Annotated in this window: 208 protein-coding genes and 1 pseudogene (2 of these 209 cut by a window edge); 129 read left to right on the top strand and 80 right to left on the bottom strand. The window is 65.0% G+C overall.

Annotation, left to right across the window (positions count from 1 at the left end):
- The 7 genes from gcvH to arcD (V9K84_RS16655) form a co-directional block, all read right to left on the bottom strand.
- Window positions 1-119 carry the 5' portion of a glycine cleavage system protein GcvH gene (gcvH, locus tag V9K84_RS16685; RefSeq protein ID WP_043862428.1) on the bottom strand. It extends 265 nt beyond the left edge of the window, so the window shows 119 of its 384 coding nt (coding positions 1-119); the start codon lies at window positions 117-119; its stop codon lies off the left edge, out of view.
- A gap of 254 nt (window positions 120-373) precedes the next feature.
- Complete coding sequence (locus V9K84_RS16680; protein ID WP_088514588.1) at window positions 374-1,891, bottom strand: sigma-54-dependent transcriptional regulator; 1,518 nt, start codon at window positions 1,889-1,891, stop codon at window positions 374-376.
- 167 nt (window positions 1,892-2,058) lie between these two features.
- Complete coding sequence (locus tag V9K84_RS16675) at window positions 2,059-2,418, bottom strand: DUF5064 family protein (protein WP_043862426.1); 360 nt, start codon at window positions 2,416-2,418, stop codon at window positions 2,059-2,061.
- A gap of 54 nt (window positions 2,419-2,472) precedes the next feature.
- Window positions 2,473-3,402 (bottom strand): carbamate kinase, encoded by a 930-nt coding sequence (arcC, locus tag V9K84_RS16670; RefSeq protein WP_043862425.1) that lies wholly within the window; start codon window positions 3,400-3,402, stop codon window positions 2,473-2,475.
- A gap of 52 nt (window positions 3,403-3,454) precedes the next feature.
- Window positions 3,455-4,465: an ornithine carbamoyltransferase gene (locus V9K84_RS16665; protein ID WP_088514587.1), complete on the bottom strand. Its 1,011-nt coding sequence runs from the start codon at window positions 4,463-4,465 to the stop codon at window positions 3,455-3,457.
- Between the two features lie 82 nt (window positions 4,466-4,547).
- On the bottom strand, window positions 4,548-5,804 hold the full coding sequence (arcA, locus tag V9K84_RS16660; RefSeq protein WP_043862423.1) for an arginine deiminase: 1,257 nt from the start codon (window positions 5,802-5,804) through the stop codon (window positions 4,548-4,550).
- 33 nt (window positions 5,805-5,837) lie between these two features.
- A complete protein-coding gene (gene arcD / locus V9K84_RS16655; protein ID WP_054915088.1) occupies window positions 5,838-7,265 on the bottom strand; it encodes an arginine-ornithine antiporter in 1,428 nt (475 codons plus the stop codon).
- Between the two features lie 441 nt (window positions 7,266-7,706).
- Here arcD (V9K84_RS16655) and arcD (V9K84_RS16650) point away from each other — a divergent pair, with 441 nt between their 5' ends.
- The gene (gene arcD / locus V9K84_RS16650) at window positions 7,707-9,134 is read left to right on the top strand and encodes an arginine-ornithine antiporter (protein ID WP_054915087.1); all 1,428 of its coding nucleotides are present in this window, start codon (window positions 7,707-7,709) and stop codon (window positions 9,132-9,134) included.
- A gap of 94 nt (window positions 9,135-9,228) precedes the next feature.
- Here arcD (V9K84_RS16650) and V9K84_RS16645 read toward each other — a convergent pair whose 3' ends face one another.
- The 7 genes from V9K84_RS16645 to gap form a co-directional block, all read right to left on the bottom strand.
- Entirely contained in the window at window positions 9,229-10,587 is a 1,359-nt protein-coding gene (locus V9K84_RS16645) for a CoA transferase (RefSeq protein WP_088514586.1), read from the bottom strand.
- 35 nt (window positions 10,588-10,622) lie between these two features.
- Window positions 10,623-11,036 (bottom strand): YbaN family protein, encoded by a 414-nt coding sequence (locus V9K84_RS16640; RefSeq protein ID WP_043860378.1) that lies wholly within the window; start codon window positions 11,034-11,036, stop codon window positions 10,623-10,625.
- Between the two features lie 62 nt (window positions 11,037-11,098).
- Window positions 11,099-11,707: a biliverdin-producing heme oxygenase gene (locus V9K84_RS16635; protein ID WP_088514585.1), complete on the bottom strand. Its 609-nt coding sequence runs from the start codon at window positions 11,705-11,707 to the stop codon at window positions 11,099-11,101.
- Window positions 11,708-11,848: 141 nt separating this feature from the next.
- Window positions 11,849-14,443, bottom strand: coding sequence for a TonB-dependent receptor (locus V9K84_RS16630; protein ID WP_088514584.1), 2,595 nt, complete (start codon window positions 14,441-14,443; stop codon window positions 11,849-11,851).
- 119 nt (window positions 14,444-14,562) lie between these two features.
- Entirely contained in the window at window positions 14,563-15,522 is a 960-nt protein-coding gene (locus V9K84_RS16625; RefSeq protein WP_043860381.1) for a FecR domain-containing protein, read from the bottom strand.
- 67 nt (window positions 15,523-15,589) lie between these two features.
- Window positions 15,590-16,108 (bottom strand): sigma-70 family RNA polymerase sigma factor, encoded by a 519-nt coding sequence (locus V9K84_RS16620; protein ID WP_043860382.1) that lies wholly within the window; start codon window positions 16,106-16,108, stop codon window positions 15,590-15,592.
- Between the two features lie 156 nt (window positions 16,109-16,264).
- Window positions 16,265-17,266 carry a type I glyceraldehyde-3-phosphate dehydrogenase gene (gene gap / locus V9K84_RS16615; RefSeq protein ID WP_088514583.1) on the bottom strand — a complete coding sequence of 334 codons (1,002 nt, stop codon included), beginning with the start codon at window positions 17,264-17,266 and terminating at the stop codon, window positions 16,265-16,267.
- Between the two features lie 252 nt (window positions 17,267-17,518).
- On the opposite strand from gap, the gene edd reads away from it, so the two are divergent.
- The 10 genes from edd (at window position 17,519) to V9K84_RS16565 (ending at window position 29,390) form a co-directional block, all read left to right on the top strand.
- On the top strand, window positions 17,519-19,345 hold the full coding sequence (gene edd, locus V9K84_RS16610; protein ID WP_043860384.1) for a phosphogluconate dehydratase: 1,827 nt from the start codon (window positions 17,519-17,521) through the stop codon (window positions 19,343-19,345).
- On the top strand, window positions 19,342-20,307 hold the full coding sequence (locus V9K84_RS16605) for a glucokinase (protein WP_088514582.1): 966 nt from the start codon (window positions 19,342-19,344) through the stop codon (window positions 20,305-20,307). The genes edd and V9K84_RS16605 overlap by 4 nt, the downstream gene beginning before the upstream one ends.
- A gap of 88 nt (window positions 20,308-20,395) precedes the next feature.
- Window positions 20,396-21,151: a response regulator transcription factor gene (locus V9K84_RS16600; RefSeq protein WP_054915080.1), complete on the top strand. Its 756-nt coding sequence runs from the start codon at window positions 20,396-20,398 to the stop codon at window positions 21,149-21,151.
- Window positions 21,152-21,194: 43 nt separating this feature from the next.
- Window positions 21,195-22,613 carry an ATP-binding protein gene (locus V9K84_RS16595; protein ID WP_088514598.1) on the top strand — a complete coding sequence of 473 codons (1,419 nt, stop codon included), beginning with the start codon at window positions 21,195-21,197 and terminating at the stop codon, window positions 22,611-22,613.
- Between the two features lie 110 nt (window positions 22,614-22,723).
- Window positions 22,724-23,986, top strand: a complete 1,263-nt coding sequence (locus tag V9K84_RS16590; RefSeq protein WP_088514581.1) for an ABC transporter substrate-binding protein — start codon at window positions 22,724-22,726, stop codon at window positions 23,984-23,986.
- 127 nt (window positions 23,987-24,113) lie between these two features.
- Entirely contained in the window at window positions 24,114-25,022 is a 909-nt protein-coding gene (locus V9K84_RS16585) for a sugar ABC transporter permease (RefSeq protein WP_088514580.1), read from the top strand.
- Complete coding sequence (locus V9K84_RS16580; RefSeq protein ID WP_088514579.1) at window positions 25,015-25,860, top strand: carbohydrate ABC transporter permease; 846 nt, start codon at window positions 25,015-25,017, stop codon at window positions 25,858-25,860. Before V9K84_RS16585 ends, V9K84_RS16580 begins: the two co-directional genes overlap by 8 nt.
- 3 nt (window positions 25,861-25,863) lie before the next feature.
- Complete coding sequence (locus tag V9K84_RS16575) at window positions 25,864-27,024, top strand: ABC transporter ATP-binding protein (RefSeq protein ID WP_054915076.1); 1,161 nt, start codon at window positions 25,864-25,866, stop codon at window positions 27,022-27,024.
- A gap of 53 nt (window positions 27,025-27,077) precedes the next feature.
- The gene (locus tag V9K84_RS16570) at window positions 27,078-28,424 is read left to right on the top strand and encodes a carbohydrate porin (RefSeq protein ID WP_088514578.1); all 1,347 of its coding nucleotides are present in this window, start codon (window positions 27,078-27,080) and stop codon (window positions 28,422-28,424) included.
- 111 nt (window positions 28,425-28,535) lie between these two features.
- Window positions 28,536-29,390: a D-hexose-6-phosphate mutarotase gene (locus V9K84_RS16565; RefSeq protein WP_078479986.1), complete on the top strand. Its 855-nt coding sequence runs from the start codon at window positions 28,536-28,538 to the stop codon at window positions 29,388-29,390.
- Here the strand turns inward: V9K84_RS16565 and hexR are convergent.
- Window positions 29,383-30,243, bottom strand: a complete 861-nt coding sequence (gene hexR / locus V9K84_RS16560) for a DNA-binding transcriptional regulator HexR (RefSeq protein WP_173925072.1) — start codon at window positions 30,241-30,243, stop codon at window positions 29,383-29,385. The genes V9K84_RS16565 and hexR overlap by 8 nt on opposite strands.
- A 214-nt stretch (window positions 30,244-30,457) precedes the next feature.
- Here hexR and zwf point away from each other — a divergent pair, with 214 nt between their 5' ends.
- From zwf to V9K84_RS16535, 5 genes are all read left to right on the top strand, one after another.
- On the top strand, window positions 30,458-31,924 hold the full coding sequence (gene zwf / locus V9K84_RS16555; protein WP_043860395.1) for a glucose-6-phosphate dehydrogenase: 1,467 nt from the start codon (window positions 30,458-30,460) through the stop codon (window positions 31,922-31,924).
- A complete protein-coding gene (gene pgl / locus V9K84_RS16550) occupies window positions 31,911-32,624 on the top strand; it encodes a 6-phosphogluconolactonase (protein ID WP_054915075.1) in 714 nt (237 codons plus the stop codon). The genes zwf and pgl overlap by 14 nt, the downstream gene beginning before the upstream one ends.
- A 17-nt stretch (window positions 32,625-32,641) precedes the next feature.
- Window positions 32,642-33,316, top strand: coding sequence for a bifunctional 4-hydroxy-2-oxoglutarate aldolase/2-dehydro-3-deoxy-phosphogluconate aldolase (locus V9K84_RS16545; protein ID WP_043860397.1), 675 nt, complete (start codon window positions 32,642-32,644; stop codon window positions 33,314-33,316).
- A gap of 176 nt (window positions 33,317-33,492) precedes the next feature.
- Window positions 33,493-34,227 carry a monalysin family beta-barrel pore-forming toxin gene (locus V9K84_RS16540; RefSeq protein ID WP_157811420.1) on the top strand — a complete coding sequence of 245 codons (735 nt, stop codon included), beginning with the start codon at window positions 33,493-33,495 and terminating at the stop codon, window positions 34,225-34,227.
- Window positions 34,228-34,236: 9 nt separating this feature from the next.
- Window positions 34,237-34,971 (top strand): monalysin family beta-barrel pore-forming toxin, encoded by a 735-nt coding sequence (locus V9K84_RS16535; RefSeq protein ID WP_043860399.1) that lies wholly within the window; start codon window positions 34,237-34,239, stop codon window positions 34,969-34,971.
- 42 nt (window positions 34,972-35,013) lie between these two features.
- On the opposite strand, the gene V9K84_RS16530 is transcribed toward V9K84_RS16535, so the two are convergent.
- The 7 genes from V9K84_RS16530 to V9K84_RS16500 form a co-directional block, all read right to left on the bottom strand.
- Window positions 35,014-36,384, bottom strand: a complete 1,371-nt coding sequence (locus V9K84_RS16530) for a hypothetical protein (protein WP_088514577.1) — start codon at window positions 36,382-36,384, stop codon at window positions 35,014-35,016.
- 4 nt (window positions 36,385-36,388) lie between these two features.
- Entirely contained in the window at window positions 36,389-37,825 is a 1,437-nt protein-coding gene (locus tag V9K84_RS16525) for a DUF6384 family protein (protein ID WP_088514576.1), read from the bottom strand.
- Complete coding sequence (locus V9K84_RS16520) at window positions 37,825-38,964, bottom strand: hypothetical protein (protein WP_043860401.1); 1,140 nt, start codon at window positions 38,962-38,964, stop codon at window positions 37,825-37,827. The genes V9K84_RS16525 and V9K84_RS16520 overlap by 1 nt, the downstream gene beginning before the upstream one ends.
- A 146-nt stretch (window positions 38,965-39,110) precedes the next feature.
- Entirely contained in the window at window positions 39,111-40,784 is a 1,674-nt protein-coding gene (gene leuA, locus V9K84_RS16515) for a 2-isopropylmalate synthase (protein WP_043860402.1), read from the bottom strand.
- A 309-nt stretch (window positions 40,785-41,093) separates the two neighbouring features.
- Window positions 41,094-41,918, bottom strand: coding sequence for a M23 family metallopeptidase (locus V9K84_RS16510; protein ID WP_088514575.1), 825 nt, complete (start codon window positions 41,916-41,918; stop codon window positions 41,094-41,096).
- 3 nt (window positions 41,919-41,921) lie between these two features.
- Entirely contained in the window at window positions 41,922-43,301 is a 1,380-nt protein-coding gene (xseA, locus tag V9K84_RS16505) for an exodeoxyribonuclease VII large subunit (protein ID WP_054915069.1), read from the bottom strand.
- 113 nt (window positions 43,302-43,414) lie between these two features.
- Complete coding sequence (locus V9K84_RS16500) at window positions 43,415-44,296, bottom strand: LysR substrate-binding domain-containing protein (protein WP_088514574.1); 882 nt, start codon at window positions 44,294-44,296, stop codon at window positions 43,415-43,417.
- Window positions 44,297-44,420: 124 nt separating this feature from the next.
- Between V9K84_RS16500 and V9K84_RS16495 the strand changes: the two genes are divergently transcribed.
- From V9K84_RS16495 to guaA, 4 genes are all read left to right on the top strand, one after another.
- Window positions 44,421-45,191 carry a sulfite exporter TauE/SafE family protein gene (locus V9K84_RS16495; protein ID WP_043860657.1) on the top strand — a complete coding sequence of 257 codons (771 nt, stop codon included), beginning with the start codon at window positions 44,421-44,423 and terminating at the stop codon, window positions 45,189-45,191.
- Window positions 45,192-45,208: 17 nt separating this feature from the next.
- Window positions 45,209-45,766, top strand: a complete 558-nt coding sequence (locus V9K84_RS16490) for a hypothetical protein (protein WP_054915068.1) — start codon at window positions 45,209-45,211, stop codon at window positions 45,764-45,766.
- Window positions 45,767-45,850: 84 nt separating this feature from the next.
- Complete coding sequence (guaB, locus tag V9K84_RS16485; protein ID WP_043860652.1) at window positions 45,851-47,320, top strand: IMP dehydrogenase; 1,470 nt, start codon at window positions 45,851-45,853, stop codon at window positions 47,318-47,320.
- Between the two features lie 79 nt (window positions 47,321-47,399).
- Entirely contained in the window at window positions 47,400-48,977 is a 1,578-nt protein-coding gene (gene guaA / locus V9K84_RS16480; protein WP_043860651.1) for a glutamine-hydrolyzing GMP synthase, read from the top strand.
- A gap of 105 nt (window positions 48,978-49,082) precedes the next feature.
- Here the strand turns inward: guaA and V9K84_RS16475 are convergent, their stop codons facing one another.
- Complete coding sequence (locus V9K84_RS16475; protein ID WP_054915067.1) at window positions 49,083-49,922, bottom strand: IclR family transcriptional regulator; 840 nt, start codon at window positions 49,920-49,922, stop codon at window positions 49,083-49,085.
- A gap of 232 nt (window positions 49,923-50,154) precedes the next feature.
- Here V9K84_RS16475 and V9K84_RS16470 point away from each other — a divergent pair, with 232 nt between their 5' ends.
- The 7 genes from V9K84_RS16470 (at window position 50,155) to V9K84_RS16440 (ending at window position 54,967) form a co-directional block, all read left to right on the top strand.
- A complete protein-coding gene (locus tag V9K84_RS16470; protein ID WP_054915066.1) occupies window positions 50,155-51,411 on the top strand; it encodes an FAD-dependent oxidoreductase in 1,257 nt (418 codons plus the stop codon).
- A 25-nt stretch (window positions 51,412-51,436) separates the two neighbouring features.
- Window positions 51,437-51,793, top strand: a complete 357-nt coding sequence (locus V9K84_RS16465) for a RidA family protein (protein WP_058541450.1) — start codon at window positions 51,437-51,439, stop codon at window positions 51,791-51,793.
- Window positions 51,794-51,824: 31 nt separating this feature from the next.
- On the top strand, window positions 51,825-52,589 hold the full coding sequence (locus V9K84_RS16460; protein ID WP_054915064.1) for an ABC transporter substrate-binding protein: 765 nt from the start codon (window positions 51,825-51,827) through the stop codon (window positions 52,587-52,589).
- A 52-nt stretch (window positions 52,590-52,641) separates the two neighbouring features.
- On the top strand, window positions 52,642-53,304 hold the full coding sequence (locus V9K84_RS16455; protein WP_054915063.1) for an amino acid ABC transporter permease: 663 nt from the start codon (window positions 52,642-52,644) through the stop codon (window positions 53,302-53,304).
- Window positions 53,301-54,029: an amino acid ABC transporter ATP-binding protein gene (locus V9K84_RS16450; protein ID WP_054915062.1), complete on the top strand. Its 729-nt coding sequence runs from the start codon at window positions 53,301-53,303 to the stop codon at window positions 54,027-54,029. The genes V9K84_RS16455 and V9K84_RS16450 overlap by 4 nt, the downstream gene beginning before the upstream one ends.
- Before the next feature lie 81 nt (window positions 54,030-54,110).
- The gene (locus V9K84_RS16445) at window positions 54,111-54,509 is read left to right on the top strand and encodes a heme-binding protein (RefSeq protein WP_058541451.1); all 399 of its coding nucleotides are present in this window, start codon (window positions 54,111-54,113) and stop codon (window positions 54,507-54,509) included.
- A 104-nt stretch (window positions 54,510-54,613) separates the two neighbouring features.
- Window positions 54,614-54,967 carry a helix-turn-helix domain-containing protein gene (locus V9K84_RS16440; protein WP_043860650.1) on the top strand — a complete coding sequence of 118 codons (354 nt, stop codon included), beginning with the start codon at window positions 54,614-54,616 and terminating at the stop codon, window positions 54,965-54,967.
- A gap of 2 nt (window positions 54,968-54,969) precedes the next feature.
- Here the strand turns inward: V9K84_RS16440 and V9K84_RS16435 are convergent, their stop codons facing one another.
- Window positions 54,970-55,518, bottom strand: a complete 549-nt coding sequence (locus V9K84_RS16435; protein ID WP_088514573.1) for an NAD(P)H-dependent oxidoreductase — start codon at window positions 55,516-55,518, stop codon at window positions 54,970-54,972.
- A 198-nt stretch (window positions 55,519-55,716) separates the two neighbouring features.
- Between V9K84_RS16435 and V9K84_RS16430 the strand changes: the two genes are divergently transcribed.
- From V9K84_RS16430 to V9K84_RS16410, 5 genes are all read left to right on the top strand, one after another.
- Entirely contained in the window at window positions 55,717-56,631 is a 915-nt protein-coding gene (locus V9K84_RS16430) for a LysR family transcriptional regulator (RefSeq protein WP_043860656.1), read from the top strand.
- A 34-nt stretch (window positions 56,632-56,665) separates the two neighbouring features.
- Window positions 56,666-58,123 carry a gamma-aminobutyraldehyde dehydrogenase gene (locus V9K84_RS16425; protein WP_043860648.1) on the top strand — a complete coding sequence of 486 codons (1,458 nt, stop codon included), beginning with the start codon at window positions 56,666-56,668 and terminating at the stop codon, window positions 58,121-58,123.
- Between the two features lie 269 nt (window positions 58,124-58,392).
- On the top strand, window positions 58,393-59,550 hold the full coding sequence (locus tag V9K84_RS16420; RefSeq protein ID WP_043860647.1) for an iron-containing alcohol dehydrogenase: 1,158 nt from the start codon (window positions 58,393-58,395) through the stop codon (window positions 59,548-59,550).
- Window positions 59,551-59,560: 10 nt separating this feature from the next.
- Window positions 59,561-60,892 carry an APC family permease gene (locus V9K84_RS16415; protein WP_043860646.1) on the top strand — a complete coding sequence of 444 codons (1,332 nt, stop codon included), beginning with the start codon at window positions 59,561-59,563 and terminating at the stop codon, window positions 60,890-60,892.
- Window positions 60,893-61,012: 120 nt separating this feature from the next.
- On the top strand, window positions 61,013-62,437 hold the full coding sequence (locus tag V9K84_RS16410; RefSeq protein WP_088514572.1) for a gamma-aminobutyraldehyde dehydrogenase: 1,425 nt from the start codon (window positions 61,013-61,015) through the stop codon (window positions 62,435-62,437).
- A gap of 94 nt (window positions 62,438-62,531) precedes the next feature.
- On the opposite strand, the gene V9K84_RS16405 is transcribed toward V9K84_RS16410, so the two are convergent.
- Window positions 62,532-65,462, bottom strand: coding sequence for a membrane-targeted effector domain-containing toxin (locus V9K84_RS16405; RefSeq protein ID WP_088514571.1), 2,931 nt, complete (start codon window positions 65,460-65,462; stop codon window positions 62,532-62,534).
- A 131-nt stretch (window positions 65,463-65,593) separates the two neighbouring features.
- Window positions 65,594-68,494 (bottom strand): membrane-targeted effector domain-containing toxin, encoded by a 2,901-nt coding sequence (locus V9K84_RS16400; protein ID WP_088514570.1) that lies wholly within the window; start codon window positions 68,492-68,494, stop codon window positions 65,594-65,596.
- A 215-nt stretch (window positions 68,495-68,709) separates the two neighbouring features.
- Between V9K84_RS16400 and V9K84_RS16395 the strand changes: the two genes are divergently transcribed.
- A complete protein-coding gene (locus V9K84_RS16395) occupies window positions 68,710-70,092 on the top strand; it encodes a multicopper oxidase family protein (protein ID WP_043860642.1) in 1,383 nt (460 codons plus the stop codon).
- Window positions 70,092-70,574 carry a tRNA adenosine(34) deaminase TadA gene (tadA, locus tag V9K84_RS16390; protein WP_054915054.1) on the top strand — a complete coding sequence of 161 codons (483 nt, stop codon included), beginning with the start codon at window positions 70,092-70,094 and terminating at the stop codon, window positions 70,572-70,574. Before V9K84_RS16395 ends, tadA begins: the two co-directional genes overlap by 1 nt.
- An 84-nt stretch (window positions 70,575-70,658) precedes the next feature.
- On the opposite strand, the gene mltF is transcribed toward tadA, so the two are convergent.
- Window positions 70,659-72,119, bottom strand: a complete 1,461-nt coding sequence (gene mltF / locus V9K84_RS16385) for a membrane-bound lytic murein transglycosylase MltF (protein WP_043860640.1) — start codon at window positions 72,117-72,119, stop codon at window positions 70,659-70,661.
- Between the two features lie 236 nt (window positions 72,120-72,355).
- Between mltF and purL the strand changes: the two genes are divergently transcribed.
- Window positions 72,356-76,255 (top strand): phosphoribosylformylglycinamidine synthase, encoded by a 3,900-nt coding sequence (gene purL, locus V9K84_RS16380; RefSeq protein ID WP_043860639.1) that lies wholly within the window; start codon window positions 72,356-72,358, stop codon window positions 76,253-76,255.
- A 2-nt stretch (window positions 76,256-76,257) separates the two neighbouring features.
- A complete protein-coding gene (locus V9K84_RS16375) occupies window positions 76,258-76,569 on the top strand; it encodes a YqfO family protein (RefSeq protein ID WP_054915053.1) in 312 nt (103 codons plus the stop codon).
- A gap of 46 nt (window positions 76,570-76,615) precedes the next feature.
- Here the strand turns inward: V9K84_RS16375 and tatC are convergent, their stop codons facing one another.
- From tatC to tatA, 3 genes are read right to left on the bottom strand one after another with little or no spacing between them, the layout of a single operon-like run.
- A complete protein-coding gene (gene tatC / locus V9K84_RS16370) occupies window positions 76,616-77,362 on the bottom strand; it encodes a twin-arginine translocase subunit TatC (RefSeq protein WP_054915052.1) in 747 nt (248 codons plus the stop codon).
- On the bottom strand, window positions 77,359-77,646 hold the full coding sequence (tatB, locus tag V9K84_RS16365; RefSeq protein ID WP_078480098.1) for a Sec-independent protein translocase protein TatB: 288 nt from the start codon (window positions 77,644-77,646) through the stop codon (window positions 77,359-77,361). Before tatB ends, tatC begins: the two co-directional genes overlap by 4 nt.
- A complete protein-coding gene (gene tatA / locus V9K84_RS16360) occupies window positions 77,646-77,858 on the bottom strand; it encodes a twin-arginine translocase TatA/TatE family subunit (RefSeq protein ID WP_043860635.1) in 213 nt (70 codons plus the stop codon). The genes tatB and tatA overlap by 1 nt, the downstream gene beginning before the upstream one ends.
- Before the next feature lie 141 nt (window positions 77,859-77,999).
- On the opposite strand from tatA, the gene gspK reads away from it, so the two are divergent.
- Window positions 78,000-78,965, top strand: coding sequence for a type II secretion system minor pseudopilin GspK (gene gspK, locus V9K84_RS16355; RefSeq protein ID WP_088514569.1), 966 nt, complete (start codon window positions 78,000-78,002; stop codon window positions 78,963-78,965).
- 21 nt (window positions 78,966-78,986) lie between these two features.
- Here gspK and V9K84_RS16350 read toward each other — a convergent pair whose 3' ends face one another.
- Entirely contained in the window at window positions 78,987-81,038 is a 2,052-nt protein-coding gene (locus V9K84_RS16350) for a PhoX family phosphatase (protein ID WP_054915049.1), read from the bottom strand.
- Window positions 81,039-81,266: 228 nt separating this feature from the next.
- Between V9K84_RS16350 and V9K84_RS16345 the strand changes: the two genes are divergently transcribed.
- From V9K84_RS16345 to V9K84_RS16290, 12 genes are read left to right on the top strand one after another with little or no spacing between them, the layout of a single operon-like run.
- Complete coding sequence (locus V9K84_RS16345; RefSeq protein ID WP_088514568.1) at window positions 81,267-82,907, top strand: lipoprotein UxpA; 1,641 nt, start codon at window positions 81,267-81,269, stop codon at window positions 82,905-82,907.
- On the top strand, window positions 82,904-83,329 hold the full coding sequence (locus V9K84_RS16340; RefSeq protein WP_178075064.1) for a pilus assembly protein PilZ: 426 nt from the start codon (window positions 82,904-82,906) through the stop codon (window positions 83,327-83,329). The genes V9K84_RS16345 and V9K84_RS16340 overlap by 4 nt, the downstream gene beginning before the upstream one ends.
- Before the next feature lie 4 nt (window positions 83,330-83,333).
- Window positions 83,334-85,289 (top strand): type II secretion system secretin GspD, encoded by a 1,956-nt coding sequence (gspD, locus tag V9K84_RS16335; protein WP_043860630.1) that lies wholly within the window; start codon window positions 83,334-83,336, stop codon window positions 85,287-85,289.
- A gap of 5 nt (window positions 85,290-85,294) precedes the next feature.
- Complete coding sequence (locus V9K84_RS16330; protein WP_078480108.1) at window positions 85,295-86,743, top strand: ATPase, T2SS/T4P/T4SS family; 1,449 nt, start codon at window positions 85,295-85,297, stop codon at window positions 86,741-86,743.
- Between the two features lie 3 nt (window positions 86,744-86,746).
- On the top strand, window positions 86,747-87,949 hold the full coding sequence (gspF, locus tag V9K84_RS16325; protein WP_088514567.1) for a type II secretion system inner membrane protein GspF: 1,203 nt from the start codon (window positions 86,747-86,749) through the stop codon (window positions 87,947-87,949).
- 13 nt (window positions 87,950-87,962) lie between these two features.
- Window positions 87,963-88,397: a type II secretion system major pseudopilin GspG gene (gene gspG / locus V9K84_RS16320; RefSeq protein ID WP_043860627.1), complete on the top strand. Its 435-nt coding sequence runs from the start codon at window positions 87,963-87,965 to the stop codon at window positions 88,395-88,397.
- Window positions 88,398-88,399: 2 nt separating this feature from the next.
- Window positions 88,400-88,840, top strand: a complete 441-nt coding sequence (gene gspH / locus V9K84_RS16315; RefSeq protein ID WP_054915044.1) for a type II secretion system minor pseudopilin GspH — start codon at window positions 88,400-88,402, stop codon at window positions 88,838-88,840.
- Window positions 88,837-89,205, top strand: coding sequence for a type II secretion system protein (locus V9K84_RS16310; protein WP_054915043.1), 369 nt, complete (start codon window positions 88,837-88,839; stop codon window positions 89,203-89,205). The genes gspH and V9K84_RS16310 overlap by 4 nt, the downstream gene beginning before the upstream one ends.
- Window positions 89,202-89,789 carry a prepilin-type N-terminal cleavage/methylation domain-containing protein gene (locus V9K84_RS16305; protein ID WP_054915042.1) on the top strand — a complete coding sequence of 196 codons (588 nt, stop codon included), beginning with the start codon at window positions 89,202-89,204 and terminating at the stop codon, window positions 89,787-89,789. The genes V9K84_RS16310 and V9K84_RS16305 overlap by 4 nt, the downstream gene beginning before the upstream one ends.
- A complete protein-coding gene (locus tag V9K84_RS16300; RefSeq protein ID WP_168186834.1) occupies window positions 89,786-90,886 on the top strand; it encodes a type II secretion system protein GspL in 1,101 nt (366 codons plus the stop codon). Before V9K84_RS16305 ends, V9K84_RS16300 begins: the two co-directional genes overlap by 4 nt.
- Window positions 90,883-91,269 (top strand): type II secretion system protein GspM, encoded by a 387-nt coding sequence (gspM, locus tag V9K84_RS16295; RefSeq protein WP_054915041.1) that lies wholly within the window; start codon window positions 90,883-90,885, stop codon window positions 91,267-91,269. Before V9K84_RS16300 ends, gspM begins: the two co-directional genes overlap by 4 nt.
- Before the next feature lie 20 nt (window positions 91,270-91,289).
- The gene (locus V9K84_RS16290; RefSeq protein WP_088514566.1) at window positions 91,290-91,913 is read left to right on the top strand and encodes a general secretion pathway protein GspN; all 624 of its coding nucleotides are present in this window, start codon (window positions 91,290-91,292) and stop codon (window positions 91,911-91,913) included.
- Window positions 91,914-92,003: 90 nt separating this feature from the next.
- Here V9K84_RS16290 and V9K84_RS16285 read toward each other — a convergent pair whose 3' ends face one another.
- Together V9K84_RS16285 and V9K84_RS16280 are read right to left on the bottom strand one after the other, a co-directional pair.
- The gene (locus V9K84_RS16285) at window positions 92,004-92,561 is read right to left on the bottom strand and encodes a L,D-transpeptidase family protein (RefSeq protein ID WP_088514565.1); all 558 of its coding nucleotides are present in this window, start codon (window positions 92,559-92,561) and stop codon (window positions 92,004-92,006) included.
- A 34-nt stretch (window positions 92,562-92,595) separates the two neighbouring features.
- Window positions 92,596-93,144: an NUDIX hydrolase gene (locus V9K84_RS16280; protein WP_043863174.1), complete on the bottom strand. Its 549-nt coding sequence runs from the start codon at window positions 93,142-93,144 to the stop codon at window positions 92,596-92,598.
- A 131-nt stretch (window positions 93,145-93,275) separates the two neighbouring features.
- On the opposite strand from V9K84_RS16280, the gene V9K84_RS16275 reads away from it, so the two are divergent.
- The 5 genes from V9K84_RS16275 (at window position 93,276) to purT (ending at window position 96,435) form a co-directional block, all read left to right on the top strand.
- Complete coding sequence (locus V9K84_RS16275; RefSeq protein ID WP_043863175.1) at window positions 93,276-93,875, top strand: CoA pyrophosphatase; 600 nt, start codon at window positions 93,276-93,278, stop codon at window positions 93,873-93,875.
- A 40-nt stretch (window positions 93,876-93,915) separates the two neighbouring features.
- On the top strand, window positions 93,916-94,440 hold the full coding sequence (locus V9K84_RS16270; protein ID WP_054915036.1) for a gamma carbonic anhydrase family protein: 525 nt from the start codon (window positions 93,916-93,918) through the stop codon (window positions 94,438-94,440).
- Entirely contained in the window at window positions 94,440-94,652 is a 213-nt protein-coding gene (locus V9K84_RS16265; protein ID WP_043863177.1) for a DUF1289 domain-containing protein, read from the top strand. The genes V9K84_RS16270 and V9K84_RS16265 overlap by 1 nt, the downstream gene beginning before the upstream one ends.
- Before the next feature lie 62 nt (window positions 94,653-94,714).
- Window positions 94,715-95,182 carry a VUT family protein gene (locus V9K84_RS16260; RefSeq protein ID WP_043863178.1) on the top strand — a complete coding sequence of 156 codons (468 nt, stop codon included), beginning with the start codon at window positions 94,715-94,717 and terminating at the stop codon, window positions 95,180-95,182.
- Between the two features lie 71 nt (window positions 95,183-95,253).
- Window positions 95,254-96,435: a formate-dependent phosphoribosylglycinamide formyltransferase gene (gene purT / locus V9K84_RS16255; RefSeq protein ID WP_054915034.1), complete on the top strand. Its 1,182-nt coding sequence runs from the start codon at window positions 95,254-95,256 to the stop codon at window positions 96,433-96,435.
- A 101-nt stretch (window positions 96,436-96,536) separates the two neighbouring features.
- Here the strand turns inward: purT and V9K84_RS16250 are convergent, their stop codons facing one another.
- From V9K84_RS16250 to ccsA, 3 genes are all read right to left on the bottom strand, one after another.
- Entirely contained in the window at window positions 96,537-97,847 is a 1,311-nt protein-coding gene (locus V9K84_RS16250; RefSeq protein ID WP_043863180.1) for an MFS transporter, read from the bottom strand.
- A gap of 73 nt (window positions 97,848-97,920) precedes the next feature.
- Entirely contained in the window at window positions 97,921-99,120 is a 1,200-nt protein-coding gene (locus tag V9K84_RS16245; RefSeq protein WP_088514564.1) for a transporter associated domain-containing protein, read from the bottom strand.
- Between the two features lie 10 nt (window positions 99,121-99,130).
- Complete coding sequence (gene ccsA / locus V9K84_RS16240) at window positions 99,131-99,934, bottom strand: cytochrome c biogenesis protein CcsA (protein WP_162484878.1); 804 nt, start codon at window positions 99,932-99,934, stop codon at window positions 99,131-99,133.
- 205 nt (window positions 99,935-100,139) lie between these two features.
- Here ccsA and ffh point away from each other — a divergent pair, with 205 nt between their 5' ends.
- The 6 genes from ffh to V9K84_RS16210 all read left to right on the top strand — a co-directional run bounded on the left by ffh (window position 100,140) and on the right by V9K84_RS16210 (window position 104,201).
- The gene (gene ffh, locus V9K84_RS16235) at window positions 100,140-101,516 is read left to right on the top strand and encodes a signal recognition particle protein (protein ID WP_338791324.1); all 1,377 of its coding nucleotides are present in this window, start codon (window positions 100,140-100,142) and stop codon (window positions 101,514-101,516) included.
- Between the two features lie 238 nt (window positions 101,517-101,754).
- Complete coding sequence (gene rpsP / locus V9K84_RS16230; protein ID WP_028942918.1) at window positions 101,755-102,006, top strand: 30S ribosomal protein S16; 252 nt, start codon at window positions 101,755-101,757, stop codon at window positions 102,004-102,006.
- A gap of 5 nt (window positions 102,007-102,011) precedes the next feature.
- Entirely contained in the window at window positions 102,012-102,548 is a 537-nt protein-coding gene (gene rimM / locus V9K84_RS16225) for a ribosome maturation factor RimM (protein WP_043863184.1), read from the top strand.
- A 3-nt stretch (window positions 102,549-102,551) separates the two neighbouring features.
- Window positions 102,552-103,304: a tRNA (guanosine(37)-N1)-methyltransferase TrmD gene (gene trmD / locus V9K84_RS16220; protein WP_043863185.1), complete on the top strand. Its 753-nt coding sequence runs from the start codon at window positions 102,552-102,554 to the stop codon at window positions 103,302-103,304.
- 42 nt (window positions 103,305-103,346) lie between these two features.
- Window positions 103,347-103,697, top strand: coding sequence for a 50S ribosomal protein L19 (rplS, locus tag V9K84_RS16215; protein WP_043863186.1), 351 nt, complete (start codon window positions 103,347-103,349; stop codon window positions 103,695-103,697).
- Window positions 103,698-103,793: 96 nt separating this feature from the next.
- Complete coding sequence (locus V9K84_RS16210; protein WP_043863187.1) at window positions 103,794-104,201, top strand: acyl-CoA thioesterase; 408 nt, start codon at window positions 103,794-103,796, stop codon at window positions 104,199-104,201.
- A gap of 21 nt (window positions 104,202-104,222) precedes the next feature.
- On the opposite strand, the gene V9K84_RS16205 is transcribed toward V9K84_RS16210, so the two are convergent.
- Window positions 104,223-106,025 carry a sodium:proton antiporter gene (locus tag V9K84_RS16205; protein ID WP_078480092.1) on the bottom strand — a complete coding sequence of 601 codons (1,803 nt, stop codon included), beginning with the start codon at window positions 106,023-106,025 and terminating at the stop codon, window positions 104,223-104,225.
- Between the two features lie 68 nt (window positions 106,026-106,093).
- Between V9K84_RS16205 and xerD the strand changes: the two genes are divergently transcribed.
- The 6 genes from xerD to V9K84_RS16175 all read left to right on the top strand — a co-directional run bounded on the left by xerD (window position 106,094) and on the right by V9K84_RS16175 (window position 111,733).
- Window positions 106,094-106,990, top strand: coding sequence for a site-specific tyrosine recombinase XerD (gene xerD / locus V9K84_RS16200; protein ID WP_043863189.1), 897 nt, complete (start codon window positions 106,094-106,096; stop codon window positions 106,988-106,990).
- A 151-nt stretch (window positions 106,991-107,141) separates the two neighbouring features.
- Window positions 107,142-107,879 (top strand): bifunctional protein-disulfide isomerase/oxidoreductase DsbC, encoded by a 738-nt coding sequence (gene dsbC, locus V9K84_RS16195; protein ID WP_043863190.1) that lies wholly within the window; start codon window positions 107,142-107,144, stop codon window positions 107,877-107,879.
- 81 nt (window positions 107,880-107,960) lie between these two features.
- A complete protein-coding gene (locus V9K84_RS16190) occupies window positions 107,961-109,265 on the top strand; it encodes a homoserine dehydrogenase (RefSeq protein ID WP_043863191.1) in 1,305 nt (434 codons plus the stop codon).
- Between the two features lie 27 nt (window positions 109,266-109,292).
- Entirely contained in the window at window positions 109,293-110,702 is a 1,410-nt protein-coding gene (thrC, locus tag V9K84_RS16185) for a threonine synthase (RefSeq protein ID WP_054915029.1), read from the top strand.
- Between the two features lie 227 nt (window positions 110,703-110,929).
- Window positions 110,930-111,328 (top strand): response regulator, encoded by a 399-nt coding sequence (locus V9K84_RS16180; RefSeq protein WP_088514563.1) that lies wholly within the window; start codon window positions 110,930-110,932, stop codon window positions 111,326-111,328.
- A 117-nt stretch (window positions 111,329-111,445) separates the two neighbouring features.
- Window positions 111,446-111,733 (top strand): DUF3509 domain-containing protein, encoded by a 288-nt coding sequence (locus V9K84_RS16175; protein WP_043863193.1) that lies wholly within the window; start codon window positions 111,446-111,448, stop codon window positions 111,731-111,733.
- Window positions 111,734-111,904: 171 nt separating this feature from the next.
- On the opposite strand, the gene V9K84_RS16170 is transcribed toward V9K84_RS16175, so the two are convergent.
- Together V9K84_RS16170 and V9K84_RS16165 are read right to left on the bottom strand one after the other, a co-directional pair.
- On the bottom strand, window positions 111,905-112,762 hold the full coding sequence (locus V9K84_RS16170) for a TIGR02285 family protein (protein WP_043863194.1): 858 nt from the start codon (window positions 112,760-112,762) through the stop codon (window positions 111,905-111,907).
- A gap of 8 nt (window positions 112,763-112,770) precedes the next feature.
- Window positions 112,771-113,970, bottom strand: coding sequence for a CaiB/BaiF CoA-transferase family protein (locus tag V9K84_RS16165; protein WP_043863195.1), 1,200 nt, complete (start codon window positions 113,968-113,970; stop codon window positions 112,771-112,773).
- 153 nt (window positions 113,971-114,123) lie between these two features.
- On the opposite strand from V9K84_RS16165, the gene V9K84_RS16160 reads away from it, so the two are divergent.
- The 3 genes from V9K84_RS16160 (at window position 114,124) to V9K84_RS16150 (ending at window position 117,635) form a co-directional block, all read left to right on the top strand.
- Window positions 114,124-114,666 carry a YaeQ family protein gene (locus V9K84_RS16160; protein WP_088514562.1) on the top strand — a complete coding sequence of 181 codons (543 nt, stop codon included), beginning with the start codon at window positions 114,124-114,126 and terminating at the stop codon, window positions 114,664-114,666.
- A gap of 45 nt (window positions 114,667-114,711) precedes the next feature.
- The gene (gene recJ, locus V9K84_RS16155; RefSeq protein WP_088514561.1) at window positions 114,712-116,421 is read left to right on the top strand and encodes a single-stranded-DNA-specific exonuclease RecJ; all 1,710 of its coding nucleotides are present in this window, start codon (window positions 114,712-114,714) and stop codon (window positions 116,419-116,421) included.
- A gap of 107 nt (window positions 116,422-116,528) precedes the next feature.
- Window positions 116,529-117,635, top strand: coding sequence for an NADH:flavin oxidoreductase/NADH oxidase (locus V9K84_RS16150; RefSeq protein WP_043863198.1), 1,107 nt, complete (start codon window positions 116,529-116,531; stop codon window positions 117,633-117,635).
- Window positions 117,636-117,700: 65 nt separating this feature from the next.
- Here V9K84_RS16150 and V9K84_RS16145 read toward each other — a convergent pair whose 3' ends face one another.
- From V9K84_RS16145 to ydcS, 5 genes are all read right to left on the bottom strand, one after another.
- Window positions 117,701-119,125: a gamma-aminobutyraldehyde dehydrogenase gene (locus tag V9K84_RS16145; protein ID WP_088514560.1), complete on the bottom strand. Its 1,425-nt coding sequence runs from the start codon at window positions 119,123-119,125 to the stop codon at window positions 117,701-117,703.
- A gap of 24 nt (window positions 119,126-119,149) precedes the next feature.
- On the bottom strand, window positions 119,150-119,959 hold the full coding sequence (locus V9K84_RS16140) for an ABC transporter permease (protein WP_043863200.1): 810 nt from the start codon (window positions 119,957-119,959) through the stop codon (window positions 119,150-119,152).
- Window positions 119,949-120,854: an ABC transporter permease gene (locus V9K84_RS16135; RefSeq protein ID WP_054915022.1), complete on the bottom strand. Its 906-nt coding sequence runs from the start codon at window positions 120,852-120,854 to the stop codon at window positions 119,949-119,951. Before V9K84_RS16135 ends, V9K84_RS16140 begins: the two co-directional genes overlap by 11 nt.
- A gap of 1 nt (window position 120,855) precedes the next feature.
- Window positions 120,856-121,896 (bottom strand): ABC transporter ATP-binding protein, encoded by a 1,041-nt coding sequence (locus tag V9K84_RS16130; protein WP_043863202.1) that lies wholly within the window; start codon window positions 121,894-121,896, stop codon window positions 120,856-120,858.
- A 110-nt stretch (window positions 121,897-122,006) separates the two neighbouring features.
- A complete protein-coding gene (gene ydcS / locus V9K84_RS16125) occupies window positions 122,007-123,158 on the bottom strand; it encodes a putative ABC transporter substrate-binding protein YdcS (RefSeq protein WP_058541467.1) in 1,152 nt (383 codons plus the stop codon).
- 175 nt (window positions 123,159-123,333) lie between these two features.
- Between ydcS and V9K84_RS16120 the strand changes: the two genes are divergently transcribed.
- The 15 genes from V9K84_RS16120 to V9K84_RS16050 all read left to right on the top strand — a co-directional run bounded on the left by V9K84_RS16120 (window position 123,334) and on the right by V9K84_RS16050 (window position 139,379).
- Entirely contained in the window at window positions 123,334-124,053 is a 720-nt protein-coding gene (locus V9K84_RS16120; RefSeq protein WP_088514559.1) for a tellurite resistance TerB family protein, read from the top strand.
- Window positions 124,054-124,189: 136 nt separating this feature from the next.
- Complete coding sequence (locus tag V9K84_RS16115; RefSeq protein ID WP_043863205.1) at window positions 124,190-125,812, top strand: methyl-accepting chemotaxis protein; 1,623 nt, start codon at window positions 124,190-124,192, stop codon at window positions 125,810-125,812.
- Window positions 125,813-125,819: 7 nt separating this feature from the next.
- Window positions 125,820-126,335: a chemotaxis protein CheW gene (locus tag V9K84_RS16110; RefSeq protein WP_054915018.1), complete on the top strand. Its 516-nt coding sequence runs from the start codon at window positions 125,820-125,822 to the stop codon at window positions 126,333-126,335.
- Window positions 126,332-127,597, top strand: a complete 1,266-nt coding sequence (locus V9K84_RS16105) for a CheR family methyltransferase (RefSeq protein WP_088514558.1) — start codon at window positions 126,332-126,334, stop codon at window positions 127,595-127,597. The genes V9K84_RS16110 and V9K84_RS16105 overlap by 4 nt, the downstream gene beginning before the upstream one ends.
- Window positions 127,594-128,262 (top strand): chemotaxis protein CheW, encoded by a 669-nt coding sequence (locus tag V9K84_RS16100; protein WP_043863208.1) that lies wholly within the window; start codon window positions 127,594-127,596, stop codon window positions 128,260-128,262. The genes V9K84_RS16105 and V9K84_RS16100 overlap by 4 nt, the downstream gene beginning before the upstream one ends.
- Window positions 128,259-130,574 carry a hybrid sensor histidine kinase/response regulator gene (locus tag V9K84_RS16095; RefSeq protein WP_058541470.1) on the top strand — a complete coding sequence of 772 codons (2,316 nt, stop codon included), beginning with the start codon at window positions 128,259-128,261 and terminating at the stop codon, window positions 130,572-130,574. The genes V9K84_RS16100 and V9K84_RS16095 overlap by 4 nt, the downstream gene beginning before the upstream one ends.
- Window positions 130,571-131,584, top strand: coding sequence for a chemotaxis response regulator protein-glutamate methylesterase (locus V9K84_RS16090; RefSeq protein ID WP_043863210.1), 1,014 nt, complete (start codon window positions 130,571-130,573; stop codon window positions 131,582-131,584). The genes V9K84_RS16095 and V9K84_RS16090 overlap by 4 nt, the downstream gene beginning before the upstream one ends.
- A 48-nt stretch (window positions 131,585-131,632) precedes the next feature.
- A complete protein-coding gene (locus V9K84_RS16085; protein WP_088514557.1) occupies window positions 131,633-132,637 on the top strand; it encodes a PleD family two-component system response regulator in 1,005 nt (334 codons plus the stop codon).
- A gap of 177 nt (window positions 132,638-132,814) precedes the next feature.
- Window positions 132,815-133,910 (top strand): peptide chain release factor 2 gene (gene prfB / locus V9K84_RS16080; RefSeq protein ID WP_100633065.1). Its coding sequence is split into 2 segments (ribosomal slippage): window positions 132,815-132,886 and window positions 132,888-133,910, totalling 1,095 coding nucleotides; the frame shifts between segments, so codons are not numbered across the junction.
- A 71-nt stretch (window positions 133,911-133,981) separates the two neighbouring features.
- Entirely contained in the window at window positions 133,982-135,484 is a 1,503-nt protein-coding gene (gene lysS, locus V9K84_RS16075; RefSeq protein ID WP_088514556.1) for a lysine--tRNA ligase, read from the top strand.
- 100 nt (window positions 135,485-135,584) lie between these two features.
- Window positions 135,585-136,289, top strand: coding sequence for a TetR family transcriptional regulator (locus tag V9K84_RS16070; RefSeq protein WP_043863214.1), 705 nt, complete (start codon window positions 135,585-135,587; stop codon window positions 136,287-136,289).
- Between the two features lie 27 nt (window positions 136,290-136,316).
- On the top strand, window positions 136,317-136,862 hold the full coding sequence (locus V9K84_RS16065; RefSeq protein WP_088514555.1) for a hypothetical protein: 546 nt from the start codon (window positions 136,317-136,319) through the stop codon (window positions 136,860-136,862).
- Window positions 136,863-136,886: 24 nt separating this feature from the next.
- Window positions 136,887-138,164, top strand: coding sequence for a flavohemoglobin expression-modulating QEGLA motif protein (locus tag V9K84_RS16060; RefSeq protein ID WP_088514554.1), 1,278 nt, complete (start codon window positions 136,887-136,889; stop codon window positions 138,162-138,164).
- The gene (locus V9K84_RS16055; protein ID WP_043863217.1) at window positions 138,136-139,053 is read left to right on the top strand and encodes an alpha/beta hydrolase; all 918 of its coding nucleotides are present in this window, start codon (window positions 138,136-138,138) and stop codon (window positions 139,051-139,053) included. The genes V9K84_RS16060 and V9K84_RS16055 overlap by 29 nt, the downstream gene beginning before the upstream one ends.
- Window positions 139,050-139,379 (top strand): hypothetical protein, encoded by a 330-nt coding sequence (locus V9K84_RS16050; protein WP_043863218.1) that lies wholly within the window; start codon window positions 139,050-139,052, stop codon window positions 139,377-139,379. Before V9K84_RS16055 ends, V9K84_RS16050 begins: the two co-directional genes overlap by 4 nt.
- Before the next feature lie 48 nt (window positions 139,380-139,427).
- Here V9K84_RS16050 and V9K84_RS16045 read toward each other — a convergent pair whose 3' ends face one another.
- From V9K84_RS16045 to V9K84_RS16030, 4 genes are all read right to left on the bottom strand, one after another.
- Complete coding sequence (locus V9K84_RS16045; RefSeq protein ID WP_088514553.1) at window positions 139,428-144,008, bottom strand: NEL-type E3 ubiquitin ligase domain-containing protein; 4,581 nt, start codon at window positions 144,006-144,008, stop codon at window positions 139,428-139,430.
- 138 nt (window positions 144,009-144,146) lie between these two features.
- Entirely contained in the window at window positions 144,147-144,935 is a 789-nt protein-coding gene (locus V9K84_RS16040; RefSeq protein ID WP_043863220.1) for an OmpA family protein, read from the bottom strand.
- 52 nt (window positions 144,936-144,987) lie between these two features.
- Window positions 144,988-145,401, bottom strand: a complete 414-nt coding sequence (locus tag V9K84_RS16035; RefSeq protein WP_043863221.1) for a DUF4398 domain-containing protein — start codon at window positions 145,399-145,401, stop codon at window positions 144,988-144,990.
- A gap of 373 nt (window positions 145,402-145,774) precedes the next feature.
- Complete coding sequence (locus V9K84_RS16030) at window positions 145,775-146,119, bottom strand: hypothetical protein (RefSeq protein WP_043863222.1); 345 nt, start codon at window positions 146,117-146,119, stop codon at window positions 145,775-145,777.
- Between the two features lie 144 nt (window positions 146,120-146,263).
- Here V9K84_RS16030 and ppc point away from each other — a divergent pair, with 144 nt between their 5' ends.
- From ppc to V9K84_RS15995, 7 genes are all read left to right on the top strand, one after another.
- Window positions 146,264-148,891, top strand: a complete 2,628-nt coding sequence (gene ppc / locus V9K84_RS16025) for a phosphoenolpyruvate carboxylase (protein WP_043863223.1) — start codon at window positions 146,264-146,266, stop codon at window positions 148,889-148,891.
- 267 nt (window positions 148,892-149,158) lie between these two features.
- A complete protein-coding gene (adk, locus tag V9K84_RS16020; RefSeq protein WP_043863224.1) occupies window positions 149,159-149,809 on the top strand; it encodes an adenylate kinase in 651 nt (216 codons plus the stop codon).
- Between the two features lie 88 nt (window positions 149,810-149,897).
- Window positions 149,898-150,572 (top strand): tRNA (adenosine(37)-N6)-threonylcarbamoyltransferase complex dimerization subunit type 1 TsaB, encoded by a 675-nt coding sequence (gene tsaB, locus V9K84_RS16015; RefSeq protein ID WP_043863225.1) that lies wholly within the window; start codon window positions 149,898-149,900, stop codon window positions 150,570-150,572.
- Window positions 150,573-150,699: 127 nt separating this feature from the next.
- Window positions 150,700-150,993: a hypothetical protein gene (locus V9K84_RS16010; RefSeq protein ID WP_043863226.1), complete on the top strand. Its 294-nt coding sequence runs from the start codon at window positions 150,700-150,702 to the stop codon at window positions 150,991-150,993.
- Between the two features lie 3 nt (window positions 150,994-150,996).
- A complete protein-coding gene (locus V9K84_RS16005) occupies window positions 150,997-151,860 on the top strand; it encodes a DUF72 domain-containing protein (protein WP_088514551.1) in 864 nt (287 codons plus the stop codon).
- 33 nt (window positions 151,861-151,893) lie between these two features.
- Complete coding sequence (locus V9K84_RS16000; RefSeq protein ID WP_088514550.1) at window positions 151,894-152,724, top strand: isocitrate lyase/phosphoenolpyruvate mutase family protein; 831 nt, start codon at window positions 151,894-151,896, stop codon at window positions 152,722-152,724.
- A 6-nt stretch (window positions 152,725-152,730) separates the two neighbouring features.
- Window positions 152,731-153,420, top strand: coding sequence for an extensin family protein (locus V9K84_RS15995; protein ID WP_058541477.1), 690 nt, complete (start codon window positions 152,731-152,733; stop codon window positions 153,418-153,420).
- Here V9K84_RS15995 and V9K84_RS15990 read toward each other — a convergent pair.
- Window positions 153,417-154,037 carry a hypothetical protein gene (locus V9K84_RS15990; protein WP_058541478.1) on the bottom strand — a complete coding sequence of 207 codons (621 nt, stop codon included), beginning with the start codon at window positions 154,035-154,037 and terminating at the stop codon, window positions 153,417-153,419. The genes V9K84_RS15995 and V9K84_RS15990 overlap by 4 nt on opposite strands.
- Window positions 154,038-154,136: 99 nt before the next feature.
- On the opposite strand from V9K84_RS15990, the gene V9K84_RS15985 reads away from it, so the two are divergent.
- A complete protein-coding gene (locus V9K84_RS15985) occupies window positions 154,137-154,916 on the top strand; it encodes a class I SAM-dependent methyltransferase (RefSeq protein ID WP_043863231.1) in 780 nt (259 codons plus the stop codon).
- Here the strand turns inward: V9K84_RS15985 and V9K84_RS15980 are convergent, their stop codons facing one another.
- Window positions 154,917-155,552: a TetR/AcrR family transcriptional regulator gene (locus V9K84_RS15980; RefSeq protein ID WP_043863232.1), complete on the bottom strand. Its 636-nt coding sequence runs from the start codon at window positions 155,550-155,552 to the stop codon at window positions 154,917-154,919.
- A gap of 280 nt (window positions 155,553-155,832) precedes the next feature.
- On the opposite strand from V9K84_RS15980, the gene V9K84_RS15975 reads away from it, so the two are divergent.
- Entirely contained in the window at window positions 155,833-156,933 is a 1,101-nt protein-coding gene (locus V9K84_RS15975) for an efflux RND transporter periplasmic adaptor subunit (protein WP_043863233.1), read from the top strand.
- A gap of 6 nt (window positions 156,934-156,939) precedes the next feature.
- Window positions 156,940-160,005 (top strand): efflux RND transporter permease subunit, encoded by a 3,066-nt coding sequence (locus tag V9K84_RS15970; protein WP_043863234.1) that lies wholly within the window; start codon window positions 156,940-156,942, stop codon window positions 160,003-160,005.
- Window positions 160,006-160,083: 78 nt separating this feature from the next.
- On the opposite strand, the gene V9K84_RS15965 is transcribed toward V9K84_RS15970, so the two are convergent.
- From V9K84_RS15965 to plsB, 3 genes are read right to left on the bottom strand one after another with little or no spacing between them, the layout of a single operon-like run.
- Window positions 160,084-160,773: a DUF4197 domain-containing protein gene (locus tag V9K84_RS15965; RefSeq protein WP_043863235.1), complete on the bottom strand. Its 690-nt coding sequence runs from the start codon at window positions 160,771-160,773 to the stop codon at window positions 160,084-160,086.
- Window positions 160,774-160,805: 32 nt separating this feature from the next.
- Complete coding sequence (locus V9K84_RS15960; protein ID WP_088514549.1) at window positions 160,806-161,204, bottom strand: YbaY family lipoprotein; 399 nt, start codon at window positions 161,202-161,204, stop codon at window positions 160,806-160,808.
- 13 nt (window positions 161,205-161,217) lie between these two features.
- On the bottom strand, window positions 161,218-163,713 hold the full coding sequence (gene plsB / locus V9K84_RS15955) for a glycerol-3-phosphate 1-O-acyltransferase PlsB (protein WP_058541480.1): 2,496 nt from the start codon (window positions 163,711-163,713) through the stop codon (window positions 161,218-161,220).
- Between the two features lie 222 nt (window positions 163,714-163,935).
- Between plsB and V9K84_RS15950 the strand changes: the two genes are divergently transcribed.
- Window positions 163,936-164,145, top strand: a complete 210-nt coding sequence (locus V9K84_RS15950; RefSeq protein ID WP_038996759.1) for a cold-shock protein — start codon at window positions 163,936-163,938, stop codon at window positions 164,143-164,145.
- Window positions 164,146-164,253: 108 nt separating this feature from the next.
- Here the strand turns inward: V9K84_RS15950 and V9K84_RS15945 are convergent, their stop codons facing one another.
- The 4 genes from V9K84_RS15945 to V9K84_RS15930 all read right to left on the bottom strand — a co-directional run bounded on the left by V9K84_RS15945 (window position 164,254) and on the right by V9K84_RS15930 (window position 169,383).
- Window positions 164,254-164,631 carry a hypothetical protein gene (locus tag V9K84_RS15945; RefSeq protein ID WP_043863238.1) on the bottom strand — a complete coding sequence of 126 codons (378 nt, stop codon included), beginning with the start codon at window positions 164,629-164,631 and terminating at the stop codon, window positions 164,254-164,256.
- Window positions 164,632-164,650: 19 nt separating this feature from the next.
- On the bottom strand, window positions 164,651-165,463 hold the full coding sequence (locus V9K84_RS15940) for a putative RNA methyltransferase (RefSeq protein ID WP_088514548.1): 813 nt from the start codon (window positions 165,461-165,463) through the stop codon (window positions 164,651-164,653).
- Window positions 165,463-166,614 carry a succinyl-diaminopimelate desuccinylase gene (dapE, locus tag V9K84_RS15935; RefSeq protein WP_043863240.1) on the bottom strand — a complete coding sequence of 384 codons (1,152 nt, stop codon included), beginning with the start codon at window positions 166,612-166,614 and terminating at the stop codon, window positions 165,463-165,465. The genes V9K84_RS15940 and dapE overlap by 1 nt, the downstream gene beginning before the upstream one ends.
- A 177-nt stretch (window positions 166,615-166,791) precedes the next feature.
- On the bottom strand, window positions 166,792-169,383 hold the full coding sequence (locus V9K84_RS15930; RefSeq protein WP_088514547.1) for a glycosyltransferase: 2,592 nt from the start codon (window positions 169,381-169,383) through the stop codon (window positions 166,792-166,794).
- Between the two features lie 289 nt (window positions 169,384-169,672).
- Here V9K84_RS15930 and tcdA point away from each other — a divergent pair, with 289 nt between their 5' ends.
- A complete protein-coding gene (gene tcdA, locus V9K84_RS15925; RefSeq protein ID WP_088514546.1) occupies window positions 169,673-170,497 on the top strand; it encodes a tRNA cyclic N6-threonylcarbamoyladenosine(37) synthase TcdA in 825 nt (274 codons plus the stop codon).
- Here the strand turns inward: tcdA and V9K84_RS15920 are convergent.
- From V9K84_RS15920 to pncA, 5 genes are all read right to left on the bottom strand, one after another.
- Window positions 170,476-170,886, bottom strand: coding sequence for a SufE family protein (locus tag V9K84_RS15920; protein ID WP_088514545.1), 411 nt, complete (start codon window positions 170,884-170,886; stop codon window positions 170,476-170,478). The genes tcdA and V9K84_RS15920 overlap by 22 nt on opposite strands.
- Window positions 170,883-172,088, bottom strand: coding sequence for a cysteine desulfurase (locus V9K84_RS15915; protein ID WP_088514544.1), 1,206 nt, complete (start codon window positions 172,086-172,088; stop codon window positions 170,883-170,885). The genes V9K84_RS15920 and V9K84_RS15915 overlap by 4 nt, the downstream gene beginning before the upstream one ends.
- 54 nt (window positions 172,089-172,142) lie before the next feature.
- On the bottom strand, window positions 172,143-173,177 hold the full coding sequence (gene dapD / locus V9K84_RS15910) for a 2,3,4,5-tetrahydropyridine-2,6-dicarboxylate N-succinyltransferase (RefSeq protein ID WP_043863245.1): 1,035 nt from the start codon (window positions 173,175-173,177) through the stop codon (window positions 172,143-172,145).
- Window positions 173,178-173,216: 39 nt separating this feature from the next.
- Window positions 173,217-173,564, bottom strand: coding sequence for an ArsC family reductase (locus tag V9K84_RS15905; RefSeq protein ID WP_043863246.1), 348 nt, complete (start codon window positions 173,562-173,564; stop codon window positions 173,217-173,219).
- Window positions 173,565-173,632: 68 nt separating this feature from the next.
- Window positions 173,633-174,322, bottom strand: a complete 690-nt coding sequence (gene pncA / locus V9K84_RS15900) for a bifunctional nicotinamidase/pyrazinamidase (protein WP_058541486.1) — start codon at window positions 174,320-174,322, stop codon at window positions 173,633-173,635.
- A gap of 158 nt (window positions 174,323-174,480) precedes the next feature.
- On the opposite strand from pncA, the gene V9K84_RS15895 reads away from it, so the two are divergent.
- Entirely contained in the window at window positions 174,481-176,127 is a 1,647-nt protein-coding gene (locus V9K84_RS15895; RefSeq protein WP_088514543.1) for a Na+/H+ antiporter, read from the top strand.
- Window positions 176,128-176,163: 36 nt separating this feature from the next.
- Here the strand turns inward: V9K84_RS15895 and V9K84_RS15890 are convergent, their stop codons facing one another.
- From V9K84_RS15890 to map, 5 genes are all read right to left on the bottom strand, one after another.
- Entirely contained in the window at window positions 176,164-176,913 is a 750-nt protein-coding gene (locus V9K84_RS15890) for a peptidase M12 (protein WP_088514542.1), read from the bottom strand.
- A 137-nt stretch (window positions 176,914-177,050) separates the two neighbouring features.
- Window positions 177,051-177,794, bottom strand: a complete 744-nt coding sequence (locus tag V9K84_RS15885; RefSeq protein WP_088514541.1) for a M12 family metallopeptidase — start codon at window positions 177,792-177,794, stop codon at window positions 177,051-177,053.
- 94 nt (window positions 177,795-177,888) lie between these two features.
- Window positions 177,889-179,082: a succinyldiaminopimelate transaminase gene (gene dapC / locus V9K84_RS15880; RefSeq protein ID WP_054915003.1), complete on the bottom strand. Its 1,194-nt coding sequence runs from the start codon at window positions 179,080-179,082 to the stop codon at window positions 177,889-177,891.
- Window positions 179,083-179,105: 23 nt separating this feature from the next.
- Window positions 179,106-181,808, bottom strand: coding sequence for a [protein-PII] uridylyltransferase (locus tag V9K84_RS15875; RefSeq protein WP_043863250.1), 2,703 nt, complete (start codon window positions 181,806-181,808; stop codon window positions 179,106-179,108).
- Between the two features lie 20 nt (window positions 181,809-181,828).
- On the bottom strand, window positions 181,829-182,611 hold the full coding sequence (map, locus tag V9K84_RS15870; RefSeq protein WP_043863251.1) for a type I methionyl aminopeptidase: 783 nt from the start codon (window positions 182,609-182,611) through the stop codon (window positions 181,829-181,831).
- A gap of 345 nt (window positions 182,612-182,956) precedes the next feature.
- Here map and rpsB point away from each other — a divergent pair, with 345 nt between their 5' ends.
- From rpsB to ispD, 23 genes are all read left to right on the top strand, one after another.
- On the top strand, window positions 182,957-183,697 hold the full coding sequence (rpsB, locus tag V9K84_RS15865; protein WP_043863252.1) for a 30S ribosomal protein S2: 741 nt from the start codon (window positions 182,957-182,959) through the stop codon (window positions 183,695-183,697).
- 193 nt (window positions 183,698-183,890) lie between these two features.
- Window positions 183,891-184,754, top strand: coding sequence for a translation elongation factor Ts (gene tsf / locus V9K84_RS15860; RefSeq protein WP_043863253.1), 864 nt, complete (start codon window positions 183,891-183,893; stop codon window positions 184,752-184,754).
- 182 nt (window positions 184,755-184,936) lie between these two features.
- Window positions 184,937-185,680: a UMP kinase gene (gene pyrH, locus V9K84_RS15855; RefSeq protein WP_038614006.1), complete on the top strand. Its 744-nt coding sequence runs from the start codon at window positions 184,937-184,939 to the stop codon at window positions 185,678-185,680.
- Window positions 185,677-186,234, top strand: coding sequence for a ribosome recycling factor (frr, locus tag V9K84_RS15850; protein ID WP_043863254.1), 558 nt, complete (start codon window positions 185,677-185,679; stop codon window positions 186,232-186,234). Before pyrH ends, frr begins: the two co-directional genes overlap by 4 nt.
- An 18-nt stretch (window positions 186,235-186,252) precedes the next feature.
- Window positions 186,253-187,008 (top strand): polyprenyl diphosphate synthase, encoded by a 756-nt coding sequence (gene uppS, locus V9K84_RS15845; protein WP_043863255.1) that lies wholly within the window; start codon window positions 186,253-186,255, stop codon window positions 187,006-187,008.
- Complete coding sequence (locus tag V9K84_RS15840; RefSeq protein WP_054915002.1) at window positions 187,008-187,823, top strand: phosphatidate cytidylyltransferase; 816 nt, start codon at window positions 187,008-187,010, stop codon at window positions 187,821-187,823. The genes uppS and V9K84_RS15840 overlap by 1 nt, the downstream gene beginning before the upstream one ends.
- Window positions 187,820-189,010 (top strand): 1-deoxy-D-xylulose-5-phosphate reductoisomerase, encoded by a 1,191-nt coding sequence (gene ispC / locus V9K84_RS15835; RefSeq protein ID WP_338791216.1) that lies wholly within the window; start codon window positions 187,820-187,822, stop codon window positions 189,008-189,010. Before V9K84_RS15840 ends, ispC begins: the two co-directional genes overlap by 4 nt.
- A 57-nt stretch (window positions 189,011-189,067) precedes the next feature.
- Window positions 189,068-190,420 (top strand): RIP metalloprotease RseP, encoded by a 1,353-nt coding sequence (gene rseP / locus V9K84_RS15830; protein WP_054915001.1) that lies wholly within the window; start codon window positions 189,068-189,070, stop codon window positions 190,418-190,420.
- A gap of 74 nt (window positions 190,421-190,494) precedes the next feature.
- Window positions 190,495-192,843: an outer membrane protein assembly factor BamA gene (gene bamA / locus V9K84_RS15825; protein ID WP_043863259.1), complete on the top strand. Its 2,349-nt coding sequence runs from the start codon at window positions 190,495-190,497 to the stop codon at window positions 192,841-192,843.
- 45 nt (window positions 192,844-192,888) lie between these two features.
- Window positions 192,889-193,392 carry an OmpH family outer membrane protein gene (locus V9K84_RS15820; RefSeq protein WP_043863260.1) on the top strand — a complete coding sequence of 168 codons (504 nt, stop codon included), beginning with the start codon at window positions 192,889-192,891 and terminating at the stop codon, window positions 193,390-193,392.
- Between the two features lie 2 nt (window positions 193,393-193,394).
- Window positions 193,395-194,450 (top strand): UDP-3-O-(3-hydroxymyristoyl)glucosamine N-acyltransferase, encoded by a 1,056-nt coding sequence (gene lpxD, locus V9K84_RS15815; protein ID WP_058541488.1) that lies wholly within the window; start codon window positions 193,395-193,397, stop codon window positions 194,448-194,450.
- A gap of 112 nt (window positions 194,451-194,562) precedes the next feature.
- Window positions 194,563-195,003 carry a 3-hydroxyacyl-ACP dehydratase FabZ gene (gene fabZ / locus V9K84_RS15810; protein WP_038613986.1) on the top strand — a complete coding sequence of 147 codons (441 nt, stop codon included), beginning with the start codon at window positions 194,563-194,565 and terminating at the stop codon, window positions 195,001-195,003.
- A complete protein-coding gene (gene lpxA, locus V9K84_RS15805) occupies window positions 195,000-195,776 on the top strand; it encodes an acyl-ACP--UDP-N-acetylglucosamine O-acyltransferase (protein WP_088514540.1) in 777 nt (258 codons plus the stop codon). Before fabZ ends, lpxA begins: the two co-directional genes overlap by 4 nt.
- Before the next feature lies 1 nt (window position 195,777).
- On the top strand, window positions 195,778-196,905 hold the full coding sequence (gene lpxB / locus V9K84_RS15800) for a lipid-A-disaccharide synthase (protein WP_088514539.1): 1,128 nt from the start codon (window positions 195,778-195,780) through the stop codon (window positions 196,903-196,905).
- Window positions 196,906-197,535, top strand: coding sequence for a ribonuclease HII (rnhB, locus tag V9K84_RS15795; protein WP_088514538.1), 630 nt, complete (start codon window positions 196,906-196,908; stop codon window positions 197,533-197,535).
- A gap of 103 nt (window positions 197,536-197,638) precedes the next feature.
- Entirely contained in the window at window positions 197,639-201,160 is a 3,522-nt protein-coding gene (gene dnaE, locus V9K84_RS15790; protein ID WP_058541490.1) for a DNA polymerase III subunit alpha, read from the top strand.
- 106 nt (window positions 201,161-201,266) lie between these two features.
- Entirely contained in the window at window positions 201,267-202,214 is a 948-nt protein-coding gene (locus V9K84_RS15785) for an acetyl-CoA carboxylase carboxyltransferase subunit alpha (protein WP_043863266.1), read from the top strand.
- A 63-nt stretch (window positions 202,215-202,277) separates the two neighbouring features.
- Window positions 202,278-203,561, top strand: coding sequence for a tRNA lysidine(34) synthetase TilS (tilS, locus tag V9K84_RS15780; protein ID WP_088514537.1), 1,284 nt, complete (start codon window positions 202,278-202,280; stop codon window positions 203,559-203,561).
- A 271-nt stretch (window positions 203,562-203,832) separates the two neighbouring features.
- On the top strand, window positions 203,833-205,461 hold the full coding sequence (locus V9K84_RS15775) for a CTP synthase (RefSeq protein WP_043863268.1): 1,629 nt from the start codon (window positions 203,833-203,835) through the stop codon (window positions 205,459-205,461).
- 3 nt (window positions 205,462-205,464) lie between these two features.
- Window positions 205,465-206,310, top strand: coding sequence for a 3-deoxy-8-phosphooctulonate synthase (gene kdsA / locus V9K84_RS15770; RefSeq protein WP_043863269.1), 846 nt, complete (start codon window positions 205,465-205,467; stop codon window positions 206,308-206,310).
- A gap of 155 nt (window positions 206,311-206,465) precedes the next feature.
- Window positions 206,466-207,755: a phosphopyruvate hydratase gene (eno, locus tag V9K84_RS15765; RefSeq protein WP_043863270.1), complete on the top strand. Its 1,290-nt coding sequence runs from the start codon at window positions 206,466-206,468 to the stop codon at window positions 207,753-207,755.
- A 160-nt stretch (window positions 207,756-207,915) separates the two neighbouring features.
- Complete coding sequence (gene ftsB / locus V9K84_RS15760; protein ID WP_043863271.1) at window positions 207,916-208,194, top strand: cell division protein FtsB; 279 nt, start codon at window positions 207,916-207,918, stop codon at window positions 208,192-208,194.
- Window positions 208,191-208,901 carry a 2-C-methyl-D-erythritol 4-phosphate cytidylyltransferase gene (gene ispD, locus V9K84_RS15755; protein WP_054914996.1) on the top strand — a complete coding sequence of 237 codons (711 nt, stop codon included), beginning with the start codon at window positions 208,191-208,193 and terminating at the stop codon, window positions 208,899-208,901. The genes ftsB and ispD overlap by 4 nt, the downstream gene beginning before the upstream one ends.
- Window positions 208,902-208,995: 94 nt before the next feature.
- Here the strand turns inward: ispD and V9K84_RS15750 are convergent, their stop codons facing one another.
- A complete protein-coding gene (locus tag V9K84_RS15750) occupies window positions 208,996-209,892 on the bottom strand; it encodes a LysR substrate-binding domain-containing protein (RefSeq protein WP_043863273.1) in 897 nt (298 codons plus the stop codon).
- Between the two features lie 106 nt (window positions 209,893-209,998).
- Between V9K84_RS15750 and V9K84_RS15745 the strand changes: the two genes are divergently transcribed.
- From V9K84_RS15745 to rpoS, 8 genes are all read left to right on the top strand, one after another.
- Window positions 209,999-211,111: an S-(hydroxymethyl)glutathione dehydrogenase/class III alcohol dehydrogenase gene (locus V9K84_RS15745; protein ID WP_043863274.1), complete on the top strand. Its 1,113-nt coding sequence runs from the start codon at window positions 209,999-210,001 to the stop codon at window positions 211,109-211,111.
- Between the two features lie 8 nt (window positions 211,112-211,119).
- Complete coding sequence (fghA, locus tag V9K84_RS15740; RefSeq protein ID WP_043863275.1) at window positions 211,120-211,968, top strand: S-formylglutathione hydrolase; 849 nt, start codon at window positions 211,120-211,122, stop codon at window positions 211,966-211,968.
- A gap of 76 nt (window positions 211,969-212,044) precedes the next feature.
- Entirely contained in the window at window positions 212,045-212,518 is a 474-nt protein-coding gene (gene ispF / locus V9K84_RS15735; RefSeq protein ID WP_043863276.1) for a 2-C-methyl-D-erythritol 2,4-cyclodiphosphate synthase, read from the top strand.
- Window positions 212,515-213,573, top strand: a complete 1,059-nt coding sequence (gene truD / locus V9K84_RS15730) for a tRNA pseudouridine(13) synthase TruD (RefSeq protein WP_088514536.1) — start codon at window positions 212,515-212,517, stop codon at window positions 213,571-213,573. Before ispF ends, truD begins: the two co-directional genes overlap by 4 nt.
- On the top strand, window positions 213,561-214,310 hold the full coding sequence (gene surE, locus V9K84_RS15725; protein ID WP_043863278.1) for a 5'/3'-nucleotidase SurE: 750 nt from the start codon (window positions 213,561-213,563) through the stop codon (window positions 214,308-214,310). Before truD ends, surE begins: the two co-directional genes overlap by 13 nt.
- Window positions 214,310-214,987 carry a protein-L-isoaspartate(D-aspartate) O-methyltransferase gene (locus tag V9K84_RS15720; protein WP_162484879.1) on the top strand — a complete coding sequence of 226 codons (678 nt, stop codon included), beginning with the start codon at window positions 214,310-214,312 and terminating at the stop codon, window positions 214,985-214,987. The genes surE and V9K84_RS15720 overlap by 1 nt, the downstream gene beginning before the upstream one ends.
- A 174-nt stretch (window positions 214,988-215,161) precedes the next feature.
- Entirely contained in the window at window positions 215,162-216,022 is an 861-nt protein-coding gene (locus V9K84_RS15715) for a peptidoglycan DD-metalloendopeptidase family protein (protein ID WP_088514535.1), read from the top strand.
- A 108-nt stretch (window positions 216,023-216,130) separates the two neighbouring features.
- Window positions 216,131-217,138 carry an RNA polymerase sigma factor RpoS gene (rpoS, locus tag V9K84_RS15710; RefSeq protein WP_054914992.1) on the top strand — a complete coding sequence of 336 codons (1,008 nt, stop codon included), beginning with the start codon at window positions 216,131-216,133 and terminating at the stop codon, window positions 217,136-217,138.
- A gap of 538 nt (window positions 217,139-217,676) precedes the next feature.
- Here rpoS and V9K84_RS15705 read toward each other — a convergent pair.
- From V9K84_RS15705 to V9K84_RS15670, 8 genes are all read right to left on the bottom strand, one after another.
- A protein-coding gene (locus V9K84_RS15705) for an IS3 family transposase (RefSeq protein WP_338791194.1) occupies window positions 217,677-218,896 on the bottom strand; the annotation gives its coding sequence in 2 pieces (ribosomal slippage) (window positions 217,677-218,548 and window positions 218,548-218,896; 1,221 coding nt in all).
- 103 nt (window positions 218,897-218,999) lie between these two features.
- On the bottom strand, window positions 219,000-219,323 hold the full coding sequence (gene fdxA / locus V9K84_RS15700) for a ferredoxin FdxA (RefSeq protein ID WP_043863281.1): 324 nt from the start codon (window positions 219,321-219,323) through the stop codon (window positions 219,000-219,002).
- A 139-nt stretch (window positions 219,324-219,462) separates the two neighbouring features.
- Window positions 219,463-222,030 (bottom strand): DNA mismatch repair protein MutS, encoded by a 2,568-nt coding sequence (gene mutS / locus V9K84_RS15695; protein ID WP_213607030.1) that lies wholly within the window; start codon window positions 222,028-222,030, stop codon window positions 219,463-219,465.
- 50 nt (window positions 222,031-222,080) lie between these two features.
- A complete protein-coding gene (locus tag V9K84_RS15690) occupies window positions 222,081-223,058 on the bottom strand; it encodes a tyrosine-type recombinase/integrase (protein WP_338791188.1) in 978 nt (325 codons plus the stop codon).
- 11 nt (window positions 223,059-223,069) lie between these two features.
- On the bottom strand, window positions 223,070-223,267 hold the full coding sequence (locus tag V9K84_RS15685) for a DUF4224 domain-containing protein (RefSeq protein WP_213607032.1): 198 nt from the start codon (window positions 223,265-223,267) through the stop codon (window positions 223,070-223,072).
- Window positions 223,268-223,285: 18 nt separating this feature from the next.
- Entirely contained in the window at window positions 223,286-223,708 is a 423-nt protein-coding gene (locus tag V9K84_RS15680; RefSeq protein WP_338791184.1) for a hypothetical protein, read from the bottom strand.
- Window positions 223,705-224,232, bottom strand: coding sequence for a hypothetical protein (locus tag V9K84_RS15675; RefSeq protein WP_338791182.1), 528 nt, complete (start codon window positions 224,230-224,232; stop codon window positions 223,705-223,707). The genes V9K84_RS15680 and V9K84_RS15675 overlap by 4 nt, the downstream gene beginning before the upstream one ends.
- Window positions 224,229-224,966, bottom strand: coding sequence for a hypothetical protein (locus V9K84_RS15670; RefSeq protein ID WP_338791180.1), 738 nt, complete (start codon window positions 224,964-224,966; stop codon window positions 224,229-224,231). Before V9K84_RS15670 ends, V9K84_RS15675 begins: the two co-directional genes overlap by 4 nt.
- A gap of 125 nt (window positions 224,967-225,091) precedes the next feature.
- Between V9K84_RS15670 and V9K84_RS15665 the strand changes: the two genes are divergently transcribed.
- Window positions 225,092-225,415: a hypothetical protein gene (locus V9K84_RS15665; protein ID WP_338794412.1), complete on the top strand. Its 324-nt coding sequence runs from the start codon at window positions 225,092-225,094 to the stop codon at window positions 225,413-225,415.
- 134 nt (window positions 225,416-225,549) lie between these two features.
- Here the strand turns inward: V9K84_RS15665 and V9K84_RS15660 are convergent, their stop codons facing one another.
- The 4 genes and pseudogenes from V9K84_RS15660 to V9K84_RS15645 all read right to left on the bottom strand — a co-directional run.
- Complete coding sequence (locus tag V9K84_RS15660) at window positions 225,550-226,209, bottom strand: hypothetical protein (protein WP_338791178.1); 660 nt, start codon at window positions 226,207-226,209, stop codon at window positions 225,550-225,552.
- A gap of 142 nt (window positions 226,210-226,351) precedes the next feature.
- Window positions 226,352-226,513 (bottom strand): annotated as a pseudogene (gene csrA, locus V9K84_RS15655) (carbon storage regulator CsrA); the annotation flags it as partial.
- A gap of 60 nt (window positions 226,514-226,573) precedes the next feature.
- Window positions 226,574-227,185, bottom strand: a complete 612-nt coding sequence (locus V9K84_RS15650; protein ID WP_338791176.1) for a DUF1566 domain-containing protein — start codon at window positions 227,183-227,185, stop codon at window positions 226,574-226,576.
- A gap of 148 nt (window positions 227,186-227,333) precedes the next feature.
- On the bottom strand, window positions 227,334-227,534 hold the 3' portion of the coding sequence (locus V9K84_RS15645; RefSeq protein WP_338791174.1) for a Bro-N domain-containing protein. Its footprint extends 594 nt past the window's final position; the window shows 201 of its 795 coding nt (coding positions 595-795); its start codon lies off the right edge, out of view; it ends in the stop codon at window positions 227,334-227,336.

The raw sequence follows: 227,534 nt of genomic DNA, 5'->3' as shown, positions 1-227,534 counted from the left end.
TGCACATAGACCACGTCACCCAGTGCGTTCTGGGCAAAGGCGGTGATCCCGACCGTGACGCTGCCGTCGGCTTCGGCGCGCAGCCATTCGTGATCTTCGGTAAAACGCAACTCGCTCATGGGAACTCCTCAGGGGTGCGGTAGGGCTCACCATCAGGCCAGCCCGGAACTGACATCTCCTTAGCAAGTTCGTGGCCATTTATAAAAAATGCTTACAAATCAATTAGTTATGTATTTGTCGGCGCTGCTCGTTATGCAGGTCGTAGCGAAATCGCTACACCTGTCGAGTATTGAAAAAGCGCAGAGGGATCAAAACCTTGCATTACAGTGGCAAACGGGCGATGTAGCGAATTCGATACGGTGTATCGAATTCGCTACGGAAGGGTTTCCTTTCCGGGAATGCCATACTTGCGCAGCCGATGCGCAATAGCTGTGTGCGAAGTCTGCAAGCGACTGGCCAACTGGCGGGTGGAGGGGTAGGTGACGTAGAGCTTTTCCAGCAGGCCACGCTCGAAGTTCTCCACGGCCTGCTCCAGGCTGGCCACTTCACCATCGCTTTGGCGCGCCACCGAGGTGCCGGCAATGTCCAGGTCACCAATATCCACCAGGCTGCTCTCGCAGATGGCCGCAGCGCGAAAGATCACGTTCTGCAACTGGCGCACGTTGCCCGGCCAGCGGTTGCCCAGCAACGCCGGGTAGGTGCCCGGCGCCAGCCGGCACAGCGGACGCTGGATCTGCGTGCAGGCCTGGCGCATGAAGGCACGCGCCAGCATCAGGATGTCCTGGCCACGCTCGCGCAGCGGCGGCACTTCCAGGTTGAGCACGTTCAGGCGGTAGAACAGGTCTTCGCGAAAACTGCCTTCGGCAACCATCTTTTCCAGGTCGCGGTGGGTGGCGCTGAGGATGCGCACGTTGACCTTGACCTCGCGATCACCGCCCACGCGGCGAAAGCTGCCATCGCTCAGAAACCGCAGCAGCTTGGCCTGAAGGTAAGGCGACATCTCGCCGATTTCATCGAGAAACACGGTGCCCTGGTTGGCCAGCTCCATCAGCCCCGGCTTGCCGCCGCGTTGCGCGCCGGTGAAGGCACCGGGGGCGTAGCCGAACAGCTCGCTCTCGGCCAGGTTCTCCGGCAGCGCCGCACAGTTCAGTGCCAGGAAGGGTGCGTTGTGGCGGCTGCTGATGGCGTGGCAGGCACGGGCTACAAGTTCCTTGCCGGTGCCGGTCTCGCCGTGGATCAGCAGCGGCGCATCCAGCGCCGCCACACGCAGGGCGCGGGCCTTGAGGGTACGGATGGGCGGCGAGTCGCCGAGCAGCGCGTCGAAGCCTTCGGCATGGTCGTGGTGCAGGGCCGACAGGCGTTCGCCGATGCGGTTGGCCTGGTACAGCGTCAGCAGGGCGCCGGCGTTGGTGATCGGGGTGGCGTCGAGCAGCAGGGTCTGGCCATTGAGGGTGACTTCGCGCAGGGGCAGGTGGAAACCCTGTTCGATCAGCGCATCAAGCAGTTGCGGGTCGCCGAACAGCTCACCCACCGAGCGGCCCTCCGGGTCCTGGCCGCACAGGACGATCAATGCGGGGTTGGCCAGCAGCACATGGCCGGCGCTGTCCAGGGCCAGGACCGGGTCGCTCATGGCGGCGAGCAGGGCATCGAGCTGCAGGTGGCGGCGCTGTCCGGGGAGGATGTCGACCACTTTCACGCTTTGCACGCCGTGCACGTTGAACAGCGCGTCATGCAGCTCTTCGAGCACGTCGGGGCTCAGCGTCGGGGCGTCGATGTAGACGTTGGGCGGCACCATCTCCACGGCGTCCAGGTTGAGGTGGCGGGCACCGAGCAGGGCCAGCACTTCCTGGGTGATGCCGACGCGGTCGATGAAGCTGACGTGGATACGCATGGGGGGATGTTCTGGCTTGCCGGGATGGCAAGTATGCCTTGGCGGGCGCTGCGCGGTCGAATCGCTGCTGCATGCCGCGTGCTGTAGGAGCCGGCCTTGCCGGCGAAGGGGTGGTACTGACCCGAAGGCTTCGCCGGCAAGGCCGGCTCCTACACAAGCGTGGTGAGCTAGCCCAGGTGCTCGGGCTTGACCGGGTCGCCCGATTTCACATCGAGCTGTGCGCGCACATCCTCGAACATCATGTCGTAGATCTTGTGCAGCGAGCTGATGCTGGCGGTTTTGGGCATGCCGTACTTCTGCGCGATGATCGAGGCCTGCCGCGCGAAGTCGAAGGCCTGGTCCTTGGGCATGAAGAAGGTTTCGTCCATCGGCTTGTCCTCGATGGTGCCATGCATGCGAAAACTCATGCCTTTGCCTTCCTTGGGATCCTGCTCAACCTTGTAGTCGATGCACAGGTTGTAGCTGTAATCGGCCTTGTTCAGCGCATGGCGCTCGATGTGCAGATGACCGGGTTCGAATATGGCCATGGCGGCTCCTCTGGAAGGTTGAAACGGGCGGACCTGCAGATCCGCCCAACTGCATCAACGGTAGTCGATACCCGGCTTGGACGTACTCACCCGAGTGCCGGCAGTGCCCTTGACGATGTCTTCGATATCGGCCAGCGAGCCGATAACCGCTACTTTGCCGGTGTGCCGGGCAAAGTCGCAAGCGGCCTGCACCTTCGGCCCCATGGAGCCTGCAGCAAAGCCCAGGCGCTCCAGTTCGTCCGGGTGGGCCTGAGCGATGGCTTTCTGGGTCGGCTTGTTGAAGTCGACATACGCCGCGTTCACGTCCGTGGCAATCACCAGCAGGTCGGCGTCCAGCTGTTCGGCCAGCAGCGACGAGCACAGGTCTTTGTCGATCACCGCCTCGATGCCCTGCAGCTTGCCGTTCTCACCATACATGGTGGGGATGCCGCCACCCCCGGCACAGATCACGATACTGCTCTTTTCCAGCAGCCACTTGATCGGGCGGATCTCGAAGATGCGCTTGGGTTTGGGGCTGGCCACCACGCGGCGGAACTTGTCGCCGTCGGCCTTGACCACCCAGCCTTTTTCCTTGGCCAGGCGCTCGGCTTCTTCCTTGCCGTAGACCGGGCCGATGAACTTGGTCGGGTCCTTGAAGGCAGGGTCGTTGGCGTCCACTTCCACCTGGGTCAGCAGGGTGGCGAAGGGCACCTCGAAGTCCAGCAGGTTGCCCAGCTCCTGTTCGATGATGTAGCCGATCATGCCTTCGGTTTCGGCACCGAGCACGTCCAGCGGGTAGGCTTCGTCGGGTTTGTAGGATTGCGCCTGCAGCGACAGCAGGCCGACCTGCGGGCCGTTGCCGTGGGCGATGACCAGTTCGTTGCCGGGGTGGATCTTGGCGATCTGTTCGGCGGCGATACGGATGTTGGCGCGCTGATTGTCGGCGGTAAGGGGCTCGCCGCGGCGCAGCAGGGCGTTGCCGCCCAATGCAACAACGATACGCATGATGATGTCCTTTCTAGGGTGCAGGAGCCGGCAGCGCCGGCTCCCGGCGGGGTTACAGGTCGGCCAGGGTCGACACCAGGATCGCCTTGATCGTGTGCATGCGGTTTTCCGCCTGCTCGAAGGCGATGCAGGCCGGCGACTCGAACACGTCATCGGTCACTTCGATGCCGTTGGCCAGGTGCGGGTACTGCTCGGCGATCTGCTTGCCGACCTTGGTGTCGGAGTTATGGAACGCCGGCAGGCAGTGCATGAACTTGGTGCGTGGGTTGCCGGTGGCCTTCATCAGCTCGGCGTTGACCTGGTATGGCAGCAGTTGCTTGATGCGTTCGCCCCAGGCTTCGACCGGCTCGCCCATCGATACCCACACGTCGGTGTGGATGAAGTCCACGCCCTTGACCGCAGCTTTCGGGTCTTCGGTGAGGGTGATGAGGGCACCGCTTTCCTCAGCGTACTGTTTGCAGCGTGCCACCAGGTCGTCATGCGGCCACAGGGCCTTGGGCGCACAGATACGCACGTCCATGCCCAGCTTGGAGCCGACCAGCAGCAGCGAGTTGCCCATGTTGTTGCGCGCATCGCCCAGGTAGGCGTAGCTGATGTCGTGGATCGGCTTGTCGGCATGCTCGCGCATGGTCAGCACGTCGGCGATCATCTGGGTGGGGTGGTATTCGTCGGTGAGGCCGTTGAACACCGGTACGCCGGCGAACTTGGCCAGTTCCTCGACCACTTCCTGCTTGAAGCCACGGTACTCGATGGCATCGTACATGCGCCCGAGCACGCGGGCGGTGTCCTTCATGCTCTCCTTGTGGCCGATCTGCGAGGAGTTGGGGTCGATGTAGGTGACGTTGGCGCCCTGGTCATAGGCGGCCACTTCGAAGGCGCAACGGGTGCGGGTCGAGGTCTTCTCGAAAATCAGCGCAATGTTGTTGCCCTTGAGGTGCTGCTGCTCGGTGCCGGTGTACTTGGCACGCTTGAGGTCACGGGACAGGTCCAGCAGGTAGCGCAGCTCGCGCGGGGTGTGGTGTTCCAGGCTCAGCAGGCTGCGGTTGTGGATGTTGAACGCCATGATGTTGCTCCTGTTCTTTTAGAACGCAAAGGGCTGATCGGCCCGGCCGGCGCCTTGTGGGCACGGCCGGACGATGGTCGTTTTAGTAGTCGATTGGGTCGCGCACGATCGGGCAGGTCATGCAGTGGCCGCCCCCACGTCCGCGGCCCAGTTCGCCGGCACTGATGGTGATGACCTCGACACCGGCCTTGCGCAGCAGGGTGTTGGTGTAGGTGTTGCGGTCGTAGCCGATGACCACGCCCGGCTCCACGGCCACCACGTTGTTGCCGTCGTCCCACTGCTCGCGTTCGGCGGCGAAGCTGTTGCCACCGGTTTCAACCACGCGCAGCTTGGGCAGCTTGAGGGCCTTGGCCACCACATCGAGGAAGCTGGCTTCTTCGCGGCGGATGTCGATGCCGCCCTGCTTGCTTTCGTCGGGTTGCAGGGTGAAGGCGACGATCTGGTTCACCACTTCGGGGAAGATCGTGACCAGGTCGCGGTCGCAGAAGCTGAACACGGTGTCCAGGTGCATCGCAGCGCGGGACTTCGGCAGCCCGGCCACGATCACGCGTTCCACGGCCTTGTTCTTGAACAGGTTCAGCGCCAGTTGGCCGATGGCCTGACGCGACGTGCGTTCGCCCATGCCGATCAGTACCACGCCGTTGCCGATAGGCATCACGTCGCCGCCTTCGAGGGTGGAGTTGCCGTGGTCCTTGTCCGGGTCGCCGTACCAGATCTCGAAATCGGCATTGGTGAACTGCGGGTGGAACTTGTAGATGGCGGTGGTCAGCAGGGTCTCCTGGCGACGCGCCGGCCAGTACATCGGGTTCAGCGTCACGCCGCCGTAGATCCAGCAGGTGGTGTCGCGGGTGAACTGGGTGTTGGGCAGCGGCGGCAGGATGAAGCTGGAGTGGCCCAGGAAGTCGCGGAACATCTGGATGGTCTTGCCACCGAAGCTGTCGGGCAGGTCATCGGCCGAGACGCCGCCGATCAGGTACTCGGCGATGTGTCGCGGCTCCAGGCTGCGCAGCCAGGATTTCACTTCGTTGATCAGGCCCAGGCCCACCGAGTCGGCGGTGACCTTGCGCTCCAGAATCCAGTCCAGTGCTTCGGGCATCGCGACGATGTCGGTCAGCAGGTTGTGCATTTCCAGCACTTCGATGCCGCGCTCGCGCATCTTGGTCACGAAGTCGAAGTGGTCGCGCTTGGCCTGGGCGACCCAGAGTACGTCGTCGAACAGCAGTTCGTCGCAGTTGTTCGGGGTCAGGCGCTGGTGAGCCAGGCCTGGGGAGCAAACCATCACTTTGCGCAGTTTGCCGGCTTCGGAATGTACGCCGTACTTAGCTTTTTCCGTGGACATGGTTCATTTCCTCCAAGTTGCGAATACGGGGGGTTACAGAGTCAGGAAGCCGTCGTACAGGCCATAGGCCGCCACCAGGGCGCCAATGACTACGGCGGCGAAGATCAGCTTCTCCACGTTGGTAAAGATCGGTTGGCCCACCTCGCGCTTGGCCTTGGCGAACAGCACCACGCCAGGGGCATACAGCAGGGCCGAGAGCAGCAGGTACTTGACGCCACCGGCGTACAGCAGCCAGATGGCATAGAGCAGTGCGATACCGCCGATGATCAGGTCTTTCTTGCGTTCGGCCAGGGCCTGTTCATAGGTTTCGCTGCGCAGTGCCAGCAGGAACGCATAGGCCGCCGACCACAGGTAGGGCACCAGGATCATCGAGGTGGCGAGGTAGATCAGCGACAGGTAGGTACTGGCCGAGAACAGCGTGATGACCAGGAAGATCTGCACCATGGCGTTGGTCAGCCACAGGGCGTTGGCCGGCACGTGGTTGGCGTTCTCGCGGCGCAGGAACTCCGGCATGGTGTGGTCCTTGGCTGCGGCGAACATGATCTCGGCGCACAGCAGTACCCACGACAGCAGGGCCCCCAGCAGCGAGACGATCAGGCCGACGCTGATCAGCACCGCGCCCCAGTGACCGACCACGTGCTCGAGCACGGCGGCCATCGACGGGTTCTGCAGCTTGGCCAGTTCCGGTTGGGTCATGATGCCCAGCGACAGCACGTTCACCAGTACCAGGAACAGCAGCACGGTGATGAAGCCGATCACGGTGGCCTTGCCCACGTCGGAGCGTTTTTCGGCGCGGGCCGAGAAGATGCTGGCGCCCTCGATGCCGATGAACACCCACACGGTGACCAGCATCATGTTGCGCACCTGGTTCATCACGCTGCCCAGGTCCGGGTTCATCGTGCCCCAGATGTCGGCGGTGAAGATGTCCAGCTTGAACGCGAACAGGGCAATCAGGATGAACAGCGCCAGTGGCACGACCTTGGCCACGGTGGTGACCAGGTTGATGAACGCTGCTTCCTTGATGCCGCGCAGCACCAGAAAGTGCACTGCCCACAGCAGGATCGAGGCACCGATGATCGCCGCCGGGGTGTTGCCTTCGCCGAAGATCGGGAAGAAGTAGCCCAAGGTGCTGAACAGCAGCACGAAGTAGCCCACGTTGCCCAGCCAGGCACTGATCCAGTAGCCCCAGGCGGACGAAAAGCCCATGTAGTCGCCAAAGCCGGCCTTGGCGTAGGCGTATACGCCGCCGTCCAGGTCAGGTTTGCGATTGGCCAGGGTCTGGAACACGAAGGCCAGGGTCAGCATGCCGATGGCGGTGATGCCCCAGCCGATCAGCACGGCGCCGACATCGGCGCTGGCGGCCATGTTCTGCGGCAGCGAGAAGATGCCGCCGCCGATCATGGAACCCACTACAAGTGCGACTAACGCACCCAGTCGTAGTTTTCCGGGAGTGTCTGACATTGGATAACTCCATTCCAGGAGAAGAGAGATGCCAGAATAAATCCAGCAAGCGTGACGAGAGCTGATTCAGGTCAGTTCATTGATACATTCCATTGTTGCTGAAGGACTTGAAGCGCTGCAGCCGGCGCTTCGCCGACACCCCGCAAGCCTTGTGCAATGGCACCTCCAGCCTTTTTCTAGAGCATTCGCTCTGAATGGCTGCGAGATTTGAAGCTAGTCGCTTTTACGGGTTTAGCAAATTTTTGACGAGAAAAGATCTTGTTTGCTTGATGAAGTAGATGGGGTACGCAAAACTCACTGTTTAGTTCGCCTCGGCATAGACGTACTAGTTATGAAGGTTATAGTTTTGAAGACAATCCACTATAAACGTCAGGGCTGTGCTTATATTTAGGCCTAGTGTGTAACAGCACCATGACAACGCGGGACGAAAAGGGGAACTGCATGTCCGAACCAGGACAGAAACTGCGCTTGGGTGCGCTCGTCGCGCTGGTGGTGGGCTCGATGATCGGTGGCGGTATCTTCTCGCTGCCGCAGAACATGGCCGCGCGGGCCGATGTCGGCGCCGTGCTGATCGGCTGGGGTATCACCGCCGTGGGCATGCTGGCGCTGGCGTTCGTGTTCCAGACCCTGGCCAACCGCAAGCCCGAGCTCGATTCGGGTGTATATGCCTATGCCAAGGCCGGGTTTGGCGAGTACATGGGCTTTTCGTCGGCCTGGGGCTACTGGATCAGTGCCTGGCTGGGCAACGTGGGCTACTTCGTGCTGCTGTTCAGCACCTTGGGCTTCTACTTTCCGGTGTTCGGGGAGGGCAACACGCCGATCGCCATCGCCTGCGCTTCGCTACTGCTGTGGGCGGTGCACTTTCTGGTACTGCGCGGCATCAAGGAGGCGGCGTTCATCAACCTGGTGACCACCGTGGCCAAGGTGGTGCCGCTGGTGATGTTCATCGTGATCGCGGCGGTGGCGTTTCGCGCCGATATCTTCACCCGCGACATCTGGGGGCTGAGCAACCCCAAGTTCGGCGGGGTGCTGGACCAGGTGCGCAACATGATGCTGGTGACCGTGTTCGTGTTCATCGGCATCGAGGGCGCCAGCGTGTATTCGGCCCGTGCCGAAAGGCGTTCGGACGTGGGCAAGGCCACGGTGATCGGCTTTCTCGGGGTGCTGGCGCTGCTGGTGCTGGTCAACGTGCTGTCGCTGGGGGTGATGACCCAGCCGGAGCTTGCCGGCTTGCAGAACCCGTCGCTGGCCTCGGTGATGGAGCATATCGTCGGGCCCTGGGGCGGGCTGCTGATCAGCCTGGGGCTGGCGGTGTCGCTGCTGGGGGCGCTGCTGTCGTGGGCGTTGCTGTGTGCCGAGATCCTGTTCGCCACCGCCCGCGACAAGACCATGCCGCGGTTTCTGACCCGCGAGAATGCCAACCATGTGCCGGTCAATGCGCTGTGGATGACCAACTGCATGATCCAGCTGTTCCTGCTGATCACGCTGTTCTCGGCGGGCACCTACACCAGCCTGATCTACCTGGCGTCATCGATGATCCTGGTGCCGTACCTGTGGTCGGCGGCCTATGCGTTTCTGCTGGCACTGCGCGGGGAAACCTATGAGCGCCACCCCGGGGCGCGGCGCAAGGACCTGCTGGTGGCCGGGGTGGCGCTGGTGTATGCGATCTGGCTGCTTTACGCCGGGGGGCTGAAGTACCTGCTGCTGTCGGCGCTGCTGTACGCGCCGGGGGTGATCCTGTTCTACCGCGCCAAGCACGAGCAGGGGCAGCCGCTGTTCACCGGGTGGGAGAAACTGATTTTCGCGGCGGTGCTGGTGGGGGCGGGGGTGGCGGCGTATGCGTTGTATGCGGGGTGGTTGACGCTTTAGAGCGGTGTCGAGGTGTTCGCCGGCAAGGCCGGCTCCTACAGGTTGGTGCGACCTTCTGTAGGAGCCGGCCTTGCCGGCGAAGAGCCTCTGGCGGTCACCAGCGAGGCTCGGCCGACCCCAGCTCGCAAGCCCCCCGCGCCCATGCCAGCGGCGCGCCTTGCACCTGCAACGGCGCCTGCAGGCGCCTGGCCGGCCCCCACGGCGTCTGCTCCACGACCGGGGCCAGGTCTGCCTCGGTTTCGCCGGCCAACGGCAAGTCCTCGATCACCGTGCCCTGGTCCACCAGCAGCTTGGCCGTGCGCGCCAGCGACAGACGCGCCGAGCCGCCACAGCCGCTGCGCAGCCGCTCATCCAGTGCACGGATCGCGGCAGCCGCCATCAGGTAGCCGGTGGCATGGTCCAGGGCCTGCACCGGCAACGGCACCGGCCGCTCGCCCTGACGCCAGCGCATGCCCTCGCGAGCGATCCCGCTGCTCATCTGCACCAGGCTGTCGAAGCCGCGACGATGCTGCCACGGGCCGCTCCAGCCATAGGCATTGAGGCTGACATCGATCAGCCCGGGGTTGAGCCTGCGCCGTTGTTCGGCGCCATAGCCGAGGCGCTCCAGCGCGTCGGCGCGGTAGCCGTGCAGGAGGATATCGGCACCTGCCAGCAGGCCTTCGAACACCGCGCGGTCCTCTGCAGCATGCAGGTCCAGGCGCGCGCAGCGCTTGCCCAAGGTCACCTCGGCCACCACCGAGGGCTCCTCCCAGCCCGGCGGATCGATGCGCAACACGTCGGCACCGAACCCCGCCAGCAGGCGGCTGGCAACGGGCCCGGCAAGAATGCGCGTCAGGTCCAGCACGCGTACCCCCTTGAGCGGCTGCGCCGCAGTGCCGGTCCAGCCCTTGAGTACGCCAGCCGGCCCAGCCTTGCGATCGATCAGCGGCTCGGCATTGACCGCCATGCCCTGCGGGTGCGCCGACCATTGCTGCCAGCTGCGCATCTGCGCGGCACATCCGCCCGCAGCCACCACGGCAGTTTCCAGCGCCTCTGCCTCCCACTCGGCAACCCGCCGGGCCATCTGATCGCGGTCGTGTACCGCTCCCAGCACCCGTTCGGCAGCGGCGCGGTGATGCGCGGCGTTGGTGTGCAGCCGGATCCAGCCATCGCGGGTCGGGTAATCGCCTGCCACGGCGTCCCACAGCGGCGGCAGGCTCCAGCCCTGGGGGCGAATGCTGGTGGCGAACCACAGGGAACTCAGACGTCGGTCCACCTGCACCCCGGGGCGCGTGCCGGTCTGGCCGGCGAGCAGGTCGGCAATGGCCAGGCCCGTGGCGGCAATGCTGGCACTGGCCAGTTCGGTGACTTCGAAGGTCGATGGCAGGGCTCCTGCAGTGTGCAGGTGCAGGTGCTCAAGCGCATCCTGGGCAAGCCCCAGGGCGCTGACGATGCTGTTGAGAACATGACTCATGGTTGGCCCTCCCGTTGGTGGGCCATTGCAGACCATCAGGGCTGATTGGTCAAATGCGGGGCGGCAGGCACGCGCTCGGGGCGCGACCAGATCCACAGGTTGCCCAGGGCCATGCCGCCGATGGCGAGCCCTACCGGCCAGCGTAGGCCGATGAACACCAGCATCAGGCCGGCGCACAGCAGCATGCTGAGCGTGGCGCTGACCTTGGCCCGGCGCTGAATCACCTTGCCGTTGCGCCAGTTGTGCAGGATCGGCCCGAACAACCGGTGGTTTTCCAACCAGGCGCTCAGGCGCGGCGAGCTGCGCGTGGCAGCCCAGGCCGCGAGCAGGATGAACTCGGTGGTCGGCAGGCCGGGGATCACGATGGCCACCAGGCCGATGCCCAGGCTTACATAGGCAAGCAGGCCGAACAGCACGCGGGACAGCTTGGAGGTGGATGGGCGGGTCATGGGGTCCATTGACTGCACAGGTGAGGGCCGGCTGCCAACGCGGCTGGCCGGCCCGGCACGCATCAGGCCAGCTCGGCCTTGGGCGCGGTGGCGTAGGCGTGTTTGAGCAACTCGGTAAAACGTTCGAACGCAGCCACGGCGCCTTGTTCAGCGGCCGCTTCTTCTTCGGCGTTGAGCTCCAGACCGTCGAGGATGCGGGTGAACTGCTTCCAGCCCTCGGCGCGACCACCGGCCGGCTCGCCCAGGTGACGGGCACCGAAGCTGTCCGACAGGCCCAGGCCGACGGCGCGCTTGATCAGGAACGCGGCGCCGAGTTTGGAGCCTTCGGAGACGAATATCCAGCCCATGGCGGCGCCCAGGCTCGGGTTGTGTACGGCGCCGGGGAAGGCGGCCGGTACTGCGGTGTCGAGGTCGGCGAGGTCGAGGCGGGCCTGTTCGGCGCGGCAGCGCTCGGCCAGGTCGGGCACGATGGCGATCAGTTGCGGGTCGTTGTACAGCGCCTGGAGTTCGGACTGGAACAGGTATTGGGCGACCACGAAACGGGCGAAGCTTTCGCGGGTGTCGAAGGGGGCATGGGACTTGACCAGCGCATCGAGCTCGCTGTGCGGCGCATGGGTGAGCTGGTTGAGGCGCTGCGAGCGCAGGGCAGGGCGTTCGGCGGTTGCGGTCATGGGGCATCCTTGGGAAATGGTGAGCGGGTGACTAGACGTTAGTAACTAGACGAATGAGGGGCGTGGAAATAGTAAAAAAGGTTGCGGGCCATTCGCCGGCAGGCCAGCTCCCTGTGGGAGCCGGCCTTGCCGGCGTAGCGTCTAGATATCCCACACCAGGTTGATGGCGAAGTTGCGCCCCGGCATGGTCAGGCGGTCCATGTTGGCCGGCTGGGTCACCGATGCCTCGCCGACACCGTCGTAGGCACGAACGTCATCCCACTGCCAGTATTTCTTGTCGGCCAGGTTGTAGATGCCTGCGTTGATCGTCACGTCGTTGCTCACCTTGTAGAAGCCGCTCAGGTCCAGAATGCCGTAGCCGGGGGTACGGAAGTGGCTGCTGGCACCATCGGGCGCCTTGAACTGGTTGTCGTCGACACGGGTCTTGCGCTTGACCAGTGTCCAGCTCAGCAGGCCGCCGTAACTTTCCTGCTCGTAGCCCAGGCCAACCACGCCGGTCAGCGGGTTGATGCTGTTGAGCGGCTCGCCGGTGTCGTTGTTGCGCCCGTAGGTGTAGGCCACCGAGCCCTGGGTGTACAGGCCCTGCGGTGCACCGAAGTGGTCCAGGTTCAGGCGGCCCTTGAATTCGGCGCCCTTGATGGTGGCGTGCTTGATGTTCTCGGCACGGAAGTCCATCGCGTCCTTGCCGTTGACCAGGGCGTCTTCGTTGATGAAGTCGCGGTACTTGTTGTAGAACACCGCGACGGCGAAGTTGCCCGCGTCGAAGTTGCCGCGCAGGCCGGTCTCGTAGCCCTTGCTCTTCTCCGGCTCCAGGTCGGGGTTGGGCTCGACCACGTAGTTGCCGGCCAGGTTCTCGAAGCGCCCGTACAGTGCCTTGGCCGTCGGGGTGCGGAAGCCCTCGGCGTACTGGCCGTACCAGGTGTAGTTGTCGTTGAAGGCATAGGTCACGCCGAACTTGGGCGACACGCGGTGCCAGTTCTTCTGCTTGTCGTTGACGGTGGTGGTCGGCCCGGTAGGCAGGGTGGCCAGGAACTCGTCGGTCAGGTGCGGCTTGAGCTGGGTGTAGTCATAGCGCGCACCCGGCAGGAAGGTCCAGTCGTTCCAGCGGATCTCGTCCTGCGCGAACAGGCTGTAGGTATTGATGGTCGGGTCCGGGAAGTCGCTGACCTTGACCTGGGCGTCGCGCGGGCTGGCATCGCCGATGGCGCCGCAAGTGCCCCCGGCATTCAGGCAGGTGGCGGTGCCGCTGCGCGACCCGGTGACCTTCTGCTGCTTGAGTGTGGTGCCGTAGGTCAGCAGGTGCTCGGTGCTGCCCAGGGTGAAGGCCTTGTCGAACTGGGCGTCGAGTATCCATTGGCGGTCCTGGTAGAGCGTCTTGCGATCGCGCGCCACTTCGCGCCCACCGGCCACATACAGCTCGTCAGTGCGCTGATCGGTCTTGCCGACCTGATAGTTCAGGCTCCACTTCATGTTGTCGGCCAGCAGGCTGTCCAGGGCAAGCTCATGGTTGAGGCCGAAACGCTCGCGGCTGACGGTGTCGTTGCCGCTGCGTGCGCGATAGGAATTCATCGCGGGAAAACCTGGAATGAACGGCCCGCCAACGGCGCTCAGCACGTTGGTATCGCGATCATCCTTGTAGCGCTCGTAGGTCAGGCCCAGCCGCGCGTCGTCGGCGTAGTTCCAGCCCAGCTTGGCCAGCACGTTGGTGGTGCGCGCATCCTGCGGGTTGGCCTCGGTGCGCGCCAGGCCATCGCCGCTGTGGCTGCCGTAGGACTCGGTCTCGTGGCCGTTGCGCTGGCTCAGGTGCAGCAGGCCGTCGAAGTCGCCCTCGCGCCCGGCCACGGTGGCCGAGGTCAGCCAGCTCTCGTCGGCCGAGCTGTAGCCGGCCTTGAGGCGTGCGCCCACGTCCTTGCCCGGCTTGATGATGTCGTCCGGGTCGAGGGTGAAGTAGCTGACCGCGCCGCCGATGGCGTTGCTGCCGTACAGCACCGAGGCCGGGCCGCGCAGGATCTCCACGCGCTTGACGATCTCGGGGTCGACGTAGTTGCGCTGGGTCTGGGCGTAGGGGCCGTAGAAGTAGCTGTCGGGGATCGACACGCCATCGATCTGGGTCAGTACGCGCTCGCCATCGATGCCGCGGATGTTGTAGCCGTTGAGGCCGCTGCGCTGGCCGACGCCGCTGACCGAGACGCCTGGCTCGTAGCGCACCAGGTCCTTGATGGTGTTGACGTTGCTGCGGTCCAGCTGCTCGCGGGTCTGCACGCTCACCGTGCTTGGCACCTGGTTCACGTCCTGCGCGGTACGGGTGGCGCTGACGGTCACCTGCTGCAGGGTGATGGCATTGGAGGCGGCGCGCTCGATCACCACATTGCCGGCACTGAGCTTGCGGTAGTTCAGCTGGGTGCCGGCGAGCATCTGGCGCAGGGCCTGCTCGGGCGGCATCGAGCCGCGCACGCCTGGCGAGGCGACACCTTCGGCCAGCTCGGCGGACAACCCCACCTGCCAGCCGGTGACGGCGGTAAACGCGTTGAGCGCCGACACCAGCGGCTGCTGGGCAATGGCGAAGCGGTAGTCACCCATGCGCGGGTTGGCTGCCTGGGCGGGCTCGGCGGCCAGCGCCGGCAGGCTGCAGACGCCGCCGGCCAGCATGGCCAGGGTCAGCAGCGACAGCGTGCAACGTTGCAGGCCCGCTGTGCGGGTGGAGACGGTAGACCGGCGAGTGAAACCTCTGGACATCGAAAGCGCTCCCTGTCGCGCGAATGTTATAGGTGCGGCCGATTCAAAAATAAGAATCAGTTGCATTGGCTATAACGAGACGTGTGACCACGGGGCATCGCGTAAAAAAAGATTCCGATTCAGTTCAGAATCACCAGCGCCGGGTACTCCTGCAGGCGTGCGGAGGTGATGTGGGCCAGCGAACGCACCGCTTCGAGGGGTTGGTCGAGGCGGTAGTTGCCGGTGACGGCGACGTTCTGCAGGCGCTCGCTGGTGCTGATGATCCAGCCCGGGTAGTAGCGCCCCAGCTCGGCCAGCACCTGGCTCAGGGGGCAGTTCTCGAACACCAGCCGGCCCTCGATCCAGGCCAGGTCCTTTTGCCCGTCCAGGCGCTCGCGCTGGCCGAAGCCATTGGGGCCGAGGCTGATGCTGTCGCCGGCCGACAGGCGGATGCGCTGGTCGCTGTTGCCCAGCAGGTCGACGTCGCCGCGCTGCACGCGCACCTGTGCCTGGCCGTCGAGGTAGCGTACGGCGAAATCGGTGTCGCGCACGCTGGCGCGCAACGGCCCGGCGCGCAGCTCGAAGGGCTGCTGCCCGCCGGGGACCTGGAAGTAGGCTTCGCCCTGGTACAGCCGGGCGATGCGCTGGCGGTCGTTGATGTTGCTGGAGAACGCCGAATTGGTATTGAGCAGTACCTTGGAGCCGTCCTGCAGTTCCAGGCGCTGGCGCTCGCCGACCACGGTCAGGTGATCGGCCTGCAGGCGCATGGGCAGGTTGCCGACCGTGAACACACCCACCAGCAGCACCGCGGCGGTGGCCAGTGGCTTCCAGTGCGGGCGCAGGCGGGCCAGGCGCGAGGGACGCTGGCGTTGCTGCAGCTGCAGCGCGGCGGCGCGCACGCTGTCGCCGTGCCACAGGGCTTCGGCCTGCACGTAGGCCGGGGCATTGGCCGGGTCGGCCTCGAGCCAGGCCTCGAAGGCCCGGGTGTCTTCGGGCGTGGCGCATTGCAGGCGTATCAGCCAGTCCAGCGCCTGGTCCATGGCGCTGTCGCAGGCAGCCGGGTCTGGCGGCGCAGGGCGGTCAGGGGCACTGTCGGTCACGGAGGGTCCTTGGCATGCTTGTGTATCAGGTAATGATCAAGTGTATCGGCATGTGAGGCAAGCAGGCTCAATCGCGATTGAGACGATCGGCTACGCCTACACAGATGGCCATGATCAGTTTCAGTTCCTTCTGAACCGTGCTGGCGGACACCTTCAGTTGTTCGGCGATTTCCAGATAGCTGGCGCCGTGCAATCGGCTGAGGATGAAGATGCGCTGCTGGCGGGCGCTGAGCTCGCCCAGCGAGGTGCTCAGGCGGCGCAGCAACTGCTCCGCGTGGGTGGCGTCCTCGGCGCTGCCGTGGCTGGCGGCCACGTTGTGCAGCACCGCCTCGGGCACATCGTCGAGCAGGGTGCGGGCTTGCACGCGGCGGGCGCGCAGGTGGTCCAGGGCGAGGTTGCGGGCGGTCTGGAACACGAAGGGTTCGAGGTGCTCGATGGGGCGTTCGCCCAGGGCGCGGGTGACGCGCAGGTAGGTTTCCTGAAGCAGGTCTTCGGCGGTGCTGGGGTTGTCGACCATGCGCTGCAGGGTGCGTAGCAGGGTGACCCGCTGGGCGAGGAAGACGGCGTTGAAGTGGGACTGACTCACAGCGATACCTGACCGGGATTTCAGCGAATGATAATGCTTATCATCAATGCTGTTGGTCAAGGGGGAAAAGCAGCGGCAAGCTTTTAGCGCCAGGCGGCAGGAGGAAAAGCAGGCTTGCCCCCTGCTTGCCTGCCGCCTGAAGCTTGCGGGTTGAGACTATTGCGCCTCCCATAGCGCCAGGCAGTTGTCCAGCATGCGGTTGGAAAAGCCCCATTCGTTGTCGTACCAGGCCATCACCTTGAGCATCTTGCCGGCAACCTTGGTGTGATTGGCGTCGAAGATCGACGAAAGCGGGTTGTGGTTGAAGTCGCACGACACCAGCGGCAGGGTGTTGTAACCGAGGATCTTCGAGTGCTGGCTGGCCTCTTTCATCAGTGCATTGACCTCTTCCACGCTGGCCTCGCGCGTCACGTTCAGGGTCAGGTCCACCAGCGAAACGTTGATCACCGGCACCCGCACCGCCATGCCGGTCAGCTTGCCGGCCAGTTCCGGCAACACCAGGCCCACGGCCTCGGCTGCGCCGGTCTTGCTCGGGATCATCGACTGGGTGGCCGCCCGCGCCCGGTACGGGTCGCTGTGGTACACGTCGGTCAGGCTCTGGTCGTTGGTGTAGGCATGGATGGTGGTCATCAGGCCCTGTTCGATGCCCAGTTCGCGGTGCAGTACCTGCGCCACCGGCGCCAGGCAGTTGGTGGTGCACGAGGCGCTGGAGATGATCTGGTGCGAGGGGCGCAGGATGTCGTGGTTGACCCCGTACACCACCGTCGCGTCCACGCCCTTGCCAGGGGCCGAGATGATGACTTTGCGTGCCCCGGCAGTAAGATGGGCCGCGGCCCGGGTGCGCTCGGTGAACAGGCCCGTGCATTCGAACACCACGTCCACATCCAGCGCCTGCCACGGCAGCTCGGCAGGGTTGCGAATCGCGCTGACGGCAATTCGGTCGCCGTTGACCGTGATGCTCTCGCCATCGCTGTGAACCTGTGCATCGAATGCCCCGTGCACGCTGTCGTACTTGAGCAGGTGCGCATTGATCGAGCTGTCGCCCAGGTCGTTAATGGCGACGACCTGCAGGTCCTGACGGTAGCCTTGGGTATACAGTGCGCGAAGAATGTTGCGGCCGATGCGGCCAAAACCATTGATTGCGATACGTAATGTCATGGAGCTACCTCTGGCAGACTGTCTGAGCCCCGGAAAGAGCTTGAATCTGATTTTGTTGTTGGAATTACAAGATTATTCGTAAAAAAATAGAAAACAAGCCTTTTTGCTGGCAGTATTTTGTTCAATCTACAACGAGTGACCGGCCAAGCCGTTACCCACCGACATTCGCGCCCCTGCCTTGAGCCTAGGTCGCAATCGTTTGTAAGGGAAACCGCCGCAGAGGTTGCTGCCCCTTAGCCTGGAGTCCAGTACATGCATCCGCGCATTCTTGAGGTCACCGAACGGCTGATCGCCCGTAGCCGTCCTACCCGCGAGCGCTACCTTCAGTTGATTCGCGGGGCGGCCAGCGACGGCCCGATGCGCGCCAAGCTGCAATGCGCCAACTTCGCCCATGGCGTGGCCGGCTGCGGCAGCGACGACAAGCACAGCCTGCGCATGATGAACGCGGCCAACGTCGCCATCGTCTCGGCCTACAACGACATGCTCTCGGCGCACCAGCCCTACGAGCACTTCCCCCAGCAGATCAAGCAGGCGCTGCGCGAAATCGGCTCGGTGGGCCAGTTTGCCGGCGGGGTGCCGGCCATGTGCGACGGTGTCACCCAGGGTGAGCCGGGTATGGAGCTGGGCATCGCCAGCCGTGAAGTGATCGCCATGTCCACCGCGATTGCGCTGTCGCACAACATGTTCGACGCGGCGCTGCTGCTGGGTATCTGTGACAAGATCGTGCCGGGCCTATTGATGGGGGCGCTGCGCTTTGGCCATCTGCCCCAGCTGTTCGTGCCGGGCGGGCCGATGCCCTCGGGTATCTCCAACAAGGAAAAGGCCGACGTGCGCCAGCGCTACGCCGAGGGCAAGGCCAGTCGCGAAGAGCTGCTGGAGTCGGAAATGAAGTCCTACCACAGCCCCGGTACCTGCACCTTCTACGGCACGGCCAATACCAACCAGTTGCTGATGGAAGTGATGGGCCTGCACCTGCCCGGTGCCTCGTTCGTCAACCCGTACACGCCGCTGCGCGATGCGCTCACCGTAGAGGCCGCGCAGCAGGTCACGCGCCTGACCAGGGCCAGTGGCAACTTCATGCCGCTGGGCGAGATCGTCGACGAGAAGTCGCTGGTCAACTCCATCGTCGCGCTGCACGCCACCGGCGGCTCCACCAACCATACTCTGCACATGCCGGCGATTGCCCAGGCGGCCGGCATCCAGCTGACCTGGCAGGACATGGCCGACCTGTCCGAGGTGGTGCCAACGCTGTCGCACGTGTACCCCAACGGCAAGGCCGACATCAACCACTTCCAGGCGGCGGGCGGCATGGCCTTCCTGATCCGCGAGCTGCTCGATGCCGGGTTGCTGCACGAGGACGTGAACACCGTGGCCGGCCCCGGCCTGCGCCGTTATACCCAGGAGCCGTTCCTGGACAACGGCAGGCTGGTATGGCGCGAAGGCCCCGAGGCCAGCCTTGACGAAAGCATCCTGCGTCCGGTGGCCAACCCGTTCTCCGCCGAGGGCGGCCTGCGGGTGATGCAAGGCAACCTTGGCCGTGGGGTGATGAAGGTGTCTGCGGTGGCGGCCGAGCACCAGGTGGTCGAAGCCCCGGCGCGGGTGTTCCACGATCAGCAGGAACTGGCCGATGCGTTCAAGGCCGGCGAGCTGGAGCGCGATTTCGTCGCCGTGGTGCGCTTCCAGGGCCCGCGCTGCAACGGCATGCCCGAACTGCACAAGATGACCCCGTTCCTGGGTGTGCTGCAGGACCGCGGCTTCAAGGTCGCGTTGGTGACTGACGGGCGCATGTCGGGGGCTTCGGGCAAGATTCCGGCGGCCATTCATGTGTGCCCGGAAGCGTTCGATGGCGGCCCGCTGGCGCGGGTGCGCGATGGCGACATCGTGCGCGTGGACGGCGTGGCCGGCACCTTGCAGGTGCGCGTCGAGCCGGCCGAACTGGCCGCTCGCGAGCTGCCGGCAGCGCCGCTGGGCAATGACCTGGGCTGCGGGCGCGAGCTGTTCGGCTTCCTGCGCGTGGCGCTGAGCTCGGCCGAGCAGGGCGCCAGCGCCTTCACCTCGGCCCTGGAGAACTTCAAATGAAGGTCGCACTGGTCGGTGACATAGGCGGCACCAATGCCCGCTTCGCGTTGTGGCGCGACAACGCGCTGCACGCGGTGCAGGTGTTCCCCACGGCTGACTACACCAGCCCCGAGCAGGCCATCGGCGTGTACCTGGCCGCGCAGGGCCTGGCCAAGGGCGAGGTGGCGGCGGTGTGCCTGGCGGTGGCCGGGCCGGTCAGCGGCGATGAATTTCGTTTCACCAACAGCCATTGGCGCCTGAGCCGCAAGGCATTCTGCGCCAACCTGCAGGTCGAGCACCTGCTGCTGATCAACGACTTCACCGCCATGGCGCTGGGCATGACCCGCCTGCAGCCGGATGAAGTGCGCAATGTGTGCGCCGGCACGCCGGACACCACCCGTCCGGCGGTGGTGATCGGGCCGGGTACCGGGCTGGGTGTCGGGACCTTGCTTGGCCTGGGCGAGCAGCGCTGGCTGGCGCTGCCGGGTGAGGGCGGGCATGTCGACCTGCCGGTGGGCAGTGCACGCGAGGCGGCGATTCGCCAGGCGATCGCGCTGGACACCGGCCACGTCAGCGCCGAAACCGTGCTCAGTGGCGGCGGGCTGCTGCGCCTGTACCACGCCATCTGTGCACTGGACGGGCATGCCCCCACGCTGGGCACGCCGGCCCAGATCACCGACGCGGCGTTGCACGACGACCCGGTGGCGCTGGAGGTGATCGAGCAGTTCTGCCGTTTTCTGGGGCGGGTGGCCGGCAACAATGTGCTGACCCTGGGCGGGCGTGGCGGGGTGTTCATCGTGGGCGGGGTGATTCCGCGCTTTGCCGAGCTGTTCCTGCGCAGCGGCTTTGCCGCGAGTTTTGCCGACAAGGGCTGCATGAGCGCCTACCTTGAAGGGGTGCCGGTGTGGCTGGTGACGGCGGAGTATTCCGGGTTGGAAGGGGCGGGAGTGGCGTTGCAGCAGGCACTGGCCCAGCACGCCTGAGTTGGAGTGACTGGCCGGTCCCTGTCGCGGGTCAAGCCCGCTCCCACCAGGTTCGATGCCGTACCTGTGGGAGCGGGCTTGACCCGCGATGGGGCCGCCAAGGAATGCACTGACAAGGACAACAACCGTGACCAAGTCGATTCTGCTGGTCGATGACGACCAGGACATCCGTGAACTGCTGCAGGCCTACCTGAGCAAATGCGGCTTCCAGGTGCAGGCCCAGGCCGATGGCCAGGGTTTTCGCCAGGCCCTGGACACACACGGCGCCGACCTGGTGATCCTCGACGTGATGCTGCCCGACGAAGACGGTTTCAGCCTGTGCCGCTGGGTGCGACAGCACCCGCGTCAGGCCCGTGTGCCGATCATCATGCTCACCGCCAGTTCCGACGAAACCGATCGCGTCATCGGCCTGGAACTGGGCGCCGACGATTACCTGGGCAAACCCTTCAGCCCCCGCGAGCTGCAAGCCCGCATCAAGGCCCTGCTGCGCCGCGCCGGCTTCATGCATGAACGCCCCGGCGGTGACGTGCTGACCTTCGACGAGTGGCGCCTGGATACGGTCAGCCACCGCCTGTTCCACCGCGACGGCGAAGAGGTGATCCTGTCTGGCGCCGATTTCGCCCTGCTCAAGCTGTTCCTCGACCACCCGCAACAGATCCTCGACCGCGACACCATCGGCAATGCCACCCGTGGTCGCGAGCCGATGCCGCTGGACCGTATCGTCGACATGGCGGTCAGCCGCCTGCGCCAGCGCCTGCGCGATACCGAAAAACCTCCGCGACTGATCCGCACCGTGCGCGGCAGCGGCTACCTGCTGGCGGCCAGTGTTGCGCCCGCGCACTGAGCGGCGCTGGCGCCTGCCGCTGCCACGCTCGCTGCTGGGGCGCATGCTGCTGCTGACCCTGCTGGTGGTGACGGCGGCCCAGGGGTTGTCCAGCGTGATCTGGGTGTCGCAGTTGCGTGCCAGCCAGCTCGAAGGGCTGCTGGCCAGCGCGCGCAGCCTGGCGCATTCGATGACCGCCAGTGTCAGTTACTTCCGTTCGCTGCCGCTGGCCTACCGGCCGCTGGTGCTGGACCAGCTGCGCAGCATGGGGGGCACGCGCTTCGTGGTGTCGCTCAACGACCGGCCGCTGGACATGCAGGTGCTGCCGGTGACCCCGCGCAAGCAGGCGGTGATCGAGGCGTTCGAGCAGGTACTGCACGAGCGCCTGGGTGAGCAGATGGAAATCTCGGTGGAGTTCGTCGGCCCCGAGCAACTGCGTCTGTTCAACAGCGGGCTCAAGCTCGATGAACTGCCGCGCTCCTGGGCGCACTACTCGCTGACCCTGGAGCCGGTCAACCCGCCGGTGCTGGTGACCCAGATCCGCCTGGGCGAGGGCGAATGGCTGTACATCGCCTCGCTGCTGCCCGAGCCCTACACCAGCCTCGAGGCCGAGGGCCTGCCGCGCCAGCAGGTGGGGTTCATCGCACTGACCAGTTTCTTTCTGCTGCTGTTCATCGGCCTGCTGGTGCATTGGCAGACCCGTCCGCTCAAGCGCCTGGCACGCGCGGCGCGGGAGCTGTCGCTGGGCGCCGACGCGCCGCCGGAGGTAGAGGGCGGCGGCAGCGAAGTGGTGGAGGTGGGGCGCGCCTTCAATGCCATGCGCGAACGCATCAGCCGCTACCTGACCGAGCGCAGCCAACTGTTCAGCGCGATCTCCCACGACCTGCGCACGCCGATCACGCGCCTGCGCCTGCGCGTCGAGCTGCTGGAGGATGAACAGCTGCAACACAAGTTCGGCCGTGACCTGGACGAGCTGGAGCTGCTGGTCAAGGGCGCGCTGCAGTGCGTGAAGGACACCGACATCCACGAGAACATCGAACCCATCGACCTCAACCAGGTGCTCGACTGCCTGGTGGAACCCTACCTGGCCAGTGCGCGCGTCACCGTGCAGGGCAGGGCGCTGGCGGCGTATCCGGGCAAGCCGCTGGCGCTCAAGCGCTGCATCGGCAACCTGATCGACAACGCGCTCAAGTACGGCGAGCGTGCGCACCTGCGCATCATCGACAGTGCCACCGGCTTCGTGCTGCAGGTGGACGACGAGGGCCCCGGCGTGCCGGAGCAGAGTCAGGAACAGGTGTTCGAGCCACATGTGCGCCTGGCCGGCCAGCAGCAGGGCTACGGGCTGGGGCTGGGCATCGCGCGCAACATCGCCCACAGCCACGGCGGCGAGGTGAGCCTGCGCAACCTGCGCGAAGGCGGCCTGCGGGTCACCCTGAGCCTGCCGCGCAGTGCGGGCCAGCGGGTGAATGTCACAGGTCGGTGACATTCGCGCATCCCTTCGTTACTTCTGCCGCCCCAGGGGGTGGCTAGACTTCGATTCACGCGCAAGCAGCATGACTTGCACCGGCATAACAACAAGAAAGGTTTCCCTTGATGAATGCGATCAATCGCCTCGCCGCCGTTGTTTCCCTTGCTTCCCTGTTGCCATTGAGCGCCCTGGCTGCCGAGCCCGGCACGGTCGAGGTGACCCACTGGTGGACGTCCGGTGGCGAGAAGGCGGCCGTGGACACGCTGCGCAAGCAGATCGAACAGGACGGTTTTGTGTGGAAGGACAACGCCGTGGCCGGGGGCGGCGGCGCGGCCGCCATGACCGTGCTCAAGAGCCGCGCGGTGGCCGGCAACCCGCCAGCCGCTGCCCAGGTCAAGGGCCCGGACATCCAGGACTGGGGCGCGCTGGGCCTGCTGACCAACCTGGACGATGTGGCCAAGGCCAACGACTGGGACGCGCTGCTGCCCAGAAAGGTTGCCGACATCATGAAATACGACGGTCATTACGTGGCCGTGCCGGTGAACATCCACCGGGTCAACTGGCTGTGGATCAATCCGCAGGTGTTCGCCAAGGCCGGGGCCAAGGTGCCGACCACCCTGGACCAACTGTTCGCCGCCGCCGACAAGCTCAAGGCTGCCGGCTTCGTGCCCCTGGCCCACGGCGGCCAGCCGTGGCAGGACAGCACCGTGTTCGAGGACGTGGTGCTGAGCATTCTCGGGCCCAAGGGCTACCACGCAGCCTTTGTCGAGCTCGATGAAAAGACCCTGACCGGTGCGCAGATGATCGAGGCGTTCAGCACCTTGCAGCGCCTGGGCACCTACATGGACCCCAACCGTGCCGGGCGTGACTGGAACGTTGCGGCCGCCGAGGTCATCAACGGCAAGGCCGGCATGCAGATCATGGGCGACTGGGCCAAGAGCGAATGGACCGCTGCGGGCAAGATCGCCGGCAAGGACTACGAGTGCGTAGCGTTTCCCGGTACCCAGGGCAGCTTTGCCTACAACATCGACTCGCTGGTGATGTTCAGGCTCAAGGACGAGAACGACATCAAGGCCCAGAACGACCTGGCCAAGGTGGCGCTGGAGCCGGCGTTCCAGACCGTGTTCAACCAGAACAAGGGGTCGCTGCCGGTACGCCAGGACATGGACATGGGCCCGTTCGATGCCTGCACGCAAAAGTCCGCCGCGGACTTCAAAGCGGCCGAGCAGGGCGATGGCCTGCAACCGAGCATGGCGCACAACATGGCCACCAGCCTGGCGGTGCAGGGCGCCATCTTCGATGTGGTGACCAACTTCCTCAACGACCCGAAGGCCGACCCGGCCAAGGCGGTCAAGCAGCTGGATTCGGCGATCAAGTCGGCTAAATGATGGTGTAGGCGCGGGCCTCTTCGCCGGCAAGGCCGGCTCCTACAGGAGCCGCGCCGCTGCCTGTGTAGGAGCCGGCCTTGCCGGCGAAGCGGTGCGCAGCACCGCACCTCCAAGCGAGAACCTTCCGATGAGCACTATCGCCGTCCTCAACAAGGCCTCACCCCTCGATGCATTGCAACGCTGGCTGCCCCGACTGGTACTGGCGCCGAGCATGCTGATCGTGTTGGTGGGCTTCTACGGCTACATCCTGTGGACCTTCGTCCTGTCGTTCACCAATTCAAGCTTCATGCCCAGCTACAAGTGGGTGGGCCTGGCCCAGTACGCCCGCCTGATGGGCAACGACCGCTGGTGGGTCGCCAGCAAGAACCTGCTGCTGTTCGGCGGCATGTTCATCGGCATCAGCCTGGTGGTCGGCGTGCTGCTGGCGGTGCTGCTCGACCAGCGTATCCGCCGCGAAGGCTTTATCCGCACCGTCTACCTGTACCCCATGGCGCTGTCGATGATCGTCACCGGCACCGCCTGGAAATGGCTGCTCAACCCCGGTCTTGGCCTGGACAAGATGCTGCGCGACTGGGGCTGGGAAGGCTTTCGCCTGGACTGGCTGGTCGACCCCGATCGCGTGGTGTACTGCCTGGTGATTGCTGCCGTGTGGCAGGCCTCGGGGTTCGTCATGGCGCTGTTTCTGGCCGGGCTGCGCGGGGTCGACCCGTCGATCATCCGCGCCGCCCAGGTCGATGGCGCGAGCCTGCCGACCATCTACCTGCGCATCGTGCTGCCCAGCCTGCGCCCGGTGTTCTTCAGTGCATTGATGATCCTGGCGCACATCGCGATCAAGAGCTTCGACCTGGTGGCGGCAATGACCGCCGGTGGCCCGGGCTACGCTTCGGACCTGCCGGCGATGTTCATGTATTCGTTCACCTTCAGCCGCGGCCAGATGGGCATGGGCTCGGCCAGCGCGATCCTGATGCTGGGGGCGATCCTGGCGATCCTGGTGCCGTACCTGTATTCGGAACTCAGGAGCAAGCGCCATGAGTAATTCACTCGCTGCTCGTCGACCGAGCCTGAGCCGCCTGGCGATCTACGCCACCCTGATCGCGGCCTGTCTGGTGTACCTGGTGCCGCTGATCGTGATGCTGCTGACCAGCTTCAAGAGCCCCGACGACATCCGCACCGGCAACTTGCTGAGCTGGCCCGAGGTGATCACCGGCATCGGCTGGGTCAAGGCCTGGGACGCGGTGGGCGGGTATTTCTGGAACTCGGTGAAGATCACCGTGCCGGCGGTGCTGATCTCCACCCTGGTGGGGGCGCTCAACGGCTACGTGCTGTCGATGTGGCGCTTTCGCGGCTCGCAGCTGTTCTTCGGGCTGCTGTTGTTCGGCTGCTTCCTGCCGTTCCAGACGGTGCTGCTGCCGGCCTCGTTCACCCTCGGCAAGCTGGGCCTGGCCAGTACCACCACCGGCCTGGTGCTGGTGCACATCGTGTACGGCCTGGCCTTCACCACGCTGTTTTTCCGCAACTACTACACCAGCGTGCCCCAGGCCCTGGTGCAGGCGGCGCGGCTGGATGGCGCGGGGTTCTTCACCATCTTCGGGCGCATCCTGCTGCCCATGTCGATCCCGATCATCATGGTGTGCCTGATCTGGCAGTTCACCCAGATCTGGAACGACTTTCTGTTCGGCGTGGTGTTCGCCAGTGGCGACGCGCAACCGATCACCGTGGCCCTCAACAACCTGGTCAACACCAGCACCGGGGCCAAGGAATACAACGTCGACATGGCGGCGGCGATGATCGCCGGGTTACCGACCCTGTTGGTCTATGTGCTGGCTGGCAAGTATTTCCTGCGTGGGCTCACCGCCGGCGCGGTCAAGGGGTAGAACATGGCAACGCTTGAATTGCGCAACGTCAACAAGACCTACGGCAGCGGCCTGCCGGACACGCTGAAGAACATCGAGCTGAAGATCGGCTCGGGCGAGTTCCTGATCCTGGTGGGCCCCTCGGGCTGCGGCAAATCCACCCTCATGAACTGCATCGCGGGGCTGGAGCAGATCAGCGGCGGGGCGATTCTGGTGGACGACGCCGACATCAGTGGCATGAGCCCCAAGGATCGCGACATCGCCATGGTGTTTCAGTCGTATGCGCTGTACCCGACCATGAACGTGCGCGACAACATCGCCTTCGGCCTGAAGATTCGCAAGATGACCCCGGCGGCCATCGACGAGGAGGTGGCGCGGGTGGCCAAGCTGCTGCAGATCGAGCACCTGCTGGGGCGCAAGCCCGGCCAGCTGTCCGGTGGGCAGCAGCAGCGCGTGGCCATGGGCCGGGCGCTGGCGCGTCGGCCCAGGATCTACCTGTTCGACGAACCGCTGTCCAACCTCGACGCCAAGCTGCGGGTGGAGATGCGCACCGAGATCAAGCTGATGCACCAGCGCCTGAAGACCACCACGGTGTACGTGACCCACGACCAGATCGAGGCCATGACCCTGGGCGACAAGGTGGCGGTGATGAAGGACGGGCTGATCCAGCAGTTCGGCACCCCGCAGCAGATCTACAACGACCCGGCCAACCTGTTCGTGGCGAGTTTCATCGGCTCGCCGCCGATGAACTTCATACCCTTGCGCCTGCAACGCCAGGAGGGTCGCCTGCTGGCCCTGCTCGACAGCGGCCAGGGGCGCTGCGAACTGCCGCTGGGCATCGGCGAGGCGGGGCTGGAGGCGCGCGAGGTGATCCTGGGCATTCGCCCGGAGCAGATCAGCCTGGCGGGGGTCGAAGGCAATGGCCTGCCGAGCATTCGCGCCCAGGTGCAGGTCACCGAGCCGACCGGGCCGGACACCCTGGTGTTCGTGACCCTCAACCAGACCAAGGTGTGCTGCCGACTGGCACCGGAGTTCGCGCCGCAGGTCGGCGAAAGCCTGAGCTTGCAGTTCGATCCTGCGCGGGTGCTGCTGTTCGATGCAGAAACGGGCGAACGGCTGGGGCGCGGGCGTGCACCGCTCGATACGGTCGGCACCGACAACATTGCCCAATTCAGGGGCCGCTGAATTCGTTGTAAAGCATGGACACCATCGAAAACAATAAGACGAGGACACAGGGGATGGATCATTTCAAACGTGTTTTGCCGCGGGGCTGCATGACCCTGCTGGCGGCCTTCGGGGTCAGTTGCGGGGCGCACGCTGCCGGCGCCTTCGACCCGGAGTCGAAGTGGATGAGTGGCGACTGGGGCGGCACACGCACCGAGTTGCTGGACAAGGGCTACGATTTTTCGCTGGATTACGTGGGCGAGGTTGCCGGCAACCTGAAGGGTGGCTACAACAACGACAAGACGGCGCGCTACAGCGACCAGTTCGCCCTGGGCGTGAAGATGGACCTGGAGAAGATCCTGGGTTGGCACGACGCCGAGTTCAAGCTGGCGATCACCGAGCGCAGCGGGCGCAACCTGTCCAACGACCGCATCAGCGACCCTCGGGCCGGGCAGTTCAGCTCGGTGCAGGAGGTGTGGGGCCGCGGGCAGACCTGGCGCCTGACCCAGATGTGGGTCAAGCAGACCTACTTCGACGGCAAGCTCGACCTCAAGGCGGGGCGCTTCGGCCCGGGCGAGGAGTTCAACAGCTTCCCCTGCGATTTCCAGAACCTGGCTTTCTGCGGCTCGCAGGTGGGCAACTGGGTGGGCAGCATCTGGTACAACTGGCCGGTCAGCCAGTGGGCGTTGCGCGCCAAATACAACCTCACGCCGGAGTTCTTCGCCCAGGTCGGGGTGTTCGAGCAGAACCCTTCGAACCTTGAGACGGGCAATGGCTTCAAGCTCAGCGGCAGCGGCACCAAGGGCATGATCCTGCCGGTGGAGCTGGTGTGGGCCCCCAGGGTCAACGGCCTGCCCGGCGAGTACCGCCTGGGTTACTACTACAGCACTGCCAAGGCCGATGACATCTACGAGGACGTCAATGGCCAACCCCAGGGCCTGACTGGCGCAGACCCCAAGTCGCATTCGAGCAAGCATGGCTGGTGGGTGGTGGCGCAGCAGCAGGTTACTGCGCACAACGGCGATGCCAATCGCGGCCTGAGCCTGTTCGCCAACTTTACCGTGCACGACAAGGCCACCAACGTGGTCGACAACTACCAGCAGGTGGGCATGGTGTACAAGGGCGCCTTCGATTCGCGGCCCAAGGACGACATCGGCTTCGGCGTGGCGCGCATTCATGTCAACGATGACGTGAAGAAGCGTGCGCAGCAGTTCAATGGGGTCAGCGGTATCGATGACTACAACGACATGGGCTTCGTGCCGATCCAGCGTACCGAGTACAACGCCGAGCTGTACTACGGCGTGCACGTGACCAACTGGCTGACCGTGCGCCCCAACCTTCAGTACATCCGTCACCCGGGCGGGGTGAGCGAGGTGGACAATGCGGTCGTCGCCGGGCTGAAGATTCAGTCGTCGTTCTGAGGGGATATGTTGTAAATTTACGCCAATTCGGCGTTTCGCCGGCAAGGTCGACTTTTGTAGGAGCCGGCGTTGCCGGCGAACAGGCCCCCCTAACAACAAGAGTCCCGAAACATGTCCGAGCACCCGCTTCAACGCTTCTTCACCTCGCAGCGGCCGCGACCGACCTTCGAGTGGGAGCGTTACCAGCAGCGCGACGTGCTGATCATCGATCACCCCCAGTGTCAGGCGGTGTTCAGTCGCCAGGGCGCGCAACTGCTGCACTTCCAGCCCCGTGGCGAACGCCCTTGGCTGTGGTGCGCGGCGCAGTGGCCGCAGGTCGGCGCCATTCGTGGCGGTGTGCCGGTGTGCTGGCCCTGGTACGGCCGTCACCCCAGTGAAGACATGTGGCCGGCCCACGGCTGGGCGCGCCTGCTCGACTGGAAACTGATCGACAGCAGCGAAAGCGACGAGGGTGTGACCCTCACGTGGCGCCTGCAGCTGTGCGACTGGCAGGTCGACCTGGTGGCCACGCTGGGTCAGCGCATGCAGTTGCAACTGAGCACCGAGCACCAGGACAGCCTGCCGTGCCAGTTGAGTCATGCTCTGCTGGCCTACTGGCGTATTAGTGACGTTTCCGAGATAGCGCTATCTGGGCTCGAGAATGCGAGGGGGTACGATCATCTGAGGCGTCAGGCATGCCAGCAGAAGGGCGCCTTGAAAGTGCAGGGCGGCTGTCAGCGGGTGTTCCAGAATGCTGCGACCCTGCAGGTCAACGACCCGGCCTGGCAGCGTCAACTGTGCATCGATACCGGCGACAGCGACGACACCGTGGTGTGGCATCCGGGCAGCCGGCCGCTGATGGGCGTGAGCGGCAGCGAGACCCAGGGCTTCATCTGCGTCGAGGCCGCCAGTGGCAGCAGCGACAGCCTCAGCCTGGCGCCGGGGGAGCGGGCGCACCTGCAGTTGCAGGCGCATTCGCTCAATTGAGTTCGTCGTCGATCGGGTAGCGGCTGGCGTTGAGGCTTTCCTTGATCTTGCGCAGGTGCGGCTGGAAGTCCACGCCACGGCGCAGGGTCATGCCGGTGGCCAGCACGTCGAGCACGGTCAGCTGGATGATGCGCGAGGTCATCGGCATGTAGATGTCGGTGTCTTCGGGCAGCGGGATGTTCAGGCTCAGGCTGCTGGCCTTGGCCAGTGGCGAGTCGGCAGCGGTGAGGCCGAGCACCGAGGCGCCGTTTTCCCGCGCCAGGCGCGCCACTTCGACCAGTTCGCGGGTGCGCCCGGTGTAGGAGATGATCACGAACAGCTCGCCGGTATGGGCCACCGAGGCCAGCATGCGCTGCATCAGCACGTCGGCATGCGCCGACACGGCGAGGTTGAAGCGGAAGAACTTGTGTTGTGCGTCCAGTGCCACCGGGGCCGAGGCGCCCAGGCCGAAGAAGTGGATCTGGCGCGCCTGGATCAGCATGTCGACGGCGCGGCTGACCAGTTGCGGGTCGAGCTGCTGGCAGGCACTGTCGAGCGAGGCGATGGCGCTGCCGAAGATCTTCTGGGTATAGGATGCAGGGTCGTCGTCGGCTTCTACCGCACGGCTGACATAGGCGGCGCCGCTGGCCAGGCTCTGCGCCAGTTGCAGCTTGAGCTCGGGGTAGCCGCTGACGCCGAACGAACGGCAGAAGCGGTTGACGGTGGGTTCGCTGACCTTGGCTGCCTGGGCCAGCGCCGCGATGCTGAAGCGCGTGGCTTGCTGCGGGTTGGCCAGGATGACTTCGGCGACTTTGCGCTCAGCCTTGTTCAGCTCGTCGAGGCGGCCCTGGATCTGCTCCAGGAGGTTTCGCACGCGGTCCATGGGGGTATGTCCTTGGGTCGGGGAGGCCGCCGGCTGCCACGGGCAGACGGCTTTTTACGCGGTGGCCTATCGTACTGATGGCACGGTTGGCGCACCACTTGATTCTGTATACACGGCAATATGTTGTTAGTTTTACTACATTAGTCCTTGAAAACTGCGATCGAAACCGGTATTTCTACGTCAACTTGATAAAAGAACCAACATCATGGCTTCGATCACCGTTGAACCCTGCACCTTTGCCCTGTTCGGCGCCCTCGGCGACCTGGCGTTGCGCAAGCTGTTCCCGGCGCTGTACCAGCTCGATCGCGCGGGCCTGCTGAATGAGCAGACCCGCGTGCTGGCACTGGCCCGCGAAGCCGGCAGCCCCCAGGAGCACCTGGCGACGATCGAGGCGCACCTGCACAAGCACGTGGGCAGCGATATCGAGGCCCTGGCCCTGCAGCGCTTCATGGCGCGCCTGAGCTACCTGCATGTGGATTTTCTTCAGGCTCAGGACTACCCGGCGCTGCTCGAACAGGTACAACCCGACGCGCCACTGATCGCCTATTTCGCCACCGCCGCGGCGGTGTACGGCGGCATCTGCGAGAACCTCGACAAGGTCGGCCTGAGCGAGCGCACCCGCGTGGTGCTGGAAAAGCCCATCGGTCATGACCTGGAGTCGTCGCGCAGGGTCAATGACGCGGTGGCGCAGTACTTCCCCGAAAACCGCGTGTATCGCATCGACCATTACCTCGGCAAGGAGACGGTGCAGAACCTCATTGCCCTGCGCTTTGCCAACAGTCTGTTCGAAACCCAGTGGAACCAGAACTCCATCTCCCACGTGGAAATCACCGTGGCCGAGAAGGTCGGCATCGAGGGCCGCTGGGGCTACTTCGACAAGGCCGGGCAACTGCGCGACATGATCCAGAACCACCTGCTGCAGTTGCTGTGCCTGATCGCCATGGACCCGCCCAGCGACCTCTCGGCCGACAGCATTCGCGACGAGAAGGTCAAGGTGCTCAAGGCACTGGCACCGATCAGCGGCGAGGGCCTGAGCACCCAGGTGGTGCGTGGCCAGTACATAGCGGGCTACAGCGAGGGGCGGGCTGTGCCCGGCTACCTCGAGGAAGACAACTCCAATACCCAGAGCGACACCGAAACCTTCGTCGCGCTGCGGGCCGATATCCGCAACTGGCGCTGGGCCGGGGTGCCGTTCTACCTGCGCACCGGCAAGCGCATGCCGCAGAAACTGTCGCAGATCGTCATCCATTTCAAGGAGCCGCAGCACTACATCTTCGCGGCGGAACAACGTTTGCAGATCGGCAACAAGCTGATCATCCGCCTGCAGCCGGACGAAGGCATTTCGTTGCGGGTGATGACCAAGGAGCAAGGCCTGGACAAGGGCATGCAACTGCGCAGCGGCCCGTTGCAGCTGAATTTTTCCGATACCTGGCACAGCGCACGCATTCCGGATGCCTACGAGCGCCTGCTGCTGGAAGTGATGCGCGGCAACCAGAACCTGTTTGTACGCAAGGATGAAATCGAATATGCGTGGAAATGGTGCGACCAGTTGATCGCCGGCTGGAAACACGCCGGTGATGCGCCCAAGCCGTATGCGGCGGGCACCTGGGGGCCGATGAGCTCGATAGCACTGATTACCCGCGATGGGAGGGCATGGTATGGCGATATCTGAACTGCAACTGCCGGCGAGCGTGACGGCACATGAGTTTGCCGATGCGGCGCGCCTGGCCGAGGGCCTGGCTGTGGATGTGGCGCAGCGGTTGCGCACGGCGATGGACGAAAACGGCCAGGCCACCCTGGTGGTGTCGGGCGGGCGCAGCCCGGTGGCGTTCTTCCAGCGCCTGGCCAGGCAGCCGCTGGACTGGTCCAGGGTGGTGGTCAGCCTGGCGGACGAGCGCTGGGTGCCGGTGGAACATGCCGACAGCAATGCCGGCCTGGTGGCGCAGCACCTGTTGCAGGGCGAGGCGGCCAAGGCGCGGTTCGTCGGCCTGTACCGTCCCGCCGCGAGCCTCGAAGCCGCTGCCGAGCAGGCGGACCAGGCGCTTGCCCAGCTGCCGCCGATCGATGTGCTGGTGCTGGGCATGGGCGATGACGGTCACACCGCCTCGCTGTTTCCGGGCAGCCCCAACCTGGCCGAGGGCCTGCAGGCCCAGAGCCAGCGCCGGGTACTGCCGATGCTGGCGCCGAGCGTGCCGCATCAGCGCCTGACCCTGACCCGGCGTGTGCTGGCCGGTGCAGGTGCGACACTGTTGTCGGTGCAAGGGCCGGGCAAACTCGCTACCCTGCGCGCCGCGCTGGGCGGTGACGACCCGGCGCAGATGCCGATTCGCGCCTTTCTTCAAGACCCCCTGGAAATCTACTGGTGCCCATGAACCAAGGACACGCCGTTATGACAACCCTTGAACCTTCACAGCCGGGCATTTCCATGGCCGACAAGATTGCCCTGATCGACCGCATCTGCGGCCAGGCGCGCATTCTGCCGGTGATCACCATCGCCCGCGAGCAGGACATCCTGCCGCTGGCCGATGCGCTGGCGGCCGGGGGGCTGAAGACGCTCGAGGTGACGCTGCGTTCCGAACACGGCCTGACCGCCATCCGCCTGCTGCGCGAACAGCGCCCGGAGCTGTGCGTCGGAGCCGGTACGGTGCTCGACCGCAGCATGCTGGCGGCGGTGGAACAGGCCGGTGCGCAGTTCGTGGTCACGCCGGGGTGCACCCAGGACATCCTGGAGGCGGGGGTCGAGAGCCCGTTGCCACTGTTGCCGGGCATCAGCAGCGCCTCGGAGATCATGATGGGCTACGCGCTGGGCTATCGGCGCTTCAAGCTGTTCCCGGCCGAGATCAGCGGCGGGGCGGCGGCGATCAAGGCATTCGGCGGGCCGTTCGGCGAGGTGCGTTTCTGCCCCACCGGCGGGGTCAACCCGGGCAACGTCAAGCAGTACATGGCCCTGGCCAATGTGATGTGTGTGGGCGGAACCTGGATGCTCGACAGCAGCTGGATCAAGAACGGCGAGTGGGCACGCGTGCAGGCGTGCAGTGCCCAGGCGCTGGCGTTGCTGGACTAGAGAATTCGTTGTGTGCTGTACGGCTTTGAGGTGCGCTTGGTCGGCGCACCTTTTTTTTTGCCGGCGCCATTGACCGGCAAGGCCGCTGCCCATCCAGGAAGCACGTCCCGCTGCCGAGCCTGTCGCGGCCTCCCTAGTATCGAAAACTCATGGGTTTTCTGCAGGGAGTGCATACCTTGGACGACGAAATCGAACACGCTACAAATCCGCGACTCAGCGGCTACGCGGTCAAGACCGGGTCCTATTCGCTCGAGCGCCACCTGATCGGCGGCAAGCGCCTGGCACCCGGCTGCTGGGTCAACGGCAAGACCGTCTACGGCGATATCCGCATTGGCTCCAGTGCCTGGGCCACCTACACCCGACCGGTGTTCGCCTACCTGTCAGCGGTGGATACCCTGCGGCTCAACGGCCTGAGCAACCAGCGCCATGCCATCACCTTTGCCCAGGGCCACAGCAAGCAGTTCATCCGTGAAGTGGACGCGCCCTATTCGGTGTCGTCGGCCATCGAGCGGGTCAACATCTTGTCTAGCCTGCACACCGGCTTTGTCGACGACATCGCCTGGGGGGCGCCGAACGACAACCGCCTGACGCTGCTGTTGCCCGGCAGCGGGGTGTTCGCCATCTACCAGATGAACCTGGTGTATGCCCATTGCGCGACCTCGGCCGGACAGCTGAGCAAGGCGTTTCGCACCAGCAAGACGCTGGCCACGCAGGGGCGTACCGACCTGTACTTCCTGTCGGCCATCAGCACGGCCGTGTATGTGGCGGTGGCCGATGCCGCGGCCACCCCTCCGATTGCCTGGGATGCCCTGCAGCGCAAGGTGCTGACCGAAGGTTACGAGGTTGAATGCAATGCCGGCGCCTGGTCGTTCGATTTTTCCGCAAGCCAGAAGATTCACTACAAGTACTGAGGGAACGTCATGAGTGAAGACAACGTGTTTGGCGCCGACTCCCCCGCACAGCGCGGGAGCTACCACATCGACAAGTACCTCTTTGGCGGTGACAAGGTACGCCAGGCCTGCTGGATAAAGGATGCCACCGAGTTCGGCCAGATGTTCGACGGCAAGCGGTGGTGGGACATGTATTCGGTGCCGGTTGCCGCTTACGTGGAGCATGTCGGCACCGTCCAGGTGCCGAGCAACGGCGAGGATGAACGCACCTTCGAGGTCACCCATGGCTTTACCCGAAGCTTCAGCCGTACCACCGAAGTGTCTGGTGGCGTGCAGCTGGAATTCAAGGGCGTGGGAGTGAGTTCAGAGGTCCGGGTATCGTTCCAGGCTGCGCAAAGCTGGAACGACTCCACCACCCAGAAGCACACCCGCAAGCTGGTCGGCCCCGGGGTGTTCTATGCCTATCAGGTGCACATCCTGTATGCGCACTGTGTGATGGGCGCGTCGGAGATCGATTACTACTTCGAGCACAACAAGGTGCTGCCGATTCTCGATGCCAACGCGCAGGTGATGCGCGAAGACCTGATCTACCTGTCGTCGGTTGCCACCGACACGCTGGTCACGGTGCTGGAGGAGGCCTCGGTGGACCCGCTCGGCTGGGACGAACTGCAGAAAAAGGTGTTGTTCGAGCACTACAGTTCCCGGAAAAACGCGGGCTGCTGGCGCTTCGATTTCAGCGTGAACGAGCGCTACCCGCGCGGGTGATGCGCCGCGCTGGCCTGCGTCGGCAGGCCAGCGGGCATGCCATCAGAAGCTGTCCGAGGTCCTGAAGCCGCCGCCCCCGCTGCTGTCGGAGCTGGAGAAGCCGCCACTGCTGCTGGAGCTGCTGCTCGAACTGCTGGAACTGGAGCTGCTCCAGCTCGACCCCGAGCTGCTACTGCTGTACGAGCTGCGCTCGACGGCGACGCGCGGCACCAGTTCGCGGTGTTCGCGGATGGTCCCGACCAGATAGCCCAGGGTGACATCGCGGGTCATGTAGTCCGACAGCAGACGTTCGATGCCCAGCGTTGCCTTGTACTGATAGCCGTCGTCTCGGAAGAAGTCGGTGCGCAGCGCGCGCTCCAACTCCTTGGCCCGGTCATAGGACTGCTGGGCCAGGCCATGGGTCTGGCGCGCCTCGGCCAGTGCCCGTTCCACGCCGTCGACCTGCGGGTACAGCCGCTGCAGCTGCAAGGCGATCTGGTCGTCTGCGGTATCGGGGGTCTTCTTCACCTGCTCGAGCAGTTGCTCGATGCTCTTGGCCTGCAACTGGTCGGTGAGCCACTGGCGGGCCCGCAGGTAGTGCGGGTCCTGGTTGTGGGTGAATGCGGTCAGTTGCGCGTGAATGTCGTTGGCCTGCTGCTTGCTGGCCACGGTCTGCTTGTACAACGCCTTGTGCGCTTCGCGCAGCGGCTCCATGCCTGCCTGCTGCTGGGCGTCGGCCAGTTGCTGGCCGGTGCTTTGCTCCAGCGCGGCAATGTGCGCGTCGCGTTCGAGCTGCAGTGCCTCGTTGCGCTGCTGCATGTTGAGCAGGTTCAGCTCGTTGCTGCGGTTGCCGCTGTAGTCGACCTGCCTGGCCAGCCAGCCATCGAGCCAGCGGCTGATGCGGCCCAACCGATACTGTTCGGTGCCGAAATCGCGATCACGCAGGAAGTGGTAGATCGGGTTGCGGCCGAACATCGGCAGCTTGTCGGCACACTCCTGGCGAATGTCGGCATACCCGGTGACGGTTTCGAGGTTGGCGGCGATGGCCTGTTCCAGCTGGTGCATCTGCGCCGTGTAGGTCGGGTCCTGGGCCAGTTGGTCGCGGGCCTGGCGGTCGAGGTCGTCGAGGCGCTCCTGTACCTGCGCGGTCTCCTCCAGCGACTGGGCGATCTGCTGCTCGACCTCCAGCAGTTGCTGGCGCAACTGCCCCTGGGCCAGCTGGCGTTCGTGCAGGGCCTGAACCACCTCGTCCTGCAGCGACGGGGCGTGCTCCAGCTGCAGGGTCGCGATGCTGCGCAGGCGGGTCAGGATGTCCTGTTCGAGCGCCATCTGGCGCTCGGTGGCACTGGCCAGTTGTTGTTCTGCGTCGCGCAGCACGTGCTCGAAACTGCGTGCATTGTCGGCGACGATACCGATGAGCTTGCTGGGTCTCATGTCATCACCAGTCCAGGATCATGTCGGGTTTGGCGACACGTTGGTTGAATTTCAGGCTCAGCATGTTGGCAGGCTTGCTGCCCATGGCGAGGTCGTCGATGTGGCCGTCGCTGAGTTTGTCTTCCTTGACCTTGAGGTACTCGGCCTGGCTGACCCGCACACCAAAGTAGGACGCCCAGCGCGATTCGCCGGTTTCCGAACTGGTGACCGGCACGCTGATCGGGTTGCCGGCGGCGTCCACGGCCTCGACCACCAGGTACCAGCTCTTGCCCTGCAGGGAGTCACCGCCCTGGTTGCACAGCGCCTGGTCATAGCAGCGCTCGACCCCCGACTTGACGCCGTAGCGGTCCACCACCCGCAGCTCCAGTGCCTGACGGGCGAACACCAGCAGGCTGTCAAGCGTCGACAGGTGGTCGCTGGCCTGGCGTGCCTGCAGGGCGTCGATGGCCTTGTCGACCTGGGCGGCCTGGGCACGCACCACCCGCAGGTCGTTCGGCGGCAGGCGCAGGGCGGGCAACTGCTGCTCGATTTCGTCCAGGCGCCGGATCAGCGGCTGGACCTGCTGAATGCGATCGAGCTGGCTTTCGAGCTCACCGACTTCACGGTCGACCACCTCGATGCCCTGGGTGTCGGCGTTGCCGATGGCCTGGTCGGCCACCCGGGCCTGCTGCGCCATCACCCCGAAACGCTTGGCGCCTGCGGTGAACGCCGGGTTGTGCAGTACGGCCTGCAGGCGGTTGCGGGCATCGATAATGGCCTGGACGTCGTTCAGGCCCTTGTCGGCCTGCCTCAGTTGCGCGCGCGCCGACTGGGTGTTGCGTTCGTAGGTATCGAGGTCCTGCTGCACGCTGTCGCGGTTGTCGCTGTCGATCAGTTGCGGCCACGGTCGGTGCGTCAGCAGTGTCTGAACCTGCGTCAGCCGCTCGGCAAGCGGCCCCAGCAGGCGCGTGACCGCGGGCTCGGGCTGTTGCGCGACGGCTTGCTGCAGCGCATCGAAGCGCGACTGGTGCTGCGCAAGGTCGGCGCTCAGATCGCTGCTGCGATACTCGGCCGTACGGACGTTGTCCTGCACCTTGGAGGTCTTGGCGGTGTCGTTCACCACACGAGTGCACTGTACGGCCAGCAGCGCGACGACGATCAGTTGCAGGATGCGCATGAGCTTCCTGCGGTTGAGCAGCAGGCGCGTGGTCAGGCGCTGCAGCGCGGTCTGTTCGGGCGCCTCGAAGGCCAGGCGCCGGGCGAAGAACGCCCGCACACCCTGTTCGATCAGCGCATCGTCATAGGCGATGCCCTGGGCCTGGTAGTAGGTGCGGATACGCTCGGCGACTTCAGCGCGGCGCTGCGGCAGGTTCAGGTGCTCCTGCACCTGCATCTGCTGATGGCGCAGCTGGTCGACCACCGCCATCGCGCCCAGCTGTTCGGACAGAGGAACACTGCTCATCAGGCGGCCTTGGTCAGCAGGGCGGCGAACTTGCGCTTGGCCTCTTCGACGGCTTCGGCGATATCCCGGGCGGCGTTGCTCGACTCTGCGCGGTAGGTGTCGGCCATCTGCTTCATGTCGGTCTGGAACGACAGCGTGGCGTCAGCCAGGGCGCGCACCGAGTCGACCTTGATGGTCGAGCCGTAGCTGGCCTTGACCGCGGCTTCGAGCTGCTGGTTGCCGGTGCTGCCCAGCGACTCCAGGCCCTGGCTGATGCCGTCGGTGGTGGCATTGAGGGTGTGGGTGGCTTCGGCCAGGCCGCTGTTGGCGGTGAACGACACGGCAAGCCCGGTGAGTACCACTTCGTTGGTGGAAAAGAACGACACCATGCGCTGGTATTGACGCTCCTTGATCACGTGCACCTGATTGATGCGTGCAAAGACCATTTCGGCGGTGTTGTAGCCGACCTTCAGGTCATCGGCGATGTCCTTGATGATCTGGTAGCGCTTGTCTTCGTCCTGCAGGGCGCGCACGGCTTCATCGCGGCCCAGTTCCAGCGCGGCGCGTGCGGCGGGCTCGGCGCTTTCGGCGTCGGCGACCCGGGCGTTGGCCTCGTTCAGGGCCAGGGTGCGCTGCTGCAGGGCCTCGCCAGCGATGGCCAGCACCTGCTGGGCTTCCACCTCGGCGGCTTTCATGGCCATGCGAAAGTCCATGTACGACTCCAGGATCACGCTCTCGCGGGCGATCTGGTCGTTGGCCGACTTGCACACCTTCAGGTAATTTTCGCGGATATCGGCAAAGCGGCTGGGGATGGAGCCGCGACGTACGTTCATCCAGGTCAGCTTGATCTTCTCCATCGCGTCCAGGCGCCCGTCATCCATCCAGCCGGCCATGGCGGCGGCGTCCTCGCGGATGGAGGTGAAGCTCTGCGTGATGTCCATGAAGCGCGTGGAGATATCCATGCCTTCGATCTGCTCGCGCACCATGCTGTTGAAGCTGGTGGCCTGCTGCAGCACGGTGGCGATGGAGGTGACCTTGGTGGTGTCGTAGTGGGCCACGCGGTCCAGCAGTACCAGAACCGGGGCATCCTGAACGGGCTGGATGAAGTTGATGCCGATGGTGCGCAGGCTGGTGAGTGCCCGTTCCAGGTAGTGGCTCATTGAGTGTCCTTACAGGTGTGGCAAAAATAATGAGGCCGGCAGTATACCGAGCACGCCAGCGCCCCGCAGGCTTTCGCACAACCAAAAAAAATGCCCGCCTCCGTATCAGAGGCGGGCATTGCATGCAGCAGCGGGTCAGTTGGCGTTTACGCCGCCTTAGCAGCCTGCTGGCTCAGCGAGCGGTTCAGTGCGCTGAACAGCGCCTTGAAGCTGGCGGTGGTGATGTTTTCATCGATACCCACGCCGTGCACCGGACGACCGCCAGCCACGCGCAGTTCGATGTAGGCCGCCGCCTTGGCGTGGGTGCCGGCACCGATGGCGTGCTCGTTGTAGTCCATGATTTCCACGGCTACCGGCAGGCCGGCCACCAGGGCCTCGAGGGCGCCGTTGCCCTTGCCGCGCCAGTGCAGGGTGGTTTCGCCTTCACCGGCCACTTCCACTTCCACGGCGCTGTGGCCGTTCTCTTCCTGCAGGCGATGGCTGACCAGCGCATACGGGGCGTTGGCTTGCAGATACTCGCTCTGCAACAGCTTGTAGATCTGCTGGGCGGTCATTTCCAGGCCCAGGCGGTCGGTCTCGCCCTGTACCACCTGGCTGAACTCGATCTGCATGCGACGCGGCAGGCTGATGCCGTATTCCTGTTCGAGCAGGTAGGTGATGCCACCCTTGCCCGACTGGCTGTTGACGCGGATCACCGCCTCGTAGCTGCGGCCGATGTCGGCCGGGTCGATCGGCAGGTACGGTACTTCCCACAGGGTGTCTTCTTTCTGCTGGGTGAAGCCCTTGCGGATCGCATCCTGGTGCGAGCCGGAGAACGCGGTGTGCACCAGGTCGCCCACATACGGGTGACGCGGGTGCACCGGGATCTGGTTGCACTCTTCGACCACCTTGCGCACGCCGTCGATGTCGGAAAAGTCCAGCTCCGGGTCCACGCCCTGGGTGTAGAGGTTCAGGGCCAGGGTCACCAGGTCGACGTTGCCGGTACGCTCGCCGTTGCCGAACAGGCAGCCTTCGACACGGTCGGCGCCGGCCATCAGGCCCAGCTCGGTGGCAGCCACGCCGGTGCCACGGTCGTTGTGGGTGTGCAGGCTGATGATCACGCTGTCACGGCGCGACACGTTGCGCCCGAACCACTCGATCTGGTCGGCATAGATGTTCGGGGTGGAAACTTCCACGGTGGCTGGCAGGTTGAGGATCACCTTGTGTTCGGGGGTCGGGTTCCACACCTCGATCACCGCGTCGCAGACTTCCTTGGCGAACTCCAGTTCGGTAGCGCTGAAGGTCTCTGGCGAGTACTGGAACGTCCAGTGGGTTTCCGGCTGCTGGGCGGCGTACTTGACGAACAGCTTGGCCGCGTTCACCGCGATGTCCTTGACGCCCTGCTTGTCCTGGTTGAAGACAATGCGGCGGAATGCCGGGCAGGTGGCGTTGTACAGGTGCACGATGGCCTTCTTGGCCCCGCGCAGCGATTCGAAGGTACGTGCGATCAGGTCTTCACGGGCCTGGGTCAGCACCTGGATGGTGGTGTCGTCCGGGATGTGGCCGTCTTCGATCAGGGTGCGCACGAAGTCGAAGTCGGTTTGCGAGGCCGATGGGAAGGAGGCCTCGATTTCTTTCACGCCCACGCTGACCAGGGTCTTCCAGAAGCGCAGCTTCTTGACCGCATCCATCGGCTCGATCAGCGACTGGTTGCCGTCGCGAAGGTCCGAGCTGCACCAGATCGGCGCGGCCGTGATGGTCTTCGAGGGCCAGGTGCGGTCAGGCAGGTTTACCTGAGCGAAGGCACGGTATTTTTTCGAAGGGTCTTTGAGCATGGTCATGAAAGCAATCCTTATTGTGCGGCCTTGAAAGGGGCCCGCCGAACGTACAAGTGATGAATGGGCGAGGCGACGCGATTCAGCTTGGTAGTCGGGCACTGACCAGGCAAAGGCTGCGATGTTGGCGAAGCAGGATGAGGGTGTGCGTGGTTTTCATGGGTCAACCCTAACCAGTGGGGTGAACGATGGCAAGCACTGCAAAAAAATTGAGAGGAATGCTTAAAAACTGAAGATTGTCGTGATTTTATAGCGCAGACCAATCAAAAAGACCGCGCCAGTTGCGCGGTCTTTTTGATTGGCGCAAGACGCTGATCAGGGCTGGAAGGCCCCGATGAAGATCGCCGGATCGACCCGTGCGTCGTTCAGGCTGACGTTCCAGTGCATGTGCGGCCCGGTGGCGCGGCCAGTGGAGCCCACACGTCCGACGATGGCGCCACGGCTCAGTTGCTGGCCGGGTTTCACGTCGATCTTCGACATATGGCAGAACATGCTGATGAAGCCCTGGCCGTGGTCGACGAACACGGTGTTGCCGTTGAAGAAGTAGTTGCCGATCAGGATCACCTTGCCGTTGGCCGGGGTCTTGATCGGGGTGCCGGCGGGCACGGCGAAGTCCAGGCCGGCATGCGGGTTGCGTTCCTCGCCGTTGAAGAAGCGACGCACGCCGAACTTGCTCGACAGCGGGCCGTTGACCGGCTTGTCGAGGAGCAGGTTGCTCGGCAGGTTGGGGCTGAAGCTGCGGTAGGCCTTGATCTGCTCGGCCAGCTCGGCGTCGATGCGCTTGAGGTCGGCCGGGTTGGGGTTGACCTGGCGCTGGTTCTTCAGGGTGATGCGCTGCTCGGGGTACTTCTTGCTGGCGACCGTGAAGCTCAGGGTGCGCTCGCCCTGGGTCAGGCTGGCGGTGCCGGGCTTCTGGGTCAGCGGCAGGCCGACAATGGCCAGCCAGGTGTCCTGCTCGCGTACCACCAGCACCGGCTTGCCGTCGAAGCGCGCCTGAGGGGCCTGGGCGGCGGGGCCGAGGTCGACCACCGCGACGCCGCCGGGCACCGGCTTGTTCAACTGGCGGGTGATGTAGCTGGCCTGGGCGCTGCCGGCGAAGGCCAGGCAGAGGACGAGCAGCGGGGCAAACAGTCGGGGCATGAGTCAGTCCAGTAGAGAGAGCGTGACCGGAGTCAGGTGGTTGTCTTCGACCCGCACCTGCAGCTCGCCTTCGCCCAGGCGGGCGGTCAGGCGCTGGCCGTTGCGGGTCTGCGCGGCGCTGCGGATGGCCTGGCCGCGCTCGTCGAGCAGAATGCTGTAGCCACGGCTGAGGGTGGCCAGCGGGCTGACCACCTGCAGTGTCTGCACCTGCACCTGCAGGTGCTGGCGGCGAGTGGCGAGGGTCTGGCGCATGGCTCGCGGCAGGCGCTCGGCGAGGTTGTCCAGGCGTTGCTTGAGCAGCGCCAGGGCACGCCCGGGGTGCTGCGCGGCCAAGCGGGTATCCAGGCGTGCCAGGCGTTCGCGGCGCTGGTTCAGGCGCTGCTCGAAGGCGCGGCGCAAGCGCATGTCCAGGTCGTCGAGGCGCTGGGCCTGCTGGCGCAGGCGTTCGCCGGGGTGGCGCAGACGCCGCGCCAGGCTATCCAGGCGCAGCCGGTCATGGGCCAGGCGGTTCTGGATGCGCAGCAGCAGGCGGCGTTGCAGGCTTTCCAGGCGTCGGCCCAGGTCGCTGCTGTCGGGGGCCAGCAGTTCGGCGGCGGCCGAAGGGGTGGGGGCGCGCACGTCAGCGACGAAGTCGCTGATCGACACGTCGGTTTCATGCCCCACGGCGCTGACGATGGGCGTGACGCAGGCGGCGATGGCACGGGCCACGGCTTCTTCGTTGAAGCACCAGAGGTCTTCCAGCGAGCCGCCGCCACGGGCCAGGATCAGCGCGTCGAAGCCTTGCGCATCGGCGCGTTGCAGGGCCCGCACGATCTGGTTGATGGCTTCGCGGCCCTGCACGGCGGTGGGTATCAGGGTCAGCTCCACCTGCGGGGCGCGACGGCGGAACACGCTGATGATGTCGCGGATCACCGCGCCGGTGGGCGAGCTGACGATGCCGATACGCTGCGGGTGGGCGGGCAGGGCGCGCTTGCGTTCACTGCTGAACAGGCCCTCGTTGCCGAGCTTTTCCTTGAGCGCGTCGAAGGCCAGGCGCAGGGCGCCGTCACCGGCCGGTTCGACGGTGTCGAGGATCAGCTGATAGTCGCCGCGCCCCTCGAACAGCGAGACCTTGCCACGCACCTTGACCGCCAGGCCGTCGCGCAATGCCTGGCGCACGCGGGCGGCGTTGTTGCGAAACAGTGCACAGCGCACCTGGGCGCCGCTGTCCTTGAGGGTGAAGTAGACGTGGCCGGAGGCGGGCCGGGCGAGGTTGGAGATTTCGCCCTCGACCCAGATGTTGCTGAACACGTCCTCGAGCAGCACGCGGGCGCGGCCGTTGAGCTGGCTGACGGTAAGGACCTCGCGGTCCAGGCCGAGTCTTTCGAAAGGGTCTTTGATCATGCGGGGCATCATAAAGGGAATCGTGCGGTCTTTGCAGTCCCGGCAGGTGGCGGCGCTGCTTGCCGGCTCCTACAGGTCATGCGCGGTCTCTTGCAGGAGCCGGCGTTGCCGGCTCAGCCCTGCATGTGCTCCACAAACTGATGCACCAACGGCCCGGCATCACGTCGATAGGCCAGCGCCACCGTACTCACGCACCCCGCGTCGGCCAGCGGCACGAAGCGCAGCGTCGCTGGCGCAATATCGCGCATGCACCGTGGCAGCAAGGCCACCCCGAACCCGGCCTGGATCAACTGCAACTGCGTGGTCTTGCGCGACACCACCCGCGCAGCCCGAGGGAAGAACCCTTCACGCATGCACAGCTCGGCCGACAGGTAGCTCAAGCCACCGCGCTGGCGGTGCGGGATGGAAATGAACGCCTCGTCGCGTAACTGCGCCAGGTACACGCTGGGCTCATCGGCCAGCGGGTGGTCTGCGGCCACCGCCAGCAGCAGCGGTTCGTCGAACAGCGGCTGCACGCACAGCCCTTCGTGCTGGCGCAGCACCGGCAGGCGCAGCAGGCCGAACTCCAGGCGACCTTCGGCCAGTTCCTCCAGTTGCGCCTCGGAAGATAGCTGCGCGATGTCCATCGACACGCCGGGGTTGTGCTGCAGGTAGCCCGTGAGCCGATCCAGCAGCGCGCCGGTCAGCGGCACCGTACTCGAATGGCTCAGGCGCAGGCTGCCGCGCAGGCCCTGACCGATTTCGGTGGCCAGGCGGCAGGCCTTTTCCAGCTCGCCCAGCAGGTTGCGGGCCCGCGGCAGAAACGCCAGGCCCGCTGCGGTCAGGCGCGGCTGGCGGGCGGTGCGTTCGAACAGCGGGGTGGCCAGCTGACTCTCCAGCTCCTTTATCTGCCGGCTCAGCGCCGACTGCGCGACAAACAGGCGCTCGGCGGCAGCACTGAAACTGCCGGACTCGGCAATCTCGACGAAGTAGCGTAACTGTCGGGTGGAGATCATGAGGGATGCCTTTTCGAGATGGCTGATGGCGCAATTGCATATTAGTCGGCATGGCTGGCCAATGGCTAAAGTTCGTCTGAACGCTGCCTCACTCACGACTCAGGCATACACCATGCTCTCCACACTGCTCGACTCGCTCCCTTTCACTGCGCTCCAATGGTTGCCGATACTGCTTGGCATCGGCGTCGCCTACATCGTGTTCGGCATCGCCGGCTTCGGCACCGCGCTGGTCGCCGGGCCGGTCCTGATCAACTTCATGCCGCTGTCGCGCATCATCCCGTTGCTGGTGCTGCTGGACTTCGTCGCTGCCTTCGGCAACTGGCTGCCGGCGCGCAAGGCCGTGGTGCGCGGCGAACTGCTGCGCCTGCTGCCGTGCATGGCCATCGGCTGCACCCTGGGCGTGGTGTTCCTGCTCAACCTCAAGTCCGACCTGCTGCTGTTGCTGATGGGCCTGTTCATCAGCGCCTATGCGCTCTACAGCCTGGCGGTGAAGGTCAAGCCGGCGCGCCTGAATGCCGGCTGGTCGGTGCCGATGGGTATCACCGGCGGCCTGTTCGGTGCGCTGTTCGGCAGCGGCGGCTTCCTCTATGCCATCTACCTCAATGCCCGGCTCGACGCCAAGGAGCAGGTGCGCGCGACCCAGAGCGCGCTGATCAGTTGCAGCACCGTGGTGCGCCTGAGCCTGTTCCTGATTGCCGGGGTGTACGCCGACCTGCCGTTGCTGCTGCTTGCCCTGTGCCTGCTGCCGATGATGTTCGCCGGCCTGTGGGTGGGGCGCCGGCTGACCCTGAAGATGTCCCGCGAAACCTTCGTGCGGCTGGTCACCTGGCTGGTGCTGGCCAGCGGCATCGCGCTGATCGCGCGCTACCTGAGTGAGGTAAACTGGCACCTTTAACCTGTTCGGCCGCCTTCATGACATTCCAGAGCATCATCGTCCCCAAGATCTCCACCGTGCCGGTGCACGAGCCGCGCGCCCGCGCGATCCTGCGCTGGCTGGTACGCGAAAAGGTGATCGAGGAACAGCTCAGCACCTGCGGGCGCACCGGCAACCGCATGGGCTATGCCATCGCCGAGGGTGCGCGCAAGGTGGTCGAGCGGCCGCAGCTGCTACCGTACGGCCAGCCCGTCAATGGCCTGGAAGTCATCTACAAGCGCTGCATCTATACGCCCACTGAAGGCTTTCTCGAAGAAGCCGGCTGCGCCGAGTGCCGCCGGGAAGTGGGGGTGGAACTGTTCGCCAGCCTGGAAGAGTGGATGCCCGGCATCAGCGACAACTTCACCTGCCCGCGCTGCGGCCATGAAGACGACATCAACGGCTTCCTTTACCTGCAGCCCTGTGCCTTTTCCAACCTGGGGTTCATCTTCAACAACTGGGGCGAGGCCGGTTTCAAGCCGTCTTTCATCGATGCCTTTGCCGACTGGCTCGACCAGCCGGTGGCAGTGGTGCAGGTAAAGCTGCAAGACAACTGACCGAAGGCCCATCTTTACATTGAGTCACACGGCGCGCATGAGTATAATGGCGCGCTTCCATTTTCCCGCCCGGGAGCCCCCGCGATGCTGCGTATCAGCCAAGAAGCCCTGACCTTCGACGACATTCTCCTAGTACCCGGTTACTCCGAGGTGCTACCTAACGAAGTCAGTCTCAAGACCCGTTTGACCCGTGGCATCGAGCTGAACATTCCACTGGTTTCCGCCGCCATGGACACCGTGACCGAAGCCCGTCTGGCCATTGCCATGGCCCAGGAAGGCGGCATCGGCATCATCCACAAGAACATGACCATCGAGCAGCAGGCTGCCGAAGTGCGCAAGGTCAAGAAGTTCGAGGCCGGCGTGGTCAAGGACCCGATCACCATCGAGGCCGACGCCACCGTACGCGACCTGTTCGAACTGACCCGCCTGCACAACATCTCCGGCGTGCCGGTGCTGCACAACGGCGACCTGGTCGGCATCGTCACCTCCCGTGACGTGCGCTTCGAAAACCGCCTCGACGCCACCGTGCGTGAAGTGATGACGCCCAAAGAGCGTCTGGTGACGGTCAGCGAAGGCGCCGACAAGAACGAGGCCCGCGAGCTGCTGCACAAGCACCGCATCGAGCGCGTACTGATCGTCGACGACAAGTTCGCCCTCAAGGGCATGATGACCGTCAACGACATCGAGAAAGCCAAGGCCTACCCGCTGGCCAGCAAGGACGACCAGGGTCGCCTGCGCGTCGGTGCTGCAGTGGGTACCGGCAAGGACACCGGCGACCGCGTGACCGCACTGGTTGCTGCCGGCGTCGACGTGGTGGTGGTCGACACCGCCCACGGCCACTCCAAGGGCGTTATCGACCGCGTGCGCTGGGTCAAGCAGAACTTCCCCGACGTGCAGGTGATCGGCGGCAACATCGCCACCGGCGCAGCCGCCAAGGCCCTGGCCGAAGCCGGCGCCGACGCGGTCAAGGTCGGTATCGGCCCTGGCTCGATCTGCACCACCCGTATCGTCGCTGGCGTCGGCGTGCCGCAGATCAGCGCCATCGCCAATGTGGCTGCCGCGCTGGAAGGCACCGGCGTACCGCTGATCGCCGACGGTGGCATCCGCTTCTCCGGTGACCTGTCCAAGGCCATCGTCGCCGGCGCCAGCGCCGTGATGATGGGTTCGATGTTCGCCGGTACCGAAGAGGCCCCGGGCGAGATCGAGCTGTTCCAGGGTCGTTCCTACAAGGCCTACCGCGGCATGGGCTCGCTGGGTGCGATGTCCCAGGCCCAGGGTTCCTCGGACCGCTACTTCCAGGACTCCTCGGCCGGTGCCGAGAAGCTGGTACCGGAAGGTATCGAAGGTCGCGTGCCGTACAAGGGCACCCTGACCGCGATCATCCACCAGCTGATGGGCGGCCTGCGTTCCTCGATGGGTTACACCGGCAGCGCCAACATCGAAGAAATGCGTACCAAGCCCGAGTTCGTGCGCATCACCGGTGCCGGCATGGCCGAATCCCACGTGCATGACGTGCAGATCACCAAGGAAGCGCCAAACTACCGCGTAGGTTGATGCTCCTGGCAATACCTGTAAGCGGGGCTGTTCACGACAGCCCCGCGTCGTTTCCGATTACCACTGACGAGATTGAGTCATGGCCCTCGACATTCACGCTCACCGTATCCTGATCCTCGACTTCGGTTCCCAGTACACCCAGCTGATCGCCCGCCGCGTGCGCGAAATCGGCGTGTACTGCGAACTGCACCCGTTCGACATGGACGACGAGGCGATTCGCGAATTCGCTCCCCGCGGGATCATCCTCGCCGGCGGCCCCGAGTCGGTGCACGAAGCCGACAGCCCGCGCGCGCCACAGGCCGTATGGGACCTGGGCGTACCGGTATTCGGTATCTGCTACGGCATGCAGACCATGGCCGAGCAACTGGGCGGCAAGGTTGAAGGTTCCGAGCTGCGCGAGTTCGGCTACGCCCGTGTCGATGTGGTCGGCAAGAGCCGCCTGCTCGACGGCATCGAAGACCACGTCGACGCTGACGGCGTATTCGGCCTGGACGTGTGGATGAGCCACGGTGACAAGGTCACCCGCATCCCGGAAGACTTCCACATCCTGGCCAGCACCCCAAGCTGCCCGATCGCCGGCATGTTCAACGATGATCGCGGCTACTACGGCGTGCAGTTCCACCCGGAAGTGACCCACACCAAGCAGGGCGGTCGCATCCTGTCGCGCTTCATCCTCGACATCTGCGGCTGCGAAGCACTGTGGACCCCGTCGAAGATCGCCGAAGACGCAATCGCCCAGGTGCGCGCCCAGGTCGGCACCGACAACGTGCTGCTGGGCCTGTCCGGCGGCGTGGACTCCTCGGTGGTTGCGGCGCTGCTGCACAAGGCCATCGGTGACCAGCTGACCTGCGTGTTCGTCGACAACGGCCTGCTGCGCCTGCACGAAGGCGAGCAGGTGATGGCCATGTTCGCCGAGAACATGGGCGTCAAGGTGATCCGTGCCAACGCCGAGGACCAGTTCCTGAACAACCTGGCCGGCGAAGCGGACCCCGAGAAGAAGCGCAAGATCATTGGTCGCACTTTCATCGACGTGTTCGATGCCGAGTCGAACAAGCTGCACAACATCAAGTACCTGGCCCAGGGCACCATCTACCCCGACGTGATCGAGTCGGCCGGTGCCAAGAGCGGCAAGGCCCACGTGATCAAGTCGCACCACAACGTCGGTGGCCTGCCGGAGGAAATGAACCTCAAGCTGGTCGAGCCGCTGCGCGAACTGTTCAAGGACGAAGTCCGTCGTCTGGGCCTGGAGCTGGGCCTGCCGTACGACATGGTCTACCGTCACCCGTTCCCGGGTCCGGGCCTGGGTGTGCGCATCCTGGGTGAAGTGAAGAAGGAATACGCCGACCTGCTGCGTCGTGCCGACCACATCTTCATCGAAGAGCTGCGCAAGGCCGACTGGTACCACAAGGTCAGCCAGGCCTTCGTGGTATTCCAGCCGGTGAAATCGGTGGGCGTGGTCGGTGACGGCCGTCGTTACGCCTGGGTGGTGGCGCTGCGTGCGGTCGAGACCATCGACTTCATGACCGCGCGTTGGGCGCACCTGCCATACGAACTGCTGGAAACCGTCAGCGGCCGCATCATCAACGAGATCGAAGGCATCTCGCGCGTCACCTACGACGTATCGAGCAAGCCGCCTGCGACGATCGAGTGGGAATGATGCACGCCCTGAACTGACCGGCACCCGCCAGCCAGAAAGCCAAAAGCCCGCCTAATAGCGGGCTTTTGGCTTTCTGGCTGGCGGCATCTGCACCATGCGCTTCATTCACGGCTTGTCATAAGGAACATCCCGCACCTTGCCATAGCCGATCTGGAACGGCTCCATCGCACGGAAGGTAGGCGGCGTCGTGGAGATCATCCTGGCGGTGTGGATCAGCTTCGGCACAAGCTCCGCAACCGCTCGCTCGAAGCTCCAGTAGGCCGTCGACACCGACAGGTTCACCGCCGCCACCGCCTCGCCACGAATGTTGTACACCGGCACGGCAAAGGCCAGGTCGCTGAGGTAGAACTCCTCGATGCTGTAGGCGAAGCCAGTCTCCCGAACCTTGGCGATGATGCTCGTTAGCGTTTCGACGTCGGTAATCGTGTGCGGTGTGAATCTGGGCCGATCCACACCGGTGAGAATGTGCCTGATCTGCTCATCGGGCAGCGCCGAGAGAAAGGCGCGGCCTGCCGACGAGCAGAAAATCGGCAGTCGCCTACCGACGGGCATGTGCACGACGGCGCGATGCGGGCTGGGGAATCGCCCGATGTACACCATCTCGTGCCCATCGCGTTCGGCCAGGTTGACCGTCTCGCCGGTCTGGCGGTTCAGGTCCAGCAGGTAAGGGTTGGCTCGCTCCAGTAGCACGTGCGCCTGTAGGTAGCGGTAGCCGGTATCCAGGGTGCGAGGCGACAGCGAGTAGCGCTTGGATGCTGCGTCCTTTCGTAACAGGCCCAATGTGACCAGGGTATGAGTGAAGCGCTGAGCCGCACTTTTGGTAACACCCGCAGCTTCTGAAATTTCTTTCAGGTTCATCGTCGGCCGTTCGGCCGTGAATGCATCGAGGACGCCGAGGCCGGTGGCCAGGGCCTGGACAAACAGGGGGGACTCGTTTGGCTCCATGAAACTCTCCAGACCAACGTGGTGCAGCAGTGGCGTGCCGAGCACTGAATTGGGGCGTAACGGTGAAAAATGGCCCGCCGAGGGGCTGCCTGACCAAGCAAGTCTAACCGCTCATACCGTTGTGAAATATCACACTCGAGTTTGCTCGTATTGCTGTGCGATACATTGATATCAGATTCGGTACAGGCTCTGCATCCTCTCGGGGACTCATCCATCAAGAGCCCTGTACAAGATGCCCACTACTCAAGCTCGCAAACCCGAAGCGATCGTCATCGGCGCCGGAATAGTCGGCCTGTGTACCGCCTACCATCTGCTTGCGACGGGCGTTTCGGTAACCGTCATCGATCCCGGTGCTCCGGGGGCGGAGTGCTCGTCCGGCAACGCCGGCTCGATTGCCTCCGGTGCCGTGGCCCCCCTGGCCATGCCCGGCGTGTTGAAGCAGGCGCCGCGCATGCTGCTCGACCCCACGGGGCCGTTGTACCTTCCCGCCAGTTACCTGCTCACGGTGGCGCCGTGGATGGCGCGCTTTGTTGCCGCCTCGCGACCGGCCAGGGTTGCGCAGATTGCCCAGGCCCTGCATGCATTGCTGGGGGATGCGACAACCCAGCACAAGGCCATCGCCGCCAAGGCTGGCTGCCGTGAACTGATCGCGGAAACGGGTCAACTGCACCTTTACCCCGATCAGGCCAGCCTGGAGAAAGACAACGCCGGCTGGGCCCTGAAAAAACAGCATGGGCTCGACGCCCGGCATGTCACGGGCGAAGAGATCCGAGCGCTGGAGCCTGCGCTCGGGCCGATCTATCAAACCGGCTACTACCTGCCCGATCAGCTGTGGGTCCGGGAGCCGCAGCGCTACGCCACAGTCATTGCAGAGCATCTGAAGACGCGCGGCGTGAGGTTCATCCGCGATCGAGTGCAACGCCTGGCACGGGATACCAGCGGCTGGCGCGTTGGCGCCCAGTCCGGGGACTACTGTGCGGTGCAGGTGGTTGTCGCTGCAGGTGCCTGGTCTGCTCAACTGCTGCGCCCGCTGGGGGTGAAGGTTCCGCTGGAAACACAACGCGGCTACCACCTGCGTTTTCCCCACGGCGGCGTGGAGCTTCAGCGCATCGTGGTTCTCGCAGACCGCAAGGTGTTCATGACGCCCATGCAGCAAGGGCTGCGGGTTGCCGGCACCGTCGAGTTCGGCGGCCTGCAGCGAGCGCCAAGCAGCCCTCGCGCGCAGTTGCTTGCCGCTCACGCCAAGGCAGGGCTTCCAGGCCTGGACATTCGTGCTGCCACCGAGTGGATGGGCCACCGTCCGTGTCTCCCCGATTCGCTTCCGGTGATTGGCGAACTTCCCGGGCACACGGGCCTGTGGTGCGCGTTCGGCCACGGCCACCTCGGGTTGACCGGGTCGGCGGGCACGGGACGCTTGCTGGCTCTGGCCATGTCAGGGTCTGTCGATGCCCAACGCGACTTGTTGCCCTTTTCGATCAGCCGTTTCTGACCTACTCACACCCCAGGAGATGACCATGAACAACGCCATCACGCGCCACCAGACCAACGCCCGCATGAGCCGCATTGTCGTGCATGCGGGCACCGCCTACCTTGCCGGGGTTGTCGCCGCCGAGCGAAGTGGCGATATCAAGGCCCAGACGACCGAGATTCTCAAGCGCATCGACGCGTTGCTCGCTTCTGTCGGCAGTGACAGCACCCGACTGCTCACTGCGCAGATCTGGCTCAAGGACATCGCCACCGACTTCCAGGGCATGAACGAGGCCTGGGATGCGTGGGTACCGCATGGCTGCGCGCCCACCCGCGCCACTTGCCAGGCCCTGCTGGGGGCCCCCGACATGCTCGTGGAAATCATCGTTACCGCAGCTGTGTGACCTGCACTCTGCGAACAACAGGAGACGTCCCATGCTCACCCGATTGATCAAACTGACCACCTGTGCGGCACTGACTCTTCCCGTCCTGCTGGGCACTGCCCAGGCCCAGGACACACTGCGCGTCGGCGCCACACCCACTGCGGTGCCCTTCAATTTCCTGGACACCAGGACCAACACGCTTCGGGGCGTGATGATCGATATCACCCAGGCGCTGGGCAAGGAGCTTGGTTTCACGCCCGAGCTGCGTCCGATCCCCTTCGGTGGCCTGGTGCCGTCGTTGCAGACGGACAAGATAGACATGATCAGCTCTGCTTTCGCCATGAATGCCCAGCGCGCCCAGGTGGTCGACTTCTCCGACGAACTGTTCGCCTACAGCGAGGAGGTGATTGCCAACAGCCAGGACACGACGGCGTACCACAGCAGCGCCGACTTCGCCGGCAAGAAGGTCGGCGTGCAGACTGGCACCGTGTCGGTGGAACCGATGAAAGCCCAGCAGGGCATCAAGGAGCTGCGGATGTACGACAGCATGTCCGACATGATTCGCGAGGTGGCCCTGGGGCGTATCGATGTTGCCGTAGGCGATGGCCCGGTGATGCTCTACACCGTGCAGCAGTCCGGGTCCAGCAAGCTGCGCGTTGCCGATGACTATCAGAAGCAGATCCGTATCGCGATCGGCGTGGCAGTGCGCAAAGGCAACAGCGAGCTGCTCGCCCGAATCAATGGCGGTGTAGCCAAGCTCAAGGCCGACGGTACGCTCGACGCGATCCTCACCAAATGGAACGTCAAGAAACTCTGATTCGTGATCACGGCCACCGCCCGACGGTGCCCGCATGTGAGGATGCAATCCTATGTTCGAAGGTTTTTTCAGCCAGGCAGTCGAGTACTTTCCGATACTGATGGAAGGTGCCTGGACAACGATCGGCATCACCCTGTGCGCGCTGCTCATCAGTACCTTGCTGGGGTTGTTCTGGGCGCTGTTGCGGGTCAGCAGCGTGCGCTGGCTGGCCGAAGGCTCGCGCTACCTGACCAATGCCATTCGCGGCATCCCGATCATCGTCATTCTGTTCTACCTGTACTTCGTGTTGCCGGAAATGGGCGTGGACATGAGTGCGTTCCAGGCCGGTGCCATGGGGCTCGGGCTTGCCTATTCCGCCTACATGGCCGAGGTGTTTCGCTCGGGTATCCAGGCCATCGACCCCGGTCAGAACGAGGCGGCGCACTCCATCGGCATGAGCCGCGCAATGACCATGCGCCGGGTGATCCTGCCCCAGGCGTTGAAGATCGCGCTGCCGCCGTACAGCAACAACATGATCATGCTGCTCAAGGACTCCTCCCAGGCCTCGATCATCACCGTGGTCGAGCTGTCGATGCAGGGCAAGCTGATCGCGGCAGCATCGTTCAACAACGCCAACATCTTCACCCTGGTTGCCCTGATGTACCTGTGCCTGAGCCTGCCTCTGATGGGGTTGGCCGGCTGGCTCGAACGCAAATACAAAAGGAGTGCCCGATGATCCGCATCGACAACATCACCAAGTCGTTTGGTCCGCACCAGGTGCTCCATGGCATCAGTGCAGAGATCCGCCAGGGCGAAGTGGTTTGCCTGATCGGCCCTTCGGGCTCGGGCAAGTCCACGGTGCTGCGTTGCATCAATGGCCTGGAGCGCTACGACGGCGGCGTGATCAGCATTGACGGCGTCACGGTCGACGCCAGCTCCGGGAACATCCGCCAGATCTGTCGCTCGGTGGGTATGGTGTTTCAGCGGTTCAACCTTTTCCCCCATCGCACCGTCCTGGAAAACGTGATCGAGGGCCCGGTGTACGTAAAGGGTGAACCCGTCGACAAGGCCCGCAAGCGTGGCAAGGAACTGCTCGACCGTGTCGGCCTGGCCGCGAAGTACAACGCCTATCCGCCGCAGCTTTCCGGCGGCCAGCAGCAGCGCGTGGCGATTGCCAGGGCACTTGCCATGGAACCCAGGGCCATGCTGTTCGATGAGCCCACCTCGGCGCTCGACCCCGAGCTGGTCGGTGAGGTCCTGGCCGTCATGAAGAGCCTGGCCCAGGAAGGCATGACCATGGTGGTGGTGACCCACGAGATGGGCTTCGCACGCGCCGTGTCGACCCGCACGCTGTTCCTTGAAGGCGGCTCGATCGTCGCCGAAGGGCCATCGGCGCAGATCCTGAGCAACCCGACCAACGAGCGCATGAAGGACTTCCTGCGCCGGGTATCCCATTCCTGATCGCGGGCGTAGCTCAAGCATTTTCGGGCATCGCGCATCAGGTGCGTGGCGGCCTCAACATGACCAGACGAGAATCCAGACATGCAGCACAAAGCCGTACTGAGCCACACAGATGTTCGCCGGATCCTGGACGCCGCCTGCGCGCAGGCTCGACAGAACGATTGGGAGGTCGCCATCGCGGTCGTCGATGACGGTGGCCATCCGCTCGCGCTTGCGCGCCTTGACGGGTGCGCTCCGATCGGTGCCTACATCGCATCGGAAAAGGCCCGGAGCGCGGCGCTGGGGCGGCGCGAGACCAAAGGCTACGAAGACATGGTCAACGGTGGGCGCACGGCGTTTGTTGGTGCCCCGTTGATCACGCCGCTCGAAGGCGGTGTGCCGATCATCGTCGACGGCCAGGTGGTCGGTGCAGTGGGGGTGTCCGGAGTCAAGGCGCAGCAGGATGCGCAGGTCGCCAAGGCGGGCGTCGCAGCGCTGTGATCCGTTGGCGGTGTATCCAGGCGTCGATTAGCCTCAAGTTGCCCCGGCCGCAGGTGCGCTTGCTATCCTGCACGCCTTTGCGCCCCAGCCAGGAGAAACCGGTCATGGTCAACCGCGTGTTCAACTTTCCCATCGACGCTACCATCGAGGCCATCGGCGGGCGCTGGAAGTGCTCCATCCTGTGCCACCTGATGGAAGGCCCCAAGCGCACAGGCGAGCTGCTGCGCCTGATGCGTCCCTTGTCGTCGAAGGTGCTCACCGAGCAACTCAAGGAGTTGCAGGGCGATCTGCTGGTCGAGCGCGAAGCCTTCCCTGGCAAGGTGCCCAAGGTGCTGTATCGGGTGACCGAGCACGGCCGCACCTTGCAGCCGATCATCGATGCGATGTGCCAGTGGGGTGCCCTGCATTCAGGTAATGCGCTGGCCACCGAGACACCGCCGGCGCCCGCCGAAGGCTGAACTCAGGCTGCCTGGGCAAATTGGCGCAGGTAATCCAGGTAACCTTCGGCGTTGGCCTCCAGCTCCGCCGGGTCGATGGCGTACTCGGCACCATAGAACACCCACGGGCGTACCGGCAGTGCTTCGATGTAGCGGAGGGTGACTTCCAGCGGGCGCAGCAGTTCGTCCAGGCTGTAGCTGTAACGCCCGCCGGCCCTGTAATCGTCTTGCCTGATGCCGGCAGAAATCGCCATGCCAATGCGTTTGCCCGCCAGCTGGCGCTGCCCTTCGCCGTGGCCGTAGGCAAAGTCGTGGGTGAGCACTTCGTCCTGCCATTGCTTGAGCAGCGGCGGGGTGCTGAACCAGTAGAACGGGAACTGCCACACGATGCTGTCATGGGCGCGAACCAGTGCCTGCTCGGCTTCCACGTCCAGCGCGCCGCCCTGGGGATACACCTCGTACAGGCGGTGCAGGGTGACGTTCATGTCGCTGGCTTCAAGGGCTTTCAACCAGGCATGGTTGACCACGGATTTTTCCAGGTTGGGGTGGGCGAGAATGATCAGGGTGCGCATGGCTCGGTACTCCAGTGATTGAGGCGGGCAATCTAGGGCGGACGCCAGATCCCCACAAGTACGCACCTTTTTGTAACCACCCGGGGCCGACCACGCGGTTTCACGTTGAACCGCAGGCGCGGCGGTTTTCACCAAGCCATCGATAAAAAAGATATACACTCGCCTGCATCTATAAAAACAACGTACCGGGTAATGCCCATGATGACTCTGCGTCAGATCCGCCACTTCATTGCCGTGGCCGAGACCGGTTCGATCTCGGCTGCGGCCCAGGCGGTGTACATCTCCCAGTCCACCCTGACCCTGGCCATCCAGCAGCTGGAACAGGAAATCGGCGTGAGCCTGTTCAATCGCCACGCCAAGGGCATGCACCTGACCCACCAGGGCCATCAGTTCCTGCGCCAGGCGCACCTGATTCTGGCCACGGTGGACAACGCCAAGCGCAGCCTGCAGCAGAGCACCGACCAGGTCGCCGGCCAGCTGGTGGTGGGGGTGACCAGCCTGGTGGCGGGTTACTACCTGGCCGACCTGCTCACGCGCTTCCAGCGTGCCTACCCCAACGTCGAAATCCGCGTGATGGAAGACGAGCGACCGTACATCGAGCACCTGCTGGTCAGCGGCGAAATCGATGTGGGCGTGCTGATACTCTCCAACCTCGAAGACCGTCACGCCCTGCAATCGGAGGTGCTGACCCACTCGCCTTACCGGCTGTGGCTACCGGCCCAGCACCCGTTGCTCGAAAACGACAGCATCAACCTGGGCGACGTGGCCCGGGAGTCGCTGATCCAGCTGAACGTCGACGAGATGGACCACACCGCCCAGCGCCAGTGGGCGCAGGCCGGGCTGCAGCCGCGCATCACCCTGCGCACGGCCTCGACCGAGGCGGTGCGCAGCCTGGTGGCAGCGGGCCTGGGGGTGTCGATACAGCCTGACATGACCTACCGCCCGTGGTCGCTGGAAGGCGACATCATCGAGGCCCGCCCGATTGCCGACCTGACCCAGACCCTCGACGTGGGCCTGGCCTGGCGCCGCGGCACGGCGCGCCCGGCGCTGGTCGACCCGTTTCTGACGGTCGCCCGCGAGCAGCCCCACGGCGGGCGCAAGTCATCCCTTTAGCCGCATGGCCACACCACAAGAAGGAACCCTGCACATGCCAGTCGCGCAGACCCCGTTGTCCACCGCACTCCTGATCGATGGCGAACTAGTCGCAGGCGAGGGCGTCGTCGAGCCGATCCTCAACCCGGCCACCGGCCAGGTGCTGACCCCTATCGCCGAAGCCAGCGCCGAGCAGACCGAGGCCGCGATCCTGGCCGCCCACCGCGCGTTCGCCGGCTGGGCCCGCACCACGCCGCAGCAGCGCTCCAACCTGCTGCTGGAGATCGCCAGTACCATCGAGCAGCACGCCGACGCCTTCGCCCGGCTCGAAGCGCTGAACTGCGGCAAGCCGCTGCACCTGGCGCGCAAGGACGACCTGAGCGCCACCGTCGATGTGTTCCGCTTCTTCGCCGGCGCGGTGCGCTGCCAGACCGGTCAGCTCAGTGGCGAATACGTACCCGGCTACACCAGCATGGTGCGCCGCGACCCGATCGGGGTGGTGGCATCGATCGCGCCGTGGAACTACCCGATCATGATGGCCGCCTGGAAGATCGCGCCGGCCCTGGCCGCAGGCAACACCCTGGTGTTCAAGCCGTCCGAACACACCCCGCTGTCGATCCTGGCCCTGGCGCCGGCGCTGGCGCGGATCCTGCCGCGCGGGGTGATCAACATCATCTGCGGCGGTGGCGAGAACGTCGGCGCTCACCTGGTCGGCCACCCCAAGGTACGCATGGTCTCGCTGACCGGCGATATCGTCACCGGGCAGAAGATCCTCTCCACAGCGGCCAAAACCCTCAAGCGCACCCACCTGGAACTGGGCGGCAAGGCCCCGGTGATCGTCTGCGACGATGCCGACCTGCAGGCGGTGGTCGAGGGCGTGCGTGCCTATGGCTACTACAACGCCGGGCAGGACTGTACCTCGGCGTGCCGGGTCTACGCCCAGGCCGGCATCCACGACCGGCTGGTGGCCGAACTCGGGGCTGCGGTCAGCAGCATTCGCTATGCCGGCGCGCACGATGCCGACAACGAGATCGGCCCGCTGATCAGCACGCGCCAGCGCGACCGGGTGTCCAGCTTCGTCGAGCGCGCCCTCAGCCAGCCGCACGTGGAGTGCGTCACGGGTGCGGCGATGCATGCCGGGCCCGGGTTCTACTACCAGCCGACGCTGCTGGCAGGCTGCCGGCAAACCGACGAGATTGTCCAGCGCGAGGTGTTCGGCCCGGTGGTCACCGTGACCCGTTTCGACGAGCTGGCCCAGGCCGTGGACTGGGCCAACGACTCCGAATACGGCCTGGCCTCGTCGGTGTGGACCCAGAACCTGGACAAGGCCATGCAGGTGGCGGCGCGCCTGCAGTACGGCTGCACCTGGATCAACAGCCATTTCATGCTGGTCAGCGAAATGCCCCACGGCGGGCTCAAGCGCTCGGGCTACGGCAAGGACCTGTCCAGCGACTCGCTGCAGGACTACAGTGTGGTGCGGCACATCATGGCGCGCCACGGGCAGCACCTGTAGGCCGCTACCCCCGGTGCACGGGGAGCATTCGATTTAATCGAATGCTCCCTTGAGTTTTTAGTAATTGTCGATCCGCTACCCGTGTCTTAGTGTCTGGCCCCATACCGGCCTGTGCCCACCGTGCAGCGCCTGGACAAGCGGTCCATCGGCTTCGGCGATCGGCTACCGCCACAACAATAACCAGACACCCACCGCCCAGGTGGCCCCTCTGACTCGTCTGCCATAACTACAACATTGCAAGTGCGCCCCAGTGCGAGAGGAACCTACCGATGCAATTCCAGTTTCTGTTACCTACCAAGATCGTCATGGAACCTGGCCTGCGCCAGCGTACCGGCGAGCACCTGACCGACCTGGGCCTGCGCCACGTGCTGCTGGTCACCGACCCGGGCGTGAAGAACGCCGGCCTGCTCGACAGCATCTATACCAGCCTGGACAAGGCCGGCGTGCGTTATGACGAGATCGTCGACGTCAAGCCCAACCCGCGCAGCGAAGACGTCAACCGCGCCGCCGAGCTGTATCGCGGCAAGGGCATCGACGGCGTGCTGGCAGTGGGTGGCGGCAGTGCGATGGACGCGGCCAAGGCGATCAGCGTACTGCTGACCCACGACGGCAAGGTCGAGGACTACGAAGGTGCCTTCACCCTCAAGGGCCCGGTGCTGCCAATCGTGGCGATCCCGACCACCGCAGGCACCGGCAGCGAGGTCACGTTCTTCTCGGTGATCACCGACACCCGCCGCCAGTTCAAGATGAGCATCCTGGACTACCGCATCGGCCCGGTTCTGGCGCTGCTCGACTCGGACATCACCGCCACGCTGCCGCCGCACATCGCCGCCGCCACCGGCATGGACGCGCTGACCCACGCCATCGAGGCCTACACCGGCAAGCCGGCCAACCCGATCAGCGACGGCCTGGCCCTGCATGCCATTCGCCTGATCGCGCAGTACCTCAAGCCCGCCGTGCAGGAGCCGGACAACCGCGAGGCCCGCGAACAGATGCTGATCGCCAGCCTGATTGCCGGCATGGCCTTCGGCAATGCCGACATCGCCAGCGTGCACTGCATCTCCGAAGCCATCGGCGGCATGTACGACACCCCGCACGGGGTGGGCAACGCGATCTTCCTGCCGTTCGTGTTCAGCCATAACCGCGACGCCGACCTGCGCCGCCATGCCGATGTCGCCTATGCCCTGGGCATCGACCCCAATCTTGGCGCCAGCGCTGCCGCCGAAGCGGGCGTGGAGCAGTTGTTCCGCATGAACCGCGAGCTGGGTATTCCGCGTTTCGCTGATGTGGCCGGGGTGCGCGAGGAGGACTTCCTGGCCATCGCAGAGAAGTCCAAGAGCAACATTTCCGATGCGAGCAACGCCAAGGAGATGTCAGTCGAGAGCTACCTCGACGTGATCCGCGCCGCCTACACCTACGCAGCCTGAGGCCCTAACCATGAGCGCATCGACTTCCTCCGCGCACCTGCGCCGGACCCTCGGGCCGGTGTCCGTGCTGTTGTTCGGCCTGGCCTTCATCGCCCCGCTGATCGTGTTCGGCACCTATGGCGTGATCGCCCAGGCCAGCCAGAACACCGTGGCGCTGTCCTATGTGGTGGCCTCCATCGGCGTGATCTTCACCGCCCTGAGCTACGGGCGCCTGGTGCGGATCTTCCCGGCGGCCGGTTCCGCCTACACCTACACCCGCAAGGTGTTCAACCCTGGCATCGGCTTCATGGTCGGCTGGGCCGCGCTGCTGGACTACTTCTTCATCCCGATGCTGATCTGGCTGCTGGGGGCCAGCTACCTGAGCCTGGCGTTCCCGGATGTACCGCAGTGGTGCTGGATCACCGGCTTCATCGTTTCCACCACCTTGCTCAACATCCTCGGCATCCAGGTCGCCAACCGCTTCAACATCATCCTAATGCTGATCCAGCTGACCATCATCGCGGTGTTCATCGCGCTGTGCTGGCACTACGTGTCGGCCATCAACGGCCCGGGCGGTCTGCTCTCGGTCAAGCCGTTCTTCAATGCCGACGTGCCGTTCTCGGCCACCATGGCCGGGGCCGCGATCGCCGCCTATTCGTTCCTGGGCTTCGACGCGCTGTCGACCCTGAGCGAAGAAACCGTCGAGCCCGAGCGCACCATCCCGCGTGCCATCCTGCTGGTGGCCCTGATCGGCGGCAGCCTGTACGTGGGCTCTTCGTACTTCATGTACCTGGCGCACCCGGCGGGCCTGTTCGAGAACATCGACGGCGCGGCCTTCGAAATCGCCAAGACCATCGGTGGCGACCTGTTCTTCGGCGTGGTACTCACCGGCATCATCATTGCCCACTTCGCCGCCGGCCTGTCGTTCCAGGCCAGCGTGGGGCGTCTGCTGTATGCCCTGGGCCGCGACAACCAGCTGCCGCAGAAGCTGTTCGGCGTGCTGCACCCGCGCTACAGGACCCCGGTATTCAACATCGCCCTGTGCGGGGCCTTCGGCTTCGTCGGGTTCGGCCTGACCATCGCCACGGCTACTTCGCTGGTCAACTTCGGCGCCTTCCTGGCCTTCACCTCGGTCAACCTGTGCGCACTGAAACTGACCTTCGACCGCAGCATCGGCGACAAGGCCGGCGTGGTCCGCGGGGTGATCTTCCCCCTGGCCGGCGCCTTCACCTCGGGCTGGATGCTGATCAGCCTGGATGCCGACGCGCTGATTCTCGGCTGTTGCTGGGTGCTGCTGGGGCTGGTGTACCTGGCCTGGCGCACCCGGCTGTTCAGCACGGCAGTGCCTGAAGCCGCACTCTGAAGCTGCGGGCGCCCGGCGCCCGCCCCCTGTAATGCTCCCCCTGTGCGCAGCCCGGCTGCGGGCACGGGGCGCTTGCGACTTTTTTATGGCGGCGGCCAACCTCGCCGCACAGGAGAACCCATGCAAACCTGCCTGCTGATCAATGGACAACTCATCGCCGGTGAAGGCGAAACCCTGGCGGTGCTCAACCCGTCCCTGGGGGCCACGCTGGTGGAGGTCCCCGAGGCCAGCCTGGCCCAGGTCGATGCCGCGGTGTGCGCTGCGGATGCGGCGTTCGACAGCTGGTCGCAGACCACCCCCAAGGACCGTTCGCTGTTGCTGCTCAAACTGGCCGATGCGATCGACGCCCACGCCCCGGAGCTGGCGCGCCTGGAAGCGGACAACTGCGGCAAGCCCTACGCGGCGGCGCTCAACGACGAGCTGCCGGGCGTGGCCGACGTGTTCCGCTTCTTTGCCGGTGCCAGCCGCTGCCTGCAAGGCAGCGCCGCCGGCGAGTACCTGGAAGGGCACACCTCGATGATCCGCCGCGACCCGGTGGGCGTGGTGGCCTCCATCGCACCGTGGAACTACCCGCTGATGATGGCCGCCTGGAAGCTCGGGCCGGCCCTGGCCGCAGGCAATACCGTGGTGCTCAAGCCGTCCGAGCAGACGCCGCTGACCACCCTCAAGCTTGCGCAACTGATGGCGGAGATTTTCCCGGCAGGCGTGGTGAACGTGGTCTTCGGCCGCGGCCCGAGTGTCGGCAAGCCCCTGACCGGGCACCCCAAGGTGCGCATGGTGTCGTTGACCGGCTCGGTGGCCACGGGCAGCCGCATCATCGCCGGCACCGCCGACAGCGTGAAACGCATGCACATGGAGCTGGGCGGCAAGGCCCCGGTGATCGTGTTCGATGATGCCGATATCGATGCCGTGGTCGAAGGCGTGCGCAGCTTCGGCTTCTACAATGCCGGCCAGGACTGCACCGCCGCCTGCCGCCTGTATGTGCAGAAGGGCGTGTACGCGGCGTTCGTGAAGAAGCTCGGCGAGGCGGTGGCCAGCATCCGCTACGGCCTGCAGGACGACCCTGACACCGAGCTCGGGCCGCTGATCACCCAGCAGCATCTGGAGCGCGTGGAAGGCTTTGTGCAGCGCGCCCGCGAGCAGTCGCACATCGAGGTGGTGACCGGTGGCCAGCGTGTCGCCGGGCCAGGGTTCTTCTTCGAGCCGACCGTACTTGCCGGCGCCCGGCAGGACGACGAGGTGGTGCGCCATGAGATCTTCGGCCCGGTAGTCACGGTCACCGCCTTCGACGACGAGGCCCAGGCCCTGGCGTGGGCCAACGATTCGGACTACGGCCTGGCCTCCTCGGTGTGGACCCGCGACGTGGGCCGCGCCCACCGTTTGGCCGCACGCCTGCAATACGGCTGCACCTGGGTCAACACGCACTTCATGCTGGTCAGCGAAATGCCCCACGGCGGCGCCAAGCTCTCCGGCTATGGCAAGGACATGTCGATGTATGGCCTGGAGGACTACACCACCGTGCGCCATGTGATGTTCAAGCACTAGTTGACGCACCAGGCCTAGCGGCCCGGTTGCCGCGAGGCGAAAGCAAGGGCAAGGCCAGGCGGCCTTGCCCTTTTTCATCGCCGCCTGCCTGGCGTCACAGCGGCACGTACTTCAAGCCGTACCGGGACAGCTGGAAGGCCATTTCCGACAGGCTCGGCAGGCGTCGCTTGTCCAGCCATGGCCAGCTGGCGCGTTCGATATAGATGAACTCACCGTCCCTTGCGATGGGCGTGTAGTGCAGCGCCAGGTCCTTGCTGCGGTGCACCAGGGTCATCTTGCCGTCGATGTCCTTGAAGCCGAACGCCCCCGGTTTGGCCAGCCGGCTTTCCAGCGTGCCCGAGGCCGAGGGCGGCTGGGCAAGCGGCACCTGCAGGCGCAGGTCGCCCTGCACGCGGGTTTCGCGGATACCGTCGTCCACTGCGTAAAGCCCCGGGTCGCGGCCGACGCTTGCGCTGCTGCCGATGTCGATGTCCTCGACGCGCACACCGATCACACCTTGCAGTTCGCTGACCCCGGGCACGCTCTCGAAGGTGTTGGCGTGGGTGTTGCCCATCAGTGCAACCCATTTGCCGGCGCCATGGGCAGCCTGGTCGGCAGCGATCACGCGGTGGGTGAAGAAGTTCATCATCTTCTGGCGAATCGCGGGTGGGCGGGGGCCCATCCATGCCTGGCGGTAACTGGCCATGCAATCGATGGCCTGTATCCGGATGCCCTGTTTCTGCGCGCTCCTGAGCACCTGCATGAAGGTGTAGCGCTGGGCGGGGTCGGTGTGCCAGCCGCGGTCCAGATCGGTCACGTAGGTCTTGAGTGCCTGGGGCATCTGCCCGGTCTGGTTGAACAGGTCCAGGTCGGCCTGCTGGAAGTCGGTCATCAGGTGCTCCATGTACAGCACCCGCACCTTCTGCTGCTTGAGCAGGGCCATGTTCTCGATCAGAAACTGCTTGCTGCCCAGTTGTGAATGGGCTTCGCCGACCACCAGGCCCTCGCTGTTTTCGTACACGCTGCGAATGATCTGCCTGGCGCTGGCATCGGCAGCCAATGTTGGCAGCGGTGGCCGCTGCGGCAGGCTTGCGGTGCTGAAAAACGCTTCGGCGTCGTCGACCAGCAGGTCGCGCAAGGTGCGAAATTGCGCGTAGGCCTGTTCGCGGGCGGGGTTGTTGGGGGAGAACGTGCGCCCGCTCAGGTTCGACTCCTCGCCACCGTTGGAGGCCTTGAGCAATTCGGGCTGCAGCGCCTTGTCGACTTCATAGGGGGTGGGCACGCGTTCCGGGCCGGGCGCGGGTACCTGGGCCTGGCCCCAGAGCTTGAGACGAAAGCGTGGCGCCCCGCCTTTCAGACCCTGCTCCAGCGGTTGCCATACGCCTTCGTCGTTCAGGCCAATGGGCACGTTGCGGTAGAACGAGTAGGGGTTTTGCGGGTCGACCACCGCCCATGAGCGCAGCTCGCCGATGTAGCGCACGTGATAGGGGAACCCGTCTATCTGGGCATAGAAGCCATCGTCCAGGGTGTAGATACCCTGGAATTTGCCGCTGCCGGTGGCGTGCCCGTCCAGCAGCACGTTGGTTTCGAACGGGGCCAGCAGTTGCGAGCGCTCGGCCGGTATCAGCGGCGCAGGCGCCCACTCGGCGAGTTCCGCCGGGGTGGCCATTGACGTGTGTTCGGGCTCGACGGGTGCAGTGTGCGTGCCCGCGTCCAGGCTGGGTTCGATCTCGGCGATTTCACCGGTGACTGCCGGGCCTGCGAGCAGGGTGGCATTGAACAGCGTGTTGATGGCCGCCAGCACGGCGCCGATCACGCCGGCCTTGCGTTGGGCAGTGGTGTGCCCGTTGACCGCCTGATCGATGTTCAGGCCGGTTTCGGCCAGCCCGGCGCCCACGGCAGCCAGCGCTACCGGCCAGTCGACTGCGGCCATGGCACTGGCGAACGTGCCGAAGGCCTTGAGGTAGCCGATCCACAGTTGCTTGCGCAGGTCGGCGTTGGAGCGCAGCGAGAAGTGCGCATCGTCGATCATGCGCTGACGCGCTGCATCGCGCAGGTGGGTGAACCCATCGCCATGCACGGTCGTGTTCGACTGGTTGAGTGCGTCGTGACCGTTGCCGCCCCAGTTGTTGAACAGCACGTCGATCAGGTGCTCGAGCCCCACCGCGCTGGCTTTTTCGCCGCGGTCCGCAAGGGCGAAGTGGGTCATGAAGCGTGCGCGGTTCTGCGCCGCATTGGTGTTGTGCAGCACCCACCAGTACAGCTCGCTGTGGTTGGCGAACAGGTGCAGGGCGTCGACCTCGCCCGGGATGTAGAGCAACTGGTAACCGTCGTCGAGTTCCACCCGCAGGATATCGGTGGCCACATGGCCGCCGATGTCGAAGGTGCACAGGCGCACCCCCGCCACCGGCCTGGCCTGTTGTTGCAACTGGCTCAGCGAGGGCGGCCAGCTGGCGTCACCGGCCAGGGCAGTGGCCACCCGCCGCAAGCGTGCCAGGCGGGCGGGGTCGGTCTGGTGCGCGCAGGTTTCGAGCACCTTGCTCAGGAAGTTGGCCTTGGCCAGGGTGCGGAAGTTGTCCGAATGACGGGCCCAGAAGCGGGTCAGGTCCTGGTGGAAGGCGCTGCAGAAGTCGACCTTCCACAGCTCGTCGAGTACCTCGCGCGGGGCCATCGGCACTTCGTCGCGCTCATCGAACAGGCCGGTGCCCGGCCCGCGGCTGTAGAAGCCGGTGCGGTAGCCGAGCAGGTCGGCGTTGTCCTGGTCGTTGACATCGAAACGCTGCATCACCAGTTGCGGCAGTGTCAGCGATTCGCTGGGCGGGCCGAGGTGTTCCCAGCCGCTGAAAGTGCGCGGGCTGCTATGCGCGGTGTTGAACCGGTGCAGGTACACCGCGTCCGGGTCCAGCGTGCTGCGGGTGTGTTTCTTCAGGATATGGCTGGCGATTTCGCGGGCCATCTGGCGCATGTCGGGGCAATGCTTGACCAGTTGTCGGGCCAGGTTCTGCAGCTGTTCGTGGTCGTGGGTCTGTTGGGCGGTCAGGGGCATGGCGGTACTTCCGTGTCAGGGGCGAGGGGCCAGCTTGGCCGGGGGCGGTGAGCAGCGTGCGGTAAGTAAGTAGTGCGGGCCGCCCAGCCAGCCCGGCCCGCTCAGGCAGCAAGCAACGCTGGGCGGCGCCGTTACAGGGGCACGAAGGTCAGCCCGTTGGATGTCACCAGGGTCGACAGTTGCGCCAGGCTTGGCATGCGGCGCTTGTCCACGCGTGGCCAGCTCGCCCGATCGATGTAGTAGAACGTGCCGTCCCGTTGGATGGGGGTGTAGTGCAGCGTCAGGTCCTTGCTGCGGTGGATCATCTGCAAGGTCCCCTCCACCTGGGTGAAACTGAAGGAGCCGACAGCGCGCAGCTTTTCTTCCAGGGTGCGTGCCACGCCGTGTGCGGGAGCAATGGGCACCTGCAGCAGCAGGTCGCATTTGACCGCCGCCAGGTTGGCCGCCTGGTCGGGTTGGATACCGGGGTCGACGCCGAATCGCACAGGCAGCCCGCACTCGATGTCTTCGATGCGCAGGCCGATGGCGCCCTGCAGCTCGGCAAGCCCTGGCACGCCGTCAAACGTGTTGGTGTGGGTGTTGCCCACGAAGGCGATCCACTTGCTGGGGTGCAGGGCCTGGTCTGCTGCAATGACCCGATGGGCAAAGAAGTTCATCATCTGTTGCCGGATCGGGCCCGTCGGGGTGGCCAGCCAGGCCTGACGATAGCTGGCCATGCAGTCGATGGCCTGGACGCGTATCTGGTTGGCCTGTGCGGTGCGCATCACCTGCTGGAAGGTATAGCGTCCGCTGCTGTCGGTGGCCTGGCTTCGGTCCAGTTCGGCCACATAGTCGCGCAGGTGCTGGCTCATGTTGCCTGTGCGGTTGAACGCATCGAGGTCGGCCTGATGAAAGTCTGTCAGCAGATGCTCCAGGTACAGCACCTTGACCTTCTGCTTGCGCAGTTGCGCCATGTTGTCGATCAGAAAGCGTTTGCTGCCCAGGTGTGCGTGGCATTCGCCGATCACCACGCCGTCGCAGCGGGAGTAGCAACCACGCAGGATCTGCTTGGGCGCCGGGTTGCTTTCGAACAGCGGCAGTTGCGGGCGTGGCGGCAGCTCCACCGTGCTCAGGTACTCCTTGGCATCGTTCAGCAGCGTGCTGCGCAGTGTGCGAAACAGGTCGCAGGCTTCTTCCAGGTGTGGCTGATTGGCCCGGTAGGTAATGCCGCTGAGCTGTTCGTCATCCACCGAACGCAGCTGTGCCTGCTGGCGCGGGAGCAACTCGTAGGGCGTGGGGATACGTTCGGCAGGGGGTGGCGCGTAGTCGCTGCGACCCCACAGTTTGAGGCGAAAGCGCGGTGTACCCCCCAGAAGGCGGCCCTGCGCGACGGGCTCCCACTGCTGTTGCGCATTGAGCCGGATGGGCACGTTGCGGTAGAACGAAAAGGGCGCGTTCGGGTCGATCACCACCCAGCTCTTGAGCTCGCCCACGTACCGCACCTGGTAGGCGAAATCGCCGATCGCTACATAGAAACCGTCAGCCAGCGAGTAGATGCCCTGCATCTTGCCGACCCCGGGTTTCTCGCCGTCGAGCAGGGCATTGGTCTCGAAGGTGGCCAGGCGCTGGGAAGCCGGTGTCGGTCGCAGGGGGGCGGGTACCTGGGCGTCGATATCCTCGGCAGTGGCAAGGGGTTCGTCCTCGGCCTCCACATAGGGCTCGGCGACGGCGGGCACCTCGCTGTCGACCTGTATAGCTTCACCGGTCTCCTCGCCGAGCAGCGTCGCGTTGAACAGCGTGTCGATGGAGGCCAGTACGGCGCCGATGACGCCCGCCTGGCGCTCGGCAGTGGTATGGCCGTTGATCGCCTCGTCGATGGACAGGCCGGTCTCGCCAAGCCCGGCGCCCACGGCAGCCAGTGCAACCGGCCAGTCGAAGGCGGCCATGGCCCCGGCGAACCGGGTAAAGGCGTGCAGGTCCGCCACCCACATCTGTTTGCGCAGGTCGGCGTTGGAGCGCAGGGCGAAGTGCGCGTCGTCGCTCATGCGCTGTCGCGCCGCATCGCGCAGGTAGCTGAATGCATCCTTCTCGACCGGTTTGTCCAGCAGGTTGATGGCATCGTGTGCGCTGCCGGCCCAGTTGGAGAACAGCAGGTCGATCAGATGCTCGAGCCCGACCCCGGCGGGGTGTTCGGCATGGCTGGACAACGCGAAGTGGGCCATCAGGCGCGCGCGGTTATCTGCGGCATTGGTGTTCTGCAGCACCCACCAGTAAAGCTGCGCAGGGTTGGCAAACAGGTGCAGGGCCGTGACCTCGCCGGGCATGTACAGCACCTGGTAGCCATCGGGCAGTACGGCACGCAGCATGTCGCTGGCGACGTAGCCGCCGATGTCGAAGGCATGCAGGCGCACCCCCTGGTCGGGAACATGCGTTTGCTGCAGTTGTTCGAGGGTGGGCGGCCAGTCGGTGACGCCGGCCAGTGCCCGGGCCAGCAGGCGGTAGCGTTTGCGCTGTTCGGGCAGGTCTGCGTGTTCGCAGGCTTCCACCACCTTGCTCAGGAAGTTGGCCTTGGCCATGCTGCGAAACGACTCTGCACTGTCGGCCCAGAACGCCTGCATCTTCTGTTTGAAGACCGAGCTGAAGTCGATCTGCCAGAAGTAGCGCAGCACATCGGCCGGTGCCATGGGGACTTCGTTGCGTTCATCGAACACCCCGGCATGCGCGCCTTCGCGGTAGAAGCCGGTTCGGTAGCCGAGCAGGTCGGCGTTGTCCTGGTCGTTGGCGTCGAAGCGCTGCATCACCAGTTGCGGCAACGTCAGCGACTGGTAGGGCAGCTCACGGTGCTCCCAGCCGCTGAAGCTTCTGGGGTTGGACTGGGCCGCCTTGAAACGGTGCAGGTACACGGTGTCCGGATCGAGGCTGCTGCGGGCGAACTTCTTCAGGGCGTCGACGGCCACCTCACGGGCCATCTGGCGCATGTCCGGGCAGTTGACGACGAGCTGGCGCGCAATGTCCTGAAGCTGCGCGCGTTGTGGGTTGGGGGACTGGGGCATGGCGATCCTTCCTTGGTCTGGGCCATTGCAGGATGGGCTGGCTCCAGCGGGCAGGTGCGGTAGATAGTGCTGCGCGGGTGGGTGCGGCATCGTGTGCCGCTGCCGGGGCAACTCTTCACTTAAAGTTTCGCAAATGCAGGTGTATCGTATTCGCCCTTACCGCCAGCCCGGTCATGGCTGGCAGGCTGTTTTCGCGATACGAGGTGCCTGTTCCGATGTCCTTTACCCGTCGACAAATGCTCAAGGGGCTGACTGGCCTGGTGGTGGTTGGCCTGGGCGCCGGGGGCGCCGCACGTTACTGGATGGGCAAGGTCGAGGACGAGCAGGCCGGGCATGACTATGAACTGATCGCCGCGCCGCTGGACGTCGAGCTGGTGGCCGGGCACACCACCCAGGCCTGGGCGTTCGGCCCGTCCGCGCCGGGCACCGAGCTACGGGTGCGCCAGGGGCAGTGGCTGCGGGTGCGGTTCATCAACCACCTGCCGGTGGCCACCACCATCCACTGGCACGGTATCCGCCTGCCGCTGGAAATGGACGGCGTGCCCTACGTGTCGCAGCTGCCGGTGCTGCCGGGCGAGTACTTCGACTACAAGTTCCGCGTGCCGGATGCCGGCAGCTTCTGGTACCACCCCCACGTCAACAGCAGCGAAGAGCTGGGCCGCGGCCTGGTCGGCCCGCTGATCGTGGAGGAGCGCGAGCCCACCGGTTTCAAGCACGAGCGCACCCTGAGCCTGAAGAACTGGCACGTGGACGAGCAGGGCAACTTCGTCGAGTTCAGCGTGCCGCGCGAAGCGGCCCGTGGCGGCACCGCAGGGCGCCTGATCACCATCAACGGGCAGCCCGACGCGGTGGTGGAAATGCCCGCCGGGCAGATCGTGCGGGTGCGCCTGCTGAACCTGGACAATACCCTGACCTACCGGATCAACCTCAAGGGCGACTTCGAGGCGCGTATCTATGCGCTGGATGGCAACCCGATCACCCCGCGCCCATTGGGCAAGGACTACTGGCTGGGCCCCGGCATGCGCATCTGCCTGGCCATCCGCATGCCGGCAGCCGGTGAGGAGCTGTCGCTGCGCGACGGCTCGGTGCGCCTGGGCACCCTGCGTTCGGTGGCCAGCAGCGAGGCACCGGGCGACTGGCCACCGGCGCTGCCGGCCAACCCCATCGCCGAGCCGGACCTGGCCAACGCCGAGAAGATCAACTTCAATTTCGAGTGGGTAGGCTCGGTGTCGGTCAATACCGAGAACGGCAAGCCGCCAAGCCTGTGGCAGATCAACGGGCAGGCCTGGGACATCACCGACAAGACCTGTTCCGACCGGCCGATCGCCACCTTGAAGAAGGGCAAGAGCTACATCTTCGAGCTCAAGAACATGACCCAGTACCAGCACCCGATCCACCTGCACGGCATGAGTTTCAAGGTGCTCAGCTCCAATCGCCACAAGATCCCGGAGCAGTACTTCACCGACACCTACCTGCTGGGCAAGAACGAGCGGGCGCAGGTGGCGCTGGTGGCGGATAACCCCGGCACCTGGATGTTCCATTGCCACGTGATCGATCACATGGAAACCGGCCTGATGGCCGCCATCGAGGTGGCGTGATGCGTCAGCCGCAGATCATCGACCGCAGCCGCGACCAGCACTTCATGCGCCTGGCGCTGGAGCTGGCGGCGCAGGGGGCTGCATTGGGCGAGGTGCCGGTGGGCGCGGTGCTGGTGCAGCACGGCGAGGTGATCGGGCAGGGCTTCAACTGCCCGATCAGCGGCAGCGACCCCAGCGCGCACGCCGAAATGGTGGCCATTCGCGCGGCGGCGCAGGCGGCCAGCAACTACCGGCTGCCGGGCAGCACGCTGTATGTGACGCTGGAGCCGTGCAGCATGTGCGCCGGGCTGATCGTGCATTCGCGGGTCAACCGCGTGGTGTTCGGGGCCCTGGAGCCCAAGGCCGGGATCGTGCAGAGCCAGGGGCAATTCTTTACCCAGGGGTTTCTGAACCACCGGGTGCTGTTCGAGGGCGGGGTGCTGGCCGAGGAGTGCGGGGCGATTCTGACCGAGTTCTTTAGGGCTCGGCGGGCCAAGGCCTGATAACCGTGGTGTGACCATCGCGGGTCAAGCCCGCTCCCCCGTTGTTGTGGGAGCGGGCTTGGCCCGCGATACAGGCGCTGCAAACTAGAGCGGCGGCGAAGCGTCGGCCGGCTTGGTCTTGTTGACCCCCGGCACATGCAGGTTGCCTTCGGCCACCTGGCTGCCCTCCAGCTGCGGCTGGGTCACCCAGGTCAGGATGTCGTAGTAGCGCCGGATGTTGGCCACGAAATGCACCGGCTCGCCGCCACGGGCATAGCCGTAGCGGGTCTTGCTGTACCACTGCTTCTGCGACAGGCGCGGCAGCATCTTCTTCACGTCCAGCCACTTGTTCGGGTTCAGCCCCTCGCGCTTGGCCAGCTTGCGTGCATCGTCCAGGTGGCCGCTGCCCACGTTGTAGGCGGCCAGGGCAAACCAGGTGCGGTCCGGCTCCTCGATGTCGTCATCGAGCTCCTTCTTCACATGCATGAAATACTTGGCCCCGCCCTCGATGCTCTGGCGCGGGTCGAGCCGGTTGGACACGCCCATGGCCTGGGCGGTGCGCTGGGTCAGCATCATCAGCCCGCGCACGCCGGTCTTGGAGGTGACCTCGGCCTGCCACATCGACTCCTGGTAACCGATCGCCGCCAGCAGGCGCCAGTCCACCTGTTCCTTCTTGGCCGAGGTCTTGAAGTGGTTCTCGTAGCGCGGCAGGCGCTGCTGCAGGTGCTGGGCGAAGGTGTAGGCGCCGACATAGCCGAGCACGTCCACGTGGCCGTAATAACGGTCCTTGAGCCGTTGCAGGGTGCCGTTCTTGTGGACCTTGTCGATGAATTCGTTGATTTCGTTGAGCAGGCTGTTGTCTTCGCCGGCCGCCACCGCCCAGCGCTGGTCGCGCCCGTCGCCCAGGTCGAAGGCGACCCGCACGTTGGGGAAGTACACCTGGTTCATCGCCACTTCGTTGGAGTCGACCAGGGTCAGGTCGATCTGGCCCTCGTCGACCATGCGCAGCAGGTCGACCACCTCGACCTGGTCGGATTCTTCATATTGCAGGGCCGGGTACTGTTTTTTCAGCTCTGCCAGCTGTTCGGCATGGCTGCTGCCCTTGAGTACCAGGATGCGCTTGCCGACCAGGTCGCCGGCGTCGGTGGGGCGGGGCTTGCCGTTGCGGTAGATGATCTGCGGGGTGACTTCGAGATACGGGTGGGAAAAACGTACCTGCTGCTTGCGCTGCTCGCTGCTTACCAGGCCCGCTGCCGCCAGCACCGGGCCGTTCGGCTGGCCGAGCTGGTTGAACAGGTCGTCGAGGTTGTCGGCGGTCTCGATCTGCAGCTTCACGCCCAGGTCGTCGGCAAAGCGCTGGACCAGCTCGTACTCGAAGCCGGTTTCGCCGTTGCGGTCCTGGAAGTAGGTGGCCGGGCTGTTGCGGGTGATCACGCGCAGCACGCCGTCCTCCTTGACACGCTCCAGGGTGCTGGGTTTTTCAACACAGGCACCGAGCATCAGGAAGAGTCCGGTTGCGATGAGCCATTTGGCACAACGCTGGCGCAAAGCAGTCTGGGCAAACATAGGGTGCAGTATACGCAAAGGACCTGCCGCGCCATATCTCGACAACATCCGGCTTGTCTGCTAGCACAGCCCGATAAAACCGCGTCGGGACGGGTTTTTGTCATCTCGTGAAGCACTCTTGTCGGCTTGCCGACATTCGGCCTGTCGCCGATGCAGCGTTTCGGGTGCCGTCGGCGGCGGTTTAGGCTAGAATGCACGGCCTCTAAGCACACCCCCTTCCTGAGGCTGTCCCGACGATGTTGATCCTGCGCGGCGCTCCTGCCCTTTCTGCCTTTCGCCACGGTAAATTACTCGAGCAACTGAGCCAGAAAGTCCCCGCTGTTAGTGGTTTGTACGCTGAATTCGCCCATTTCGCCGAGGTTGACGGCGAGCTGAGTGCCGACCAACAGCATGTGCTCGCGCGCCTGCTCAAGTACGGCCCGAGCGTGCCGGTACAGGAGCCCAGCGGTCGCCTGTTCCTGGTCATGCCGCGTTTCGGCACCATCTCGCCCTGGTCGAGCAAGGCCAGCGACATCGCCCACAACTGCGGCCTGGAGAACGTCAAGCGCCTGGAGCGCGGTACTGCCTTCTATGTCGGCGGTGAACTGAGCGAGGCCGATGTGGCCGCCGTCGCCGAGCTGCTGCACGACCGCATGACCCAGATCGTGCTGGGCAGGCTCGAAGAGGCCGCCGGCCTGTTCAGCCATGCCGAACCCAAGCCGCTGACCGCCGTCGACATCCTCGGCGGTGGCCGCGCCGCGCTGGAAAAAGCCAACGTCGAGCTGGGCCTGGCCCTGGCCGAAGACGAGATCGACTACCTGGTCACCAGCTTCCAGGGCCTCAAGCGCAACCCGCACGACATCGAACTGATGATGTTCGCCCAGGCCAACTCCGAGCACTGCCGCCACAAGATCTTCAACGCCAGTTGGGATATCGACGGCCAGAGCCAGGAAAAAAGCCTGTTCGGCATGATCAAGAACACCTACCAGATGCACAGCGAAGGCGTGCTGTCCGCTTACAAGGACAACGCCTCGGTGATCGTCGGTTCCACCGCCGGGCGCTTCTTCCCGAACCCTGAAACCCGCCAGTACGGCGCGGTGCAGGAGCCGGTGCACATCCTGATGAAGGTCGAGACCCACAACCACCCGACCGCCATCGCGCCGTTCCCGGGGGCCTCCACCGGTTCCGGTGGCGAGATCCGCGACGAAGGTGCCACCGGTCGCGGCGCCAAGCCCAAGGCCGGCCTCACCGGCTTCACCGTGTCCAACCTGCAGATCCCGGGCTTCGAACAGCCGTGGGAAAAGCCCTACGGCAAGCCGGAGCGCATCGTCACCGCGCTGGACATCATGATCGAAGGCCCGCTGGGCGGCGCGGCGTTCAACAATGAATTCGGGCGCCCGGCACTGACCGGTTACTTCCGTACCTTCGAGCAGTCGATCAACACCCCCCACGGCGAAGAAGTGCGCGGCTACCACAAGCCGATCATGCTCGCCGGCGGCATGGGCAACATCCGCGAAGGCCATGTGCAGAAGGGCGAGATCACCGTCGGCGCCAAGCTGATCGTGCTCGGCGGCCCGGCCATGCTGATCGGCCTGGGCGGCGGTGCTGCCTCGTCGATGGCCACAGGCGCCAGCTCTGCCGACCTCGATTTCGCCTCGGTACAGCGCGAAAACCCGGAAATGGAACGCCGCTGCCAGGAGGTCATCGACCGCTGCTGGCAGCTGGGCGATGCCAACCCCATCGCGTTCATCCATGACGTCGGCGCGGGCGGCCTGTCCAACGCCTTCCCCGAGCTGGTCAACGACGGCGGCCGTGGCGGTCGTTTCGAGCTGCGCAACGTGCCCAACGACGAGCCGGGCATGGCGCCGCTGGAAATCTGGAGCAACGAGTCCCAGGAACGCTACGTGCTGGCGGTCGACGCCAAGGACCTGGAGCGCTTCACCGCCATCTGCGAACGCGAGCGCTGCCCGTTCGCGGTGGTCGGCGAAGCCACTGCCGAACCGCAACTGACCGTCACCGACAGCCACTTCGGCAACAGCCCGGTGGACATGCCGCTGGAAGTGCTGCTGGGCAAGGCTCCGCGCATGCACCGTTCGGTCAGCCGCGAAGCCGAGCTGGGCGACGATTTCGACCCGAGCACCCTGGACCTCGCCGACTCGGTACAGCGCGTGCTGCGCCACCCGGCCGTGGCCAGCAAGAACTTCCTGATCACCATCGGTGACCGCACCATCACCGGCCTGGTCGCCCGCGACCAGATGGTCGGTCCATGGCAGGTCCCGGTGGCCGACGTGGCCGTCACCGCCACCAGTTTCGACGTGTACACCGGCGAAGCCATGGCCATGGGCGAGCGCACCCCGCTGGCCCTGCTCGACGCCCAGGCGTCCGGGCGCATGGCGATCGGCGAGACCCTGACCAACATGGCGGCCTCGCGCATCGGCAAGCTGTCCGACATCAAGCTGTCAGCCAACTGGATGTCGGCTGCCGGCCACCCCGGTGAAGACGCGCGCCTGTACGACGCGGTCAAGGCCGTGGGCATGGAACTGTGCCCCGAGCTGGGCCTGACCATTCCGGTGGGCAAGGACTCGATGTCCATGAAGACCCGCTGGGAAGATGAAGGTCGCGAGAAGACCGTGACCTCGCCGATGTCGCTGATCGTGACCGGCTTTGCCCCGGTTACCGACATCCGCAAGACCCTGACCCCGCAACTGCGCATGGACAAGGGCGAAACCGACCTGATCCTGATCGACCTGGGTCGCGGCCAGAACCGCATGGGCGCCTCGATCCTGGCCCAGACCCACGGCAAGCTCGCCAGCCAGGCACCGGACGTCGACGACGCCGAAGACCTCAAGGCGTTCTTCGCGGTGATCCAGGGCCTGAACGCCGACGGTCACCTGCTGGCCTACCACGACCGCTCCGACGGCGGCCTGCTGGCCACCGCGCTGGAAATGGCCTTCGCCGGCCATTGCGGGCTGAACCTGGAACTGGACACCCTGACCGGCAAGCGCGAGAAAGTCGCGGCCATCCTCTTCAACGAAGAGCTGGGTGCGGTGATCCAGGTGCGCCAGGACGCCACCCCGGACGTGCTGGCCCAGTTCAGCGCCGCCGGCCTTGGCGAAGACTGCGTGGCGGTGATCGGCAAGCCGGTCAATTGTGCCGACGTGGCCATCAGCCTGAACGGCGAAGTGCTGTTCACCGGCGACCGCCGCCTGCTGCAGCGCCAGTGGGCCGAGACCAGCTACCAGATCCAGCGCCTGCGCGACAACGCCGACTGCGCCGACCAGGAATTCGACGGCCTGCTCGAGGAAGACAACCCGGGCCTGAGCGTCAAGCTGGGCTTCGACGTCAACCACGACATCGCAGCGCCTTACATCAAGAAGGGCATTCGCCCACAGGTGGCGGTACTGCGCGAGCAGGGCGTCAACGGCCAGGTGGAAATGGCTGCGGCGTTCGACCGTGCCGGCTTCAACGCCATCGACGTGCACATGAGCGATATCCTCGCCGGTCGTGTCGACCTGAACGAGTTCAAGGGCATGGTTGCCTGCGGCGGCTTCTCCTACGGTGACGTGCTGGGTGCCGGTGAAGGCTGGGCCAAGTCGGCGCTGTTCAACAGCCGCGCCCGCGACGCCTTCCAGGGCTTCTTCGAGCGTAGCGACAGCTTCACCCTGGGTGTGTGCAACGGTTGCCAGATGATGTCCAACCTGCACGAGCTGATCCCGGGCAGCGAGTTCTGGCCGCACTTCGTGCGTAACCGCTCCGAGCAGTTCGAGGCGCGCGTGGCGATGGTCCAGGTGCAGGAGTCCAACTCGATCTTCCTGCAGGGCATGGCCGGTTCGCGCATGCCGATCGCCATCGCGCACGGTGAAGGGCATGCCGAGTTCGCCAGCGAAGAGGCACTGCTGGAAGCCGACCTGTCCGGTTGCGTGGCCCTGCGTTTCGTCGACAACCACGGCAAGGTCACCGAGACCTACCCGGCCAACCCGAACGGTTCGCCGCGCGGGATCACCGGCCTGACCAGCCGCGACGGGCGCGTCACCATCATGATGCCGCACCCTGAGCGGGTATTCCGTGCGGTGCAGAACTCGTGGCGCCCGGATGACTGGAACGAAGACGCCGCCTGGATGCGCATGTTCCGCAACGCGCGGGCCTGGGTGAACTGAGGGTGTTCAAACTCGCCTTCTTCGTGCCGCCCAGCCATGTGGAGCAGGTCAAGGCCGCTGTGTTCGCCGCCGGTGGCGGACGCATCGGCGCCTACGACAGCTGTGCGTGGCAGGTGCTGGGCCAGGGCCAGTTCCGTCCGTTGAGCGGCAGCCAGCCGTTCATCGGGCAGAGCGGGGTGGTCGAGCAGGTCGAGGAGTGGCGGGTCGAGCTGGTGGTGGACGATGCGCTGGTGGGGCCGGTAGTCGCGGCCCTGAAGGCGAGCCACCCCTACGAGACCCCGGCCTACGAGGTCTGGCAGCTCGCTGATTTCTGATTGGCAGGTCTGCCTCTTCGCCGGCCTTGCCGGTGAAGAGGTCCGATCAGGCAACCTCCATCGTCTGTTCCTGCTTGCGCTGCACCCCCGCACACGCCAGCAACCCCACTTCAAACAGTATCCACATCGGCACCGCCAGCAAGGTCTGTGAAAACACGTCCGGCGGGGTCAGCAGCATGCCCACCACAAAGCATCCGACGATCACGTAAGGCCGGCTCTTGCGCAGTGTCGCCACATCCGTCACCCCCGCCCACACCACGATGAAGGTGGCCACCGGTATCTCGAACGCCAGCCCGAACGCCAGAAACAGCGCCAGGATGAAGTCCAGGTACAGGCTGATGTCGGTCATCATCGACACCCCGGCCGGGGTCACGCTGGCGAAAAAACCGAACATCATCGGAAACACCACAAAGAACGCGAAGGCCATGCCGGCATAGAACAGCACGATGCTCGATACCAGCAATGGCAAGGCGATACGCCGTTCCTTGCGGTACATCCCCGGTGCCACGAACCCCCACACCTGGTGCAGCAGCACCGGCATGGCGACGAACAGCGCAGCCATAAGGGTCAGCTTGAAGGGCGCCAGGAACGGCGACGTCACGCTGGTCGCGATCATGCTCGCGCCTTCGGGCAGGTAACGGCGCAAGGGTTCGGATACGGCGGTATAGAGGGTCTGGGCGAACGGGAACAAACCCAGGAACACCAGCGTGACGGCCAGCAGGCAGCGCACCAGGCGCCGCCGCAGTTCGGTCAGGTGGGCAGTCAGGGGCATGCCCGCTTGGGTATCAGTCATGGGCAGGGTCCATTGGTCGAAGTCGGGGTCGGCTGCGCCTGCAGGTTCACGCCCTGGCGCAGTTCCTGTTCCAGACGCCGCAGTGGCTCGGCATCCAGCTCCTGGGTCAGTGCCTGGGTGTCGAGCTCACGCTCCACCTGTGCACGCAGCGCCCCCATGGCACGCCTGGCCTGGCCCACGCCACGCCCCACGGTGCGCATCGCCACCGGCAGGCGTTCGGGGCCCAGCACCAGCAGCGCCACCACGCCCACCAGCAGCAGCTCGGTAAAGCCGATCTCGAACATCAGCTGCGTTGTTCCGGTTGCCCCTGCTGTACCTGCTGCACCGGGGCAGGGGCGTCCGGGGTGTCGGCCTGCGGGCCGTTGCCCATGGATTTGCGAAAGCCCTGGATCGCCTCGCCCACGTCCGCGCCCAGGCCCTTGAGGCGCTTGGTGCCGAACAGCATGAACACGATCATCAACACGATAACCAGTTGCCAGATCCCGATACCGCCCATGTGAAGCACTCCAAGGTCATGAAAAAGAAGGGTTTATCCTGCCTGCGCTTTATGACGCAAAGGTGACGGGCAACGCCTTTGCCATGTGCCTGAAACATCCGCCGTGTTGACTGGCCGCTCTTTGGCAGAGGTAGCGTGACGATGGGTGGCAAGCGACAGCAGGGCGCGGCATTGCTGATGGTGCTGGTGGTGCTGGCGATGATCGCCGGTGGCCTGGCATGGTTGGTACAGGAGGGGCGCGCCCAGGTCGATGCGGTGCGCCTGGTGCAGCAGCGCGTGCAGGCGCGCGGGCTGGAGCGGGCCGGGCTGGCCTTTGCCGAGCAGGCCCTGCAAGACCCCAGCTGGCGTGCCAGTCCGCTGTTCTGGCAGGCGCTGCGTGGCCAGGCGCTGCCGTATGCGTTCGACGGCGGTTCGGCGACCCTGCGCATCCGCGACCTGCACACCTGTTTCAACGTCAACAGCCTGGTGGGCGAGGATGCCGAGCGTGCCGAACGCCAACTGCAGTACCTGCTGGGCGGCGACATGGCTGCCGCGCAGCTGGCCCAGGCCCTGGCCGACTGGATCGACAGCGATCACCAGGCGCGTCGCGAGGGCGCCGAGAACGATCATTACCTGCGCCAGTCGCCGCCGCGCCTGGCGGCCAATCAGCTGATGCTGGACATGAGCGAGTTGAACCTGCTGCTGGGCCCCGACCCGCAACGCCAGGCCCGTTACCCGCAGCTGTGTGCATTGCCCGAAACCACGCACTGGCGGCTCAATGCGAATGCGCTGAGCCTTGAACAGTTGCCGTTGCTGGAGGCGCTGTATGAGGGAAAGATGAGCCGCTCACTGCTGAGCCGGGTGGTCACTGCACGCCCGGCCACCGGCTACCGGGATGCCGGCGCCTTGCGCCAGGCACTCGGTGCGCTGGACGATGCGACCTTCGAACGCTTGAGTGAGGGGTTGTTGCTCAACAGCGGGGACTTTCTGTTGCAGCTGGAGATCGAGCAGGACGCTCACGTGCTGCGCAGCCAGTACCAGGTACATGCCCGTGGCGTGGTGCAGTGGCATGCCCTGGTGCCGGTGCAGCAGGTGCGAGTAACCCGGCGCGAACCGCTGCCCTGGTAAGGGCAGCGGTGCCGGTCGGGTCTAGACGCCGATTTCACCGCCATCGTTGCGCTGGATCACCACTGTCGAGGCACGTGGGCGCACGGTGGTGCCGGCGGGGGTGACGGAGGTTGCGACGTCGGTCGACGGCCAGTTCTCCGGGTGCTGGATGTTGACGAAGATCGACTTGTTGTCCGGCGTGAAGGCGATGCCAGTCACCTCGCAGCCGTTGGGGCCGACGAAGAAGCGGCGCAGGTCGACCTGGTTCTGGGCATTGATCGGCACCTGCTTGCCGCTGGCATCGACCAGGTCGGTGGGGATCACCGCCAGCATCTGGTCGTTGGTGTAGTCGGTCAGGGTCGATTCGCCGTTGTCGGTCTGGAACCACAGGATGCCGCGGCTATCGAAGCTCATCCCGTCGGGGCTGGCGAACTGGTTGAGTTCGGTCAGCCCCGAGCGGTTGATGTCGGCGCTGCCGGCGGCGTTGGCGCCGAACACGAAGATGTCCCAGGTAAAGCTCAGGTGGTCGTCGCTGTCGTGCCAGCGGATGATGTGGCCATGCTTGTTCGGCCCGCGCGGGTTGGCGTTGTCGACAGTGGCCGGGGTGCGCTTGCTGTTGTTGGTCAGGGTCAGGTACACGTCGCCGTTGAGCGGGTTGACCGTGGTCCACTCCGGACGGTCCATCGGCGTTGCGCCCAGGGCATCGGCGGCGCCACGGGTGTTGAGGATGATGCCCGGCAGGTCGGTGTACAGCGCGCCCAGGGTGGTGCCGGCCTTGGTGGTGGTGGCGACGTCCAGCAACAGCCAGTGGCCGCTGCCGTCGGCGTCGAAGCGCGCCACGTACAGTTTGCCGTCGTCCATGTACTTGGCACCGGTAGCCAGGCGGTTGCTCGGGTTGGCGTCGGCGGTGTCCCACAGGGCGGTGGAGACGAACTTGTAGAGGTACTCGTTGTTGGAGTCGTCGCCCATGTAGAACACCACCGGCTTGCCGGCTACCGGCAGCGCCGGGCAGCAGCCTTCATGGCGGAAACGCCCCAGGGCGGTGCGCTTGACCGCACGGGTGCTGGCGTCATAGGGGTCGATCTCGACGATGTAGCCGTAGGTGCTGGCTTCGTTACGGTAGTCGTCGGTGGCCGTCGCGCCGGTGGGGTCAAGGATGAACCGGGTGAACTCGCCGTCCACTTCGCTGGCATCGCCGGCAGCACTTTCCCAGGCGTAGTTGCCCTTGCTGGTGCTCACCCCAATGCGGCGCTGATCGTCCGGCACGGCGCCGCTGGTGTTGACGAAAATTCCTGGCCAGTTCTCTTCGCAGGTGAGGTAGGTGCCCCACGGGGTGAAGCCATTGCCACAGTTGTTGTTGGTGCCGCGGGCTTGGGTACCGGTGTTGGAGAACACGGTCTTGACGTGGTCGCTGCCGCGCAGCGGGCCGGCCAGGTCCATCAGCGTGGCGGTGGTGAAGCGGCGGTTGAGCGGGTCGTTGTCGACCACTTGCCAGCGTCCGTTGACCTTGCTCAGGCGCACCACGCCGGCGCCGTGGGCGTTGATTTCCTTGCGCACTTCCTCGGCCGGGCGCTTGCCGCTGCCGTCCACGGTCGGGCCGGCCGGGTGCAGGGCGTCGGCATCGATGTACTCGAAGTTGATCGCCAGCAGGCCGTCGTCGGAGCTGCCGTTGATGGGGAAGAAATGCATGCCGTCATGGTGCATGCCCATGGCGTTGGCCTGGTCGGCGGCAGTGTTGGTGCCGTCGCTTTTCCACGGGTTGCCCGCGCTGTTCAGCGGTGTACCCCAGGGTGCCAGCACGTAGGCGCTGTAGCCGTCGGCGACCACGCAGGCGTCGGTGCGCGAACCGGCGATGGAATTGAAGCCCAGCTTGAGTTTCGGTTTCTCGGGTTCCACCGGAGGGGTCGGCTTGTGGCTCGAGCCCCCGCCGCTGTCGAAGCAGCCGCTCAGGCCCGTCCCTGCAATCATCGCGATCGCGGCACCGAGGCTGCCGCGCACCACGCTGCGGCGGCTCAGGTAGGCATCCAGGACAGTCGCCATTGGCAGGTTGCCACTGGTGTTGCGGTCCAGGTTGTCGCCGGTGTCTCGACTCATCTCTTCATATCCTTGTTGGGTGAAGTGGCTTCTACGGAAACCGGCACTGTAGAGAGCGAGTGTGATGATTGATTGGCAGTTTTGTGAACAGACCTTTAAGGAAATGAATCCTTACCATTTGATTTGGATGGGGTTTTGTACGCCCTGTCGAATAACTGCCATCAAACTGTAATCCCCTCGCCGCACTATCCGCTGCGACAGTTGATCAGCCCGAGGGCGATGGAGTAGATGGCGAGCATGTACAGACGCGATGTGTTGGGCTGGATGGGCGTTGGCGCAATGGCGCCGCTGCTGACCGCCTGTTCCAGCCTGGCCACACCGTCGACGGCAGAGGCCGGCACGGTGGAGCTGCTGTATTTCGCCGACACCCTGGATGCGCGCCAGCCCGGCATGCCCGTGGTGCCGGCGACGCGCCTGGGGCCGGTCAGCCACCTTGGCCAGGCACCGTGGATGAGCGGTATCAATGCCCGCCAGGGGCGTGCCGAGCTCAACCCGCTGCTCGACGCCAGCCTTGCCGAAGGCGTACAGACCGGCGGGTATGCGGTGTTGGGTGCCCTGCTCGAACAGCTGCGCGAGGCGGCGGGGCGGGGCAACTGCCTGACCCTGGAAAATGGCCAGGGCTGGAACGGCAGTGGCCTGGCCTACCTGACCCAGGGCGCCAGTGGCGTGCAGGGCAGCCGGATGCTGGGCAGCGAGGTACGCGTGAGCAGCGATGAGCGGGTGCTGTGGCCGCGCCAGTGCGCCGGCCTGTATCGCCAGTACGGTCAGGCCGTGCTTGGTGCGGGGCTGGCCCCCGAACGCGCCCAGGCCCTGGGCACGCCGGCCTTCACTGTGCTGCACCGCGGCGGCGTGCGGGTGGCGGTGGTCGGCATTACCGACCCGTACGCCCGCGACCAGAACGCATCCCTCAAACAGTGGTATCAGGCGCTGCTGCCGGCCTTCGAACAGGCACGCCAGGCGGCGGACCTGGTGATCGCCCTGGCGGACGTGGGCACCGGCCCCGGGCTGTGGCTGGCCGAGCGTCTGAGCGATGCCGACCTGCTGCTGTGCGCCCGTGGCCAGGACCTGTGGCCGCAGCCTGTCTCGGTACTGCAGGCCAGCGGCAAGCAGGTGCCGGTGCTGCTGGCCGGCAACCGTGCCAGCGGCGTGTTCGCGGTGAACTGCCTGCATCGCGACGGGCGCTGGCAGTTCACCGCGCAGTTTCATCCCGCCTTCGAACACCGCCTCACGCCGGCTGCCCGCGCGCGGGTCGAGCCGTTGCGCGCGCAGTTGCAGCAACAGCGCGCCGGGCATGCCGCCTGGCTCGACCAACCCCTGGCACAGGCACCGCAAAACCTGTGGCGACGCGATACCCGTGGCGGCAGCTGGGACAACCTGCTGCACCAGGCGCTGGCCGATGACAGCGCGGCACCGGTGCTGTTGCCGGGGCTGCGCTACGACAGCCCGCTGGCGGCCGGCCAGCCGATCACCCGCGAACACCTGATCAGCCTCACCGGCAGCTACCCGGCCCCGGTGGTGCAGGTGCCGGCACGCCAGGTACAGCAGGTGCTGGAAAACGCTGCCGAGCAACTGTTCGGCACGCCGCTGCTGCTCGACAACAGCCAGGATTTGCCGCGCTGGTTTGGCGCGCCCTGGCAGGTCAGCTACAGCCCGGGCGGCAAACGGGTCTCCGGGGTAGCCGCACAGGATGGCCAGTGCCGCACCTTCGGCCTGCAATTCGACAGCGACGCCGGCGAGCCACTGTGGCAGCGGGTGGAAGCATGGCTGGTGCAGCAGCCACCGGGCTGGCAATTGCCGCCGCTGGCCCTGCCGCAGGTGCGTTACGTCCAGGGCCACCCTGGCTGGCACCCGCGCGGGCTGGCCAGTTGATCAGCCCGGGCCGCGTGCTCGACGGCGTGCTGTTGAGCCTGGCCGGCTGGCTGGCTGCGCAGTGCGTGCTGCTGGCCGCCCGCGCGCCGCTGCCGGCGCCGGCCGCAGAGGCCCAACCGGCTGCGCTGCCCGGCCTGCTGGTCGGGCATTGGCAGGCGCCGCCGGCCAGTGACGCGCTGCCGCTCACGCGCTTGCCCGTGCATTACCTGGGCGGCCTCAAGGCCGTGCCCGCCAGCGCCACAGTGGTGGTGCTGCGCTACGAGCAGGCGGTGCGTACCTACGTTCGCGGCCAGCGCCTGGCACCGGGCATCGTGCTGCAGGACATCGATGACGATGGCCTGATTTTCGACAACCAGGGGCGGCGCGAGCGCTTGCCCTGGCCGCCACGGCCCGCCGTGACCGGCTTCAAGCGCCAAGGATGAAGGGATGATCGCAAGATTCTGCGTGGCTGGCGTACTGGCCCTGGGGCTCAACCTGGCCTGGGCGTTCGACGAGCCCGAAGCGGTAGCGGACGAAGACGGTACACCGCTGTACGAGGTGAATTTCGTCGACACCGACCTGGGCGAGTTCATCGACAGCGTGTCGCGCATCACCGGGACCACGTTCATCGTCGACCCGCGGGTAAAAGGCAAGGTCACGGTACGTACGGTGGACCGTCACGACAGCGAGGCGATCTACGATATCTTCCTGGCCCAGCTGCGGGCCCAGGGCTTTGCTGCAGTGGACCTGCCCAACGGCAGCGTGAAGATCGTGCCCGATCAGGCGGCGCGGCTGGAGCCGGTGCCCGTCGAGAGCGGGCGCAAGGCCCAGGCCGGCAGCGATGGCATCGCCACCCGGGTGTTCAACGTGCGCAACGCCGCCAGCGAACAGATGCTGGCGATCCTCAAGCCGCTGATCGACCCCCGTGTGGGGGTGATCACGCCGTACCCGGCCGCCAACCTGCTGGTGGTGACCGACTGGCGCAGCAACCTGGAGCGCATCGACAGCCTGCTGCGCCAGCTCGATCAGGTCAGCGAGGAGCCGCTGCAGGTGATGCCGCTGCACCATGCCAGCGCCAGCGATACCAGCCAGTTGATTACCCGCCTGCTGGCCCGCGAGCAGGGCGCCGACAGTGCCCAGGTGGTCGCCGACCCGCGCAGCAATGCCCTGCTGGTGCGCGGCAGTGCCGACAGCCGCGAGCGCGTGCGTGCCTTGCTGGCGCAGCTGGACCGCCCCGGCGACGCATTGCGCAGCTCCAACACCCAGGTGATCTACCTGCGTCACGCCAATGCCGGCGAGGTGGTCAAGGTGTTGCGCAGCCTCAGCCAGGATGCCGGCGCTGCGCCGGGCGAAGCTGACAAGGACGCCAAGGCGCCCGTGCCGGTCAACCTTTCGGGCATTCGCCTGGAATACGAGGAGGGTACCAACGCCGTGGTCATGGTCGGGCCCGACAGCGAGCTGGCGGCCTACCGCACCATCGTCGAGCAACTGGACATCCGCCGTGCGCAGGTGGTGGTCGAGGCGATCATCGCCGAAGTGTCCGACTCGCGGGCCCAGGAGCTGGGCGTGCAGTGGCTGTTCGCCGACGAGAAATTCGGTGCCGGCGCAGTCAACTTCGGTACCGGCGGTGCCAGCATCACCGGCATTGCCGGGGCCGTGGCCAGCGGCGACAACGCGGCGCTGGGCAAACTGTTGTCGGGCGTGAACGGCGTGACGGCCGGCATCGGCAACTTCGGCGGCGGCTTCAACTTCGCCATGCTGGTCAATGCACTCAAGAGCAACAGTGGCTTCAACCTGCTGTCGACCCCGACCCTGCTGACCCTGGACAACGCCGAGGCGTCGATCCTGGTCGGCCAGGAAGTGCCCTTCGTGACCGGCTCGGTAACCCAGGACAACACCAACCCCTACCAGACCATCGAGCGCAAGGAGGTCGGTGTAAAACTGCGCATCAAGCCGCAGATCAACAGTGACAACACCGTGCGCCTGGACATCGTGCAGGAGGTCTCGTCGATTGCCGACACCGCTGCGGCCAGCGACGTGATCACCAACAAGCGCGAGATCAAGACCAAGGTCATGGTCGAGGACAACGGCCTGATCATTCTCGGCGGGCTGATCAGCGACGAGGTCACCTCCAGCCATCAGAAGGTGCCGTTTCTGGGGGATATCCCAGGGCTGGGCCGGTTGTTCCGCTCCGATGCCAGCCGTGGCGTGAAGCAGAACCTGATGGTGTTCATCCGCCCGCGGATCCTGCGTGACGGGGCCAGCCTGACCAGCCTCAGCAGCGAAAAATACCGCAGCCTGCAACAGACCACGCCGCTTGCCCTGCCCAGCCTGGCCGATGGCAGCGAGTTGCTGCGGGTGTTCCCGGCCAGCCGCCAGCGCCTGGACGAGGGCACCTGGTGAAGCCGTTGCTGCCCTATCGCCTGGCGCGCCAGGGCGGGCTGGCCATGGCGCCTGGCGCCGACGGCTGGAGCCTGTGGCTGCGCCCGGATGTCGACAGCGACCAGTTGCACGAGCTGCTGCGGGTGTATGGCGCGCCCCAGACCGTGTGCCATTTCGACGCGGGGGAGTTCGACACGCGCCTGGGCCAGTTGTACCAGGCCGGCGAGAACGCCACAGCGGCGCTGATCGAGGGCATTGGCGAACAGGTCGACCTGGACGGCCTGATCAGCGAGATGCCGCGGGTCGAGGACCTGCTCGAAAGCGATGACGAAGCCCCGGTGATCCGCCTGATCAACGGGCTGTTCGGCGAGGCGCTGCGTCAGCAGGCCTCGGACATCCATGTGGAAACCTTCGAGCAGAGCCTGGTGGTGCGCCTGCGGGTCGACGGCCACCTGCGTGAGGTGCTGCGCCCGCCACGTGCGCTGTCGGCCATGCTGGTGTCGCGGATCAAGGTCATGGCGCGCCTGGACATCGCCGAGAAGCGCCAGCCCCAGGACGGGCGCATCACCCTGCGCTCGGGTGGGCGCGAGGTCGATGTGCGTGTCTCGACGCTGCCGGGTATCCACGGCGAGCGAGTGGTGATGCGCGTGCTCGACAAGCAGGCCAGCCTGCTCTCGCTGGGCAACTTGGGCATGCCCGGTGCCGTCGAGGCGGGCCTGCGCGCCTGCCTGGGGCGACCCAACGGTATCGTGCTGAGCACCGGCCCGACCGGTTCGGGCAAGACCACCACGCTGTACGCCAGCCTCAACAGCCTGAACGACGGCAGCCGCAATATCCTCACCGTCGAGGACCCGGTGGAGTACGCCATCACCGGCATCGGCCAGACCGCCATCAACCCGCGTGCCGGGCTGACCTTCGCCAGCGGTTTGCGCGCGATTCTGCGCCAGGACCCGGATGTGATCATGCTTGGCGAAATCCGCGACCGCGAAACCGCGCAGATTGCGGTGCAGGCCAGCCTCACCGGCCACCTGGTGCTTTCGACCCTGCACACCAACAGTGCGGTGGGCGCGGTGACGCGCCTGCGCGACATGGGCGTGGAGCCTTTTCTGATTGCCTCGTGCCTGCGCGGGGTCATGGCCCAGCGCCTGGTGCGGCGCCTGTGCAGTTGCGCCGTGGCGCAGCCATTGCAGGCGGCCGAGCGGGCGTTGTGGCCGGAGCTGGTCGAGCTTGAGCACAGTTATCACGCAGTGGGCTGCGCACAGTGTCAGGGCAGCGGCTATCGCGGCCGGCTGGGGCTGTATGAGTTCATCGAGTTGGACGCCGGGCTGATCGGCCTGCTGTATGACGGGGCCAGTGAGGTGGCCATGCAGGCGCATCTGCAGGGCCGGCGCCAGAGCCTGGCCGGCATGGCCAGCGAGTGCCTGCGCCAGGGCCAGACGAGCCTGGCCGAAGTGCTGCGCGCGGTGCAGGGCTGAGCCATGCCGACCTACCGATACCAGGCCGTTGACCTCGCCGGGCGCACCCTCAAGGCCAGCCTGCAGGCCGAAAGCGAGCGCCATGCCCGCCAGTTGCTGCGCGAACAGGGGCTGTTCGCGCGCCAGTTGCAGGTGCAGGGCAACGCGCAGGTGTTGCCACGGCGCCAGCGCGTGAGCCGCGCACAGCTGTGTGAATTGACCCGGCAACTGGCCACGCTGACAGGGGCCGGCATTGCATTGGTGGATGCCCTGGCCACCCTTGAGCGGCAGTTGGTGGAGCCGGCCTTGCGCAATCTGCTGGTGGGGGTGCGCGGCGCGCTGGCAGAGGGGCTGGGCCTGGCCCGCAGCCTGGCACGCCAGGGCGGGGTGTTTTCAGCGCTGTACTGCGCGCTGGTCGAGGCCGGCGAACGCTCGGGGCGCCTGGCCCAGGTGCTGGAACGCCTGGCCGACCACCTTGAGCAGGTGCAGCGCCAGCAGCACAAGGCGCGTACCGCGCTGATCTACCCGTGCGTGCTGATGGGGGTGTCGCTGGCGGTGGTGGTCGGCCTGATGAGCTTCGTGGTGCCCAGGCTGACCGAACAATTCGCCCATTCCGGGCAGAGCCTGCCGTTGATCACGCGCCTGCTGATCGGCGCCAGCGAAGCCCTGTTGCTGGCCGGGCCGTGGCTGCTGGGCGCCGCGGTGCTGGGGGCGGCAGGCGCGGCGCGGCTGCTGCGTCGGCCGCACTGGTGCCTGCGCCGTGACGACCTGCTGTTGCGCCTGCCGCGCGTGGGTGCGCTGCTGCGGGTGCTGGAAAGCGCGCGGCTGTCGCGCAGCCTGGCGATTCTGGTCGGCAGCGGGGTACCGCTGCTCGAAGCCTTGCAGGTGGCCACCGCCACCCTGGAAAACCGACGCATTCGCCTGGCGCTGGAGCGGGTGCAGGTCGATGTGCAAGGCGGCGTCAGCCTGCACCGCGCGCTGGATGCCAGCGGGCAGTTCCCGCCGATGCTGCTGAACATGGTCGCCAGCGGCGAGGCCAGCGGCACCTTGCCCGACATGCTCGAGCGCGTGGCCGACAACCAGGAGCGCGGCTTTGCCCGTCAGGTCGACACCGTGATGGCGTTGTTCGAGCCACTGATGATCCTGGTCATGGGCGCGGTGGTGCTGTTCATCGTGCTGGCGGTGCTGTTGCCGATCATGCAGCTCAACCAGGGCCTCACATTTTAATAGGAGCACTACCATGCAGACACGACGTTCCCGCCAGCACGGCTTCACCCTGATGGAAATCATGGTGGTGATCTTCATCATCGGCCTGCTGATCGCGCTGGTGGCGCCCAGTGTGCTGGGCAGCCAGGACAAGGCCATGAAGCAGAAGGTGATGGCCGACCTGTCGAGCCTGGAGCAGGCGCTGGACATGTACCGCCTCGACAACCTGCGCTTCCCCACCGCCGAGCAGGGGCTGTCGGCCCTGGTGAGCAAGCCGCAGGCCGAGCCGGTGCCGCGTGCCTGGCGGGCCGATGGCTATATTCGCAGGCTCCCGCAGGACCCGTGGGCCACACCCTACCAGTACCGGGCGCCGGGACAGCATGGGCGCATCGACATCTATTCGCTGGGTGCCGACGGGGTGGAGGGCGGCGAGGGGATTGATGCCGACATCGGTAACTGGGACCTCTAGGCATGCCGGCCCAGCGTGGCTTCACCCTGCTGGAACTGCTGGTGGTGATCGCCATCGCCGGGTTGATGAGCGCCCTGGCGGTGGCCTCGCTCGACAGTGCCAAGGCGCCTTTGCACCAGGCCCTGGAGCGCCTGGCCGCGGCGTCGCGGGCGCAGGCCGACCTGGCCCTGCATGGCGGGCAGGTGCGCGGCCTGCGCTGGAACGGGCAGCGGCCCGAGTTCGTGCGCCTGGTCGAGGGCGACCAGTGGCAGGTGGAGCCGGTGGCGCTGGGCGAGTGGCCGGCCGGGCTGCGCCCGGACTGGCCTGCGGGCAGCACGCCACGGGTGATGTTCACCCCCTCCGGGCTGGCCCGACCGGTGAGGCTGGAGTGGCGCTGGGCCGAGGGCCGGCAGCGCTGGCACTGGCGTCATGCTGCCGGCCTGCAGGTGGTGAACGTGCCATGAAGGCTCGCCAGCGTGGTTTCACTCTGCTCGAAGTGAGCGTGGCCCTGGGCATCGCCGCGACCATGGCGATCATCAGCAGCCAGGTACTGCGCCAGCGCCTGGTGGTGCAGCAGGGCGTGCAGCAGCATTGGTTGGGCAGCCTGTGTGCCCGGGAACTGCAGGCGCGCTTTGTGGTGGAGCAGTACTGGCCGGCGCAGGCACTGAGTAGCGGCGAGCTGCGTCAGGGGCCGGGCACCTGCCACTGGCGGTTGCAACTGGGTTCCACCGGCGTGCGCAACCTGCGCGGTGGCGAACTGCGCCTGTTTGCCGACCGCGATGAACGTGAGCCGCTGGGTCAGTACCGCCTGTTTCTGGTGCGCCCGTGAGGCGCAGGCAGCAGGGCCTGACCCTGCTCGAACTGCTGGTGGCGCTGGCACTGACCGCTGTACTGGGCGTGCTGCTGGCGGCGCTGGTCAATGGCTGGCTGAGCGTACGTGAGCGACTCGACCAAGCGCCGCAGGCGAGCCCGGTGCTGAGCTTCTGCCTCGGGCTGGAGCGCCGCTTCGACGCCACGGTGCTGCGCCAGTTGTACGAGCAGCGCCTGCCCCTGGCCTTGAACTGGCTGGACTGGCAGCCTGCCGAGTTGCAGCTGCAATGGGTGGCGCTGGCGGCGTGGCCGGCGGCCGAAGGCGGCTCGCGCTTGCAGCGCCAACGCCTGCGCTATGACCGGCGCGATGCACGCCTGCTGCTGGAGACCTCTGCCGACCTGTATGCCGTCGAGCGCCCGCACTGGGTGCTGCGCGACAGCCTGACCGGGGTGTCCAGCCCCGTTTTCGAATTTCGCCAGGGCAGCCGTTGGCTGGCCTGGCCCTCTGCCGAACGCGCTGCGCCCGATCGTGGTGTACGGCTCGAGTTCCAGCGTGATGGAGCCCCCTATGTGTGTACGTTTGCCCTGCCGGAGAGCCAATGATTGACATTCGATACTGGCGACGGCGCCAGCCTGGGTCGTGGTTGCTGGTGCGCCCCGATGAGGCCGGCTGGAGCTGGCTGCAGGTGCGGGCCGGTGAGGTGCTGCGCGCGGGGCACGGGCAACCGCCGGAAGGTGCCGGTCGCGTGGCGCTGGTGGTGCCGGGCAGTGAATGCGCGCACTTCCATTTGCAGGCGCCGCCGGGTCTCAAGCGTGAAGAGTGGCCATTGCTGCTTGAAGATCGCGTGTTGCAGCCAGCCGAGGCGATCCATGTCGGTTGTGTGTCGCGAGGTTCGGGATGGCTTGAGCTGGCGGTGATTGACCGGCAACGCCTGGCGGGCTGGTTGCAGGCTTGCCAGGGCTGGGGCCTGCAGGTCGAGCGCTGCTGGGCGGAGTTCCAGCTGCTGCCGGAGCTTGCCCCCGGCGATGCCTGGTGCTGGCGACGCAGCCCGGACCTGAGCCTGTTCAAGAGTTGTGGCGCCGACCGGCGCCAGGCGTGGCTGGCCTGGCCGACGGCGCTGGGGGCAACCCCGCCGCCGGTGTGGTGCGACAGGCAGGTGCAGGCATTCGAGGGCGCGTGGCCGGCGTCGCTGGCGGCGCTGGAACGTCTGCCCGGCCTGTTCGAGCTGCGCCGCACGCCCCGCGCGCGACCGCACCTGGCACAGGGGCAACGGCGCCTGGCGACGGCCTGCGCCGTGCTGGGTGTGGTGTGGTGTGGCCTGTGGCTCGGCCTGCAGTGGCGCCAGGTCACGCTGTACAAGGCGCAGGTGGTGGCCGTGACCGGGCCGCTGAGTACCCCGCGCCAGGCTACGCAGTGGCTCAAGCGCGAGCGCCAGACGCGGGATGAGCGCAACCTGCGACTGCGCCAGCTGGAGGCATTGCAGGGCGCCATGGTGCAGTGGCTTTCGGCGCAGCCTGGCTGGCGGCTGCAGCGTGCGCGCTTTGATGGCACACGCTGGACCTTGCAGTTGCAGGGTGCGCAGGCACCGTCGGACACGCCGTGGGCTGCCATGGCCGCCAGTGCCGGGGCGCAGGTGGCGGTGCAGCCGACCACGGCAGATGCCGTGCAACTGGTGTTCGACCTGGGGGCAGGAGCATGAGCAGCGTCACCGCACGGCGCTGGTTGATGCCGCTGGCCTGGACCGCAGTGGCCCTCTTGCTGTTGAGCCTGGTGGTGCGCGAAGGCCTTGGCCAATGGCGCGAGCTTTCGCAGTGGCGCGAACTGGCCGCCTCGGCGACGGCCATGCACTCAGGCGCCGAGGTGACGCTGGAGCGATTGCAGCAGTCGGCTGCGGCGCAGCAGCTCGTGCTCAGCGACGTGCAGCCGGTTGACGCGGGGTGGCAGGTGCGCGGCCAGGTCAAGGACGAGCGGCGGCTTCAGGCGTGGTTGCTGAGCTTGCAGCGTGAAGGCGTTCAGCCGCTTCAATGGGGGCTGGAGCAGGCGCCGTCGGGCCTGAGTTTCGATCTGGTGCTGGCGCGATGAGCCGCAGGAGGTTGGGGTGGATGCTGTTGGTGTTCTGCCTGACGTTGCTGGCGGGGTTGCCGGCGCGCTGGTTGTTCAAGGTTGCGCCGTGGCCTGCGCAGGACGTGGCCGGTAGCGTGTGGCAGGGGCAGGCCGGGCGGATCGGCGACGTTGGCCCGTTGAGCTGGCAGGTGCGCCCGTGGGCGGTGCAGGTGCAGGCAGGGTATCAGGGCCAGCGCTGGGGGCTGGTATTGCGCGGCTGGCCGTGGGACTGGCAAGCGAGCGTCATGCCGCAGGGGCCGGCCAGCCGTGTGGCTTCGGCGTATCGCCTGGGGGGTGAGTGGTCGGGGCAACTGGCACTGAGTGGGCGTGGCGCGCGGTGCGTGAGCGGGCAGGGTGCGCTGGTGGCGGATCAGCTGGCCCTGGTGGCGCCATGGACGCTGGCCCTGGGGCGCGGCGAGGTGCGCGTGGTGTGCAACGAAGGCTGGCGGCTATCGGCGCGACTGGCGGCGGCGGGTCAGCACCACCTGGCGCTGGATGCCGGGGTGGCAGGCGGTACGCTGCAAGGGCAGGTGGAGCAGGGGGCGGCATTGTATCCGGTGCTGGTCGGCGGGCAGTGGCTGCAGGCCGGAGAGCACGCGGTGCGGTGGTCCTTCAACTGGTGATTCGCCAGTGGGCGCTTTTTCGCCGGCAAGGCCGGCTCCTGCAGGTTTGGGGGGGGTGGCAGGTAGGAGCCGGGGAAGGGGCACGCTCGGTCAGGGCCGAATCTCGATCAGCGTGCCGTCGCTGACCAGGTTCCACACTTCGCGCATGTCGCGGTTGGTCATGGCGATGCAGCCTTCGGTCCAGTCCAGGGTGTGGAACAGCGCCTCGGGGTAGTCCGCACTGTCCGGGGTGCCGTGGATCATGATCATGCTGCCCGGCTTCACCCCTTCGCGGCGGGCACGGGCCGAGTCGCTGACATTGGGGTAGGAGACGTGGATGGCCAGGTTGTAACGGTCGGACACCTTGCGCCAGTCGAGCCAGTACAACCCCTCGGGCGTGCGCTTGTCGCCCTCGCGCAGCTTGGCACCGGTGGGCTGCTTGCCCAGCGAGATGCGGTAGCTCTTCATCGAGGTGTCGCCGCTCATCAGTTGCAGGCGGCGTTCGGACTTGATCACCAGCACCTTGTCGATCAACGGGGCGCCGGAGGGGGTGGGCGCCGGGGTCGAGGGCGTCACCTGGCCAAGCGGTTTTCGCACAATGGTTTCGGTAAACGCCGCGTGGGACACCGACGCCACACCGAGGCAGAAGAGGGCAAGCAACCAGCGCATGAAACGGTATCCCTGAAAGTGGCGACGTATGGGTTCAAGTGAGCGGTTCGACCCGCGGGGACAGGCATTCGGTGCGTACCGGGTAGTGCTGCCCCTGGCGGTCGAGATAGTAGCATTCTAGGGCACGACTCACGGTCCTGAAAGCCAGCTCGTCCCAGGGGATCTCGCTTTCCTCGAACAGGCGCACTTCCAGGCTCTCGACGCCCACCGCAAATGCCAGGTCGGCCAGCTCGGCGCGGTAGAACACGTGCACCTGGTTGATGTGCGGCAGGTCGAACAGCTGGTACAGGGCCATCGGCCCCAGGCGCGCACAGGCTTCCTCGTCGGCCTCGCGGCGGGCGGCGTGCTCCATGGTCTCGCCGTTTTCCATGAAGCCGGCCGGCAGGGTCCAGTAGCCACGCCGCGGCTCGATGGCGCGTCGGCACAGCAGCACCTGGCTGCCATGGCTGGGCAGCACGCCGGCGACGATATTGGGGTTCTGGTAATGGATGGTGTGGCAATGATCGCAGACATGACGCAGGCGGTTGTCGCCGTCGGGGATGCGATGAGTGACCGGTTTGCCGCACGCACTGCAGTAATTCATGCTTATCTTCCTGGTGGCTGCGCCTATCTTCGCGCCAGTGCGCGCAGGCCCGCAAGCGCGATTGTCGCGGGGGCTTGGGCGGGCTGCGCCTTTGGTGCATCATGCAGAGACCCGACAGAACGAGAGAGACCATGCTGGACGAGTTACTTCGCCGAATGAGCAGTCACACGCCGGGCACCCTGGAGACCGATCGTCGGTTCCCCGAGGCTGCCGTGTTATTGCCCATCACCCGCAGCGAGTCGCCCGAACTGGTGCTGACCCTGCGCGCCAAGGGGCTCTCGACCCATGGCGGCGAAGTGGCCTTCCCCGGCGGGCGGCGAGACCCCGAAGACCCGGACCTGGTGTTCACCGCGCTGCGCGAGGCCGAGGAGGAAATCGGCCTGCCGCCCGGGCTGGTCGAAGTCATCGGCCCGCTGAGCCCGCTGGTTTCGTTGCACGGGCTGAAGGTCACGCCGTTTGTCGGGCTGATTCCCGACTATGTCGAGTACCGCGCCAACGATGCCGAGATTGCCGCGGTGTTCAGCGTGCCGCTGGAGTTCTTCCGCCAGGACCCGCGCGACCATACCCACCGCATCGACTACCAGGGCCGCAGCTGGTACGTGCCCAGCTACCGTTTCGGCGAGTACAAGATCTGGGGCCTGTCGGCGATCATGATCGTCGAGCTGGTCAACCTGCTTTACGATGCGCGCATCAGCCTGCACCATCCGCCTGAGCGCACCCCTACAAGATGAGCGGGCCCACCCGCCGCCTTCCCACCGTGAGGAACCACGCATGAAATACCGTCTGGGCGACCTGCGCGTCGAAACCCACCCACAGAGCTGGGTAGCGCCCACCGCCACGCTGATCGGCAAGGTACGCCTGCAGGCGGGGGCCAACGTCTGGTTCGGCGCGGTGCTGCGCGGCGACAACGAGCTGATCGACATCGGCGAGAACAGCAACGTGCAGGACGGTACGGTGATGCACACCGACATGGGCTGGCCACTGACCCTGGGCAAGGGCGTGACGGTCGGCCACAACGCCATGCTGCATGGCTGCACGGTCGGCGACTACAGCCTGGTGGGCATCGGCGCGGTGATCCTCAATGGTGCGCGCATCGGCAAGCACTGCATCATCGGCGCCAATGCGCTGGTGCCCGAGGGGCGCGAGATTCCCGATGGTTCGCTGGTGGTCGGCTCGCCGGGCAAGGTGGTGCGCGAACTGACCCCGGCGCAGCAGCAACTGCTCGAGGCCAGCGCTGCCCACTATGTGCACAACGCCCAGCGCTATGCCCGTGACCTTGTACCCCAGGAGGACTGATGAGCAGCCCTGAACGACCGGTGGCCTCGCCTTGCGTGCATATCTGCGCGCTGGACGAGCAGGATATCTGCACCGGCTGCCAACGCACCGCCAGCGAGATCACGCGCTGGGGCCGCATGGCCAACGACGAACGGCGCCAGGTGCTGGTGCTGTGCCATGAGCGCGCCGTGGCGGCGGGCCTGGTGATGACGGTGGGCAAGGCCGCCGGCTGATCCCGGGCTTGGCCGTGCGGGGGCACTCAAGTACCCTGTACGGCTTGCCAACCGGTGTTTCTATGTTCTTTCTGATTGCTTATATCGCCAGCGTGGTGCTGATCAACTACGCGTTCTCCAGTGCCCCGCACCTGGACGTCATCTGGTCCGCCTGGGGCGGGCTGGTGTTCATCCTGCGCGACATGGTGCAGACCCGCTTCGGCCACGGCGCCCTGCTGGCCATGCTTGGCGCCCTGGTGCTGTCCTATATCACCTCCGAGCCTGCCATCGCCCTGGCCAGCGCCACCGCGTTCGCGGTATCGGAGCTGATCGACTGGCTGGTGTTCAGCATCACCAAGCGCCCGTTGCATGACCGCCTGTGGCTCAGCTCGGCGCTGAGCATCCCGCTGGATACCTTCATCTTCTTCGGCATGATCGGCGCACTTACCCCGGCCGTGGTCGGTACCGCGCTGGGCTCCAAGTTCGCCGGGGTGACGGTGGTGTGGCTTGCGATGGCCTGGCGCGCACGCAAGAACGCCTGCGCCATGTAAAATGGCGCTTCTTTTCACCGGGTTGCACCGTGCTGGGGCGGCCCTGGATTCCTTCCCTCTGAGGACCTGAGATGACCCGTATCGGAACCCCCTTGTCGCCGACCGCGACCCGAGTACTGCTGTGTGGCTGTGGCGAACTGGGCAAGGAAGTGGTGATCGAGCTGCAACGCCTGGGCGTTGAAGTGATTGCCGTGGACCGTTACGCCGATGCCCCGGCCATGCAGGTGGCGCACCGCAGCCACGTGATCAACATGCTCGATGGCGCCGCCCTGCGCGCAGTGATCGAGGCCGAGCAGCCGCACTACATCGTGCCGGAAATCGAAGCCATCGCCACCGCCACCCTGGTGGAGCTGGAAGCCGAAGGCTTTACCGTGGTGCCGACCGCACGCGCCGCGCAGCTGACCATGAACCGCGAGGGCATCCGCCGCCTGGCCGCCGAGGAGCTGGACCTGCCAACCTCGCCTTACCACTTTGCCGACACCTTCGAAGACTACCGCAAGGCCGTCGAAGACCTCGGCTTCCCGTGTGTGGTCAAGCCGGTGATGAGCTCGTCGGGCAAGGGCCAGAGCCTGCTCAAGGGCGTCGATGACGTGCAGGCTGCCTGGGACTATGCCCAGGAAGGCGGGCGTGCCGGCAAGGGCCGGGTCATCATCGAGGGCTTCATCGACTTCGAGTACGAGATCACCCTGCTCACCGTGCGCCATGTGGGCGGCACCACCTTCTGCGCGCCGGTCGGGCATCGCCAGGAGAAGGGCGATTATCAGGAGTCGTGGCAGCCGCAGGCGATGAGCCCCAAGGCGCTGGCCGAGTCCGAGCGCGTGGCGCGTGCGGTGACCGAGGCCCTGGGTGGTCGCGGCATGTTCGGCGTGGAGCTGTTCGTCAAGGGCGACCAGGTGTGGTTCAGCGAAGTCTCGCCGCGCCCGCACGACACTGGCCTGGTGACCCTGATCTCCCAGGACCTGTCGCAGTTCGCGCTGCATGCGCGGGCGATCCTGGGCCTGCCGATTCCGCTGATTCGCCAGTTCGGGCCGTCGGCTTCGGCGGTGATTCTGGTGGAAGGCACTTCGCAGCAGACCGCCTTCGCCAACCTCGGCGCGGCGCTGAGCGAGCCGGACACCGCGCTGCGCCTGTTTGGCAAGCCAGAGGTGAATGGCCAGCGGCGCATGGGCGTGTGCCTGGCGCGTGACGAGTCGATCGAAGCCGCGCGGGCCAAGGCGACCCGGGCTTCGCAGGCAGTCAACGTAGAGCTGTAAGGCTTCGATACTTCATCGCGGGTCAGGCCCGCTCCCACAGGGACAGTGATGATGCCTGTGGGAGCGGGCCTGACCCGCGATAGCTGCGCAGCAGCCTGTCTTCAGAGTTCCGTATGCCGGGTCTCTTTCAGGCACAGCACCGCAATCAGGCTCAGTACTGCCGCCGCCGACACATACCCGCCCACCCAGCTCAGGCCGCCCATGGCCACCAGCTTCTGTGCAAAGAACGGCGCCGCCGAGGCCCCGACGATCCCGCCCAGGTTGTACGCCGCCGAGGCCCCGGTATAGCGTACGTGCGTGGGGAACAGCTCAGGCAGCAGCGCCCCCATCGGCGCGAACGTCACCCCCATCAGAAACAGTTCGATGGCCAGAAACAGCGCCACGCCCGCGGTCGACCCCGACGTCAGCAGCGGCTCCATGGTGAATCCCGACAGGATGGCCAGTACCCCACCCACGATCAGCACCGGCTTGCGCCCGTACCGGTCGCTCAGCCAGGCCGACAGCGGCGTGGCCAGGGCCATGAACACCACCGCAAAGCACAGCAGTGCCAGAAAGGTCTCGCGGCTGTAGCCAAGGGTCGATACCCCGTAGCTCAGCGAGAACACCGTCGAGATGTAGAACAGCGCGTAGCACACCACCATCGCCGCCGCGCCCAGCAGGGTCGGCGCCCAGTACTGTGCGAACAGCTCGACCACCGGCATCTTCACCCGCTCGTGGCGCGCCACGGCCTTGGCGAACACCGGCGACTCCTCGAGCTTGAGCCGCACATACAGCCCCACGATCACCAGCGCGGCGCTGAGCAGGAACGGAATGCGCCAGCCCCAGCTGCGGAACTGCTCGTCGGAAAGGGTCATGGCCAGGGTCAGGAACAGGCCGTTGGCCGCCAGAAAGCCGATCGAAGGGCCCAGCTGCGGGAACATGCCGAACCACGCCCGCTTGCCCTTGGGCGCGTTCTCGGTGGCCAGCAGCGCTGCACCGCCCCATTCGCCGCCCAGCCCCAGGCCCTGGCCGAAGCGCAGCAGGCACAGCAGGATCGGTGCCCAGGCGCCAATGCTGTCGTAACCCGGCAGCACGCCGATCAGCGTGGTGCAGATGCCCATCAGCAGCAGCGAGGCCACCAGCGTCGACTTGCGGCCGATGCGGTCGCCAAAATGGCCGAACAGCGCCGAACCCAGCGGGCGCGCCAGAAACGCGATGCCGAAGGTGAGGAAGGCCGAGAGCATCTGCGCGGTGCCCGAGGTCTGCGGGAAGAACACCGGGCCGATCACCAGGGCCGCTGCCGTGGCGTATACGTAGAAGTCGTAGAACTCGATGGCGGTGCCGATGAAGCTGGCCGTGGCTACCCGGGCGGGCGAGTTGACTGGGGGCGCTGCGGTTTCATCGTTGTTGTTATAGGTGCTGCTGGTCGTCATGAACGTTTCCCTGTCGAGTGCTGCGAAGGCTCCGGCACCTGCCGCGGGCAAGCGCCGGCGGGCTCGAGTATAGCTAGCGGGAAACGGTCCAGACCAGTATGCGGCTGGCGCAATTGTCCTCGGTTTCGAGGATTTCCATGCGATAACGGCCCATTTTCAGGCACACCGCGCTGGCGGGGATGCTTTCCAGCGCCTCGGTCACAAGGCCGTTCAGGGTTTTCGGGCCGTCGCTGGGCAGGTGCCAGCCCAGGCTGCGGTTGAGCTCGCGGATCGAAATGTTGCCCTCGATCACGTAGCGCCCATCGGGCTGCGGGTGAATGTGTGGGTTGTCCAGGCTGTGCTCTTCCTCGAACTCGCCCACGATCTCTTCAAGAATGTCTTCCAGGGTGACGATGCCCTGCACTTCGCCATATTCGTCCACCACCACGCCCAGGCGCCGCTGCTGCTTGTGAAAGTTCAGCAGTTGCAGCTGCAGCGGGGTGCTTTCGGGCACGAAGTATGGCTCGTAGCACGCCGCCAGCAGGTTGGCCAGGGTCAGCTCGGCCTTGGGCAGCAGGTGGCTGATCTGGCGCGTGTTGAGGATCGCCTCGACCTGGTTGATATCACTGTGGAACACCGGCAGGCGGGTGTGACGGCTGACGATCAGTTGCTCGATGATCTTTTCGATCGGCTCGTCGAGGTTGATCCCGTCGACATCGTTGCGCGGCACCAGGATGTCGTTGACCGTCACCTTGTCCAGCGCCTGAAGGCTGCCGAGCAGGTCGCTCCTGTGCTGGGCATGTTCCTCGTCCGGCGCACCGGAGGCACCGGGGGTGTCGTGGCGATTGTCATGCTGGGTGACGGCCGTGACCTTGCCCGCGAAGGGGCGCAGCAACAGGCGTGCAACGCCATCGAGCAGCCAGGCCAGTGGCTGCAGCAGCATGAGCGGCACCTTGAGCAGGCTCTCGCCCAGGCCCAGCAGGGCGTCGGGGTAGCGTCGGGCCAGCTGGCGGGGGAGGTAGTCGGTGAGCACCAGCACGGCCAGTGCCGCTGCCGCGCAGGCCAGCCAGAAGCCGCGCTCGCCGGCATGGGCAAAGCCCAGCAGCGAGGCCAGGGCGAACACCAGCAGCTTGCCCAGGGTGGCGCCCAGCATCAGTGCACGTTCGCTTCTGGGGCCATTGCGGCGGGTGCCGCCCTGTTGCTGCTGGGCGGCATCCACTGCGCTGAACAGCGCCGACCACACCAGGGTCAGTGCCAGTACCGCGACCTGTGGGCCTAACGGCAGAGTGTTCATAGGTCGCCTGTCAGATATGCAGAATGAATTCGCGTACCAGCTTGCTGCCGAAATACGCCAGCATCAGCAGGCAGAAACCGGCCAGGGTCCAGCGGATCGCCTTGTGACCGCGCCAGCCCAGGCGGGTGCGGCCCCACAGCAGGACGCCGAAGACGATCCAGGCCACGCAGGCGAGCAGGGTCTTGTGTACCAGGTGCTGGGCGAACAGGTTGTCCAGGAACAGCCAGCCGGAGATCAGCGACAGCGACAGCAGCGCCCAGCCGGCCCACAGGAAGCCGAACAGCAGGCTCTCCATGGTCTGCAACGGCGGGAAGTTGCGGATCAGGCCCGAGGGGTGCTTGTGCTTGAGCTGGTAATCCTGCACCAGCAGCAGCAAGGCCTGGAACACCGCGATGGTGAACAGCCCGTAGGCCAGGATCGACAGCAGGATATGCGCCAGGATGCCGGGCTCCTCGTTGACCAGTGGCACCGTGCCCGAGGGCGCGAACTGCGCCATCAGCGCGGTCAGCAGGCCCAGCGGGAACAGCAGCAGCAACAGGTTCTCCACCGGGATGCGCAGGGTGGCGACCAGGGTCAGGGCAATCACTGCGGTGGCGATCAGGCTGGCGGCGCTGAAGAAGTCCAGGCTCAGGCCCAGCGGCGTGAGCAGCTGCCAGCACAACGCGGTGCCCTGAGCGACCACGGCGAAGGCGCCGAGCATTCCGAGCAGCCGCTTGTCGGCCTTGGTGCCTCGGGCCAGGCGGGTGCCTTGATAGAAAATCGCGGCGGCGTACAGGCAGGCGGCGATCAGATTGGGTAGCAAGCTGGGTGACAAGGGGAGCATAAGTCCTGTTAGGCAAGCCCGAAAGGCCCTGAGTTTGGCATACAACGCGCCTGCCAAGGAAGACTGGTGGCCGACGCCATGGTGTGCGCGTGCGCGAGTCTTCGCTATAATCGCCGGCCTGCCCTTGCCCAAGGCTGGCCGAATGCGCCAGGGGCAGCTGATAAACCTCGGTTCTACAGAGCCTGAAAGGATCCCCATGTTTGAAAACCTGACCGACCGTCTGTCACAGACGCTGCGCCATGTCACCGGTAAAGCCAAGCTCACCGAGGACAATATTAAAGACACCCTGCGCGAAGTGCGCATGGCGTTGCTCGAGGCCGACGTCGCCCTGCCGGTGGTCAAGGATTTCGTCAACAAGGTCAAGGAACGCGCGGTCGGCACCGAGGTGTCGCGCAGCCTGACGCCTGGCCAGGCGTTCGTGAAGATCGTCCAGGCCGAACTCGAAGAGCTGATGGGCGCGGCCAACGAAGACCTCGCGCTCAACAGCGCGCCGCCTGCCGTGGTGCTGATGGCCGGCCTGCAGGGTGCGGGCAAGACCACCACCGCCGGCAAGCTGGCGCGCTTTCTCAAGGAGCGCAAGAAGAAGAGCGTGATGGTGGTGTCGGCCGACGTGTACCGTCCGGCGGCCATCAAGCAGCTCGAAACCCTGGCCAACGACATCGGCGTGACCTTCTTCCCGTCGGACATCACCCAGAAGCCGGTGGCCATCGCCGAGGCGGCGATTCGCGAAGCCAAGCTCAAGTTCATCGACGTGGTCATCGTCGACACCGCCGGGCGTCTGCACATCGATGCCGAGATGATGGACGAGATCAAGCAGCTGCACGCTGCGGTCAAACCGATCGAGACCCTGTTCGTGGTCGATGCCATGACCGGCCAGGACGCCGCCAACACCGCCAAGGCGTTTGGCGAGGCGCTGCCGCTGACCGGCGTGATCCTGACCAAGGTCGACGGTGATGCCCGTGGCGGTGCCGCGCTGTCGGTACGCGCGATCACCGGCAAGCCGATCAAGTTCATCGGCATGGGCGAGAAGAGCGAAGCGCTCGAACCGTTCCACCCGGACCGCATTGCCTCGCGGATCCTGGGCATGGGCGACGTGCTCAGCCTGATCGAGCAGGCCGAGCAGACCCTGGACAAGGAAAAGGCCGACAAGCTGGCCAAGAAGCTGAAGAAGGGCAAGGGCTTCGATCTCGAGGACTTCCGCGACCAGCTGCAGCAGATGAAGAACATGGGCGGCCTGAGCGGCCTGATGGACAAGATGCCGAGCATCGGCGGCGTCAACCTGTCGCAGATGGGCAATGCCCAGGGCGCGGCAGAGAAGCAGTTCAAGCAGATGGAGGCGATCATCAACTCCATGACCCCGGCCGAGCGCCGCGACCCCGAGCTGATCAGCGGTTCGCGCAAGCGCCGCATCGCCATGGGCTCGGGCACCCAGGTGCAGGACATCGGCCGCTTGATCAAGCAGCACAAGCAGATGCAGAAGATGATGAAGAAGTTTTCCACCAAGGGCGGCATGTCGAAGATGATGCGCGGCCTTGGCGGCATGCTGCCTGGCGGCGGCATGCCCAAGCTGTAACCACATTCAGGCCGGTGCCTCCCGTGGGGCACCGACCGGAACCCCGCCGCTGGCGGGACCCGTGCCGCCTTCTATATACAGAAGCGGCTCATTCGCAGATCAGCACGGCGGCTTGTCGCTCGCCGTTAAAAGGCATTTGCAAAAGTCCGTGTATTCCTTGAGAATATGCGGCCTTTCGGGCACCCGTGTGCCCGCTGTGCATTATGATTTGCAGCACCGACTACAGGAACGATGTTCTATGCTAACCATCCGTCTTGCCCGTGGCGGCTCCAAAAAGCGCCCATTCTACACCCTGACCGTGACCGACTCGCGTAACCCGGTTACCGGTTCGCACATCGAGCAGGTTGGTTTCTTCAACCCTATCGCTCGTGGCCAGGAAGTTCGCCTGTCCGTTAAGCAGGATCGCGTTGCTCACTGGCTGAGCGTTGGCGCACAGCCATCCGAGCGCGTTGCAAAACTGCTGAAAGATGCTGCTAAGGCTGCTGCCTGAATAGTATGAGCGCGACGCCAGAAAAAGCTGACGACCTGATCGTTGTTGGCAAGATTTTTTCGGTTCACGGCGTTCGCGGCGAGGTGAAGGTCTTTTCCTTTACCGATCCGATTGAAAACCTGTTGGATTACCGCAACTGGACGCTCCGGCGCGAAGGTGTGGTCAAGCAGGTCGAGCTGGTCAGCGGCCGATCCACTCAAAAGGATCTGGTTGCCAAGCTCAAAGGCCTCGACGATCGCGATGAAGCCCGTCTTCTGAGCGGTTACGAGATTTGCATCTCGCGTAGCCTTTTGCCCGACCTGACCGAAGACGAGTACTACTGGTACCAGTTGGTAGGTCTGAAAGTCATCAACCAGGACGAACAGCTGTTCGGCACGGTTGATCACCTGTTGGAGACCGGCGCGAACGATGTAATGGTGGTCAAGCCCTGCGTGGGCAGCCTGGATGATCGTGAACGCCTGTTGCCCTATACCGGGCAGTGCGTGTTGAAGGTCGACCTGGCTGCAGGCGAAATGAGGGTGGAATGGGACGCGGACTTCTAGACGATGGCGAGCCTTCGTGTCGAAGTCATTACGTTGTTCCCCGAGATGTTCTCGGCCATCAGTGAGTACGGCATTACCAGCCGCGCGGTGAAGCAGGGGTTGTTGCAACTGACCTGCCACAATCCGCGGGACTACACCACAGATCGCCACCACACCGTGGATGATCGGCCGTTTGGCGGTGGTCCGGGCATGGTGATGAAGATCAAGCCCCTGGAAGATGCGCTGGTTCAGGCCAGGCAGCAGGCAGGGGAAGCGGCGAAGGTGATCTACCTGTCGCCACAAGGCCGTCAGCTGAATCAGTCTGCGGTACGCGAACTGGCGAATGCAGAGTCGTTGATTCTCATCGCAGGTCGTTATGAAGGCATTGACGAGCGGTTCATTCAGGCTCATGTCGATGAAGAGTGGTCGATTGGCGACTATGTACTGTCTGGCGGCGAGCTGCCGGCGATGGTCCTGATCGATGCGGTTACGCGGCTGCTGCCCGGAGCTTTAGGGCATGCGGACTCGGCGGAGGAAGACTCCTTCACCGATGGTCTGCTCGATTGCCCGCACTACACCCGACCGGAGGTGTATGCGGATCAGCGTGTTCCCGACGTGTTGCTCAGTGGCAACCATGCACACATCCGGCGCTGGCGTTTACAGCAGTCCCTTGGGCGGACCTATGAACGACGCGTCGATCTTCTGGAAAGTCGCTCACTTTCTGGAGAAGAGAAGAAGCTGCTCGAGGAGTATCTCCGAGAGCGGGACGATAGTTAACGTATCGATGGTGGGTCTGACGACCTATCTTAGGAGCACAGCATGACCAACAAAATCATTCTGCAACTCGAAGCCGAGCAGATGACCAAAGAGATCCCGACCTTTGCCCCAGGCGACACTGTTGTCGTTCAGGTGAAAGTGAAGGAAGGCGACCGTTCGCGTCTGCAGGCGTTCGAAGGTGTTGTTATCGCCAAGCGTAACCGTGGTGTGAACAGTGCTTTCACTGTTCGTAAAATCTCCAACGGTGTTGGCGTAGAGCGTACTTTCCAGACCTACAGCCCGCAGATCGACAGCCTGGCCGTGAAACGTCGTGGTGACGTGCGTAAAGCCAAGCTGTACTACCTGCGCGACCTGTCCGGCAAAGCCGCTCGCATCAAGGAAAAACTGGCCTGAGGCTAGTTTGACCGGCGGGCACGGGACCGCCATGCGAAAAGAAAGCAGCCTTCGGGCTGCTTTTTTGTTGTCCGTCATTCGTGTTTCAGAGATGTCATGAACAGTAGAGAGCAAGAGATCCAGCGCCGTACCCAGTTGTCGGTGACCCGCGTGACCAAGGCGGTGTTCCCCTCGACCACCAACCATCACAACACCCTGTTTGGCGGCACCGCGCTGGCGTGGATGGACGAGGTGTCGTTCATTGCCGCCACGCGCTTCTGCCGCTTGCCGCTGGTGACGGTGTCGACCGACCGCATCGACTTCAAGCACCCGATTGCCGCCGGCTCGATCGTGGAGCTGGTGGGGACGGTGGTGAAGGTGGGTACCACCAGCCTGAAGGTCGAGGTGGAGGTGTTTGTCGAAAGCATGAGCTGCGACAGTCGCGAGAAGGCGATTCACGGGTTGTTCAGCTTCGTCGCCATCGACGAAGACAAGCGGCCGGTGCCGGTGTTGCCCGGCTTCTGAACGGCCAACAAGCCCGCACGATCAACCTGCCTGCGGCTGGACCAGCGCCACCAGGGTCCACCCAGGCCCCGGTTTCAACGCCGTATCCGGCCCTACCACATACACCCAGCCACTGGCATCGCGGGCAAACAGCAAGGTCGCGCGATCGCCATGCAACGCCTGGTAGTCCGCCCAGCCAAACGCCTCGGTCAGGTGCGTGGTGTACAGCTCGGCGCCCTGGTTGAACAGGTTGGCCAGTTGCACATAGGTCAACGCCTGGCTGCCAAACAGGCGCCCGCGATGTTCGTCACTGGCGCGGTGCTTGTCGCTGCGCTGGCGCTCCAGCCCGCTGGCCAGCACGAACAGACGCTGATGCCCGAAATCATGTCGAAAGCGCGTGCATGCCAGGGTGTTGAGCTCGCCCGCCGGCGACAGCCCCAGCAGGTGCCCCAGGCCTACAAGGTCCAGGTGCGCATCGGCATGCTGCGAGGCCGGGTGACCGAAATAGGTCGGCAACCCCTCCATGCGCGCCGCGCGGATGTTCTCCCAGCTCGAATCGGCCAGCAGCACCCGGCTGCCCAGTTGTTGCAAGGCCGTGCCCAGGGCCCTGGCCGGCGCGTTGGCGCCCACGATCAGAAACCCGCTGGGGGCAGGCTCGGCCACCTTGAGCAGGCGCGCCAGCGGCCGCGCCGTGGCGCTTTGCAGCACCACCGTACCGATGATCACCGCGAACGTCAGCGGCACCAGCAGCAAGGCCCCCGCGTGCCCGGCCTCGTCCAGGCGAATCGCGAAAATCGCCGACACTGCCGCGGCCACGATGCCGCGCGGGGCGATCCAGGCCAGCAGCGCACGCTCGCGCCAGTTGAGCTGCGAGCCCCAGGTCGACAGCGCCACGTTCAGCGGCCGCGCAATCAGCTGAATCACCAGCAGCAGGGCCAGCACCGCAGGGCCCAGGCCGAGCAGGGCATTCAGGTCCAGGCGCGCCGCCAGCAGAATGAACAGGCCGGAGATCAGCAGCACGCTGAGGTTCTCCTTGAAGTGCAGGATCTGGCGCACATCCACGCCCTTCATGTTGGCCAGCCACATGCCCATCAGGGTCACCGCCAGCAGCCCCGACTCGTGCATCACCTGGTTGGAGGCGATGAAGATCCCCAGCACCGCTGCCAGCGAGGCCAGGTTGTGCAGGTACTCGGGCAGCCATTGATGGCGGATCACCTGGCCCAGCAGCCAGCCACCGGCCACGCCGAAGGCGCTGCCGCACAGGATCACCCCGGCGAACGTCAGCAGGCTCTGGCTCAGGCCGTCGCCAGCGGCGCTGGCAATGATGAAGCTGTACACCACCACCGCCAGCAGGGCGCCGATCGGGTCGATGACGATGCCTTCCCAGCGCAGGATGTTGGCCACCGCCGCCTTGGGCCGTACCACCCGCAGCATCGGCACGATCACGGTCGGCCCGGTGACCAGGGTCAGGGTGCCGAACAGGATCGCCAGCAGCCAGTCGAACCCCAGCAGCCAGTGGGTGGCCGCGCTGATCACCACCCAGGTGGACAGCGCGCCGAGGGTCACCATGCGCCGCACCACCGTGCCGATCTCGCGCCATTGCGACAGGTGCAGGGTCAGGCTGCCCTCGAACAGGATCAGCGCCACCGCCAGCGACACCAGCGGCATCAGCAGCGGGCCGAACATTTCCTGCGGGTCGAGCCAACCCAGGATCGGCCCGGCCATTATGCCGCTGAGCAGCAGGAACAGGATCGCCGGCAGCTTCAGCCGCCAGGCCAGCCACTGGCAGCCCAGGGCCGCGACACCGATCCCGCCGAATGCCAGCAATATCTCTTGTTCGTTCATTCGGGCTCCCTATGCCGGCGGTGTTATGGAAGACTAGCGGTATTTTTACGGCCTACCACCGAGTCTTCATGCCCGCTATCGACCACCCGCTGATCGACCAGTTCCTCGACGCCCTGTGGCTGGAAAAGGGGCTTTCCGACAACACCCGAGCGTCCTACCGCAGCGACCTGGCCCTGTTCAACGGCTGGCTTCAGGAACGTGGCATGGTGTTGCCCGATGCCGGTCGCGAGCTGATCCTGGACCACTTGGCATGGCGCCTCGACCAGGGCTACAAGCCCCGTTCCACGGCGCGGTTCCTGTCGGGCGCGCGTGGCTTCTATCGCTACCTGCTGCGCGAGAAGCTGATCGCCCTCGACCCGACCCTGCAGGTCGACATGCCGCAACTGGGCAAGCCGTTGCCCAAGTCGCTGTCCGAGGCCGATGTGGAGGCCCTGTTGAAGGCTCCCGACCTTGGCGAGGCCATCGGCCAGCGCGACCGCGCCATGCTCGAGGTGCTGTATGCCTGCGGGCTGCGCGTCACCGAGCTGGTGAGCCTGACCCTCGATCAGGTCAACCTGCGCCAGGGCGTGCTGCGGGTGATGGGCAAGGGCAGCAAGGAGCGCCTGGTGCCGATGGGGGAGGAGGCGGTGGTGTGGGTAGAACGTTACCTGCGCGACGGCCGCGTCGAACTGCTCAACGGCCGCCCCAGCGATGTCTTGTTCCCCAGCCAGCGTGGCGAGCAGATGACCCGCCAGACCTTCTGGCACCGCATCAAGCACCAGGCCCAGGTGGCCGGGATCGGCAAGGCGCTGTCGCCGCACACCCTGCGCCATGCCTTCGCCACCCATCTGCTCAACCACGGCGCCGACCTGCGCGTGGTGCAGATGCTGCTGGGCCACAGCGACCTGTCGACCACCCAGATCTACACCCATGTGGCCCGCGCCCGCCTGCAGGAACTGCATGCCCGTCATCACCCGCGCGGCTGAGCGCTGATCGCACATTGCATGCGTCGCCAGCAGTCAATGCAGGGCGGCGAATGTGGTACGCTTTCGCGGTTTACACCCGGGCCCTGGATCGCGGCCGTTTTTCGGTACGCCTGTTCCGCTTTCGGCCCCCTGTCCGCCTTCAGGAGTTTTCATGCGCGTGACCCAGATTTTAGCCGCCGCCGCCCTGGCGCTGGCCAGTTCCTTCGCCGTGGCTGCGGCCAACGATGCCGAGCAGGCGATTCGCAAGTCGCTGCAGTCGCTGGAGTCGGAAATACCGGTCGACAGCATCGCTGCCAGCCCGGTCAACGGCCTGTACGAGGTCAAGCTCAAGGGCGGCCGTGTGCTGTACGCCAGCGCCGACGGCCAGTTCCTGGTACAGGGCTATCTGTTCCAGATCCAGGACGGCAAGCCGGTCAACCTGACCGAAAAGGCCGAGCGCGTGGCCATCGCCAAGACCATCAATGCGATTCCGGCTTCCGAAATGGTGGTTTACCCTGCCAAGGGCGAAACCAAGTCGCACATCACCGTGTTCACCGACACCACCTGCCCGTACTGCCACAAGCTGCATGCCGAAGTGCCCGAGCTGAACAAGCGCGGCATCGAGGTGCGCTACGTGGCCTTCCCGCGTCAGGGCCTGGGCTCGTCGGGTGACCAGCAGCTGCAGGCGGTATGGTGTTCCACCGACCGCAAGGCGGCCATGGACAAGATGGTCGACGGCAAGGAAATCAAGGCCGCCAAGTGCGAGAACCCGGTCAGCAAGCAGTTCCAGATGGGGCAGTCGATCGGCGTCAACGGCACGCCGGCCATCGTGCTCGAGGACGGTCAGGTGATCCCGGGTTATCAGCCGGCGCCGCAAGTGGCCAAGCTGGCATTGACCGCAAGCAAGTAATTCAATCAGTGAGCCGTCACCATGGGGAGACGGCTGTTTTTTCGACCGGCGCATGGCCGGTCGTTCAATGGGGAGTTCACAGTGAAACCGGTCAAAGTAGGCATCTGTGGGTTGGGGACCGTCGGTGGCGGTACCTTCAATGTACTTCAGCGTAACGCCGAGGAGATTGCCCGCCGCGCCGGGCGTGGAATCGAAGTGGCACAAATCGCCATGCGTACGCCAAACCCGAACTGCCAGATTACCGGTACCCCCATTACCGCTGATGTGTTCGAGGTCGCGAGCAACCCCGAGATCGATATCGTCATTGAACTGATTGGCGGCTACACCATTGCCCGCGAGCTGGTGCTCAAGGCCATCGAGAACGGCAAGCACGTGGTCACCGCCAACAAGGCGCTGATTGCCGTGCACGGCAACGAGATCTTCGCCAGGGCGCGCGAGAAGGGCGTCATCGTCGCCTTCGAAGCGGCCGTGGCCGGCGGTATCCCGGTGATCAAGGCGATCCGCGAAGGCCTGTCGGCCAACCGCATCAACTGGGTGGCCGGTATCATCAACGGCACCGGCAACTTCATCCTCACCGAAATGCGCGAGAAGGGCCGCACCTTCCCCGACGTGCTGGCCGAAGCCCAGGCGCTGGGCTATGCCGAGGCCGACCCGACGTTCGACGTCGAGGGCATCGACGCCGCGCACAAGCTCACCATCCTGGCGTCCATCGCTTTCGGTATCCCGCTGCAGTTCGACAAGGCCTACACCGAAGGCATCACCCAGCTGACCACGGCCGACGTGAACTACGCCGAAGCGCTGGGCTACCGCATCAAGCACCTGGGCGTGGCCCGCAGCACGGCCAATGGCATCGAACTGCGCGTGCACCCGACGCTGATTCCGGCCGACCGCCTGATCGCCAATGTCAACGGCGTGATGAACGCGGTGATGGTCAACGGTGATGCCGCAGGCTCCACCCTGTTCTACGGCGCCGGCGCCGGCATGGAACCGACCGCCTCGTCGGTGATCGCCGACCTGGTCGACGTGGTCCGTGCCATGACCAGCGACCCGGAAAACCGCGTGCCGCACCTGGCCTTCCAGCCCGACTCGCTGTCGGCTCACCCGATCCTGCCGATCGAAGCCTGCGAGAGCGCCTACTACCTGCGCATCCAGGCCAAGGATCGTCCGGGCGTGCTGGCCCAGGTGGCTAGCATCCTGTCCGAGCGCGGCATCAATATCGAGTCGATCATGCAGAAGGAAGTCGAGGAGCACGATGGCCTGGTGCCGATGATCCTGCTCACCCACAGCGTGCTCGAGCAGCGCATGGACGATGCGATCACCGCCCTGGAAGCCCTGCAGGATGTGGTTGGCAGCGTTGTGCGCATCCGCGTCGAACAACTGAACTGAGCCGTCTTTGAGTTAGAGGAATAGGTCATGCGTTACATCAGTACCCGCGGCAAGGCACCGGCCCTGAATTTTGAAGATGTCCTGCTGGCCGGCCTGGCCAGCGATGGCGGCCTGTACGTGCCGGAAAACCTGCCGCGCTTCACCCAGGAAGAAATCGCCTCGTGGGCCGGCCTGCCGTACCACGAGCTGGCCTTCCGGGTGATGCGCCCGTTCGTCACCGGCTCCATTGCCGATGCCGACTTCAAGAAGATCCTCGAAGAAACCTACGGCGAGTTCGCTCACGCCGCGGTTGCCCCGCTGCGTCAGCTGAACAGCAACGAGTGGGTGCTGGAGCTGTTCCACGGCCCGACCCTGGCGTTCAAGGACTTCGCCCTGCAACTGCTCGGCCGCCTGCTCGATCACGTGCTGGCCAAGCGCGGCGAGCGCGTGGTGATCATCGGTGCCACCAGCGGTGACACCGGTTCGGCTGCCATCGAAGGCTGCCGGCGTTGCGACAACGTCGACATCTTCATCCTGCACCCGCACCAGCGTGTGTCGGAAGTTCAGCGCCGCCAGATGACCACCATCTTCGGCGAGAACATCCACAACATCGCCATCGAAGGCAACTTCGACGACTGCCAGGAGATGGTCAAGGCCAGCTTCGCCGACCAGGGCTTCCTCAAGGGCACCCGCCTGGTGGCCGTGAACTCGATCAACTGGGCGCGGATCATGGCCCAGATCGTGTACTACTTCCACGCCGCCCTGCAGTTGGGTGGCCCGGCGCGTTCGGTGGCGTTCTCGGTGCCTACCGGCAACTTCGGCGACATCTTCGCCGGTTACCTGGCGCGCAACATGGGCCTGCCGATCAGCCAGCTGATCGTGGCAACCAACCGCAACGACATCCTGCACCGCTTCATGAGCGGCAACCAGTACGTCAAGGAAACCCTGCACGCCACCCTGTCGCCGTCGATGGACATCATGGTGTCGTCGAACTTCGAGCGCCTGCTGTTCGACCTGCACGGTCGCAATGGCGCCGAGATTGCCGGCCTGATGGACACCTTCAAGCAGGGTGGCGGCTTCAGCGTCGAGCAAGACCGCTGGACCGAGGCGCGCAAGCTGTTCGATTCGCTGGCGGTGGATGATGCGCAAACCTGCGAGACCATCGCCGACGTGTTCGCGCAAACCGGCGAAGTGCTCGACCCGCACACCGCGATTGGCGTCAAGGCCGGCCGCGAGTGCCGTCGCAGCCTGGACACGCCGATGGTGGTGCTGGGTACCGCACACCCGGTCAAGTTCCCCGAGGCGGTGGAGAAGGCGGGCGTGGGCAAGGCCCTGGAGCTGCCGGCGCACCTGACCGACCTGTTCTCCCGCGAGGAGAAATGCACGGTACTGCCCAACGACCTGAAAGCGGTGCAGGCCTTCGTCAGCCAGCACGGCAACCGTGGCAAGCCGCTCTGACGGCAGCGGTATGCAGCGTTGAACCAGGCCCCGGTGCGCAAACCCCGGGGCTTTTTGTTGCGCGGCCCGCCATGCCACGGTAGGAACCTGCCTTGCTGGCGAACCGACGCGACGCGTCGATACCGTGGCGACAGGAGGACGTTGCCGCCCCCTGGTTTCGGATTTTTCCTATGGGACGCCCGCGCGGGCTTTCCTAGAGTGGGCGCCCGTCCAATCCGGAGTCGCCCATGCGCTCACTCAAGGTTCTGCTTCTGGAGCCCCATGCCTACCGGCTGATGAACCTGCACCAGATGCTCAATGGCCTGGGCATCTACGACGTGCGCGTGGCTGAAACGACCCTCCAGGCGCACGGTGTGCTCGAGCGACGGGGGCCGGTGGATATCGTCATCTGTGACCCGCTGATGCCCGAGCACGATGGCATGGGCTTCATCGAGCACCTGGCGCTGCACGGCCTCGCCAGTGCCCTGATTGTCCTCAGTGGCGCCAGGCGCAGCGTGCTCCAGGGGGTTGTCGAACTGATCGAGCTGTCGGGCCTGCAGGTGCTGGGCAGCACCCCCGCGCCAGCCAGCCCCAGCCAGTTGCACCCGTTGCTGCTGCAACACCCGGAGGCCGGGCCCGTGGCATGAATCTGTCATGTGCACCGGGCATGCTCGATGAACGTGCAGCGCGCCGCGGCAGAACTTTCAGCCTGTGCCGAGGGTCAGTGAAAGACCCCCTTCAACAACAACGTGAACGGTGAATGGATGGACAATATCAGCTTGTTGCTAAGTGAAGCATTGACGCCCTATCAGGTCACGCTGACCTCCCGGCATGCCAGTGCCGACTTCGACCTGCAGCTGGTCGACCCTGCCGGCGACACCGTGCTGCAGCGCAGTGTCAAGGCCAGCCAGCTGCATGACCAGCGCCTGCTCATCGACCTGGTGGACGGTATCCAACGTGACCTGCGCATCCACGAAGGACGCCTGCAACCCTGCATGATCGCAGCCCTCAAACATGCCCGCCAGGGCCGCGCGCAAATCGTTGCGGCGTGACGGGAACCTTTGTCCAGACAGGTACTCAGACAGCTTAAGGACAGTTGAACGGCATTTTGCTCCGATGCCGCCAGGCTGTTCGTGCGAGGCTCCAAGCAGCCCTCGTTTAACCCCGACGGCCTCCCCACCGCTCGGGGTTTCTTTTTGCCTGCGTAAAAGCGCGTGCCGGGCTCAGTGCTGGCTCAGCAGCTCGCGCGCCGCATCGAGGTAGGTCTTGCGCTGGTCGGGCTCTAGCCATTGTGCATACAGCGGTGCCAGGGTCTGCAGGCGCAGGTTGCGCAGCAACTGGTCGAGGTGGCTGATGGCCTCGCGGCCCAGCGGCGTGTCGGAGCAACCCACGTAGGTCAGCTGGTAGCGCGCCACGCCCTTGATCGGGAAGTACGTCAGGGCCTGGGGCTGCGGCTGCTTTTCGTTCATGTAGCGCACTTCCGGCCAGTAGGCCAGCAGCAGGTTCAGGCGCCCCAGCTGCTGCATCTGCAGCAGGCTGCCCACCGCATCGTTGCCGTAATGGCGGCTTATAGTGGCGGGCGGGGCGTTGGCCAGTATCGCGTCCACGGCGGGGCTGTAGCTGCGCTGGCCGACGACACCGAGCTTGTGCGTGTTGCTTGCCAGCAGGGCGTCCAGGTCGATTTCGCCATCGTGCAGGTACGGCGCAAGGCTTGCCTGGTCACTCTGGCGGGCAATCACCATGTTGCTCTGCGCAGCCAGCGCCGGTATCGAGAACTTCACGAAGCGCTCGCGCTCCGGGGTTCGCAGCAGCGTGGGGTCGCAGGTGAAGGAGGGTTCCTGGAGCATCTGCATGCCGCGCGCGCGGTTGACCCGCACGATGCTGTGCTGGTACTCGGGCATCTGCGCAATGAGCAGTGGCAGCAGCTGGTCCATGGCGCCCTGGCCGGTTTTGGGGCCCTCGAACACGGTCAGCGGCGGCAGGTCGCGCAACAGCCAGGTGAGGGTTTCCTTGGCCCAGCTCGAGGCAGGCAGCAGGCTCAGCAGCACAGCCAGCAGTGCGCCGTGCAGGTTGCAGCACATGGCGCGAATCAGACCGCGCCCTGTTCGCGAAGATGGGCGATCTGCGCCGCGTCATAGCCCAGCTCGCCCAGCAACTGCGCGGTGTGCTCGCCCAGCGCCGGCCCCACCCATTCGCTGGAGCCTGGGGTGTCCGACAGCTTGGGCACGATGCCCGGCATCTTGAACGGCTTGCCGTCGGGCAGCCTGGCCTGGAGGAACATCTCGCGGGCGAGAAACTGTGGGTCGCTGAACATGTCTTCGGCCGAGTAGATGCGGCTGGCCGGCACCTGGGCCTGGTTGAGCACTTGCATCAGGGTGTCCAGCGGCACGCTGCGGGCCCAGCGGTCGATCACCGCATACAGCTCGTCGCGGCGCAGGTCGCGCCCGTCATTGCTGGCCAGCGCCGGGTCGGCGGCCAGGTCGTCGCGCCCGATGGCCTGCATGAAGCGCTTGAAGATCGCATCGCCATTGGCGCCGATCTGCACATGCTTGCCATCGGCGCTGGTATGGATGGAGGAGGGGGTGATGCCCGGCATGATGTTGCCGGTGCGCTCGCGGATGAAGCCGAACACGTCGAACTCCGGCACCATGCTCTCCATCATCGCGAAGATGGCCTCGTACAGGGCCACGTCGACCACCTGGCCCTGGCCCCCGTTGACCTCGCGATGACGCAGCGCCATCAGTGCGCCGATCACGCCCCACAGCGCGGCAATCGAGTCGCCGATGGAAATGCCGGTGCGTACCGGCGGGCGGTCCTCGAAACCTGTGATGTAGCGCAGCCCGCCCATCGACTCGCCGACCGCGCCGAAGCCGGGCTGGTCCTTCATCGGCCCGGTCTGGCCGAAGCCGGACAGGCGTACCATCACCAGCTTCGGGTTCAGCGCGTGCAGTACCTCCCAGCCCAGGCCGAGCTTTTCCAGCACGCCGGGGCGGAAGTTCTCGATCAGGATGTCGGCCTCGCCCAGCAGCTGCTTGAGAATGGCCAGGCCTTCGGGGTGCTTGAGGTTGAGCGTGAGCGACTGCTTGTTGCGCGCCTGCACGAACCACCACAGCGAGGTGCCCTCGTACAGCTTGCGCCATTTGCGCAGCGGGTCGCCGCCATCGGGCGATTCGACCTTGACCACCTGGGCGCCGAATTCGGCGCAGATGCGCGAGGCGAAGGGGCCGGCGATCAGGGTGCCGAGTTCGATGACTTTGAGGCCGGCAAGCGGTTTGGTGGGCAACGACATGGGGCTTCCGTGGCAGCAGGGCAGAGCGCTAGTTTTTATCACAGGGCGGCAGCGGCAGATACTGCTGTTGGCCGCAGATTGTACGGTTCGGTTCGTTGATTGCCAGCGCATCGGTTAGACTGGGCGACTTTTCCTGTTACCAGAAGCCCGTCCATGGCCCAGCCGTCCACTACCTACAAGTTTGAACTGAACCTCACCGATCTCGACCGCGGCGTGTACGAAAGCGTCAAGCAGACCATCGCCCGCCACCCTTCGGAAACCGAAGAGCGCATGGCCGTGCGCCTGCTGGCCTATGCCCTCTGGTACAACGAGCAGCTGTCGTTCGGTCGCGGCCTGTCGGACGTCGACGAGCCGGCGCTGTGGGAAAAAAGCCTGGATGACCGGGTGCTGCACTGGATCGAAGTCGGCCAGCCCGATGCCGACCGCCTGACCTGGTGCTCGCGCCGCACCGAGCGCACCAGTCTGCTGGCCTACGGCAGCCTGCGGGTGTGGGAAACCAAGGTGATCCCGGCGGTCAAGAACCTGAAGAACCTCAACGTCGCCGCCGTGCCGCAAGAGGTGCTGGAGGTCCTGGCCAAGGACATGCCACGCGCCATCAAGTGGGATGTGATGATCAGCGAAGGCACGGTGTTCGTCACCGACGACCGCGGCCAGCACGAAGTCCAGCTGCAATGGCTGCTGGGCGAGCGCGGCTGATCCGCCCGCCGACCTTTTTCAAACCAGAGAAGCCTTGATCACTCCATGCGTATCGAACCGCGTTCACTGCCGTCCACCCTGCCGTTTCTTGGCGACCTGCCGCCCCTGCTGACCCGCCTGTACGCCGCCCGTGGCGTACAGAGCGCCGTCGAGCTGGACAAGAGCCTGGCACGCCTGCTGCCCTATCAGCAGCTCAAGGGTATCGACGCGGCGGTAGACCTGCTGGTGGAGGCACTGGACCAGCGCCAGCGCATCCTGATCGTCGGCGACTTCGACGCCGACGGTGCCACGGCCAGCACTGTGGGCGTGCTGGGCCTGCGCCTGCTGGGCGCCGCGCACGTCGACTACCTGGTGCCAAACCGTTTCGAATACGGTTACGGGCTGACCCCGGAAATCGTCGAGGTGGCACTGCAGCGCACGCCGCAGTTGCTGATCACCGTGGACAACGGCATTTCCAGCGTCGAAGGCGTGGCGGCGGCCAAGGCGGCCGGCCTGAAGGTGCTGGTCACCGACCACCACTTGCCGGGCCATGCGCTGCCGGCGGCCGATGCCATCGTCAACCCCAACCAGCCGGGCTGCGAGTTTCCGAGCAAGGCGCTGGCCGGGGTCGGGGTGATCTTCTACGTATTGATGGCGCTGCGTGCGCGCTTGCGCAGCCTGGGCCGCTACGACGACCGCCCGCAGCCGAACATCGGCGAGCTGCTCGACCTGGTGGCGCTGGGCAGCGTGGCCGACGTGGTACCGCTGGACGCCAACAACCGCATCCTCGTGCACCAGGGCCTGGAGCGCATCCGTGCCGGTCGCGCGCGCCCGGGGCTCAAGGCGATTCTCGAGGTGGCCCGGCGCGAAGCGGCGCGCATCACCTCCACCGACCTGGGCTTCATCCTGGGCCCGCGGCTCAATGCTGCCGGGCGCCTGGACGACATGAGCCTGGGCATCGAATGCCTGCTCAGCGACGACCCGACCCTGGCTCGCGAGATGGCGGTGCAGCTGGACGAACTGAACCAGGACCGCAAGTCCATCGAGCAGGGCATGCAGCGCGAGGCGCTGGCCCAGCTCAAGGACCTGCCGCTGGAGTCGATGCCGTTCGGCCTGTGCCTGTACGAGGCTGACTGGCACCAGGGCGTGATCGGCATTCTGGCCTCGCGTCTGAAAGAACGTTATCACCGCCCGACCATCGCCTTTGCCGATGCCGGCGACGGCATGCTCAAGGGCTCTGCGCGCTCGGTGCCGGGCTTTCACATTCGCGATGCGCTGGACGCCGTGGCGGCGGCCAACCCGGAGCTGATCAGCAAGTTCGGCGGGCACGCCATGGCGGCGGGGCTGTCGCTGCCGGCCGAGAACTTCCCGGCGTTCGCCCAGGCGTTCGACGAAGAAGTCCGCCGCCAGTTGCAGGAGGACGACCTCACCGGCCGGCTGCTGTCCGACGGCAGCCTGGCGGTCGAGGAGTTCCACCTGGAGCTGGCCCGCGCCCTGCGCAACGCCGGGCCGTGGGGGCAGCATTTTCCCGAGCCGCTGTTTCATGGCGTGTTCCAGCTGGTGCAGCAGCGGGTGGTGGGCGAGCGTCACCTGAAGGTGGTGCTCAAGAGCGAATGCGGTTCGGTGACCCTCGACGGCATCGCCTTCGGCATCGACCGCGAGGTATGGCCCAACCCCACCGTGCGCTGGGTGGAGCTGGCCTACAAGCTGGACGTCAACGAGTTTCGCGGCAACGAGACGGTGCAGTTGATGATCGCCCACATCGAGCCGCGCTGAACCCCTGGGTGGGCAAACTGGTCTAGTCTCTCAGAGACCGGCACTGAGCCGCGGGGAAGCCAAGGCGCTCGGTCCGGTCCACCATTCGGAGACTGGAGAGGTGCCCCATGAGCCTGCTGCTTGAGCCCTATACCCTGCGTCAACTGACGCTGCCCAACCGCATTGCGGTCTCGCCGATGTGCCAGTATTCGAGCGTCGACGGCCTGGCCAACGACTGGCACCTGGTCCACCTGGGCAGCCGCGCGGTCGGCGGTGCCGGGTTGATCTTCACCGAAGCCACCGCCGTCACGGCCGAGGGCCGCATCACCGCCCAGGACCTGGGCCTGTGGTGCGACGAACAGATCGCCCCCCTGCAACGCATCACCCGCTTCATCACAGCCCAGGGCGTGGTGCCCGGCATTCAGCTGGCGCACGCCGGGCGCAAGGCCAGCACGCATCGGCCGTGGCTGGGCAAGCACGGCAGCGTCAAGCCCGAGGACGGTGGCTGGGTGCCGGTGGGGCCGTCGAAAATCGCCTTCGACCCGCAGCACACGGCGCCCACCGAATTGAGCGAAGGGCAGATCCACGAGGTGATCCAGGCCTTTGTCGAGGCCGCCCGGCGTGCACTGGTGGCCGGCTTCAAGGTCGTGGAGGTGCATGCCGCCCATGGCTATCTGCTGCACCAGTTTCTCTCGCCATTGAGCAACCAGCGTCGCGACCAGTACGGCAGCTCGTTCGAGAACCGCATTCGCCTGACCCTGCAGGTGACCGAGGCGGTGCGCGAGGTGTGGCCGTCGGAGTTGCCGCTGTTCGTGCGGGTATCGGCCACCGACTGGGTGGAGGATGGCTGGAACCCGGATGAAACCGTCGAACTGGCCAAGCGCCTCAAGGCCCTGGGCGCCGACCTGATCGACGTTTCGTCGGGGGGCACCTCGATGAATGCCGAGATTCCCACCGGGCCTGGCTATCAGACACGCTTTGCCGAGCGGGTGCGCAAGGAATCGGGGATCGCCACCGGCACGGTGGGCATGATCACCGAGCCGGCCCAGGCCGAGCACATTCTGCGCACCGGCCAGGCCGACATCATCCTGCTGGCCCGCGAGCTGCTGCGCGACCCGTACTGGCCGCTGCACGCCGACGACGACCTGGGCGGGCAGAAGGCCATATGGCCGGCGCAGTACCAGCGTGCGACCCACCGCGACCAGCCGATCCACGAGTCCGACCTGCGCGACTGAAGGCTATGCCAAAGGGCCGCCGAGCGGCCCTCCTGCGCAGGTACCGCCTGCCTGCGCCGTGGGCCTCAATGCCTGAACATCACATGCCGCACGCAGGTGTAGTCCTCCAGCCCATACATCGACATGTCCTTGCCGTAGCCCGACAGCTTCTGCCCGCCGTGGGGCATTTCGCTGACCAGCATGAAGTGCGTGTTGACCCAGGTGCAGCCGTACTGCAACCGGGCGGACACCCGGTGGGCGCGGCCGACATCGGCGGTCCACAGTGACGAGGCCAGGCCGTAGTCCGAATCGTTGGCCCAGGCCAGCGCCTGCGCTTCGTCTTCGAAGCGGGTCACCGACACCACCGGCCCGAATACCTCGCGGCGCACGATCTCGTCATCCTGCTGGGCGTCGGCCAGCACCGTCGGCTCGAAGAAGAACCCGTCGCCCGCCACCGCCTTGCCGCCGGTGACCAGGCGAATATGCGGCTGGGCCACGGCGCGCTCCACCAGCGCTGCCACCCGGTCGCGGTGTGCGGCACTGATCAGCGGCCCGAGTTCGGTGTCCGGGTCGTCCTGCAACCCGTGCCGGAGGCTGGCCACCGCCTCGCCGAGCTTGTTCACGAAGGTGTCGTAGATGCCGGCCTGGGCATAGATCCGGCAGGCCGCGGTGCAGTCCTGCCCGGCATTGTAGAAGCCGAAGGTGCGAATGCCTTCCACCGCAGCGTCGATGTCGGCATCGTCGAAGATGATCACCGGGGCCTTGCCGCCCAGTTCCATGTGCATGCGTTTCACGCTGTCGGCGGTGCCGGTGATGATCTGGCTGCCGGTGGCGATCGAGCCGGTCAACGACACCATGCGTACCTTGGGGTGGGTGACCAGGGGCATACCTACGCTCTGGCCCTTGCCGAACAGGATGTTGAGCACCCCGGCCGGAAACAGCTCGGCCGCCAGTTCGCCCAGGCGCAGGGCGGTCAGCGGGGTCTGTTCCGAAGGCTTGAGCACCACGGTGTTGCCGGCCGCCAGGGCCGGGGCGATCTTCCATGCCAGCATCATCAGCGGGTAGTTCCACGGCGCGATGGACGCCACCACACCCAGCGGGTCGCGGCGCACCATCGAAGTGTGCCCCGCCAGGTACTCGCCCGCCGCCGAGCCGCCCAGACAGCGGCTGGCCCCGGCAAAGAAGCGGAACACGTCGGCGATTGCCGGCAGTTCGTCGTTCAGCGCGGCCGGGTAGGGCTTGCCGCAGTTGTCCGATTCCAGCCTGGCCAGCTCCCCGGCATGGGCGTCTATCAGGTCGGCCAGCTTGAGCAGCAGTGCGGCGCGGTCTTTCGGTGCGGTCTGCGACCAGCCGTCGAAGGCATGGTCGGCGGCGCGCACCGCCGCATCCACCTGCGCTTGGCTGGCCTCGTTGATGTCCACCAGCACGCTGCCCAGCGCGGGGTTGAGCACGCTGTGGGCCGGGCCTTCGCCGGCGACGAGCTGGCCGTTGATCAGCAGTCGGGTTTGCATGGTGTTCGATCCTCCTGGTTCAGGTCATTTGCCGTCGCTGCCGGTCACGTTCTCGGCGCCACGGGTCAGGTAGTAGGCGCCCAGAATCGGCAGCATGGTCACCAGCATCACCAGCATGGCCACCACGTTGGTCACCGGCACGTCGCGCGGGCGGCTGAGCTGGTTGAGCAGCCAGATCGGCAGGGTGCGTTCGTGGCCGGCGGTGAAGGTGGTCACGATGATTTCGTCGAACGACAGCGCGAACGCCAGCATGCCGCCCGCCAGCAGGGCCGACCCCAGATTGGGCAGCACGATGTAGCGAAAGGTCTGCCAGCCGTCGGCGCCCAGGTCCATCGACGCCTCGATCTGGTTCTGCGAGGTGCGCCGCAGACGCGCGATGACGTTGTTGTAGACGATCACCACGCAGAAGGTGGCGTGGCCCACCACGATGGTGAAGATCCCGGGCTCGATGCCCAGGGTCTTGAACGCCGACAGCAGGGCGATGCCGGTGATGATGCCGGGCAGGGCGATGGGCAGGATCAGCATCAGCGACAGGCTCTCCTTGCCGAAGAAGCTGCGCCGGTACAGGGCCGCGGCGGCCAGGGTGCCAAGCACCAGGGCGATCAGCGTGGCCAGGCACGCCACCTGCAGCGACAGCTTGATCGACTCGAGCACGTCGGGGCGCGAAAACGCCACGCCGAACCACTTGAGGGTCAGGCCCCGGGGCGGAAAGCTGAAGGCCGCGTCTTCGGTATTGAAGGCGTACAGCACGATGATCAGGATCGGAAAGTGCAGGAACAGCAGCCCGCCCCAGGCGGCCAGGCGCAGCCCCGGCGAGGCGTTGTCAGAGTGCATCGAAGGCTCCCAGGCGTTTGACGAGGGTCAGGTACACGGCGATCAGCATGATCGGTACCAGGGTGAAGGCGGCGGCCATCGGCATGTTGCCGATGGCGCCTTGCTGGGCGTACACCATGCTGCCGATGAAGTAGCCGGGCGGGCCCACCAGCTGCGGCACGATGAAATCGCCCAGGGTCAGCGAGAAGGTGAAGATGGAGCCGGCGGCGATGCCCGGCACCGCCAGCGGCAGGGTCACCTGCACGAACGTCTGGCGCGGGCGTGCGCCAAGGTCGGCCGAGGCGTGCAGCAGCGAGGGCGGCAGGCGCTCCAGCGCGGCCTGGATCGGCAGGATCATGAACGGCAACCAGATGTACACGAACACCATAAAGCGCCCCAGGTGCGAGGTCGACAGGGTGCTGCCGCCCACCCCGGGAATGCCGAGCAGCCATTGCAGCAGTGGCTCCAGGTTCAGCTGCTGGACGAACCACTGTGCCACCCCGCCCTTGGCCAGCAGCAGGGTCCAGGCATAGGCCTTGACGATGTAGCTGGCCCACATCGGCATCATCACCGCGATGTAGAAGAACGCCTTGGTGCTGCCGCGGGTGTAGCGGGCCATGTAGTAGGCGATGGGAAACGCCAGCACCGCGCTGGCGATCGACACCGCCACCGCCATGCCCAGGGTACGCAGGATGATGTCGAAGTTGGATGGCTGCAGCAGCGCGGCAAAGTTGGCCAGGGTCAGCTCGGGCGTCACCGCCATGGTGAAGTCGTCGAAGGTGTAGAAACCTTGCCACAGCAGCGCCAGCAGCGAGCCCAGGTAGATCGCACCGAACCAGATCAGCGGCGGTATCAACAGCATCGCCAGGTACAGGTTGGGGCGACGGTAGAGCAGGGTGGCCAGGCGCCGCATCATCTCAGCGGCCCTCGTCGAGCACGGTTTCGCGCAGCGCGGTCATGGCCTCGCGCGGCCAGTGGGCGTGCAGGCGCTGGCCGGGCTGCCAGGGGGCGGCGTCGGCATGCCACTGGCTGTTGGCCTGGCTCACCGCCAGCAACTGGCCGTTGTCCAGCTGCAGTTCGTAGCGGGTGGTGCTGCCCTGGTACTGGATATCGTGCAGCACGCCGCTGAGCTGGAGGACGTCGCCCGGGATGGCCGACGCGCTCAGGCGAATGTGTTCCGGGCGGATCGAGAACGGCTGCGGGCTGGCCACCAGGTGTTGGGCCAGCTCGCCGCGCAGCACGTTGGAAGTGCCGACGAACTCGGCAACGAAGGGGGTGGCCGGTTGCATGTAGAGGTTGCGCGGCGTGTCGACCTGTTCGATGCGCCCGCGGTTGAACACCGCCACGCGGTCGGACATCGACAGCGCCTCGGTCTGGTCGTGGGTGACGAAAATGAAGGTGATGCCCAGCTGGCGCTGGAGCTTCTTCAGCTCGCCCTGCATCTGCTCGCGCAGCTTGAGGTCCAGCGCGCCGAGGGGCTCGTCCAGCAGCAGTACCCGGGGACGATTGACCAGCGCGCGGGCCAGGGCCACGCGCTGGCGCTGCCCGCCGGACAACTGCACCGGCTTGCGCTCGCCGTAGCCGGCCAGGGCCACCATGCCCAGGGCCTCTTCGGCGCGGGCATGGCGCTGGGCCTTGGCCACGCCCTTGACCTTGAGCCCGTAGGCCACGTTGTCGCGCACGTTCATGTGCGGGAACAGCGCGTAGTCCTGGAAGACCGTGTTGACGTCGCGCTGGTAGGGCGGCAGGCCGGCGGCTTCCACGCCGTGGATGCGAATCGAGCCGTGGCTGGGTTGTTCGAACCCGGCGATCAGGCGCAGGCAGGTGGTCTTGCCCGAGCCCGAAGGGCCGAGCATGGAGAAGAACTCGCCGTCTTCGATGTCGATGCAGACCCGGTCGACGGCCTTGACCTCGCCGAACAGGCGGGACACTTGGGTGAACTGTACGGCTGGGGGCATGCGGGGTACTCCACGGTTCTGCGAGGGCGGTGCGCTCGCTTTGCCGTCAAGGCCGGCCCCTGCAGGTGTGCGAGTCGCCTGCAGGGGCCGGCCTTGACGGCGAAGAGGCCCTAACGGCCGCCCATGATCGCGATGTAGTCCTGGGTCCAGCGGCTATAGGGCACGAACTTGCCCCCTTGCGCCTGCGGCGTGCGCCAGAACGCGATCTTGTCGAACAGGTCGAAACCGTTGGTCTTGCACCCGTCGGCCCCCAGCAGTTCGCTGCCCGAACACGCCGCCGGCACCACCGGCAACGAGCCGAACCACGCCGCCACGTCGCCCTGCACCTTGGGCTGCAGCGACCAGTCCATCCATTTGTAGGCGCAATTGGGGTGCTTGGCCTCGGCGTGCAGCATGGTGGTATCGGCCCAGCCGGTGGCGCCCTCCCTGGGGATGGTCGAGGCCACCGGCTGCTTGTCGGCCTTGAGCCCGTTGACCATGTAGCCCCAGGAGCTTGAAGCCGCCACACCTTCGTTCTTGACGTCGCTCATCTGCACGGTTGCGTCATGCCAGTAGCGGTGAATCAGGGGGCGTTGCTGGCGCAACAGGTCGAGCACCGCCTTGTACTGGGTTTCGTTGAGCTCGTAGGGGTTGTCGATGCCCAGTTCCGGCTTGGCCGTCTTCAGGTACAGCGCCGCATCGGCGATGTAGATCGGCCCGTCATAGGCCTGCACACGGCCCTTGTTCGGCTTGCCGTCCGGCAGGTCCTGCGGCTCGAACACCACGCCCCAGCTGGTGGGCGCCTGCTTGAACACCTCGGTGTTGTACAGCAGCACGTTCGGCCCCCACTGGTACGGCGTGCCGTAGACCTTGGCGTCGACCACGTACCAGGGGCCGTCCTTCAGGCGCGGGTCGAGGTGCTTCCAGTTGGGGATCAGGTCGGTGTTGATCGCCTGCACACGCTTGCCGGCAATCAGGCGCAGCGAGGCATCGCCCGACGCGGTCACCAGGTCGTAGCCGCCCTTGGTCATCAGGCTGACCATCTCGTCGGAGGTGGCGGCAGTCTTGACGCTCACCTTGCAGCCGGTGTCCTGCTCGAAACCGCTGACCCAGTCGTAGGCCTTGTCGCTCTCGCCGCGCTCGATGTAGCCGGGCCAGGCCACGATGTCCAGTTGCCCTTCGCCGGCACCCACGGCCTTGAGCGGCTCGGCGGCCTGCAGGCTGGCGCTGGCGAGGATCCCGGCGCCCAGGGCGCCAAGCAATGCGGTGGTGTGCACAAGCATGATGTTCCCTCTTTTATTGGAATTGTGCAGGGGCAGTGATGACGGTGCTGCAGCGGTGCATTCCCTACTAGCGTAGTGCGTTCCCGCGAATGCAACATCCAGAAGCAAATGCGCAGCGTGACGACGCAGGTCAGGCTTTACTCTGGCGTTTCATTTCCTTGTTGAGGACGTTCAGATGAACACCCGAGGTTTGCTCGACCAGTTGCTAAAGTCCGGCCAGGAGCTGCTGCAGAACCAGGCCGGCAAAGGTGCCAGCGCCAAGCCAGGGGGCAGTGGCGGGCTGGGTAGGTTGCTCGGCGGCGCCGGTGGCGGTGGCCTGGGCGGGCTGCTCTCCGGTGCCGGCGGTGGTGCGCTGGCGGCGGGCGCGATGGGCTTGCTGCTGGGCAACAAGAAGGCGCGCAGCCTGGGGGGCAAGGCGCTCACCTATGGTGGCCTGGCCGCCCTCGGTGTGCTGGCCTACAAGGCCTACGGCAACTGGCAGGCCCAGCAGGGCAGTGCGCCGCAGCGCGAACCGCAGACCCTCGACCGCCTGCCTGCCGCCCAGGTCGAATTGCACAGCCAGGCCATCCTCAAGGCGCTGGTGGCTGCGGCCAAGGCCGACGGGCATGTCGACGAGCGCGAGAAGGCGCTGATCGAAGGCGAGTTCGTCAAGCTCGACAACGACCACGAGCTGCAACAGTGGCTGCATGCCGAACTCAACCGACCGCTGGACCCGGCCGACGTCGCCCGCGCTGCCACAACGCCGGAAATGGCGGCCGAGATGTACATCGCCAGCGTCATGCTGGTGGACGAGGAACACTTCATGGAGCGCGCCTACCTCGACGAGCTGGCCAAGCAGCTCAAGCTCGACCCGGCCCTCAAGGCCGAGCTGGAAAAACAGGTTCGCCAGGCCTGAGTCAGCAAATGCGGGCATATGGCCATCGCGCAGGCCATTTTGCCCGAGCCGTCTTGATCCAGAGCGCGTGCAGATAAGGTGCGTGGGCTATAATCTGCGCATTTTTCTGCTCGCGTAGAATCCTTGAGGGCTTACTGTGAAGAACTGGACATTGCGCCAACGCATCCTGGCGAGCTTCGCCATGATCATTGCCATCATGCTGTTGATGGTGGTCGCTGCCTACTCGCGCCTGGTGGCGATCGAGTCCAGTGAGGAGGCGGTGCGTTCGGACAGCATCCCTGGCGTGTACTACAGCTCGATGATCCGCAGCGCCTGGGTCGACAGCTACGTCAACACCCAGCAGTTGCTCGGCCTGAGCAACCACCGCGAGCTGACCAATGCCGACGCCGAGCTGTACAAGAGCTTCGAGGATCGCCTCAAGCAGAACATGGCCGATTACCAGAAGACCATCCAGTCCTCCGAAGACCAGTCCAGCTACGAAGAGTTCGTGCGCCTGGAGCAGGGCTACCTGAAGCTGCTCGACAGCGTGCTGGAGGCCTACCGGCAGAAGAACTACGCCGAGGCCCAGCGCCTGCTGCAGGACAGCATGACCCCGGCCTGGAACGAGGGCCGCAAGCACCTGAACACGGTGATCGAAGGCAACCGGGTGTCGGCCGAGCAGGCCACCGGTGCCATCGTCAGCGCGGTGACCACGGCCAAGGTCAGCATGATGATCTCGCTGGTGCTGGCGATCATTGCAGCCGGCATCTGCGGCCTGATGCTGATGCGCGCCATCACCGGCCCCATGCAACTGATCGTGCGGGCGCTGGACAAGCTGCGCGGCGGTGACCTCAGCGTGCGCCTGAGCCTGGACCGCAAGGATGAATTCGGCGCGGTGGAAACCGGCTTCAACGAAATGATGAGCGAGCTGACCACGCTGGTGTCCCAGGCCCAGCGCTCGTCGGTGCAGGTCACCACCTCGGTGACCGAGATTGCCGCCACCTCCAAGCAGCAGCAGGCCACCGCCACCGAAACGGCCGCCACCACCACCGAAATCGGTGCCACCTCGCGGGAAATCGCCGCCACCTCCCGGGACCTGGTGCGCACCATGACCGAGGTCACCAGCGCCGCCGACCAGGCTTCGGTACTGGCCGGCTCCGGCCAGCAGGGCCTGGCGCGCATGGAAGAGACCATGCACCAGGTGATGGGCGCGGCCGACCTGGTCAACAACAAGCTGGCGATCCTCAACGAGAAGGCCGGCAACATCAACCAGGTGGTGGTCACCATCGTCAAGGTCGCCGACCAGACCAACCTGCTGTCGCTCAACGCCGCCATCGAGGCCGAGAAGGCCGGCGAATATGGCCGCGGCTTTGCCGTGGTGGCCACCGAGGTGCGTCGCCTGGCCGACCAGACCGCCGTGGCCACCTACGATATCGAACAGATGGTGCGCGAGATCCAGTCGGCGGTGTCGGCCGGGGTGATGGGCATGGACAAGTTTTCCGAGGAAGTGCGTCGCGGCATGGCCGAGGTGCAGCAGGTGGGCGAGCAACTGACCCAGATCATCCACCAGGTGCAGGCGCTGGCGCCACGGGTGCTGATGGTCAACGAAGGCATGCAGGCCCAGGCCACCGGTGCCGAGCAGATCAACCATGCACTGGCGCAACTGGGCGATGCCAGCAGCCAGACCGTGGAATCGCTGCGCCAGGCCAGTTTCGCCATCGACGAGCTGAGCCAGGTAGCGGTCGGCCTTCGTGGTGGTGTGTCGCGGTTCAAAGTCTGAAGCCCCGATGAGCGACCTTCAGTCACGCCGCGACACTTCGGTGCCTACGCCAGGGCGCCTGTTCCTGGTATTTCGTATCGGCGAGCAGCGCTTTGCCCTGGACACCCATGAGGTAGTGGAGGTGCTGCCGCGCCTGCCACTCAAGCCCATCGCCCACACCCCGCGCTGGGTGGCGGGGGTGCTGGCGCATCGCGGTGCGCTGGTACCGGTGATCGACGTGGGCGACCTGGGGTTCGGCACCCCGGCGCCGCTGCGTACCAGCACCCGGCTGGTGCTGGTGCACTACCGGGGCCAGGCGCAGGCCGAGCCGCAGTTGCTGGGCCTGATCCTGCAGCAGGCCAGCGACACCCTGCGTTGCCACCCCGACGAGTTTCGCCCCTATGGCGTCGACAACCAGCAGGCCCCCTACCTGGGGCCGGTGCGCGAAGATGCCCAGGGCCTGATGCAACGCATCAGCGTCCAGGACCTGCTGACCGACCAGGCCCGCGCCTTGCTGTACCCGCCCGTGGAGGTGCAGCCATGAGCGACGAGCAGCGGTTCTTTCGATTCTTGCAAGAGCGTATCGGCCTGGATGTCGCCTCGGTTGGCGCGCCGATGGTCGAGCGGGCCCTGCGCCAGCGCTGTGCTGCCCTGCAGGCCCGCGACCTGGACGACTACTGGGTGCGCCTGCAGCAGTCGACCCCGGAGCAGCAGGCGCTGATCGAAGCGGTGATCGTGCCTGAAACCTGGTTCTTCCGTTATCCCGAGTCGTTCAGCGCGTTGGCCGGGCTTGCCCTCAGGCGCCTGGCCGAGCTCAATGGCACCCGGCCGCTGCGGGTGCTCAGCCTGCCGTGTTCGACCGGTGAAGAGCCCTATTCGATTGCCATGGCCCTGCTCGATGCCGGTATCGCCGGCCCCGGGTTTCGCGTCGACGGCATCGACATCAGCCCCAACTCGATCGCCCGCGCCGAACAGGCGGTATATGGCCGCAACTCCTTTCGCGGCAGTGACATCACCTTCCGCCAGCGCCACTTCAGCGAGGTGGAGCAGGGCCATCGCCTCGACGAGCGGGTTCGCCAGCAGGTCGAGCTGCAGGTGGGCAACGTGCTCGACCCGGCGCTGCGCACCCGCAGGGGCAGCTACGACTTCGTCTTCTGCCGCAACCTGCTGATCTATTTCGATGTACCCACCCAGCAACGGGTGTTCGACGTACTGAAAAGCCTCACCCATGAAGACGGCGTACTGTTCATCGGCCCGGCCGAAGGCAGCCTGCTGGCACGCATGGGCATGCGCCCGCTGGGTATCGCGCAGTCGTTCGCCTATGTACGGCATATCCCGCAGGAGCCGCCCCCAGTGCTTTCGCCGCCGCCCCCGATGCCTGCACCCAGTCCACGGCGGGCGCCTGCGCCGTTGGCGCGCCGTGCGCCAGCCCCGGCACCGCAGCCTGCCCGGGTTGCGCCCCCAGCCGCCGGCAAGCCCGGCGCCGAACAGTTGCTGGCGCAGATCGCCACGCTGGCCAACGAGGGCCGCAGCGACGAGGCACGCGCGGCCTGCGAACGCTACCTGCAGCAGCATGCACCGGATGCGCAGGTGTATTACTGGCTGGGCCTGCTCAGCGATACCGCCGGCGATGCGGCCCAGGCCGTGAGCCACTACCGCAAGGTGCTGTACCTGCAACCCCAGCACCCCGAGGCCCTGGCGCACCTGGCGGCGCTGCTGGCGTCCCAGGGCGATGAGGTGGGCGCCCGGCGCCTGCAGGAGCGTGCGGCGCGCCGAGAGCGCAGCGAGCGGGAGCCTGAACGATGAGCGGCCAGGCAGAGCTGGGCGTGATGGCCGCCACGGTCGAGGCCATCGACGATTGCTGGAACCGTATCGGTGTGCACGGCGACAAGAGCTGCCCGTTGCTGGCCGAGCATATTCACTGTCGCAACTGCCAGGTGTACGCGGCAGCGGCCACACGCCTGCTGGACCGCTATGCGCTGGCCCAGGACGCCCATGCGCAGACGCATGTGCAGGCACCGGTGAGTGTCGGGCGCTCGCTGTTGCTGTTTCGCCTGGGCGAGGAATGGCTGGCCCTGGCGACCCGCTGCCTGGTCGAGGTGGCGCCGCTGCAGCCGGTGCACTCCTTGCCGCACCAGCGCTCGCGGGTGCTGCAGGGGGTGGCCAATGTGCGCGGTGCGCTGGTGCCATGCCTGTCGCTGGGCGACCTGCTGGGGCTCGAGCCCGGTAGCCCGGTGGCGGTGTCGGCGCGGGTCATGCCACGCATGCTGATCCTGGGTGCCAGCGGCGGCGCCGTGGTGCTGCCGGTGGACGAAGTGGACGGTATCCATGCCCTCGACCCCGGGCAGCCGGCCAGCGACACCGCCACCGATGCACGCTTCACCGAAGCGGTATTGCAATGGCGCGGTCGCAGCGTGCGGGTGCTGGATGAAGAACAGCTGTTGTCTGCCGTGAACCGGAGCCTGTCATGACCCCAGAGCAAATGCGCGATGCTTCGCTGCTCGAGCTGTTCAGCCTGGAGGCCGAGGCGCAGACCCAGGTGCTCAGCGCCGGCCTGCTGGCCCTGGAACGCAACCCTACCCAGGGTGACCAGCTCGAGGCCTGCATGCGCGCCGCCCACTCGCTCAAGGGCGCGGCGCGCATCGTGGGGATCGACGCCGGGGTCAGCGTTGCCCACGTGATGGAAGACTGCCTGGTCGAGGCCCAGGAAGGCCGCCTGCGCCTGCGCCCCGAGCACATCGATGCGTTGCTGCAGGGCACCGACCTGCTGATGCGCATCGCCACCCTGGGCGGTGCGGCCACCGAGGCGGCGGTCCAGGCCTTCGTGGTGCAGATGGCCGTGCTGCTCGATCCGGCCAGTGCGCTGATGGCGACGGGGCCGGCAACCGGCGACGCGCCCGAGCCGACGCAGAATCCTGAACCCGCACCGGCTGCGCCGCAGCCGGTGCCCCCGGCGCCCGAGCCTGAGGCGCTCGCGCAACCGGAGGCGCCTGCCGAGCCCGTGGCCCTTGCGCCGGGCAAGCGCAGCGAAGGCGGCGAGCGGGTGCTGCGGGTCACGGCCGAGCGCCTGAACAGCCTGCTCGACCTGTCCAGCAAGTCGCTGGTCGAAACCCAGCGCCTGAAGCCCTACCTGGCCACCCTGCAGCGCCTCAAGCGCATGCACGGCCAGAGCATTCGCGCCCTCGATACGCTCAAGGCCGAGCTGGACACCGGCGGCCAGCGACCGGAGGTGCAGGAAGCGCTGGCGCAGGCCCAGCGCCTGCTCGGCGAAACCCGCGAGATGCTGCAGCAGCAGGCCGCCGACCTGGACGAGTTCGGCTGGCAGGCCAGCCAGCGCGCGCAACTGCTGTACGACACCGCGCTGGCCTGCCGCATGCGCCCGTTCGCCGACGTGCTCAACGGGCAGAGCCGCATGGTTCGCGACCTGGGGCGGTCGCTGGGCAAGCAGGTGCGCCTGGAGATCGAGGGCGAAAAGACCCAGGTCGACCGTGACGTGCTGGAAAAACTCGAGGCGCCGCTCACCCACCTTCTGCGCAACGCCGTGGACCACGGTATCGAACTGCCCGAGCAACGCCTGCTGGCAGGCAAGCCGGCCGAGGGCCTGATCCGCCTGCGCGCCTCGCACCAGGCCGGCCTGCTGGTGCTGGAACTGAGCGATGACGGTGGCGGCGTCGACTTGCAACGCCTGCGCCACAGCATCGTCGAGCGCCAGTTGTCGCCGGCCGACACCGTGGCGCAGATGAGCGAAGCCGAACTGCTGACGTTCCTGTTCCTGCCGGGGTTCAGCCTGCGCGACAAGGTCACCGAGGTTTCCGGGCGCGGCGTGGGGCTCGATGCGGTGCAGCACAGCGTGCGCCAGTTGCGCGGCTTCATCGACCTCAGCCAGCACAGCGGGCAGGGCAGCCGCTTTCACCTGGAGGTGCCGCTGACCCTGTCGGTGGTGCGCAGCCTGGTGGTCGAGGTGGGGGGCGAGGCCTACGCCTTCCCGCTGGCGCATATCGAACGCACCCTGGACCTGCCCGCCGAGGCCATCGTGCAGATCGAGGGGCGCCAGCATTTCTGGCATGAAGGCCGGCACATCGGCCTGGTGGCCGCCTCCCAGTTGCTCAACCGGCCGCCCAGCCAGGCGGCGGAACAGGCCATCAAGGTGGTGGTCATCCGTGAGCGCGACACCCTGTATGGCGTGGCCGTCGAGCGTCTGATCGGCGAGCGCGTGCTGGTGGTGATGCCGCTGGACGCGCGGCTGGGCAAGGTGCAGGACATCTCGGCCGGGGCCCTGCTCGATGACGGCTCGGTGGTGCTGATCGTGGACGTCGAGGACCTGCTGCGCTCGGTCGAGAAGCTGCTCAGCACCGGCCGCCTGGAACGTATCGAGCGCGGCCAGCGCGCCGCCCGCGAAGCGACGCGCAAGCGCGTGCTGGTGGTGGATGACTCGTTGACCGTGCGCGAGTTGCAGCGCAAGCTGCTGACCAACCGCGGTTACGAAGTGGCCGTCGCGGTGGACGGCATGGACGGCTGGAACGCCTTGCGCAGCGAGGATTTCGACCTGCTGATCACCGACATCGACATGCCGCGCATGGACGGCATCGAACTGGTCACCTTGCTGCGTCGCGACAGCCGGTTGCAGTCGTTGCCGGTGATGGTGGTGTCGTACAAGGACCGCGAGGAAGATCGTCGTCGTGGACTGGACGCCGGGGCCGACTACTATTTGGCCAAGGCCAGTTTTCATGATGATGCCTTGCTGGAAGCCGTGGTGGAGCTTATCGGGGGAGCCCAGGGATGAAGATCGCCATCGTCAACGACATGCCCCTGGCCGTGGAAGCCCTGCGCCGGGCATTGGCGTTCGAGCCGCAGCACGAGGTGATCTGGGTGGCCGGCAATGGCGCCGAGGCGGTGCAGCGCTGCGCCGAGCACACCCCCGACCTGATCCTGATGGACCTGATCATGCCGGTCATGGACGGTGTGGAGGCCACGCGCCAGATCATGGCCCGGACCCCTTGCGCCATCGTCATCGTCACGGTCGACCGCCAGCAGAACGTGCACCGGGTGTTCGAGGCCATGGGCCACGGCGCCCTGGACGTGGTCGACACCCCGGCGGTAGGCGCCGGCAACCCGCGTGAGGCGGCCGCGCCGCTGTTGCGCAAGATCCTCAACATCAGCTGGCTGATCGGCCAGCACGGCAGCAACCGCGTGCGGGCAGTGGCAGCCCCGCAGCGCCAGGGCGCACAACGCCAGCGCCTGGTGGCGATCGGTTCCTCGGCCGGTGGCCCGGCGGCGCTTGAGGTGCTGCTCAAGAGCCTGGAGCAGGATTTCAACGCGGCCATCGTGCTGGTCCAGCACGTCGACCAGGTGTTCGCCGCCGGCATGGCCGAGTGGCTGAGCAGCGCCTCCGGCCTGCCGGTACGCCTGGCCCGCGAGGGCGAAGCACCCCAGCCCGGGCAGGTGCTGCTGGCCGGCACCAACCACCATATCCGTCTGTTGAAGGACGGCACCCTGGCCTACACCGCCGAACCGGTCAACGCGATCTACCGCCCTTCGATCGATGTGTTCTTCGAGAGCGTGGCGCGCTTCTGGCAGGGCGATGCGGTGGGCGTACTGCTGACCGGCATGGGCCGCGATGGCGCACAGGGGCTCAAGCTGATGCGCGAGCAGGGCTTTCTGACCATCGCCCAGGACCAGCAGAGCAGTGCGGTCTACGGCATGCCCAAGGCGGCTGCGGCCATCGATGCCGCCGTCGAGATACGTGCGCTGGAGCGCATTGCGCCGCGCCTGATGGAGATTTTTTCGAAATGACGATGTGTAATGAACCAAACCGGTCGTTCGCCAGGGAGCAGGGCGCGCATGAATGATCTACCGCTCGTGGGGTTCCCGACCACCAATGAAAACTCGGCGATGGTGCTGCTGGTCGACGACCAGGCGATGATCGGCGAAGCCGTGCGTCGCGGCCTGGCCAACGAGGCCAACATCGACTTTCACTTCTGCGCCGACCCGCATCAGGCAGTCGCGCAGGCGATCCGTATCAAGCCCACGGTGATCCTGCAGGACCTGGTCATGCCCGGCCTCGATGGCCTGAGCCTGGTGCGCGAGTACCGCAGCAACCCGGCCACCCAGGACATCCCGATCATCGTGCTGTCGTCCAAGGAAGACGCGCTGGTCAAGAGTGCCGCGTTCGCCGCCGGGGCCAACGACTACCTGGTCAAGCTGCCCGACAACATCGAGCTGGTCGCGCGCATCCTGTACCACTCGCGCTCCTACCTCACCCTGCTGCAGCGTGACGAAGCCTACCGGGCGCTGCGGGTCAGCCAGCAGCAGTTGCTGGACACCAACCTGGTACTGCAGCGGCTGATGAACTCCGACGGCCTGACGGGGCTGTCCAACCGCCGGCATTTCGACGAATACCTGGAACTGGAATGGCGCCGGGCCATGCGTGACCAGTCGCAGCTGTCGTTGCTGATGATCGACGTCGACTATTTCAAGGCCTTCAACGACTCGTTCGGCCACCTGGCCGGGGACGAGGCGCTGCGCCAGGTGGCCGAGGCGATTCGTGCCTCGTGCAGCCGGCCCAGCGACCTGCCGGCGCGCTACGGTGGCGAGGAATTCGCCCTGGTGCTGCCCAACACTTCGCCGGGCGGGGCGCGGCTGGTGGCCGAGAAGCTGCGCCAGACCGTGGTGGGCCTGGCTATCGAGCACAACATGCCGCAGGCGGGCAGCGTGCTGACCATCAGCATCGGCCTGGCCACCCACACGCCGGCAGTCGGCAGCCATTGCCGACAGTTGATCTCGGCGGCGGACAAGGGCCTGTACCAGGCCAAGAATGGCGGGCGCAACCAGGTCGGGGTGGCCTGACAGACCGCCATCGCGGGTCAAGCCCGCTCCCACGGGCATCGTGCTGCCCTTGTGGGGGCGGCTGATCCGCGATCAGGCGCCGGCTTCTCCAAAGGCCGCCCGACGGGCTGCCGCGCACCTGCAGACTCGTTTATACTCTCCGGCTTTTCACAGAATACGCACGAGAGCTGCCCGCCCATGGAAATCCAACCGATCCTGAACACCATCAAGGACCTGACCGAGCGCTCCGAATCCATTCGGGGGTATCTTTGACTACGATCACAAGCATGACCGCCTGATCGAAGTCAACCGCGAGCTCGAAGACCCGAACGTCTGGAACAAGCCCGAGTACGCCCAGGAACTGGGCCGCGAACGCGCCATGCTGGCGCAGATCGTCGACACCCTGGACGAACTGTCCGGCGGCCTGGTCGACGCCCGCGAGCTGCTCGACATGGCTGTCGAGGAGAACGACGAAGGCGCCGTCAATGACGTCGTCGAAGTGCTCCAGGGCCTGGAAGACTCCCTGGCCCAGCTCGAATTCCGTCGCATGTTCAGCGGCGAGATGGACATGAACAACGCCTACCTGGACATCCAGGCCGGTTCCGGCGGCACCGAGGCCCAGGACTGGGCCAACATCCTGCTGCGCATGTACCTGCGCTGGGCGTCCAAGCGTGGTTTCGACGCCACCATCATGGAACTGTCCGAAGGCGACGTGGCCGGCATCAAGGGCGCCACCGTGCACATCAAGGGCGAGTACGCCTTTGGCTGGCTGCGCACCGAGATCGGTGTGCACCGTCTGGTGCGCAAGAGCCCGTTCGACTCCGGCGCACGCCGCCATACTTCGTTCTCGGCGGTGTTCGTGTCCCCCGAGATCGACGACAAGGTCGAAATCGAGATCAACCCGTCCGACCTGCGTATCGACACCTACCGCTCCTCGGGTGCCGGCGGCCAGCACGTGAACACCACCGACTCGGCGGTGCGTATCACCCACGTGCCGACCAACACCGTGGTCAGCTGCCAGAACGAACGTTCCCAGCACGCCAACAAGGACACCGCCATGAAGATGCTGCGGGCCAAGTTGTACGAACTGGAGATGCAGAAGCGCAACGCCGCGTCGCAGGCCCTGGAAGACAGCAAGTCGGACATCGGCTGGGGTCACCAGATCCGTTCGTACGTGCTCGACGCCTCGCGGATCAAGGATCTGCGCACCAACGTCGAACGCAGCGACTGCGACAAGGTGCTCGACGGCGATATCGACGAGTACCTGGAAGCCAGCCTCAAGCAGGGGCTGTAAGTTTCGCGACCCGCTACAAGACCCTCGCCTGCGGGCGGGGGCAATGAACCCCTGATGGAAAATGTGACCACATGAGCGACCTCAAACTCGACCCGCAAGACCTGCAACAGGAAGAAAACACCCTGATTGCCCTGCGCAAGGAAAAGCTTGCCGCAGAGCGCGCCAAGGGCAACGCCTTCCCCAACGACTTCCGCCGTGACAGCTACTGCAACGACCTGCAGAAACAGTATGTCGACAAGACCAAGGAAGAGCTGGAAGCTGCAGCGATCCCGGTCAAGGTTGCCGGTCGAATCATGCTCAACCGTGGCTCGTTCATGGTGATCCAGGACATGACCGGGCGCATCCAGGTCTACGTCAACCGCAAGACCCTGCCCGAGGAAACCCTGGCAGCGGTCAAGACCTGGGACCTGGGCGACATCATCAGCGCCGAAGGCACCCTGGCTCGTTCGGGCAAGGGCGACCTGTACGTCGAGATGACCAACGTGCGCCTGCTGACCAAGTCGCTGCGCCCGCTGCCGGACAAGCACCACGGCCTGACCGACACCGAGCAGCGCTATCGCCAGCGCTACGTCGACCTGATGGTCAACGAGGAAACCCGCCACACCTTCCGTGTGCGCTCGCAGGTCATCAACCATATTCGCAACTTCCTCATCCAGCGCGACTTCCTGGAAGTGGAAACGCCGATGCTGCAGACCATCCCCGGTGGCGCTGCGGCCAAGCCGTTCGAAACCCACCACAACGCGCTGGACATGCCGATGTTCCTGCGCATCGCGCCGGAGCTGTACCTCAAGCGTCTGGTGGTCGGTGGTTTCGAGAAGGTCTTCGAGATCAACCGCAACTTCCGTAACGAAGGCGTCTCGACCCGGCACAACCCCGAGTTCACCATGCTCGAGTTCTACCAGGCCTACGCCGACTACGAAGACAACATGGACCTCACCGAAGAGCTGTTCCGCGAGCTGGCGCAGCTGGTGCTGGGCAGCACCGACGTGCCGTACGGCGACAAGGTGTTCCACTTCGGCGAGCCGTTCGTGCGCCTGTCGGTGTTCGACTCGATCCTCAAGTACAACCCCGAGCTGACCGCCGACGACCTCAACGACATCGACAAGGCCCGCGTCATCGCCAAGCAGGCCGGCGCCAAGGTGCTGGGCTTCGAAGGCCTGGGCAAGCTGCAGGTGATGATTTTCGAAGAGCTGGTCGAGCACAAGCTGGAGCAGCCGCACTTCATCACCCAGTACCCGTTCGAAGTGTCGCCGCTGGCCCGTCGCAATGACCAGAACCCGAACGTCACCGACCGCTTCGAACTGTTCATCGGCGGCCGCGAGATCGCCAACGCCTACTCCGAGCTCAACGATGCCGAGGACCAGGCCGAGCGCTTCATGGCCCAGGTGGCCGACAAGGACGCCGGCGACGACGAGGCCATGCACTACGATGCCGACTTCGTGCGCGCCCTGGAGTACGGCATGCCGCCCACTGCCGGTGAGGGCATCGGTATCGACCGCCTGGTGATGCTGCTGACCAACTCGCCGTCGATCCGCGACGTGATCCTGTTCCCGCACATGCGCCCGCAGGCCTGAGTGTCTTGAACAAGCCGCCTCTAGGGGCGGCTTTTTCATGTCTGCGACAAGCTGATCGATCAGTCAGCATTCAACGAGGTAGACCCCAGTGACGACTGCAATGGCTCAACAAGGTGCTGCTGGCGTGGCCACAGCGGTAGCCGAAAGTGTTCAGTACCAGGGGCGCAAGGCCAGCCGCCAGGGCAGCGAGCAGCGCCGTCAGCAGATCCTCGACGCGGCCATGCGCATCATCGTGCGTGATGGCGTGCGCGGCGTGCGCCACCGTGCGGTGGCCGCCGAGGCCGGTGTGCCGCTGTCGGCCACCACCTACTATTTCAAGGACATCGAAGACCTGCTCACCGACACCTTCGCCCAGTATGTCGAACGCAGCGCGGCCTACATGGCCAAGCTGTGGGAAAACACCGAGGTGCTGTTGCGCCAGCTGATCGCCAAGGGCGACGGCAGCCCCGGCGCCCGCGCGCAGTTGGCCGACGAAGTGGCGAAGATGGGCGCCGAGTACGTGCAGCGCCAGTTGCACAACCGCCGCGACTTTCTGATGGCCGAGCAGGCGTTTCGCCAGGAAGCGCTGCTGTGCCCGCGGCTGGCCGAACTGGTACGCCTGCATGCGCAGATCCTGCTGCGCGGCACCTGCCAGCTGTTGCAGGTGGTGGGTTCGCGCCAGCCACAGCAAGATGCCATAGTGTTGACGGCCATCATCGAGCAGATGGAATATCAGGGCCTGCTCGATGCTGCACAACCCCAGGCCGAAGCGCAGATGCTCGCTATCCTTACCCGATACCTGCATCTGGTGCTGGCATCGGCCTGAGGCTCTACCTAATTCAAGGAGTATCGGATGAAAGCCTGGCGTGTGCTGTTGGCCCTGTCGTTTGTGCTGTTGAGTGGTTGCCTGGTGACGTTCAACGAGCCGATCCCGACCAACCAGCCGGCGCCCAAGGCCCTGCTCGGCAAATGGACCAGCAAGGACGCCTGGGGCGAGCCGCTGACGTTGCAGATCAGCCGCAGGGGCGACAACGCCTACAAGGCGGTGGCCACCGCCAAGGGCAAGAAGCCTGAAACCTACGCCTTCACCGTGGCCCGTCATGGCAACCGCTGGTACCTCTCGGCCGGCGTGCCCAAGCGTCTGGGGGGCAACTTCCTGATCGGCGGCTTCGAGGTGATCGACAACAAGCAACTGGTGATCTACAACCTGGATGTCGAGCAGATCAACCAGGCCCTGAAGAACAAGGAACTGAGCGGTCGCGCCATCGAGGTACCGGAGGAAAACGGCCAGGGCGTGCTCATCGACAGCCCGGCGGCGCGGGTGCTGGCCTACCTGGACGACCCGGCCAACTCCGACCTGTTCATCGAAGTCGCACGTTTTCAGCGGGCCGGCAAGTAGGCTGGCCAACACAAGGAGTTTCGGGTGGACGAGTACCAGCAGACGATACGCACCCTGTCTGATCGCATTGTCCTGGCGCAAACCCCCATTCGCGTACTCGATGCGGTGAAATGGGACGACAGCATTCGCCAGGGTTTCCTCAAGGCCAAGGGCCGGGAAATGCCGGCCGTGGACCGCGCCTACTACCAGGGCAGGCCCTTGTCGTTCGACTCCAGCGCGGTGAAGCTCGAGTTCCAGAACATCGAGCGCGACATCACCCGCCAGCTCGGCCAGTTCAACCCGGTCGGGCAGATCATGCGGCGCATGTGCAAGGAATACCGCATGGTGGTGCGCATGCTCGAGGCGCGCGGCACCGAAGACTTCGGCCTGATTTCCCAGGAGCTTTACGGCGCCGCCTCCGACGCCTTCCATGCCGGCGACCCGACCCTGGCCGACCTGGGCCTGATGCTCTCGGACTACCTGAACAACATCGACGGGCGCGGCGACCTCAAGGACGAACCCAAGGACCTCACCGCCAAGCAGGCCGTGGAGCTGCTCCAGGGCCGCCTGAACAAGGTGTTCGGCGAGGCCGAGGAAACCATCCGCGTGTTCGAGTCCGACGGTATCGTCGCCGACGCGGCGGCGGGCGCCGACTATATCAAGATCCGCAGCGACGCGATGTTCAACAGCCGCGACGTGCGCGCGCTGGAGGTGCATGAAGGGCTGGTGCACGTGGGCACAACGCTCAACGGCCTCAACCAGCCGATCTGCACCTTCCTGGCCAAGGGCCCGCCCTCGTCGACGGTGACCCAGGAAGGCCTGGCGATCCTGATGGAAGTGATCGCCTTTGCCTCCTACCCCAGCCGCCTGCGCAAGCTCACCAACCGCACCCGCGCCATCCACATGGTCGAGCAGGGGGCGGACTTCATGCAGGTGTACGAGTTCTTCCGTGCCCAGGGGTTTGAAATGGCCGAAAGCTATGGCAATGCCAGCCGCGTGTTCCGCGGCTCGGTGCCCAATGGCCTGCCATTCACCAAGGACTTGTCCTACCTCAAGGGCTTCATCATGGTTTACAACTACATTCAGTTGGCCGTGCGCAAGGGCAAGCTGGAGCAGATTCCGTTGCTGTTCTGCGGCAAGACCACCCTGGAAGACATGCGCACCCTGCGCCAACTGGTCGATGAAGGCCTGGTGGAGCCACCCAAGTACCTGCCCGAGCAGTTCCGCGACCTGAACGCGCTGTCGGCCTGGATGTGTTTTTCCAACTTCCTCAACCACCTGAGCCTGGACCGGATTGAAGCCGATTATTCGAACATTCTCTGAGCACTGGCGGGTCGGCCTGCTGGCCGCGCTGCTGAGCCTGGCCGGCTGCAGTTCGCTGTTGTTCTACCCCGAGCGTGGCCTGCCGTTCACGCCCGAGAAGGCCGGGCTGGCCTACCGCGACGTGAGCCTGACCACCGAGGACGGCACGCGCCTGCACGGCTGGTGGTTGCCGGCCAAGGCCGGGGTGCCGGTCAAGGGCACGGTACTGCACCTGCATGGCAATGGCGGCAACCTGGCCTGGCATCTGGGCGCCAGCTGGTGGCTGCCCGAGCAGGGCTACCAGGTGCTGCTGGTGGACTACCGGGGGTACGGGGTGTCCCAGGGCGAACCGACCCTGCCGGCGGTGTACCAGGACATCGCCGCGGCGCTGGACTGGTTGCAGCAGGCTCCCGAAGTGCAGGGCAAGCCGCTGGTGCTGCTGGGGCAGAGCCTGGGCGGGGCGATGGGCATTCACTACCTGGCGCAGCATCCCGAGCAGCGCCAGCGCTTCAAGGCCCTGGTGTTCGACGGGGTGCCGGCCAGCTACCGCAAGGTGGGCCAGTTTGCCCTGAGCACTTCCTGGCTGACCTGGCCGTTCCAGGTGCCGTTGTCGTGGCTGGTACCCGATGGCGACAGCGCCATCGGGTCGATCGACCAGTTGAGCTCGCCGCCCAAGCTGTTCTTCCACAGCATCGACGACCCGATCGTGCCGTTGGCCAACGGCCTGGCGCTGTACCGCGCCGCGCCGCCACCGCGGGTTCTGCAACTGACCCGTGGCGGGCATGTGCAGACCTTCGCCGACAAGACCTGGCGCCAGGTGATGCTGCGCTTTCTGGATGACCCCGAGCATTTCAACGGGCTGCGGCGCTTGGCCGAAGTCCCCAATTACCCTGACGAGAAGTCGCAATGAGTGAAGAACGCAACGCCATCCCGCTGATCATTACCGGTATCTGCAGCATCATCGGTACGGTGGGCGTGCTCTGGTACTACGGCTACCTGCATTTCGCCAAGCCCCAGGATGCACTGTTGCTGGCCGACTACACCATGCTCAAGACGGTGCCGGGGGAGGACTACAAGATCTCGCTCAAGCCGGCGGCGCAGGTGGCGCAGTGCATCGATGGCGTGCTGGTGCTGTTCGACACCGAACAGAAGGGCCTGACCGGCGTGCTGGTGGACAACCGCAAGCAGGCGGTGCGCTGCATGGGGCAGGAGACGCCCCAGCAGGTCCAGCAGTAAGCGGTACCCGGTACGCCGCGTGAACACCTGCGGCGTACCGGGCACGCGTCAGCTACGTGACGAAGGGCCCGGGCGCGGCTCGCGCAGAATGGTCCTGGTCAGTTCCATGCGGGCCTGTTCGACCCGTTTCATCAATGCCTGGTAGGCCGCGCGGTATTCGCTGCTGTTGAGCGACAGCATGTCCGGCAGCGCTTCATGCAGGCCCAGCCGACCACTCAGGTGCAGGATGTCGCGCAGGCGCGCCTGTTCATCCTCGCTCAAGGGCGGTGGCAGTTCTTCGTTGCTGACGGCGTCCAGGTATTCGCTGATCCGATCCCGCCAGCGGTTGACTTGCTCCAGTTGCGGTGACGCGGCAAAATCCAGGTAGCGCTGCCAGTAGGCCTGCCCATAGAGGTAGTCGGGCAACTGGCTCATCTGGGAGCGCAACACGGCCTCGCAGGCTTCATCGAGCATGGCCGGGGTAACCCAGCGGGTGTAGCCGGTGAAGGCCTGGGTGGCCGGCTGGTCGCGCAGCCCCAGGCGCGTGGTCAACGCGATCCTGAAATGCAGTTCGATTTCGCTGTAGTCGATCTGGTGCCCTAGCCGTTCCCAGCCCGGCAGGTTGGCGCTGACATGCTCGCGCAGGCGCAGTGCGCGCCAATGGCTGATCGCCATGTCGATCAGTTCGCCCTCGGCTGCCGCATCGCCCACGCTGGCCAGCGCCAGGTCGGCGTGCAGCAGGTTTTCCAGTTGCGAGAACACCACCGCATCGCGGTCGATGCAACTCACTGCCTCGAGCGCCACCTCATACAGGGTTCTGCGCAGGTCCTGGCCGAAAGCCCCCCGGATCAATGCCTGGATTCGCGTGCGCATTGCCGTGTGCCTTGGCGGCAAGGCGTGCAGACGATCCTGGCGCAGCAGCAAGGCGAAGAACTCGATCACCGCCGAGCCGTTGTCTTCGAGCAATTGCCGGGCCCGTGCCTGATCGTCAGCGGACATGCCTTCGAACAGGCGCGGTGCGTCGCGCAGTGCCGTGGCGTGGCGCACCGAGGCCGGTTCGACGTCGGTGGAGCCCTGCGAGTCGGAGCTCCCGGCGCTGGATGCATCGGAGTCCTGCAGCGTGTTGCCCGTGGCGATCATGTCGTCCTCGAACCGCTGGCGCTGTGATTCGGGCAGGTACTCGTATGCCATGCGCAGGCCGCGTACAAGGCCGGCCCCTTCGGGCACGCTGGCAATGGCCAGGCCGCGCAGGTCGGCGCTGTGCACCCGGGGCAGCCGCTCAAGGCCCGTGGGCCACTGGTCGACGGGCGAGGCCAGGTACGACAGGTCGAGCTCTTCCAGGGCCTGCAGGCGGGTCACGTCCGGCATGCGTGAAAGCGGGTTGGCGGACAGGTCGAGGCTGACCAGGCGCTGCAGGCCACCCAGATCGATGATGTCCTGTTCGCTCAAGCTGATGAGGTTCTGCGCCAGGTTCAGGGTGTGCAGGTGCGTTGCCTGCTGCAGTGCGGCGAAAACGCCCTGTTCGAAGCGCGCGCTCGAGCCCTGCAGGGTCAGAATGCGCAGCGAGTCGCGGGTCAGCAGACGGGTCATGTGCTGGGCCGTCCAGCTGAAGTCGGGCACGTCGATGTCGTTCAGGATCAGGGTCTGCAAGCCGCTCAGGGTGCCCAGTTCGGCCAGGCGGGTCGGGGTCAGCCGGGTACGCGACAGGTTCAGGTGGCTGAGCCGGTGCAGGTTCTCCAGACCTTGCGGCAGCTCGGTCAGGGGCAGGTTGACCAGTTCCAGCCTGTGCAGGTTCGGAAAGCGCTGCACGAAGGCTGCCAGGCCGTCGATGCGCGGTGTATCCAGGACCCTCAGCGCCACCACTGCCGGCAACGTCACCGACAACGGTGGCAACGCCTGCTGGCTGTCGATGCGAACCTCGTCCCGCCGGCGCAGAATGCGGCATTCCCAGGCCCGCACCAGCTGCTGCGCCACCTCTGTGCGCTCGGCGTGGGCCGTGGCGTCGGCACTTTGCTCGACCCACCGATCCAGGCTGCCATCGAGTTGCAGGCGCTCCTGTTCCAGCTGCATCACGTGCGCGCCGATGGGCTGGTTCTGGCTGAGCAGGTGGGCGATGTAGGCATTGACGTAGCGGCGCGCAATGGGCAGCCGATGGTGGCTGATCAGGCGTTCGAGGCGGGTATGCAGTGGTTCGCGGTTGAACATGTTCTGCTCGCCACGACTGGGGCTGCGTTGGGTCGGGGCATTGGCGGTTGTGGTCAACCAGCTTCTTTGCACCGGAAGGCCCAGCAGCAGGCGGGCGCGGGTGGGGCGCGCCAGCGCCATTTCCATCAGGCGCTGGTGCAGGCGCTGCGGCTCGTTGAGCCCGAAGCCCAGGCGGGCGCTGCGCGACTCGCCCAGTGCATGCAGCAATGCGCGGTAGAACCCGAACTCGCTGGTGTCCTGGGCCAGCAGCACCTGGGTCGCGCTGATCGCGTGCCAGCCCTCGTCTTCATCCAGGTACACCGAGGTGGTATCGACATCGGTCTGGCCCAGCGCTGCAAGCGGGGTGCCGAACCGTGCGCCGCTGCGCAGCAGCAGCGCGGTACCGGCCGGCCAGTGGTCCAGGTGTTCGAGCAGGCGCACGGCCAGGATGAAGGTGTCCTGGTTGATCGAGGCCGGCTGGGTAAAGCCCTCCAGGGCATTGCTCAGGCGCGCGTCATGGTCGAGGGCACGCGCCTGCTCGGCCACGTCCAGAGGCAGGGGCAGCGGCGGGGTCGCCTGCAGCGGGGCATAGATGCGCTGGCGGTTTTCGTCCAGCAGTCGTTGCGCGACACTCAGTGGCAGGTTCGGATAGCGTTGCTGGAGCTCCAGCACCGCATGATCGGTATCCAGTTGTGCCAGTTCGAAGCGGTGCAAGGCAATCGCCCGATTGAGCCGAGGTGACCAGGCATCGTACAGGTCGGCCGGCGGCGGGTTGCAGCCAGTGGTGCAGGGGGGGGCGGTGTCGCCGGGGGTAGGGGTCGAATCGCCGCTGCGACGGGTCCGTCTCGATGCCGGTTCCTTGCCCAGATAGACGGCCACGGCCCGGTAGAAGGCCTGCAACTGGGGCACATCATCGATTTCGGGTACCGCCAGCCCCTGGGCGATCAGGGCCATGCTGCGCGCTACCTGGTCCTGAATGCGTGCCCGCTGCAGCACATGCACCAGCAGCGCGGGCGCGGGTCGGTCGCGCAGGTACATCTGGCGCAGGCTTGAATTGTCAGCCCCGCTGACGCGACCCAGCTCCAGCAGGCGCGCATCGTCGAAGCCGGCCGCGAGCGGCCCCATGCGACGCAGCAGCGACAGGCGTTCCCAGCGCTGGGGCTGCTCGTGGCGATGGTGCCAGGCTCCGGCACCGTTGTGGTACAGAGGCGGGCAGTAGGCATTCTTGTCGGTGGGGTGGCGTATCTGCCAGTGGCCCTCGGGGGCCTGCTCCACCCGGTAGAACGCCTGGTTGATCATGATCGCCTTGTGCACGCCCTGGGTGTAGAGCCCCATGGCATCCGGTTGCCCGGTCGGGGAGCTGGCGGCGTCAAGGCGGTAACTGCTCAGGTCGGGTAGCCAGCGCCGATAGTCGGCGGGTGCCGGCTTGATCACACGCAGCGGTGTGATCCACTGCGAAGGTGCCTGGCCTTCGTCTTCCTCGGTGCAGCACAGGCCCGCGCCGGCGCCGATCAGCAGATGCGCTTCGAGAGCGCTGGCGAACGGGGTGCACAGGGTGTTCAGGCTGTCGGCCTGCTGCGGTGTGGTCGGGATCAGCAGGCGCGCATCGTCGAGCAGGCGCTCGATCATGTGCTTCTGCACGAACCAGCGCAGCCCCTGGTCCAGGGCGCTGGTGTCCATCGGCAGGTCCAGCATCGCGTCGCTGGCCTGCCAGCTGCTCACCACCCGCTGCTGGTGACGCAGGGGGATGAAGCGCAGAAAGTACTGCTGGAAGGCGGTGCTCGCCAGCGCGCCACGCAGGTTGGAAAAGAAGTGCGTGCGCGAGGGGTACTGCTTCAGCGGGTGCTGCGGGTGGCCCGGCATGTACGCGACGCACGGGGCATTGTCCACCGGCGGGCCGAGCAGAAGGATGCCGGGCACCAGCAGGTCGTCGAACAGCCTGAGCGATGTGCACACCGTTACATCCGGGCCGAAGTACGGGCCCTGTTGCGGGAACTCCACCGAACCGTCCGGATAGGCGCCGATGATCCACTCGAGCAACTGCCTGCCTTGTCTGCCCAGGTGGCCCCGGATGTGCGCGATGCTGTATTCCTCGCGCAGGGTCGCCAGGTAGGCATCCTGCTTGGCGTCAAGCAGCGTACGGCGCTGGAGCATGGCCTGCAGGTATGTCAGGTAGACCTCGTCCAGGCTCCTGCGCTGCTGCACGCGATGGAACACCTGTGCGGTGACGGTGGCGAAGTCCTTCGCAGACAGGTCCAGAAGGTTGTAGGTGTACAGGCTCTGAACCTGCGCGAATGCCTGCGTTGCCCGCCGTCGGGCCAGCCGGCCCAGTACCTGGTACTGGTGCAGCTGGCGTCGTTGCTCGGGGCTGGCCTGCTGCAGCCAGGCCGGTTGCTCCTGGGTTTCAAGCGGCGAGAACAGGGTATCGAATTGACGCACCTGCGCGTCGGTGTTGGAAGTGGGCATGGTGCACAGTCCTGGTGGAGGGGGAATGTGGCATTGATCCAGAGGCCCGGCAGGTGGCGGTGGTAGTTATTTGCGCAAGGGGCAGGCAAAAAAAATCCCGCCCTGTGACAGGCGGGATTCTGCGGGTTGCTCAGCCTGTCAGTAGGCTTTGCTTACCGAGCGTGGCGCTACCGGCTGGTTGTCGTTGGAGATGGTGACCTCCACGCGACGGTTCTGCGCACGGCCCGAGTTGCTGGAGTTGTCAGCCACCGGGAATTCCTTGCCGTAGCCCTGGGCCACGATGCGCGATGGGTCTACGCCGGCACGTACCAGTGCGGTGCGAACCGCGTTGGCGCGACGCTCGGACAGCGACTGGTTGTAGCTGGCAGAGCCCTTGCTGTCGGTGTAGCCCTCGACGATCACCTTGCGGTCAGGGTTTTCCTGGAGGAACTGCGCCAGGGTGGTGATGTTCGGCAGGGCGCTGCTTTTCAGGTTGGCCTTGTCGAAGTCGAACAGCACGTCGCCGAAGGTCACCAGGGTGCCGCGTTCGGTCTGCTTGGCGTTGAGGCTGTTCTGCAACTGCTTGATTTGCGCATCACGGGCATCCAGGCGAGCCTGGGCGCGTTTGGCGGCAGCGCTTTTCAGGTTGTTTTCGGCGTCACGCAGGGCGATGGTCTGCTTGGCCACTTCCACGCGCTGGTTGGTCAGGTAGGCGAGCTGGTCGACTTTCTTCTCGTCTTCCTTGTTCATGTAGGCTTGGTCGGCCTTGTTCAGCCAGTCTTGCGCGTCCTTGGTTTCCAGCGCCGCGACCTTGCTCGCCTGCGGGTTGCTCTGCAGGGCGGAGAAGTTGGTCCGGGCGGATTCCAGGTTCGGGTTAGGCGGCGTGGAGCAGGCAGCCAGACCAACGCTCAAGGCCAGAAGGGCGGGGATCATCACGTGTTTACGCATAGTGGGTCATCCTTTATCGATTACGAATGCATGGGTCGGTGAGGCGAGCGGCTTACTGCACGCTGCGCATGCCTTCCTCACGCAGGTCCTGCACGCCCTGGTTGGCGTCCTGCACCGCTTTTTCGGCCTTGGCCGCCTGGGCTTTGCGCTCGGCGACGCGAGCGTCCCATTCGGCCTGTTCGGCCAGGCGCTTGGCCTCGTCGTACTTCTTGTCATGCATGGCGATTTCAGCTTGTTTGAGCTTGTCCTGAGCCGCCTTCATTTCCACCGCCGCGAACTCGGTACCGCCCGCGCTGACGGCGGAGTTCACCGCTGACTGCGTTACGGCGTACTGCTCGGTTGGCGGATTGCCTGCGCAGCCGGCCAGAACCAGGCTGCTGCCCAATGCCAGCGCAGCCAGCTTGAGCCCGCGCAGTTGGGTGAAGGAGGTTTTTTCGGTGCGGGTCTTCATGGTGGTCAACTCCATTGGATCACTCCTGATGAACAACGAATTCCGTAACAATCCATCGGCATGGCCCGTCAGCCTGGGGAACACGATATGCCCGTAGCTTAGGGGTTTTGCCGTAATGGCTATTGGCTGTGACCGAAGCGTTTTTTGAATAGTTCAGAAAAAAGTCTCGCCTTATCGTGTTTTTATCTGACTGATCGGTCAGTAGGTTTTCGGGGGAACTTTGCAGCGCGTGCGTAGTACGCGTGCCTGTATGGGTATAGACGGAGTTTGTGGTTCGGGCCATCAAAGGGCCTTGAATGCGGGGTTCTCGAGGCGGCTGCACGGCCCATCGCAGAGGCATGCGGGCTGTGGCGCTCCACAGCGCAGCCCGCAGTCGGCCAGCGGATCACTAGTGCGCCGGCCCGTCCTTGCGCTCACTCATGTCGCGCAGGTAACGGCGTGACAACGCCAGAAAGCGAGGGGTGGGGCCGACGTCTTCGTAGAGCGGATTGTCTTCCTCGTCGGTGGCGATCACCTGCTGGCCCTTCACATATGGAAAGCTCGCCTCAAGCTCCTCCAGCGCCGCGCCGAGCAACTCGCCCAGCAACTCTTCGGGCCGGCGCTTGGGGTACATTTCGCTCAGCGCCGCCAGGCGCGCCGCCGCTTCGACGTCCAGGTGCAGGACGTGGCCGGTGGCGCTCAACGGGCCCTTGGCGCTGTGTTCCCAATGCTCGGCTAAATCACGGATCTTCATGGTGGCCTCCCACAGGTGGATGTGTTCGTTAGAGCATCGCCACCGCACATAGTTTGGTTGCATCGCCCACCCGGCTTGAAAGCCCAACCTCGACGGGGCACTCTGGACCCAGAGCTGTTTTCCCAGAATGCGGAGGCAAGGCTGATGACCGATATCGATGTGCGCTTGCGAGAAGATGTTCACCTGTTGGGCGAGTTGTTGGGCGACACCGTGCGCGAGCAGTACGGCGAAGCCTTTCTGCAGAAGATCGAAGACATACGTCGCAGCGCCAAGGCCGACCGCAGCGGCAGTGCCGAGCAGCTGAGTTCGACCCTGAACGATCTTGCCGAAGACGAACTGCTGCCGGTGGCGCGGGCCTTCAACCAGTTCCTCAACCTGGCCAACATCGCCGAGCAGTACCAGCTGATTCGCCGTCGTGATGCCGACCAGCCCGCGCCGTTCGAGTCGCGCGTGCTGCCCGAGCTGCTGGCCCGGCTCAAGGCCGCCGGGCACAGCGACGACGCCCTGGCTCGCCAGCTGGGCAAGCTCAGCATCGAGCTGGTGCTGACCGCCCACCCGACCGAAGTCGCGCGCCGTACGCTGATCCAGAAGTACGACGCCATCGCCGCGCAACTGGCCGCCCAGGACCACCGCGACCTGACCCCCGCCGAACGCGACCAGGTGCGCCAGCGTCTGCAACGGCTGATCGCCGAGGCCTGGCACACCGAAGAGATCCGCCGTACCCGGCCGACCCCGGTGGACGAAGCCAAATGGGGCTTCGCGGTGATCGAGCACTCGCTCTGGCACGCCATCCCGCATCACCTGCGCAAGGCCGACAAGGCGCTGCACGAGGCCACCGGCCTGCGCCTGCCGCTGGAGGCTGCGCCGATCCGCTTCGCCTCGTGGATGGGCGGCGACCGTGACGGCAACCCCAATGTCACTGCCAAGGTCACCCGCGAAGTACTGCTGCTGGCGCGCTGGATGGCCGCCGACCTGTTTTTGCGTGACATCGATTCGTTGGCCGCCGAACTTTCGATGCAGCAGGCCAGCGAGGCGTTGCGTGCCAAGGTCGGTGATTCGGCCGAGCCTTACCGCACCCTGCTCAAGCAACTGCGTGATCGCCTGCGGGTGACGCGGGCCTGGGCCCAGAGCTCGCTGGCCAGCCCGCAGCCGGCCCCTGCCGAGGTACTGCACGACAACCGCGACCTGTTCGAGCCGCTGCTGCTGTGCTTCGAATCGCTGCACGCGTGCGGCATGGGCGTGATCGCCGATGGCCCGCTGCTCGACTGCCTGCGCAGGGCCGTTACCTTCGGGCTGTTTCTGGTGCGCCTGGACGTGCGCCAGGACGCCGCCCGGCACGCCGACGCACTCAGCGAGATCACCGAGTACCTGGGCCTGGGGCGCTACGCCGACTGGGATGAAGACGCGCGTATCCGTTTCCTGCAGCAGGAGCTGAGCAACCGCCGGCCGCTGCTGCCTGGCGACTTCAAGCCCCAGGCCGATACCGCCGAGGTGCTCGCCACCTGCCGCGAGGTGGCCGCCGCACCTGCCGCTTCGCTGGGCTCCTACGTGATCTCGATGGCCGGCGCCGCTTCCGACGTGCTGGCCGTGCAACTGCTGCTCAAGGAAGCCGGCGTGCGCCGGCCGATGCGCGTGGTGCCGCTGTTCGAAACCCTGGCCGACCTGGACAACGCCGGCCCGGTGATGGAGCGCCTGCTCGGCCTGCCGGGCTATCGCGCCAGCCTGCACGGGCCGCAGGAGGTGATGATCGGCTATTCCGATTCGGCCAAGGATGCCGGCACCACCGCGGCGGCCTGGGCGCAGTATCGTGCCCAGGAAACCCTGGTGCGCATCTGCCGTGAAGAACAGGTCGAACTGCTGCTGTTCCACGGTCGCGGCGGCACCGTGGGGCGTGGTGGCGGCCCGGCGCATGCGGCGATCCTGTCGCAGCCGCCGGGCTCGGTGGCGGGGCGCTTCCGTACCACCGAGCAGGGCGAGATGATCCGCTTCAAGTTCGGCCTGCCGGACATCGCCGAGCAGAACCTCAACCTGTACCTGGCTGCGGTGCTGGAGGCGACCCTGCTGCCGCCACCGCCGCCGCAACCGGCCTGGCGCGAACTGATGGACCAGCTGGCTGCCGATGGCGTGAAGGCCTACCGTGGCGTGGTGCGCGACAACCCCGAGTTCGTCGAGTACTTCCGTCAGTCCACCCCGGAACAGGAACTCGGCCGCCTGCCACTGGGCAGTCGCCCGGCCAAGCGGCGCGCGGGCGGCATCGAGAGCCTGCGGGCGATCCCGTGGATCTTCGGCTGGACCCAGACGCGCCTGATGCTGCCCGCCTGGCTGGGCTGGGAGGCGGCGCTGAACAATGCGCTGGCCCGTGGCCAGGGCGAACTGCTGGCCGAGATGCGCGAACAGTGGCCGTTCTTCCGCACCCGCATCGACATGCTCGAGATGGTGCTGGCCAAGGCCGACGCCGACATCGCGCGCTTCTACGACGAACGTCTGGTGCAACCGCAACTGCGACCTTTGGGTGCCCATCTGCGCGACCTATTGTCGCAGGCGTGCCAGGTGGTGCTGGGTCTCACGGGGCAGCCGGTGCTACTGGCGCACAGCCCTGACACCCTGGAATTCATCCGTCTGCGCAACACCTATCTGGACCCGCTGCATCTATTGCAGGCCGAGCTGCTGGCACGCTCGCGCGCACGCGAAGCCGCTCTGGACAGCCCCTTGGAACAGGCGCTGCTGGTGACTGTGGCGGGTATTGCGGCAGGTCTGCGCAACACCGGTTGAGGGCGGGGCAGGGGTGGCGCGCCAGTGCCCGGCGCGCGCGCCGAGCACCCGGGCGAAGCGGTTTCGCCCCCGGTTGCGCCGGGCGCAACCCGGGCACGAACGGGCCTCACGCAGTATTTTTTTCCGACTTTCGACCGCTTGTGTGGTCCGGGTGCGCTGTGTATCTTGAGCAGCCTTTTGACCGATTTGCGGTCATCACCCGATTCTTGGGATTGGCCCTGAGTGGCGAATCCATTGATTTGCTTATAAAAAATTGAGGAGCACAAGATGCGCGTAATTCTGCTGGGAGCTCCCGGGGCCGGTAAAGGTACTCAGGCAAAGTTCATCACCGAGAAGTTCGGTATTCCCCAGATTTCCACCGGCGACATGCTGCGTGCCGCGGTCAAGGCCGGCACCCCGCTGGGTCTGGAAGCCAAGGCGATCATGGACGCCGGCAAGCTGGTGTCCGACGAGCTGATCATCAACCTGGTCAAGGACCGCATCGCTCAGGCCGACTGCGCCAAGGGTTTCCTGTTCGACGGTTTCCCGCGCACCATTCCCCAGGCTGAAGCCCTGGTGAGCGCCGGCGTCGAGCTGGATGCCGTGGTCGAGATCGCCGTTGCCGACGAAGAGATCGTCCAGCGTATCGCCGGCCGCCGCGTGCACGAAGGTTCGGGTCGCGTGTACCACGTGGTCTACAACCCGCCGAAGGTTGAAGGCAAGGACGACGAGACCGGCGAGCCGCTGATCCAGCGCAAGGACGACACCGAAGAAACCGTGCGTCATCGCCTGTCGGTCTACCACGAGCAGACCAAGCCGCTGGTGGACTTCTACCAGAAGCTGTCGGCTGCCAACGGTGGCAAGCCCAAGTACAGCCACATCGAAGGCGTGGGCTCGGTCGATGCCATCACCGCCAAGGTGCTGGCCGCTCTGAGCTGATCACCGCTCGGATGTGCACACAACGGCCCGCTTGCGGGCCGTTGTTGTTTATAATGCCGTTCTTTTTTCTTGCCCCCTGGAACCCCCGATGACCACCTTGCTGGCCCTGGATACCGCCACTGAAGCCTGCTCCGTTGCCCTGCTGCATGACGGCAAGGTGCTCAGCCACTATGAGGTGATCCCGCGCCTGCACGCGCAGAAGCTGCTGCCGATGATCCAGACGATGCTGGCCGAAGCGGGCATCGCCCTGTCGGCCGTCGATGCGATTGCCTTCGGCCGCGGCCCCGGCGCCTTTACCGGGGTGCGGATCGCCATCGGCGTGGTGCAGGGCCTGGCGTTCGCTCTCGAGCGCCCGGTGCTGCCGGTGTCCAACCTGGCGCTGCTGGCCCAGCGCGCATTGCGCGAGCACGGCGCCGAGCAGGTGGCGGCGGCGATCGATGCGCGCATGGACGAGGTGTACTGGGGCTGCTACCAGCAGCAGGCCGGCGAAATGCGCCTGCTGGGCAGCGAGGCGGTGCTGGCGCCCGAACAGGTCAGCCTGCCGCCGGGCGCGGCCGGCGACTGGTTCGGTGCCGGTACCGGCTGGGGCTACGCCGAGCGCCTGCCGGTTGCCGTCAGTGGCCAGGACGCCGGCATGCTGCCCCACGCCCTCGACCTGCTGACCCTGGCGCGGTTCGCCTGGGACCGGGGCGAAGGTATTGCGCCCGATCTCGCCCAACCGGTGTACCTGCGCGACAAGGTGGCCACGCCCAAGGCGCGGTAAACCGCTGGTCGTCTATCGCCGTTGCGCATAAACCTTTTGCTCGATATGTGGTCCAGTTATCAGTCGGGCATTTGCGAAGTCTCTCAGGTGCCGCTAAATTGCCATCATTGCTCCTGAGTAATCGTTCATGCGTGTCGACGGCTTCTCTTCCCAGTCCTATCCGATCAAGCGCCCGCTGCGCAAGCCGCCGGTGCGCGAAGAGGACGTGGACGAAGACCTGCCGGGCGAGTTCGAGGCGCAGCCGTCGCCCTCAGGTGCTGCAGGCGGCGCCAGCCGCAGCGGCCTGCCGGTGCGCCAGCAGGACATGATCTTCCCACGGGCGCGCAACAAGCGCACCGCCCAGGCCCTGGCCAGCTACCTGACCACTGCCGGCTTCGTGGACTGGGAGATGGAAGTGCTGGGGTTGGACCTGTACATTTGAGGCATGACGCCTTTACCTTACTTTCTCGGTTGCCCGTCCTGGAGTGAAAACGCCTGGCGCGAGTACCTGTACCCCGCCGAGGCCAGACCCAGCGACTTTCTCGGCCTCTACTGCCAGGTGTTCAATGCGGTGGAGGGCAACACCACCTTCTATGCGCGCCCCGCGCCCGCCACCCTGGAACGCTGGGCGCAGATCATGCCCGCGCACTTTCGCTTCACCGCCAAGTTCCCCGGCGACATCAGTCATGCAGACGACCTGCGTCAGCAATGCGTGGCCGCGCAGACCTTCATCAACTTGCTCAAGCCGCTGGGCGCCCGTGTGGCGCCCTACTGGTTGCAGCTGCCTGCCAGCTTCGGTCCGGCACGCCTGGGCGAGCTGGTGGCGTTCATCGACGAGGTGGACGTGCCGCTGGCGGTGGAGGTGCGCAACAAGGCCTTCTTCGCCAAGGGTGAGGAGGAACGTCTGCTCAATCGGCTGTTGCTTGATCGCGGCGTCGAACGCATCTGCCTGGACCCGCGTGCCCTGTTCAGTTGCACCTCGCGCGATCCGGGCGTGCTGCATGCCCAGTCCAAGAAACCGCGGGTGCCGCCACGCCCTGCCGCCTTCAGCCAGAGCCCGCAGGTGCGCTTCATCGGCCACCCGGAACTGGCGGCCAACGAGCCGTTTCTGTTGCCGTGGCTGGACAAGGTCGCGGCCTGGATCGAGGAGGGGCGCACCCCGTACGTTTTCCTGCATACTGCCGACAACCGCCTGGCAGCCGCGCTGGCGCAGCGTTTTCATCAGGGCCTGATGGAGCGCCTGCCCGGCTTGCCGGCCTTGCCTGAACTGCACAGGGCGCCCGTAGCCGAGCAGCTTGGCCTGCTCTGACCGCCCCGTATCGCCTGCTCTGGAGTCGTGATCATGGATGTGCAAACCCTGCGTGCCGAAGCCTTCAAGGCGCTGCATGAACGTGATGGCGCCTTTGTCATCCCCAACCCCTGGGATGCAGGCTCGGCCAAGCTGCTGGCCAGCCTCGGCTTCGAGGCGCTGGCCACCACCAGCGCCGGCCTGGCGTTCTCGCTGGGGCGCCCCGATGCCGAAGGCGCCATGAGCCTGGAGGAAACCCTGGGCAACGCGCACAGCATCGTCGATGCCACCGCCCTGCCGGTGGCTGCAGACCTCGAGAACGGCTTCAGCGATACGCCCAAGGGCTGCGCCGAGGCCATCCTGCAGGCCGCCGCTGTGGGGCTTGTAGGCGGCTCCATCGAGGATGCCAGCGGCAACCCGCAAGAGCCGATCTATGGCTTTCATCAGGCAGTGGAGCGCGTCGAGGCAGCCGTTGCGGCGGCGCGCAGCCTGGAGTTCCCGTTCACCCTGTGTGCCCGCGCCGAAAACCTGCTGCACGGGCGCCTGGACCTGGACGACACCATCAAGCGCCTGCAGGCCTTTGCCGAGGCCGGTGCCGATGTGCTGTACGCGCCGGGCTTGCGCAGCGCCGAGGAGATTCGCCAGGTGGTGCAGGCCGTGGCGCCCAGGCCGGTCAACGTGCTGATGGGGCTGAGCGGGGTGGACCTGAGCGTAAGCGACCTGCAGGCGCTCGGGGTCAAGCGCATCAGCGTCGGCTCGTCGCTGGCGCGTGCGGCCTACGGCGCGTTCTTCCACGCCGCCGAACGGATCCAGCAGCAGGGCCGCTTCGACTATGCCGAACAGGCGCTGCCGTTCGACCAGCTCAACCAGTTGTTCAGGCGCTGATCGTCCATGCGGGGAGTGGGCATTTTCCTGGTGATAGCGATGGCTGCGGGGTTGGTGGCCTGGCAACAGGGCTGGCGCCTGCCGGCTGCCTGGAACCCGTGGGCGGTGCTGGACGTCAAGGCGCCCCCGAACCTGCTGACCCCCTACAAGCTGAGCCGCCTGCAGGATGACCCCAGGCTTTGCGAACAGGCCCTGGCCACCTCGACGCTGCGCTACAGCAAGCAGGCCGACAGCGCGCCAGATGTGGCCTGCCCGCTGCACAACGTGGTGCGGGTGCAGGGCTCGGGCGTGCGCCTGAGCAGCAGTTTTCTGGCCAGTTGCCCAGTCGCGGTGGCCTTCGCGCTATTCGAGCGCCACGGCCTGCAACCGGCCGCGCAGCGTGCATTCGGCCAGGCGGTGGTGCAGGTCGATCACCTGGGCAGTTTTGCCTGTCGCAATGTGTACGGGCGCAAGGAAGGGCGGCGCAGCCAGCATGCCAGCGCCAATGCGCTCGACATCGCCGGGTTCAGGCTGGCCGATGGGCAGCGCATCGAGGTGCTGCGCGACTGGCCGGGTGAGGGGGTGAAGGCGAAGTTTCTACGCGAGGTGCAGGCTGGCGGCTGCGACAGTTTCAACACGGTGCTGGGGCCTGACTACAACGCTGCCCACCGCAACCACTTCCACCTGGACATGGGCTTCTGGCAGATCTGCCGTTAGGCGGCGATGCGCACGTTGTTCAGTACCACCGGACGGGCCCAGCTGAGGTCGAACTCCAGGTCCGACTGCTGCTTGAGCAGCGTGGCCTGGTCGAACGGCTCCGGCGCCGGGTCGAGCAGGCTGGCTTCCAGCTCCGCGATCGGCAGGTGCAGCGGGTAGGGTTGCGGCGCCGGGCCTGGCTGCGGCAGCGGATGACCCTGGCTCATCACCACCGGGCGCACCCAGTTGTTGCTGATGTCCAGCTGGCGCTGCTGCTCCACCAGTTCCAGCGCGCTGAATGGCGGCGCAGGCTTGTCCAGCAGGTCCAGTTCGAATTCGGCAATCGGCAGGAACAGCGGCTCGGGCGGGGCGACGATGGTGTCGTGCACGTCGCACAGGCGCTGGCTGTGGATCTGCGCCAGGGTCTGGCTGCCGGCAATCGGTTCGCCGGTGACGGTGTCGACCTCGGGGACCGCCAGCTGACCTTCCTGCGCACCTTCACCCTGCTGCTCTGCCAACGCCTGGGCAAAGAAGTCCTGCCACAGGTGGCTGACGCCGCCGAGGGTCTGGGTGTTGTGCCGGGCAAAGTCGCCGACGGGCGACAAATAACCGGAAGGGAGCTGAAGAATGTCTGACATGGCAGTCGAAGGCTGTCCGGGTCTGGCAAAATAGCGATTACTGCGGTTATCGGCACAGGCCGGCAATCATTTAATTTTTTTGTGTGGGGAAGGTGAGCGGTGGAGCAACTGGCGGACGGCGGTATCCGGGTCGAGGCGTTGGCTGCCGAGTATCAGGCACAGGCCGAGCACTGGGCGGTGCGCCTGGGCTTGCCGCTGCAGGATGCGTCGGCGGCCTTTGCCGTGCAGGTGGGCGAGACCGGCCTGCAGATCCAGCAGTTGGGCCCGCAGGCACCGGGCCCGGTGCGGGTGGATTTCGTCGAGGGCGCGGCGGCCCATCGTCGGGTGTTCGGCGGGGGCAGCGGGCAGATGATCGCCAAGGCGGTCGGCATCGCCCAGGGCGTGCGCCCACGGGTGCTGGATGCCACGGCAGGGCTGGGCAAGGACGCCTTCGTGCTGGCCAGCCTGGGCTGCCAGATGCAACTGATCGAGCGCCAGCCGCTGGTGGCGGCGCTGCTCGAGGATGGCCTGGCGCGTGCGGCAGCGGATGCCGAGGTGGGGCCCATCGTGGCCCGCATGCAGCTGCTGGCGGGCAACTCCATCGAGCGCATGCGCGACTGGCAGGGCGAACCGCCGCAGGTGATCTACCTCGATCCGATGTTCCCGCACCGCGACAAGAGCGCCCTGGTGAAAAAGGAGATGCGCGTATTCCGCCCGCTGGTGGGCGATGACCTGGATGCACCGGCACTGCTGGAGGCCGCCCTGGCCCTGGCCAGCCACCGGGTGGTGGTCAAGCGCCCGCGCAAGGCGCCGATCATCGACGGGCCCAAGCCCAGCCATAGCCTGGAAGGCAAGTCGAGCCGCTACGACATCTACCCCAAGAAAGCCCTCAAGCCCTGACTAGGGGCGGTAGGCCCGCAAAAACACCGCCACCACGTCCTGCACATGTGCCTCGGCAGCCTCGGCGTCCAGCGCCGGGGAGTAGCCGAGCAGCAGGCGATAGTTCGGCGCCCCCTTGAGCAGGCAGAAGAAATGCTCGGCCGCCCTGGCCGGCTGCTCGATACGCAGCAGGCCATGCTGGTCGACGCGCTGCAGCAGTGCTTCCATCTCGCGCAGCACGCGCAACGGGCCGGCTTCGAAGAAGATCTGGCTGAGCTTGGGGTCCTGGGTGCCCAGGGCCATGATCAGGCGGCTGAGCTTGACCGACTGGTCGCTGTTGATCAGCGCCTGGAAGCCGCGCCCGATGTTCAGCAGGACCTGCTCCACCGACGTGCCTTCGGTCAGTTCGAAGAACAGTTCGGGCAACTGGGCCGTGCAGGTGGCCACGATCGCCGAGGAGAACAGTGTCTCCTTGTCGTTGAAGTGGCTGTAGACCGTCAGTTTCGAAACCCCTGCCGCATTCGCGACCGCATCCATGCTGGTGTTGGCGTAACCGTGGGTGAGAAACAGGGCTTTGGCCGCCTCGAGGATGGCCTGGCGCTTGGCGAGGTCCTTGGGCCGGCCGGGGCCGTTGGGGGCGCTGGTTTCGTTTGGCATGAATGACACGTACAGGTTCGTTAAGGGGTACAGGGTACACCGTGGTCGCCACCGGGGGGCTGCAATCTGCGCTTTGAACGCCTATCAGCGCCAGTGATGGCGGGTGGAGGTGGCTTTTTCGGCTCCACGGAGGGCCCAAGCGGCAGGTCCAGGTGTCAGTTCGATGCGTGCGACGACCCTGAAATTTCTGTCCGACAATCGCTTCCCGGCGCCGTTGCGCTGATTTACTATACCCGCCGGTATAAATATTAGATGCGCTACTCACGGAAGGTTCTCGATCATGTTGCGCCATGCCTTGCCCCTTGCATTCCCGCTTACCCTTGCCTTGCTGCTGAGCGGCTGCGGGCAGGAGAGTCCCCCGCCAAGCACCCTGCGCCCGGCCATGGTGGTGCAGCCGCAGCTGTCCACGGCGGCGGTCGACAGCTACCCCGGCGAAGTGCGCGCCCGGCTCGAGCCGGAGTTGGCGTTTCGTATTCCCGGCAAGGTCAGCAAGCGCCTGGTGGAGGAGGGCCAGCGGGTCAAGGCCGACCAGCCATTGGCCGAGCTCGACCCGCAGGACGTGCGCCTGCAGCTGGAGGCCAGCCGCGCGCAGATGGCGGCGGCCCAGGCCAACCTGAGCTTGGTCAAGGCCGAGCGCGACCGCTACCAGACCCTGCTGGAGCGCCAGATGGTCAGCCGCTCGCAGTTCGACAACGCCGAAAACCTGTACCGCGCAGGCCTGGCGCGAGCCAACCAGGTGCGCGCCGAATTCGATGTGGCCGGCAACCAGGCCGGCTATTCGGTGCTGCGCGCGCCACAGGACGGGGTGGTGGCCAAGCGTCAGGTCGAGGTGGGGCAGGTGGTGGCTGCCGGGCAGACCGTGTTCACCCTGGCCGCCGATGGCGAGCGCGAGGTGCTGATCAGCCTGCCGGAGCAGAACTTCGGGCGCTTCAAGGTCGGCCAGCCGGTGTCGGTGGAGCTGTGGTCGCAACCGGATACGCGCTTCGAGGGTCGCATCCGCGAGCTGTCGCCGGCCGCCGACCCGCGGTCACGTACCTTCGCTGCGCGCATCGCGTTCGCGGCCGGCAAGGTGCCCGCAGAACTGGGGCAGAGCGCTCGGGTGTTCATCCAGCACGCCGAGCAGGTGCCGCTGGCGGTGCCGCTGTCGGCCCTGAGCGCCGAGAACGGCCAGACCTACGTGTGGCGGGTGGAGCCTGACAATACGCTCAAGCGCACCGTGGTGCGGGTTGGCGCCTACGGCCAGGCCAGCGTGCCGGTGCTCGAAGGCCTCAAGCCCACCGATTGGGTGGTGGCGGCTGGCGGCCATGTGCTGCACGAGGGGCAGCAGATACGACCGGTGGACCGGTCCAATCGCGTGGTGAATCTGGCGGCCAAGGAGTAAGTCCCGATGGGTTTCAACCTTTCCGCCTGGGCGCTGCGCAATCGCCAGATCGTGCTGTTCCTGATGGTGCTGCTGGCCCTGGTCGGCACGCTTTCGTATACCAAGCTGGGCCAGAGCGAAGACCCGCCGTTCACCTTCAAGGCCATGGTGATCAAGACCAACTGGCCGGGGGCGAGCGCCGAGGAAGTCTCGCGCCAGGTCACCGAACGCATCGAGAAGAAGCTGATGGAGACGGGCGAGTACGAGAAGATCGTCTCGTTCTCGCGCCCTGGTGAGTCCCAGGTCACTTTCATGGCCCGCGACTCGATGCATTCCAAGGATGTTCCCGAGCTGTGGTACCAGATCCGCAAGAAGGTCGCGGACATTCGCCACACCTTGCCGCCGGGTATCCAGGGGCCGTTCTTCAACGACGAGTTCGGCACCACCTTCGGCAATATCTATGCACTGACCGGTGAAGGTTTCGACTACGCGGTGCTCAAGGACTACGCCGACCGCGTGCAGATCCAGCTGCAACGGGTAAAGGATGTGGGCAAGGTCGAGCTGCTCGGCCTGCAGGACGAGAAGATCTGGATCGAGCTGTCGAACCTCAAGCTGGCGACCCTGGGCCTGCCGCTTGAAGCTGTGCAGCAGGCGCTGGAGGAACAGAATGCGGTGACCACCGCAGGCTTTTTCGAAACTCCCAGCGAGCGCCTGCAACTGCGCGTGAGCGGGCGTTTCGAGACGGTGGAGCAGATCGAGCAGTTCCCCATTCGGGTGGGCGAGCGCACCTTCCGTATCAGCGATGTGGCCGATGTGCGCCGCGGTTTCAACGATCCGCCCGCGCCACGCATGCGCTTCATGGGCGAAGACGCCATCGGCCTGGCGGTATCGATGAAGGCCGGTGGTGACATCCTGGTGCTGGGCAAGGCCCTTGAGGTCGAGTTTGCCCGTATCTCGGCCAATCTGCCGGCCGGCATGCAGCTGCGCAAGGTATCCGACCAGCCGGCCGCCGTGAAAACCGGGGTAGGCGAGTTCGTGCAGGTGCTGGTGGAAGCACTGGCCATCGTGCTGCTGGTGAGCTTCTTCTCGCTGGGCATGCGCACCGGCCTGGTGGTGGCGCTGGCGATTCCGCTGGTGCTGGCGATGACGTTTGCCGCGATGTATTACCTCGGGATCGGCCTGCACAAGATTTCCCTGGGGGCGCTGGTGCTGGCGCTGGGGCTGTTGGTGGATGACGCGATCATTGCGGTGGAGATGATGGCGATCAAGATGGAGCAGGGCTTCGATCGCTTCAAGGCCGCCAGCTACGCCTGGACCAGCACCGCCTTCCCGATGCTCACCGGCACCCTGATCACCGCGGCGGGCTTTCTGCCGATTGCCACGGCGCAGTCGGGCACGGGCGAGTACACACGCTCGATCTTCCAGGTGGTGACCATTGCCCTGATTGCCTCGTGGATCGCCGCCGTGGTGTTCGTGCCGTACCTGGGCGAGCGGCTGCTGCCAGACCTGGCCAAGCTGCACGCGGCCAAGCACGGCACCACCGATGGCGCCACCGACCCCTATGGCACGCCGTTCTACCAGCGTGTACGGCGGCTGGTGGGCTGGTGCGTGGCGCACCGCAAGACGGTGATCGTGGCGACCCTGGGCCTGTTCGTGCTCAGCGTGCTGTCGTTTCGCTTCGTGCCCCAGCAGTTCTTCCCGGCCTCCGGACGGCTGGAGCTGATGGTCGACCTGAAGCTGGCCGAGGGCGCCTCGCTGAGCAACACCGCCGAGCAGGTCACGCGCCTGGAGGCCCTGCTCAAGGAGCGCGCCGGCATCGACAACTATGTGGCCTACGTGGGCACCGGCTCGCCGCGCTTCTACCTGCCCCTGGACCAGCAGTTGCCGGCAACCAGCTTCGCCCAGTTCGTGGTGCTGGCCAAGACCATCGAGGAGCGCGAGGCGCTGCGCAGCTGGCTGATCGAGACCCTGAACGAGCAGTTCCCGGACCTGCGTTCGCGGGTCACGCGCCTGGAAAACGGCCCCCCCGTGGGCTATCCGGTGCAGTTCCGGGTCACCGGCGAGCACATCGAGGAGGTGCGTGCACTGGCGCGCAAGGTGGCGGCCCGGGTGCGCGAGAACCCGCATGTGGTGAACGTGCACCTGGACTGGGAAGAGCCGAGCAAGGTGATCTACCTGAGTATCGACCAGGACCGTGCCCGGGCCCTGGGGATCAGCACCGCGCACCTGGCCAAGTTCCTGCAAAGCTCGCTGACCGGTTCGTCGGTCAGCCAGTTCCGCGAAGACAACGAGCTGATCGAGATCCTGCTGCGCGGCACGCGCCAGGAGCGCACCGAGCTGACCAACCTGTCGAGCCTGGCGGTGCCCACCGAGAATGGGCGCAGCGTTGCGCTGTCGCAGGTGGCGACGCTGGAGTACGGCTTCGAGGAAGGCATCATCTGGCACCGTAATCGCCTGCCGACGGTGACGGTACGTGCCGACATCTATGGCAAGGAGCAGCCGGCGACCCTGGTCAAGCAGATACTGCCGACCCTGGAGCCGGTGCGTGCCGAGCTGCCGGATGGCTACCTGCTGGAAGTGGGCGGTACGGTGGAGGATTCGACCCGCGGGCAGAACTCGGTGAATGCCGGGGTGCCACTGTTCATCGTGGTGGTGTTGAGCTTGCTGATGGTGCAGTTGCGCAGCTTCTCGCGCACGGTGATGGTGTTCCTCACCGCGCCATTGGGGCTGATCGGGGTGGTGCTGTTCCTGATGGTGTTCCGCCAGCCGTTCGGCTTCGTGGCGATGCTGGGCACCATTGCGCTGTCGGGGATGATCATGCGCAACTCGGTGATTCTGGTGGACCAGATCGAGCAGGACATCGCGGCCGGGCTGGACCGTTGGCAGGCGATCATCGAGGCCACGGTGCGGCGCTTCCGGCCGATCGTGCTGACCGCGCTGGCGGCGGTGCTGGCGATGATTCCGCTGTCGCGCAGCGTGTTCTTCGGGCCGATGGCGGTGGCGATCATGGGCGGGCTGATCGTGGCCACGGCGTTGACGCTGCTGTTCCTGCCGGCGCTGTATGCGGCGTGGTTCAAGGTGCGCAAGCCCTGAGAAGGCGTTCGCCGGCAAGGCCGGCTCCTACGGGGGCACTGCGCATCCTGTAGAAGCCGGCCTTGCCGGCGAAGGGCCCTAGAGGGCGCCGAAGACCTTCTTGGCCAGGCTGGTAGCCGCGGCCGCCGGGTTCTGGCGGATCGTCGCTTCCTGCTTGCCGATCATCTCGAACAGGCCATCCAGCGCTTGTTCGGTCACATAACCCTCGACGTTGGCGTTCTTGCTGTCCAGCAGGCCCAGCGACGAGGCCTGCCCGGCAAAGCTGTTGTACTGCTTGGCCAGGCCGACCTGGTCGGTGGCCTGCTTGACGATGGGCAGGAACTTGGCACGGATCTGCTCGCGGCTGGTCTTGTTCAGGTACTGGGTGGCCGAATCGTTGCCACCGCTGAGAATACCCTTGGCATCGGCCACGCTCATCTTCTTGACCGCATCCACCAGCAACGCCTGGGCCTGCGGTACTGCCGCCTCGGCCGCCTTGTTCATGCTGGCTTCGAGCTGGTCGACCTCGGCGCCCATGCCGAATTTCTTCATGGCCTTGGCAGCCTTGCCCAGGTTGCCCGGCAGCTCGATGCGCACGTCCGGGTTGTTGCTGAAGCCGCCTGGGGTGCCCAGTTGCTTGACGGCAATCTGCGCACCCTGGGTCAGGGCATCCTTGAGGCCGCCGGTGGCGTCCTTCTGCGACAGGTCGCCGAGTGACAGGGCCAGCGCACTGGCCGACAACAGCAGGCCGGCACACAGGCCGGTAAAGGTAAGAGCAGGGCGGAACATGGCAGCATCCTTATCCAAAGGCAAAAAGGGGATCAGCGAACGGCGTCGACCTTGATTCGTACAGGCTGGGCGTCGCTACCGTCCAGCTGCACGCCGTGGTGTTCGGTGTTGATGAACAGCAGCTTGCCGTCCAGCTCGATGCGCGCGCTCACGGCATAGCGGTGGCCCGGCTTGACCTGTGCCGGGTCGTAGCTCAGGTGAAACGGCAGGGGCACCTGGCCTTTTACCGGGCCGCTCTGGTTGGCCAGGGTGACAGCTGGCGCATCGGCCAGCGACACGTCCTGCAGGCTGACGCTCAGGGTGGCTGCCTGTGGCAGGGCGATGCGCTGCAGGTAGAACACCTCGCCGTCCAGGCTGGCCTTGGAGGGTGACGGGGTGCTGCTGCAGGCGGCCAGCAGGCTGCCCAGCACAGCCAGGGTCAATTTCTTCATCGTGTACTCCTGTTCAGACTTGTTGCTCGGTGTGTTCGGTGGTTTCGTCGCTGCGCTGCAAGGCCACCTGGCGGATCGACAGGCGCACCTCGGCCGACAGCACGCGCTTGGCGGCGCCTTCGGCCAGCTCGCTGAGTTTTTCATGGTAGCCGAGCTTGCCCGCCGCATCCGGGCGCAGCACGCCCTGTTCGATCTGGGTCTGGATGAAGTGGCGGAACAGGCTCTTGTCGAAGAACTCCGGGGCGTTCAGGCCATGCAGGATCGACAGGCGCTGGGCCATGACCACGCACAGGTCTTCCAGCTCTTCGGCGCTGAGGGTGTGCTGGCCGCTGTTGAGCAGCAGCGCGGTGGCCATGTAGAAGCGCTGCAGGGTCTGGGTGATGGCCCGCGCCAGCAGGGTCAGCAGCACGAACTGGCGCGAACTCGGGGCCGGGCGCAGGTACACGCCGTTCTCGAAACGCAGCAGGCCCTGTTCGACGAATGCCTCCAGCCACTGGTCGATCACCCCGTCGAGCTCCTGGGCATCCCAGCGGATGAACAGCTCCGACTGCAGATACGGGTACAGCGCGTGGGTGTAGCGGCCGATCAGTTCGCGGCTGATGCGCGAGCTGCTCTGGAAGAAGCTCGCCAGCAGCGCCGGCAGGGCGAAGATGTGCAGTACGTTGTTGCGGTAGTAGGTCATCAGTACCGCGTTGTTTTCATCCAGGTACAGGATGCGCCCCAGCGCGTCCTGCTGCTCGGCCAGCAGGTCCATGCCGCGCACGTGGCCGATCAGCGCCAGGCCGTCGCCTTCGGGCAGGGTGGTATGGGCCGAGTAGGGCACCTGGCGCAGCAGCGCCAGGTACAGGTCCAGTACCCGCGCCAGGGCGCGTTCGTCCAGGGCCAGGCGGCTGGTGGACAGCAGCGCCAGGGCCACCAGGTTGACCGGGTTGATCGCGGCGGCCTCGTTCAGGTGCTGCGCGACCTTCTCGCCCAGGCGCGAGGTGGTTTCGTTGAGCCAGGCCGGGCGGAACTGCGGGCTGTGGTCCTGTTCGCGCCAGCCTGGTTGCTGCTGGTCGAGGAAGCTGGCCAGGCGGATCGGCTCGCCGAAGTTCACGGCCACCTGGCCGAAGCGCTGCTTGAGCGCGCCGATGACCTTGAAGATGTCGAAGATCGATTCCTTCTTCTTGCTCGCCCCGCGCAGCTCGCCCAGGTAGGTGCGGCCTTCGAGCACGCGCTCGTAGCCGATGTACACCGGCACGAACACGATCGGGGTGCGCGAGGAACGCAGAAAACTGCGCAGGGTGATCGCCAGCATACCGGTCTTGGGCTGCAGCATGCGCCCGGTGCGCGAGCGCCCGCCCTCGACGAAGTACTCCACCGGGAAGCCCTTGGTGAACAGGGTGTGCAGGTACTCGTTGAACACCGCGGTGTACAGCGGGTTGCCCTTGAAGGTGCGGCGCATGAAGAACGCACCGCCGCGGCGCAGCAGGCTGCCGATCACCGGCATGTTGAGGTTGATGCCGGCGGCGATGTGCGGCGGCGTCAGGCCGTTGCGAAACAGCAGGTACGACAGCAGCAGGTAGTCGATGTGGCTGCGATGGCAGGGCACGTAGATCACCTCGTGCCCCGGCGCGATGCCTTGCACCTGTTCGATATGGTTGACCTTGATGCCGTCGTAGATCTTGTTCCAGAACCAGCTCAGCACCACTTCGAGGAAGCGGATGGCGGTGTAGGTGTAGTCCGAGGCGATCTCGTTGCCATAGCGCAGGGCCTGGGCCTCGGCCTTGGCCAGCGGGATGTTCTCGCGCTGGGCCTCGTCGCTGATGGCCTGGCGTACCAGCGGGTCGTGGATCAGGCCCTTGACCAGGTTGCGCCGGTGCGAGATGTCGGGGCCGATGACGGCGGTCTTGAGGTTGCGAAAATGCACCCGCAGCAGGCGCTGGGCCATGCGCACGGTGCGCTCGTGGCCCTTGTTGTGCTCGACCAGCTCACGCAGATGGATCGGCGCGGAAAACTGCACGCGGGTCTTGCGCCCCAGGATCAGCACGGTAAGCAGCCGGCGCAGGCGCCCGGTGACGGCCCAGCTGTCGGCGAACAGCAGCTTCCACGGGCTCGATTCGCTGGCCGGCGACTGGCCCCAGAACACGCTGACCGGAATGATCTGCGCGTCCTGTTCGGCGTGCTGGCTGACCAGGTTGACCAGGCGCGTCAGCGTCGGCGGTGCGCCGCGCTTGTCGTGGCGGCCCAGCCAGTCGGGTTCGGGGGTCAGGTAGAAGAACGCCGCCGGCTCCATCACCGGGCCTACCGCCACGGGCAGCACCGGGCGCGGAAGCCCGGCTTTGGTGCATTCGCGGTCGAGCACGGCCAGATCGGTGAGCGCGGGTGATTGCAGCACGTAGAACACCGGACGGCTGCGGTCCAGGTTCAGCGAGAAGGATGACTGGTTGATGGTTTCGGAGCGCACCCACAGGTACAGCAGTCGGCGCAGGGCGCCGAAGATCAGGCGGCGCAAGGGGGAACGGGTCATTCGGTAGGTGCCCTGGGTAATGGGATTCGAGCAGATGCTCGGTAGGTTAGTGTGCCGTATCCGCGCAAGTTCAGCAAAAAGCGCCCCGGTCATGAAAATTGTTGAATGGCTGCGTTATAGTCGGTCCGCCACTTGCAGGACAAATCCGCAAGCGGCGTAGGTGGGGCCTGGTGAGGCCCTGCCGACAAGGCGATTCCAAAATAAAAATCCGGAGTAGTTCAGATGTCGTCTCGTGAGACTGGAAGTGTGAAGTGGTTCAATGACGCCAAGGGATATGGCTTCATTCAGCGTGAGGGCGGTGCGGATGTGTTCGTGCATTACCGCGCGATCCGCGGTGAAGGGCATCGCACCCTGCTGGAAGGGCAACAGGTCGAGTACAACCTGACCCAGGGCCAGAAAGGCCTGCAGGCCGAAGACGTAGTGGGGCTGTAAAGCGGCAGGCGCCAGCCTTGCTGGCGATGGGCTGCGCAGCAGCCCCTTGGCCCGGCGATGCCGGGCTTCGCCAGCAAGGCTGGCGCCTAAGCAGAGCCGGTCAACGGCTCAACTGGTACGCCAGGTGATCTCTTCCTCGCCATCGGCGCTGATGCGGATCCAGCGGTCGGCGTCTTCTTCACCTTCCTCTTCCACCCAGCTACCCGGCGCGCAGCGCACTTCGACATTGAGGGCGGCGAATGCGGCGCGGGCGCAGGCGATGTCGTCCTCCCACGGGGTCTGGTCGCTTTCCAGGTACAGGCTGTTCCATTTGCCCACAGCCTTGGGCAGCCAGGTAACAGGTACGTTACCGGCCTTGCACTTGTAGGTCTGGCCCTTCTGCTGCCAGTCGCTGCACGGGCCGAGGGCCTGGCCCAGCCAGGCGGCGATCTGCTTGTGATCGACGTCGGCGTCCTTCAGGTAAATCTCGATATCGGGTTGGCGCATGGGGCTCTCCGGGTGCGGCTCAGTCTTGGCGCACAAAGTAATCGTAACGCATCGATACCGTCACCTCTAAGGGCTCGGGGTGATCGATGACGGCCGCGCGTCTTTCTGCGCTGGCGCGCCAGCCATGGGGGGTCATGGCCAGCAGGTTGGCGCGGTCGGCCGGCGCCGCCAGGCTCAGGCGAAACTCCAGCACTTCGCCGTGGGCGTGGTGCATGCCCTCGGGCACCAGGGCCAGGTGCTTGTCGTCGGCATAGTCGCGCACTTCATCGTACAGCCGTTCGCGCAGCTCCATCAGGTGGCCGCGGGTGGGGCCGACGCGCATCAGGCCGCCGCCGGGGCTGAGCAGGCGCCTGGCTTCCTGCCAGTCCAGCGGGCTGAACACGCTGGCCAGGAACTGGCAGCTGGCATCGGCCAGTGGCACCCGGGCCATGCTCGCCACCAGCCAGGTGAGTGCCGGGTTGCGCCGGCACGCACGCTTGACCGCCTCGCGGGAGATGTCCAGGGCATAGCCGTCGGCCTGGGGCAGGGCGTCGGCCAGTTGCGCGGTGTAGTAGCCTTCGCCGCAGCCGATGTCCAGCCAGCGCGCAGGCGCGCGCTCGGCTGCAAGCTGGGCCAGGCGCCGTGCCACCGGGGCGTAGTGCCCGGCATTGAGGAAGTCGCGACGTGCCTCGACCATGGCCTGGTTGTCGCCAGGGTCACGGCTGTTCTTGTGCTGCACCGGCAACAGGTTCAGGTAGCCCTGGCGCGCCCGGTCGAAGCGGTGCCCGGCAGGGCAGCCGACACCGTTGTCCAGGGCGCCGAGCGCGGCGCTGCAGATGGGGCAGATGAGCATCAGACGAGCAACCGGGTCAGGGTCTGGTAGTAGATCTCGGTCAGCACGTCCAGGTCGCTGGCCAGGACCCGCTCGTTGACCTGGTGAATGGTGGCGTTGACCGGGCCCAGTTCGACCACCTGGGTGCCCAGGGTAGCGATGAAGCGCCCGTCGGAGGTGCCGCCGCTGGTGGAGGCCTGGGTGTCGCGGCCGGTCACGGCCTTGATGCTGGCCGACACCGCGTCGAGCAGGTCGCCCGGTTCGGTGAGGAACGGCAGGCCCGACAGCGCCCAGTCCACCTGCCAGTCCAGGCCGTGCTTGTCGAGGATCGCCGCCACGCGGGCCTGCAGCCCTTCGACGGTCGACTCGGTGGAGAAACGGAAGTTGAACAGTGCGGTCAGCTCGCCTGGCACCACGTTGGTGGCGCCGGTCCCCGAGTTGAGGTTGGAGATCTGGAAGCTGGTGGGGGGAAAGAAATCGTTGCCCTCGTCCCAGTGCTCGGCGGCCAGTTCGGCCAAGGCCGGGGCGGCCAGGTGGATCGGGTTCTTCGCCAGGTGCGGGTAGGCCACGTGGCCCTGCACGCCACGCACGGTGAGCCTGGCGCCAAGCGAGCCGCGACGGCCGTTCTTGACCACGTCACCGACCAGGGTGGTGCTCGACGGCTCGCCGACGATGCACCAGTCCAGGCGTTCGTTGCGCGCCGCCAGGCGTTCGACCACGGCCTTGGTGCCGTGATGGGCCGGGCCTTCCTCGTCGCTGGTGATCAGGTAGGCGACCTTGCCCTTGTGGTTCGGGTAGTCGGCGACGAAGCGCTCGGTGGCCACGATCATGGCGGCCAGGCTGCCCTTCATGTCGGCCGCGCCACGCCCGCAGAGCATGCCGTCGGCGTCGATCAGGGCGTCGAACGGGTCGTTGGCCCAGGCCTGCACCGGGCCGGTGGGCACCACGTCGGTGTGGCCGGCGAAGCACAGTACCGGGCCGTCGTCGCTGCCGTGGGTGGCCCAGAAATTGTCGACGTCTTCGATGCGCATCGGTTCGAGCATGAAGCCGGCATCGCCCAGGCGCTGCATCATCTGTTTCTGGCAGTCGAAGTCCAGCGGGGTCACCGAGGGACGACGGATCAGGTCGCAGGCCAGTTCAAGGGTAGGCGAGAGGTCGGCTGGGGCCGTCATGAAGGACTCCGGGGTGCAAGGCTGGGGCAAAAAGAAGGGGCGTTATCTTATAGCAAAAGTGCGGGGAAGGGACTGTGGATCTGTGCTGTCTGTGCGGGCCTATCGCGGGTCAAGCCCGCTCCCACAAGGTACTGCGCAATCCCTGTGGGAGCGGGCTTGACCCGCGATGGCGGTTTATCAGGCGGCAGGTGCGGGCTGCGTGACATCCGCAGGCTTGGGCAGCGACGACAGCATGGCCATGATCAGCGCCGCCAGGTACGGCAGCGACTGCACCAGCAGCATGGTCACCCAGAAGCGCATGTCGTTGCTCGGCAGGCCCTGCACCAGGTAGATGCCCAGCGCCGCGCCCCACAGCAGCAGCATGATGAACAGCTCCTCGCGGGCCTCTGCCAGTGCCACCAGCAGCCCGTGGCTGTCGGCGTTCTTCGGCGTGCGGAAGAACGGAATGCTGCTGGTGAAGAACCCGTACAGCACCGCCTTGGCAATGGTGTGCGACAACGCCAGCCCTGCCAGCGCCGCCGAGAATGCGTCCTTGAGGTTGACCCCTACCGCGCGGCGGTACAGGAACACGATCTTGCCCACCTTGAACACGAACAGCGCCAGCGGCGGGATCGCGAAGATCAGCAGCGGCGGGTCGACCCGCTGCGGCACGATGATCATGGCCGCCGACCACAGCAGCGCACCCACGGTGAAGAAGATGTTCATGCCGTCGGCGATCCACGGCAGCCAGCCGGCCAGGAAGTGGTAGCGCTGGCCGCGGGTCAGCTGGGTGTCCTTGCCGCGCAGCAGGCTGGAGGTGTGGCGCTTGATGATCTGGATCGCGCCGTAGGCCCAGCGAAAGCGCTGCTTCTTGAAGTCGATGAAGGTGTCGGGCATCAGGCCCTTGCCGTAGCTCTCGTGGAAATACGCTGCCGAGTAACCCTTCTCGAACACGCGCAGGCCCAGTTCGGCATCTTCGCAGATGCACCAGTCGGCCCAGCCGAGCTCTTCGAGCACCGAGCGCCGGGTCATGGTCATGGTGCCGTGCTGGATGATTGCGTCACGGTCGTTGCGGGTGACCATGCCGATATGGAAGAAGCCCTTGTACTCGGCGTAGCAGAGCTTCTTGAAGGTGCTTTCGTTCTGGTCGCGGTAGTCCTGCGGCGACTGCACCACGGCGATCTTGGGGTCGGCAAAGTGCGGCACCATGTGCTTGAGCCAGTTGCGGTCGACACAATAGTCCGAGTCGATCACCGCGATCACTTCGGCGTCCTTGGCGGTGTGCGGGATCAGGTAGTTCAGCGCACCACCTTTGAAACCTGCCAGCGGTGCCACATGGAAGAACTTGAAGCGCTCGCCCAGCAGCTCGCAATGGGCCTTGAGCGGCTCCCACACGGCCGGGTCCTTGGTGTTGTTGTCGATGATCAGCACTTCGAAGTCCGGGTAGTCCAGCGCCGCGAGGGCATCGAGGGTCTGCTTGACCATCTCCGGGGGTTCGTTGTAACACGGCACATGCACCGACACCTTGGGTCGATAGGCGCTGTCGGCCTCCACCGGCAGGAACAGCCGGCGGCGCTTGTGCGTCCATACCGCCTCGGCCAGTTCATGGGCCTCGGTCAGCAGCACGATGAACACCCCCAGCGCGCCGAGCGCCAGCAGGAAACCCACGGTGAGGCTGAACCAGGTGCTGTACTGCTGGCTGTAGTCATAGCCGATCCATACCAGCACCGAGCCGCACAGGAACGCGATGAAGGTCAGGAAGGTGCGCCCGCGCTGGCGCAGCGCCGAGCCGTCGATCAGCAGCAGGGTCAGCGACAGCATCGCCAGCACCACCGAGCCCACGGCCAGCACGCGCCACTGCGGAATGGCCACCACCGGGCCCTCGAAGTTGAATTTCTGCTGGCGCGCGGCATTGAACACGCCCCAGTAGGCGCCCACCGAACCTTCGTCACTGGCTTTCCAGGGCTGGTCGTAGGCTTCGATCACGAAGTAGTTGTAGCCCTGGCGGTTGAGCAGGTTGACCAGGCTGCGCAGGTAGATGGCCTGATCCGCCTGGGTGGCGTCGGCACCGCCGCGCATGCGGCCATTGCTGGGCCAGCCGACCTCGGACAGCAGCAGCGGCTTGCGCGGGAACAGTTGCTTGAGCTCGCGGGCGCGGTCGAGCACGAACTGCTCGGCCTGGCTCACCGGGATGAATTCCCAGTAGGGCAGGATGTGCGCGGCGATCAGGTCGGCGTGCCCGGCAAGCTCGGGGTTTTCCTTCCAGATGTGCCACTGTTCGCTGGTGGTGACCGGCACCTTCACTGCGGCGCGCACGCGGTCCATGTAGTCCATCAGGGCCTGGGGGGTGACCTCTTCGCGAAACAGCGCCTCGTTGCCGACCATCACCCGCACCACGCTGCGCGAGGTGTTGGCCAACTGGATGGCGGTCTCGATTTCGCGCTCGTTGCGTTCCAGGTCGGGGCTGATCCACACACCCAGGGTCACGCGCAGGCCGAACTCCTCGGCCAGACGCGGGATCAGCGCCTGGGTGCCTTCCACCGTATAGATGCGGATGCTGTCGGTCAGCTTGCTCAGTTGCTCGAGGTCTTCGCGCAGCTCGGCTTCGGTCGGGTACTGGCCTTTTTGCGGGCTTTCGCCCAGGCGAAAAGGCGAATACGAGAAGCCGGAGATCTGCTCCGGCCAGTCGGGGGCGGACACCGGGCGGTTGATCAGTGCCCAGAACCCGGTGAATAGCGCGGCAATCGCCATGACGACCACCAGGTTGATACCAAATTTACGCGATGACATAGATATTTCGGGTTCCGAAAAGTGGAACGGGCAAGCGCCGGCGGGCACGGATCCTACGCACCAGGCAGGTAGCGTGGTATAGGAAACGGGTGCATGTAGCGCTTGGATTTTCCTCAGATGCTGAAGTTCTGAAGCCCGTACAATTGCCGTCCAAAGCAGGGTTTGCACCGGTCATTAAAGCAGGGTTGGCGCCAGGTTTACCAATTCATGGCAATCAGTGCGTCGGTTGCGGGCTGTCATCCTGCGTTGTGGGGCCTATAATGCGCGCCGGTTTTTTCAGGGGTGGGCCATGAGTACAGAAGATCCACGCTTTGCCGGTGTTGCCCGGTTGTATGGCCAGCAGGGCTTGCAGCGCCTGCGCGAGGCGCATGTGGCGATCGTCGGCATCGGCGGTGTCGGCTCGTGGGCGGCCGAGGCCATGGCCCGCAGCGGCGTTGGCGAAATTTCGCTGTTCGACCTGGATGACGTGTGCGTGAGCAACACCAATCGCCAGTTGCATGCGCTGCAGGGCAACGTGGGCAAGCCCAAGGTCGAGGTGATGGCCGAGCGCCTGCGCGCAATCAACCCGGACTGCAAGGTGCACGCGGTGGTGGACTTCGTCACCCGCGACAACCTGGCCCAGACCATCACCGACCATATCGACTGCGTGATCGACTGCATCGACAGCGTGATGGCCAAGGCTGCGCTGATTGCCTGGTGCAAGCGGCGCAAGATCCAGGTGATCTGCACCGGCGGTGCGGGCGGGCAGCTCGACCCCACGCAGATCCAGGTGGCCGATCTCAACCGCACGGTCAACGACCCGCTGGCCTCCAAGGTGCGTTCGACGCTGCGCCGCGACCACGGGTTTTCGCGCAACGTGAGCCGCAACTACGGGGTGCCGTGCGTGTTCTCCACCGAGCAGTTGCGCTATCCGCTGCCCGATGGCGGTATCTGCCTGCAGAAGAGCTTCGTCGGGGACGGCGTCAAGCTCGACTGCTCGGGCGGTTTCGGCGCGGTGATGATGGTGACGGCGACCTTCGGCATGGTCGCTGCCAGCAAGGCCGTGGAGAAACTGGTGGGTGGCAAGCGCCGCCCGGCCGATCGCGTAGCGGCTCAGGCGCCGTCGGCGAGCTGAGCCATGCGCTGCAGCACGGCGTTCAGGCCGTTGCTGCGGGACGGCGAGAGCTGTCGGCCAAGGCCCAGGGCGGTGAACCAGGCGGGCAGGTCTAGCTGCTGCAGCTGGCTGCCGGTCAAGCCGTCGGCCCGCACCAGCAGCAGCGCCAGCAGGCCGCGCAGCAGCCGCGCATCGCTGGCGGCCTTGAAGTGCCAGCGACCTTCGACCTGCTCGGCCACCAGCCACACCTGGCTTTCGCAACCGTGCACGCGGTTGGCCTCGCACTGCTGCGTCGCATCCAGGGGGGGCAGGCGCTCGCCCCATTGCATCAGCAGGCGGGCGCGCTGCTCCCAGCCGGCAGCCTGTTCGAATACATCCAGCGCCTCGCGGGCGGCGTCGGGCAGGCTCATCGCAGCAGCTCCAGGGCCTGGTCCAGGGCGCTGAAGAAGCGCTTCAGGTCGTGGGAATCGTTGTACAGCGCCAGCGACACGCGGATCGCGCCGTCCAGGCCCAGGCTGTTGACCAGCGGCATGGCGCAGTGATGACCGGCGCGCACGGCGATGCCCTGTTCGGTCAGCAGGTGCGCAAGGTCGGCATTGTGCACGCCCTCGACCACGAAGCTGGCCAGGGCCAGTTGCGGCGCGCCCAGTATCCGCACCCCTTCACGATCGTTGAGGCCGCGCAGCAGATGGCGGTGCAGGGCGGCTTCATGTTCGACCACGCTGGTGGCGTCGAGGCTGGCCAGGTAATCCAGGCTGGCACCCAGCCCGATCACGCTGGCGATCGGCGGCGTGCCGGCCTCGAAACCCAGCGGGGCGGGGCGAAAGCTCGACTGCTGGTAGCCGGCCAGTTGCACCATCTCGCCGCCGAACTGCCAGTGACGCAGCAGGCCCAACGCCTCGCGGCGGCCATAGAGCACGCCAAGGCCGTCCGGGCCATACAGCTTGTGACTGGAAAACACATAGAAGTCGCAGCCCAGTTGCTGTACATCGTGACGCCCGTGCACCACGCCCTGGGCGCCATCGACCACGCTGAGGGCGCCCTGGGCGCGGGCGTGGTCGAGCAACGGTTGCAGCGGCTGCCAGGTGCCGAGCACATTCGACAACTGGCTCACCGCCAGCACACGGGTCCGCGGGCCGATCAGTTGCAGGGCCGCCTCCAGGTCGATATGCCCGTTGGCGTCGAGCGGCAGGATCACCAGCCTGAGGCCGCGGCGCTGGGCCAACTGCTGCCAGGGCAGCAGGTTGGCGTGGTGCTCCAGGGCGCTGACGGCGATCTCGTCGCCCGCCTCCAGGCGCCATTCCAGGCCATAGGCCAGCAGGTTGAGCGCCGAGGTGGCGCCATGGGTGAACACGATCTGCTGCGCATCGGCGGCATTGAGCCAGGCGGCGACTTTTTCGCGGCTGGCCTCGAAGGCCTGGGTGGCAAGTGCGCCGGGCAGGTGCTGGGCCCTGTGCACGTTGGCCGCACCTTGGGTGTAGTAGTGGCTCAGGGCGTCGAGCAGGTGCTGGGGTTTCTGCGTGGTGGCAGCGCTGTCCAGGTAGGTCTGGTGCTGGCGTTGCAGGGCGGCGATGGCAGGGAAGTCTGCGCGCCAGGGAGAGGGCTGGAACATGATGTGTAGGGCCTGATATCGGGTCTGGCAGAGGGCCAGACCCGATCGTACCACTTAGTTGTGGGCGTGCAGCGCTTCGTTCAGCTCGATGGCCGACTTGTGGGTCTTGCACTCGACCGCGCCGTTTAGCGAATTGCGGCGGAACAGCAGGTCGGTCTGGCCAGCCAGGTCGCGGGCCTTGACCACCTTGACCAGCTCGTTGTTTTCGTCGAGCAGGTTCACCTTGGTGCCGGCGGTGATGTACAGGCCGGCTTCGACGGTGTTGCGGTCGCCCAGCGGGATGCCGATACCGGCGTTGGCGCCGATCAGGCAGCCTTCGCCGACCTTGATGACGATGTTGCCGCCGCCCGACAGGGTGCCCATGGTGGAGCAGCCGCCGCCCAGGTCCGAACCCTTGCCGACGAACACGCCCGCCGAAACGCGGCCTTCGATCATGCCCGGGCCTTCGGTGCCGGCGTTAAAGTTGACGAAGCCTTCGTGCATGATGGTGGTGCCTTCGCCGATATAGGCACCCAGGCGCACGCGGGCGCTGTCGGCGATACGCACGCCGCTCGGCACCACGTAGTCGGTCATTTTCGGGAACTTGTCGACCGAGAACACTTCCAGCAGCTCGCCCTTGAGGCGGGCTTCGAGTTGCTGCTCGGCCAGTTCGGCCAGGTCGATGGCGCCCTGGCTGGTCCAGGCCACGTTCGGCAGCAGCGGGAAGATGCCGGCCAGGCTCAGGCCGTGGGGCTTGACCAGGCGGTGCGACAGCAGGTGCAGCTTGAGGTAGGCCTCAGGGGTGGAGCTCAGGGTGGCGTCTTCGGCCAGCAGCGTGGCCACCAGCGGCTTGTTGCTTTCGGCCAGGCGGGTCAGCAGTGCAGCCTGGGCGGCGTCGACGCCCTTGACGGCCTCGGCCAGTTGCGCGGCCTGGGCGTTGCTGAACGCGATGGCCTGGTTGCCGCCTTCATAGCCCAGGATCGGGGCGACGGCTGCGACCAGCTCGGCGCTCGGGGCGAGCAGTGGCTGCGCGTAGAAGACTTCCAGCCAGGCGCCTTGACGGTTTTGAGTGCCGACGCCGAAGGCCAGGCTGAACAGTGAAGTGGACATGCGGTTACCTCTTGCGAAATTGAGTGAAGGCGTCGCGGTTCAGCGCAGGGCTGCCGCGTACAGGTCCGGTTTGAAACCGACCAGGGTCTTGCCGCCCAGGTCGAGCACCGGGCGCTTGATCATCGAGGGTTGTGCCAGCATCAGCTCGACGGCCTTGGCCTGGTCGAGGTCGGCCTTCTGCGCGTCATCGAGCTTGCGGAAGGTGGTGCCTGCGCGGTTGAGTACCACCTGCCAGCCGTGCTCGTCGCACCAGCGGTTCAGGTGGTCCCGGTCTATACCCTGGGTCTTGTAGTCGTGAAAGTCGTACTGGATGTGGTGTTCTTCAAGCCAGGTACGGGCTTTCTTCATCGTGTCACAGGCTTTGATGCCGAAGAGAATATAAGCCATTGAACGTTAAGGGCGCGCGGGTGTTCCCGCAGCCGCCCCGAAACTCCTCGAAGAATGGGTGGGCTGGATTATGCGACAACATCGGGCAGGGCGCCACGGCTGGCGCCGCCCAGTTGCCGCGCCTGAATGAACTGCACCCCGGCAGCCTGCATCTGTGCCATCGCCGCCGCGCAGGAGCCTGCGGTATCGATGGCGCGGCAGGCGTCCAGCACCACATAGGTGGCGAACCCTTCGCGGCGTGCGTGCAGTGCCGTCCAGGCCACGCAGAAGTCCAGGGCCAGGCCGCACAGGAACAGCGTGTCGATGCCGCACTCGCGCAGGTTGCCGGCCAGGCCGGTGGGGGTGGTCTGGTCGGCTTCGGTGAACGCCGAGTAGCTGTCGACCTGGCGGTTGCCGCCCTTGCGCACGATCAGCTGTGCGTGGGCAATGTTCAGGTCCGGGTGAAACTGTGCGCCGGGGCTCCCTTGAATGCAGTGGTCGGGCCAGAGTGTCTGCGGCCCGTATGACAGTTCGATGACCTCGAACGGATTCTTGCCCGGGTGGCTCGAGGCGAACGAGGCGTGCCCGGCCGGGTGCCAGTCCTGGGCCAGCACCACGCGCTCGAACTGGCGGCCGAGCTGGTTGACCAGCGGCACGATCTCGTCGCCACCGGGCACCGCCAGGGCGCCGCCGGGGATGAAATCGTTTTGCACATCGATGACCAGCAGCGCACGGTTGGGGCTATCGTGGGTCAATAGGGTCGACGCGGGGGTGATCATGCGAGGCTCCTCTTTTGTAGCATTGTGTTACAGATTGCCGGCGGGTCTGCGACTTAGGTGGAGCGGTTGTGTTCATGCAGATCCCGGTAACATGTTGTTTCAATGGCATAACCCTGGCCGTTGAGCGTATTTGAAACTGAACAGGAAAAACACGCCGTATGCAGTCAGCCTATACCGTTCTCATCCTGCTGATGCTGGTCAGTGTCTCGAAACTGGTGGGGCGATTGATCCCGCTGCCACTGCCGCTGGTGCAGATTGGTGCCGGTGCGCTGTTGGCCTGGCCGACCCTGGGCCTGCACGTGGCCCTGGACCCTGAGCTGTTTCTGTTCCTGTTCTTGCCCCCGTTGCTGTTCTCCGATGGCTGGCGCATGCCCAAGCGCGAGTTCTGGCGCCTGCGCGGGCCGATCCTGACCCTGGCGGTGGGGCTGGTGCTGTTCACGGTGGTGGGGGCCGGCTATTTCATCCACTGGATCCTGCCGAGCATACCGCTGCCGGTGGCCTTTGCCCTGGCCGCCGTGCTGTCGCCCACCGACGCGGTGGCGGTGTCGGCAATCAGCCAGAATCGCCTGCCGACCCCGTTGATGCACATGCTGCAGGGCGAGGCGCTGATGAACGATGCCTCGGGCCTGGTGACGTTCAAGTTTGCGCTGGTGGCGGCGATCACCGGGGTATTCTCGCTGGCCGAGGCCAGTGTGACCTTCGTGCTGGTGGCCGTGGGTGGCCTGGCCATCGGCGTGGCGCTGAGCTGGTTGGTGGGGCGCCTGCGGGTGTGGATGATCGCGCGCGGCTGGGACGACCCGGCCACCCACGTGGTGTTCATGCTGTTGCTGCCGTTCGCCGCCTATGTACTGGCCGAGCGCCTGGGCGCCTCGGGCATTCTCTCGGCGGTGGCGGCGGGCATGATGCAGAGCTGGCTTGACCTGCTGCCGCGCCAGACCAGCACGCGCCTGCTCAACCGCAGTGTGTGGTCGCTGCTGGAGTTCGCCTTCAACGGCCTGATCTTCCTGCTGCTGGGCCTGCAACTGCCCGATATCGCCAAGGCGGTGACCAGCCATGAGGCATCGCTGTGGCCAACCCTGCTGTACCGCTGCCTGGATGTGGTGGCGATCTTCCTGGTGTTGCTGGCGCTGCGGTTCATCTGGGTGCAGAGCATCTGGCGCCTGATCGGGGTGATCCGGCGCTGGCGCGGCAAGGAAGACCTGGTGCTGGTGCCCAACGCACGTTCGTGCTGGCTGCTGACCGTGGGCGGCGTGCGCGGGGCGGTGACCCTGGCGGGCGTGATGTCGGTGCCGCTGCTGATCGGCGCGGGCAAGGCGTTCCCCGAACGCGACCTGCTGATCTTCATTGCCGCAGGGGTGATTCTGCTGTCGCTGGTATCGGCCTGCATTGCCTTGCCGTTGCTGCTGCGCGGGGTGGAGAAGAGCCCCGACGATACCCTGCGCCAGGAGGCGCGCGAGGCCTGGCGGCGCACCGCCGAGGCGGCGATCCATGCGTTGGAGGCCGAGGAGCTGGTGGAGCCCGGCGCGCCCCAGGATGCTTCCCAGGCCGCACTGGCCGCCGAGTTGAAGGCGCGCCTGATGGCCGAGTACCGGCAGCAACTGGACGTGTTCAACGACAGTGCCGAGGCCCAGGCGCTGGCCGCGCAGATGGATCAGCTGGAGCGACGCCTGCGTCTGCGGGCGCTGCGGGCGCAGCGTCTGGAGCTGTACAGCCTGCACCGCCAGCACCAGATCGGTGATGACGTGGTGCGCCAGGTGCTGGGTGAGCTGGACATGAGCGAGGCCAACCTGGGGCCGGTCAAGTGAAGTGCTCGGGGTCGCATGGCGGCCCCGCGCTGAGGGTCAGTCGTGCGGGTAGGCCAGGCGCATGAACTCGCAGTCCTTTTCGGAGAGTTTGTTGTTGATACCGCACTCCCAATCGCCGAGGGTGAACTTCTGCTCGACTGGGTAGTGCATGACCGAACGGATGTCATAGTCGGTCTTTATGAGCCCGGTGTTTTCGCGCTTGTCCAGAAAGTTGCTGCGCACGTCCTCCTCGGTGGTACCCCACTCGGCCATGTAGGTGCTGATGACCTTGGCTTCGTCCCAGGGAATGCTGGCATCGGGGTGCAAGTGCTCGTGGTCGGCACCAAACACATGACCGAATTCGTGCAGGGCGTTGAACTGGTACAGCTTGTGCTCGCTGGTCAGGCCCAGGCTCACATTCGGCCGGTCAGTGTATTCAGGGCTCAGGGCATCGGTGCCGCATGCCGCCCAGCTGTAATAGGCCTTGGGATTGGTTGCCACCCGCAGGTCGGCCTGCATGTCGTCGTCATCCACCAGCTCCAGGTGCAGGTTGGCGCCTGACAGCTCGATCCATTGGCGAGCCATGGCATGGTAGTCCGACTTCAGTGAGGGGTTTTTGACGTTGAGAAACGAAAGGGTCAGCGTGCGTCCAGGCATCCAGAGCTTGCCTGTTGCGCCCAGCGAGCGCTTGCGACGGCCTCCACTGCCGGTGCTGCCGGAGTTGCGAGGGTTTTCGGTGATTGCCAGCTCGTAGGACGCCTGGGGGGCGATGGCGAGGGCAGGGCGGGGCAGGTAGGGGCTGAGCATGATGGAACTCCTGTGGTTGGAGCATGGAGTCTGCGCACGTGGCAATACGTGCTGGCGGTAGTTATGTACTCAGGCCGCCCGGGGGGCGCACGCTGGAGCGAATGTCCCGCCCGCTCTCAGGCTGGGCGGGACCCACTTCACCGGTGTACCGGGGTGAAGGGGTAGGCCTTGCCCGCCAGCGCCTTGTCGCCGTCACTGAGCTGCGCCGAGCCGGTGAAGGCCACATTGTTCAGGGTGAAGGTGGCCGGAATCGGGTAGTGCATGACCGAACCCGGGTCGTAGGCGTTGTGCAATGCCTGCGTGCGTTCGATCCTGTTGAGGAAGTTTTCAGCAATCTCTTCCATGGGCATGCCGACCTTTTCGGCGTATTCCAGCAGCTTGACCAGGTTCCACTGGATGTCCGCATCCGGGTGCTGATGCTCATGGTCCAGGCCCAGCGCGTGCCCGAACTCATGCAGCACGCTGCGCTGGAACTGCTCATCGCCAGGCCAGTCGCTGAGGGTCATGGTGCTGTCTTTACGGAGCAAGGCGTCGGTACCGACCAGTGAATGGTTGATCCCTGTGCCGCTTGGCTTCATCTCGATCCTGATCTGTGCCTCGGCCCAGTCGGCGGTGCGCTGGAACTTGAGGTTGGCGTACGCCAGCCATTGGCAGGCAACCTCGAAGATGCTCTGTTGCGTCTGTTCCGGTACGTCGGCCGCGAAGGCGATGAGCAGGGTGCGGCCCGGCGCCCACAGGCGGCTGTGGTAGGCAACGCCGCGTTTCTGACGACCCGAGCGCGAGGGCTGCGGGGCGTTGAGCGGGTTTTCTTTCAGGGCAGTTTCGTAGGATTGCTGCTGATCGGCCACCTGGGTGACCTTGCACAAGGTTGGTATGTCCATGCTGGAGCTCCTGTTGAGTGGAGCTCCATGATTGGCGGGCCGACCGGGCCTTGGGCGTTACTTATCTATCGGTCGGCCGACCAGGCGTACCGGCTCAGCCTTCGACGAATGCGCGGATGCGCTGGGCCGCCTCGACACATTCGGCCAGCGGGGCCACCAGCGCCAGGCGCACGCGTCCGGCCCCCGGATTGAAGCCCTCCACCTCGCGAGACAGGTACGAGCCCGGCACCACGGTCACGTGCTGCTGTTCGAACAGGTCGCGGCAGAACTGCGCGTCATCGCCGGGGACCTTCGGCCACAGGTAGAAACCGCCGTCGGGCTTCTGTACATCCATTACCGGGGCCAGCACCTGCAGCACGGCGTCGAACTTCTCGCGATACAGGTCGCGGTTCTCCAGGACATGCGCCTCGTCGTTCCAGGCGGCGATGCTCGCCAGCTGGGTCTGTACCGGCATCGCGCAACCGTGATAGGTGCGGTAGAGCAAAAAGGCCTTGAGAATCTCGGCATCGCCGGCCACGAAGCCCGAACGCAGGCCTGGCAGGTTGGAGCGCTTGGACAGGCTGTGGAACACCACGCAGCGCTTGAAGTCGCTGCGGCCAAGTTCCACGCAGGCGCTGAGCAGGCCGGGTGGCGGGGCCTGCTCGTCGAAGTACAGCTCGCTGTAGCACTCGTCGGCGGCGATCACGAAGTCGTGCTCGTCGGCCAGTGCGATGAGTTTTTTCAGGGTGTCCAGCGGCACCAGTGCGCCGGTCGGGTTGCCTGGCGAGCACAGGAAAAGGATCTGGCAACGCTGCCAGATCTCGGCTGGCACCGCGTCGAAGTCCGGGTTGAAGCCGTTGCTGTCCAGGCACGGCAGGTAGTGCGGCTGGGCGCCGGCGAGCAACGCGGCACCTTCGTAGATCTGGTAGAACGGGTTGGGGCTGACGATCAGCGCGTCCTCACCACGGCTGACCACCGCCTGGGTGAAGGCGAACAGCGCCTCGCGGGTGCCGTTGACGGGCAGCACGTGCTGTGCGGCATTCAGCCAGCCGGCCGGTACACCGAAGCGGCGCTCGCACCAGTGCACGATGCTTTCGCGTAGCGCGGGCAGGCCCAGGGTGGTGGGGTACACCGCCATCTTGTCGAGGTTGTCGGCCAGCGCCTTGGCCACGAATGCCGGCGAGGCGTGCTTGGGCTCGCCGATCGACAGGGCGATGGCGCGCTTGTCTGCGGCCGGCGTCACGCCATCGAGCAGGGCACGCAGTTTCTCGAACGGGTAGGGCTGAAGCTGGTTCAAAGCGTTGTTCATTGGCGCTGGGTCTCGTCAATCGGTCAAAGGGTGAGGCGGGTCATCTCGACGCCGGTGGCCTGGTCGACGCGCAGCTGCTCGACGATCTCGGCCTGCAGGCGGCGGCACAGTTCAGGGTCGGACAGCGGCTGGTTGTCGGCGTCGGTGATGAAGAACACGTCTTCCACCCGCTCGCCCAGGGTGGCGATCTTGGCGTTCTGCAACGACAGGTCGAACTCCAGGAAGATCTTGCCGATGCGTGCCAGCAGGCCCGGGCGGTCCGGGGCGCTGAGCTCGAGGATGGTCACCGGGCGCTGGGCATCGTTGAGGATGGTCACCTGGGGCGCGAAGGTGAAGTGCTTGAGCTGGCGCGGTACCCGACGCTGGATGATGGTGGGGTAGTCGTCGGGGTTGCGCAGGGCTTCGGTGAGGCCTTCACGGATTTCCTTGACGCGCTGCGGGTTGTCGCCGATCGAGCCGCCGTCGTTGTCGAGCACGATGTAGGTGTCGAGGGTGAACTGGCTGCTGGAGGTGATGATGCGTGCGTCGTGGATGTTCAGGTTGAGCTGGTCCATCGCGGCCACGGTCACGGCGAAGAAGTCGTGCTGGTCGGGGGCATAGATGAAGATCTGCGTACCGCCCTCGAACTCGCGTTGGGTGGTCTCCTTGATCAGCACCAGCGGGCCGCCGTCGGCCGGCTGCTGCAGGATCGCGTCGGAGTGCCAGGCCACGTCCGCGGCGGTGTGGCGCAGGAAGTAGTCATCGCCCAGTTGCGACCACAGTTGTTCGACGTCGTCCGGGTCGGTGCCTTCGCGTACCAGGATGTCCAGAGCTGCGCTCTGGGTCTGGCGGATCTGCTCTTCGCGTTCCAGCGGGTTTTCCAGGCCGCGGCGCAGGGCCCGCTTGGTTTCGGTGTAGAGCTGGCGCAGCAGGCTGGCGCGCCAGGAGTTCCACAGGCTCGGGTTGGTGGCGTTGATGTCGGCCACGGTGAGCACATAGAGGTAGTCCAGGTGCACCAGGTCGCCGACCAGCTGGGCGAAGTCGTGGATCACCTGCGGGTCGGAGAGGTCCTTGCGCTGGGCAGTGGTCGACATCACCAGGTGGTTCTGCACCAGCCACACGATCAACCGGCTGTCCCAGGCGGGCAACTGGTGGCGGCTGCAGAATGCCTGGGCGTCCACCGCACCGATCTCGGAATGGTCGCCCTGACGCCCCTTGCCGATGTCGTGGTACAGGCCGGCGAGGTAGATCAGCTCGGGCTTGGGCAGGCGCCCCATGAGCTTGCTGGCCAGCGGGAATTTCTCGGACACGGGGGTGTACTGCAGTTTGCGCAGGTGCTTGATCAGGTTCAGGGTGTGCGCATCGACCGTATAGATGTGGAACAGGTCGTGCTGCATCTGCCCCACGATCAGGCCGAACTCGGGCAGGTAGCGCCCCAGGATGCCGTAGCGGTTCATGCGGCGCAGGTTGCGGTGGATGCCGATCTCGCACTTGAACAGCTCGATGAACAGGCTGGTGTTGCGGATATCGTTGCGGAACTCGTCGTCGATCAGGTGCCGGTGCTCGCGCAGCAGGCGGATGGTGTCGGCACGCACGCCCTTGATTTCGGGGTGCTGGGCCATTAGCACGAAGATCTCGAGCATGGCGAACGGGGTGCGCTTGAACACGTTGCTGCGCACCGCCTCGATGTAGCCGTCATGCAGCTGGAAGCGCGGGTTCAGCGGCTGGGTGCTGCTGGCGCTGTCATCGGCGAGGATGACTTCCTCGAAGTGCTGGATGATCAGGTCGCTGAGCTCGGCGATGCTCATCACCACCCGGTAGTACTGTTGCATGAACTGTTCGATGGCGCGCTTGGGGTTGTCGTCGGTAAAGCCCAGCAACGCGGCGATGCTGCGCTGGTGGTCGAACAGCAGGCGGTCTTCGGCGCGCCCGGCGAGCATGTGCAGGGCGTAGCGCACCTTCCACAGAAACTCCTGGGACGAGGCCAGCAGGTTGTTCTCGCTCTCCAGCAGGAAGCCTTCGCCGGCCAGCGCATGCAGGTTGAGCGTGCCGTACTGGCGGCGCGCTACCCAGAGCACGGTCTGGATGTCGCGCAGGCCGCCGGGGGAGCCCTTGACGTTGGGTTCCAGGTTGTACTCGGTGTCGTTGTACTTGTGGTGGCGCGCCTTCTGCTCGGCGCGCTTGGCCAGGAAGAATTCCTTGCTCGGCCACATGTGCGCCGTGCTGGTGACCTCGAGCATGCGCTGGCGCAGGTGTTCGGGGCCGCAGATGGTGCGGCTTTCCATCAGGTTGGTGACCACCGTGAGGTCGGCGCGCGCCTGTTCGGCGCATTCGTCCACCGAGCGCACGCTCTGGCCGACTTCCAGGCCGATGTCCCAGAGCAGGGTGAGAAAGCGCTCGATCGAGTCGCGAAACACCTCGTGGTCGGCGTCATCGAGCAGGATCAGCAGGTCGATGTCGGAGTAGGGGTGCAGCTCGCCGCGCCCGTAGCCGCCGGTGGCGATCAGGGCGATGTCGGCGGCTTCGCTCCAGCTGAACTGGTTCCATGCCTGTTGCAGGATGTTGTCGACGAACCAGGCGCGGTCCTCGATCAGTCGGCGGATCTCGCGGCCGCTGCGAAAGCGCCCGTCGAGCACCTCGCCGGCCTGGCGGATGGCTTTCTTGAAGGCCGCTATGGGGCTGGCCTTGAGGGCCAGTTCCGCCTGGAACTGGCCGCGGTCGAACAGCTCGGGGTCCACCTGGGGCATCGATGACGTTCCTGTGAGGGTCAGGCCGAAGTGCGCGGGATCGTGTCGTCCTTGCGCAGGGTGAAGATCTCGTAGCCGGTGGCGGTGACCACCAGGGTGTGTTCCCACTGCGCCGAGAGCTTGCGGTCCTTGGTGATGGCGGTCCAGCCGTCGCCCAGCACCTTGGTGTCGGCCTTGCCCTGGTTGATCATCGGCTCGATGGTGAAGGTCATGCCTTCCTTGAGTTCCATGCCGGTACCGGCGCGGCCGTAGTGCAGGATCTGCGGCTCTTCATGGAACACCTTGCCGATACCGTGGCCGCAGAACTCGCGCACCACCGAGAAGCCGTTCTTTTCGGCGTGCTTCTGGATCACTTCGCCGATGTCGCCCAGGCGGCAGCCCGGCTTGACCAGCTCGATGGCCTTGTACATGCACTCCTGGGTGACCTGGGACAGGCGCTCGGCCCATACCGGCACGGTGCCGACGTGGAACATGCGGCTGGTGTCGCCGTGGTAGCCGTCCTTGATCACGGTCACGTCTATGTTCAGCGTGTCGCCATCCTTGAGCGGCTTGTCGCCCGGGATGCCGTGGCACACCACGTGGTTGACCGAGGTGCAGATCGACTTGGGGAAGCCCTTGTAGTTCAGGGGCGCGGGGATGGCCTGCTGCACGTTGACGATGTAGTCGTGGCACAGGCGGTCGAGTTCCTCGGTGGTGACACCGGGCTTGACGTGTTCTTCGATCATCTCCAGGACTTCGGCGGCCAGGCGGCCGGCGACGCGCATCTTTTCGATGTCTTCGGCGGTTTTGATAGTGACGGTCATTGCAGGCTCTCTACGGCGCGCGCAGGCGCAAATGAAACGGGAAAGGCGTGATTCTAACAGAGCGAGGCGGCGGGCTGGGGCCTGGGCTGCGGGGCATTGCCTACTATTTATGTTGATTGCATCGGTCGCTGCGTGAGCAGGGCGGGTGCAACCCTCGGGTGTCGTCTGTTTTTTCGGTTTCGCTCGGCTCACTTGTGTGGTATAAAATGCGCCGCTTTCGGGGATAGCCCCGTCTGCTCAAACCCACACACGTGTCGACACGATGGCCTGGGTGCCCCTGACTTCGGTTTCGGGGTTGGTCATTGGGATACGTGGAGGCCCAACCCGACTTATCAAGGAACTATCATGTCCCAAGTCAACATGCGCGATATGCTGAAGGCCGGTGTGCACTTCGGTCACCAAACCCGTTACTGGAATCCGAAAATGGGCAAGTACATTTTCGGCGCGCGCAACAAGATCCACATCATCAACCTTGAAAAAACCCTGCCGATGTTCAACGAGGCACTGACCTTCGTAGAGCGCCTGGCCCAGGGTAAAAACAAGATTCTGTTCGTCGGCACCAAGCGTTCCGCTGGCAAGATCGTTGCTGAAGAAGCAGCACGTTGCGGTTCGCCGTACGTCGATCACCGCTGGTTGGGCGGCATGCTGACCAACTACAAGACCATCCGTGCTTCGATCAAGCGTCTGCGCGACCTGGAAACCCAGGCCGAAGATGGTACCTTCACCAAGCTGACCAAGAAAGAAGCGCTGATGCGCACCCGCGATCTGGAAAAACTGGACCGCAGCCTGGGTGGTATCAAGGACATGGGCGGCCTGCCTGATGCCCTGTTCGTGATCGACGTTGACCACGAGCGCATCGCTATCACCGAAGCCAACAAGCTGGGTATCCCGGTCATCGGCGTTGTCGATACCAACAGCAGCCCGGAAGGCGTTGACTACATCATCCCAGGCAACGATGACGCCATTCGCGCCATCCAGCTGTACATGGGTTCGATGGCTGACGCCGTTATCCGTGGTCGCAACAACGTTGCCGGCGGCACCGAAGTGTTCGCAGAAGAAGCAGCTGCACCGGCTGCCGAAGCCTGAGTAACTGACGCTTAGCGTCGACTCGGCACGCAAAAAGGGGGCTTGGCCCCCTTTTTGCCACCTTGAAATCCTCTTGTCAGCGTCGCCGTTGCATCATTGCGAACTGCATGTGCTCTGGCAGTGGATTTCCAGAATTGAACGCCCGTCAGGTATCGGGTGGAATGGTTGAAAACCTATCCAAGAGGAATTTGAAATGGCAGCAATTACTGCAGCGCTGGTAAAAGAACTGCGCGAGCGTACCGGCGAAGGCATGATGGATTGCAAGAAAGCCCTGGAAAAGGCTGGCGGCGACATCGAAAAAGCCATTGACGACATGCGCGCTTCGGGTGCCATCAAGGCAGCCAAGAAAGCTGGCAACGTTGCCGCTGAAGGCGCCATCGCCATCAAGGCCGACGACAAGTCCGCTGTCCTGCTGGAAGTGAACTCGCAGACCGACTTCCTGGCCCTGCAAGACGACTTCAAGGCCTTCGTCGCCGAAAGCGTCGAGCAAGCCTTCGCTGAAAAACTGACCGACGCTGCGCCGCTGATCGCTGCGCGTGAAGCTGCTCGTGAAGCCCTGGTGGCCAAGGTTGGCGAAAACGTCAACATCCGTCGCCTGGTGCGCGTTGAAGGTGACGTTGTCGGTACCTACCTGCACGGCAACAAGATCGGTGTTGCAGTGGTCCTGAAGGGCGGCGACGTCCAACTGGCCAAAGAGATCGCCATGCACGTGGCGGCAAGCAACCCTGAGTTCCTGCTGCCGTCGGAAGTTTCGGCTGAAGCGATCGAGCGCGAAAAAGCCGTGTTCCTGCAGCTGAACGAAGAGAAGATCAAAGGCAAGCCTGAGAACATCGTCGAGAACATGGTCAAAGGCCGTATCTCGAAGTTCCTGGCCGAAGCCAGCCTGGTCGAGCAAGCCTTCGTCATGAACCCGGAAATCAAGGTCGGCGAGCTGGCCAAGAAAGCCGGTGCCGAAATCGTTTCCTTCACCTACTTCAAGGTAGGCGAAGGCATCGAGAAGCCAGTCGACAACTTCGCTGAAGAAGTTGCTGCACAGCTGGCTGCTGCCAAGCAGTAAGACAGAGTCACCTCTGTCGCCCCAAAGAGGCTGCCCGCTCACGCGCGCAGCCTCTTTGTCAAAGCGGGGGCGGTTTACAACGCCGCCCTTTCGCTGGCGCAGTCGCTGCGCCACGCTACAGTTAGCAGGCTGAAAACAGCCCGCCCAGATTTTTTTTCAAAACGCCGCAGGAGAGATTCGCAATGGCTCAGCAGGGCAGTGGTTATCAAGCTCGCTATAAACGCATTCTACTCAAGCTTAGCGGCGAGGCCCTGATGGGCTCGGAAGAGTTCGGCATCGACCCCAAGGTGCTGGATCGCATGGCGCTGGAAGTCGGCCAACTGGTCGGTATCGGTGTGCAGGTCGGCCTGGTGATCGGTGGCGGCAACCTGTTCCGTGGCGCGGCGCTCAGCGCAGCGGGCATGGATCGCGTTACCGGCGACCACATGGGCATGCTGGCCACGGTAATGAATGCGCTGGCCATGCGCGATGCGCTGGAGCGCGCCAACATCACCGCCATCGTCATGTCGGCGATCTCCATGGTAGGCGTGACCGATCACTACGATCGCCGCAAGGCCATGCGCCACCTGAACTCGAAAGAAGTGGTAATTTTCGCGGCCGGTACCGGCAACCCGTTCTTCACCACCGACTCCGCCGCCTGCCTGCGCGCCATCGAAATCGATGCCGACGTGGTATTGAAGGCAACCAAGGTCGATGGTGTATACACTGCAGACCCATTCAAAGACCCGCATGCCGAGAAGTTCGATCATCTTACCTACGATGAAGTGCTGGATCGCAAGCTGGGCGTGATGGACCTGACAGCTATCTGTCTGTGCCGAGACCACAAGATGCCGTTGCGCGTCTTCAACATGAACAAGCCTGGCGCCCTGCTGAACATCGTGCATGGTGGCGCTGAAGGGACCCTGATCGAGGAAGTTCAAAAATGATCAACGAAATCAAGAAAGACGCCCAAGCGCGTATGCAGAAATCCCTGGAGTCTCTGGCTTACGCGTTCGGCCAGATTCGTACCGGCAAGGCACACCCCAGCATCCTGGCAAGCGTGATGGTGCCTTACTACGGTACCGACACCCCGATCAGCGGCGTGGCCAACGTCACCGTGAAAGATTCGCGCACCCTGCAAGTCGTGGCGTTCGAGCGCAACATGCTCGCTGCCGTCGACAAGGCCATCCAGAGCGCCGGTTTGAATCTCAATCCGACCAACCTGGGTGAGCTGCTGCTGATCAGCATGCCAGCCCTGACCGAAGAAACCCGCAAGGGCTTCACCAAGCAGGCGCGCAGTGCGGCCGAAGACGCGCGCGTTGCTGTGCGCAACATTCGCCGCGATGCTCTGGGTGAGCTGAAGAAGCTGGTCAAGGACAAGGAAATCAGTGAAGACGAAGAGCGTCGCGCCATCGCTGATATCGACAAGCTGACCAAAGATACCGAGGCCCAGATCACCAAGGCCACCGAAGAGAAAGAAAAGGACCTGATGGCCGTTTAAGGGCCGGGACTTTTTTCAATGGAAAAGACCAAGCAGGGTGTGCCTCCATCGGTGCCGCGCCATGTCGCGATCATCATGGATGGAAATAATCGCTGGGCGAAGAAGCGCCTGTTGCCCGGCGTTGCCGGGCACAAGGCAGGCGTGGATGCGGTGCGCGCGGTCATCGAGGTGTGCGCCGAGGCCAAGGTCGAGGTCCTGACCCTGTTCGCGTTCTCCAGCGAGAACTGGCAGCGCCCGGCCGACGAGGTCGGTGCGCTGATGGAGCTGTTCTTCTCGGCGCTGCGTCGCGAGGCCAGGCGGCTCAACGAGAACAACATCAGCCTGCGCATCATCGGTGATCGCTCGCGCTTTCACCCTGAGTTGCAGGCTGCCATGCGCGAGGCCGAGGCGCTGACCGCAGGCAGCAATCGCTTCATCCTGCAGATCGCCGCCAACTACGGTGGGCAGTGGGATATCGCCCAGGCCGCCCAGCGCCTGGCGCGTGAAGTGCAGGCCGGGCATCTGCGCCCGGAAGACATCACCCCCGAGTTGCTGCAGCCGTGCCTGGCGACAGGCGATCTGCCGTTGCCCGACCTGTGCATCCGCACCGGTGGCGAGCACCGCATCAGCAACTTCCTGCTGTGGCAGCTGGCGTACGCCGAGCTGTATTTCTCCGACCTGTTCTGGCCGGACTTCAAACACGAGGCCATGCGCACTGCATTGGCCGATTTCGCTTCGCGCCAGCGCCGCTTCGGTAAAACCAGCGAGCAGGTCGAGGCTGGAGCCCGTGCTTAATGCTTAAACAACGCATCATCACTGCGCTGATTCTGTTGCCGATTGCCCTGTGCGGGTTTTTCCTGCTCGACGGGGCGAACTTTGCCTTGTTCATCGGCCTGGTGGTCACCCTCGGGGCCTGGGAATGGGCCCGCCTGGCCGGGCTGATCGCCCAGGGCCTGCGGGTTGCCTATGCCGTGGTGGTCGCCGGCCTGCTGATGCTGCTGCACCTGATGCCGGAGCTGGCACCCTGGGTGCTGGGCGTTTCGGTGCTGTGGTGGGCGCTGGCCACCTGGCTGGTGCTGACCTACCCGCGTACCAGCGAGCTGTGGGCCAGTGTGGCCTGCCGCCTGCTGATCGGCCTGCTGGTGCTGTTGCCGGCCTGGCAAGGCCTGGTGTTGATCAAGCACTGGCCCCTGGGCAACTGGCTGATCATGGCGGTGATGGTCCTGGTATGGGGCGCCGATATCGGCGCCTACTTCTCGGGCCGGGCCTTTGGCAAGCGCAAGCTGGCGCCGCAGGTCAGCCCCGGCAAGAGCTGGGAAGGTGTCTACGGTGGCCTGGCGCTGAGCCTGGTGATCACGGCGGTGGTGGGCGTGACCCGCGAGTGGAGCGCCGGCGAGCTGATCCTCGGTCTGTTCGGTGCCGCCGTCGTGGTACTGGTGTCGGTGGTCGGCGACCTGACCGAAAGCATGTTCAAGCGCCGTTCCGGGATCAAGGACAGCAGCAACCTGCTGCCGGGGCACGGTGGGGTACTGGATCGCATCGACAGCCTCACGGCTGCCATCCCGCTGTTTGCCGTGCTGCTGTGGGCCGCCAACTGGGGCGCGCTGTGAGCCGCCCGCAACGGATCACGGTGCTGGGCGCTACAGGCTCCATTGGCCTGAGCACACTGGACGTGATTGCCCGTCACCCCGAGCGCTACCAGGCCTATGCCCTGAGCGGCTATTCGCGCCTGGGCGAGCTGCTGGCCCTGTGCCTGCGCCATGCTCCGGTGTTTGCCGTGGTGCCGGGCGATGAGGCCGCGCAGCAGTTGCAGGCCGACCTGCGTGCTGCGGGGTCGAGTACCGAGGTGCTGGTGGGCGAGCAGGGCCTGTGCCAGGTGGCGGCCGACCCGCAGGTGGATGCGGTGATGGCGGCCATCGTCGGTGCGGCGGGGTTGCGTCCGACCCTGGCCGCAGTGGAGGCGGGCAAGAAGGTGCTGCTGGCCAACAAGGAGGCGCTGGTGATGTCCGGCGCCCTGTTCATGCAGGCCGTGCAGCGCAGTGGTGCGGTACTGCTGCCGATCGACAGCGAGCACAACGCGATCTTCCAGTGCCTGCCCGGTGACTATGCCCGCGGCCTGGCCCAGGTGGGTGTGCGGCGCATCCTGCTGACCGCCTCCGGTGGTCCGTTTCGTGAAACGCCGCAGGCCGAGCTGGAGCACGTCACCCCGGAGCAGGCCTGTGCGCACCCGAACTGGTCCATGGGGCGCAAGATCTCCGTCGACTCGGCCAGCATGATGAACAAGGGCCTGGAGCTGATCGAGGCGTGCTGGCTGTTCGATGCCAGGACTGCCCAGGTCGAGGTGGTGGTCCACCCGCAAAGCGTGATTCACTCGCTGGTCGACTACGTCGATGGTTCGGTGCTGGCGCAGTTGGGCAACCCCGACATGCGCACGCCGATCGCCAACGCCCTGGCCTGGCCGCAGCGCATCGACTCGGGTGTGGCGCCGCTGGACCTGTTCGCCGTTGCCCGCCTCGATTTCCAGGCGCCGGATGAGCAGCGCTTTCCGTGTCTGCGCCTGGCGCGTGAAGCGGCGGACGCCGGCAACAGTGCCCCTGCGATGCTCAATGCGGCCAATGAAGTGGCCGTCGAGGCATTTCTTCAGCGGCGCATCCGCTTCCCGCAGATCCCGAGTATCATCGAGCACGTGCTCAACCAGGAAGCGGTCGTTGCCGTGCCGACGCTGGAGGCGGTGTTTGCAGCCGACCAGCGTGCACGCAGCCTGGCCGGGCACTGGTTGGATCGTCACGGGGTCTGAGGTGCGACGTCGCCACGGGTTGCGCCCGCTCCCGCTGAACGCTATTCGGAGAAAGACATGAGTGCGCTCTACATGATTATCGGCACCCTGGTCGCATTGGGCGTGCTGGTCACCTTTCACGAGTTCGGTCACTTCTGGGTGGCGCGGCGCTGCGGCGTCAAGGTTTTGCGGTTTTCCGTAGGGTTCGGCATGCCGCTGGTACGCTGGCATGACCGCCATGGCACCGAGTTCGTGGTGGCCGCCATTCCCCTGGGCGGCTACGTGAAGATGCTCGACGAGCGCGAAGGCGAAGTGCCTGCCGACCAGCTGGAGCAGTCGTTCAACCGCAAGAGCGTGCGCCAGCGCATCGCTATCGTCGCCGCCGGCCCCATCGCCAACTTTCTGCTGGCCATCGTGTTCTTCTGGGCACTGGCCATGCTTGGCAGCCAGCAGGCGCGGCCGGTCATCGGCGCGGTCGAGGCTGGCAGCCTGGCGGCCGCCGCGGGCCTTAGCGCCGGCCAGGAGATCGTCGCGGTCGACGGCAAGCCGACCAACGGCTGGGCCGCGGTCAACCTGCAACTGGTGCGCCGGCTGGGTGAAAGCGGTGCGCTGCAGGTCAGCGTGCGTGAAGAGGGTGCCAGCACCGACAGCAGCCATGTGCTCAAGCTCGATGCCTGGCTCAAGGGTGCCGACGAGCCCGATCCGATCCGCTCCCTGGGCATCCGCCCATGGCGCCCGGCGCTGGTGCCGGTGCTGGCCGAACTTGATCCCAAGGGGCCGGCCCAGGCCGCCGGTCTGAAAACCGGCGACCGCCTGCTGGCACTCGACGGCAAGGCGCTTGACGATTGGCAGCAGGTGGTGGACACCGTGCGCGGCCGTGCCGGCAGCCGCATCGTGCTGAGCGTGGCGCGTGACGGGGCGACGCTGGAGTTGCCGGTAACCCTCGCCAGCCGTGGCGAAGGCCAGAATGCCAGTGGTTACCTGGGGGCAGGCGTGGCGCCGGTGGAGTGGCCTGCGGCCATGTTGCGCGAGGTCAGTTATGGCCCGCTGCAGGGCCTGGGCGAGGGTGTTTCGCGCACCTGGAACATGAGCGTGCTGACCCTCGATTCGCTGAAGAAAATGCTGTTCGGCGAGCTCTCGGTAAAAAACTTGAGCGGACCGATAACCATTGCTAAAGTGGCGGGCGCTTCGGCCCAGTCCGGCGTTGGGGATTTCCTGAATTTCCTCGCCTACCTGAGCATTAGCCTGGGGGTTCTTAATTTGCTGCCCATTCCTGTACTGGATGGGGGGCATTTGCTGTTTTACCTGATCGAATGGGCGCGTGGTCGTCCGCTTTCGGATCGGGTGCAAGGTTGGGGGGTCCAGATCGGTATCAGTTTGGTAGTCGGGGTGATGTTGCTTGCCCTGATCAACGATTTGGGTCGACTGTAACGCTTCGCTCAATTGCGAACCTGCCGCGTCCCGCGGTGGGTCGTTTATTGCCAGTTGGAATAAGAAAGGACTTCATGAAACGTCTGCTGCTAACTGCGGTTCTCGCCGTACTGATGATCGCTGAAGTTCACGCCGAGTCCTTCACCATCTCCGATATTCGTGTCAATGGTCTGCAGCGGGTTTCCGCGGGCAGCGTGTTCGGCGCCTTGCCATTGAACGTTGGGGACGAGGCCGATGATCGGCGCCTGGTGGATTCCACCCGTGCGCTGTTCAAGACCGGCTTCTTCCAGGACATCCAACTGGGTCGCGACGGCAACGTCCTGATCATAACCGTGGTCGAGCGTCCTTCCGTCTCGAGCATCGAGATCGAAGGCAACAAGGCCATCAGCACCGAAGACCTGATGAAGGGTCTGAAGCAGTCGGGCCTGGCCGAAGGTGAAATCTTCCAGCGTGCCACCCTCGAAGGTGTGCGCAACGAGCTGCAGCGCCAGTACGTGGCCCAAGGGCGCTACTCGGCCGAGGTCGACGCCGAGGTGGTGCCGCAACCGCGCAACCGCGTAGGTCTGAAAATCAAGATCAACGAAGGCACCGTCGCTGCCATCCAGCACATCAACGTGGTGGGCAACACCAAGTTCAGCGACGACGAGCTGGCCAGCCTGTTCGAACTCAAGACCACCAACTGGCTGTCGTTCTTCAAGAACGACGACAAGTATGCCCGCGAAAAACTGTCCGGTGACCTCGAGCGCCTGCGCTCCTACTACCTGGACCGCGGCTACATCAACATGGACATCGCCTCCACCCAGGTGTCGATCACCCCGGACAAGAAGCACGTCTACATCACCGTGAACGTCAACGAGGGCGAGAAGTACACCGTTCGTGACGTCAAGCTGTCCGGCGACCTGAAGGTGCCGGAAGACCAGGTCAAGGCACTGATGCTGGTGCAGCCTGGCCAGGTGTTCTCGCGCAAGGTGATGACCACCACCTCCGAGCTGATCACCCGCCGCCTGGGCAACGAAGGCTATACCTTCGCCAACGTCAACGGCGTGCCGCAGCCTCACGATGACGACCACACCGTCGACATCACCTTCGTCGTCGACCCGGGCAAGCGTGCCTACGTCAACCGCATCAACTTCCGTGGCAACACCAAGTCCGAGGACGAAGTGCTGCGCCGCGAGATGCGCCAGATGGAAGGTGGCTGGGCATCGACCTACCTGATCGACCAGTCCAAGACCCGCCTCGAGCGCCTGGGCTTCTTCAAGGAAGCCAACGTCGAGACCCCGGCCGTGCCGGGCACCGACGACCAGGTCGACGTGAACTACAGCGTCGAAGAGCAGGCATCGGGTTCGATCACCGCCAGCGTCGGTTTCGCGCAGAGCGCCGGCCTGATCCTGGGTGGTTCGATCAGCCAGAACAACTTCCTGGGTACCGGTAACAAGGTCTCCATCGGCCTGACCCGTTCCGAATACCAGAGCCGCTACAACTTCGGCTTCGTGGACCCCTACTGGACTGCCGATGGCGTGAGCCTTGGCTACAACGCCTTCTACCGCACCACCGACTACGACGACCTCGACGTCGACGTGGCCAGCTATGCGGTGGACAGCCTGGGTGCGGGCGTCAGCGTCGGCTACCCGATCAGCGAGACTTCGCGTCTGACCTTCGGCCTCACCGCCCAGCAGGACAAGATCAAGACCGGTCGCTACACCGTTGACGAGATCTTCGACTTCGTCAAAAAGGAAGGCGACAACTACCTGAACTTCAAGGCATCGGCCGGCTGGTCGGAGTCCACCCTGAACAAGGGCGTGCTGGCTACCCGTGGTCACTCCCAGAGCCTGGTGCTCGAGGCGACCACCCCGGGCAGCGACCTGTCGTTCTTCAAGCTTGACTACCGTGGCCAGCTGTTCAAGCCGATCAACAACGACTACACCCTGCGTCTGCACACCGAGCTGGGCTACGGCGACGGCTTCGGCGGCACCTCGGGCCTGCCGTTCTACGAGAACTACTACGCCGGTGGCTTCAACTCCGTGCGTGGCTTCAAGGACAGCAGCCTGGGCCCGCGCAGTACCCCGAGTAAAGGCAACAACCCTGGCACTGCGCGCGACCCGGACCAGGATCCACTGCCGTTCGGCGGCAACGTGCTGGTGCAGGGCGGCGTGGAACTGCTGTTCCCACTGCCGTTCGTCAAGGACCAGCGTTCGCTGCGCACCTCGGTTTTCTGGGACGTGGGTAACGTGTTCGACACCAACTGCGGCTCCAAGCCGGATTGCGAGAAGGTCGGCCTCAGCGGCCTGGCCAGCTCGGTCGGCCTGGGCGTGACCTGGATTACTGCACTGGGCCCGTTGAGCTTCAGCCTGGCGATGCCGGTCAAGAAGCCGGACGATGCCGATACCCAGGTGTTCCAATTCTCTCTGGGCCAGACCTTCTAAGGGTCTGCCCCGCGTAAACGACAACGGATTCTGTAGGAGTGCATCGTGCGTAAGTTGACTCAACTGGCTGTACTGGCTGCGACCCTGATCGCGACCCCGGCATTTGCCGAGATGAAAATTGCCGTCCTGAACTATCAGATGGCGCTGCTGGAATCGGACGCGGCCAAGAAGTACGCGGTCGATGCGGAGAAGAAATTCGGCCCGCAACTGACCAAGCTGAAAAACCTGGAAAGCAGCGCCAAGGGCATCCAGGACCGTCTGGTCAAGGGTGGCGACAAGATGGCCCAGGGCGAGCGCGAGCGTCTGGAGCTTGAATTCAAGCAGAAGGCCCGTGACTTCCAGTTCCAGTCCAAGGAGCTGAACGAAGCCAAGGCCGTTGCCGACCGCGAGATGCTCAAGCAGCTCAAGCCCAAGCTCGACGGCGCAGTGGAGGAAGTGATCAAGAAGGGTGCTTTCGACCTGGTACTCGAGCGTGGCGCGGTCATTGATGTCAAGCCTCAGTACGACATCACCCGCCAGGTCATCGAGCGCATGAACCAGTCCCGTTGAACATGACTGCGACCATGAAACTCGGCCAGCTGGCCGAGTTCCTCGGGGCCACCCTCAGTGGCCCGGCGGAGCTCGACATCACTGGCCTTGCGACCCTGCACGAGGCTGGCCCGGGACAATTGAGCTTCCTGGCCAACCCGCAGTACCGCAAATTCCTGCCTGAGAGCAAGGCCGCTGCGGTCCTGCTCAAGGCTGCCGATGCCGAGGGCTTTGCCGGTCACGCGCTGATCGTTGCAGATCCCTACCTGGCCTACGCACGTGTTTCCCACCTGTTCGATCCAAAGCCCAGGGCTGTGGCGGGAGTTCATCCCAGCGCCGTGGTGGCTGCAGACGCACAGGTCGATGCCAGCGCCAGCATCGGTGCCTGTGCAGTGATCGAAAGCGGGGCGCAGATCGGCCCTGGCGTGACCATCGGTGCGCACTGCTTCATCGGTGCGCGCAGCGTGATCGGCGAAGGCGGCTGGCTGGCCCCGCGCGTCACGCTGTACCACGATGTGCATATCGGCAAGCGTGTGGTGATCCAATCCGGCGCCGTGCTGGGGGGTGAAGGTTTCGGTTTCGCCAATGAAAAGGGCGTATGGCAGAAGATTGCCCAGATCGGCGGCGTGAGCATCGGCGACGATGTCGAGATCGGCGTGAACACCGCCATCGACCGCGGTGCACTGGCCGATACCCGTATCGGCAATGGCGTGAAACTCGACAACCAGATCCAGATCGCCCATAACGTACAGGTCGGCGACCACACGGCAATGGCCGCGTGTGTCGGTATTTCCGGCAGCACCAAGATCGGCAAGCATTGCACCATCGCCGGCGGTGTCGGCATGGTCGGGCATATTGATGTGTGTGATGGGGTGTTCGTCTCCGGGATGACCATGGTCACCCGTTCCATCACCGAGCCAGGTGCCTATTCGTCCGGTACGGCCATGCAGCCGCTGGGTGAGTGGCGCAAGAGTGCCGCGCGCATTCGCCAGCTGGATGAGATGGCCAAACGTCTTCAACAAGTGGAAAAGCGACTCGAGGCCGTGACCTCGGGCGACAAAGCTTCATCAGAAGGCTGATACCATTTCCTGATCAAGAGCGCCCAGCCGCTAGACTGCGCTCCTTGATTTGCTAAAGGAGCGCCGCTCGAACGTGCGCGCTCCCTATCTTTACTACAGGCTTCCCCCCGAAATGATGGACATCAACGAGATTCGCGAATATTTGCCTCACCGTTACCCGTTCCTGCTGGTGGACCGGGTGGTGGACTTGGACGTAGAGGCCCAGCGCATTCGTGCCTACAAGAATGTCAGCATCAACGAGCCTTTCTTCAACGGTCACTTCCCGGCGCACCCGATCATGCCCGGCGTGCTGATCATCGAAGCCATGGCCCAGGCAGCCGGCATCCTCGGGTTCAAGATGCTGGACGTCAAACCCGCGGACGGTACCCTGTACTACTTCGTCGGTTCCGACAAGTTGCGCTTTCGCCAGCCGGTGCTGCCGGGTGATCAACTGATCCTCGAAGCCAAGTTCATCAGCTGCAAGCGCCAGATCTGGAAGTTCGAGTGCCAGGCGTCGGTGGACGGCAAGCCGGTATGCTCGGCCGAGATCATCTGCGCGGAACGCAAACTATGAGTTTGATTGACCCTCGGGCAATCATCGATCCATCGGCAAAGATTGCCGACGGCGTCGAGGTCGGCCCATGGTCGATCGTCGGTGCCGGGGTCGAGATCGGGGAAGGGACCGTGATTGGTCCGCATGTGATTCTCAAAGGGCCGACCCGCATCGGCAAGCACAACCGCATCTACCAGTTCTCCTCTGTCGGCGAAGACACCCCTGACCTCAAGTACAAGGGTGAACCGACGCGCCTGGTGATCGGCGACCACAATGTGATCCGCGAAGGCGTGACCATTCACCGTGGCACCGTGCAGGACCGTAGCGAAACCACCCTGGGTGATCACAACCTGGTCATGGCCTATGCCCATATCGGGCACGACAGCGTGATCGGCAACCACTGCATCCTGGTCAACAACACCGCGCTGGCCGGGCATGTGCATGTGGGCGACTGGGCGATACTGTCCGGGTTTACCCTGGTGCACCAGTTCTGCCATATCGGCGCCCACAGCTTTTCCGGCATGGGTACCGCCATCGGCAAGGATGTGCCGGCCTTCGTCACCGTGTTCGGCAACCCGGCCGAGGCGCGCAGCATGAACTTCGAAGGCATGCGCCGTCGCGGTTTCAGCGATGAGGCTATCCATGCCCTGCGCCGCGCCTACAAGGTGGTGTATCGCCAGAACCTGACGGTCGACCAGGCCATCGCCGAACTGGCCGAGCCCGCCCAGCAGTTCCCCGAGGTCGACCTGTTCGTCAAGTCGATCCAGAACTCCGCCCGCGGCATCACCCGCTGACATGGCGCCACTCTGTGTAGCGCTGGTGGCAGGCGAAGCCAGCGGCGATATTCTTGGCGCCGGCCTGATGCGTGCACTCAAGGCCCGCCATCCGCAGGTACGCTTTATCGGCGTCGGCGGCCCATTGATGGAAGCCGAGGGGCTGAGTTCCTACTTTCCCATGGAGCGCCTGGCCGTCATGGGCCTGGTCGAAGTGCTGGGTCGCCTGCGCGAGCTGCTCAAGCGCCGCAAGCTGCTGATCCAGACGCTGATCGAGCAGAAGCCGGACGTGTTCATCGGTATCGATGCGCCCGACTTCACCCTCAACATCGAACTGAAACTGCGCCAGGCCGGCATCAAGACCGTGCACTACGTCAGCCCTTCGGTATGGGCCTGGCGGCAGAAGCGTGTGCTGAAGATCCGCGAAGGCTGCGACCTGATGCTCACGCTGTTTCCGTTCGAGGCGCGGTTCTATGAAGAGCAGGGCGTGCCGGTGCGTTTCGTCGGCCACCCGCTGGCCGATACCATCCCGCTGCAGGCCGACCGCACTGCAGCGCGTGAAGCGCTGGGCCTGCCCGACGGCCCCTTGGTGGCGCTGATGCCAGGCAGCCGTGGCGGCGAAGTAGGGCGCCTGGGTGCACTGTTTCTGGATACCGCACAGCGGCTTTGCGAGCTGGTGCCGGGGGTGCGCTTCGTCTCGCCCTGCGCCAACCCGGTGCGCCGTGCCCAGCTCGAACAGATGCTCGAAGGCCGCGACCTGCCACTGACCCTGCTCGACGGCCAGTCGCACCAGGCCCTGGCGGCCTGCGATGCGGTATTGATCGCCTCGGGCACCGCTACCCTGGAGGCGCTGTTGTTCAAGCGACCCATGGTGGTGGCGTACCGCGTGGCCCCGGTGACCTACTGGATTCTCAAGCGCCTGGTCAAAAGCCCTTATGTATCGCTGCCCAACCTGCTGGCCCAGCGCCTGCTGGTGCCCGAACTGCTGCAGGAGGCCGCCACCAGCGAGGCCCTGGCGCAGACCCTGGCACCACTGGTGAGCGGTGGCGAGCAGCAGACCGAGAGCTTCGATCAGATTCACCGTACCCTGCGCCGCGATGCCTCCAACCAGGCAGCCGACGCGGTACTGGCCTTGCTGGAACATCGATAAATGCAAATCGGACTGGATTTCAACCTGGTCGAAGACCTGGTCGCCGGGGTTGACGAAGTCGGCCGCGGCCCGCTGTGTGGCGCGGTGGTGACCGCTGCCGTGATCCTCGACCCGAGCCGGCCGATCCTGGGCCTGAACGATTCGAAAAAACTCACCGAGGCGCGCCGCGAAAAGCTCTTCGACGAGATCTGCGAGAAGGCCCTGAGCTTTCACATCGCCCGCGCCGAGGTCGACGAAATCGACCAGCTGAACATTCTGCATGCCACCATGCTGGCCATGCAGCGCGCGGTCGAAGGCCTGCACATCACGCCCAGGTTGGCACTGATCGACGGCAACCGTTGCCCCAAGCTCAACGTGCCATCAGCGCCGGTGGTCAAGGGTGACAGCCAGGTGCCGGCCATCGCTGCGGCCTCTATCCTGGCCAAGGTGACCCGTGACCGGGAAATGGCTGCCTTCGAGCTGATCTACCCTGGCTACGGCATCGGCGGGCACAAGGGCTACCCGACCCCGCTGCACCTTGAAGCCCTGGCCCGGCTTGGCCCCACGCCGATTCACCGGCGCTCGTTCGCCCCGGTAAGGGCTGCATTCGAGGCCCGTGGCCTGCAGGCCAACGGCCTGTTGCCGGTGTAGAGGCAACCCCCCGTTCAGCCTGACCACTCCCGCGCAGGCTGTAGTTTTGATCGAGGCCCGGTACAATCCGGGCCTTGTTGTTTTGTGCTGCTATAGGATCATCATGTCGGCTTCTTTCGTTCATCTTCGCCTGCACACCGAATTCTCGCTGGTCGATGGCCTGGTGCGGATCAAGCCGCTGGTCAAGGCCCTGGCCGGGATGAACATGCCGGCGGTGGCCGTCACCGACCAGAGCAACATGTGCTCGCTGGTCAAGTTCTACAAGACCGCCATGGGCAGCGGGATCAAGCCGATCTGCGGGGCCGACCTGTGGCTGTCCAACGCCGACCCCGACCTGCCGCTGTCGCGCATCTGCCTGTTGGCGATGAACGCCAAGGGCTACCGCAACCTCACCGAGCTGATCTCCCGTGGCTGGATGGACGGCCAGCGCAATGGCGTGGTGGTCATCGAACGCGAGTGGATCGCCCCGGCCAGCGAGGGCCTGATCGCCTTGTCGGCGGCCAGGGAAGGCGATATCGGCATGGCACTGCTGGGCAACAACCCGCAGGAAGCCGAGGCCCTGCTGCGCGACTGGATGGCGATGTTCCCCGATCGCTTCTATGTCGAGGTGCAGCGCACCAACCGCAGCGGCGACGAAGAGTACCTGCACGCCGCCGTGGCCCTTGCCGACCGCCTGGGCGCGCCGCTGGTGGCCACCAACGACGTGCGCTTCATCAAGCAGACCGACTACGACGCCCACGAAACCCGGGTGTGCATCGGCGAAGGCCGTGCCCTGGACGATCCGCGGCGTTCGCGCAACTACAGCGACCAGCAGTACCTGAAAAGCCCGGAAGAAATGGCCGAGCTGTTCAGCGACCTGCCCGACGCCCTGGCCAACACGGTCGAGATCGCCAAGCGCTGCAACATCGAGGTGCAGCTGGGCAAGCACTTCCTGCCCGACTTCCCCACGCCCAACGGCATGGGCATCGACGAATACCTGCGCCATGTGTCCCATGAAGGCCTGGAAGAGCGCCTGGCGGTGCTCTGGCCCAAGGACACCACGCCCAACTATGAAGAGAAGCGCCAGGTCTACCTCGACCGGCTGAAGTTCGAGCTGGACATCATCATCCAGATGGGCTTCCCCGGTTACTTCCTGATCGTTATGGACTTCATCAAGTGGGCCAAGAACAACGGCGTGCCGGTAGGTCCGGGCCGGGGGTCGGGTGCCGGCTCGCTGGTGGCCTACGTGCTGAAGATCACCGACCTCGACCCGCTGGCCTACGACCTGCTGTTCGAACGTTTCCTCAACCCTGAACGGGTCTCGATGCCCGACTTCGACGTCGACTTCTGCATGGACGGTCGCGACCGCGTGATCGAGTACGTGGCCGATGCCTACGGGCGCAATGCGGTGAGCCAGATCATCACCTTCGGCACCATGGCGGCCAAGGCGGTGGTGCGTGACGTGGCGCGGGTGCAGGGCAAGTCCTACGGTCTGGCCGACCGCCTGTCGAAGATGATTCCGTTCGAAGTCGGCATGACCCTGGAGAAGGCCTACGAGCAGGAGGAAATGCTGCGCGACTTCCTCAAGACCGACGAGGATGCCAAGGAAATCTGGGACATGGCCCTCAAGCTCGAGGGTGTTACCCGGGGCACCGGCAAGCACGCCGGTGGCGTGGTCATCGCGCCGACCAAACTCACCGACTTCTCGCCGATTGCCTGTGACGAAGAGGGCGGCGGCCTGGTAACCCAGTTCGACAAGGATGACGTGGAGGCGGCCGGCCTGGTGAAGTTCGACTTCCTCGGCCTGCGTACCCTGACCATCATCAAGTGGGCGATGGAGACGATCAACCGCGAGCAGGCCAAGGCCGGCCTGCCGGACCTGAACATCGACTTCATCCCGCTGGACGACAAGAAAACCTACGACCTGCTGCAGAAGGCCGAGACCACTGCGGTATTCCAGCTCGAGTCGCGCGGCATGAAGGAGCTGATCAAGAAGCTCAAGCCCGACTGCCTGGAAGACCTTATCGCACTGGTGGCGCTGTTCCGCCCGGGCCCGCTGCAATCGGGCATGGTGGACGACTTCATCAACCGCAAGCACGGCCGCGCCGAGCTGGCCTACCCGCACTCCGACTACCAGTACGAAGGCCTCAAGCCGGTACTGGCGCCGACCTACGGCATCATCCTGTACCAGGAACAGGTGATGCAGATCGCCCAGGTGATGGCCGGCTACACCCTCGGCGGTGCGGACATGCTGCGCCGGGCGATGGGCAAGAAGAAGCCCGAGGAAATGGCCAAGCAGCGTGGCGGTTTCATCGAAGGCTGCGCCACCAACAACATCGACCCGGACCTGGCGGGCAACATCTTCGACCTGGTGGAAAAGTTCGCCGGTTACGGTTTCAACAAGTCCCACTCAGCCGCCTACGGCCTGGTGTCGTACCAGACCGCCTGGCTCAAGACCCATCACCCGGCCGCGTTCATGGCTGCGGTACTGTCGGCGGATATGCACAACACCGACAAGGTGGTGACCCTGATCGAGGAAGTGCGCAGCATGAAGCTGCGCCTCGATGCACCGGATGTGAACACCTCCGACTTCAAGTTCACGGTCAACGACGACGGCCGCATCGTGTATGGCCTGGGCGCGATCAAGGGCGTGGGCGAGGGCCCTGTCGACGCGATCGTCGAGGCGCGCAGCAGCGGGCCGTTCAAGGACCTGTTCGACTTCTGCGAGCGGGTCGACCTCAAGCGCATCAACAAGCGCACCCTCGATGCATTGATCCGCAGCGGTGCGCTGGACCGCCTGGGGCCGTTCTTCCACGACGAAATCAAGGCCTACCAGGCCAACATCGACCGTAATCGCGCGGTGCTGCTGGGGGCGATGGAAGAGGCGATCAAGTCGGCCGAACAGACCGCACGCACCCACGACAGCGGGCACTCGGACCTGTTCGGCGGGTTGTTCGTGGAGGCCGACGCCGACGTCTATGCCAACCACCGCAACGCCCGCGAGCTGACCCTCAAGGAACGCCTGCGCGGCGAGAAGGACACCCTGGGCCTGTACCTGACCGGCCACCCGATCGACGAGTATGAAGGCGAGATCCGCCGTTTCGCCCGTCAGCGCATCATCGACCTCAAGCCGGCCCGCGATACCCAGACCGTGGCCGGCATGATCATTGCGCTGCGCGTGATGAAGAACAAGAAGGGCGACAAGATGGGCTTCGTGACCCTCGACGACCGCTCCGGGCGCATCGAGGCGTCGCTGTTTGCCGATGCGTTCATGGCCGCGCAGCCGTTGCTGCAGACCGACGCGATGGTGGTGGTCGAAGGGGAGGTCAGCAATGACGACTTCTCCGGTGGCCTGCGCCTGCGGGTCAAGCGCGTGATGAGCATGGAAGATGCACGTACCAACCTGGCCGAAAGCCTGCGCCTGAAGATCCATGCCGACGCCCTCAAGGGCGACCGCCTGGCGTGGCTGGGCGAGCTGTTCAAGCGCCATCGTGGCGCGTGCCCGATCAGCATGGAATACACCGGCAACGACGCGCGCGCCTTGTTGCAGTTTGGCGAAGGTTGGCGCATCGACCCCGCGGACGGACTGATTCAGGCCCTGCGTGACCAGTTCGGGCGTGAGAACGTCTTCCTGCAATATCGATGAATTGATGAATTTTTAATCTCGACCTGAATGCGCCTGATCCCTTAAGGTAGGGCGCCAAACGGATCAACCGGCCGGCCGCCTGGCCGTCGACCCAAGACGGATGCCTATGAACCCGAATTTTCTGGATTTCGAACAGCCGATTGCTGACCTGCAAGCCAAGATCGAAGAGCTGCGCCTGGTCGGCAATGACAACTCGCTGAACATCGGCGATGAAATCGCCCGTCTGCAAGACAAGAGCAGCACGCTGACCGAGAGCATTTTCGGCAACCTGACCAGCTGGCAGATCGCGCGCCTGGCGCGTCACCCGCGTCGTCCGTACACCCTGGACTACATCGACCACATCTTCACCGAGTTCGACGAGCTGCATGGCGACCGCCACTTCTCCGACGACGCCGCGATCGTTGGCGGCATCGCCCGCCTGGACGACCAGCCGGTGATGGTGATCGGTCATCAGAAAGGCCGTGAAGTGCGCGAGAAGGTACGCCGCAACTTCGGCATGCCACGCCCTGAAGGCTACCGCAAGGCGTGCCGCCTGATGGAAATGGCCGAACGCTTCAAGATGCCGATCCTGACCTTCATCGACACCCCGGGCGCCTACCCTGGCATCGACGCCGAAGAGCGCAACCAGAGCGAAGCGATTGCCTGGAACCTGCGCGTGATGGCTCGCCTGAAAACGCCGATCATCGCCACCGTGATCGGCGAAGGCGGTTCGGGCGGTGCACTGGCCATCGGCGTTTGCGACCAGCTGAACATGCTGCAGTACTCCACCTACGCGGTGATTTCGCCGGAAGGCTGCGCCTCGATCCTGTGGAAGACTGCCGAGAAGGCTGCTGACGCAGCCGAAGCGATGGGCATCACGGCCGAGCGCCTCAAGGGCCTGGGTATTGTCGACAAGGTGATCGGCGAACCACTGGGCGGCGCACACCGTGACCCGGCGGCGGCCTCGGCCAACATCCGCGCTTCGCTGATCGAGCAGTTGGACATGCTCAAGGCGTTCGACAACGACGCGCTGCTCAAGCGCCGTTATGATCGCCTGATGAGCTACGGGCTCTGATCTGAACTCATCGGTGGCCCTTTCGCTTCTGTAGGAGCCGGCTTTGCCGGCGAAGGGCCACCGATGATCGACCTGCGCAACACCCTGTCCCCCTGGCACCAAGCTACCGGCTGGTGCGTCGCCCTCTCTGGCGGCCTCGACTCCACCGTCCTGCTGCACCTGCTGGCCCAACAGCCGGCTGCGCCCCTTCGTGCCCTCCATGTCCACCACGGTCTGCAAGCCGCTGCCGATGCGTGGCCGGCCCACTGCCAGCGCCTGTGCGACAGCCTGGGCGTACCGCTGGACATCATCCATGTGCACGTCGCCCCTGGCGCCAGCCTGGAGCAGGGCGCCCGGGACGCGCGCTATGCAGCCTTCGCCCGGGCCCTGCGCCCGGGCGAACTGCTGCTGACCGGCCAGCACCGCGACGACCAGGCCGAGACGCTGCTGTTTCGGCTGTTGCGCGGGGCCGGCCTGCGTGGCCTGTCGGGGATGCCGGCGCAGCGGGCGCTGGGGCAGGGCAGCCTGCTGCGACCCTTGCTGGCTACCCCGCGTGATGAACTGCTGGCCTACGCCACCGCGCATGGCCTGCACTGGATAGAAGACCCCAGCAACGATGACACCCAGTTCTCGCGCAACTACCTGCGCCACCAGGTGCTGCCGGCGCTGACCCGACGCTGGCCCCAGGCGGGGCGCAGCCTGGCGCGCAGCGCCACGCACCTGGCCGAGGCGCAGGGCCTGCTCGATGAAGTGGCGCAGCAGGACCTCGCACAAGCCTCGACCCCTGATGCCTTCGCCTGGTTGGGCTGCCCGTCGCTGGATCTGGAGGTGCTGCGCCAACTGTCCCCGGCACGCCAGCGCAACGCCTTGCAGTACTGGCTGGCGGCGCGCACGCGCCTGCCGGACACCCGCCACTGGTCGGGTTGGGAAGACGTGCGCGATGCCGGCGGCGAAGGGCGTCCTGTATGGCGCCTGGCCGATGGCGAGCTGCACCGCAGTGGCCTGCGTATCTACTGGCTGGATGCGCACTGGCTCACGCCGCCGGCGCAGCCGGTGCCTTGGCTCGACCCGCGCCAGCCGCTTGCACTGCCCGGCAATGGCCAGTTGACACTAAGCGGCAGGTTGCCGCAGGGCCCGCTGCAGGTGCGCTATCGCCAGGGCGGCGAGAGGATGGCGGTCGAGGGCAGAGGCCATCGCGACCTCAAGCGGTTGCTCAACGAGCGCCAGCTACCCTTGTTTGCCCGCCAGCGCGTGCCGCTGCTGTACCGCGACGGGCAGTTGCTGGCGGTGGCCAACCTGCCGGGGCTGGGGCTTGCCGACGGGCAACTGCACTGGTGCGTACCGACAAGCGCGCAAGGTTTGAGATGAAAGGGACATTCCGGTAGACTACGCTCCCTTCTTGATACAACTTCTGTGACTTCATCTGAATCACGGCAGTTGCCGATTACCAAGCAGTTTTTTGCTGGGCGATTCTAAAAATGTTTAGCGAGCTCCTTACCGGGTTTTCAACCCCCGGTCTGACCAGGCGCGGCAGTTTTTTAAGATGCACTGTGATTGACGCAGGTGATCGGGGGCTTCGGCCTTCCTTCGCTTTCCCCGGCGGCACTGACCGCTTTAACGCAGACTTCTAGGGTTTTTCATGACGCGCTACATATTCGTCACGGGCGGTGTTGTTTCTTCATTGGGGAAAGGCATTGCCTCGGCTTCATTGGCGGCCATCCTGGAGGCGCGGGGGCTCAAGGTCACCATGCTCAAGCTGGACCCGTACATCAACGTCGACCCGGGCACCATGAGCCCGTTCCAGCACGGTGAAGTGTTCGTCACCCACGACGGCGCCGAGACCGACCTGGACCTGGGCCACTACGAGCGGTTCATCCGCACGACCATGACCCAGAACAACAACTTCACCACCGGCCGCGTGTACGAGCACGTGCTGCGCAAGGAGCGCCGTGGTGACTACCTGGGTGCCACCATCCAGGTGATCCCGCACATCACCGACGAAATCAAGCGCCGCATCATCAAGGGCGCCGGCGATGCCGACGTGGCCATGGTCGAGATCGGCGGTACCGTGGGTGACATCGAGTCGCAACCGTTCCTCGAGGCCATCCGCCAGCTGCGCTTCGAAGTGGGCGCCAAGCGCGCGATGCTGATGCACCTGACCCTGGTGCCGTACATCGCCACCGCCGGCGAGACCAAGACCAAACCTACCCAGCACTCGGTCAAGGAGCTGCGCTCCATCGGCCTGCAGCCGGACGTGCTGGTGTGCCGTTCCGATCACCCGATCGACAGCTCGTCGCGCCGCAAGATCGCGCAGTTCACCAACGTTGAAGAACGTGCGGTGATCGCGCTGGAAGACGCCGACACCATCTACAAGATCCCGGGCATCCTGCACTCCCAGGGCCTGGACGACTTCGTCGTCGAGCGTTTCGGCCTGCAGTGCGGCAGCGCCGACCTGTCCGAGTGGGACGCGGTGGTCGATGCCAAGCTCAACCCCGAGCACGAAGTCACCATCGCCATGGTCGGCAAGTACATGGAACTGCTCGATGCCTACAAGTCGCTGATCGAAGCGATGAGCCATGCCGGCATCAGCAACCGCACCAAGGTCAACCTGCGCTACATCGACTCTGAAGACATCGAGAACCAGGGCACCGGCCTGCTCGAAGGCGTGGACGCCATCCTGGTACCGGGCGGTTTCGGCCTGCGCGGCGTGGAAGGCAAGATCACTGCCGTTCAATACGCTCGCGAGAACAAGGTGCCTTACCTGGGTATCTGCCTGGGCATGCAGGTGGCGGTCATCGAATTCGCCCGCAACGTGATGGGCTGGAAGGACGCCAACTCCACCGAGTTCGATCGCGCCAGCGGTCACCCGGTGGTGGGCCTGATCACCGAGTGGGAAGATGCCACCGGCGCGGTCGAGACCCGTACCGAAGCCTCGGACCTTGGCGGCACCATGCGTCTGGGCGCCCAGGAGTGCCAGCTGCAAAGCGGCTCCAAGGTGCACGACTGCTACGCCAAGGACGTGATCGTCGAGCGTCACCGTCACCGCTACGAGGTCAACAACAACCTGCTGCCGCAACTGATCGAGGCGGGCCTGGTGGTCTCGGGTCGTTCCGGCGACGGCGCACTGGTCGAAGTGGTCGAGTCCAAGGACCATCCGTGGTTCGTGGCCTGCCAGTTCCACCCGGAGTTCACCTCTACCCCGCGTGACGGCCACCCGCTGTTCAGCGGCTTCGTCAAAGCTGCATTGGCTCAAAAGAACAAGGCCTGATCCATGACCCAGAAGATCATTCGCGTCGGTAACATCGAGATCGCCAACGACAAGCCGTTCGTCCTGTTCGGCGGCATGAACGTGCTGGAATCCCGTGACCTGGCCCTGAAGGTCTGCGAAGAGTACGTGCGGGTTACCGAGAAGCTCGGTATCCCCTACGTGTTCAAGGCCAGCTTCGACAAGGCCAACCGTTCGTCGATCAACTCCTACCGCGGCCCTGGCCTGGAAGAGGGGATGAAGATCTTCGAAGAGATCAAGCGCACCTTCAACGTGCCGGTGATCACCGACGTGCACGAGCCGCACCAGGCGCAGGCCGTGGCCGACGTGTGCGACATCATCCAGCTGCCGGCCTTCCTGTCGCGCCAGACTGACCTTGTTGTCGCGATGGCCAAAACCGGCGCGGTGATCAACATCAAGAAGGCGCAGTTCCTCGCACCCCAGGAGATGAAGCACATCCTGAGCAAGTGCGAAGAGGCCGGCAACGACCAACTGATCCTCTGCGAGCGTGGTTCGAGCTTCGGCTACAACAACCTGGTGGTGGACATGCTCGGCTTCGGCATCATGAAGCAGTTCGAGTACCCGGTGTTCTTCGACGTGACCCATGCCCTGCAGATGCCGGGTGGTCGCGCCGATTCCGCAGGTGGCCGCCGTGCCCAGGTCACCGACCTGGCCAAGGCCGGCCTCAGTCAGGGGCTGGCGGGCCTGTTCCTCGAGGCCCACCCGGACCCTGACAATGCCAAGTGCGACGGCCCGTGCGCCCTGCGCCTGGACAAACTGGAGCCATTCCTGGCCCAGCTCAAGCAACTGGACGAACTGGTCAAGAGTTTTCCGACGGTAGAAACCGCGTAAACCTCGATTCTCCGGTAAAGTACCGCCCGTTCATCCCCTGACCCCCGGGTCAGGGGCTTGTCCTCGTCAGGCCTGCCCGTGCGCCGACCGCCTGTGACGGACCCGGTTTTTTTCTCAGCTGCGTTGTTTTCGTCAATTCTGGAGTGCTTACAACAATGGCAAAAATCGTCGACATCAAAGGTCGTGAAGTTCTCGATTCGCGCGGTAACCCTACCGTCGAAGCGGACGTACTGCTCGACAACGGCATCATCGGCAGCGCTTGTGCGCCGTCGGGTGCTTCCACTGGCTCGCGCGAAGCGCTGGAGCTGCGTGATGGCGACAAGAGCCGTTACATGGGCAAGGGCGTACTGAAGGCCGTCGCCAACATCAACGGCCCGATCCGCGACCTGCTGCTGGGCAAGGACCCGGTCGAGCAGAAAGCGCTCGACCTGGCGATGATCAAGCTCGACGGTACTGAAAACAAAGGCAACCTGGGCGCCAACGCCATCCTCGCCGTGTCCCTGGCTGCTGCCAAGGCCGCTGCACAGGACCAGGACCTGCCGCTGTACGCGCACATCGCAAACCTCAATGGCACCCCTGGCCAGTACTCGATGCCGGTCCCGATGATGAACATCATCAACGGCGGCGAGCACGCCGACAACAACGTCGACATCCAGGAGTTCATGGTGCAGCCGGTCGGCGCCAAGACCTTCTCCGACGCGCTGCGCATGGGCACCGAGATCTTCCACCACCTCAAGGCAGTACTGAAGGCCCGTGGCCTGAACACCGCCGTGGGTGACGAGGGTGGTTTCGCACCTAACCTGGCTTCCAACGAAGACGCGCTGTCGGCCATCGCCGAAGCCATCGCCAACGCCGGCTACACCCTGGGCACCGACGTGACCCTGGCGCTGGACTGTGCGGCCAGCGAGTTCTACGAGGACGGCAAGTACAACCTGTCCGGTGAAGGCAAGTCGTTCGACGCAGCCGGTTTTGCCGACTACCTCAAGGGCCTGACCGAGCGTTTCCCGATCATCTCGATCGAAGACGGCCTGGACGAGTCCGACTGGGCTGGCTGGAAGATCCTGACCGACAAGATCGGCGACAAGGTGCAACTGGTCGGTGACGACCTGTTCGTGACCAACACCAAGATCCTGAAGGAAGGCATCGACAAGAAGATCGCCAACTCGATCCTGATCAAGTTCAACCAGATCGGCACCCTGACCGAAACCCTGGAAGCCATCCAGATGGCCAAGGCCGCCGGTTACACCGCGGTGATCTCGCACCGTTCGGGCGAAACCGAAGATTCGACCATTGCCGACCTGGCCGTGGGTACCGCTGCCGGCCAGATCAAGACCGGTTCGCTGTGCCGCTCCGACCGCGTCTCCAAGTACAACCAATTGCTGCGTATCGAAGAGCAACTGGGCAGCAAGGCTGTGTACCGTGGTCGCGGCGAGTTTCGCGGCTAAGCCAGAGATGGTAAAAAGGCCGCAGTGTGAGGCTGAAAGACGCAGCTAATCTTTCAGCAACCCTGTGCAGCAAGTGCTTTCCCCACAAAGCCTGGCTTCGGTCAGGCTTCGTGCCATCAGCCCCTTGTGCACGGGCGGCCTTTTTCCAGTGGATACCCTGATGCGTAGTCCCTATTGGTTGTTCCTCGTCTTGCTCCTGTTGCTGGGTGGCCTGCAGTACCGTCTGTGGGTGGGCAACGGCAGCCTGGCCCAGGTTGCCGACCTCAAGCAGCAGATCGCCGACCAGCACGCTGAAAACGAGCGTCTGCTGGAGCGTAATCGCGTGCTTGATGCCGAAGTGCTGGAGTTGAAGAAAGGTATGGAAACCGTCGAAGAACGCGCTCGTCATGAGCTGGGTATGGTCAAGGAGGGTGAAACCCTCTACCAGTTGGCCCAATGACGGCGTCCCTGCCTGCCTTCTGGGCAGTGATTCCTGCCGCGGGTGTTGGTGCCCGCATGGCGGCCGACCGTCCCAAGCAGTACCTGCAACTGGGCGGGCGGACGATTCTCGAGCATAGCCTCGACTGTTTTCTCGACCATCCATGCCTCAAGGGCGTGGTGGTCAGCATTGCTGCCGACGACCCTTACTGGCCGGGCCTGGCCTGCGCCAGCGATACGCGCATCCAGCGTGCGGCAGGTGGGCGCGAGCGTGCCGATTCGGTGCTCAACGCCTTGCTGCTGCTGCATGCCCAGGGCGCGGCCGACAACGACTGGGTGCTGGTGCACGATGCGGCGCGGCCGAACCTGGCGCGCGACGACCTTGACCGCCTGCTGGGCGAGCTAGCGAATGATCCGGTGGGCGGGCTGCTGGCGGTGCCGGCGCGCGACACGCTCAAGCGTGCCGATGCCAACGGGCGGGTAAGCGCCACTATCGACCGCAGCACGGTGTGGCAGGCGTACACCCCGCAGATGTTCCGCCTGGGGGCATTGCACCGTGCGCTGGCAGACAGCCTGGTGGCGGACGTGGCGATCACCGACGAGGCGTCGGCCATCGAATGGTCGGGGCAGGCGCCGCGCCTGGTCGAAGGGCGCAACGACAATATCAAGGTGACGCGGCCGGAAGACCTGGAGTGGCTGAGACAGCGCTGGGCCAATCGCGGCAATTGACCGCGGTGGCCCATTCGCTGGCAAGCCAGCCCACACAAGGGACTGCAGCACGTTCAGGGGCTGGTGAACTGCCTGTGGGAGCCCGCGACGTTTTCTACACGCTGCGGTACTCAGGCAGCTGTCCCAACTTCTCCCTCAGATAATCCACCAGCTTGCGCACCTTCGGCGACAGGTGCCGCTGTTGCGGGTACAACGCCCACACCGCCGTATTCGGCGGCTGATGCGCTTCAAGCAGCGACACCAGCGCGCCACTGCCCAGATGCTCCAGCACGTAGTAGTCCGGCAACTGGCACAGGCCCATCCCCTGCAGCGCCGCATCCAGCACCGCCTGCCCGCTGTTGCAGCGCCAGTTGCCCTGCACCCGCTGACTGATTTCCCGGCCCTCCTGCTGCAAGGCCCAGATATCCGTGCTGCCGATCAGGCAGTTGTGCCGCGCCAGCTCCGACACGCTGTGGGGCCGCCCATAGCGCTCCAGGTACGCTGGCGAGGCGCACAGGTACATGCGCCGTGGGGCCAGGCGTGCCGCCACCAGGCGTGACTCCTGCAACCGGCCCAAACGAATCGCCATGTCCATGCCTTCGTGCAGCAGGTCGAGGGTGCGGTTGGTCAGCTCGATGTCCACCCGCAACTGCGGGTACTGCGCCATGAAGCGGGTGACCAGCGGCACGATGAAGCGCTCGCCATAGGCCACCGCACAGGTCATGCGCAGCAGCCCCTTGGGCTCGCTGGTCAGGTCGCCTATGGCGCGCAGGGCCTCTTCGCGGCCGTCCTGCAGGCGCTGGCAGTGCTGAAGAAAGGTCTGCCCGGCCTCACTCAAGGTCACCTTGCGCGTGCTGCGGTACAAAAGGCGCGTCTGCAGGCGATCTTCCAGGCGCGCCACCGCACGGCTCACGTGCGACGACGATACCCCCAGGCGCTCGGCTGCCGCGGTGAACTGGCCCGATTCGGCCACCGCGACGAATTCGTCGATCCCTTCCCAGCGGCTGCTCATCGATTATCCCTGCATGGCAATAATGTTTTGTGTTTGGCTCGATTATTAAGCAAAAGACGATGAATTACACTTCACGCCTGAACTGAAACCTTTGTGGAGAACCTTGATGATCAAGTCCCGTGCTGCCGTTGCCTTCGAAGCCAAGAAACCACTGGAGATCGTCGAAGTCGACGTGGCCATGCCCAAGGCCGGCGAAGTGCTGTTGCGCGTGGTCGCCAGCGGCGTCTGCCACACCGACGCCTACACGCTGTCGGGCGCCGACCCGGAAGGGATCTTCCCGTCCATCCTGGGCCATGAAGGCGGCGCCATCGTCGAGGCCATCGGTGAGGGCGTGACCTCGGTGGCGGTGGGCGATCACGTGATCCCGCTCTACACCCCGGAATGTCGCCAGTGCAAGTTCTGCAAGTCGGGCAAGACCAACCTGTGCCAGGCCATCCGCGCGACCCAGGGCAAGGGCCTGATGCCCGACGGCACCACCCGTTTTGCCTACAAGGGTCAGCCGCTGTTCCACTACATGGGCACCTCGACCTTCTCCGAATACACCGTGCTGCCGGAAATTTCCGTGGCCAAGATCCAGAAAGAGGCCCCGCTGGAGAAGGTGTGCCTGCTCGGTTGCGGCGTGACCACCGGCATCGGTGCGGTACTCAATACCGCCAAGGTCAAGCCGGGTGACACCGTGGCCATCTTCGGCCTGGGCGGCATCGGCCTGTCGGCCGTGATCGGAGCGGTCAAGGCCAAGGCCAGCCGCATCATCGCCATCGACATCAACCCGGCCAAGTTCGAGATCGCACGCCAGCTGGGTGCCACCGACTGCATCAACCCCAAGGACTACGATCGCCCGATCCAGGAAGTGATCGTGGACCTGACCGATGGCGGCGTGGACTTCTCGTTCGAGTGCATCGGCAACGTGCAACTGATGCGTGCGGCCCTGGAGTGCTGCCACAAGGGCTGGGGCGAGTCGGTGATCATCGGCGTCGCCGGTGCCGGCCAGGAGATCGCAACGCGTCCGTTCCAGCTGGTCACCGGCCGCGTCTGGCGCGGCTCGGCATTCGGTGGCGTGCGTGGTCGCACCGAGCTGCCAAGCTATGTGGACATGGCCGAGCAGGGCGAGATCCCGCTGGACACCTTCATTACCCACACCATGGGCCTGGAGGACATCAACAAGGCCTTCGACCTGATGCATGAAGGCAAGAGCATCCGCAGCGTCATCCACTTCTGAGGTCTGCCATGAGCCTGGAAAACATCTCCTGCCAGAAGAGCTTCGGCGGCTGGCACAAGCGCTACCGGCACCGCTCCAGCGTGCTGGGGTGCGACATGGTGTTTGCCGTGTACCTGCCGCCGCAGGCGGAGCAGGGCGGCAAGCTGCCGGTGCTGTACTGGCTGAGCGGGCTGACCTGCACCGACGAGAACTTCATGCAGAAGGCCGGCGCGCACAAGCTTGCCGCCGAGCTCGGCCTGATCATCGTGGCGCCGGACACCAGCCCGCGCGGGCCACAGGTACCGGACGACCCGGACGGCGCCTGGGACTTCGGCCTGGGCGCGGGGTTCTACCTCAATGCCACCGAACAGCCGTGGGCCGAGCACTACCGCATGCACGACTATGTGGTGGATGAGCTGCCGGCACTGGTGGAGGCGCATTTCCCGGCCTCCGCTGCGCGCAGCATCAGCGGTCACTCCATGGGTGGGCACGGCGCGCTGGTGTGCGCCTTGCGCAACCCCGGGCGCTATGTGTCGGTGTCGGCGTTCTCGCCCATCGGCAACCCGATGGACTGCCCCTGGGGCCAGAAGGCGTTCAGTCGCTACCTGGGCGAGGAGCGTTCACGCTGGCGCGAATGGGATGCCAGCGTGCTGATCGCGCAGGCGCAGGAAACGCTGCCGCTGCTGGTCGATCAGGGCGATCGCGACGACTTCCTGCAAACCCAGCTCAAGCCCGAAGTGCTGGCCCAGGCCGCGCAGGCGGCTGGCTACCCGCTGACGTTGCGCCTGCAGCCTGGCTACGACCACAGCTACTACTTCATCGCCAGCTTCATCGATGACCACCTGCGCCACCATGCGGCGGCATTGGGGCGGGCGTAGGGCTAGTCCTACAAATAAGCCAAACCCCCGGCAAAGCAGGTAGAATCACGCCCTGACTCAATCAGGGCGTTTTTTTATGCGTATTGGCCACGGCTACGATGTGCACCGCTTCGCGGAAGGCGATTTCATCACCTTGGGTGGGGTGCGCATTGCGCACAAGTTCGGCCTGCTGGCCCATTCCGACGGCGATGTGCTGCTGCACGCGCTGAGCGATGCACTGCTGGGCGCCGCCGCGCTGGGTGACATCGGCAAGCATTTCCCCGATACCGACCCGCAGTTCAAGGGCGCCGACAGCCGCGTGCTGCTGCGCCACATCCTGTCGATCATCCATGCCAAGGGCTGGAAGGTGGGCAACGTCGACGCCACCATCGTGGCCCAGGCACCCCGGATGGCCGCGCACATCGAAACCATGCGTACCTTGATCGCCCAGGACCTGCAGGTCGAGCTCGACCAGGTCAACGTCAAGGCCACCACCGAAGAGAAGCTCGGCTTCACCGGCCGTGAAGAAGGCATCGCCGTTCACGCCGTCGCGTTGTTGCTGCGCGCATGACCGAACTCGAACTGCTCGGCCCGCAGGCAGCCGGGCCGGCGCTGGGCAGCGCCATCCTCAAGGCCACGGCCGAAGATTTCCAGGTCGATGAAGTGCTAGACATTCCCCTGTCGGGTGAAGGCGAGCACTTGTGGCTGTGGGTCGAGAAACGCGACCTCAATACCGAGGAGGCCGCCCGCCGCCTGGCCCGCGCCGCCGGCGTACCGCTGCGCACCGTGAGCTATGCCGGCCTCAAGGACCGTCAGGCGCTGACTCGCCAATGGTTCAGCCTGCACCTGCCGGGCAAGGCCGACCCTGACCTGAGCGCGGCTGAAAACGAAACCCTGAGCATCCTCAGACACACCCGCCACTCGCGCAAACTCCAGCGTGGCGCGCACTCGGCCAACGGCTTCACCCTGCGCCTCACAGCGCTCAGCGCCGACCACCAGGCCCTGGACGCGCGCCTCGAGCAATTGCGTGTACAAGGCGTGCCCAACTACTTCGGCAGCCAGCGCTTCGGCTTTGCCGGCGGCAACGTGCACGATGCGCGCCAGTGGGCCGAGCGCAAGGCCCTGCCCGAGCAGCGCAATGTGCGCTCGCGGCTGCTGTCCAGCGCACGCAGCTACCTGTTCAACCGGGTGCTGGCCGAGCGGGTTGCCGATGGCAGCTGGCAACAGGCTCAGGTCGGCGACCTGCTGGCGTTTACCGACAGCCGCAGCTTTTTCGCGGCGGGCGAGGCCGAGTGCAGCGATCCGCGCCTGGCAATACTCGACCTGCACCCTACCGGGCCGCTGTGGGGCGAGGGCCTGCCGGCCACCAGTGGGGCGGGCGGTGCGATCGAGCAACGCGTGGCCGAACAGGAGGCAGCCCTGTGCCAATGGCTGGGCAATGCCAACCTCAAACAGGAGCGGCGCATTCTGCGGCTGCCCATTGGCGGCTTGACGTGGCATTATCCCGAGCCTGATATCCTGCAACTGGAATTCGTCCTTCCGGCCGGATGCTTCGCCACCGTGGTGGTGCGCGAACTCGTCGATCTGGTGCCGGCAGGGCAGACGGACAGCCCATGCGTATTCTGATTTCGAACGACGACGGGGTCACCGCACCCGGTCTCGCCGCGCTGCATGCTGCGCTGGCGGATTATGCCGAGTGCGTGGTGATTGCCCCGGACCAGGACAAGAGCGGCGCCAGCAGTTCGCTGACGCTCGACCGCCCGCTGCATCCGCAGACCCTGGCCAACGGCTACATCAGCCTCAACGGCACACCGACCGATTGCGTGCACCTGGGCCTGAACGGGCTGCTGGAGCATCCGCCGGACATGGTCGTCTCGGGTATCAACCTGGGCGCCAACCTGGGCGATGACGTGCTGTACTCGGGCACGGTCGCCGCGGCGCTGGAAGGTCGATTCCTGGGGGGCACCTCGTTTGCCTTCTCGCTGCTCTCGCGCCTGCCGGACAACCTCCCCACTGCCGCCTATTTCGCGCGCAAGCTGGTCGAGGCGCATGCAAGCCTTGAGCTGCCACCGCGCACCGTACTCAATGTGAACATTCCCAACCTGCCGCTGGAGCATATCCGTGGCATCCAGCTGACACGCCTGGGGCATCGTGCACGTGCGGCGGCGCCGACCAAGGTGGTCAACCCGCGCGGCAAGGAAGGCTACTGGATCGCGGTGGCCGGCGACGCCGAGGATGGCGGCCCGGGTACCGATTTTCACGCGGTGATGCAGGGCTATGTCTCGATCACCCCGCTACAGCTTGACCGCACCTTCAACGATGCCTTCGACCGTCTCGAGGGTTGGCTGGAGGGGCTGCTCTGATGCGAGAGCCGGAGGATCTGATGCGCCATGGTATCGGTTTTACTTCGCAGCGAACCCGTGAACGGCTGATCCAGCGTTTGATCGAGGAAGGCATCAAGGACCAGCGGGTGCTCGAGGCCTTGCGCAACATCCCGCGGCACATGTTCGTCGACGAGGCGCTGTCGCACCGTGCGTATGAAGACACCGCCCTGCCCATCGGCAACAACCAGACCATCTCGCAGCCGTTCATGGTCGCGTACATGAGCGAGGTGCTGCTGGAGGACGGTCCGCTGGACAAGGTGCTGGAGATCGGCACCGGGTCTGGCTACCAGACCGCAGTGCTGTCCAGGCTGGTGGAGCGGGTGTTCTCGGTAGAGCGCATCAAGCCCCTGCAGGACCGCGCCAAGGAACGGCTGGTCGAGTTGAACCTGCGCAACCAGGTATTCCGCTGGGGCGACGGTTTCGAGGGGTGGCCGGCACTGGCCCCCTACAATGGCATCATCGTCACCGCCGGCGCACCCGAAGTGCCCCAGGCCTTGCTCGACCAGCTGGCACCGGGCGGGCGCATGGTGATACCGGTGGGCGCCAGTGGCGAGACACAGCAATTGCTGTTGATCGTGCGCGAAGAACAGGGCTTCTCGCGGCGCAAACTGTGCGACGTACGCTTCGTGCCGTTGCTCAATGGCACATTGAGCTGAGTCGATTTTTTTCGCGGGCGTCGAATTCCCGGTGCATTGCCGGGTCTATGGGGCGTGCGGTTTCTTGAACGATCGCACAACCTGGCAAGCAGTTGATCTGCATTGCCTGTGCGCTCGGTTATAATTGCAACAATATTGCATTCCTACATCGGTCACCACATAAGGGAGCGGCGGGTGAGTCACACAGTCATTCGGCAGCGCATGGGTCTATCGAGCTTAAAGCTTCTGGTGATTGCACTCGCCTTGGGAACCCTGGTTTCAGGGTGTTCCAGTTCATCTTCGAGCAGCGTGCGGGTGGTCGACCGCAACAGCGCCGCGCCCAAGCGCCCGGTGGTCACTACGGGGCAGTACGTGGTTCGCCCGGGCGACACGCTGTTCTCGATTGCCTTTCGCTACGGCTGGGACTACAAGGAGCTCGCTGCGCGCAACGGTATCCCGGCGCCCTATACCATCCGGCCCGGCCAGGCGATCCGCTTCGGCTCCGGCACGGCTACCAGCAGCGGCTCGCGGGTCGTCACCTCCACCTCGCCCTCCAGCAAGACCACTGTCACCCGTCGTCCGGCAGGTACCCCGGCACCGGCAAAAACCACGTCTTCAGGCGGTACCAGCGCGCCGCCCGTCGTCGCCACCACCCCTGTCCAGGTGCCGGCTTCGGAGCGTTCGGCCGGTGGCTGGGCATGGCCGGCCAACGGTGTGCTGATTGGAAAATTCGCTTCAAACGGTAGTTTGAATAAAGGCATTGATATCGCCGGTGATTTGGGACAGCCTGTTTTTGCTGCGTCGGATGGTTCCGTTGTGTACGCCGGAAGTGGCTTGCGGGGCTACGGTGAACTGGTAATCATCAAGCACAGCGATACCTACGTCAGTGCCTACGGTCACAACCGCAGGCTGTTGGTTCGGGAGGGACAGCAGGTCAAGGTTGGGCAGACAATTGCCGAAATGGGGTCCACGGGCACCGACCGGGTGAAGCTTCACTTCGAGATTCGCCGCCAGGGCAAACCTGTAGATCCGTTGCAATTCCTGCCACGTCGTTGATAAGCATGTACCCGGCCTGTTCCTTCGCGTAGTGGGGACAGGCTCAGCGTTGCCAAGGATAAAGGCGCCGCTTGAGTCTGAGTTCGAACTCAGCAAAGGACTATAACAATGGCTCTCAGTAAAGAAGTGCCGGAGTTTGACATCGACGATGAGGTGCTCCTTATGGAAACCGGCATCGTTTTGGAAACGGATGTGGTGTCAGACGAACCTGCTGTATCTCCGGTTCGGACCCGGGCCAAACAAGGCTCACCGCTCAAACAGCACAAGTACATCGATTACACTCGAGCACTTGATGCAACTCAGCTCTACCTCAACGAAATCGGCTTTTCGCCCCTGCTTTCCCCGGAAGAAGAAGTTCATTTTGCGCGTCTGTCGCAAAGTGGCGACCCTGCCGGGCGCAAACGCATGATCGAAAGCAACCTGCGCCTGGTGGTGAAGATTGCGCGCCGCTACGTCAACCGCGGTCTATCGCTGCTCGACCTGATCGAAGAGGGCAACCTGGGCCTGATTCGCGCAGTCGAGAAGTTCGACCCCGAGCGTGGGTTCCGTTTCTCGACCTACGCCACCTGGTGGATCCGGCAGACCATCGAACGCGCCATCATGAACCAGACGCGCACCATTCGCCTGCCGATCCATGTGGTCAAGGAACTGAACGTCTACCTGCGTGCAGCACGCGAGCTGACCCAGAAACTCGATCACGAGCCGTCACCGGAAGAGATCGCCAACCTGCTGGAAAAACCCGTAGGCGAGGTCAAGCGCATGCTCGGCCTGAACGAGCGCGTGTCTTCGGTGGACGTTTCACTGGGCCCGGACTCGGACAAGACCCTGCTCGATACCCTCACCGACGATCGTCCCACCGACCCTTGCGAGCTGTTGCAGGACGACGACCTGTCCCAGAGCATCGACCTGTGGCTGAGCGAACTGACCGACAAGCAGCGTGAGGTGGTGATTCGCCGCTTTGGCCTGCGCGGGCATGAGAGCAGCACCCTGGAGGATGTTGGCCTGGAGATTGGTCTTACCCGGGAGCGGGTACGTCAGATCCAGGTGGAGGGCCTCAAGCGGCTGCGGGAGATCCTGGAGAAGAACGGTCTGTCCAGCGAGTCGCTGTTCCAGTAACTGCGACGGCTGTGAAAAGGCGCCTCGACCCAGTCGAGGCGTTTTTGTTCGTGGCTGTCTCAAGCGCTCAGACACGCGCAGAAACACCGATACCACGGCGGCAACCTTTCCCGGTTGCGTATTGTTATTGGATTTGTAGGTTATCGCTTACAAGATCCGTAAGCCTTTACATCAAGAGGGTGTAAATTCCAGTCGGTTTTGACGTGGTATTTTTTCTAACCAATTGATATTGAAAGAGTTTATTTTAAGGTGGCGTCACCTTCCGGACTTTTTTTGAGAGCTTTTACCAGTTGCTCTGCCGGCTGCAGGGGATAGTATCTGAACTGTGTCTACGGACTGACACAGGTTCTCAAGGATGAGCGCCAAGGACATCGCGGGATGCGATTCATCAGGATGATGATAGGGAATACAGGGACTACGGAAAAAAATGTGGGCGGGTCATACCGCCCCTTTTTTTTGCCTGCGAAAAAGTGGCTGGCCCTGCAGCGATGTCTAGTCCTGAAATAGGTTTACACCTGTTCAGGTAGGCCGATAGGCCTCAAAACGCCCGATGCACCGCATCGGGCGTTTTGTTTTTCAGGGCCATATGGGGCCGTTCTGTGTTGTAGATCTGCACTGCCTCATCAACCATCTGCCTCGCTTGCTCCAGATCTTCAGGGCTGCTCAACAGCAGCTCCATCTTGAGGATTCCGTTGATTCGCTCAGCCAGCGCGTTCTGGTAGCAGTCATACCCATCAGTCATGGAGCACTGAACGCCGTGCCGTTGGTGCAGTGACTGGTATAGCGCCGAGCAATATTGGATGCCTCGATCCGAATGGTGGACTAATGGCTGGCGATGACGTCGCTTTCGCAAGGCCTGCTTGAAGGCTTGCGCTACTGACTCGGCATGCAGGCTTTCATGGACGTGGTGACCAACAATTTTCCTGGAGTACGCGTCCGTTACCAGGCTCAGGTACAGCGGGCCGTTGCGTGCGGGCAGATAAGTAATGTCGGCAACCCAGACGTGCTCCGGCCTTGTCGGAACGACTTGGCTTGGACCGGGCTTGATTAAGTTGGGATGGCGGTAGAAGCGATGAAAGCTCTGTGTTGTCTTGTGGTATGCCCGCTTGGGCAGTACCAGCAAACGGCGCTCTCCCAAGACCTGAAACAGCCTATCTCGGCCGACTTGGAATCGTTTGTCAGGTTGGCAATGCAGCAAATAGTGCAGCTTACGGGTACCCAGACGGGGCTGGCGCAGCCGGACTTGCTGAACAAACTGAACCACCCGATCTGCCTGGCGCTCTTTGCCATCAGCAGCTCGGTTGCGCTTGTAGTAAGCCTGTCGACTGATGCCTAGAAACTGACAAGCCCTGGCAATGCTCAGTCCTGCGACTTGGCCTTGCGAGAGGACTTGCCGGATCGCTTTTTTACGACCGAGACACCATAGTCATTTTTCAGAACATCAACGACCGTTTCAAAGAACTGGGCCTTCTGGCTCATCAGCTCAAGCTGCTGCTCAAGCTCTTTGATCCGCTGCTCTGGAGTGAGCGTTTTGGGGTCAGACATCGCGCAGCTCCTCTCGTCGCGGATCGAAGCCCCCTGGCTCCAATCCTGCCGACCGTGCTTACGCAACCATACCAGAACCGTCGACCGTCCCTGGATGCCATACCGCACCTGGGCCTGCTTGTAGGTCAGTTCGCCTTTTTCAATCTGATCAACCACCGCCAATTTAAAAGACAGTGAGTAATCACGCTGTGTGCGCTTTACACCTTGTTCCATCTGACTCTCCGGAAATTCGGGATGGGAGGTGTAAACCTTATTCAGGACGGGACACGAACATAAAAAAGGCCCCGAAGGGCCTTTTTCATTGATCCGGCGTCGATCAACGCTCCAGATCTGCAATCTTGCCCGGCTTGCCATCCCACTCTGCAGCGTCTGGCATCGAATCCTTCTTCTCGGTGATGTTCGGCCAGATTTCGGCCAGCTCGGCGTTGAGCTCGATGAAGTTTTCCATGCCGGCCGGCACTTCATCTTCCGAGAAGATCGCAACGGCGGGGCACTCAGGCTCGCACAGTGCACAGTCGATGCACTCATCCGGGTGAATGACCAGGAAGTTCGGGCCTTCGTAGAAGCAGTCCACCGGACAGACTTCTACACAGTCGGTGTACTTGCACTTGATGCAGTTGTCGGTGACGACGAAGGTCATTTCTAATTTTCTCCTCAGGCGACGGCAGCGTTCCCTTCCAGACAGGGCCGCTCGGTTCGGTAGGTCGGCAGCGAGCCAGGCTAATAACTCGCTGCCCCGCCGAACCGCGCGGGATTCTATCAGTTTGTGCGATGGGGCGTTATAACAGAGTCTTTAGTGTATAGAGCATTTCGATAGCTTGGCGTGGCGTCAGGTTGTCCACGTCGAGCTTGCCGATCTTCTCGATCACCGGATGCGGCAGGCTGGCGAACAGGTCGCTCTGGTGCGGCGTGCTGGGCGCTCCCGGGCTTGCTGGCGCGGTTTCGTGGGGCAGGCTGTTGGTTTCCAGGCGGCCCAGGTGCTCGCGGGCTCGCTGGATCACCGGTGCCGGCACGCCTGCCAGTTGTGCCACTGCCAGGCCGTAGCTCTGGCTGGCAGGCCCTGGCAGCACATGGTGCAGGAACACGATGCGTTCGTTGTGCTCGGTAGCGTTCAGGTGCACGTTGGCCACCAGCGGCTCGCTTTCGGGCAGCACGGTCAGTTCGAAGTAGTGCGTGGCGAACAGCGTGTAGGCGCGCAGCTGGGCCAGGCGCTCGGCGGCGGCCCAGGCCAGCGAGAGGCCGTCGAAGGTACTGGTGCCGCGGCCCACTTCGTCCATCAGCACCAGGCTGCGTTCGGTGGCGTTGTGCAGGATGTTGGCGGTTTCGCTCATCTCCACCATGAAGGTAGAGCGCCCACCGGCCAGGTCGTCGCTGGAACCGATACGGGTGAAGATGCGGTCCACCAGCGACAGCTCGCAGCTGGCGGCCGGCACGAAGCTGCCGATATGCGCCAGCAGCACGATCAGTGCGGTCTGGCGCATGTAGGTGGACTTACCACCCATGTTCGGGCCGGTGATCACCAGCATGCGCGTGTTGTCGTCCAGGCCCAGGTCGTTGGCCACGAACGGCGTGGTCAACACCTGCTCGACCACCGGGTGGCGACCCTGGCTGATGCGCATGCACGGTTCGTCGACGAATGTCGGGCAGTTGAGGTCAAGGTTCAGCGCACGCTCGGCCAGGTTGCTGACCACATCCAGTTCGGCCAGCGCCGCGGCGGTGTCCTGCAACGGGGCCAGATGGCCGATCAGGGTTTCGAGCAACGCATCGTAGAGCATCTTCTCGCGCGCCAGGGCGCGGCTCTTGGCCGACAGCGCCTTGTCTTCGAACGTCTTGAGCTCGGGGGTGATGAAGCGCTCGGCGCCCTTGAGGGTCTGGCGGCGGATGTAGTCGGCCGGCGCCTGTTCGGCCTGCTTGCTCGGCAGCTCGATGAAGTAGCCATGCACGCGGTTGTAGCCGACCTTGAGGTTGGCAAGGCCCGTGCGGGCCTTTTCGCGGGCTTCGAGGTCGATCAGGAACTGCCCGGCGTTCTCGCTCATCGACAGCAGGTCGTCGAGCTCGGCGTCATAGCCGACCTTGAGAACGCCGCCATCACGGATCACCGCAGGCGGGTTGTCGATGATCGCCTTCTGCAGCAGGTCGGCCAGTTCCGGGTAGGTACCGGCGATGGCCGCCAGGCGCGCCAGGTGCGGTGCCTCCAGCTCGGCCATGGCGTTCTGCAGTTCAGGCAGCGCGCCAAGCGCGTCGCGCAGGCGCGCCAGGTCCCGTGGGCGAGCGTTGCGCAGGCCGATACGGGCGAGAATCCGCTCGATATCGCCGATGTCCTTCAGTTGCGGTTGCAGCTTCTCGAAGCGGTAGCCGTCGAGCAGGCAGCGAATCGAGCTCTGGCGGGCCTGCAGCACCTTCAGGTCACGCAGCGGCCGGTTCAGCCAGCGGGTCAGCAGGCGGCTGCCCATGGCGGTCTGACAGCGGTCGATCACCGATTGCAGGGTGTTGTCGCGGCCCCCGGCCAGGTTGACGTCCAGCTCCAGGTTGCGCCGGCTGGCGCCGTCGAGCACCACGGTGTCGTCCAGCCGCTCGTGCTTGAGGCTGCGCAGGTGCGGCAGGGCGGTGCGCTGGGTTTCCTTGGCGTAGGCGAGCAGGCAGCCGGCGGCGCCGATGGCCAGGGTCAGCTTCTCGCAGCCGAAGCCCTTGAGGTCCTGGGTTGCGAACTGCTGACACAGGCTCTTGCGCGCCGAGTCACGGTCGAAGTCCCACGGCGCGCGGCGGCGCGAGCCACGGCGCTTCTCGGCGGGCAGGCCCTGGGGCCAGTCGTCGGGGATCAGCAGCTCCACGGGGTTGACCCGCTCGAGCTCGGCCAGCAGGTTTTCCCAGCCCTTGAACTCCTGCACGGTGAAGTTGCCGCTGGTGATATCCAGCACGGCCAGGCCGAACAGGCGTTCGTCACCCAGTACGGCGGCGATCAGGTTGTCGCGGCGCTCGTCGAGCAGGGCTTCGTCGCTGACCGTGCCTGGGGTGATGATGCGCACCACCTGGCGTTCCACCGGGCCCTTGCTGGTGGCCGGGTCGCCGATCTGCTCGCAGATCACCACCGATTCACCCAGCTTCACCAGCTTGGCCAGGTAGCCTTCGGCGGCGTGGTAGGGGATACCGCACATGGGGATCGACTGGCCCGCCGACTGCCCGCGGGCGGTCAGGGTGATATCCAGCAGTTTGGCGGCCTTCTTCGCGTCTTCGTAGAAGATCTCGTAGAAATCGCCCATGCGGTAGAACATCAGCTGGTCCGGGTGCTGGTTCTTCAGCTTCCAGTACTGCTGCATCATCGGGGTGTGTTGGGAAAGGTCAGACATTCAAGGCCTTGCAGCTGTGTGTCTATTAGACAGTTGCGAATTGTCTAATACTACAGGCTTTTTCTTGGCATTGCTGGCGGATGAGCGATGTCGATTTCCCGCAGCCGCAGGTACCGCTTTGTCATTTTTGGGTCGGTGTGGCCGCCAAGCTTTTGCGCATCGTTTCCTTGTCGATCGGTATCGGTCAGCGACTTGGCCCTCAGGTCATGGATGGTTGCCCCTTCTATGTTTGCCTCCACGCAAGCCGATCTGAATGCTTGCTTTACCGTTTCATAGGAGACTGGCTTGCCGCCAGACCTTGCGCAGAACAGGGTCAGTCCGCGCACCCGCCGGGGTAGCGCTTTAATCCGTCCGAGAAGATCTTCCAGGTCAGGGCTCATGGCCACGACTAACTTTGCCCCGGTTTTTTGCTGCTCAAAGGCTATGCCAGCAGGGGAGATATCCGCCAGTCGGATTGACAGCACGTCACTGATTCTCTGACCGGTCAGGTAGCACATTTCAAAAATGGAGCGCATGTAATCTGACGCGCTGGCGCAGATCGCCGAGAACTCATCGTCAGTGATGTATCGGTCGCGCTTCTTTTCGGCGTGCCGCTTGATGCCGATGCATGGGTTTGAATCAACCACCTGCTGTTCCAGGGCATAGGCAAAGACCATCCGCAGGAACGAGATCACGCGGTTTGACATGTTCGGCGTGTCCGCCATGTGCAGTTTCAGCTTGGCAACATGGCGCGGAAGGACCTGGCGCGGCTCAAATTCGGCGAGGTACTCCTTGAGTCGCGCAGCGGCAGCCTCGTACTGCTTTACGGTGTTGTCGGCCAGTCGGTGCTTCATTGCATCCAGCGCCTCATCAATCAGCTTTGCCATCCCGCCTTTTCCGCTCCCTCCCACCAGCCTGGCATAGGCCAACAAAGCGTCTTGATAGTCGCTACCCAGGCGCTCCCACTTTCCCTTTCGCACCAGGTAATAAGCCCCGTGCTTCATGTACATGCACGGCGGTAGGTGCCGGTCTTTCTTTCGTGGCCTCATCGCTTTTGCCCCTACCCAAGCCTTAGCTCGGGACCTTTCTTGTGTTCGACCTGCCCGCCAAGGCGAGCAATAACTACTTGTCGCAGCACCTTTGGCTTGCCGTCAGCATCCAGCACGTAGCCGAACCTCTCCGCCTCAAGCCACCTGATCTGCTCCTTGGCCCTGACGTAGCCGGTCATATCGGCCACCTCATCTGATGTCATGAACATGGGTCGCCTCCACTTCGGCTAGCGCGTCAGGTTCTGGTTGTCACGCTGATCTGTCACGTCAGCCGGTCGGCGCAGGTCGCGCCGGTCGTTCACCGCCCGCAGAACCGCGTGGACTGCTGCACTGATCTTTGCCTTCTGCCAGTCCCGCAGCTGGTCAATAGGTGTGTCAGCGAAGTTCGACTCTTTGTGCAGTGCTCCGCAGGCTGCTTGGAGATCGCTGGCGAACAGGTGTCCTTCGGCGCTCTTGGCGCGCTGCTTCCAGTAGGCGGATCGCTGCCGAAGCGCGCCGATTTCCCGCTCTTGTTCACGCAGGCCCTGCCACTTCAAGTCCTCGTCGCGAAGCATCTGGTTTTCGTTTTTGAGCTGGTCATGCTCTGCCTTCAAGGCCCACACCCAATCCACGAACCTGCCGAGGTCGGGAACGATGTTCTCGTTACTCACGACCGATCTCCCGTAGCCTGCTTCATCAACGCATAGGTCTTCGGTGCGCGGCTGCCTTTGCACCAGTCCAGCCCGACCTCATCAAGGAAGCACTGGCAGATTTCCTCCCAGCTATTGGCCAGGCCATTCCACTGCTCTCCGCGCTGAGCCATCTCGCCCATGCGTGGCTTCCACTCCGGGATCAGCTCAAGCAGCTTGATGCAGCGGTTGAGGTCATCCGGGTCAGCAGGGGCGGCGTAACCATCGTGGGCGGCCACCCCCAGCATGTGATCGTGAATGGCTCGCGATGACATGCCCACCTCGCCATCGCGCATCCAGGCAGCTGCACGCTGCTCGACCGTGGTATCACCGCCAGGCATGGTGGTGTCGTAGCCCAGCGGGCAGCCTGCCGCCTCGATGGCGTCGACGCAGGCCTGTTCGAACTTTTTCTGGCTTACCCGGCCCTGCATCAGGTCATTCATGACCGGGGTGATGGCATCCAGCTGGCGCTGGTTCAGCTTGTGACCACGCAATACGATGCTCATGCCCGACCTCCCGCCAGCGCTGCCAGCTCGGCCACCAACGCCTCGGTGCGCCCGTAGAACTTCCCCGTGTCCTCGTTCACGAACCGCTCGAGCACGGTGGCCACGGCGCGCTGGTTGGCCAGGGCGCGCAGGTCTGCCTCGGTGAGTGGCGTGTCGGTCGATGGCGCATGCACGAAGGCCTCCTGGCTGATCAGCAGGGTGCGCACCGGGCGGATGCCTTTCTCCTTGCTCACCCAGTTCGTCTCGGGTGTGCACCAGGGCAGCATGGCCATGTACCAGGCCGTGGCCGAGTTCGCCTTCTGGCTGCTGGTCCAGTAGTCGTGGGCGCAGACAAACGCCTGCGCAGCACCCTTGTCCTGGCTCAGGCCCGACCGGCCCCAGTCCGGCAGTTGCAGCAGGTTGCAGCGCAGCACCTGCAGCTCCTCGATGGAAGGGATGTGCCAGCCCCTGGTGCCACGGATGTTCATGCCCAGCACCTTGCGGGCGATGGCACTGCCCTCGGCGGCCATGGCCTGCGTGTTGGCTATACCGTCGAAGCGCGACGTTGCCCCACGGATTCGCGGGCGTGGGCCTTCCTCCTGCCACCAGCGGGCAGCGACTTCGAACTCCCGGCCTGCATCGATCACGGCATGCTCGGCGCCATCGAAGTACAATCGACCAGCATAGAAGCCGCCGCCAAGCGGCTGACCCACAGCGGGTAAGCTGGAAGGGTTGATTGCCCGGCGCCTGGTCACAATTCACCTCCTGAAACGATGCAGCTGTAACGTTGGCGATACGATTTTGACAAATGGTCAATGCACGTATATCTCATGAGCAGGCTGCAGATTTTTCTGAGCCAGCACCCGAGGAGCGGCACAAAATGAGAAGGCGAGGAGCGAAGTTCTGGGAATGGGCTGACCACCAACTTCATCATCGTTGCCATGATGAAAAACTTAGTGATGGGACCACCATCGATGTCCAGGCCAGGCTGTCTCGAACCGGAGTGACCCAGCTTTTTCTGGGCATCTACCGAGTAGATGGTGTTCTCCTCCTTGAGGAGTACTACGACAGCCGCCCGGGGGAGACAATTTCTCGCTCTTTGGCTTGGGGAGCGGGCAGAGCTCGGCTTATCGCAACTACGGGAAACATGGTAGTAGTTGAGGCTGATGGAGGCGCTACTGTTAAGCCGTCGTCTGGACGCTGATGGGCTATCCAGATGCTCAGCCAGCACCTGGCGCCCATCCAGCCCGCACGCAGCCGACAGGTCCATCACTTGCCCGAAAGTTGTACAGCGCTGCTGCAGGGCGCCCCACAGCTGCAAGAGCAGGGATGCACGGGTCATGGCTGCTGCTCCTGTACCACCTGCTGTTGCAGTACCTCCAGGCGAAGGACTGTGTCGATCTCGTGGTCCAGCTCGTCGCCGGATAGCCAGCTATCACCGCGCACCACCAGCAGGTCTTCGTCAGGGTTCTCGATGCTTTCACGGCCGCGCAGCCAGCGGTATCGGTTCGCATCGGCCACCAGCTTGACGTGCTCGTCGATACTGAACATCGCGGTAGGCTCTTCGCGCACCGCTACTGCTGGCGCCAGCGCTTCCATCAGCGGCCAGATTGCGTCGAGGGCTTCATCGAACTGCTCCCACATTTCTTCGCTTGGGTCGCCGCCGTGATCGCAGACCGCGCGCAAGCCGCCGACCTTCACGTTGATCAGGCGTAGCAGGTCGTACATCTCCCGGGCATGAGCCACCAGCAGCGGGTGCATGCCCAGGGCGCGCTCGCAGTACTCCATAGCATGGCTATGCTCTTCGCGTTCCCGGCCAAGCTCCTGCGCCTTGGCTCCCCACTCGGCCTGCAGATCGCCCTCGCTGGCGCCGGCGACTACGGCCAGTCCACGCCCGATGTAGACGTGCGCGTCGAGTTTTACGAAAGGCAGAATGTGTTCGAGGGTGCCGCCTTTGGCAGGGCGAAGCACCAGCGTGATCTTTTCAGGCAGCGTCATGGTTTTTTTCCTCTGATTCTCGACCCTTGAGTTGTTCCGCCTCTTCTGCCAGCAGCTGACGCCACTCGGCCTCGGTGCGATTGCCGTACAGCGGTTCGGACCGGTCGGGTTCAGGTTCACTTGCTGGCGCCGACTGCTGTAGGCCTGCCTGGATGCGCTGGAAGATCTCCTCGCGGTGCACAGCTACGCCTTTCGGTGCCTGGATACCCAGGCGCACCTGGCCGCCCTTGACGCCCAACACGATGACGCTGATGTCACTATCGATGCGGATGGTCTCACCTACCCGACGAGTCAGAATTAGCATGGTCAAGCTCCATTTGAGGTGTATGGCCACCGGGGCTGGCGCCCCAGTGGAAGGAATGAATTACTGAATGAATCTGCGGACGGGGCGGACGCGAAGCTCGTAGTCCTTGCCGTAGTAGTCCTGATAGCCAGCACCGAAGTGCATGGTGAATGCGTTGGTGGCGGAGCGCTGCGAGCTCGACCAGTACCAATCCGGCTCAAAGTGCTCGGGAATGTTGGCCCAGGCGTGGCTCAGCTCAGCAATGGCAGGCAGGTAGAAGTCGCTGTGACCGTCGCAGGTGAAGCCGAAGGCTGCCCCGGCGGCCGGGTGAGAGCCGTTACGGCCGGCAAGTACGAGCGTGTTCTGGTGGCCATCGGTCCGGCTGGTGGCCTCGACCTCGGTGCCGTGCTCGCCATAGGCGTGCTTGCCTGCGTCCCGGGCGGCGAAGATGACGTGGCACAGACCCTCGGCGTACTGTCGAATGCCGGCGTAGATGCCGCCCTGGCCGGGCCAGTATTCGCCGATGGCTGGCGGGGTGAGCTTTGGTCGCTCATTGCTGGCGCTGAACTTGAGTTCGCCGCCATTGAGCAGCGCGCCGAACAGTGCGTCCGCAGCCGGGTTCACGGCCTGGTCAGGCATTACCAGGGTGACGTTGAAGTTGGTTATGGCGACCAGTGGGGATTGCTGTTCCATGTGGATCTCCTGGGTTCTTGAGTGATGAAATCCATCACCTTTTGGCTTTTTTTGGGCAAGCCGATAGCCTGCCTAGTAACTTGGCTTTCGAGTGAAGTTGGGGTATTACCTTTTAGGTTGTTCCGTTTGAAACGGATAAAACCATGCTCTACTTGAGCTCTGGAATATCCAGGACCTCTAGTAGTGCGTCGAACTTGCTTTCAAATATGTGAACTTGAACTTCGAGTTGGTTTGCAGAGTTAGTCGCGTTCTTGCCGTAACCAAGTCCGGCCTCGGTCAGCGCCCAAAACTCTTTGATGCCCCTCGTTTTGCTCGGTCGCTGCTTGCGCTCGACCAGCCCCGCAGACTG

Origin of the sequence: Pseudomonas sp. AE27 (assembly GCF_037113495.1) — a bacterium.
GTDB classification, from domain to species: Bacteria; Pseudomonadota; Gammaproteobacteria; order Pseudomonadales; family Pseudomonadaceae; genus Aquipseudomonas; species Aquipseudomonas palmensis.
This window is presented reverse-complemented; position numbering and strand designations above follow the sequence as displayed.

Excerpts from the sequence above, each read along its gene's own strand:
- V9K84_RS16680 (WP_088514588.1), bottom strand. The coding sequence starts at position 1,891 with ATGCGTATCCACGTCAGCTTCATCGACCGCGTCGGCATCACCCAGGAA.
- V9K84_RS16675 (WP_043862426.1), bottom strand. The coding sequence starts at position 2,418 with ATGGCCATATTCGAACCCGGTCATCTGCACATCGAGCGCCATGCGCTG.
- arcC (WP_043862425.1), bottom strand. The coding sequence starts at position 3,402 with ATGCGTATCGTTGTTGCATTGGGCGGCAACGCCCTGCTGCGCCGCGGC.
- V9K84_RS16665 (WP_088514587.1), bottom strand. The coding sequence starts at position 4,465 with ATGGCGTTCAACATCCACAACCGCAGCCTGCTGAGCCTGGAACACCAC.
- arcA (WP_043862423.1), bottom strand. The coding sequence starts at position 5,804 with ATGTCCACGGAAAAAGCTAAGTACGGCGTACATTCCGAAGCCGGCAAA.
- arcD (WP_054915088.1), bottom strand. The coding sequence starts at position 7,265 with ATGTCAGACACTCCCGGAAAACTACGACTGGGTGCGTTAGTCGCACTT.
- arcD (WP_054915087.1), top strand. The coding sequence starts at position 7,707 with ATGTCCGAACCAGGACAGAAACTGCGCTTGGGTGCGCTCGTCGCGCTG.
- V9K84_RS16645 (WP_088514586.1), bottom strand. The coding sequence starts at position 10,587 with ATGAGTCATGTTCTCAACAGCATCGTCAGCGCCCTGGGGCTTGCCCAG.
- V9K84_RS16640 (WP_043860378.1), bottom strand. The coding sequence starts at position 11,036 with ATGACCCGCCCATCCACCTCCAAGCTGTCCCGCGTGCTGTTCGGCCTG.
- V9K84_RS16635 (WP_088514585.1), bottom strand. The coding sequence starts at position 11,707 with ATGACCGCAACCGCCGAACGCCCTGCCCTGCGCTCGCAGCGCCTCAAC.
- V9K84_RS16630 (WP_088514584.1), bottom strand. The coding sequence starts at position 14,443 with ATGTCCAGAGGTTTCACTCGCCGGTCTACCGTCTCCACCCGCACAGCG.
- gap (WP_088514583.1), bottom strand. The coding sequence starts at position 17,266 with ATGACATTACGTATCGCAATCAATGGTTTTGGCCGCATCGGCCGCAAC.
- edd (WP_043860384.1), top strand. The coding sequence starts at position 17,519 with ATGCATCCGCGCATTCTTGAGGTCACCGAACGGCTGATCGCCCGTAGC.
- V9K84_RS16605 (WP_088514582.1), top strand. The coding sequence starts at position 19,342 with ATGAAGGTCGCACTGGTCGGTGACATAGGCGGCACCAATGCCCGCTTC.
- V9K84_RS16600 (WP_054915080.1), top strand. The coding sequence starts at position 20,396 with ATGGGGCCGCCAAGGAATGCACTGACAAGGACAACAACCGTGACCAAG.
- V9K84_RS16595 (WP_088514598.1), top strand. The coding sequence starts at position 21,195 with ATGCTGCTGCTGACCCTGCTGGTGGTGACGGCGGCCCAGGGGTTGTCC.
- V9K84_RS16590 (WP_088514581.1), top strand. The coding sequence starts at position 22,724 with ATGAATGCGATCAATCGCCTCGCCGCCGTTGTTTCCCTTGCTTCCCTG.
- V9K84_RS16585 (WP_088514580.1), top strand. The coding sequence starts at position 24,114 with ATGAGCACTATCGCCGTCCTCAACAAGGCCTCACCCCTCGATGCATTG.
- V9K84_RS16580 (WP_088514579.1), top strand. The coding sequence starts at position 25,015 with ATGAGTAATTCACTCGCTGCTCGTCGACCGAGCCTGAGCCGCCTGGCG.
- V9K84_RS16575 (WP_054915076.1), top strand. The coding sequence starts at position 25,864 with ATGGCAACGCTTGAATTGCGCAACGTCAACAAGACCTACGGCAGCGGC.
- V9K84_RS16570 (WP_088514578.1), top strand. The coding sequence starts at position 27,078 with ATGGATCATTTCAAACGTGTTTTGCCGCGGGGCTGCATGACCCTGCTG.
- V9K84_RS16565 (WP_078479986.1), top strand. The coding sequence starts at position 28,536 with ATGTCCGAGCACCCGCTTCAACGCTTCTTCACCTCGCAGCGGCCGCGA.
- zwf (WP_043860395.1), top strand. The coding sequence starts at position 30,458 with ATGGCTTCGATCACCGTTGAACCCTGCACCTTTGCCCTGTTCGGCGCC.
- pgl (WP_054915075.1), top strand. The coding sequence starts at position 31,911 with ATGGCGATATCTGAACTGCAACTGCCGGCGAGCGTGACGGCACATGAG.
- V9K84_RS16545 (WP_043860397.1), top strand. The coding sequence starts at position 32,642 with ATGACAACCCTTGAACCTTCACAGCCGGGCATTTCCATGGCCGACAAG.
- V9K84_RS16535 (WP_043860399.1), top strand. The coding sequence starts at position 34,237 with ATGAGTGAAGACAACGTGTTTGGCGCCGACTCCCCCGCACAGCGCGGG.
- V9K84_RS16530 (WP_088514577.1), bottom strand. The coding sequence starts at position 36,384 with ATGAGACCCAGCAAGCTCATCGGTATCGTCGCCGACAATGCACGCAGT.
- V9K84_RS16525 (WP_088514576.1), bottom strand. The coding sequence starts at position 37,825 with ATGAGCAGTGTTCCTCTGTCCGAACAGCTGGGCGCGATGGCGGTGGTC.
- V9K84_RS16520 (WP_043860401.1), bottom strand. The coding sequence starts at position 38,964 with ATGAGCCACTACCTGGAACGGGCACTCACCAGCCTGCGCACCATCGGC.
- leuA (WP_043860402.1), bottom strand. The coding sequence starts at position 40,784 with ATGACCATGCTCAAAGACCCTTCGAAAAAATACCGTGCCTTCGCTCAG.
- V9K84_RS16510 (WP_088514575.1), bottom strand. The coding sequence starts at position 41,918 with ATGCCCCGACTGTTTGCCCCGCTGCTCGTCCTCTGCCTGGCCTTCGCC.
- xseA (WP_054915069.1), bottom strand. The coding sequence starts at position 43,301 with ATGATCAAAGACCCTTTCGAAAGACTCGGCCTGGACCGCGAGGTCCTT.
- V9K84_RS16500 (WP_088514574.1), bottom strand. The coding sequence starts at position 44,296 with ATGATCTCCACCCGACAGTTACGCTACTTCGTCGAGATTGCCGAGTCC.
- V9K84_RS16490 (WP_054915068.1), top strand. The coding sequence starts at position 45,209 with ATGACATTCCAGAGCATCATCGTCCCCAAGATCTCCACCGTGCCGGTG.
- guaB (WP_043860652.1), top strand. The coding sequence starts at position 45,851 with ATGCTGCGTATCAGCCAAGAAGCCCTGACCTTCGACGACATTCTCCTA.
- guaA (WP_043860651.1), top strand. The coding sequence starts at position 47,400 with ATGGCCCTCGACATTCACGCTCACCGTATCCTGATCCTCGACTTCGGT.
- V9K84_RS16475 (WP_054915067.1), bottom strand. The coding sequence starts at position 49,922 with ATGGAGCCAAACGAGTCCCCCCTGTTTGTCCAGGCCCTGGCCACCGGC.
- V9K84_RS16470 (WP_054915066.1), top strand. The coding sequence starts at position 50,155 with ATGCCCACTACTCAAGCTCGCAAACCCGAAGCGATCGTCATCGGCGCC.
- V9K84_RS16465 (WP_058541450.1), top strand. The coding sequence starts at position 51,437 with ATGAACAACGCCATCACGCGCCACCAGACCAACGCCCGCATGAGCCGC.
- V9K84_RS16460 (WP_054915064.1), top strand. The coding sequence starts at position 51,825 with ATGCTCACCCGATTGATCAAACTGACCACCTGTGCGGCACTGACTCTT.
- V9K84_RS16455 (WP_054915063.1), top strand. The coding sequence starts at position 52,642 with ATGTTCGAAGGTTTTTTCAGCCAGGCAGTCGAGTACTTTCCGATACTG.
- V9K84_RS16450 (WP_054915062.1), top strand. The coding sequence starts at position 53,301 with ATGATCCGCATCGACAACATCACCAAGTCGTTTGGTCCGCACCAGGTG.
- V9K84_RS16445 (WP_058541451.1), top strand. The coding sequence starts at position 54,111 with ATGCAGCACAAAGCCGTACTGAGCCACACAGATGTTCGCCGGATCCTG.
- V9K84_RS16440 (WP_043860650.1), top strand. The coding sequence starts at position 54,614 with ATGGTCAACCGCGTGTTCAACTTTCCCATCGACGCTACCATCGAGGCC.
- V9K84_RS16435 (WP_088514573.1), bottom strand. The coding sequence starts at position 55,518 with ATGCGCACCCTGATCATTCTCGCCCACCCCAACCTGGAAAAATCCGTG.
- V9K84_RS16430 (WP_043860656.1), top strand. The coding sequence starts at position 55,717 with ATGATGACTCTGCGTCAGATCCGCCACTTCATTGCCGTGGCCGAGACC.
- V9K84_RS16425 (WP_043860648.1), top strand. The coding sequence starts at position 56,666 with ATGCCAGTCGCGCAGACCCCGTTGTCCACCGCACTCCTGATCGATGGC.
- V9K84_RS16420 (WP_043860647.1), top strand. The coding sequence starts at position 58,393 with ATGCAATTCCAGTTTCTGTTACCTACCAAGATCGTCATGGAACCTGGC.
- V9K84_RS16415 (WP_043860646.1), top strand. The coding sequence starts at position 59,561 with ATGAGCGCATCGACTTCCTCCGCGCACCTGCGCCGGACCCTCGGGCCG.
- V9K84_RS16410 (WP_088514572.1), top strand. The coding sequence starts at position 61,013 with ATGCAAACCTGCCTGCTGATCAATGGACAACTCATCGCCGGTGAAGGC.
- V9K84_RS16405 (WP_088514571.1), bottom strand. The coding sequence starts at position 65,462 with ATGCCCCTGACCGCCCAACAGACCCACGACCACGAACAGCTGCAGAAC.
- V9K84_RS16400 (WP_088514570.1), bottom strand. The coding sequence starts at position 68,494 with ATGCCCCAGTCCCCCAACCCACAACGCGCGCAGCTTCAGGACATTGCG.
- V9K84_RS16395 (WP_043860642.1), top strand. The coding sequence starts at position 68,710 with ATGTCCTTTACCCGTCGACAAATGCTCAAGGGGCTGACTGGCCTGGTG.
- tadA (WP_054915054.1), top strand. The coding sequence starts at position 70,092 with ATGCGTCAGCCGCAGATCATCGACCGCAGCCGCGACCAGCACTTCATG.
- mltF (WP_043860640.1), bottom strand. The coding sequence starts at position 72,119 with ATGTTTGCCCAGACTGCTTTGCGCCAGCGTTGTGCCAAATGGCTCATC.
- purL (WP_043860639.1), top strand. The coding sequence starts at position 72,356 with ATGTTGATCCTGCGCGGCGCTCCTGCCCTTTCTGCCTTTCGCCACGGT.
- tatC (WP_054915052.1), bottom strand. The coding sequence starts at position 77,362 with ATGACTGATACCCAAGCGGGCATGCCCCTGACTGCCCACCTGACCGAA.
- tatB (WP_078480098.1), bottom strand. The coding sequence starts at position 77,646 with ATGTTCGAGATCGGCTTTACCGAGCTGCTGCTGGTGGGCGTGGTGGCG.
- tatA (WP_043860635.1), bottom strand. The coding sequence starts at position 77,858 with ATGGGCGGTATCGGGATCTGGCAACTGGTTATCGTGTTGATGATCGTG.
- gspK (WP_088514569.1), top strand. The coding sequence starts at position 78,000 with ATGGGTGGCAAGCGACAGCAGGGCGCGGCATTGCTGATGGTGCTGGTG.
- V9K84_RS16350 (WP_054915049.1), bottom strand. The coding sequence starts at position 81,038 with ATGAGTCGAGACACCGGCGACAACCTGGACCGCAACACCAGTGGCAAC.
- V9K84_RS16345 (WP_088514568.1), top strand. The coding sequence starts at position 81,267 with ATGGCGAGCATGTACAGACGCGATGTGTTGGGCTGGATGGGCGTTGGC.
- gspD (WP_043860630.1), top strand. The coding sequence starts at position 83,334 with ATGATCGCAAGATTCTGCGTGGCTGGCGTACTGGCCCTGGGGCTCAAC.
- gspF (WP_088514567.1), top strand. The coding sequence starts at position 86,747 with ATGCCGACCTACCGATACCAGGCCGTTGACCTCGCCGGGCGCACCCTC.
- gspG (WP_043860627.1), top strand. The coding sequence starts at position 87,963 with ATGCAGACACGACGTTCCCGCCAGCACGGCTTCACCCTGATGGAAATC.
- gspH (WP_054915044.1), top strand. The coding sequence starts at position 88,400 with ATGCCGGCCCAGCGTGGCTTCACCCTGCTGGAACTGCTGGTGGTGATC.
- V9K84_RS16310 (WP_054915043.1), top strand. The coding sequence starts at position 88,837 with ATGAAGGCTCGCCAGCGTGGTTTCACTCTGCTCGAAGTGAGCGTGGCC.
- V9K84_RS16300 (WP_168186834.1), top strand. The coding sequence starts at position 89,786 with ATGATTGACATTCGATACTGGCGACGGCGCCAGCCTGGGTCGTGGTTG.
- gspM (WP_054915041.1), top strand. The coding sequence starts at position 90,883 with ATGAGCAGCGTCACCGCACGGCGCTGGTTGATGCCGCTGGCCTGGACC.
- V9K84_RS16290 (WP_088514566.1), top strand. The coding sequence starts at position 91,290 with ATGCTGTTGGTGTTCTGCCTGACGTTGCTGGCGGGGTTGCCGGCGCGC.
- V9K84_RS16285 (WP_088514565.1), bottom strand. The coding sequence starts at position 92,561 with ATGCGCTGGTTGCTTGCCCTCTTCTGCCTCGGTGTGGCGTCGGTGTCC.
- V9K84_RS16280 (WP_043863174.1), bottom strand. The coding sequence starts at position 93,144 with ATGAATTACTGCAGTGCGTGCGGCAAACCGGTCACTCATCGCATCCCC.
- V9K84_RS16275 (WP_043863175.1), top strand. The coding sequence starts at position 93,276 with ATGCTGGACGAGTTACTTCGCCGAATGAGCAGTCACACGCCGGGCACC.
- V9K84_RS16270 (WP_054915036.1), top strand. The coding sequence starts at position 93,916 with ATGAAATACCGTCTGGGCGACCTGCGCGTCGAAACCCACCCACAGAGC.
- V9K84_RS16265 (WP_043863177.1), top strand. The coding sequence starts at position 94,440 with ATGAGCAGCCCTGAACGACCGGTGGCCTCGCCTTGCGTGCATATCTGC.
- V9K84_RS16260 (WP_043863178.1), top strand. The coding sequence starts at position 94,715 with ATGTTCTTTCTGATTGCTTATATCGCCAGCGTGGTGCTGATCAACTAC.
- purT (WP_054915034.1), top strand. The coding sequence starts at position 95,254 with ATGACCCGTATCGGAACCCCCTTGTCGCCGACCGCGACCCGAGTACTG.
- V9K84_RS16250 (WP_043863180.1), bottom strand. The coding sequence starts at position 97,847 with ATGACGACCAGCAGCACCTATAACAACAACGATGAAACCGCAGCGCCC.
- V9K84_RS16245 (WP_088514564.1), bottom strand. The coding sequence starts at position 99,120 with ATGAACACTCTGCCGTTAGGCCCACAGGTCGCGGTACTGGCACTGACC.
- ffh (WP_338791324.1), top strand. The coding sequence starts at position 100,140 with ATGTTTGAAAACCTGACCGACCGTCTGTCACAGACGCTGCGCCATGTC.
- rpsP (WP_028942918.1), top strand. The coding sequence starts at position 101,755 with ATGCTAACCATCCGTCTTGCCCGTGGCGGCTCCAAAAAGCGCCCATTC.
- rimM (WP_043863184.1), top strand. The coding sequence starts at position 102,012 with ATGAGCGCGACGCCAGAAAAAGCTGACGACCTGATCGTTGTTGGCAAG.
- trmD (WP_043863185.1), top strand. The coding sequence starts at position 102,552 with ATGGCGAGCCTTCGTGTCGAAGTCATTACGTTGTTCCCCGAGATGTTC.
- rplS (WP_043863186.1), top strand. The coding sequence starts at position 103,347 with ATGACCAACAAAATCATTCTGCAACTCGAAGCCGAGCAGATGACCAAA.
- V9K84_RS16210 (WP_043863187.1), top strand. The coding sequence starts at position 103,794 with ATGAACAGTAGAGAGCAAGAGATCCAGCGCCGTACCCAGTTGTCGGTG.
- V9K84_RS16205 (WP_078480092.1), bottom strand. The coding sequence starts at position 106,025 with ATGAACGAACAAGAGATATTGCTGGCATTCGGCGGGATCGGTGTCGCG.
- xerD (WP_043863189.1), top strand. The coding sequence starts at position 106,094 with ATGCCCGCTATCGACCACCCGCTGATCGACCAGTTCCTCGACGCCCTG.
- dsbC (WP_043863190.1), top strand. The coding sequence starts at position 107,142 with ATGCGCGTGACCCAGATTTTAGCCGCCGCCGCCCTGGCGCTGGCCAGT.
- thrC (WP_054915029.1), top strand. The coding sequence starts at position 109,293 with ATGCGTTACATCAGTACCCGCGGCAAGGCACCGGCCCTGAATTTTGAA.
- V9K84_RS16180 (WP_088514563.1), top strand. The coding sequence starts at position 110,930 with ATGCGCTCACTCAAGGTTCTGCTTCTGGAGCCCCATGCCTACCGGCTG.
- V9K84_RS16175 (WP_043863193.1), top strand. The coding sequence starts at position 111,446 with ATGGACAATATCAGCTTGTTGCTAAGTGAAGCATTGACGCCCTATCAG.
- V9K84_RS16170 (WP_043863194.1), bottom strand. The coding sequence starts at position 112,762 with ATGTGCTGCAACCTGCACGGCGCACTGCTGGCTGTGCTGCTGAGCCTG.
- V9K84_RS16165 (WP_043863195.1), bottom strand. The coding sequence starts at position 113,970 with ATGTCGTTGCCCACCAAACCGCTTGCCGGCCTCAAAGTCATCGAACTC.
- V9K84_RS16160 (WP_088514562.1), top strand. The coding sequence starts at position 114,124 with ATGGCCCAGCCGTCCACTACCTACAAGTTTGAACTGAACCTCACCGAT.
- recJ (WP_088514561.1), top strand. The coding sequence starts at position 114,712 with ATGCGTATCGAACCGCGTTCACTGCCGTCCACCCTGCCGTTTCTTGGC.
- V9K84_RS16150 (WP_043863198.1), top strand. The coding sequence starts at position 116,529 with ATGAGCCTGCTGCTTGAGCCCTATACCCTGCGTCAACTGACGCTGCCC.
- V9K84_RS16145 (WP_088514560.1), bottom strand. The coding sequence starts at position 119,125 with ATGCAAACCCGACTGCTGATCAACGGCCAGCTCGTCGCCGGCGAAGGC.
- V9K84_RS16140 (WP_043863200.1), bottom strand. The coding sequence starts at position 119,959 with ATGCACTCTGACAACGCCTCGCCGGGGCTGCGCCTGGCCGCCTGGGGC.
- V9K84_RS16135 (WP_054915022.1), bottom strand. The coding sequence starts at position 120,854 with ATGATGCGGCGCCTGGCCACCCTGCTCTACCGTCGCCCCAACCTGTAC.
- V9K84_RS16130 (WP_043863202.1), bottom strand. The coding sequence starts at position 121,896 with ATGCCCCCAGCCGTACAGTTCACCCAAGTGTCCCGCCTGTTCGGCGAG.
- ydcS (WP_058541467.1), bottom strand. The coding sequence starts at position 123,158 with ATGCTTGTGCACACCACCGCATTGCTTGGCGCCCTGGGCGCCGGGATC.
- V9K84_RS16120 (WP_088514559.1), top strand. The coding sequence starts at position 123,334 with ATGAACACCCGAGGTTTGCTCGACCAGTTGCTAAAGTCCGGCCAGGAG.
- V9K84_RS16110 (WP_054915018.1), top strand. The coding sequence starts at position 125,820 with ATGAGCGACCTTCAGTCACGCCGCGACACTTCGGTGCCTACGCCAGGG.
- V9K84_RS16105 (WP_088514558.1), top strand. The coding sequence starts at position 126,332 with ATGAGCGACGAGCAGCGGTTCTTTCGATTCTTGCAAGAGCGTATCGGC.
- V9K84_RS16100 (WP_043863208.1), top strand. The coding sequence starts at position 127,594 with ATGAGCGGCCAGGCAGAGCTGGGCGTGATGGCCGCCACGGTCGAGGCC.
- V9K84_RS16095 (WP_058541470.1), top strand. The coding sequence starts at position 128,259 with ATGACCCCAGAGCAAATGCGCGATGCTTCGCTGCTCGAGCTGTTCAGC.
- V9K84_RS16090 (WP_043863210.1), top strand. The coding sequence starts at position 130,571 with ATGAAGATCGCCATCGTCAACGACATGCCCCTGGCCGTGGAAGCCCTG.
- V9K84_RS16085 (WP_088514557.1), top strand. The coding sequence starts at position 131,633 with ATGAATGATCTACCGCTCGTGGGGTTCCCGACCACCAATGAAAACTCG.
- lysS (WP_088514556.1), top strand. The coding sequence starts at position 133,982 with ATGAGCGACCTCAAACTCGACCCGCAAGACCTGCAACAGGAAGAAAAC.
- V9K84_RS16070 (WP_043863214.1), top strand. The coding sequence starts at position 135,585 with ATGGCTCAACAAGGTGCTGCTGGCGTGGCCACAGCGGTAGCCGAAAGT.
- V9K84_RS16065 (WP_088514555.1), top strand. The coding sequence starts at position 136,317 with ATGAAAGCCTGGCGTGTGCTGTTGGCCCTGTCGTTTGTGCTGTTGAGT.
- V9K84_RS16050 (WP_043863218.1), top strand. The coding sequence starts at position 139,050 with ATGAGTGAAGAACGCAACGCCATCCCGCTGATCATTACCGGTATCTGC.
- V9K84_RS16045 (WP_088514553.1), bottom strand. The coding sequence starts at position 144,008 with ATGCCCACTTCCAACACCGACGCGCAGGTGCGTCAATTCGATACCCTG.
- V9K84_RS16040 (WP_043863220.1), bottom strand. The coding sequence starts at position 144,935 with ATGCGTAAACACGTGATGATCCCCGCCCTTCTGGCCTTGAGCGTTGGT.
- V9K84_RS16035 (WP_043863221.1), bottom strand. The coding sequence starts at position 145,401 with ATGGAGTTGACCACCATGAAGACCCGCACCGAAAAAACCTCCTTCACC.
- V9K84_RS16030 (WP_043863222.1), bottom strand. The coding sequence starts at position 146,119 with ATGAAGATCCGTGATTTAGCCGAGCATTGGGAACACAGCGCCAAGGGC.
- ppc (WP_043863223.1), top strand. The coding sequence starts at position 146,264 with ATGACCGATATCGATGTGCGCTTGCGAGAAGATGTTCACCTGTTGGGC.
- adk (WP_043863224.1), top strand. The coding sequence starts at position 149,159 with ATGCGCGTAATTCTGCTGGGAGCTCCCGGGGCCGGTAAAGGTACTCAG.
- tsaB (WP_043863225.1), top strand. The coding sequence starts at position 149,898 with ATGACCACCTTGCTGGCCCTGGATACCGCCACTGAAGCCTGCTCCGTT.
- V9K84_RS16010 (WP_043863226.1), top strand. The coding sequence starts at position 150,700 with ATGCGTGTCGACGGCTTCTCTTCCCAGTCCTATCCGATCAAGCGCCCG.
- V9K84_RS16005 (WP_088514551.1), top strand. The coding sequence starts at position 150,997 with ATGACGCCTTTACCTTACTTTCTCGGTTGCCCGTCCTGGAGTGAAAAC.
- V9K84_RS16000 (WP_088514550.1), top strand. The coding sequence starts at position 151,894 with ATGGATGTGCAAACCCTGCGTGCCGAAGCCTTCAAGGCGCTGCATGAA.
- V9K84_RS15995 (WP_058541477.1), top strand. The coding sequence starts at position 152,731 with ATGCGGGGAGTGGGCATTTTCCTGGTGATAGCGATGGCTGCGGGGTTG.
- V9K84_RS15990 (WP_058541478.1), bottom strand. The coding sequence starts at position 154,037 with ATGTCAGACATTCTTCAGCTCCCTTCCGGTTATTTGTCGCCCGTCGGC.
- V9K84_RS15980 (WP_043863232.1), bottom strand. The coding sequence starts at position 155,552 with ATGCCAAACGAAACCAGCGCCCCCAACGGCCCCGGCCGGCCCAAGGAC.
- V9K84_RS15975 (WP_043863233.1), top strand. The coding sequence starts at position 155,833 with ATGTTGCGCCATGCCTTGCCCCTTGCATTCCCGCTTACCCTTGCCTTG.
- V9K84_RS15970 (WP_043863234.1), top strand. The coding sequence starts at position 156,940 with ATGGGTTTCAACCTTTCCGCCTGGGCGCTGCGCAATCGCCAGATCGTG.
- V9K84_RS15965 (WP_043863235.1), bottom strand. The coding sequence starts at position 160,773 with ATGTTCCGCCCTGCTCTTACCTTTACCGGCCTGTGTGCCGGCCTGCTG.
- V9K84_RS15960 (WP_088514549.1), bottom strand. The coding sequence starts at position 161,204 with ATGAAGAAATTGACCCTGGCTGTGCTGGGCAGCCTGCTGGCCGCCTGC.
- plsB (WP_058541480.1), bottom strand. The coding sequence starts at position 163,713 with ATGACCCGTTCCCCCTTGCGCCGCCTGATCTTCGGCGCCCTGCGCCGA.
- V9K84_RS15950 (WP_038996759.1), top strand. The coding sequence starts at position 163,936 with ATGTCGTCTCGTGAGACTGGAAGTGTGAAGTGGTTCAATGACGCCAAG.
- V9K84_RS15945 (WP_043863238.1), bottom strand. The coding sequence starts at position 164,631 with ATGCGCCAACCCGATATCGAGATTTACCTGAAGGACGCCGACGTCGAT.
- V9K84_RS15940 (WP_088514548.1), bottom strand. The coding sequence starts at position 165,463 with ATGCTCATCTGCCCCATCTGCAGCGCCGCGCTCGGCGCCCTGGACAAC.
- dapE (WP_043863240.1), bottom strand. The coding sequence starts at position 166,614 with ATGACGGCCCCAGCCGACCTCTCGCCTACCCTTGAACTGGCCTGCGAC.
- V9K84_RS15930 (WP_088514547.1), bottom strand. The coding sequence starts at position 169,383 with ATGTCATCGCGTAAATTTGGTATCAACCTGGTGGTCGTCATGGCGATT.
- tcdA (WP_088514546.1), top strand. The coding sequence starts at position 169,673 with ATGAGTACAGAAGATCCACGCTTTGCCGGTGTTGCCCGGTTGTATGGC.
- V9K84_RS15920 (WP_088514545.1), bottom strand. The coding sequence starts at position 170,886 with ATGAGCCTGCCCGACGCCGCCCGCGAGGCGCTGGATGTATTCGAACAG.
- V9K84_RS15915 (WP_088514544.1), bottom strand. The coding sequence starts at position 172,088 with ATGTTCCAGCCCTCTCCCTGGCGCGCAGACTTCCCTGCCATCGCCGCC.
- dapD (WP_043863245.1), bottom strand. The coding sequence starts at position 173,177 with ATGTCCACTTCACTGTTCAGCCTGGCCTTCGGCGTCGGCACTCAAAAC.
- V9K84_RS15905 (WP_043863246.1), bottom strand. The coding sequence starts at position 173,564 with ATGGCTTATATTCTCTTCGGCATCAAAGCCTGTGACACGATGAAGAAA.
- pncA (WP_058541486.1), bottom strand. The coding sequence starts at position 174,322 with ATGATCACCCCCGCGTCGACCCTATTGACCCACGATAGCCCCAACCGT.
- V9K84_RS15895 (WP_088514543.1), top strand. The coding sequence starts at position 174,481 with ATGCAGTCAGCCTATACCGTTCTCATCCTGCTGATGCTGGTCAGTGTC.
- V9K84_RS15890 (WP_088514542.1), bottom strand. The coding sequence starts at position 176,913 with ATGCTCAGCCCCTACCTGCCCCGCCCTGCCCTCGCCATCGCCCCCCAG.
- V9K84_RS15885 (WP_088514541.1), bottom strand. The coding sequence starts at position 177,794 with ATGGACATACCAACCTTGTGCAAGGTCACCCAGGTGGCCGATCAGCAG.
- dapC (WP_054915003.1), bottom strand. The coding sequence starts at position 179,082 with ATGAACAACGCTTTGAACCAGCTTCAGCCCTACCCGTTCGAGAAACTG.
- V9K84_RS15875 (WP_043863250.1), bottom strand. The coding sequence starts at position 181,808 with ATGCCCCAGGTGGACCCCGAGCTGTTCGACCGCGGCCAGTTCCAGGCG.
- map (WP_043863251.1), bottom strand. The coding sequence starts at position 182,611 with ATGACCGTCACTATCAAAACCGCCGAAGACATCGAAAAGATGCGCGTC.
- rpsB (WP_043863252.1), top strand. The coding sequence starts at position 182,957 with ATGTCCCAAGTCAACATGCGCGATATGCTGAAGGCCGGTGTGCACTTC.
- tsf (WP_043863253.1), top strand. The coding sequence starts at position 183,891 with ATGGCAGCAATTACTGCAGCGCTGGTAAAAGAACTGCGCGAGCGTACC.
- pyrH (WP_038614006.1), top strand. The coding sequence starts at position 184,937 with ATGGCTCAGCAGGGCAGTGGTTATCAAGCTCGCTATAAACGCATTCTA.
- frr (WP_043863254.1), top strand. The coding sequence starts at position 185,677 with ATGATCAACGAAATCAAGAAAGACGCCCAAGCGCGTATGCAGAAATCC.
- uppS (WP_043863255.1), top strand. The coding sequence starts at position 186,253 with ATGGAAAAGACCAAGCAGGGTGTGCCTCCATCGGTGCCGCGCCATGTC.
- V9K84_RS15840 (WP_054915002.1), top strand. The coding sequence starts at position 187,008 with ATGCTTAAACAACGCATCATCACTGCGCTGATTCTGTTGCCGATTGCC.
- rseP (WP_054915001.1), top strand. The coding sequence starts at position 189,068 with ATGAGTGCGCTCTACATGATTATCGGCACCCTGGTCGCATTGGGCGTG.
- bamA (WP_043863259.1), top strand. The coding sequence starts at position 190,495 with ATGAAACGTCTGCTGCTAACTGCGGTTCTCGCCGTACTGATGATCGCT.
- lpxD (WP_058541488.1), top strand. The coding sequence starts at position 193,395 with ATGACTGCGACCATGAAACTCGGCCAGCTGGCCGAGTTCCTCGGGGCC.
- fabZ (WP_038613986.1), top strand. The coding sequence starts at position 194,563 with ATGATGGACATCAACGAGATTCGCGAATATTTGCCTCACCGTTACCCG.
- lpxA (WP_088514540.1), top strand. The coding sequence starts at position 195,000 with ATGAGTTTGATTGACCCTCGGGCAATCATCGATCCATCGGCAAAGATT.
- lpxB (WP_088514539.1), top strand. The coding sequence starts at position 195,778 with ATGGCGCCACTCTGTGTAGCGCTGGTGGCAGGCGAAGCCAGCGGCGAT.
- rnhB (WP_088514538.1), top strand. The coding sequence starts at position 196,906 with ATGCAAATCGGACTGGATTTCAACCTGGTCGAAGACCTGGTCGCCGGG.
- dnaE (WP_058541490.1), top strand. The coding sequence starts at position 197,639 with ATGTCGGCTTCTTTCGTTCATCTTCGCCTGCACACCGAATTCTCGCTG.
- V9K84_RS15785 (WP_043863266.1), top strand. The coding sequence starts at position 201,267 with ATGAACCCGAATTTTCTGGATTTCGAACAGCCGATTGCTGACCTGCAA.
- tilS (WP_088514537.1), top strand. The coding sequence starts at position 202,278 with ATGATCGACCTGCGCAACACCCTGTCCCCCTGGCACCAAGCTACCGGC.
- V9K84_RS15775 (WP_043863268.1), top strand. The coding sequence starts at position 203,833 with ATGACGCGCTACATATTCGTCACGGGCGGTGTTGTTTCTTCATTGGGG.
- kdsA (WP_043863269.1), top strand. The coding sequence starts at position 205,465 with ATGACCCAGAAGATCATTCGCGTCGGTAACATCGAGATCGCCAACGAC.
- eno (WP_043863270.1), top strand. The coding sequence starts at position 206,466 with ATGGCAAAAATCGTCGACATCAAAGGTCGTGAAGTTCTCGATTCGCGC.
- ftsB (WP_043863271.1), top strand. The coding sequence starts at position 207,916 with ATGCGTAGTCCCTATTGGTTGTTCCTCGTCTTGCTCCTGTTGCTGGGT.
- ispD (WP_054914996.1), top strand. The coding sequence starts at position 208,191 with ATGACGGCGTCCCTGCCTGCCTTCTGGGCAGTGATTCCTGCCGCGGGT.
- V9K84_RS15750 (WP_043863273.1), bottom strand. The coding sequence starts at position 209,892 with ATGAGCAGCCGCTGGGAAGGGATCGACGAATTCGTCGCGGTGGCCGAA.
- V9K84_RS15745 (WP_043863274.1), top strand. The coding sequence starts at position 209,999 with ATGATCAAGTCCCGTGCTGCCGTTGCCTTCGAAGCCAAGAAACCACTG.
- fghA (WP_043863275.1), top strand. The coding sequence starts at position 211,120 with ATGAGCCTGGAAAACATCTCCTGCCAGAAGAGCTTCGGCGGCTGGCAC.
- ispF (WP_043863276.1), top strand. The coding sequence starts at position 212,045 with ATGCGTATTGGCCACGGCTACGATGTGCACCGCTTCGCGGAAGGCGAT.
- truD (WP_088514536.1), top strand. The coding sequence starts at position 212,515 with ATGACCGAACTCGAACTGCTCGGCCCGCAGGCAGCCGGGCCGGCGCTG.
- surE (WP_043863278.1), top strand. The coding sequence starts at position 213,561 with ATGCGTATTCTGATTTCGAACGACGACGGGGTCACCGCACCCGGTCTC.
- V9K84_RS15720 (WP_162484879.1), top strand. The coding sequence starts at position 214,310 with ATGCGAGAGCCGGAGGATCTGATGCGCCATGGTATCGGTTTTACTTCG.
- rpoS (WP_054914992.1), top strand. The coding sequence starts at position 216,131 with ATGGCTCTCAGTAAAGAAGTGCCGGAGTTTGACATCGACGATGAGGTG.
- fdxA (WP_043863281.1), bottom strand. The coding sequence starts at position 219,323 with ATGACCTTCGTCGTCACCGACAACTGCATCAAGTGCAAGTACACCGAC.
- mutS (WP_213607030.1), bottom strand. The coding sequence starts at position 222,030 with ATGTCTGACCTTTCCCAACACACCCCGATGATGCAGCAGTACTGGAAG.
- V9K84_RS15690 (WP_338791188.1), bottom strand. The coding sequence starts at position 223,058 with ATGAGGCCACGAAAGAAAGACCGGCACCTACCGCCGTGCATGTACATG.
- V9K84_RS15685 (WP_213607032.1), bottom strand. The coding sequence starts at position 223,267 with ATGTTCATGACATCAGATGAGGTGGCCGATATGACCGGCTACGTCAGG.
- V9K84_RS15675 (WP_338791182.1), bottom strand. The coding sequence starts at position 224,232 with ATGAGCATCGTATTGCGTGGTCACAAGCTGAACCAGCGCCAGCTGGAT.
- V9K84_RS15665 (WP_338794412.1), top strand. The coding sequence starts at position 225,092 with ATGAGAAGGCGAGGAGCGAAGTTCTGGGAATGGGCTGACCACCAACTT.
- V9K84_RS15660 (WP_338791178.1), bottom strand. The coding sequence starts at position 226,209 with ATGACGCTGCCTGAAAAGATCACGCTGGTGCTTCGCCCTGCCAAAGGC.
- V9K84_RS15650 (WP_338791176.1), bottom strand. The coding sequence starts at position 227,185 with ATGGAACAGCAATCCCCACTGGTCGCCATAACCAACTTCAACGTCACC.